The 166,488-nt window shown below is 70.1% G+C and carries 152 protein-coding genes and 1 pseudogene; 98 read left to right on the forward strand and 55 right to left on the reverse strand.

The features are described from left to right. The first annotated feature begins 108 nt into the window (after positions 1-108). From uvrB to EAO75_RS21305, 6 genes are all read left to right on the forward strand, one after another. Complete coding sequence (uvrB, locus tag EAO75_RS21280) at positions 109-2,256, forward strand: excinuclease ABC subunit UvrB (RefSeq protein ID WP_147996651.1); 2,148 nt, start codon at positions 109-111, stop codon at positions 2,254-2,256. A 198-nt stretch (positions 2,257-2,454) separates the two neighbouring features. After that, entirely contained in the window at positions 2,455-3,033 is a 579-nt protein-coding gene (locus tag EAO75_RS21285; RefSeq protein ID WP_147996652.1) for a TerD family protein, read from the forward strand. 61 nt (positions 3,034-3,094) lie between these two features. Further along, positions 3,095-5,164: a TerD family protein gene (locus EAO75_RS21290; RefSeq protein ID WP_147996653.1), complete on the forward strand. Its 2,070-nt coding sequence runs from the start codon at positions 3,095-3,097 to the stop codon at positions 5,162-5,164. Between the two features lie 224 nt (positions 5,165-5,388). After that, a complete protein-coding gene (locus tag EAO75_RS21295) occupies positions 5,389-6,390 on the forward strand; it encodes a TerC/Alx family metal homeostasis membrane protein (protein ID WP_147996654.1) in 1,002 nt (333 codons plus the stop codon). Positions 6,391-6,528: 138 nt separating this feature from the next. Next, the gene (locus tag EAO75_RS21300; protein WP_147998000.1) at positions 6,529-6,831 is read left to right on the forward strand and encodes a hypothetical protein; all 303 of its coding nucleotides are present in this window, start codon (positions 6,529-6,531) and stop codon (positions 6,829-6,831) included. Positions 6,832-6,946: 115 nt separating this feature from the next. Continuing rightward, positions 6,947-8,047, forward strand: coding sequence for a calcium:proton antiporter (locus tag EAO75_RS21305; RefSeq protein ID WP_147996655.1), 1,101 nt, complete (start codon positions 6,947-6,949; stop codon positions 8,045-8,047). Positions 8,048-8,070: 23 nt separating this feature from the next. Here the strand turns inward: EAO75_RS21305 and EAO75_RS21310 are convergent, their stop codons facing one another. Together EAO75_RS21310 and EAO75_RS21315 are read right to left on the reverse strand one after the other, a co-directional pair. After that, entirely contained in the window at positions 8,071-9,342 is a 1,272-nt protein-coding gene (locus EAO75_RS21310; protein WP_147996656.1) for an MFS transporter, read from the reverse strand. 94 nt (positions 9,343-9,436) lie between these two features. After that, on the reverse strand, positions 9,437-10,483 hold the full coding sequence (locus EAO75_RS21315) for a S66 peptidase family protein (protein ID WP_147996657.1): 1,047 nt from the start codon (positions 10,481-10,483) through the stop codon (positions 9,437-9,439). Between the two features lie 104 nt (positions 10,484-10,587). On the opposite strand from EAO75_RS21315, the gene aroQ reads away from it, so the two are divergent. Further along, positions 10,588-11,061, forward strand: coding sequence for a type II 3-dehydroquinate dehydratase (gene aroQ / locus EAO75_RS21320; protein WP_147996658.1), 474 nt, complete (start codon positions 10,588-10,590; stop codon positions 11,059-11,061). Positions 11,062-11,111: 50 nt separating this feature from the next. On the opposite strand, the gene EAO75_RS21325 is transcribed toward aroQ, so the two are convergent. The 5 genes from EAO75_RS21325 to EAO75_RS21345 form a co-directional block, all read right to left on the reverse strand. After that, positions 11,112-11,840 (reverse strand): amino acid ABC transporter ATP-binding protein, encoded by a 729-nt coding sequence (locus EAO75_RS21325; RefSeq protein WP_147998001.1) that lies wholly within the window; start codon positions 11,838-11,840, stop codon positions 11,112-11,114. 20 nt (positions 11,841-11,860) lie between these two features. Then, positions 11,861-12,778, reverse strand: a complete 918-nt coding sequence (locus EAO75_RS21330) for an amino acid ABC transporter permease (RefSeq protein ID WP_147996659.1) — start codon at positions 12,776-12,778, stop codon at positions 11,861-11,863. Continuing rightward, a complete protein-coding gene (locus EAO75_RS21335) occupies positions 12,775-13,656 on the reverse strand; it encodes an ABC transporter substrate-binding protein (protein ID WP_147996660.1) in 882 nt (293 codons plus the stop codon). The genes EAO75_RS21330 and EAO75_RS21335 overlap by 4 nt, the downstream gene beginning before the upstream one ends. A 449-nt stretch (positions 13,657-14,105) precedes the next feature. Then, positions 14,106-14,762: an MBL fold metallo-hydrolase gene (locus EAO75_RS21340; RefSeq protein WP_147996661.1), complete on the reverse strand. Its 657-nt coding sequence runs from the start codon at positions 14,760-14,762 to the stop codon at positions 14,106-14,108. Positions 14,763-14,832: 70 nt separating this feature from the next. Further along, complete coding sequence (locus tag EAO75_RS21345) at positions 14,833-15,519, reverse strand: maleylpyruvate isomerase family mycothiol-dependent enzyme (protein WP_147996662.1); 687 nt, start codon at positions 15,517-15,519, stop codon at positions 14,833-14,835. A 252-nt stretch (positions 15,520-15,771) separates the two neighbouring features. Here EAO75_RS21345 and uvrA point away from each other — a divergent pair, with 252 nt between their 5' ends. Beyond that, a complete protein-coding gene (uvrA, locus tag EAO75_RS21350; RefSeq protein ID WP_147996663.1) occupies positions 15,772-18,828 on the forward strand; it encodes an excinuclease ABC subunit UvrA in 3,057 nt (1,018 codons plus the stop codon). Positions 18,829-18,993: 165 nt separating this feature from the next. On the opposite strand, the gene EAO75_RS21355 is transcribed toward uvrA, so the two are convergent. The 3 genes from EAO75_RS21355 to EAO75_RS21365 form a co-directional block, all read right to left on the reverse strand. Next, positions 18,994-19,905, reverse strand: coding sequence for a carbohydrate kinase family protein (locus tag EAO75_RS21355; RefSeq protein WP_147996664.1), 912 nt, complete (start codon positions 19,903-19,905; stop codon positions 18,994-18,996). Continuing rightward, complete coding sequence (locus EAO75_RS21360) at positions 19,902-21,053, reverse strand: LacI family DNA-binding transcriptional regulator (RefSeq protein ID WP_147996665.1); 1,152 nt, start codon at positions 21,051-21,053, stop codon at positions 19,902-19,904. Before EAO75_RS21360 ends, EAO75_RS21355 begins: the two co-directional genes overlap by 4 nt. A gap of 258 nt (positions 21,054-21,311) precedes the next feature. After that, on the reverse strand, positions 21,312-22,268 hold the full coding sequence (locus EAO75_RS21365; RefSeq protein ID WP_147996666.1) for a hypothetical protein: 957 nt from the start codon (positions 22,266-22,268) through the stop codon (positions 21,312-21,314). A gap of 761 nt (positions 22,269-23,029) precedes the next feature. Here EAO75_RS21365 and uvrC point away from each other — a divergent pair. The 13 genes from uvrC (at position 23,030) to EAO75_RS21430 (ending at position 39,704) form a co-directional block, all read left to right on the forward strand. After that, complete coding sequence (uvrC, locus tag EAO75_RS21370) at positions 23,030-25,126, forward strand: excinuclease ABC subunit UvrC (RefSeq protein ID WP_147996667.1); 2,097 nt, start codon at positions 23,030-23,032, stop codon at positions 25,124-25,126. After that, positions 25,123-26,136, forward strand: coding sequence for an RNase adapter RapZ (rapZ, locus tag EAO75_RS21375; RefSeq protein WP_147996668.1), 1,014 nt, complete (start codon positions 25,123-25,125; stop codon positions 26,134-26,136). The genes uvrC and rapZ overlap by 4 nt, the downstream gene beginning before the upstream one ends. Further along, the gene (gene yvcK, locus EAO75_RS21380; RefSeq protein WP_147996669.1) at positions 26,133-27,200 is read left to right on the forward strand and encodes a uridine diphosphate-N-acetylglucosamine-binding protein YvcK; all 1,068 of its coding nucleotides are present in this window, start codon (positions 26,133-26,135) and stop codon (positions 27,198-27,200) included. Before rapZ ends, yvcK begins: the two co-directional genes overlap by 4 nt. Next, positions 27,191-28,180: a DNA-binding protein WhiA gene (gene whiA / locus EAO75_RS21385; RefSeq protein WP_062719176.1), complete on the forward strand. Its 990-nt coding sequence runs from the start codon at positions 27,191-27,193 to the stop codon at positions 28,178-28,180. Before yvcK ends, whiA begins: the two co-directional genes overlap by 10 nt. Positions 28,181-28,331: 151 nt before the next feature. Beyond that, positions 28,332-31,286, forward strand: a complete 2,955-nt coding sequence (locus EAO75_RS21390; protein ID WP_147996670.1) for a M14 family metallopeptidase — start codon at positions 28,332-28,334, stop codon at positions 31,284-31,286. A 229-nt stretch (positions 31,287-31,515) separates the two neighbouring features. Beyond that, entirely contained in the window at positions 31,516-32,526 is a 1,011-nt protein-coding gene (gene gap / locus EAO75_RS21395; protein ID WP_147996671.1) for a type I glyceraldehyde-3-phosphate dehydrogenase, read from the forward strand. A gap of 143 nt (positions 32,527-32,669) precedes the next feature. Further along, positions 32,670-33,881 carry a phosphoglycerate kinase gene (locus tag EAO75_RS21400; RefSeq protein ID WP_147996672.1) on the forward strand — a complete coding sequence of 404 codons (1,212 nt, stop codon included), beginning with the start codon at positions 32,670-32,672 and terminating at the stop codon, positions 33,879-33,881. A gap of 6 nt (positions 33,882-33,887) precedes the next feature. Next, on the forward strand, positions 33,888-34,664 hold the full coding sequence (gene tpiA / locus EAO75_RS21405; RefSeq protein WP_147996673.1) for a triose-phosphate isomerase: 777 nt from the start codon (positions 33,888-33,890) through the stop codon (positions 34,662-34,664). Between the two features lie 102 nt (positions 34,665-34,766). Beyond that, positions 34,767-34,997, forward strand: a complete 231-nt coding sequence (gene secG, locus EAO75_RS21410) for a preprotein translocase subunit SecG (protein WP_147996674.1) — start codon at positions 34,767-34,769, stop codon at positions 34,995-34,997. A gap of 200 nt (positions 34,998-35,197) precedes the next feature. Then, positions 35,198-35,533, forward strand: a complete 336-nt coding sequence (locus EAO75_RS21415; protein ID WP_003976875.1) for an RNA polymerase-binding protein RbpA — start codon at positions 35,198-35,200, stop codon at positions 35,531-35,533. 146 nt (positions 35,534-35,679) lie between these two features. Further along, complete coding sequence (locus EAO75_RS21420) at positions 35,680-36,948, forward strand: MFS transporter (RefSeq protein ID WP_147996675.1); 1,269 nt, start codon at positions 35,680-35,682, stop codon at positions 36,946-36,948. 52 nt (positions 36,949-37,000) lie between these two features. Next, positions 37,001-38,653 carry a glucose-6-phosphate isomerase gene (pgi, locus tag EAO75_RS21425; protein ID WP_147996676.1) on the forward strand — a complete coding sequence of 551 codons (1,653 nt, stop codon included), beginning with the start codon at positions 37,001-37,003 and terminating at the stop codon, positions 38,651-38,653. A 94-nt stretch (positions 38,654-38,747) separates the two neighbouring features. Beyond that, on the forward strand, positions 38,748-39,704 hold the full coding sequence (locus EAO75_RS21430) for a hypothetical protein (RefSeq protein ID WP_147996677.1): 957 nt from the start codon (positions 38,748-38,750) through the stop codon (positions 39,702-39,704). Positions 39,705-39,737: 33 nt separating this feature from the next. Here EAO75_RS21430 and EAO75_RS21435 read toward each other — a convergent pair whose 3' ends face one another. From EAO75_RS21435 to EAO75_RS21445, 3 genes are read right to left on the reverse strand one after another with little or no spacing between them, the layout of a single operon-like run. Then, entirely contained in the window at positions 39,738-42,017 is a 2,280-nt protein-coding gene (locus EAO75_RS21435) for an ABC transporter permease (protein ID WP_147996678.1), read from the reverse strand. 39 nt (positions 42,018-42,056) lie between these two features. Further along, positions 42,057-42,851, reverse strand: a complete 795-nt coding sequence (locus EAO75_RS21440; RefSeq protein WP_410092466.1) for an ABC transporter ATP-binding protein — start codon at positions 42,849-42,851, stop codon at positions 42,057-42,059. Then, positions 42,848-43,363: a PadR family transcriptional regulator gene (locus tag EAO75_RS21445; protein WP_147996679.1), complete on the reverse strand. Its 516-nt coding sequence runs from the start codon at positions 43,361-43,363 to the stop codon at positions 42,848-42,850. The genes EAO75_RS21440 and EAO75_RS21445 overlap by 4 nt, the downstream gene beginning before the upstream one ends. 126 nt (positions 43,364-43,489) lie before the next feature. Here EAO75_RS21445 and EAO75_RS21450 point away from each other — a divergent pair, with 126 nt between their 5' ends. From EAO75_RS21450 to EAO75_RS21470, 5 genes are all read left to right on the forward strand, one after another. Beyond that, the gene (locus EAO75_RS21450) at positions 43,490-44,758 is read left to right on the forward strand and encodes an ABC transporter substrate-binding protein (RefSeq protein ID WP_147996680.1); all 1,269 of its coding nucleotides are present in this window, start codon (positions 43,490-43,492) and stop codon (positions 44,756-44,758) included. Between the two features lie 139 nt (positions 44,759-44,897). Beyond that, entirely contained in the window at positions 44,898-46,541 is a 1,644-nt protein-coding gene (locus EAO75_RS21455) for a glycoside hydrolase family 13 protein (protein WP_187284532.1), read from the forward strand. Positions 46,542-46,581: 40 nt separating this feature from the next. Next, positions 46,582-47,913: an ABC transporter substrate-binding protein gene (locus EAO75_RS21460; RefSeq protein ID WP_147996681.1), complete on the forward strand. Its 1,332-nt coding sequence runs from the start codon at positions 46,582-46,584 to the stop codon at positions 47,911-47,913. Between the two features lie 6 nt (positions 47,914-47,919). Beyond that, a complete protein-coding gene (locus EAO75_RS21465) occupies positions 47,920-49,284 on the forward strand; it encodes an ABC transporter permease subunit (protein ID WP_147996682.1) in 1,365 nt (454 codons plus the stop codon). Beyond that, positions 49,281-50,120 carry a carbohydrate ABC transporter permease gene (locus EAO75_RS21470; RefSeq protein ID WP_147996683.1) on the forward strand — a complete coding sequence of 280 codons (840 nt, stop codon included), beginning with the start codon at positions 49,281-49,283 and terminating at the stop codon, positions 50,118-50,120. The genes EAO75_RS21465 and EAO75_RS21470 overlap by 4 nt, the downstream gene beginning before the upstream one ends. An 80-nt stretch (positions 50,121-50,200) precedes the next feature. Here the strand turns inward: EAO75_RS21470 and pgl are convergent, their stop codons facing one another. From pgl to tkt, 5 genes are read right to left on the reverse strand one after another with little or no spacing between them, the layout of a single operon-like run. Then, positions 50,201-50,983, reverse strand: a complete 783-nt coding sequence (pgl, locus tag EAO75_RS21475) for a 6-phosphogluconolactonase (RefSeq protein WP_147996684.1) — start codon at positions 50,981-50,983, stop codon at positions 50,201-50,203. After that, complete coding sequence (gene opcA / locus EAO75_RS21480) at positions 50,980-52,152, reverse strand: glucose-6-phosphate dehydrogenase assembly protein OpcA (RefSeq protein WP_147996685.1); 1,173 nt, start codon at positions 52,150-52,152, stop codon at positions 50,980-50,982. Before opcA ends, pgl begins: the two co-directional genes overlap by 4 nt. Then, positions 52,149-53,687 carry a glucose-6-phosphate dehydrogenase gene (zwf, locus tag EAO75_RS21485; protein WP_147996686.1) on the reverse strand — a complete coding sequence of 513 codons (1,539 nt, stop codon included), beginning with the start codon at positions 53,685-53,687 and terminating at the stop codon, positions 52,149-52,151. Before zwf ends, opcA begins: the two co-directional genes overlap by 4 nt. A 4-nt stretch (positions 53,688-53,691) precedes the next feature. Continuing rightward, on the reverse strand, positions 53,692-54,810 hold the full coding sequence (gene tal, locus EAO75_RS21490) for a transaldolase (protein WP_147996687.1): 1,119 nt from the start codon (positions 54,808-54,810) through the stop codon (positions 53,692-53,694). A 34-nt stretch (positions 54,811-54,844) separates the two neighbouring features. Further along, a complete protein-coding gene (gene tkt / locus EAO75_RS21495) occupies positions 54,845-56,932 on the reverse strand; it encodes a transketolase (RefSeq protein ID WP_147996688.1) in 2,088 nt (695 codons plus the stop codon). A gap of 364 nt (positions 56,933-57,296) precedes the next feature. Here tkt and EAO75_RS21505 point away from each other — a divergent pair, with 364 nt between their 5' ends. The 3 genes from EAO75_RS21505 to EAO75_RS21515 all read left to right on the forward strand — a co-directional run bounded on the left by EAO75_RS21505 (position 57,297) and on the right by EAO75_RS21515 (position 59,839). Continuing rightward, positions 57,297-58,265, forward strand: a complete 969-nt coding sequence (locus EAO75_RS21505; protein WP_187284533.1) for a heme o synthase — start codon at positions 57,297-57,299, stop codon at positions 58,263-58,265. A 58-nt stretch (positions 58,266-58,323) separates the two neighbouring features. Beyond that, positions 58,324-58,614 carry a hypothetical protein gene (locus EAO75_RS21510; RefSeq protein WP_147996689.1) on the forward strand — a complete coding sequence of 97 codons (291 nt, stop codon included), beginning with the start codon at positions 58,324-58,326 and terminating at the stop codon, positions 58,612-58,614. A 118-nt stretch (positions 58,615-58,732) separates the two neighbouring features. Next, positions 58,733-59,839, forward strand: coding sequence for an amidohydrolase family protein (locus tag EAO75_RS21515; protein ID WP_147996690.1), 1,107 nt, complete (start codon positions 58,733-58,735; stop codon positions 59,837-59,839). A gap of 13 nt (positions 59,840-59,852) precedes the next feature. On the opposite strand, the gene EAO75_RS21520 is transcribed toward EAO75_RS21515, so the two are convergent. The 4 genes from EAO75_RS21520 to EAO75_RS21535 all read right to left on the reverse strand — a co-directional run bounded on the left by EAO75_RS21520 (position 59,853) and on the right by EAO75_RS21535 (position 63,466). Continuing rightward, positions 59,853-60,863 carry a COX15/CtaA family protein gene (locus EAO75_RS21520; protein ID WP_147998005.1) on the reverse strand — a complete coding sequence of 337 codons (1,011 nt, stop codon included), beginning with the start codon at positions 60,861-60,863 and terminating at the stop codon, positions 59,853-59,855. 57 nt (positions 60,864-60,920) lie between these two features. Beyond that, positions 60,921-61,637: an ABC transporter permease gene (locus tag EAO75_RS21525; RefSeq protein ID WP_147998006.1), complete on the reverse strand. Its 717-nt coding sequence runs from the start codon at positions 61,635-61,637 to the stop codon at positions 60,921-60,923. Between the two features lie 62 nt (positions 61,638-61,699). Further along, the gene (locus EAO75_RS21530) at positions 61,700-62,623 is read right to left on the reverse strand and encodes an ABC transporter ATP-binding protein (protein WP_147996691.1); all 924 of its coding nucleotides are present in this window, start codon (positions 62,621-62,623) and stop codon (positions 61,700-61,702) included. Between the two features lie 45 nt (positions 62,624-62,668). Further along, positions 62,669-63,466 carry an aminoglycoside N(3)-acetyltransferase gene (locus tag EAO75_RS21535; RefSeq protein ID WP_147996692.1) on the reverse strand — a complete coding sequence of 266 codons (798 nt, stop codon included), beginning with the start codon at positions 63,464-63,466 and terminating at the stop codon, positions 62,669-62,671. Positions 63,467-63,627: 161 nt separating this feature from the next. Here EAO75_RS21535 and EAO75_RS21540 point away from each other — a divergent pair, with 161 nt between their 5' ends. From EAO75_RS21540 to EAO75_RS21575, 8 genes are all read left to right on the forward strand, one after another. Continuing rightward, the gene (locus EAO75_RS21540; RefSeq protein WP_147996693.1) at positions 63,628-64,380 is read left to right on the forward strand and encodes a helix-turn-helix transcriptional regulator; all 753 of its coding nucleotides are present in this window, start codon (positions 63,628-63,630) and stop codon (positions 64,378-64,380) included. Continuing rightward, positions 64,377-65,801, forward strand: coding sequence for a Fe-S cluster assembly protein SufB (gene sufB / locus EAO75_RS21545; RefSeq protein WP_147996694.1), 1,425 nt, complete (start codon positions 64,377-64,379; stop codon positions 65,799-65,801). Before EAO75_RS21540 ends, sufB begins: the two co-directional genes overlap by 4 nt. A 64-nt stretch (positions 65,802-65,865) precedes the next feature. Continuing rightward, complete coding sequence (gene sufD / locus EAO75_RS21550) at positions 65,866-67,047, forward strand: Fe-S cluster assembly protein SufD (protein ID WP_147996695.1); 1,182 nt, start codon at positions 65,866-65,868, stop codon at positions 67,045-67,047. After that, a complete protein-coding gene (locus tag EAO75_RS21555) occupies positions 67,047-67,376 on the forward strand; it encodes a non-heme iron oxygenase ferredoxin subunit (RefSeq protein ID WP_147996696.1) in 330 nt (109 codons plus the stop codon). Before sufD ends, EAO75_RS21555 begins: the two co-directional genes overlap by 1 nt. A gap of 7 nt (positions 67,377-67,383) precedes the next feature. After that, on the forward strand, positions 67,384-68,148 hold the full coding sequence (gene sufC, locus EAO75_RS21560) for a Fe-S cluster assembly ATPase SufC (RefSeq protein WP_093907212.1): 765 nt from the start codon (positions 67,384-67,386) through the stop codon (positions 68,146-68,148). Continuing rightward, a complete protein-coding gene (locus EAO75_RS21565) occupies positions 68,145-69,401 on the forward strand; it encodes a cysteine desulfurase (protein WP_147996697.1) in 1,257 nt (418 codons plus the stop codon). Before sufC ends, EAO75_RS21565 begins: the two co-directional genes overlap by 4 nt. Positions 69,402-69,417: 16 nt before the next feature. Next, positions 69,418-69,885, forward strand: a complete 468-nt coding sequence (sufU, locus tag EAO75_RS21570; protein WP_147996698.1) for a Fe-S cluster assembly sulfur transfer protein SufU — start codon at positions 69,418-69,420, stop codon at positions 69,883-69,885. Next, entirely contained in the window at positions 69,882-70,214 is a 333-nt protein-coding gene (locus tag EAO75_RS21575; RefSeq protein ID WP_102911749.1) for a metal-sulfur cluster assembly factor, read from the forward strand. The genes sufU and EAO75_RS21575 overlap by 4 nt, the downstream gene beginning before the upstream one ends. Before the next feature lie 70 nt (positions 70,215-70,284). Here the strand turns inward: EAO75_RS21575 and EAO75_RS21580 are convergent, their stop codons facing one another. After that, positions 70,285-71,115 (reverse strand): AbfB domain-containing protein, encoded by an 831-nt coding sequence (locus tag EAO75_RS21580; RefSeq protein ID WP_147996699.1) that lies wholly within the window; start codon positions 71,113-71,115, stop codon positions 70,285-70,287. A 339-nt stretch (positions 71,116-71,454) separates the two neighbouring features. On the opposite strand from EAO75_RS21580, the gene EAO75_RS46005 reads away from it, so the two are divergent. After that, positions 71,455-71,640, forward strand: coding sequence for a hypothetical protein (locus EAO75_RS46005; RefSeq protein WP_187284534.1), 186 nt, complete (start codon positions 71,455-71,457; stop codon positions 71,638-71,640). A gap of 20 nt (positions 71,641-71,660) precedes the next feature. Here the strand turns inward: EAO75_RS46005 and EAO75_RS21590 are convergent, their stop codons facing one another. Further along, positions 71,661-72,512 (reverse strand): LysR substrate-binding domain-containing protein, encoded by an 852-nt coding sequence (locus tag EAO75_RS21590; protein WP_147996701.1) that lies wholly within the window; start codon positions 72,510-72,512, stop codon positions 71,661-71,663. An 82-nt stretch (positions 72,513-72,594) separates the two neighbouring features. Between EAO75_RS21590 and EAO75_RS21595 the strand changes: the two genes are divergently transcribed. Together EAO75_RS21595 and EAO75_RS21600 are read left to right on the forward strand one after the other, a co-directional pair. Further along, the gene (locus tag EAO75_RS21595) at positions 72,595-73,536 is read left to right on the forward strand and encodes an MBL fold metallo-hydrolase (protein WP_222723977.1); all 942 of its coding nucleotides are present in this window, start codon (positions 72,595-72,597) and stop codon (positions 73,534-73,536) included. Positions 73,537-73,652: 116 nt separating this feature from the next. After that, complete coding sequence (locus tag EAO75_RS21600) at positions 73,653-74,525, forward strand: endo alpha-1,4 polygalactosaminidase (protein WP_147996702.1); 873 nt, start codon at positions 73,653-73,655, stop codon at positions 74,523-74,525. 4 nt (positions 74,526-74,529) lie between these two features. Here EAO75_RS21600 and EAO75_RS21605 read toward each other — a convergent pair whose 3' ends face one another. Beyond that, positions 74,530-74,937, reverse strand: coding sequence for a RidA family protein (locus EAO75_RS21605; protein ID WP_147996703.1), 408 nt, complete (start codon positions 74,935-74,937; stop codon positions 74,530-74,532). A 124-nt stretch (positions 74,938-75,061) separates the two neighbouring features. Between EAO75_RS21605 and EAO75_RS21610 the strand changes: the two genes are divergently transcribed. The 6 genes from EAO75_RS21610 to dapD all read left to right on the forward strand — a co-directional run bounded on the left by EAO75_RS21610 (position 75,062) and on the right by dapD (position 79,328). Continuing rightward, positions 75,062-75,451, forward strand: coding sequence for a winged helix-turn-helix transcriptional regulator (locus EAO75_RS21610; RefSeq protein WP_147996704.1), 390 nt, complete (start codon positions 75,062-75,064; stop codon positions 75,449-75,451). Positions 75,452-75,603: 152 nt separating this feature from the next. Further along, on the forward strand, positions 75,604-75,924 hold the full coding sequence (locus EAO75_RS21615; RefSeq protein ID WP_147996705.1) for a DMT family transporter: 321 nt from the start codon (positions 75,604-75,606) through the stop codon (positions 75,922-75,924). Continuing rightward, a complete protein-coding gene (locus tag EAO75_RS21620) occupies positions 75,924-76,460 on the forward strand; it encodes a TetR/AcrR family transcriptional regulator (protein WP_147996706.1) in 537 nt (178 codons plus the stop codon). Before EAO75_RS21615 ends, EAO75_RS21620 begins: the two co-directional genes overlap by 1 nt. A gap of 102 nt (positions 76,461-76,562) precedes the next feature. After that, a complete protein-coding gene (locus EAO75_RS21625) occupies positions 76,563-77,156 on the forward strand; it encodes an RNA polymerase sigma factor (RefSeq protein ID WP_147996707.1) in 594 nt (197 codons plus the stop codon). Beyond that, on the forward strand, positions 77,153-78,124 hold the full coding sequence (locus EAO75_RS21630; RefSeq protein ID WP_147996708.1) for a CU044_5270 family protein: 972 nt from the start codon (positions 77,153-77,155) through the stop codon (positions 78,122-78,124). The genes EAO75_RS21625 and EAO75_RS21630 overlap by 4 nt, the downstream gene beginning before the upstream one ends. 214 nt (positions 78,125-78,338) lie before the next feature. Further along, a complete protein-coding gene (dapD, locus tag EAO75_RS21635; RefSeq protein WP_147996709.1) occupies positions 78,339-79,328 on the forward strand; it encodes a 2,3,4,5-tetrahydropyridine-2,6-dicarboxylate N-succinyltransferase in 990 nt (329 codons plus the stop codon). Positions 79,329-79,697: 369 nt separating this feature from the next. Here dapD and EAO75_RS21640 read toward each other — a convergent pair whose 3' ends face one another. Both EAO75_RS21640 and EAO75_RS21650 read right to left on the reverse strand, forming a co-directional pair. Beyond that, positions 79,698-80,024, reverse strand: coding sequence for a GYD domain-containing protein (locus tag EAO75_RS21640; protein WP_147996710.1), 327 nt, complete (start codon positions 80,022-80,024; stop codon positions 79,698-79,700). 1,970 nt (positions 80,025-81,994) lie between these two features. Next, complete coding sequence (locus EAO75_RS21650; protein WP_147996712.1) at positions 81,995-82,468, reverse strand: Pycsar system effector family protein; 474 nt, start codon at positions 82,466-82,468, stop codon at positions 81,995-81,997. A gap of 437 nt (positions 82,469-82,905) precedes the next feature. On the opposite strand from EAO75_RS21650, the gene EAO75_RS21655 reads away from it, so the two are divergent. Further along, positions 82,906-83,940, forward strand: coding sequence for a hypothetical protein (locus EAO75_RS21655; protein ID WP_147996713.1), 1,035 nt, complete (start codon positions 82,906-82,908; stop codon positions 83,938-83,940). Positions 83,941-84,561: 621 nt separating this feature from the next. On the opposite strand, the gene EAO75_RS21660 is transcribed toward EAO75_RS21655, so the two are convergent. After that, the gene (locus tag EAO75_RS21660; protein ID WP_147996714.1) at positions 84,562-85,266 is read right to left on the reverse strand and encodes a pentapeptide repeat-containing protein; all 705 of its coding nucleotides are present in this window, start codon (positions 85,264-85,266) and stop codon (positions 84,562-84,564) included. 375 nt (positions 85,267-85,641) lie between these two features. Here EAO75_RS21660 and EAO75_RS21665 point away from each other — a divergent pair, with 375 nt between their 5' ends. Further along, positions 85,642-86,244: a hypothetical protein gene (locus EAO75_RS21665; RefSeq protein WP_147996715.1), complete on the forward strand. Its 603-nt coding sequence runs from the start codon at positions 85,642-85,644 to the stop codon at positions 86,242-86,244. 543 nt (positions 86,245-86,787) lie between these two features. Here EAO75_RS21665 and EAO75_RS47520 read toward each other — a convergent pair. Next, positions 86,788-87,033, reverse strand: a pseudogene (locus EAO75_RS47520) (MMPL family transporter); the annotation flags it as partial. A 189-nt stretch (positions 87,034-87,222) separates the two neighbouring features. On the opposite strand from EAO75_RS47520, the gene EAO75_RS21680 reads away from it, so the two are divergent. Continuing rightward, positions 87,223-87,711 carry a cupin domain-containing protein gene (locus EAO75_RS21680; RefSeq protein ID WP_147998008.1) on the forward strand — a complete coding sequence of 163 codons (489 nt, stop codon included), beginning with the start codon at positions 87,223-87,225 and terminating at the stop codon, positions 87,709-87,711. Here the strand turns inward: EAO75_RS21680 and EAO75_RS47525 are convergent. Further along, positions 87,672-88,019, reverse strand: a complete 348-nt coding sequence (locus EAO75_RS47525; protein ID WP_261989372.1) for a hypothetical protein — start codon at positions 88,017-88,019, stop codon at positions 87,672-87,674. The two genes, EAO75_RS21680 and EAO75_RS47525, sit on opposite strands and share 40 nt — an antisense overlap. Before the next feature lie 242 nt (positions 88,020-88,261). On the opposite strand from EAO75_RS47525, the gene EAO75_RS21690 reads away from it, so the two are divergent. The 4 genes from EAO75_RS21690 (at position 88,262) to EAO75_RS21705 (ending at position 90,922) form a co-directional block, all read left to right on the forward strand. Then, positions 88,262-88,543, forward strand: a complete 282-nt coding sequence (locus EAO75_RS21690; protein ID WP_147998009.1) for a hypothetical protein — start codon at positions 88,262-88,264, stop codon at positions 88,541-88,543. Between the two features lie 166 nt (positions 88,544-88,709). Next, entirely contained in the window at positions 88,710-88,937 is a 228-nt protein-coding gene (locus EAO75_RS21695; RefSeq protein WP_261989373.1) for a hypothetical protein, read from the forward strand. 192 nt (positions 88,938-89,129) lie between these two features. After that, entirely contained in the window at positions 89,130-89,687 is a 558-nt protein-coding gene (locus EAO75_RS21700) for a SigE family RNA polymerase sigma factor (RefSeq protein ID WP_147996717.1), read from the forward strand. Beyond that, positions 89,684-90,922, forward strand: coding sequence for a WD40 repeat domain-containing protein (locus tag EAO75_RS21705; RefSeq protein WP_147996718.1), 1,239 nt, complete (start codon positions 89,684-89,686; stop codon positions 90,920-90,922). Before EAO75_RS21700 ends, EAO75_RS21705 begins: the two co-directional genes overlap by 4 nt. On the opposite strand, the gene dapA is transcribed toward EAO75_RS21705, so the two are convergent. Then, positions 90,923-91,831, reverse strand: a complete 909-nt coding sequence (dapA, locus tag EAO75_RS21710; RefSeq protein WP_147996719.1) for a 4-hydroxy-tetrahydrodipicolinate synthase — start codon at positions 91,829-91,831, stop codon at positions 90,923-90,925. Positions 91,832-91,906: 75 nt separating this feature from the next. On the opposite strand from dapA, the gene lipB reads away from it, so the two are divergent. The 8 genes from lipB (at position 91,907) to EAO75_RS21745 (ending at position 97,209) form a co-directional block, all read left to right on the forward strand. Beyond that, positions 91,907-92,551, forward strand: coding sequence for a lipoyl(octanoyl) transferase LipB (gene lipB / locus EAO75_RS21715; protein WP_147996720.1), 645 nt, complete (start codon positions 91,907-91,909; stop codon positions 92,549-92,551). 85 nt (positions 92,552-92,636) lie between these two features. Continuing rightward, complete coding sequence (locus EAO75_RS47530) at positions 92,637-92,771, forward strand: hypothetical protein (RefSeq protein WP_261989374.1); 135 nt, start codon at positions 92,637-92,639, stop codon at positions 92,769-92,771. Beyond that, a complete protein-coding gene (locus tag EAO75_RS21720; protein WP_147996721.1) occupies positions 92,768-93,460 on the forward strand; it encodes a hypothetical protein in 693 nt (230 codons plus the stop codon). The genes EAO75_RS47530 and EAO75_RS21720 overlap by 4 nt, the downstream gene beginning before the upstream one ends. A gap of 53 nt (positions 93,461-93,513) precedes the next feature. Then, positions 93,514-93,930, forward strand: coding sequence for a phage holin family protein (locus tag EAO75_RS21725; RefSeq protein WP_147996722.1), 417 nt, complete (start codon positions 93,514-93,516; stop codon positions 93,928-93,930). After that, positions 93,927-94,415: a DUF3618 domain-containing protein gene (locus EAO75_RS21730; protein WP_147996723.1), complete on the forward strand. Its 489-nt coding sequence runs from the start codon at positions 93,927-93,929 to the stop codon at positions 94,413-94,415. The genes EAO75_RS21725 and EAO75_RS21730 overlap by 4 nt, the downstream gene beginning before the upstream one ends. 668 nt (positions 94,416-95,083) lie before the next feature. Further along, positions 95,084-95,785 carry an antibiotic biosynthesis monooxygenase family protein gene (locus EAO75_RS21735; protein WP_147996724.1) on the forward strand — a complete coding sequence of 234 codons (702 nt, stop codon included), beginning with the start codon at positions 95,084-95,086 and terminating at the stop codon, positions 95,783-95,785. A gap of 61 nt (positions 95,786-95,846) precedes the next feature. After that, positions 95,847-96,458 carry an ArsR/SmtB family transcription factor gene (locus EAO75_RS21740; RefSeq protein ID WP_147996725.1) on the forward strand — a complete coding sequence of 204 codons (612 nt, stop codon included), beginning with the start codon at positions 95,847-95,849 and terminating at the stop codon, positions 96,456-96,458. Between the two features lie 16 nt (positions 96,459-96,474). Next, a complete protein-coding gene (locus tag EAO75_RS21745) occupies positions 96,475-97,209 on the forward strand; it encodes an SRPBCC domain-containing protein (protein WP_147996726.1) in 735 nt (244 codons plus the stop codon). Between the two features lie 13 nt (positions 97,210-97,222). Here EAO75_RS21745 and EAO75_RS21750 read toward each other — a convergent pair whose 3' ends face one another. Further along, positions 97,223-99,049: an endonuclease/exonuclease/phosphatase family protein gene (locus EAO75_RS21750; RefSeq protein WP_147996727.1), complete on the reverse strand. Its 1,827-nt coding sequence runs from the start codon at positions 99,047-99,049 to the stop codon at positions 97,223-97,225. A 295-nt stretch (positions 99,050-99,344) separates the two neighbouring features. On the opposite strand from EAO75_RS21750, the gene EAO75_RS21755 reads away from it, so the two are divergent. From EAO75_RS21755 to EAO75_RS21780, 6 genes are all read left to right on the forward strand, one after another. Continuing rightward, positions 99,345-100,781 (forward strand): hypothetical protein, encoded by a 1,437-nt coding sequence (locus tag EAO75_RS21755; protein WP_147996728.1) that lies wholly within the window; start codon positions 99,345-99,347, stop codon positions 100,779-100,781. Positions 100,782-100,961: 180 nt separating this feature from the next. Beyond that, positions 100,962-102,407, forward strand: coding sequence for an alkaline phosphatase PhoX (locus EAO75_RS21760; RefSeq protein WP_147996729.1), 1,446 nt, complete (start codon positions 100,962-100,964; stop codon positions 102,405-102,407). Positions 102,408-102,776: 369 nt separating this feature from the next. Beyond that, complete coding sequence (locus tag EAO75_RS21765) at positions 102,777-104,360, forward strand: TROVE domain-containing protein (protein WP_147996730.1); 1,584 nt, start codon at positions 102,777-102,779, stop codon at positions 104,358-104,360. Positions 104,361-104,476: 116 nt separating this feature from the next. Beyond that, positions 104,477-105,133 (forward strand): GntR family transcriptional regulator, encoded by a 657-nt coding sequence (locus tag EAO75_RS21770; RefSeq protein WP_147996731.1) that lies wholly within the window; start codon positions 104,477-104,479, stop codon positions 105,131-105,133. Positions 105,134-105,146: 13 nt separating this feature from the next. Further along, complete coding sequence (locus EAO75_RS21775) at positions 105,147-106,163, forward strand: 1-aminocyclopropane-1-carboxylate deaminase (protein ID WP_147996732.1); 1,017 nt, start codon at positions 105,147-105,149, stop codon at positions 106,161-106,163. Between the two features lie 176 nt (positions 106,164-106,339). After that, complete coding sequence (locus EAO75_RS21780) at positions 106,340-107,377, forward strand: LacI family DNA-binding transcriptional regulator (RefSeq protein ID WP_261989375.1); 1,038 nt, start codon at positions 106,340-106,342, stop codon at positions 107,375-107,377. Positions 107,378-107,434: 57 nt separating this feature from the next. Here the strand turns inward: EAO75_RS21780 and EAO75_RS47535 are convergent, their stop codons facing one another. Both EAO75_RS47535 and EAO75_RS21795 read right to left on the reverse strand, forming a co-directional pair. Continuing rightward, entirely contained in the window at positions 107,435-108,757 is a 1,323-nt protein-coding gene (locus tag EAO75_RS47535) for a TerD family protein (RefSeq protein ID WP_261989376.1), read from the reverse strand. A 107-nt stretch (positions 108,758-108,864) separates the two neighbouring features. Further along, complete coding sequence (locus EAO75_RS21795; RefSeq protein ID WP_147996734.1) at positions 108,865-109,656, reverse strand: SDR family NAD(P)-dependent oxidoreductase; 792 nt, start codon at positions 109,654-109,656, stop codon at positions 108,865-108,867. 130 nt (positions 109,657-109,786) lie between these two features. Between EAO75_RS21795 and EAO75_RS21800 the strand changes: the two genes are divergently transcribed. Beyond that, a complete protein-coding gene (locus EAO75_RS21800) occupies positions 109,787-110,788 on the forward strand; it encodes a sigma-70 family RNA polymerase sigma factor (RefSeq protein ID WP_261989377.1) in 1,002 nt (333 codons plus the stop codon). 44 nt (positions 110,789-110,832) lie between these two features. Here the strand turns inward: EAO75_RS21800 and EAO75_RS21805 are convergent, their stop codons facing one another. From EAO75_RS21805 to EAO75_RS21830, 6 genes are all read right to left on the reverse strand, one after another. Continuing rightward, positions 110,833-111,822 carry a zinc-dependent alcohol dehydrogenase family protein gene (locus EAO75_RS21805; RefSeq protein WP_147996736.1) on the reverse strand — a complete coding sequence of 330 codons (990 nt, stop codon included), beginning with the start codon at positions 111,820-111,822 and terminating at the stop codon, positions 110,833-110,835. Continuing rightward, entirely contained in the window at positions 111,819-112,667 is an 849-nt protein-coding gene (locus EAO75_RS21810; protein WP_147996737.1) for a carbohydrate ABC transporter permease, read from the reverse strand. Before EAO75_RS21810 ends, EAO75_RS21805 begins: the two co-directional genes overlap by 4 nt. Next, positions 112,664-113,602 carry a carbohydrate ABC transporter permease gene (locus tag EAO75_RS21815; protein WP_147996738.1) on the reverse strand — a complete coding sequence of 313 codons (939 nt, stop codon included), beginning with the start codon at positions 113,600-113,602 and terminating at the stop codon, positions 112,664-112,666. Before EAO75_RS21815 ends, EAO75_RS21810 begins: the two co-directional genes overlap by 4 nt. After that, positions 113,599-114,969 (reverse strand): ABC transporter substrate-binding protein, encoded by a 1,371-nt coding sequence (locus EAO75_RS21820; RefSeq protein ID WP_147996739.1) that lies wholly within the window; start codon positions 114,967-114,969, stop codon positions 113,599-113,601. Before EAO75_RS21820 ends, EAO75_RS21815 begins: the two co-directional genes overlap by 4 nt. Before the next feature lie 83 nt (positions 114,970-115,052). Continuing rightward, positions 115,053-115,823 (reverse strand): DeoR/GlpR family DNA-binding transcription regulator, encoded by a 771-nt coding sequence (locus EAO75_RS21825; protein ID WP_147996740.1) that lies wholly within the window; start codon positions 115,821-115,823, stop codon positions 115,053-115,055. 263 nt (positions 115,824-116,086) lie between these two features. After that, positions 116,087-116,911 carry an NAD-dependent epimerase/dehydratase family protein gene (locus tag EAO75_RS21830; protein WP_147996741.1) on the reverse strand — a complete coding sequence of 275 codons (825 nt, stop codon included), beginning with the start codon at positions 116,909-116,911 and terminating at the stop codon, positions 116,087-116,089. Positions 116,912-117,138: 227 nt separating this feature from the next. On the opposite strand from EAO75_RS21830, the gene EAO75_RS21835 reads away from it, so the two are divergent. Both EAO75_RS21835 and EAO75_RS21840 read left to right on the forward strand, forming a co-directional pair. Further along, a complete protein-coding gene (locus EAO75_RS21835; protein ID WP_147996742.1) occupies positions 117,139-118,092 on the forward strand; it encodes a 5-dehydro-4-deoxyglucarate dehydratase in 954 nt (317 codons plus the stop codon). Continuing rightward, on the forward strand, positions 118,089-119,252 hold the full coding sequence (locus EAO75_RS21840) for a hypothetical protein (protein WP_147996743.1): 1,164 nt from the start codon (positions 118,089-118,091) through the stop codon (positions 119,250-119,252). The genes EAO75_RS21835 and EAO75_RS21840 overlap by 4 nt, the downstream gene beginning before the upstream one ends. Here the strand turns inward: EAO75_RS21840 and EAO75_RS21845 are convergent. Continuing rightward, entirely contained in the window at positions 119,189-120,427 is a 1,239-nt protein-coding gene (locus EAO75_RS21845) for an MFS transporter (RefSeq protein ID WP_147996744.1), read from the reverse strand. The two genes, EAO75_RS21840 and EAO75_RS21845, sit on opposite strands and share 64 nt — an antisense overlap. Before the next feature lie 194 nt (positions 120,428-120,621). Here EAO75_RS21845 and EAO75_RS21850 point away from each other — a divergent pair, with 194 nt between their 5' ends. After that, the gene (locus EAO75_RS21850; RefSeq protein WP_147996745.1) at positions 120,622-121,089 is read left to right on the forward strand and encodes a DUF6010 family protein; all 468 of its coding nucleotides are present in this window, start codon (positions 120,622-120,624) and stop codon (positions 121,087-121,089) included. 187 nt (positions 121,090-121,276) lie between these two features. Then, positions 121,277-121,867, forward strand: coding sequence for a TIGR03086 family metal-binding protein (locus EAO75_RS21855; RefSeq protein ID WP_147996746.1), 591 nt, complete (start codon positions 121,277-121,279; stop codon positions 121,865-121,867). Positions 121,868-121,973: 106 nt separating this feature from the next. Here EAO75_RS21855 and EAO75_RS21860 read toward each other — a convergent pair whose 3' ends face one another. Beyond that, on the reverse strand, positions 121,974-123,881 hold the full coding sequence (locus tag EAO75_RS21860) for a YncE family protein (protein WP_147996747.1): 1,908 nt from the start codon (positions 123,879-123,881) through the stop codon (positions 121,974-121,976). After that, a complete protein-coding gene (locus EAO75_RS21865; protein WP_147996748.1) occupies positions 123,878-124,345 on the reverse strand; it encodes a hypothetical protein in 468 nt (155 codons plus the stop codon). Before EAO75_RS21865 ends, EAO75_RS21860 begins: the two co-directional genes overlap by 4 nt. A gap of 756 nt (positions 124,346-125,101) precedes the next feature. Between EAO75_RS21865 and EAO75_RS21870 the strand changes: the two genes are divergently transcribed. From EAO75_RS21870 to EAO75_RS21950, 17 genes are all read left to right on the forward strand, one after another. Beyond that, a complete protein-coding gene (locus tag EAO75_RS21870; protein WP_147996749.1) occupies positions 125,102-125,770 on the forward strand; it encodes a GntR family transcriptional regulator in 669 nt (222 codons plus the stop codon). Continuing rightward, entirely contained in the window at positions 125,767-126,675 is a 909-nt protein-coding gene (locus tag EAO75_RS21875) for a dihydrodipicolinate synthase family protein (protein WP_147996750.1), read from the forward strand. The genes EAO75_RS21870 and EAO75_RS21875 overlap by 4 nt, the downstream gene beginning before the upstream one ends. Then, complete coding sequence (gene araD / locus EAO75_RS21880) at positions 126,672-128,420, forward strand: L-arabinonate dehydratase (RefSeq protein ID WP_147996751.1); 1,749 nt, start codon at positions 126,672-126,674, stop codon at positions 128,418-128,420. Before EAO75_RS21875 ends, araD begins: the two co-directional genes overlap by 4 nt. A gap of 97 nt (positions 128,421-128,517) precedes the next feature. Then, a complete protein-coding gene (locus tag EAO75_RS21885) occupies positions 128,518-129,453 on the forward strand; it encodes a carbohydrate ABC transporter permease (protein ID WP_147996752.1) in 936 nt (311 codons plus the stop codon). After that, entirely contained in the window at positions 129,450-130,346 is an 897-nt protein-coding gene (locus tag EAO75_RS21890) for a carbohydrate ABC transporter permease (protein ID WP_147996753.1), read from the forward strand. The genes EAO75_RS21885 and EAO75_RS21890 overlap by 4 nt, the downstream gene beginning before the upstream one ends. 95 nt (positions 130,347-130,441) lie before the next feature. Beyond that, positions 130,442-131,767 (forward strand): polysaccharide lyase family 1 protein, encoded by a 1,326-nt coding sequence (locus EAO75_RS21895; protein ID WP_261989378.1) that lies wholly within the window; start codon positions 130,442-130,444, stop codon positions 131,765-131,767. After that, positions 131,764-132,933 carry a Gfo/Idh/MocA family protein gene (locus tag EAO75_RS21900; RefSeq protein ID WP_147996754.1) on the forward strand — a complete coding sequence of 390 codons (1,170 nt, stop codon included), beginning with the start codon at positions 131,764-131,766 and terminating at the stop codon, positions 132,931-132,933. The genes EAO75_RS21895 and EAO75_RS21900 overlap by 4 nt, the downstream gene beginning before the upstream one ends. Continuing rightward, on the forward strand, positions 132,933-133,778 hold the full coding sequence (locus EAO75_RS21905) for a PmoA family protein (protein ID WP_147996755.1): 846 nt from the start codon (positions 132,933-132,935) through the stop codon (positions 133,776-133,778). Before EAO75_RS21900 ends, EAO75_RS21905 begins: the two co-directional genes overlap by 1 nt. Beyond that, the gene (locus EAO75_RS21910) at positions 133,775-135,283 is read left to right on the forward strand and encodes a glycoside hydrolase 43 family protein (protein WP_147996756.1); all 1,509 of its coding nucleotides are present in this window, start codon (positions 133,775-133,777) and stop codon (positions 135,281-135,283) included. Before EAO75_RS21905 ends, EAO75_RS21910 begins: the two co-directional genes overlap by 4 nt. Positions 135,284-135,316: 33 nt before the next feature. Then, on the forward strand, positions 135,317-137,332 hold the full coding sequence (locus EAO75_RS21915) for a pectinesterase family protein (protein ID WP_147996757.1): 2,016 nt from the start codon (positions 135,317-135,319) through the stop codon (positions 137,330-137,332). 49 nt (positions 137,333-137,381) lie between these two features. Next, positions 137,382-138,731, forward strand: coding sequence for an ABC transporter substrate-binding protein (locus EAO75_RS21920; RefSeq protein WP_147996758.1), 1,350 nt, complete (start codon positions 137,382-137,384; stop codon positions 138,729-138,731). Between the two features lie 129 nt (positions 138,732-138,860). Beyond that, on the forward strand, positions 138,861-139,667 hold the full coding sequence (locus EAO75_RS21925) for a rhamnogalacturonan acetylesterase (RefSeq protein ID WP_147996759.1): 807 nt from the start codon (positions 138,861-138,863) through the stop codon (positions 139,665-139,667). A gap of 30 nt (positions 139,668-139,697) precedes the next feature. Further along, the gene (locus EAO75_RS21930) at positions 139,698-141,011 is read left to right on the forward strand and encodes a polysaccharide lyase family 1 protein (RefSeq protein ID WP_147996760.1); all 1,314 of its coding nucleotides are present in this window, start codon (positions 139,698-139,700) and stop codon (positions 141,009-141,011) included. A gap of 25 nt (positions 141,012-141,036) precedes the next feature. Then, positions 141,037-142,074: a pectinesterase family protein gene (locus EAO75_RS21935; RefSeq protein ID WP_147996761.1), complete on the forward strand. Its 1,038-nt coding sequence runs from the start codon at positions 141,037-141,039 to the stop codon at positions 142,072-142,074. 1 nt (position 142,075) lies between these two features. Then, positions 142,076-143,110, forward strand: a complete 1,035-nt coding sequence (locus EAO75_RS21940) for a pectinesterase family protein (RefSeq protein ID WP_147996762.1) — start codon at positions 142,076-142,078, stop codon at positions 143,108-143,110. Between the two features lie 70 nt (positions 143,111-143,180). Beyond that, on the forward strand, positions 143,181-144,293 hold the full coding sequence (locus tag EAO75_RS21945) for a right-handed parallel beta-helix repeat-containing protein (RefSeq protein WP_147996763.1): 1,113 nt from the start codon (positions 143,181-143,183) through the stop codon (positions 144,291-144,293). A gap of 137 nt (positions 144,294-144,430) precedes the next feature. Then, the gene (locus EAO75_RS21950; RefSeq protein WP_147996764.1) at positions 144,431-145,585 is read left to right on the forward strand and encodes a right-handed parallel beta-helix repeat-containing protein; all 1,155 of its coding nucleotides are present in this window, start codon (positions 144,431-144,433) and stop codon (positions 145,583-145,585) included. Between the two features lie 102 nt (positions 145,586-145,687). Here the strand turns inward: EAO75_RS21950 and EAO75_RS21955 are convergent, their stop codons facing one another. The 3 genes from EAO75_RS21955 to EAO75_RS21965 all read right to left on the reverse strand — a co-directional run bounded on the left by EAO75_RS21955 (position 145,688) and on the right by EAO75_RS21965 (position 148,067). After that, positions 145,688-146,518 carry a pectate lyase gene (locus EAO75_RS21955; RefSeq protein ID WP_147996765.1) on the reverse strand — a complete coding sequence of 277 codons (831 nt, stop codon included), beginning with the start codon at positions 146,516-146,518 and terminating at the stop codon, positions 145,688-145,690. An 86-nt stretch (positions 146,519-146,604) separates the two neighbouring features. Beyond that, positions 146,605-147,462, reverse strand: coding sequence for a hypothetical protein (locus tag EAO75_RS21960; RefSeq protein ID WP_147996766.1), 858 nt, complete (start codon positions 147,460-147,462; stop codon positions 146,605-146,607). Further along, entirely contained in the window at positions 147,459-148,067 is a 609-nt protein-coding gene (locus tag EAO75_RS21965; protein ID WP_147996767.1) for a SigE family RNA polymerase sigma factor, read from the reverse strand. Before EAO75_RS21965 ends, EAO75_RS21960 begins: the two co-directional genes overlap by 4 nt. A 258-nt stretch (positions 148,068-148,325) precedes the next feature. Between EAO75_RS21965 and EAO75_RS21970 the strand changes: the two genes are divergently transcribed. Beyond that, entirely contained in the window at positions 148,326-149,777 is a 1,452-nt protein-coding gene (locus tag EAO75_RS21970) for an NCS2 family permease (protein WP_147996768.1), read from the forward strand. 4 nt (positions 149,778-149,781) lie between these two features. Here the strand turns inward: EAO75_RS21970 and EAO75_RS21975 are convergent, their stop codons facing one another. The 6 genes from EAO75_RS21975 to EAO75_RS22000 all read right to left on the reverse strand — a co-directional run bounded on the left by EAO75_RS21975 (position 149,782) and on the right by EAO75_RS22000 (position 155,555). Further along, positions 149,782-151,227, reverse strand: a complete 1,446-nt coding sequence (locus tag EAO75_RS21975; protein ID WP_147996769.1) for a peptidoglycan D,D-transpeptidase FtsI family protein — start codon at positions 151,225-151,227, stop codon at positions 149,782-149,784. A 55-nt stretch (positions 151,228-151,282) separates the two neighbouring features. Beyond that, entirely contained in the window at positions 151,283-151,945 is a 663-nt protein-coding gene (locus EAO75_RS21980; protein ID WP_147996770.1) for a response regulator transcription factor, read from the reverse strand. Further along, positions 151,942-153,231, reverse strand: a complete 1,290-nt coding sequence (locus EAO75_RS21985) for a sensor histidine kinase (RefSeq protein ID WP_147996771.1) — start codon at positions 153,229-153,231, stop codon at positions 151,942-151,944. Before EAO75_RS21985 ends, EAO75_RS21980 begins: the two co-directional genes overlap by 4 nt. Continuing rightward, positions 153,228-154,226: a hypothetical protein gene (locus tag EAO75_RS21990; protein ID WP_147996772.1), complete on the reverse strand. Its 999-nt coding sequence runs from the start codon at positions 154,224-154,226 to the stop codon at positions 153,228-153,230. The genes EAO75_RS21985 and EAO75_RS21990 overlap by 4 nt, the downstream gene beginning before the upstream one ends. Positions 154,227-154,306: 80 nt before the next feature. Beyond that, entirely contained in the window at positions 154,307-154,777 is a 471-nt protein-coding gene (locus tag EAO75_RS21995) for a GNAT family N-acetyltransferase (RefSeq protein ID WP_147996773.1), read from the reverse strand. 4 nt (positions 154,778-154,781) lie between these two features. Then, on the reverse strand, positions 154,782-155,555 hold the full coding sequence (locus tag EAO75_RS22000) for an IclR family transcriptional regulator (RefSeq protein ID WP_030956770.1): 774 nt from the start codon (positions 155,553-155,555) through the stop codon (positions 154,782-154,784). A gap of 131 nt (positions 155,556-155,686) precedes the next feature. On the opposite strand from EAO75_RS22000, the gene EAO75_RS22005 reads away from it, so the two are divergent. Further along, entirely contained in the window at positions 155,687-157,216 is a 1,530-nt protein-coding gene (locus EAO75_RS22005) for an aldehyde dehydrogenase (NADP(+)) (RefSeq protein ID WP_147996774.1), read from the forward strand. 144 nt (positions 157,217-157,360) lie between these two features. Here EAO75_RS22005 and EAO75_RS22010 read toward each other — a convergent pair whose 3' ends face one another. Beyond that, positions 157,361-158,023 (reverse strand): response regulator transcription factor, encoded by a 663-nt coding sequence (locus EAO75_RS22010; RefSeq protein WP_147996775.1) that lies wholly within the window; start codon positions 158,021-158,023, stop codon positions 157,361-157,363. 93 nt (positions 158,024-158,116) lie between these two features. Further along, positions 158,117-159,841, reverse strand: coding sequence for a sensor histidine kinase (locus EAO75_RS22015; protein WP_261989379.1), 1,725 nt, complete (start codon positions 159,839-159,841; stop codon positions 158,117-158,119). A 219-nt stretch (positions 159,842-160,060) separates the two neighbouring features. Between EAO75_RS22015 and EAO75_RS22020 the strand changes: the two genes are divergently transcribed. Continuing rightward, positions 160,061-160,657, forward strand: a complete 597-nt coding sequence (locus tag EAO75_RS22020) for a hypothetical protein (protein ID WP_410092467.1) — start codon at positions 160,061-160,063, stop codon at positions 160,655-160,657. A gap of 54 nt (positions 160,658-160,711) precedes the next feature. After that, positions 160,712-161,323: a DUF1349 domain-containing protein gene (locus tag EAO75_RS22025; RefSeq protein WP_147996777.1), complete on the forward strand. Its 612-nt coding sequence runs from the start codon at positions 160,712-160,714 to the stop codon at positions 161,321-161,323. On the opposite strand, the gene EAO75_RS22030 is transcribed toward EAO75_RS22025, so the two are convergent. Further along, positions 161,283-162,686 (reverse strand): MFS transporter, encoded by a 1,404-nt coding sequence (locus EAO75_RS22030; RefSeq protein ID WP_261989380.1) that lies wholly within the window; start codon positions 162,684-162,686, stop codon positions 161,283-161,285. The genes EAO75_RS22025 and EAO75_RS22030 overlap by 41 nt on opposite strands. A gap of 70 nt (positions 162,687-162,756) precedes the next feature. Here EAO75_RS22030 and EAO75_RS22035 point away from each other — a divergent pair, with 70 nt between their 5' ends. From EAO75_RS22035 to EAO75_RS22055, 5 genes are all read left to right on the forward strand, one after another. Continuing rightward, positions 162,757-163,752, forward strand: coding sequence for a GlxA family transcriptional regulator (locus EAO75_RS22035; protein WP_147996778.1), 996 nt, complete (start codon positions 162,757-162,759; stop codon positions 163,750-163,752). Beyond that, the gene (locus tag EAO75_RS22040) at positions 163,749-164,267 is read left to right on the forward strand and encodes a GNAT family N-acetyltransferase (RefSeq protein WP_187284536.1); all 519 of its coding nucleotides are present in this window, start codon (positions 163,749-163,751) and stop codon (positions 164,265-164,267) included. Before EAO75_RS22035 ends, EAO75_RS22040 begins: the two co-directional genes overlap by 4 nt. 75 nt (positions 164,268-164,342) lie before the next feature. Continuing rightward, positions 164,343-165,059 (forward strand): DsbA family oxidoreductase, encoded by a 717-nt coding sequence (locus EAO75_RS22045; protein ID WP_147996780.1) that lies wholly within the window; start codon positions 164,343-164,345, stop codon positions 165,057-165,059. Positions 165,060-165,119: 60 nt separating this feature from the next. Continuing rightward, the gene (locus EAO75_RS22050; protein WP_187284537.1) at positions 165,120-166,205 is read left to right on the forward strand and encodes an aminotransferase class V-fold PLP-dependent enzyme; all 1,086 of its coding nucleotides are present in this window, start codon (positions 165,120-165,122) and stop codon (positions 166,203-166,205) included. Between the two features lie 40 nt (positions 166,206-166,245). Further along, positions 166,246-166,488: sigma factor (locus tag EAO75_RS22055; RefSeq protein ID WP_315987230.1), on the forward strand; the 243-nt coding region annotated here is incomplete at its 3' end.

The following is a 166,488-nucleotide window of genomic DNA, read 5'->3' on the forward strand; positions in this document are numbered from 1 at the left end:
GCCGCCCCCCGCTGCGGCCCCGCCGCACCGCCGGAACCCGAGGCTCCAGGACCCCGCAGAACCACTGATCGGACCGCGTTGTCAGTGGGGGGTCGTACGGTGGATCCCATGCGGCCCGTTTCCAGCATCGAACGCACGGTGGCGCCCTTCGAGGTCGTCAGCCCCTACCAGCCCAACGGCGACCAGCCACAGGCAATCGCCGATCTCGCCCGGCGCATCGAAGCCGGTGAGAAGGACGTCGTCCTGCTCGGCGCGACCGGCACAGGCAAGTCCGCGACCACCGCGTGGATGATCGAGAAGCTCCAGCGCCCCACCCTGGTGATGGCCCCGAACAAGACACTGGCCGCCCAGCTGGCGAACGAGTTCCGCGAGCTCCTGCCGAACAACGCCGTCGAGTACTTCGTCTCCTACTACGACTACTACCAGCCCGAGGCCTACGTCCCGCAGTCGGACACCTACATCGAGAAGGACTCCTCGATCAACGAGGAGGTCGAGCGCCTGCGCCACTCCGCGACGAACTCGCTGCTCACCCGCCGCGACGTCATCGTGGTCGCCTCGGTCTCCTGCATCTACGGCCTCGGCACACCGCAGGAGTACGTGGACCGCATGGTCCCCCTCAGGGTCGGCGACGAGATCGACCGGGACCAACTGCTGCGCCGTTTCGTGGACATCCAGTACACGCGCAACGACCTTGCCTTCTCCCGGGGCACCTTCCGGGTGCGCGGCGACACCATCGAGATCTTCCCGGTCTACGAGGAGCTCGCCGTCCGCATCGAGATGTTCGGCGACGAGATCGAGGCCCTGTCCACGCTGCACCCGCTCACCGGCGAGATCATCAGCGACGACGAGCAGCTATACGTCTTCCCGGCCACCCACTACGTCGCGGGCCCCGAGCGCCTGGAGCGGGCCGTCAACGACATCGACAAGGAGCTGGGCGAGCGCCTCGCCGAACTGGAGAAGCAGGGCAAGCTCCTGGAGGCCCAGCGCCTGCGGATGCGGACGACGTACGACCTCGAGATGCTCCGCCAGATCGGCTCCTGCTCCGGTGTCGAGAACTACTCGATGCACTTCGACGGCCGTGAGCCCGGCTCCCCGCCGAACACCCTGCTGGACTACTTCCCGGACGACTTCCTGCTCGTCATCGACGAGTCGCACGTCACCGTGCCGCAGATCGGCGCCATGTACGAGGGCGACGCGTCCCGCAAGCGCACCCTCGTCGACCACGGCTTCCGCCTGCCCTCCGCCCTCGACAACCGTCCCCTGAAGTGGGAGGAGTTCCAGGAGCGGATCGGACAGACCGTCTATCTGTCGGCGACCCCGGGCAAGTACGAGCTCTCCCGCGGGGACGGCCAGGTCGAGCAGATCATCCGCCCCACCGGCCTCATCGACCCGGAAGTCGTCGTCAAGCCCACCGAGGGCCAGATCGACGACCTGGTGCACGAGATCCGGGCCCGCGTCGAGAAGGACGAGCGCGTCCTGGTCACCACCCTCACCAAGAAGATGGCCGAGGACCTCACGGCCTACTTCCTGGAGCTCGGCATCCACGTGCGCTACCTGCACAGCGACGTCGACACGCTGCGCCGTGTCGAGCTGCTGCGGGAGCTGCGCGCAGGCGAGTTCGACGTCCTGGTCGGCATCAACCTCCTGCGCGAGGGCCTCGACCTCCCCGAGGTGTCCCTGGTGGCGATCCTCGACGCCGACAAGGAGGGCTTCCTGCGTTCCGGCACCTCCCTCATCCAGACCATCGGCCGTGCGGCGCGCAATGTCTCCGGCCAGGTCCACATGTACGCCGACAAGATCACCCCGGCGATGGAGAAGGCCATCGACGAGACCAACCGCCGCCGGGAGAAGCAGGTCGCGTACAACAAGGCGAACGGCATCGACCCCCAGCCGCTGCGCAAGAAGATCAACGACATCGTCGCGCAGATCGCCCGCGAGGACGTCGACACCGAGCAGCTGCTCGGCAGCGGCTACCGCGCCAAGAAGGACGGCCGGGGCACCAAGGCCCCGGTGCCCTCGCTCGGCGACAAGGCGGCCAAGGGCGCGAAGGCGGCCAAGTCCGCCAAGGGCAAGGGCAAGGAGACGGTACCGACCGACCGGCCGGCGGCGGATCTCGCCGAGCAGATCGAGGAGTTGACGGAGCGTATGCGCGCCGCGGCCGCGGATCTGCAGTTCGAGATCGCGGCCCGGCTGCGCGACGAGGTGTCCGAGATGAAGAAGGAACTGCGTCAGATGAAGGAGGCCGGCCTGGCCTGACGGGCCCGCAGGGCGCCGGCCCGCACTGTGGGCCGGCGCCGCCCGCGTGGTTGTCCACCGGCTCCCCGTACTCGCTGTGTTGCAAGACCGACACAAAGTGGGGACCGGGGTACGTCACTGTCAGTGCCCCTGCGTAGGGTTCTCGTCATCCGCGGACTCCGCGGCCAACAGGGGACAGTTCGAGAGGGGAATCAGCACGTGACCGTCAACATGACCAAGGGTCAGGCAATCAGTCTGCAGAAGAACGACGGAGGCAGCCTGACCGCGGTGCGCATGGGTCTCGGCTGGCAGGCGGCTCCCCGGCGCGGCCTGTTCGGCTCGCGCACGCGGGAGGTCGACCTCGACGCCTCGGCCGTCCTGTTCGCGGACAAGCAGCCCGTCGACGTCGTCTTCTTCCGCCACCTGGTGAGTGACGACGGCTCGGTGCGCCACACCGGTGACAACCTCGTCGGCGGTGTCGGCCAGGGCGGCGACGACGAGGCGATCCTCGTCGACCTCGCCCGCATCCCGGTCCACATCGACCAGATCGTCTTCACCGTGAACTCCTTCACGGGCCAGACCTTCCAGGAGGTGCAGAACGCGTTCTGCCGCCTGGTCGACGAGACCAACGGCCAGGAGCTCGCCCGCTACACGCTCGCGGGCGGCGGCGCCTACACGGCCCAGATCATGGCGAAGGTGCACCGCACGGGCCCGGGCTGGGCGATGACGGCCCTCGGTACCCCGGCCAACGGCCGCACCTTCCAGGACCTGATGCCGGCGATCCTGCCGCACCTGTAGGACACGTAAGGCGCCCGGCGGGCGGCACACGACACGACAACTGACACAGGGGGACGAAGGCATGACGGCCGAGCTGGTGCGGGGGCAGAACCACCCGCTCTCCCAGGCCCGTCTGGAGATCCGGGTCTCGGCCGGCACGCCGATCGTGGCCGCCGCCACGCTCGGCGACGAGCAGGGCAGGATCCACGGCGTCGAATGGGTGGCCCACCCCGGCGCCCCGACCCTGCCCGGCCTCGAGGTCTCCCGGCAGGCGGCCGCGGACCATCGTCTCGCGGTGGACCTGGACGCCATGCCGGAAGCCGTCCACCGTGTCAGTGTGCTGCTCGCCCTGCCGACGGGGGGCGCAGGCCCGACCCGCTTCGGCGCCGTCCCGACCCCGTTCGTCGCGGTCACCGGCCTCGACGGCACCGAGGTCGCCAGCTACACCGTCACCGGCCTGGAGGCCGAGTCCGCCGTCGTCGCCCTGGAGCTCTACCGCCGCCAGGGCGCCTGGAAGGTCCGCGCCATCGGCCAGGGTTACGCCGGCGGCCTCGCCGATCTCTTCACCGACCAGGGACTGCCCCAGGCCCACCAACTCGCCGGCGGCATCAACGAAGCGGTGGCCCAGGGCGTGGCCCGCTCGATTCCGGCACCCCCGCCGCGCGCGGACGGTGACCGTTCCCGGCAGGCCGCCGCGCCGGCACTGGGTCCGGACCAGAGCGGTACCGCGCCGCAGGGCGCCACCGGCCCCGCGTCACCCCAGCCGACGTCGCCCTACGGCAACCAGACGCCCGGCCAGCCGACCCCTCCGCCGAACTCCCCGTACGGCACGCAGGGCCCGGGCATGCCGGGACAGCCCGCGCCGCAGCCGTCGTATCAGGGCGGAACCGGCGCCGGCGACCCCGGCCAGCCGTCGACTCCCACGTCCGGCGGCCCGATCGACTACAGCCACCCGCGCCGGCAGAACGCGGCTCCGCCGCCGCCCCCGCCGACTGCGCCCCCGGCGCAGCCCGGACAGCCCGCGCAGCCCGTCGCGGGCGATGCCACCGGCTGGTCCATGGACGAGCGGCTGTACAACCAGGTGTGGGGCATGTTCGAGGACCTGGCCCGCACGACCGCCGCGTATCGCAGCGCGGTCGACTTCGCCGACTCGCGCATGGACAAGGAACTCGACCAGGTCCTGTCGGACCCGCGCAGCCGGATCGGCGGCCAGGGCGACGCCGCCCGCGAGGCGGCCCAGGCCAAGCACGCACAGCTCGTCAACCAGGCCAGGGCGACGCTCGACAGGGACCTCGCCCAGCTCACCGCGGAGTCCGAGGTCGTCGAACCCGCGCTGCCGCCCGCCTACGCGCGCTGGGACAACCCCGTCTGGCACGGCTACCGCGTTCCGATGGAGATCCCCATGGCCCTGCGCCTGGGTGAGCTCCACCTCCCCGAGAGCGCCGAGTTGCACATCCCGATGCTGATCCGGCTGCCGCTGGAGCGCGGCCTGTGGATCGACAGCGGACGCGGTGGATCACTCGACGGCTCCTTCACCGACTCCCACGACATGCGCCGTCTCGCGATGGAGACGGCTGTGGCGCACGCGGCCCGGCTGCTCGCCGTCTATCCGGCGGGCGAGTTCACGGTGCACGTCATCGATCCGGCCGGCTCGGGCGCGCAGGCGCTCGCACCCCTCGTGCAGACCGGTGTGCTCGCGGCCCCGCCCGCCGTGGGTGCGGCCGGAGTCGCGGACGTCCTCGCGCGACTCACGCAGCGCGTCGACCTGGTGCAGATGGCGTTGCGCGCCGGCGYGCCCGACTCGCTGCCGCCCGACTTCGACACCGCCCAGCAGCTGCTGATCGTCAACGACTTCCCGCACGGCTTCGACGACCGGGCCGTGAACCAGCTGCGCTACCTGGCGGACGAGGGTCCCGCCGTCGGCGTCCACCTGATGATGGTCGCCGACCGCGAKGAGGCCGCCGGCTACGGCCCGCTGCTCGACCCGCTGTGGCGTGCGCTGATGCGACTCACCCCGGTGCCGGACGATCACCTCGCGGACCCGTGGGTGGGGCACGCCTGGACCTACGAGCCCCCGCTCGTGCCGCCCGGCAGCCAGGTCCTCCAGCACGTGCTGGCGCAGGTTGCGGCAGCCCGCTCCAAGCACAGGTAAAGAGCCTCTGACCTGCACACTTGGCATTTCTTTTGCCAAGCACTTTACCTTTCCTTGGTGATTGAGGTACTGTTTGTCCCACGGAGGGGAGTACTCCCTGTCTGCTGCGGCGTACCCGTCAATACGGATCAGGCCAGATCCCGGGGCGTCGGCCCATCTTGGGTGGAAGAGACCTCCGGCGCGCGACGACGCTGACATTTGCCGTTACGACTGCCGGAGGCGCAGTGGAAGTTTCCACGACCCTATGGGTCCTGACCATCGTGGGCCTTGCCGCCCTGATCGCGGTCGATTTCTTCATCGGCCGCAAGCCGCACGACGTATCAATCAAGGAAGCCGGAATCTGGACGGTCGTCTGGATCGCCCTGGCGGGCCTCTTCGGGCTCGGCCTGCTGATCTTCGGTGGCGGACAGGCCGGCGGTGAGTTCTTCGCCGGCTTCATCACCGAGAAGTCGCTGAGTGTCGACAACCTCTTCGTCTTCGTTCTGATCATGGCGAAGTTCGCCGTGCCGTCCCAGTACCAGCAGCGAGTGCTGCTGGTCGGTGTCCTCATAGCCCTGGTGCTGCGCGCGATCTTCATCGCCGCGGGCGCCGCCATCATCACCAGCTTCTCGTGGGTGTTCTACCTCTTCGGCGCCTTCCTCATCTACACCGCCTGGAAGCTCATCCAGGAGGCCCGGGCCGACGAGGATGACGAGGAGTTCGAGGAGAACAAGCTGCTCAAGGCCGCCGAGCGCAAGTTCGGTGTCGCCGACCGCTACCACGGCACCAAGCTGTGGATCCGGGAGAACGGCAAGCGGGTCATGACCCCGATGCTGGTCGTGATGCTCGCGATCGGCACCACGGACGTGCTCTTCGCCCTGGACTCCATCCCGGCGATCTTCGGCCTGACGCAGGACCCGTACATCGTGTTCACGGCCAACGCGTTCGCGCTGATGGGTCTCAGGCAGCTGTACTTCCTCATCGGCGGTCTGCTGAGGAAGCTGGTCCACCTCAGCTACGGCCTGTCGATCATCCTCGGCTTCATCGGCGTGAAGCTGGTGCTGCACGCCCTGCACGAGTCCGGGGTCCACGTCCCCGAGATCAGCATCCCGGTCTCGCTCGGCGTGATCTGCTCGGTCCTGATCGTCACGACGATCACCAGCCTCCGGGCCTCCAAGAAGCAGGCGGCGGCCGAGGCGGCGCAGGAGCGGAGCGAAGGCGCTCCGAAGGACAGCATCGACGTCTGACCACGTCGGACGTAGGAAGAACCAACACCGGGAGTGGTGCCCAGCGAATTGCCGAGCACCGCTCCCGGTGCTTCTTTGGGTGCTGGGTGTCCCGGCCGGGGACACCACGGCAGGGTGGAGGCACTCGTGGACGCACCCATGAAGTTCGTGCAGATCATCGACTTCGAGACCGACCGCATCGACGAGATGCGCGAGCTGGCCCAAGAGACCGAACAGCTCCTCGCGGGCCGCAGCGGCGGTCCCACGCGCCGACTCGTCCTCAAGGACAGGGCGCAGGCCAACCGCTACCTCGTAGTGATCGAGTTCGACTCCTACGAGGACGCCATGCGCAACAGCGAAGAGCCCGAGACGACCAAGTTCGCGGAGCAGATGGCCGCGCTGTGCACCACGCCGCCGTCGTTCACGGACTGCGACGTACAGGAGATGACCGATTTCGCGTAGCGACATACGAAGCACAGGGGCCCCGCATCCCGAGGTTCATCCCGAGGGCGCGGGGCCACCTGACCACCCCACCGACCGGAATGCGAACCCTCAAGGCCTCTGCGACGATCGCTCCATGATCGCTCGGCTCAGGCCGCTCACTACCCAGTGGACGACCCTCGTGCCGGTGCTCGCGGTCGTCCTGCTGGTCTTCACCTGGGGACGGGACCTGCCCGGCGCGGTCGTCGCGCTGGTGACGCTGATCCTGGCCGGGGCGGTTCTGGCCGCCGTGCACCACGCCGAAGTGATCGCCCACCGGGTCGGCGAACCCTTCGGCTCCCTCGTCCTCGCCGTCGCCGTCACGATCATCGAGGTCGCCCTGATCGTGACCCTGATGGCGGACGGTGGCGACAAGAGCTCCACCCTCGCCCGGGACACGGTCTTCGCCGCCGTGATGATCACCTGCAACGGCATCGTCGGCCTGTGCCTGCTGGTCGCCTCGCTGCGGCACCGCACGGCCGTCTTCAACCCCGAGGGCACCGGTGCCGCCCTCGCGACGGTGGCCACCCTGGCCACGCTCAGTCTGGTGCTGCCGACGTTCACCACCAGCAAGCCCGGCCCGGAGTTCTCCGGCGTACAGCTGACGTTCGCCGCGATCTCCTCGCTGATCCTGTACGGCCTGTTCGTGACGACGCAGACCGTCCGCCACCGGGACTACTTCCTCCCCATCACCCGGCAGGGCGACGTGATCACCGTGGACGACCACGCCGACGCGCCCACCCGTCGCATGGCCCTGATCAGCCTCGGGCTGCTGGGCCTGGCCCTGATCGGCGTGGTGGGCCTGGCCAAGGGGGTCTCGCCGACCATCGAGTCCGGAGTGGCGGCGGCCGACCTGCCGCATGCCGTCGTCGGCGTGATCATCGCCCTGCTGGTGCTGCTCCCGGAGACGATCGCCGCGCTGCGCTCCGCCCGCCGTGACCGCGTGCAGACCAGTCTCAACCTTGCTCTCGGCTCGGCGATGGCCAGCATCGGCCTGACCATCCCGGCGGTGGCCCTGGCTTCGATCTGGCTCTCGGGTCCGCTCGTCCTCGGCCTCGGCCCCACTCACATGGTGCTGCTCGCCCTGACGGTGGTGGTGAGCTCCCTGACGGTCGTACCGGGGCGGGCGACACCGCTCCAGGGCGGCGTCCACCTGGTGCTGTTCGCGGCGTATCTGGAGCTCGCGATCAACCCGTGAAGCCGTGTCGGCCGCGGAGCCAGTCACCCGGTGGCGGGCTCCGCAGCCGGCGCAGGCACCGGACGCGTCTCGGGCAGCAGCGCGAAGCACCCCAGACTGAGCAGCGCGACCCCGGTGAGATACGCCCCCACACCCCAGGGCACCCGACCTCCCTGCTCGACGAGCGCCGTGGCCACGATCGGCGTGAGCGCGCCCCCGAGGACTCCGCCGAGGTTGTAGCCCACCGCGGCGCCGGTGCAGCGCACCCGGGGCTCGTACAGCTCGGGCAGATACGCGGCGATCACGGCGAACATCGTGATGAACGAGAGCATCGCCCCGAGGAAGCCCAGGAACATCAGCAGCGGCTCACCCGTGGCGAGCAGAGCGACCAGCGGGAACATCCACAGGGCGGACGCGGTGCACCCGATCAGGCACAGCGGCCGGCGGCCGTACCGATCGCCGAGGATCGCGACGACCGGTGTGAGCGAGCCCTTCACCACTACCGCGCCCATGATGCAGGTCAGCATGACGCCCCGACTCACACCGAGCTGCTCGGTGGCGTAGGCGAGGGACCAGGTCGTCACGGTGTAGAAGATCGCGTATCCGATCGACAGCGCCCCGGCCGTCAGCAGTACGAGCCGCCAGTGGCCGCGCGCGACCTCGGCGAGCGGCACACGCGCGGGCTCGTCGATTTCGAGGAACCGGGGACTCTCGGTGAGCGACGACCGCAGCCACAGCCCCACGATCGCGAGCACGCCCGCCGCCCAGAACGGCACCCGCCAGCCCCACGCGGCGAACTGCGCCTCGGACAGGGTCGCCGACAGCCCCAGCACCACACCGTTGGCGAGCAGGAAGCCCAGCGCCGGCCCGACCTGCGGAAAGCTCGACCACAGACCGCGCCGCCCCTCGGGCGCGTGCTCCACGGTCAGCAGGACGGCGCCGCCCCATTCGCCGCCGAGTCCGAGCCCCTGCAGAAAGCGCAGCACGAGCAGCAGCAGGGGAGCGGCCATCCCGATCGTGTCGTACGTCGGTACGCAGCCGACCGCGACCGTGGAGGCGCCGGTCAGCAGGAGTGAGGCGATCAGGACCGGCCGGCGTCCGCGCCGGTCCCCGATGTGCCCGAACAGCACCGAACCCAGGGGCCGCGCGATGAAGCCGACCCCGAAGGTCGCGAAGGCGGCCAGGGTCCCCGCCACCGGCGAGAAGGTCGGGAAGAACAGCGGCCCCAGGACCAGTGCCGCCGCGGTCCCGTAGACGAAGAAGTCGTAGAACTCGATGGCCGTCCCGGCGAGCGAGGCGGCCGAGAGCCGCAACATGGAGGGCGCCCTTACGGTGCGTGCGTCGTGCATGCTGCGTCAACTACCCACGGTGACCACCGGTTACGGGGGCGCGCGGGGGCGGTCGGCCTCGTCAGTATGTGACGGTGATGCGCCGGGCGGCCCCGTCGACGCGGACGTAGCCGCCGTAAGGGATCACGAGTTGTGGATCGGTGTGGCCGAAGTCCACGTCGAAGACGATCAGCGTGTTGGGGGCATACACGCCCATGGCGCGCAGCACGGCCTCGCGCTGCTCGGTGGCGTAACGAGCGGCTTCCTCCGGGCCGTTGGGCTGCTCGAAGGACCACGTCTTCGCACGGCCCATCAACAGTGCCGAGAAGCGCTGGAGCAGTCCGCGCTCGCCCATGTTCCTCAGCGTCCAGAAGACCTCGTCGGCGCTCGGCATCTCCTCCGACGTCTCCAGCAGCAGCACACCACCGTCGAACTCCGAGAGGTCCTGCGGGATCTCCCGGTCCGCCATCAGCAGCCAGCCGACGATCTCCAGGCAGCCGCCCCAACTGCGGCCTTCCACCACCTGGTCGGCATTCACCCAGCTCCATCCGGTGCCGGGCCGCGTCTGCGGCTCCGCGTCGAAGGTCGCCGGGTCGGCCCAGTCCCGGTTGATGTCGTTCCAGCGTTCGGCCGGGCGCAGCTCGTACTCACCCGAGGTGAACAGCGCCGCCCGCAGGGAGTCGGCGGTCTGCGGGTGCATGGTGCCGGGACGGCCCAGCTCGCACATCACGCTCGTGCCGTGATAGCCGATGATCCCGGTGTTGCGGAGGAACATGAGCAGGTTCGTGTTGTCGCTCATCCCGAAGAACGGCTTCGGGTTCGCCCGGATCAACTCCCGGTCCAGCAGCGGCAGCACGGTGATCTGGTCGTCGCCGCCGATCGAGGCGATGACCGCCTTGATGCCGGGGTCGGCGAAGGCGGCGTGGAGGTCGTCGGCGCGCTCCTGCGGCGTCGCGCCCATCTTGCGGGTCGTCGGGTACTCGACTGGTTCGAGCCCGTAGTCCTTGCGCAGCCGCTCCAGGCCCAGTTCGTAGGGGAGCGGGAACAGTCCGGGCAGGCCCGCGGCGGCCGAGACGATGGCGACGCGATCACCCGGGGAGGGCTTGGCAGGGTACGAGATCGTGGTCATGCCCGGAGGGTAGGCGGCGAGGCACGGCCGGCGCATCGTGATAAACCGGGGTCTGAGCAGCGGTCATCGATGGACCGCCCCACCGCGAACGGACCGGAGGAACCGTGCCCCGCACCCTGGCCAACGCCCCGATCATGATCCTCAACGGCCCCAACCTGAACCTGCTCGGCCAGCGCCAGCCGGAGATCTACGGCTCCGAGACCCTGGCCGATGTCGAGGCCCTGTGCGCCAAGGCGGCGGCCGCGCACGGCGGCACGATCGACTTCCGGCAGTCCAACCACGAGGGTGAGCTGGTTGACTGGATCCACGAGGCACGGCTGAACCACTGCGGGATCGTGATCAACCCCGGTGCCTACTCGCACACCTCCGTGGCGATCCTGGATGCGCTCAACACCTGTGACGGCATTCCGGTGTTGGAGGTCCACATCTCCAACATCCACAAGCGCGAGTCCTTCCGGCACCACTCCTACGTCTCGCTGCGCGCCGACGGGGTCATCGCGGGGTGCGGTGTGCAGGGTTATGTGTTCGGTGTGGAGCGGGTCGCGGCGCTGGCGGGGGCGGGGCAGGCCGACACGTGAGAGGTGAATGGGGAGGGCTGTAAGGACCACTCGACCATGGCGAGCGGTCCTTACAGGCGTCCCGCCTCCACGATCCGCCGCAGGAAGCGCCGGGTGCGTTCCTGCTGCGGATCACCGAAGATCTGCTCGGCCGTGCCGCGCTCCAGCACCACGCCTCCGTCCAGAAAGCAAACCTGGTCGGCAACCTCGCGGGCGAACCCCATCTCGTGCGTGGCCAGCACCATCGTCATCCCGTCCGCCTTCAAGTCACGGACGACGGCGAGGACTTCGCCCACCAGCTCGGGGTCGAGGGCGGCGGTGATCTCGTCGAGCAGCAGCAGCCGCGGACGTACGGCCAGGGCGCGGACGAGCGCGACGCGCTGCTGCTGACCGCCGCTCAGCCGGTCCGGGTACTCGCCCGCCCGGTCGGCCAGCCCCAGCCGCTCCAGCAGCTCACGCGCGTGTGCCTCGGCCTCGGCACGGGACTGCCCGTGCACCCGGCGCGGGGCGAGGGTGATGTTCTCCAGGACCGTCATGTGCGGGAAGAGGTTGTACGCCTGGAACACCACGCCGATACGGCGACGTACGGCGTCCTGGTCGACGCGCGGGTCGGTGATCTCCTCGCCGTCCAGCCAGATCGCGCCGTCGTCGATGTCCTCCAGCAGGTTCGCGCACCGCAGCAGCGTGGACTTGCCGGAGCCGGAGGCGCCGATCAGTGCGGTCACCGTGTGCGGGGCGACCTCCAGGTCGACGTCCCGCAGCACCACCGAGTCGCCGAAGGTCTTGCGGACGGACTCCATGCGCAGCACAGGTGCGTCGCTCACAGGGCTCCTCCTTGGGCGCGCCGGCGGTCCATGCGGGCCGTCACCCAGTCCGTGAAGCGGGTCATCGGGATGGTCAGCGCCACGAAGATCAGGCCGGCGACGATGTAGGGCGTGTAGTTGAGGCTGCGGCCCACGATGATGTCCGCGGCCCGTACGGCGTCCACCGCGCCGCCGATCGACACCAGCCCGGTGTCCTTCTGCAACGACACCAGGTCGTTCAGCAGCGGCGGCACCTGACGGCGTACGGCCTGGGGCAGGACGACATGCCGCAGCGCCTGCCGGTTGGTGAGTCCGAGGGAGCGTGCCGCGGCGCGCTGCGAGGGGTGGACGGACTCGATGCCCGCGCGGAACACCTCGGCCACGTACGCCGAATACGTCAGCGTCAGTGCCGTACCGCCCAGCAGCACCGGATCGACGGTCACGCCCTGGAGCCGCAGCGCGGGGACGCCGAGCACGACGATCATGAGGTTAATGATGAGCGGAAGGCCCCGGAAGAAGTCCGTGTACGCGGCCGCCAGTGCCCGCAGCGGGAAGAACACCGGGCCGCGCAGTGTGCGGGCGACGGCGATGAGCATCCCGAGGACAAGCACGGCCGCCCCGCAGATGAGCAGCAGCCGGACGTTGAGCCACAGCCCTTCGAGGACCTTGGGGAACGCCTCGCGCGCGTACCCCCAGTCGAAGAACGTCTCCTTGGTCCTCGCCCAGCCCGGCGCGTTCACCACGACCAGGTAGAGGACGACGCCGGTGACCAGGGTGGAGAGGGCGGCGATGGCCGTGGCTCGGCGGGCGCGGGCACGCTTGTAGCGCTCGCGGTCGAGACGCCGCTGCGAGGGGACGTAGCCGTCGCCCCCGCCGGACATGCCGCCGTTGTCGTCCGCGCCGTCCTGGCCGGACTCCTCCTTCGTGACCGTCACTTGAGTACCGGGGCGTCGACGGCGTCGGACAGCCACTGCTGCTCGAGCTTGTCCAGGGTGCCGTCCTCACGCAGGGCGTCCACGGCGTCCGTCACACACGAAGTGAGCGCGCTGCCCTTGTCGAGCACGAGCCCGAACTGCTCGGGCGCAGCGCCCTGGTTCTCGAACTGGCCGACGATCGTCGCGTCCGTCACCTCGGCCGCGGTGATGTAGAACGCGGTCGGCAGATCGACCACGATGGCGTCGACCTGCCCATTCTTCAGCGCCGACTTGGCCTGGTCGTTCTTCGCGTACGCGGCGGCCTCCTGGGTCGGCTTCACCACGTCGTCGATGTAGTTCAGGCTGGTGGTGCCGACCTGTGCGCCCAGCTTGAGGCCCTTCAGATCGGCGATGCTCTTCGCCTTGGCGGCCTTGGTGTCCTTCAGTGCGATGACGGCCTGGCGGACGTCGTAGTAGCCGGACGAGAAGTCCACGGCCTTCTTGCGCTCGTCGCTGATCGACACCTGGTTGATGTCGAAGTCGAAGGTCTTCTCGCCGGGCGCGAAGGCCTTGTTGAAGGGGACGCTCTGCCAGACGACGGCGCTCTTGTCGTAGCCGAGCTGCTTCGCCACGGTGTAGGCGACCGCCGACTCGAAGCCCTCGCCGCCCGCGGGCTTGTCGTCCTTGAACCAGGGTTCGTACGCCGGCTCGTCGGTGGCGATGGTCAGCTTGCCGGAGGTCTTCGTGGCCAACTCGCCCTTGGCGCAGGTCCCGGCCGAACCGGACGACGCGTCGGCGGCCTTGTCCTCCGGCTGCGGAGCACAGCCGAGAGCGGTGGCGAGCAGGGCGGTCGTGGCGACGGCGACGGCGCGGCGCAGGGCGTGGGGGGCAGGGTGCATGGCGCGAGATTGACAGTACATCGTCGTCTTTGTCGAGATCACGACGGTGAAAGTCCGCATATTGGGAACGGGTGTTGCGGTCCTGTGAACACGTCCCGCGGCACGCCACCGGGAACACTCAGCGCGGCCGGCGTGGGACGAGCTTGCCGGGGCCGCCGGTCGAGGGCGGGGATTGAGAGACCGGCGGCCCTTTCCGCTCAGGAGCCGTCATCCTGGCGGGGCTGCTTCCAGTTGACTGCGCAACCACGTGCGCCGGGAGCGCGCGTTTGACACCAGCGCGTGTGAACGATTCACACGGGGCGCGTGCGCGGGGGCGCACGCTCGCCGCGCTCGTGCTCCATCGCATCCGGGCGCGTGTGCCGCGCGTTCACGAGCCCGACGCGCTGTTATGAGCCCTGCACGCTCCCGCTCGGCGCGCCTGCCAGCCCCGCGCCTACCAAGCCCCGTGCTTACCAGCCCCGCGCGCGCCACTCCGGCAGATGCGGCCGCTCGGCGCCCAGCGACGTGTCGTTGCCGTGCCCGGGGTAGACCCACGTCTCGTCGGGCAGTGGGCCGAAGATCTTCGTCTCGACGTCGTGGATCAGGCTGTCGAACGCCTTCGGATCCTTGCGGGTGTTGCCCACACCGCCGGGGAACAGACAGTCCCCGGTGAACACATGGGGATGCCCGTGCGGGTCGTCGTAGACGAGCGCGATCGAACCCGGCGTGTGCCCGACCAGGTGGCGCGCGGTGAGCTCCACCTGCCCCACCCGGATGGTGTCGCCGTCGTCGACCAGGACCTCGGTCGGCACCGGGATGCCGTCGGCGTCGTCCCGGCCGGCGTACGTGCGCGCGCCAGTGGCCTCGACGACCGCGGCGAGCGCCTGCCAGTGGTCGCCGTGCTGGTGCGTGGTGACGACGGACGCGATGCCGTCGTCACCGATCATGCCGATCAGCGTGTCCGCGTCGTTGGCGGCGTCGATCAGCAGCTGCTCGTCCGTGGCCCGGCAGCGCAGCAGATAGGCGTTGTTGTCCATCGGGCCGACCGCGATCTTGGTGATCATCAGGTCCTTGAGCTCATGCACGTCGGCGGGGCCACCGACCGTCACCTGTCCGCTGTACGTCATGTCAGCAGCCTATAGCGGCCGGGCGGACGAGGGCCCTCCCGGCGTTACGCGGACGAGGGCCCTCCCGGCGCTACAGCGGGGGCAGCGACGGCAGCGAGCCGCCCGCCACCGTCAGTCCCGACCCGTCGCGCCGCCCGGCGAGCCAGCCGAGCAGGTCGGGTGCGGTGCCTCGGACGGTGACCTCGGGAGCGCCCGCTTCCCGGCCCGTGCTCCACGCGCGCGTGCCGTCCGTGAGCTCGGTCGGCGGCACATCGGGGTGCCCGGCGAAACGCTCCGAGAGGAAGTCGATCTCCCGCTCGAGGAACTCCGCCGACAGGTCCTCCAACTCGTACCCGATTCCGAGATCGACGTGGTGCAGATCCACCTCGACCCAGCGCCGGAACGGCACCCGGGCCGCCGCGTCGGTGACCCCGTTGCGGAGCTCGACCGTGCGTGCCCAGTCCGCGGGCACGGCACCCGCTTCCTGGAAGCGGCCGCCGCTCTCACGCACGTCGGCGAGCTGGACGTCGAGGGCGCGCGGGGCGTCGCGCTCGATGTCGGCGTCCCGGGCGGTGGCGGAGACGTACATGGGACGTCCTTCAAGGACGTTCACGAGGGCGTCCGCATTGCGGGCGATGTGCGCGAGGACATGGCCGCGGCTCCAGCCGGGGAGCCGTGACGGCTCGGCCACCGAGGCGTTGTCCAGTTTGGCCGCTGCGGTGAGCAGCCGATCGGTCGCTTCACGTACAGACACCAGGTCACGAGCGTGATCAATCATGGTGCTGACACTAGCCCCGCCACACCTTTGGGTGAAGGTGGTGAACGAGTGCCGTAAATCGAATGCGCGTGCTATAGGGTCGGTCGTGGCGTCGGGCATGCTGGATGGCCGGGGATTGTTACCGCATCCGGGAATCCGACCGGCGTTGTCAGTGGCGCCCCCTAGTCTGAGAAAGCACGGGGGGACTCGAGTCCGAGAACACACGGGGGCCTCGCCCCCTTGTCACTTCTCTCAAGAAAGGTGCGGACCGGCGTGGCCGACCGTCTCATCGTCCGTGGCGCGCGCGAGCACAACCTGAAGAATGTCTCGCTCGATCTGCCACGCGACTCGCTCATCGTCTTCACGGGCCTGTCGGGGTCGGGCAAGTCCTCGCTGGCCTTCGACACCATCTTCGCCGAGGGACAGCGGCGCTACGTGGAGTCACTGTCGTCGTACGCCCGGCAGTTCCTCGGTCAGATGGACAAGCCGGACGTCGACTTCATCGAGGGTCTGTCCCCGGCGGTCTCCATCGACCAGAAGTCGACCTCGCGCAACCCGCGCTCGACGGTCGGCACCATCACCGAGGTCTACGACTACCTGCGTCTGCTCTTCGCGCGCATCGGCAAGCCGCACTGCCCCGAGTGCGGCCGGCCGATCTCCCGCCAGTCGCCGCAGGCCATCGTCGACAGGGTCCTGGAGCTGCCGGAGGGGAGCCGCTTCCAGGTGCTGTCGCCGCTGGTGCGCGAGCGCAAGGGCGAGTTCGTCGACCTCTTCGCAGACCTCCAGACCAAGGGCTACTCACGCGCGCGTGTGGACGGCGAGACGATCCAGCTCTCCAGCCCGCCCACGCTGAAGAAGCAGGAGAAGCACACCATCGAGGTGGTCGTCGACCGCCTCACGGTGAAGGACTCCGCCAAGCGCCGCCTCACCGACTCCGTGGAGACCGCCCTCGGGCTGTCCGGCGGCATGATCGTGCTCGACTTCGTCGACCTCCCCGAGGACGACCCCGAGCGCGAGCGCATGTACTCGGAGCACCTTTACTGCCCGTACGACGACCTCTCCTTCGAGGAGCTGGAGCCGCGCTCCTTCTCCTTCAACTCGCCGTTCGGCGCCTGCCCCGAGTGCAGCGGCATCGGCACGCGCATGGAGGTCGACGCCGAGCTGATCGTCCCGGACGAGGACAAGTCCCTCGACGAGGGCGCCATCCACCCCTGGTCGCACGGCCACACCAAGGACTACTTCGGCCGCCTGATCGGCGCCCTCGCCGACGCGCTGGGCTTCCGGACCGACATCCCCTTCGCGGGCCTGCCGCAGCGCGCCAGGAAGGCCCTGCTCTACGGCCACAAGACGCAGATCGAGGTCCGGTACCGCAACAGGTACGGCCGGGAGCGCGTGTACACGACGCCCTTCGAAGGCGCCGTCCCCTTCGTGAAGCGCCGGCACGGCGAGGCCGAGAGCGACGCGAGCCGGGAGCGCTTCGAGGGCTATATGCGCGAGGTGCCCTGCCCCACCTGTGAGGGCACGCGACTGAAGCCGATCGTCCTCGCGGTCACGATCATGGAGAAGTCGATCGCCGAGGTCTCCGCGATGTCGATCAGTGACTGCGCGGAGTTCCTGGGCGAGYTGAAGCTCAACGCCCGCGACAAGAAGATCGCCGAGCGGGTACTGAAGGAGGTCAACGAGCGGCTGAGGTTCCTGGTCGACGTCGGCCTGGACTACCTCTCGCTGAACCGCGCGGCCGGCACCCTCTCCGGTGGCGAGGCCCAGCGCATCCGCCTGGCCACCCAGATCGGCTCCGGACTCGTCGGCGTGCTCTACGTCCTCGACGAGCCGTCCATCGGCCTGCACCAGCGCGACAACCACCGGCTCATCGAGACCCTCGTCAGGCTGCGCGACATGGGCAACACGCTCATCGTCGTCGAGCACGACGAGGACACCATCAAGACCGCCGACTGGATCGTCGACATCGGCCCCGGCGCCGGCGAGCACGGCGGCAAGGTCGTACACAGCGGCTCCCTGAAGGAGCTGCTCGCCAACGCCGAGTCGCAGACCGGCCAGTACCTGGCCGGCAAGAAGTCGATCCCGTTGCCCGACATCCGCCGCCCGCAGGACCCCTCCCGCCGCCTCACGGTGCACGGCGCCCGGGAGAACAACCTGCAGGACATCGACGTCTCGTTCCCGCTGGGCGTCTTCACGGCCGTCACGGGCGTGTCCGGCTCCGGCAAGTCGACGCTGGTCAACGACATTCTGTATACGCACCTTGCCCGCGAACTGAACGGCGCCCGCAATGTCCCGGGGCGGCACACGCGCGTGGACGGCGACGACCTCGTCGACAAGGTCGTCCACGTCGACCAGTCGCCCATCGGCCGCACCCCGCGCTCGAATCCGGCGACTTACACCGGCGTCTTCGACCACATTCGCAAGCTGTTCGCCGAGACCACCGAGGCGAAGGTCCGCGGCTACATGCCGGGCCGCTTCTCCTTCAACGTCAAGGGCGGCCGCTGCGAGAACTGCGCGGGCGACGGCACCATCAAGATCGAGATGAACTTCCTCCCGGACGTGTATGTCCCGTGCGAGGTCTGCCACGGCGCCCGGTACAACCGGGAGACCCTGGAAGTCCACTACAAGGGCAAGTCCATCTCCGAGGTCCTGAACATGCCGATCGAAGAGGCCATGGACTTCTTCGAGGCCGTCCCGGCGATCAACCGCCACCTCAAGACGCTGAACGACGTCGGTCTCGGCTACGTCCGGCTCGGCCAGTCCGCGACCACTCTGTCCGGCGGTGAGGCGCAGCGGGTGAAGCTCGCCAGCGAGCTCCAGAAGCGCTCCACCGGCCGTACGGTCTACGTCCTCGACGAGCCGACCACCGGTCTGCACTTCGAGGACATCAGCAAGCTGCTGAAGGTCCTCTCCGGTCTGGTCGACAAGGGCAACACGGTCATCGTCATCGAGCACAACCTCGACGTGATCAAGACCGCCGACTGGCTCGTGGACATGGGCCCCGAGGGCGGCGCCGGCGGTGGCCTCGTCATCGCCGAGGGCACGCCCGAGCAGGTCGCCGCGGTGCCCACCAGCCACACCGGCAAGTTCCTGCGCGAGATCCTCGATCCCGACCGCATCAGCGACGCGACCTCGGTGAAGGCACCGCGCAAGGCGGCGGCCAAGAAGGCGGTCGCTGCGGGGTCGGTGGCGAAGAGGACGGCGACGGCCAGGACCACGAAGACGGCCAACAGCAAGGCCACCGACAAGGCGGCCGGGGCCACGAAGAAGGCGGCCGCCGCGAAGAAGGCGACGCCTGCGAAGAAGACGACGCGAGCCCGCAAGGCCTGACACAGGCGGGCAGCGGGTCCGAAAAAATCCTCAAGACGGGCGGCGCCCCGCGGGAACTCCCCGCGGGGCGCCGCCCGTTGGATCATCAGCGGCCTGATCCAGGCGGCCGTGAAGGACCTTGATTCCTCAACAGCGGAATGCAGCGGACTTGAAGAGGAACGCCTCCTAGAAGTCCCCCAGTTCGGAGGCGTACGGCGGTTCGGCGCCCGCCCGGGAGCAGGTGATCGCGGCAGCCCGCGCCGCGAACCGCAGCAGCCGTGTCCAGCCGTCGGCCCCGAGTCCCACGAGCGCCTCGGCGGACAGGGCGTCCTGTGCGGCCAAGCCGTGCAACAGGGCCGCGTTCACGGTGTCGCCCGCACCGATCGTGTCCACGACGTCGACCACTTCGCCCGGTACGGAGTGCACCGCGCCGTCCCGCGTGAAAGCGGTCAGCCCGTCACCGCCCTGAGTGATCACCACGGCCGCAGGCCCCGCGGCCAGCCACTCGCGCGGCGTGCCGCCCAGCCACAGCGCGTCCTCCTCGGAGAGCTTGAGCAGCGACACCGAGGGCAGCCAGCTCTTGAACCGCGCCCGGTAGCCATCCGGGTCGGGGATCAGTCCTGCCCTGATGTTCGGGTCGAGCGCGGTGAACACGCCTTGCTCGGCCGCGCCGCGCATCAGCTCCTCATAGGCGCTCGCCCCAGGTTCCAGGACGAGCGAGCAGGTGCCGAAGGAGACCGCGCGTGCCTGCGCGGGCAGCTCCGCGGGTGCCGTGAAGAGCCGGTCGGCGGTGCCCTCGACATAGAAGGAGTAGGCGGCCGAGCCCTTGTCATCGATGGTGGCGACCGCGAGCGTCGTCGGCTCCACACCTCGCTGCACGGCCGACACGTCCACCCCGGCCTCCCGCAGCCCGTCGAGCAGGGCCTCACCGAACGCGTCGGATGAGGTCCGCGAGCAGAAGGCGGTGGGGGAGCCGAGTCGGCCGAGGGCCACGGCGGTGTTGAAGGGGCCGCCGCCGAGCGCCGGCTTCAGGCTCGCGAGGGCGCCTGTGCCCTGCGGTACCAGGTCGATCAGGGCCTCACCGGCGACGACGATCACGAGACGGTTCCTTTCACGGACGTCAGGGGCTGTGCGGGGCTGTCGGACGTCTGGGGCTGGACGGCCCGCTCGGGCAGCGCAGATCGCTCGGCGGACTTCAGGGGCATCCCGGCCTGTCCCGACCGCTGCGGCTGTTCGGCACAGCCGCACGAGGTGCGATGCACGAAGGCGCAGGGGAAACGCACGGTCCGGGCGGGCCGGTCCGGTGAGGCGAGGCGGTCCAGGAGCACACGCACGGCCTGGGCGCCGATGTCCTTGCTGGGCTGCGCTATCGCGGTGAGCCGGGGTGAGAACAGATCGGCCCAGGCGAAGTCGTCGAAGCAGCACAGCGCGATGTCGTCGGGCACGGACAGGCCGTGGTCGCGCAGTGCGCGCAGGGCGCCCATGGTCATCGCGTTGTTGGCGGTGACGAGTGCGGTGGGCGGCGAGGGGAGCGACAGCAGTGCGGCGGTGGCCCGCTCGGCGCCGGCGGACTCGGAGTCGCCGTGCACGACGAGGCATTCGTCGTGGGGGAGTCCGGCAGCCACCAGGCCGTCCCGGTATCCGGTGAGCCGCTCGCTGGTGGTGCTGAGTCCGGGCAGGCCGGCGACGAGACCGATCCGCCGGTGACCGAGGCCGGCGAGGTGGGTGACCAACCGGGCCATGGGTTCGGCACTGTCGGCGCAGACCTGGTCGAAGCGCGTGGAGCCGTCCGCCGGGGTGTCGACCACGCGGTCGAGGAGGACGGTCGGCACCTTGTGGCGCCCGAGGTAGGCGAGGAGTTCGCGCGGGTCGGCGGAGGGCGCGACGATCATGCCGTCCACGCGGCGCTCGTGCAGAAGCTGAACGACCTTGCGTTCATGCTCCGGATCGTCGTGCGGGTCGGCTATGAGCAGGCTGTAGCCGTGTTCCAGCGCGGCGGCCTCGACGCCCTGGAGGATCTCCGTGAAGTACGGGTTGCTGATCGCCGACACCGCGAGACCGATGGACCGGGTGCGGGAGGTCACCAGGGAGCGGGCCAGGGTGTTGGGTGTGTAGCCGAGCTCCTCCATGGCGTCCAGCACCGCCTGGCGGGTGTGGGGCAGCACAGGCCGGGTCTCGTTCAGCACATGCGAGACGGTCGCCACGGACACACCGGCGCGGCGCGCGACGTCGGCCATGGTCGCCATCGAGATCCCCTCCCTGGGCAGCGTGCGTCCCCCGGCCGCTGCGGTACTTCTGGCCGGGAAGGTATCCCATTCGCAGCCGCGCGTAAACGCTTGCGCAATCGTTTACGTCCCGGATCGCACGGGCGGACAGGAGGCGTGCCGTCGGGAAACGAGCCGAAGGGGAGACGTGCCGCGGCGGAACCTGCCGCGAGGAACGTCAGGCGTACCGGGAGCAGAAGCCGGCGGTAGGCCAGGTCAAGGACAGGCCGAGGTGCCTGCTCACTCCCAGTCCCACCCGATGCCCACGATCCCCGTCCGCACCCGTGGCTCGACAAGGTGGACGGAGCGGTGCAGCCCGCTGAGGGCGAGTCCCTGGCGGCCACTGCGCGGTGCCGCCGCGGAGTGCTGGGCGAACCGGTGGCAGCGGGCCGGGAGGGCGTTCTCCGCGAAACGGACCTGGAGGGCGTACTGGCCGCCCGCCAGAGGGAAGCCGCGAGCGTATTCGCGGGACACGTCGGCCGTGCCGTCCTCGACGCGGTAGCGGAAGAGATAGGTGTCGCCGGCCCGCAGACGCGTGCCGAAGAGCAGCTCGGCGACGAGGACACCGGTGTCGTGGTGCCAACGGACGCGTCCCGTGCGGCAGTTCTCCAGGGCGTGCACCGTCATGTGTTCCGGCGTGCACCCCGGGTCGCCGTGGTGGACGGCCACGAAGCGGTCCACGCCGTCCTTGTGGGCGCGCACGATGTGGTGCGATTCGCGCGCCGCCAGTTCGCGGCGTGCCCCGATCCGTACCCGCTCGTGGTGGGCGAGGGTGTGCAGCCCGCCGTCGACCGGACAGTCCAGTTCGGCCAGCAGCCGCTCCAGCATGCCCGAGGCCTCCAGCAGGGAGCGGTAGGAGCGGGCGGCGGGCTGCTGGAGGGTGGCGTGGTCGTCGGCCTCGGACAGCAGCCGGATCAGGGACTCCTCCGGCAGCTGGAGGATCTCCTCCAACGCCCGTACCGCACGCAGTGATTCGGGGCGCTGCGGTCGCCGGGCCCCCTGCTGCCAGTAGCTCAGGCTGGTGACGCCGACCTTCACACCGCGACGGGACAGATGGTGCTGCACGCGCTGGAGCGGCAGTCCCCGGGCGGCTATCGCGGCGCGCAGAGCGGCATGGAAGGGGCCGCCTCGCAGGGCCGTGTCCAGTTCCGCGGAGACGACGGCGGCGATGTCCGCGTGCTGTGTGGCGTGCGGCATGCAGAGGCCTTTCTGTGGTTGATCACAACGGCTGGTCAGACCGTTGGCGCGGCTGATCGGGGCCACCCCGTCGGGGCGTCGGGGGATATTCACATCCGTACGCCGCCGTTCAGGTCCCCGAGTTCCCACGCATTGAAGCGTGTTGACCAAGTCCCGACAACACCTGATGCCCAACAGCCGCACACTCCTGGCCGAGTCGCGATACGTCCGCATCAAGACGTCGTGCCCCGCCCGGTGTTGCCCCGAAATTGCCCTGACGACCTGCACCGACAGGGCCGATTTGTGGCGAGAAATTCCCGGAGGTTCTCCGGGGAGCGCGTGGAGACCAGCCACAAGCCCCGCGCTCCCGACGAGTCGGTGCCGGCGACGACACCCCGTCGCGCTCCAGCCGAGTGCGCGTGGCCGCCATGAACCGGGTGCAGTCGTCCACGAGCGGACAGCGCATGGACATGCCGACGACGTGCCGGCCCCACCCCAGGGCCCGCGAGCGGGAGGCCCTCGCCCGGATGACCGAGGGTCGGTGGCCGAGGGCCCGATGGCCGAGGGTCGCTCCAACGCGGGCGCAGGCCGGCGCCGGGGATCACTCAAGGCACCGCCGAGAGACACGTCCGCACCACCCCGGGCGAGCTCCGGCTGCCGGACGACAGCGACGGCCACCGCCGTGTGCCGGCCGTTCTCACCTCCCCGGAGTCCCGCTCGACGTGGCGGGGGTTATCCACAGCCTCGCCGGACTGTCACCGGGCGCCAGTAGGGTGTGAGACATGGCCGACCCCTCCAGCTACCGCCCCAAGCCGGGACAGATCCCCGACTCTCCCGGGGTGTACAGATTCCGCGACGAGCACCGCCGGGTGATCTACGTCGGAAAGGCGAAGAGCCTGCGCCAGCGCCTGGCGAACTACTTCCAGGACCTGGCGGGCCTGCACCCGCGCACCCGCACGATGGTGACCACCGCCGCGTCCGTGGAGTGGACGGTGGTGTCCACAGAGGTCGAGGCCCTTCAGCTGGAGTACTCCTGGATCAAGGAGTACGACCCCCGGTTCAACGTCAAGTACCGCGACGACAAGAGCTACCCCTATCTCGCGGTCACGATGAACGAGGAGTACCCGCGCGTGCAGGTGATGCGCGGTCACAAGAAGAAGGGCGTCAGGTACTTCGGGCCGTACGCGCACGCGTGGGCGATCCGGGACACCGTCGACCTCCTCCTGCGCGTCTTCCCGGTCCGCACCTGCTCGGCGGGCGTGTTCAAGAACGCCTCCCGCACCGGCCGCCCCTGCCTGCTCGGCTACATCGGCAAGTGCTCCGCCCCCTGCGTGGGGCGCGTCTCAGCGGAGGAGCACCGTGAACTCGCGGAGGAGTTCTGCGACTTCATGACCGGCCGCACCGGCACCTATCTGCGCCGTCTGGAGCAGCAGATGGTGGAGGCGGCCGATGAGATGGAGTACGAGCGGGCCGCCCGCCTGCGTGACGACATCGAGGCCCTGAAGAAGGCCATGGAGAAGAACGCGGTCGTGCTCGCCGACGCGACCGACGCCGACCTCATCGCCGTCGCCGAGGACGAGCTGGAGGCGGCCGTGCAGATCTTCCACGTCCGCGGCGGACGCGTACGCGGCCAGCGCGGCTGGGTCACCGACAAGGTCGAGGAGATCACCACCGGCGCCCTCGTCGAGCACGCCCTCCAGCAGCTTTACGGCGAGGAGACCGGGGACGCGGTGCCCAAGGAGGTGCTGGTCCCGGCCCTGCCCGACCCGCTGGAGCCCGTGCAGGAGTGGCTGTCGGGACGCCGCGGCTCCAACGTCTCGCTGCGCATTCCCCAGCGCGGCGACAAGCGCGCCCTCATGGAGACCGTCGAGCGCAACGCCCAGCAGGCCCTCGTACTGCACAAGACCAAGCGCGCCTCCGATCTCACCACCCGCTCGCGCGCGCTGGAGGAGATCGCCGACGCCCTCGACCTGGACAGTGCCCCGCTCAGGGTCGAGTGCTACGACATCTCCCACCTCCAGGGCGACGACGTGGTGGCCTCCATGGTCGTGTTCGAGGACGGCCTGGCCCGCAAGAGCGAGTACCGCCGCTTCCAGATCAAGGGCTTCGAGGGCCAGGACGACGTCCGCTCCATGCATGAGGTGATCACCCGCCGCTTCAAGCGCTACCTCGCCGAGAAGGAGCGCACGGGCGAGTGGGCCGACGGTGAGGACGGCCTCGCCGACACGTCGTCCGACCCCCTCACCACCACGTCCCCCGATGCCCTCACCAACGGCCTCAAGGACGACGAAGGCCGACCCAAGCGCTTCGCGTACCCGCCCCAGCTCGTCGTCGTGGACGGTGGCCGGCCGCAGGTGGCGGCCGCCCAGCGGGCCCTGGACGAGCTCGGTATCGACGACATCGCCGTCTGCGGCCTCGCCAAGCGCCTGGAGGAGGTCTGGCTGCCCGGCGAGGACGACCCGGTCGTACTGCCCCGCACCAGCGAAGGCCTGTATCTTCTCCAGCGCGTGCGTGACGAGGCCCACCGCTTCGCGATCACGTACCAGCGCAGCAAGCGCGCCAAGCGCTTCCGGTCGAGCCCACTGGACGACGTCCCCGGCCTCGGCGAGACCCGCAAGCAGGCGCTGATCAAGCACTTCGGCTCGGTGAAGAAGCTGCGATCGGCGACCATCGACCAGATCTGCGAGGTTCCCGGCATAGGTCGCAAGACGGCCGAGACGATCGCCGCGGCATTCGCCCAGGCGGCCCCGGCCGCGCCCGCCGTGAACACGGCGACTGGAGAGATCATGGATGACGAGGAAACCGAAACGACGGCGGCGACCTCGGGGGAGCCCGTGTCCGCGGGCGCCCCGGACGAACGACGGGGGCAGGAGAGATGAGCGAGCACCACACACAACCCACAGGCGAGCGAGATCAGCAAGCCCAGGAAACGCACAAGAAACCCGGCGAGGATCTCACCCAGCAGGACGCACTCCAGGACGACGGAGCACAGGTGAGTACGGGTAGCGACACAGCGGTCCCCGAGTCGGCCATCCCCGAGCTGGTGATCATCTCCGGCATGTCCGGGGCCGGCCGCTCGACGGCGGCCAAATGTCTGGAGGACCTCGGCTGGTTCGTCGTCGACAACCTCCCGCCCGCGCTGATCCCCACCATGGTGGAGCTCGGTGCCCGTTCCCAGGGCAACGTGGCGCGGATCGCGGTGGTCGTCGACGTCCGAGGCCGACGCTTCTTCGACAACCTCCGCGACTCCCTCTCCGACCTCGACACGCGCGGCGTGACCCGCCGGATCGTCTTTCTGGAGTCCTCCGACGACGCCCTGGTGCGCCGCTTCGAGTCGGTGCGCCGCCCGCACCCCCTCCAGGGCGACGGCCGCATCGTCGACGGCATCGCCGCCGAGCGTGAGCTGCTGCGTGAGCTGCGCGGCGACGCCGACCTGGTGATCGACACCTCCAGCCTCAACGTGCACGAGCTGCGGGCCAAGATGGACGCCCAGTTCGCCGGCGAGGAGGAGCCCGAGCTGCGGGCCACGGTCATGTCCTTCGGCTTCAAGTACGGCCTCCCGGTCGACGCCGACCTGGTCGTGGACATGCGCTTCCTGCCCAACCCGCACTGGGTTCCGGAGCTGCGCCCCTTCACCGGCCTCAACGAGGAGGTCGCGGCGTTCGTGTTCAACCAGCCCGGCGCGAAGGAGTTCCTCGACCGGTACGCCGAGCTGCTCCAGCTCATCGCGGCCGGATACCGCCGAGAGGGCAAGCGGTACGTGACCATCGCGGTCGGCTGCACCGGTGGCAAGCACCGCTCGGTCGCCACCTCCGAAAAGCTCGCTGCCCGCCTCGCCTCCCAGGGCGTGGAGACGGTGGTCGTGCACCGGGACATGGGACGGGAATGACAGGACGTACTCCGCGGCTGAGCCGGCTGCGCCGGGCCGTTCCAGAGGCCCGGGTCGGCCGGCCCGCCGAGGCCCGCGGCGGTCGTGCGCGCCGCCGTGGCACCCAGCCCAAGGTCGTCGCCCTCGGCGGCGGCATGGGCCTGTCCGCCTCGCTGGCCGCGCTGCGCCGGATCACCGGCGACCTCACCGCCGTCGTCACCGTGGCCGACGACGGCGGCTCCAGCGGGCGCCTGCGCGACGAGCTGGGCGTGCTGCCGCCCGGCGACCTGCGCAAGGCGCTGGCCGCGCTGTGCGGCGACGACGACTGGGGCCAGACCTGGGCCCGCGTCATCCAGCACCGCTTCCACTCCCAGGGCGACCTGCACGACCACGCGGTCGGCAATCTGCTGATCGTCGCCCTGTGGGAGCAGCTCGGGGACCACGTCCAGGCCCTCGACCTGGTCGGCAAGCTGCTCGGCGCGCACGGGCGGGTGCTGCCCATGTCCGCCGTGCCCCTGGAGCTCCAGGCCCTGGTCAAGGGCCACGACCCGGACCGGCCCGAGGCGCTCGACACCGTCCGCGGGCAGGCCAACGTCGCCCTCACCCCCGGTGAGGTGCAGTCGGTGCACGTCGTGCCGCACGACCCGCCGGCCGTCCCGGAGGCCGTCGCCGCCGTCCGGGACGCGGACTGGGTGGTGCTCGGCCCCGGGTCCTGGTTCTCCTCGGTCATCCCGCACCTGCTCGTGCCGGAACTCCTGGACGCCCTCACCGAGACGAAGGCGCGCCGGGTACTCTCCCTGAACCTCGCGCCGCAGCCCGGAGAAACCGAGGGCTTCTCCCCGCAGCGTCATTTGGAGGTTTTGGGACGACACGCCCCTAAACTCGCCCTGGACGTGGTGCTGGCCGACGAGGCCGCCGTGCCCGACCGCGAAGTGCTCACCGAGGCCGCCAAGCGGCTCGGTGCCGCGGTCGAGCTGGCCCCGGTGGCCCGGACGGACGGGACGCCCCGGCACGACCCGGAGCTCCTCGCCGCCGCGTACGACCGTATTTTTCGGATGCATGGAAGGATCGGCCCATGGCGATGACGGCAGCGGTGAAGGATGAGATCTCCCGGCTCCCCGTCACCCGGACCTGCTGCAGGAAGGCGGAGGTCTCCGCCATTCTGCGGTTCGCCGGCGGCCTCCACCTGGTCAGCGGGCGCATCGTGATCGAGGCGGAGTTGGACACCGCGATGGCGGCCCGCCGGCTCAAGCGGGACATCCTGGAGATCTTCGGCCACAGCTCCGAGCTGATCGTGATGGCGCCGGGCGGGCTGCGCCGCGGTTCGCGTTACGTCGTCCGGGTGGTCGCGGGCGGTGACCAGCTGGCCCGGCAGACCGGTCTGGTCGACGGGCGGGGCCGCCCGATCCGTGGCCTGCCCCCGCAGGTCGTCTCCGGGGCCACCTGTGACGCCGAGGCCGCCTGGCGCGGCGCCTTCCTGGCACACGGCTCGCTCACCGAGCCCGGCCGCTCCTCATCCCTCGAGGTGACCTGCCCGGGCCCCGAGGCCGCGCTCGCCCTGGTGGGCGCCGCCCGCCGGCTGTCGATCGCCGCGAAGGCCCGCGAGGTGCGGGGGGTCGACCGCGTGGTCGTCCGTGACGGCGACGCCATCGGCGCCCTGCTCACCCGCCTCGGCGCGCACGAGTCCGTGCTCGCCTGGGAAGAGCGCCGGATGCGCCGCGAGGTCCGGGCCACGGCGAACCGTCTCGCCAACTTCGACGACGCCAACCTCCGCCGCTCGGCCCGCGCGGCCGTCGCCGCCGGTGCCCGCGTCCAGCGCGCCCTGGAGATTCTCGGCGAGGAGGTCCCCGAGCACCTCGCGGCCGCCGGGCGCCTGCGCATGGAGCACAAGCAGGCGTCCCTGGAGGAGCTGGGTGCGCTCGCCGACCCGCCGCTCACGAAGGACGCCGTGGCCGGCCGTATCCGCCGGCTGCTGGCCATGGCCGACAAGCGGGCGCAGGACCTCGGTATCCCGGGCACGGAGGCCAATCTCTCCGAGGAGCTGGCGGACAACCTCGTGGGATGACGTAGGAGATCGTCAACAGCTGGGTGCCGACGTCCACTTGGGACGTCGGCACCGGTATTTGTCGGTTTTTGCGGCACTCTTGACGCAAGCGTGAAGTGGCATGAGCCTGGCAGTCATTCGCCGCCGTGGCGAAACACTGCTAGGGGGGTTCATGAGACCCAGAGCGAGATCGATCCTCGCTGCCGGTGCGCTCCTGATAGGCGGAGCGAGCATTGCACCGATCGCCCAGGCACAACCGGGAAGTTCACAAGATACCGACCCGAGTGAAGTGAAGGTCTTCCGGGCCGAGGTCACCAACAAGCAGATACCCCTGCTGCTGGCGGCCGGCCAGGACGGCCATGAACTCAGTGAGCAGGCGCCCGCGAAGGGCACGGCCACCGTCGAGGTCTACCTCACCGACAAACAGGCCGAGAAGCTGGAGAAACAGGGCGTCGAGCTCACCGAGCACGACCTCTCCGCCAAGGCGGAGGCCCGTACGGACAAGGCTGCCGAGGGCGTGTACCGCCCGTACAGCGGCAGTGGGGGGCTCAAGGAGGAGATCGTCCGGACCGGGCAGGAGAACCCCGGCCTCACCAAGGTCGTCTCCATCGGCAAGACGATCAACGGCCAGGACATCCTGGCCCTCAAGCTCACCAAGAACGCCAAGAAGAACAAGGACGGCGCCAAGCCCTCCGTCCTGTACGCCTCCAACCAGCACGCGCGTGAGTGGATCACGCCGGAGATGACCCGGCGCCTGATGCACTACTACCTGGACAACTACAAGACGGACAAGCGCGTCAAGAAGATCGTCGACTCGACGGAGCTGTGGTTCGTCCTCTCGGCCAACCCCGACGGCTACGACTACACCTTCAAGGACTCCACCACCCGTCTGTGGCGCAAGAACCTGCGGGACAACAACGCCGACGGCACCATCAGCACCGGTGACGGCGTCGACCTCAACCGCAACTTCACCTACAAGTGGGGCTACGACGACGAGGGTTCGTCCCCCAACCCCACCAGCGAGACCTACCGCGGCGCGGCCCCGGCCTCCGAGCCCGAGACCAAGGCGCTGGACTCCTTCGAGCGGCGCATCGGCTTCGCCTACGGCATCAACTACCACTCCGCTGCCGAACTCCTCCTCTACGGCGTCGGCTGGCAGGTGGCCACCGACACGCCCGACGACGTGCTGTACAAGGCCCTCGCCGGCACCCCGGACAACTCCGCGATCCCCGGCTACCACCCGCAGGTCTCCTCGGAGCTGTACACCACCAACGGCGAGGCCGACGGCCACGCCTCGAACGTCAACGGCATCGCGATGTTCACGCCCGAGATGTCGACCTGCCAGACCGCGTCGAACATCGACCCGAACGACCAGTGGAACGCGGCCGACTGCCAGTCCGTCTTCAACTTCCCGGACGACGAGAAGCTGATCCAGGACGAGTTCGCCAAGAACGTGCCGTTCGCGCTCTCCGTCGCCGAGAGCGCCGCGCGTCCGGACCAGCCCGCGTCCTCGATCGGCGCGCAGGCAGCCGACTTCACCCCGGCGCCGTTCACCACGTCGTACTCCCGCGGCGCCGACCAGGAGGTCTCCGTCGTCGTACGCAAGTCCGTGCGCGACAAGGAGCTCAAGTACCGCGTCAACGGCGGCCGTACGCACGACATGGATCTCAGGTCCTGGAAGGGCGGCGAGACGTACGGCGGTGAGGACAACCTCTACTTCGACCGGTACCGCGCCAAGGTCCGCGACGGCGGCCGGGGCGACAAGGTCGAGGTGTGGTTCACCGGCGAGACCAGGAGCGGAAGGAAGGTCTCCAGCGAGCACTTCACGTACACCGTGGCCGAGCGGCCGCGCGCGGACGTGCTCGTGGTCGCCGAGGAAGGCGCCACCGCCACCCACGCACAGAAGTACGTCGACGCGCTCCAGGCCAACGGCCGCAGGGCGATCGTCTGGGACGTCGCCACGCAGGGCGCGCCCGACGCGCTCGGCGTGCTGAGCCACTTCGACACCGTCGTCCACTACACCGGCGCGAACGTCCCGGGCAACGCCACCCAGCTCCAGCTGCGCGCCTTCCTCAACGAGGGCGGCAAGCTGATGGAGACGGGCGAGCAGGCCGGTGGCAACGTCGACCTCGGCGGGGGCACCCTGTCGAACGACTTCAGCCAGTACTACCTGGGCGCCTACACCCGTACGTCGCTCCCCGGCGCCACCGGCTTCACCGGCTCCGGCAAGCTCGGCGGCTTCACCGGAGCGCTCGGCGACGCCACCGGCAACCCGCTGGACAAGGCGGGGAGTTACAGCGTCACCTCGGACCAGCTGTCCGTCGGCACCTATCCGCAGTTCGCCAGCGCCGGCGCCGGCCAGTTCGCCGGGACGGTCAACCCGTTCGGTCCCTACGCGGGTTCATGGATGGCGGCCGCCGTGCACACCGACGACGCCTACAAGCGGCTCACCAGGACCGTCGACCTGACGGGTGTGACCGCGGCGCAGCAGCCCACATTGCGCAGCCAGTTGCTGTGGGACGTCGAGCCCGGCTACGACAACGTCCTGATCGAGGCCCACACCACCGGGGCCGAGGACTGGACGACACTCCCCGAGAAGGGCGGCGCCGGCAGCAACACCGTGCCGGCGGAGTGCGAGGCCGGCTTCTACATGGCCGAGCACCCCTGGCTCAAGCACTACCTGACCCAGTCGGCCGCCGGCTGCACCGCGTCCGGCACCAGCGGCCAGTGGAACGCCCTCACCGGCGCCTCCGCAGGCTGGAAGCAGGTCGAGTTCGACCTGAGCGCTTACGCCGGCAAGTCCGTCGAGGTCTCCATCAGCTATGTCTCCGACCCGGGCTTCGGCGGTCGCGGCGTCCTCGCCGACCAGGCCTCGCTCGTCGTCGGCGGCACGGCCACCGAGACCGAGGGCTTCGAGTCGTCGCTCGGCGCCTGGAGCGTGACCGGACCGCCCGCGGGCAGCCCGGCCGTGCTCAAGGACTGGGCGCGCACCGGAGCGCTGTTCCAGACGTACGGCGGGATCACCACGGACGACACGGTGTTGTTGGGCTTCGGCCTGGAACACGTCACCGCGGCGGGCGACCGTACGGCGCTCATCGGAAAGGCCCTCGACTCACTTGACGAGTGACACGCCGAGGTCAACTCCGCACGACGCACAGTGACCGAATCGAGTGATCCGGGCTTGCGGGCGGGGCGGTCCGTACCCCTACTGGCGGGTACGGACCGCCTCGCCGTGTATGAGGCATCTGGATGTCACCACGGAGGCTTCAGGGAGGTAGGGTCGTAGGCGGTCGGGGACATCCCAAATAGAGCTCGCCGGCACCGCATGGCCGGCGTACCAACGAGGAGATCGGTTCGTGACGATCCGCGTAGGCATCAACGGCTTCGGTCGTATCGGTCGCAACTACTTCCGCGCGCTGCTGGAGCAGGGTGCAGACATCGAGATCGTGGCTGTCAACGACCTGGGTGACACCGCGACCACCGCTCACCTGCTGAAGTACGACACGATTCTGGGCCGCCTCAAGCACGAGGTCACCCACACCGCCGACACCATCACGGTCGACGGACACACCATCAAGGTCCTCTCCGAGCGCAACCCCGCCGACATCCCGTGGGGCGAGCTGGGCGTCGACATCGTCATCGAGTCCACCGGCATCTTCACGAAGAAGGCCGACGCCGCCAAGCACCTCGCCGGCGGCGCCAAGAAGGTCCTCATCTCGGCTCCGGCCAAGGATGAGGACATCACCATCGTGATGGGCGTCAACCAGGACAAGTACGACGCGGCGAACCACCACGTCATCTCCAACGCCTCCTGCACCACCAACTGTGTGGCGCCGATGGCCAAGGTTCTGGACGAGAACTTCGGCATCGTCAAGGGTCTGATGACGACGGTCCACGCGTACACGAACGACCAGCGCATCCTGGACTTCCCGCACTCGGACCTGCGTCGCGCCCGCGCCGCCGCCGAGAACATCATCCCGACCACGACGGGCGCCGCGAAGGCCACCGCCCTGGTCCTCCCGCAGCTCAAGGGCAAGCTCGACGGCATCGCGATGCGCGTCCCGGTCCCGACCGGCTCGGCCACCGACCTGGTCGTGACGCTCCAGCGCGAGGTCACCAAGGACGAGGTCAACGCCGCGTTCAAGAAGGCCTCCGAGGACGGCGACCTGGCGGGCTACCTGTCGTACACCGAGGACCCGATCGTCTCCTCGGACATCGTCAGCGACCCGGCCTCCTGCACCTTCGACTCCTCCCTGACCATGGTCCAGGAGGGCAACTCGGTGAAGATCCTCGGCTGGTACGACAACGAGTGGGGCTACTCCAACCGCCTCGTCGACCTGACGGTCTTCGTCGGCAACCAGCTCTGATCGGCAGAGCAGCACCTTGATGTGAGGGCAGGGCTCGGGCGGCGCAGGGACGCGCCGCCCGGGCCCTGACTCACGTGCAGACCAGCCCTCTTAGGATCACTGGCGATCCGAGCATCACGAACCCTCCTCGGGAGTCCCCTTCCATGAAGACGATCGACGAACTCCTCGCCGAAGGAGTCGCGGGCCGGCGGGTCTTCGTCCGCGCCGACCTGAACGTGCCGCTGGACGGCACCACCATCACCGACGACGGCCGCATCCGCGCCGTGCTGCCCACCGTCAAGGCCCTGGCCGAGGCGGGCGCACGCGTGGTCGTCGCCTCGCACCTGGGCCGCCCCAAGGGCGCCCCGGACCCCGCCTTCTCCCTGGCCTCTGCCGCCGCGCGCCTCGGTGAACTCCTCGGCGCCGACGTGGCGTTCGCGACCGACACGGTCGGCGAGTCCGCCCAGGCCGTCGTCGCCGGCCTCGCCGACGGCCAGGTCGCGGTCATCGAGAACCTCCGCTTCAACGCCGGCGAGACGAGCAAGGACGACGCCGAGCGCGCCGCCTTCGCCGACCAGCTGGCCGCCCTCGCCGACGTCTACGTCGGTGACGGCTTCGGCGCGGTGCACCGGGGGCACGCGTCGGTGTACGACCTCCCGGCGCGCCTGCCGCACTACGCCGGCTACCTCATCGCGAACGAGGTCGCTGTCCTGAAGAAGCTCACCGAGGACGTCAAGCGGCCGTACGTCGTCGCGCTCGGCGGCGCCAAGGTCTCCGACAAGCTCGCCGTCATCGACCAGCTGCTCGCCAAGGCCGACCGGCTGCTCATCGGCGGCGGCATGGCGTACACCTTCCTCAAGGCCAAGGGCTACGAGGTCGGCATCTCCCTCCTCCAGGCGGACCAGATCCCGGCCGTCACCGAGTACATGGAGCGCGCCGAGAAGAGCGGCGTCGAAATCGTCCTGCCGGTCGACGTCCTGGTCGCCGGCGAGTTCCCGGACCTGAAGACCAAGGCCCCGGCCAACCCCACGACCGTCGCCGCGGACGCCATCCCCGCCGACCAGGAGGGCCTGGACATCGGTCCGGAGACCCGCACGCTGTACGCCTCGAAGCTCGCCGACGCCGGCACCGTCTTCTGGAACGGCCCCATGGGCGTCTTCGAGCACCCCGACTACGCCGAGGGCACCAAGGCGGTCGCCCAGGCCCTCGTCGAGTCCAAGGGCTTCACCGTGGTCGGCGGTGGCGACTCCGCCGCGGCCGTCCGCACCCTGGGCTTCGACGAGACGGCATTCGGCCACATCTCGACCGGTGGCGGCGCCTCCCTCGAATACCTCGAGGGCAAGACGCTCCCCGGCCTCGCCGCACTGGAGGACTGACCCTTTATGAGCACGCGCACGCCGCTGATGGCGGGCAACTGGAAGATGAACCTCAACCACCTCGAGGCCATCGCGCACGTCCAGAAGCTCGCCTTCGCCCTGGCCGACAAGGACTACGACGCCGTCGAGGTCGCCGTCCTGCCGCCCTTCACCGACCTGCGCTCCGTGCAGACCCTGGTCGACGGCGACAAGCTGAAGATCAAGTACGGCGCCCAGGACATCTCGGCGCACGACTCCGGTGCCTACACCGGCGAGATCTCCGGCCCGATGCTGGCCAAGCTGAAGTGCACGTACGTGGCGATCGGCCACTCCGAGCGCCGCCAGTACCACGCCGAGACGGACGAGGTCGTCAACGCCAAGGTCAAGGCCGCGTACAAGCACGGCCTCACCCCGATCATGTGCGTCGGCGAGGAGCTGGAGGTCCGCGAGGCGGGCAACCACGTCTCCCACACCCTCGCCCAGGTCGAGGGCGGTCTGAAGGACCTCCCGGCCGAGCAGGCCGAGACGATCGTGATCGCCTACGAGCCCGTGTGGGCCATCGGCACCGGCAAGGTCTGCGGCGCCGAGGACGCCCAGGAGGTCTGCGCCGCGATCCGCGGCAAGGTCGCCGAGCTGTACACGCAGGACCTCGCCGACAAGGTCCGCATCCAGTACGGCGGCTCCGTGAAGTCGGGCAACGTCGCCGAGATCATGTCCCAGGCCGACATCGACGGCGCCTTGGTCGGCGGTGCCTCGCTGGACGCCGACGAGTTCGTCAAGATCGTACGGTTCCGCGACCAGTGAGTATGCGCTAAGCGCGGAACGTCGTACCCTTGCGGGGGCATAGCCCTGTGGCTGTGCCCCTGTCGTCCATCCAGATCCGAGGAAGTTGGTCCAGCCGTGGTTATGGGGTTCTCGATCGCCCTGCTCGTCTTCAGCGGGCTGATGATGCTGCTGGTGCTGATGCACAAGGGCAAGGGCGGCGGTCTCTCCGACATGTTCGGTGGCGGCATGCAGTCGTCCGTCGGCGGCTCCTCGGTCGCCGAGCGCAACCTCGACCGGATCACCATCGTGGTCGGTCTGCTGTGGTTCGCGTGCATTGTCGTGCTCGGCATCATGATGAAGGTCAACAACTGACCGGCACGCACAATCCACACGTAAGGCCCCATGTTCGGTACGCGCAGCTGAGCGCGGCCTATCATGGGGCTTGCGTCTTGGTGTGGGGCTATGTAACTCCAATCACTGGACGCGCGTTGGGCCTTACGTAGACTGAGGCGCTCGCAGCGAAGCGAAACGCCGACTCGCTTTGCGGCACCATCACGCAGGGAGTTACGACCGTGGCAAGTGGCAACGCGATCCGAGGAAGCCGGGTCGGGGCGGGGCCGATGGGCGAGGCCGAGCGGGGCGAGTCCGCGCCCCGGCTGCGCATCTCCTTCTGGTGCTCCAACGGGCACGAAACGCAGCCCAGCTTCGCCAGCGACGCGCAGGTTCCCGAAACCTGGGACTGCCCGCGCTGCGGCTTTCCCGCCGGACAGGACCGGGACAACCCGCCGGACCCGCCGCGCACCGAGCCCTACAAGACGCACCTCGCGTATGTACGGGAGCGGCGCAGTGACGCGGACGGCGAGGCGATCCTCGCCGAGGCGCTCGCCAAACTGCGGGGCGAGATCTAGGAGTTGAGGACCGGCCGGGTACCCGTGGGTGCCTGGCCGGACCCGTCCGACGCAGCGCCGGACTCCCGCTCCGGGGCCGATTGTCAGTGGCGCCCTCTACGGTTTGTGTATCGATCTTTCGTATCGACGGACCGGGAGGGGGAGCCTTGGCGACGGCTGAGACGGTGGGCGGGCGTGCCCCGGCATGGCGCGGTGGATTCGGACGGCTGTGGAGCGCCGCCGTGCTCTCCAGCTTCGGTGACTCCCTGCGTACGGCTGCCCTGCCGCTCCTCGCCGTGACGGTGACGGACCGGCCGCTGCTGATCGCCACGGTCACCGCCTGCGGCTATCTGCCGTGGATCGTCTTCGGGCTGCTCGGCGGCGCCGTCGCCGACCGGGTGGACCAGCGGCGCGCCATGTGGACGGTGGACGCGTTACGGGCACTGCTGGTCGGCGCGTTCGCCGTGGTCGTGGCGCTGGGGCACGCCTCGATCGGCCTGCTCATCGCGCTCGCCTTCACCCTGACCGCGCTCCAGACCCTGTTCGACAACGCCTCCACGGCCCTGCTTCCCGCCCTGGTGGACCGTGCCGCGCTCGGCAGCGCGAACGCCCGGCTGATGACCGGGCAGCGCATCGCGGGCGGACTGGTGGGCGGCCCGATCGTGCCGGTGCTGCTGGCCGCGGGGGCCGCCGCCCCCTTCGCCGCCGACGCCGCGACCTTCCTGGTCGCCGCCGCGCTGGTCGCCTCGCTGCGGACCGGGGCGCCCGAGCGGGGGCCGGCCGCGGCGGGCAGCACCCTGCGCCGGGAGATCGCGCAAGGACTGCGCACCCTGTGGCACGACCGGGCCCTGAGAGGCCTGTGCGCCGCCACCGCCCTGTGCAACATCGGCATGGGCGCCCAGCTCGCCACCCTGGTCGTCCTGGTGACCGGTTGGCTGGGCGCCGGCGCCGCGGGGTACGCGGCGGCGGGTGCCGCGTTCACCGTCGGCGGGCTGGCCGGGGGAGTGGCGAACGACCGGATCGTGCGGCGGCTGGGCCGGGTGCGGGCCGTGCTGATCGCGGGCGCCGTGCAGACCGGGGCGCTGATCGTCATGGGCACCGTGCGCAGCCTGGCCGTGCTGCTGGCGGCGCTGGTCGTCTTCGGCTTCATGGGCATGGTGTGGAACGTCAACACGACGACGCTCATGCAGCAGCGCACTCCCGTCGAGCTGCTGGGCCGGGTGGCCTCGGCCTTCCGGACCCTGGCCTTCGCCGGGGTGCCGCTCGGCGCCCTGCTGGGCGGCGGTGCCGCCACCGCCTGGGGCCTGAACACCCCGCCCCTGCTCACAGCGGCCTTTTTCGTGCTGGCCCTCGCCGCGCTGATACCCGCGGGCAAGACGGACGTACCTGTTGTTGCGCCGGACGACGACGACATGACAGCTCGCGTCCCGCGTTGATCAATTAGGTTGGAACAGCTGGGACAGGCACGAAAGAAGGCTGAAGTCGGACATGAACGCAGACGGCCGTACCAGGCTCAACCAGACGCCCGAGTGGACCGCGCTGGCCAAGCACCGCGAGGAGCTCGGCGAAGTGCGGCTGCGGGAGCTGTTCGCCGCCGAACCGGGGCGCGGCTCGGGCTACACCCTCCAGGTCGGCGACCTGCACATCGACTACTCCAAGCACCTGGTCACCGACGAGACGCTGCGGCTGCTGCGCGAGCTGGCCGCAGCGACGGACGTGTTCGGGCTGCGGGACGCCATGTTCCGCGGCGAGAAGATCAACACCACCGAGGACCGCGCCGTCCTGCACACCGCGCTGCGGGCCCCGCGCGAGGCGGTGATCGAGGTCGACGGGGAGAACGTCGTCCCGGGGGTGCACGCCGTTCTCGACAAGATGGCCGACTTCGCCGAGCGGGTCCGCTCCGGCGCCTGGACCGGCCACACCGGCAAGCGGATCAAGACCGTGGTCAACGTCGGTATCGGCGGCTCCGACCTCGGCCCGGCGATGGCATACGAGGTGCTGCGCAGCTTCACCGACCGCGACCTGACCGTCCGCTTCGTGTCGAACGTCGACGGGGCCGACCTGCACGAGGCCACCCGCGACCTGGACGCGGCCGAGACGCTGTTCGTCATCGCGTCCAAGACGTTCACCACGATCGAGACGATCACCAACGCCACGTCAGCGCGCAACTGGCTGCTGGGCGAGCTGAAGGCCGGACCGGAGGCCGTCGCCAAGCACTTCGTCGCTTTGTCGACGAACGCCGAGAAGGTCACCGACTTCGGCATCGACCCGGTCAACATGTTCGAGTTCTGGGACTGGGTCGGCGGACGCTACTCCTACGACTCGGCGATCGGCCTGTCGCTGATGATCGCCATCGGCCCGGACCGCTTCCGGGAGATGCTCGACGGTTTCCGGACCGTCGACGAGCACTTCCGCACCGCGCCCGCCGAGGCCAACGTGCCGCTGCTGCTCGGCCTGCTGGGCATCTGGTACGGCAACTTCCACGACGCCCAGTCGCACGCGGTGCTGCCGTACAGCCACTACCTGTCCAAGTTCACCGCGTATCTCCAGCAGCTGGACATGGAGTCCAACGGCAAGTACGTCGGCCGGGACGGGCGCGAGGTCGACTGGCAGACCGGGCCGGTGGTGTGGGGCACGCCGGGCACCAACGGCCAGCACGCGTACTACCAGCTGATCCACCAGGGCACCAAGCTGATCCCGGCGGACTTCATCGGCTTCGCCGAGCCGGTCGCCGAGATGAGCGACGAGCTCAAGGCGCAGCACGACCTGTTGATGGCGAACTTCTTCGCGCAGACGCAGGCGCTGGCGTTCGGCAAGACGCCTCAGGAGGTCCGTGCAGAGGGGGTGCCTCAGGAGCTGGTGACCCACAAGACGTTCAAGGGCGACCACCCGACGACCACGATCCTCGCGCGCGAGCTGACGCCCTCCGTGCTGGGCCAGTTGATCGCGCTGTACGAGCACAAGGTGTTCGTGCAGGGCGCGGTGTGGAACATCGACTCCTTCGACCAGTGGGGAGTGGAGCTCGGCAAGGTCCTCGCCAGGCGGGTCGAGCCCGCGCTGACCGAGGGTGCCGAGGTGCCGGGGCTGGACGCTTCGACGAAGGCGCTCGTCGCCAAGTACCGCGAGCTGCGCGGCCGGTAGTGACGGCTGATGCGGAAAGCGGGCGGCGCGTGGCCGTCCGCTTCCCGTAGAATCCCTCGCTGATCATGACAACGATCACTCGGGGGAGTGCAAGTTGACGTACCCACAAGGGAGTTGGACCGGCGGCACGCTGACCGCCCGGTCGTTCCTGAAGCCTCATCACGTGGCGCGGGCGGTGTTCCACCCGACCTGGATCCCTCAGTCGCTGGATCCTTCGGTGGACGCCCTCAAGCGCGTGCGGGTCATCGCCGGCGCGGTCGCGGCGTTCGGTGTCTACACCTTCGTCGAAGGCGGGTTCGCCTTCGACGAGATGCTGGACAACGCGGCGACCGCCAGTCTGGTCCTGCTGTTCATCACACCGCTCACGGTCGGCGTGATGCTCTACCTGTGGCAGCGCTCCGGCGCCGGCACGGTGGGGCAGCTGAAGGAGCCGCTGGTCAGGTCGCTGAAGTTGCTGCTGCTGTTCATCGGCTCGGCGCTCGGGACGGTGCTGATCTTCCAAATGGCCGGCTCCCTCGGGACACTCGGTGGCCTGCTGTTCAGCCTCGTGGGGCTCTGGATGGCGTTCTTCGTGATCGCCGGTGCCTACCGGATCTCGGGGAACTTCTTCGGCACCGCGGTCGTGCACCGCTGTCTGCCGCCGCTGCTGGCCACGGTGACGACATGGCTCATGGCCATCCCCGATCTCATCACGGGTGACCTGCACGGGCTCGGCCTCGCCATGGGCGTCTTCTTCATCCTGGGCGCCCCGGTGACGGTCACGACGATCGCCCTGCTGGAGATGGGCCGCCTGAAGAGCCGGTACGGCATCCGACTGGCGGATCATCCGGCCACCCTGCCGCCGCTGCCGACACCCACACCGCCGCCGCCCTCGACCCCGCCGCCACCGCCGCACGCACCGAACGGCTTCGTGCCGCCGCAGGGCAACCCGTACTACCGCTACGCGCCGGGCCCGCAGAATCCGTACGCCCCGCAGCCTCCGTACAACCCGCCGGCCCCGCCTCCGTACAACCCGCAGCAACCCCAGGGCCCTGGGCCCTACGGCGGCTGACCTCGCGGAACCAGGCGGCCCCGTCGGCGTCGCTCAGGCGGCCGCGCTCAGCGTGTCCGCGAGGCGGCGGCGGGCCGCGCGGGACGCCGGGACCGCGGCCAGGGCGGCCGCGCCGGTGACGGCCGCCGTGCCGAGCAACAGCAGGAGAACCGCGGGCGGTCCCTGGGCGATCCCCGCGCCGATGCCGCTCGATCTGCCCTGGGAGTCGATCAGCCAGTGCCCGAGCGGTACGCCCACGGCCGTGCCGATGACGGCCGCGGCCAGGGCGGTGAAGGCGGTGGATGTGACGGTGATCGCGGTGATCTGCCGTGGGGAGAGGCCGATGGCCTTCAGGGCCAGCAGGTCGCGCTCGCCCTCGCGGACGGTGCCGCCGATCGCGGTCAGCAGCTCGATGAGCCCGATCAGGGCCAGCACGGCGATCAGGCCCACGACGACTCCGCGCAGGGGAGACAGCCCGTCGGCGGGGTTCGGTACGGCGTGCACGTCCAGACGTCCCTGCCCGGCGTCGGCCAGCCGGTCGGCGACCTCGGCCGGGTCCGCGCCGGGGCGCAGCCGCAGCTCGTAGAGGGTGGGGCCGAGGCCGGGGTCGTTCTCGCGCAGGGTGTCGAGGGAGGTGGAGATGACCCGGCCGGCGTTCTCCGGCTCGATGCTGCGGCCCACGATGTGCAGGATCTGCGGCTGGTCGCCGACCGTCATCCGCACCCAGTCGCCGACCTTGACGTCCAGCAGCTCCAGCAACCCCTGCCCGGCGACCGCCTCGTCGCGGCCCAGCGCGGTGCGGCCCTCGGCCAGGGCGTACGGGTAGGGGTCCTGGTGGGTGCCGAGGCCGCGCAGGGCGATCGTGGCCGTCTGGCCCGGGACCAGGGCGGCCACCTCGACGCCCGGATAGGCGGCGGCGACCTGCGGGTCGCGTTCGAGCAGGGTGCGGGCGTCGGGGTCGGCGAGACCGGCGGCGTGGACCGTGAGGGCGGTCGGCAGGCCGATCTGTTCGGGGCGGCTGTCGAAGCGGTCGATGGTGGTCCACGCGCTCATCGCCACCACGATCAGCAGCAGCGGCAGAGCGAGGCGCGCGACCGTGGCCAGCGACCGCAGCCGCCGTGTGAACGCCCGGTGCCAGCCCAGCACCAGCGCGGGCGGCAGCCGCAGCCCGAGCGCCTGCCGGGCCGCACCCGACAGTCGCCCCCCGAGCGGAGCCGCACGCCGCGGCACGGGCACCGGCGGCACCCGCCCCGCCCGCCAGGCCGCGAGCCCCGTGGTCGCGCCGATGAACAGCACCGCACCGACCGGCACCGCGAACAGCGCCACGGTGTGTCCCGGCAGCCCCTGCCACACCCCGACCGCGTCCCCGAGCCGCCCCGGGATCAGGCTGCCCAGGGCCTGGATGACGGTCGCGGCGGCCACGGCACCCAGCAGTGCGTAGGCGAGGTGCTGGAGCAGGAAGACGCGGACCACCTGGCCCGGGGTGAAGCCGATCGCCTTCAGCACTGAGATGTCCCGCAGATGGCCGCGGATCCGGGTGCCGATCGCCCCGTGCACCGCCAGCCCGGCAGCGACCAGCGCACCCAGCCCGAACAGCCCCAGCACCTGCCCGAGCAGCCGGTTGTCGCCCTGAGCCTCGGCGCGGGCCTGCTTCCAGGTGGAGACTTCGCTGACCGCGCCGGAGCCCAGCACGGTGACGGCGCGCTGGACGGCGTAGTCCGTGTCGTCAGGGTTGGTCAGACGCAGTCCGATCACCTGGCCGCCCGTGTTCCGCACGGCGGCCGGCGGAGCCCAGACGAGCCCCGCCTGTTCGCCCGCGCGGTAGCGCGGCTCGGCGCTGTCGGCGATGCCGAGGACGGTGAGGGTCCGGCCGGTGCCGGGCAGGGTGAGGGTGTCGCCGGGGGCGGCCAGCAGAGCGCGGGCCAGTCGGCTCTCCAACACCACGCCGTCGGGGTTCGCGGGGTCCAGCCAGTGGCCGGAGGTGAGCAGCGGGCGGGCGACGGCGGGGCGCTCGGGGGTGCCGCGCAGTTCGACCGAGGCACGGGTGCCCCGGGAGGCGAGCGTGGTGGAGGCGGTGGGGTAGGGGCCCGCGACGGACTCGACGCCGTCGAGGCCGGCCAGCTTTCCGGTGTCGGCCGAGGCGCCGGTGTGCAGCCAGACATGGGCGCCGCGCGCTTGGGTGAAGACGCGCTGCCAGGGGTTGGTCGCATAGCCGAACAGGGCCGTGGCCAGCAGCAGCGAGACGACGATGCCGGCCGTGGCCAGCACGAGGAACAGTGCTTCGCCGCGGTGCGTGCGCAGATCGGAGTGCGCCCAGCGCAGGGTGGCTCGCATACGGCTCAGCCCTTCCAGGGATCGTCGTGGAGCCGCATCTCAGTCCCTGAGTTCCAGCACACCCGAGGTCCCTGCCCGGCGCGGCGGCAGGCCGCCGTCCAGTTCCGCGTCGTCGGCTATCCGGCCGTCGAAGAAGCTGATCACCCGGTCCGCGGCGCTCGCCAGCCGGGCGTCATGCGTGACCAGCACGATCGTCTGGCCCCGCTGATGGAACCGGGACAGCAGCCGCATCACCTCGCGGGTGCCCTTGCTGTCCAGGCTGCCGGCGGGTTCGTCGGCCAGCAGCAGCGGCGGCCGGTTCACCAGCGCCCTGGCCAGCGCGACCCGCTGCTGCTCACCGCCCGACAGCTCGCCCGGCATGCTGCGCTCCTTGCCCGCGATGCCCAGCTCGGCCAGCAGCTCCGTGCGCTCGGCGCGGGCCCGCTTCGGCGGGACGCCGGCCAGCAGGGCGGGCAGCTCGACATTGTCGGCGACGGACAGGTTGGAGACCAGGTTGAAGAACTGGAAGACGATCCCGATGCGCTTCCTGCGCTCCACCGACCAGCGGGCCTCGCTCCACCGGTCCGCGCACTCGCCGTCCAGCCAGATGCTCCCGCCGTCCGGCCGCTGCAGCCCGCCCAGCAGATGCAGCAAGGTCGACTTGCCGGCGCCGGACGGACCGGTGACGGCCACGAACTCGCCCCGCCGGACGGAAAGATCCACGCCCCGCACGGCATGCGCCGGAGCACCCTCGCCGTAATGCGTCTTGACCAGGCCCTCTGCACGCAGCGCAGGGTTCTGTGCACCCGGCACAGGACTCTCGGCGCGCAGCCCAGGAGTGGAATCGTCGCTCACTCCAGCTCCTCCAGCTCTTCCTGGCACCGCTCCAGCCAGTCGAGGTCGGCCTGAAGGTGCAGCATCGCGCCCTCGATCAGCAGATGGGCGATGCGGTTGTCCCGGTCTTCGGCGGCGGCCAGCTTCGACAGTTGACGCATGGTGTTCAGGTACTGACGCCGCTGTTTGTTGATCAGGGCGATCTGGTCGACGAGACCGGTCTGCGGGGCGAGAGCCAGTTTCATGAAGAACTCGTCCCGCACCCGAGGCTCGTCCTCGGTGTCCTCGAACCAGGCGCGCAGCGCCTCACGCCCGGCGTCGGTGAGGTGGTAGACCTTCTTGTTGGGACGACTCGACTGCTCGACGTCCTCGCCCTCTATCAGTCCCGATTTCTCGAGGCGGCCGAGGGTCACATAGATCTGGCCGACGTTCGGCTGAGGGTACGCGGAGCCCAGCAGTACCTCAAGGTCCTGCTTCAGCTCGTAACCATGCGCCGGGCCGCGCGCCAGCAGGGCCAGGAGGGGCAGCCGCACTCGTGCTCTCCTCCCGCTCCCGAGTTAATGTGCCGCAGGCCCTAGTATCGCGCATACCTAACAGGTATACATGGCCTCTGTTCCCCGGGCGAAGACGCCCGGTGCCAGGTGTACAGGGAGGAACCTATGCGGTGGATCCACGCCGCCGGTAGGGGCCTTCTCGTCCTCGTCGTGATCCTGACCGGCTACGCCGCCTCCGGCGCCCGTGCCGACGAGGGTCCCGCGGGTGGCAGGGGGCCACTGACCCTCGCCACCGCAGGAGACCTCACCGGCTATCTCGGCTCCGTGCTGGAGGGCTGGAACCGCACTCACCCCGACGAGAAGGTCACTCTCGTCGAGCTGCCCGACTCCGCCGACGAGACCCACGCGCAGATGACCACCGACCTGCGCGGCGGCGAGCGCGGCCGCTTCGACATCCTCAACATCGACGTCAGCTGGACCTCGGAGTTCGCCGCGCACGGCTGGATCCGTCCGCTCGCGCGCGACCGCTTCCCGCTGGACACCTTCCTGCCACCGGTCGTGGACACGGCGACCTACGACGGACAGCTGTACGCGGTCCCGTATGTCACCAACGCCGGCCTGCTCCTGTATCGCAAGGACATCCTCGCCAAGGAGGGCCTCGACCCGCCGCGCACCTGGGCCGAACTGGAACGGGCCGCGAAGACGGTCGCGCCCGAGTACGGCCTCGACGGCTACGCGGGCCAGTTCCTGCCGTACGAGGGCCTCACCGTCAATGCCGCCGAGGCCGTCTACTCCGCGGGCGGCTCGATCCTCGGCGACGAGGGCGAACGCGTCACCGTGAACTCGATGGCGGCCCGCGACGGCATCGACTTCCTCGCCAGGGGCGTGCGCGAGGGCTGGATCCCGAAGCAGGCGCTCACCTACAAGGAGGAGGAGTCCAAACAGGCCTTCCAGGACGGACGCCTGCTGTTCCTCCGTAACTGGCCGTACGCCTATGTCGGCGCGTCGGCCAAGGGCTCGCCCGTCGCCGGGAAGATCGGCGCCGTGCCGTTGCCGGGGCCGGACGGACCCGGGACCAGCGTGCTGGGCGGCTCCAACCTGGCCGTCAGCGCGCACACCGAGCACCCCGACTCGGCCGCGCGGCTGCTGGCGTATCTGACCAGCGAGCGCGTTCAACGGCAGGTCCTCACGCGCGGCGCGCTGCCGCCCGTACGGGCCGACCTCTATGAGGATCCGGAGCTGATCCGGGAGTTCCCGTATCTGCCGACCCTGCGCGAGAGCGTGCTCACGGCCGCGCCGCGGCCCAAGAGCCCGCGCTACGACCAGGTGAGCCTGGTGGTGCAGGCGGTCGTGCGCGATGCGATGACCGGGCGCGAGACGCCCGAGGCCGCCGTGCGACGGCTGGCGCGCGAGCTCGACGCCATCGCGCGCTGAGTAGTTACCTGTTAGGTAACGCCAGCATCTCATCTCTCTACATCTTGTCCCGTTGTGTCCGGGTTTTCGAGGTCAACTGTTCGGTAGCTTCCGTCCAGTTCATTGACACCCCCCGGAAACGGCTACTTAACATGCATGCATGCTGAGTAAGTACCACTGGTGGCGTGACGCGGTGATCTACCAGGTCTACGTCCGCAGTTTCCTCGACAGCACCGGCGACGGTGTCGGTGACCTCGCCGGGGTCAGGGCGGGGCTGCCGTACCTCAAGAAGCTCGGGGTCGACGGGATCTGGCTGAGCCCCTTCTACCCCTCCCCGCAAGCCGACCACGGCTACGACGTGGCCGACTACTGCGACGTAGACCCGCTCTTCGGCGACCTCGCCGAGTTCGACCTGCTGGTCGCGGCGGCACGGCGACTCGGCATCAAGGTGCTGCTCGACATCGTCCCCAACCACTGCTCCGGCGAGCACCGGTGGTTCGAGGAGGCGCTGGCCACCGAGCCCGGCAGCGCGGCCCGCGCCCGCTTCCACTTCGCCGACGGCCGTGGTCCCGAAGGGTCCGAGCCGCCCAACAACTGGCACGCGATGTTCGGCGGCCCGGCGTGGAGCCGGGTGACCGAGGCGGACGGGCAGGCCGGTCAGTGGTACCTGCACATGTTCACGCCCGAGCAGCCCGACTGGAACTGGCGCAATCCGGAGGTCGGCGCCGAGTTCGACCGGATCCTGCGCTTCTGGCTGGACCGGGGTGTCGACGGCTTCCGTATCGACGTCGCCGCCGGACTCTTCAAGCACCCGGAGCTGCCTGACTCCGACGACCCGGAGGCCGACGCCCGCACCCGCGACTCGGTCAACCCGCTCGCCTGGAACCAGCCCGAGGTGCACGCGGTGTGGCGCCAGTGGCGCTCCATATGCGAGGAGTACACCGCCCGAGACGGCCGTGAGCGCCTCCTCGTCGGCGAGGTGTCCGTGCCGACCGCCCGCGAGCACGCCCTGTACGTCCGCTCCGACGAACTCCACCAGGCGTTCTTCTTCGACCTGCTCAGCGCCCCCTGGGAGGCCGATGCCTTCCGCAAGGTCATCTCCGAGGCCATGCAGGACATAGCCGGCACGGGCTCGACGGTCACCTGGGTCCTCAACAACCACGACCAGGTCCGCACCGTCACCCGCTACGGCGAGCCCGCGCCCGAGGGCAGCGGCCTCGGTGCCGCCCGCGCCCGCGCCGCCGCGCTGCTGATGCTGGCGCTGCCCGGAGCCGCGTACATCTACCAGGGCGAGGAGCTGGGCCTGCCCGAGGTCGTCGACCTTCCCGACGACGTGCTCACCGACCCGATCTTCCGCCGCACCGGCAGCCGGGCCCGCATACGCGACGGCTGCCGGGTTCCGCTGCCGTGGTCGGGACAGGCGTCGCCGTTCGGCTTCACCTCCGGCGCGGAGAGTGCCAAGCCGTGGCTGCCGCAGCCGGAGTACTTCGCCGAGTACGCCACCGACCGCGCCCTCGCCGACACCCGCTCCTTCTGGCACCTGTACCGCGACGGCCTCCAACTGCGCGCCGGAATGCCCCAGTTGGGCGAGGGCACGCTGCGCTGGCTCGACAGCCCGCCCGGCGTCCTGGCCTTCGTGCGCGGTGACGGCCTCGTCTGCGCCGTCAACTTCGGTACGGCTCCCACCCCCGCGCCGGTCTCCGGCACCCCGCTGCTGTCGAGCGGCCCCTGCCCGGCCGGCGTCCTGCCCGGCTCCACCGCGGCCTGGTGGACGAGCGACGGGACCGAGTCCCGAACCCACTGAGTTTTCCGTCAGTTTCCCCATCCCCGAAGGGACATCAACGATGATGCGACGACGTACCACCCTGCTCACCGGCTGCACCGCACTCGTCCTGGCGCTCGGCGCGACCGCCTGCGGCGGCGGAGACGTCTCCGCCGGTGGCGGCGACAAGGCGCTCGGCGGCCAGACGGTCACCGTGGCCGGTGTCTGGTCCGGCAGCGAGCAGAAGAACTTCCAGAAGGTGCTGGACGCCTTCACCGAGAAGACCGGCGCGAAGACCCAGTTCACGTCCACCGGGGACAACGTCTCCACCGTCGTCGGCAGCAAGATCGAGGGCGGCAACGCCCCCGACGTGGTGATGGTCCCGCAGGTCGGCGTGCTGAAGCAGTTCGCGCAGAACGGCTGGCTCAAGCCGCTGTCCGGCGCGGCCCAGAAGTCCGTGGACACCAACTTCGCACCCGTGTGGAAGAACTACGGCACCGTCGACGACACCCTCTACGGCCTCTACTTCAAGGCCGCCCACAAGTCGACCGTCTGGTACAGCCCCGACGCCCTCACGCAGGCGGGCGTCGAGCCGCCGGAGACGTACGACGACATGCTGAAGGCCGGCCAGACCGTCTCCGACTCCGGACTCGCCGCCTTCTCGGTAGCAGGGCAGGACGGCTGGACGCTGACGGACTGGTTCGAGAACGTCTACCTCTCCCAGGCCGGACCCGAGAAGTACGACGCCCTCGCCTCGCACGAGCTGAAGTGGACCGACGCGTCGGTCGTCGAGGCGCTCACCACCCTCGGCAAGCTGTTCAAGGACAAGCAGCTGATCGCGGGCGGTCAGAAGGGTGCCCTCAACACTGACTTCCCGGGCTCGGTGGAGAAGGTGTTCGGGCCGAAGCCCGAGGCCGGCATGGTCTACGAGGGCGACTTCGTCGCGGGCGTCGCCAAGGACCAGTTCGGCAAGAAGATCGGCGAGGACGCGAACTTCTTCCCGTTCCCGGCGGTCGGCGGCGGCAAGGCGCCCGTGGTCAGCGGCGGTGACGCGGCCGTCGTCCTGAAGGACGGCAAGAACCAGAAGGCCGGCATGGCCCTCCTGGAGTACCTGGCGACGCCGGAGGCCGCAGCCGTGTGGGCGGAGGCCGGCGGCTTCCTGTCCCCGAACAAGAACGTCGACCTCGCGTCGTACGGCGACGACGTCACCCGCGAGACCGCCAAGTCCCTCGTCTCGGCGGGCGATTCGGTGCGCTTCGACATGTCCGACCAGGCCCCGGCGGCCTTCGGCGGCACCAAGGGCGCAGGCGAGTGGAAGCTGCTCCAGGACTTCCTGCGCGACCCGTCGGACCCGAAGGGCACCGCGGCGAAGCTGGAGGCCGCGGCGGCCAAGGCGTACCAGGGCCAGGGCTGACCGGACATGACCGCCACTCTCGTGAATGAGGCGAGCCGGGGGGCCGCCGTGGGTCCGGGCAAGGAACGTGCCCGGCGCTCGCGGCGGCGCGCCCGGATCATCGCCCTGCTCTTCGTGTTCCCCGCGCTGCTCCTGCTGGGCGCGCTGGTCGTCTACCCCGTGCTGTTCTCCGTCGGGCGCAGCTTCTTCGACGCCTCCGGCACCCGTTTCGTGGGCGGCGAGAACTACAGCGAGATGTTCCGCGACCCGGCCACCCTCAAGGCCATCCGCAACACCACGATCTGGGTCGTCGTGGCCCCGGCCCTGCTCACGGGCCTCGGCCTGATCCTGGCCGTGCTGGTGGAGAAGGTCCGCTGGGCGACCGCGTTCAAGCTGCTGCTGTTCATGCCGATGGCCGTGTCCTTCCTGGCCGCCGGCATCATCTTCCGCCTCGCCTACGACGAGGACCCGGACAAGGGCGTGCTGAACGCCGCCGCCGTCTCCGTGCACGACGCCTTCCAGGGCACGTCGACCTATCCGACGGCCCGGGCGCGCGACGGGCAGGGGCTGACGAAGGACGCGGACGGCTCGTACCGCACGAGCGCGAGCGTGTCGCCGGGTGAGGCGGTGACGCTCGGCCTGGTCGGTGTGCTGCCGGACGACCTGCCGGGAGGCGTCGAGCCGGCGTACTCGGCGGCAGGGCAGCAGGCCGCCGCCGGTGAGCTGCGCGGTGTGGTGTACCTCGACTTCACGCCCGGCGGGGGAGGGGAACAGGGCAAGGTGGACCGGCGGGAGAACGGGCTGCCGGAGATGAAAGTCGAGGCGGTGCGCGCCGGGGAAACGGTCGCCACGGCGACGACGGCGTCCGACGGTTCCTTCCGCTTCGAGGGGCTGGACGACGGCTCGTACTCGGTGCGGCTGCCGGCCTCGAACTTCGCCGCTCCCTACGACGGCATCTCCTGGCTCGGGCCCACGCTCGTCACGCCGGCGATCATCGGGGCGTACCTGTGGATCTGGACCGGCTTCGCGATGGTCCTGATCGGTGCCGGCCTCTCGACCCTCCCCCGGGACGCGCTGGAGGCGGCGCGGATGGACGGCGCGAACGAGTGGCAGATCTTCCGCAGGATCACGGTGCCGCTGCTGGCACCGGTGCTGACGGTCGTCTTCATCACGCTCGTCATCAACGTGATGAAGGTCTTCGACCTCGTCTACATCATCGCGCCCGGTCCGGTGCAGGAGGACGCGACCGTGCTCGCGACGCAGATGTGGCTGGTGTCGTTCGGCGGCGGCAACAACCAGGGCCTGGGCAGCGCGCTGGGCGTCCTGCTTCTGCTGCTGGTGATCCCCGCGATGGTCTTCAACGTCCGCCGCTTCCGAAGGAGTCAGCGATGAACGCGGTCAGGCGGGGCCTGGGCAACTCACTGGTGCAGGCCTTCCTCGTGGTGATCGGGCTGGTCTGGCTGACCCCGTTGGCCGGGCTGTTCCTGTCCTCGCTGCGGTCCGCCGAGGAAACGGCGGGCGGCGGCTGGTGGACGGTGTTCGCCAGCCCCGGCCAGCTGTCCTTCGACAACTACTCGGCGCTGCTGGGCAACGCCGGGATCACCCAGGCGTTCTGGAACACCGTGCTGATCTCGGTGCCGGCGACGCTGCTGGTCGTCGTCCTCGCGGCGCTCGCCGGGTACGCCTTCGCCTGGCTGGACTTCCCCGGCCGCGAGGCGCTCTTCCTGGTCGTCGTGGCGCTGCTCGTGGTGCCCGTGCAGATCGGGCTGCTCCCGGTCGCCAAACTCTTCGGTCAGCTGGGGCTGTTCGGCACGATTCCCGGCGTCGTCCTCTTCCACGTGGCGTACGGGCTGCCGTTCGCGGTGTTCCTGCTGCGGAACTACTTCGCCGAGATGCCGAAGGAGATGCTGGAGGCGGCGCGGATGGACGGTGGCAGCGAGTGGCGGATCTTCACGCGGCTCGTGCTTCCCGTGGGGCGGCCCGCGATCGCCTCGCTGGCCATCTTCCAGTTCCTGTGGGTGTGGAACGACATGCTGGTGGCGCTGCTGTTCGCCGACAGTGCTTCCCAGCCGTTGACCGTTGAACTCCAGTCCCAGATACGGCAGTTCGGCAGCAACATCGATGTGCTGGCGCCCGGGGCGTTCGTGTCCCTGGTGGTGCCGGTGGTGGTGTTCTTCGCGTTCCAGCGGCACTTTGTGCAGGGGGTCATGGCGGGTTCGGTGAAGTAGCCCGGAAAGGGCCTCGCCCTCGAACGCCGGAGGGGCTGAAAGGAATCAGCCCCTCCGGCGTTCGAGGAGTGGGGGTCCGCTTACGAAGACGCCGGTGGATACAGCGACCGCGGCAGCTGTGACGCCGCCGCCGCGTCCAGGAGCCACAGCGTCCTGGAACGCCCGTACGCCCCCGCCGCCGGAGCCTGGATCTCCCCCGCACCCGACAGCGCGATCGCCGCGGCCTGCGCCTTGTCCTCGCCCGCCGCCAGCAACCACACCTCACGTGCCGCCCGGATCGCGGGAAGCGTGAGGGTCACACGGGTCGGCGGAGGCTTCGGCGCGCCGTGCACCCCGACGACCGTGCGCTGCGTCTCCCGTACCGCGGGCAGTTCCGGGAACAGAGAGGCGACGTGGGTGTCGGGACCCACGCCCAGCATCAGGACGTCGAAGGTGGGCACCGAACCGTGGTTCTCGGGACCCGCCGCCCTCGCCAGTTCCTCCGCGTACGCGGAAGCGGCCGCCTCCACGTCCGCGCCGAACGGACCGTCCGACGCGGGCATGGCATGCACCCGCTTCGGATCCAGCGGCACCGCGTCCAGCAGAGCCTCGCGGGCCTGCGTGACATTGCGGTCGGGGTCGCCCTCGGGGAGGAAACGCTCGTCGCCCCACCACAGGTCGAGCCGGCCCCAGTCGACGGCGTCCCGCGCGGGGGCGGCCGCCAGCGCGGCCAGCAGGCCGTTGCCGTTGCGGCCGCCCGTGAGGACCACGGACGCCGAGCCCCGGGAGGCCTGGGCGTCCACGATCTTCGTGATCAGCCGGGCCGCCGCGGCCTGCGCCATCAGCTCCTTGTCGCGGTGCACGACGAGCTGCGGAGTACTCACTTCGCCGCCGCCTTCTTCACTTCCTGCGCCGTCGCTTCCTTCGCGGATGCTTCAGCAGCGACCTTGGAGGGCGCCCCGGCCGGTTCTCCTTTGGCCGGTGACTCCCCTTTGTCCGCCTGGGTCTTGCCTTCGGCCTCCTCGGCCGGCGGCTCCCCGACCCGGGCCACGGCGGCCTGGGCCAGCGCCACGGCCTGCTCCGCCTTGGCCACGGCGGCCTCGGCGCCCCGAACCGTGGCGGCCGGCACGGAGTTCAGCCGCTCCACCCCGAACCGCAACGCCGACGCGTAGGTGTCGTCCGGGTCGAGCCGCCGCAGTTCCTCCGCGATCAGCTCGGCCGTCTCCCGCCGCTTCAGCGCCACGGCACGGTCCGGCTGGCCCTCGATGGAGAGGGTCGCCAGGGAGCCGTCCGCCCGGTCGAGCTTGATCGGGCCGCAGTCGGTGTCCATGCGGACCGCCGTCAGACCGGGGCCCGACGACAGCGACCGCTTGACGGGGACGTCCAGCCGGTCCGCGAGCCACATCGCCAGCAGCTCACAGCTCGGATTGAACTCCTCGCCCTCCACCTCGACGGCCTTCACTTCGCAGACCACCTGGTCCAGAGCCGCCGCCAGCATCGAGCGCCAGGGCGTGATCCGGGTCCAGGACAGGTCGGTGTCGCCGGGTGTGTAGGTGTCGGCGCGGGACGACAGTTCCCGTACCGGCTGCTCCGAGGCGTAGGTGTCGGTCACCCGGCGCTGGGCCAGTGCGCCCAGCGGGTCGTTCGCCGGGTCGATCGGCGCGTTCACCGGCCACCAGACCACCACCGGGGCGTCCGGCAGCAGCAGGGGGAGGACGACGGACTGCGCGTGGTCGGACACTTCGCCGTACAGGCGCAGGACGACCGTCTCGCCGGTGCCCGCGTCCGCGCCCACCCGCACCTCGGCGTCCAGCCGTGACTGCGTACGGTCGCGGGGCGAGCGCGAGACACGCTTGATGACCACGAGCGTGCGCGAGGGGTGCTCGCGCGAGGCGTCGTTCGCGGCCTTCAGGGCGTCGTACGCGTTCTCCTCGTCCGTGACGATGACCAGAGTGAGCACCATGCCGACGGCCGGCGTGCCGATGGCCCGGCGACCCTGCACCAACGCCTTGTTGATCTTGCTGGCTGTGGTGTCCGTGAGGTCTATCTTCATGGCCGGCGCCAGCTCCGTCCCTCTCGTGCGAGCATTTCGTCCGCCTCGACGGGCCCCCACGTACCGGACGGGTACTGGGCGGGCCTGCCGTGCTGGTCCCAGTACTGCTCGATCGGGTCGAGGATCTTCCAGGACCGCTCGACCTCCTCGGTGCGCGGGAAGAGGTTCGAGTCGCCCAGGAGGACGTCCAGGATCAGGCGCTCGTACGCCTCCGGGCTGGACTCCGTGAAGGACTCGCCATAGGCGAAGTCCATCGACACGTCCCGGATCTCCATCGAGGTGCCGGGCACCTTGGAGCCGAAGCGGACCGTGACGCCCTCGTCGGGCTGGACGCGGATCACGATCGCGTTCTGGCCCAGCTCCTCGGTGGCCGTCGTGTCGAAGGGGGAGTGCGGGGCGCGCTGGAAGACGACCGCGATCTCCGTGACGCGCCTGCCGAGCCGCTTGCCGGTGCGCAGGTAGAAGGGGACGCCCGCCCAGCGGCGGTTGTCGATCTCCACCTTGATCGCGGCATAGGTGTCCGTCTTGGACTTGGGGTCGATGCCCTCCTCCTGGAGGTAGCCGACCGCCTTCTCGCCGCCCTGCCAGCCGGCCGCGTACTGCGCGAACACGGTGTCGCGGCCCAGGTCCTTCGGCAGCCGTACGGCACCGAGCACCTTGGTCTTCTCGGCGGCCAGCGCGTCCGCGTCGAAGGAGGCGGGCTCTTCCATGGCCGTCAGGGCCATCAGCTGGAGCAGGTGGTTCTGGATGACGTCACGGGCGGCGCCGATGCCGTCGTAGTAGCCGGCCCGGCCGCCGATGCCGATGTCCTCGGCCATGGTGATCTGCACGTGGTCCACGAAGGACCGGTTCCAGATCGGTTCGAACATCGTGTTGGCGAACCGCAGCGCCAGGATGTTCTGGACGGTCTCCTTGCCCAGGTAGTGGTCGATGCGGAAGACCTGGTCCGGGGCGAAGACCTCGTGGACGACCTTGTTGAGCTCCTCGGCCGAGGCGAGGTCGTGGCCGAAGGGCTTCTCGATGACCGCGCGGCGCCAGGAGCCGCTGCTCTGGTCGGCGAGGCCGTGCTTCTTGAGCTGCTGGATGACCACCGGGAAGGAGCGCGGCGGCACCGACAGGTAGAAGGCGAAGTTGCCGCCCGTGCCCTGTGCCTTGTCCAGCTCCTCGATGGYGCCGCGCAGCCGCTCGAAGGCCTCGTCGTCGTCGAAGGTGCCCTGCACGAAGCGCATCCCCTGGATGAGCTGCTGCCAGACCTCCTCGCGGAAGGGCGTGCGGGCGTGCGCCTTGACCGAGTCGTGGACCTCCTGCGCGAAGTCCTCGTTCGCCCACTCGCGGCGGGCGAAACCGACCAGAGAGAAGCCTGGCGGCAGCAGACCCCGGTTGGCGAGGTCGTACACGGCAGGCATCAGCTTTTTACGTGACAAATCGCCCGTAACGCCGAAGATCACCAGGCCCGACGGCCCCGCGATACGCGGGAGCCGTCGGTCGGCGGCGTCACGAAGCGGATTCGCTTCAGTGACGTTAAAGGGTGACAAGGGATCAGCCCTCCGAGGGGGCGAGGCGCTCCAGCACTGCCTCGGTCGACTTGAGCAGGTCGTTCCAGGACGCCTCGAACTTCTCGACGCCTTCGTCCTCCAGCAGCTGCACCACGTCGTCGTACGAGATGCCGAGCCGCTCGACCGCGTCGAGGTCGGCACGGGCCTGCTCGTAGGTCCCGGCGACGGTGTTGCCGGTGATCTCGCCCTTCTCCTCCGTGGCGTGGAGGGTGGCCTCGGGCATGGTGTTGACCGTGTTCGGGGCGACCAGGTCGTCGACGTAGAGGGTCGGCTTGTACGCCGGGTCCTTCACGCCGGTCGACGCCCACAGCGGACGCTGCTTGTTGGCGCCCGCGCTCTCCAGCACGCTCCAGCGGTCCGAGGAGAAGACCTCCTCGTACGCCTGGTAGGCGAGGCGCGCGTTGGCCACGCCCGCCTTGCCGCGCGCGGCCTTGGCCTCGTCGGTGCCGAGCGCGTCGAGGCGCTTGTCGATCTCGGTGTCCACGCGGGACACGAAGAAGGACGCCACCGAGCGGATCAGCGACAGGTCCAGGCCGCGCTCCTTGGCCTTCTCCAGACCGGCCAGGTAGGCGTCCATGACCTCGCGGTAGCGCTCCAGCGAGAAGATCAGCGTGACGTTGACGCTGATGCCGAGGCCGATGACCTCGGTGATCGCCGGGAGGCCCGCCTTGGTGGCCGGGATCTTGATCAGGGTGTTGGGACGGTCGACCAGCCAGGCCAGCTGCTTGGCCTCGGCGATCGTCGCGCGGGTGTGGTGCGCGAGCCGCGGGTCGACCTCGATGGAGACCCGGCCGTCCTGACCGCCGGTGGCGTCGAAGACCGGGCGCAGGATGTCGGCGGCGTCACGGACGTCCGCCGTGGTGATCATGCGGATCGCCTCTTCGACCGTCACCTTGCGGGCGGCGAGGTCGGCGACCTGCTGCTCGTAGCCGTCACCGCCGCTGATCGCCTTCTGGAAGATCGACGGGTTGGTCGTGACACCCACGACGTGCTGCTGGTCGATCAGCTCGGCGAGATTGCCGGACGTGATGCGCTGGCGCGACAGGTCGTCCAGCCAGATCGCGACGCCCTCCTCGGAGAGGCGCTTGAGTGCGTCTGTCATGGAAAATCAAACTCCTACGTCTCGTATGTGAGCGTCAGCGCTGGGCCGCGGCGAGGGATTCCCGCGCGACGGCAGCCACGTTCTCGGCAGTGAAGCCGTACTCCCGGAAAAGGACCTTGCCGTCGGCCGAAGCACCGAAGTGCTCCAGGGAAACGATGCGACCCGCGTCCCCGACGTACTTGTGCCAGGTCAGACCGATGCCGGCCTCGACCGCCACCCGCGCCTTGACGGCCGGCGGCAGGACGCTGTCCCGGTACCCCTGGTCCTGCTCCTCGAACCACTCCACGCACGGCATGGACACGACCCGCGTCGGCACACCGTCGGCCTGGAGCCGCTCGCGCGCCTCGACGGCCACGTGCACCTCGGAGCCGGTCGAGATGAGGACGACCTGCGGCTCGCCGCCTTCGGCCTCGAACAGCACGTAGCCACCGCGCACGGCGTCCTCGTTGGCCTCGTACACCGGTACACCCTGACGGGTCAGCGCGAGCCCGTGCGGGGCACCCTTGCCGAACTCCTTCGTGTAGCGCTTGAGGATCTCGCGCCAGGCGATCGCGGTCTCGTTGGCGTCCGCCGGACGGACCACGTTGAGACCGGGGATGGCGCGCAGGGACGCGAGGTGCTCGATCGGCTGGTGGGTCGGGCCGTCCTCACCGAGACCGATGGAGTCGTGCGTCCAGACGTACGTCACCGGCAGGTGCATCAGCGCCGACAGACGTACGGCGTTGCGCATGTAGTCGGAGAAGACCAGGAACGTACCGCCGTAGACACGGGTGTTTCCGTGCAGGGTGATGCCGTTCATCTCCGCGGCCATGGAGTGCTCGCGGATGCCGAAGTGGATCGTGCGGCCGTACGGGTCCGCCTCCGGGAGCGGGTTGTCCGCCGGGAGGAACGACGACGTCTTGTCGATCGTCGTGTTGTTGGAGCCGGCCAGGTCGGCCGAGCCGCCCCACAGCTCCGGGATGACCGCACCCAGCGCCTGGAGCACCTTGCCGGACGCGGCACGGGTGGCGACGCCCTTGCCGGGCTCGAAGACCGGGAGCTTCTCCTCCCAGCCGGTGGGCAGCTCGCCCTTGCTGATGCGGTCGAACTCGACAGCGCGCTCGGGGTTCTTGTCGCGCCACAGCTGGAACGACTTCTCCCACTCGGCCTTCGCCTCGGCGCCCCGATCCAGCGCCTCGCGGGTGTGGCCGATGACCTCGTCGCTGACCTCGAAGGACTGCTCCGGGTCGAAGCCGAGGACGCGCTTGGTGGCCGCGACCTCGTCGTCGCCGAGCGCCGAGCCGTGGGCGGCCTCGGTGTTCTGCGCGTTCGGGGCGGGCCAGGCGATGATCGAGCGCATCGCGATGAAGGACGGCTTGTCCGTCACCTGCTTCGCGGCCTCGATCGCGTTGTAGATGGCGTGCGGGTCGAGGTCGCCGTCCGGCTTCGGGGCGATGCGCTGCACATGCCAGCCGTAGGCCTCGTACCGCTTGACCGTGTCCTCGGAGACGGCCGTCTCCGTGTCGCCCTCGATCGAGATGTGGTTGTCGTCCCACAGCAGGATCAGATTGCCGAGCTGCTGGTGGCCGGCCATCGAGGACGCCTCGGCGGAGATGCCCTCCTGGAGGCAGCCGTCACCGGCGATGGCGTAGACGAAGTGGTCGAAGGGGGAGGTGCCCTCCGCGGCCTCCGGGTCGAACAGACCGCGCTCGTAGCGGGCGGCCATCGCCATGCCGACGGCGTTGGCGACACCCTGGCCCAGCGGGCCGGTCGTCGTCTCGACGCCCGTGGTGTGGCCGTACTCCGGGTGGCCCGGGGTCTTCGAACCCCACGTCCGGAACGCCTTCAGGTCGTCCAGCTCCAGACCGAAGCCGGCCAGGTAGAGCTGGGTGTAGAGGGTCAGGGACGAGTGGCCGGCGGACAGCACGAAGCGGTCGCGACCGACCCACTCGGCGTCCGCGGGGTCGTGCCGCATCACCTTCTGGAAGAGGGTGTAGGCGGCGGGTGCCAGGCTCATCGCCGTACCCGGATGGCCGTTTCCGACCTTCTGTACGGCGTCGGCGGCCAGGACGCGGGCGGTGTCGACAGCCCGCTGGTCCAGCTCGGTCCACTCGAGGTCTGTGGTGGTCGGCTTGGTGCTCACCCTGGGTCAGGGCTCCTCTCCACATGTCGGTTGCCGGTGTCACGGGCACACAAGCCCACCGGCTGCCGGCGTACTCGGCGTCGGCCGGCCGTTGTCGAGCCTACCCCCGGAAGTACGTGCGTTTTTTCGACTCATTCCAGACTGCCGGGCGTCGTCGGGATGTGCCTCCCGACTGGGTCGTTCCACATTCGGCAAGTGAATACGGAGCCGCTCATCCGGGTGCTCAATCGAGCTTCGACGCGCCCGTCGGACCACCCCCTCCAACACGACCCCACCCCCGCGAATATCCGGGTCTGGGCAACGTCTACAGTGGCGTGGTACGCGCGAGCCTTTACCGGGACTTCACACGGGGAGGCTTGCTGGGATGTCTCTGTCAGGGGTGTGCGTGACGGCCGTTGAATCCCGTCCAGCGGGGATTATCGGGACGAGCCAGAGCCCGAGCCGGCGGCCGATCGGGGCCCGGGTCAAGGCGTTCGTGGCGTTGACCAAGCCGCGGATCATCGAGCTGCTGCTGATCACCACCGTTCCGGTGATGTTCCTGGCAGAGCAGGGTGTGCCGGACCTGACGCTGGTCCTTCTCACCTGCGTCGGCGGCTACCTCTCCGCCGGCGGCGCCAACGCGCTGAACATGTACATCGACCGCGACATCGACGCGCTCATGGACCGCACCTCGCAGCGCCCGCTGGTCACCGGGATGGTCAGCCCGCGCGAGTGCCTGGTCTTCGGCATCACGCTGGCGATCGCGTCGACGCTGCTGTTCGGCCTGACCGTCAACTGGCTGAGCGCCTGGCTCTCGCTGGGCGCACTCCTCTTCTACGTCGTCGTCTACACGATGATCCTCAAGCGCCGTACGTCGCAGAACATCGTGTGGGGCGGCATCGCGGGCTGCATGCCGGTCCTGATCGGCTGGTCCGCGGTCACGGACTCCCTGTCCTGGGCCCCGCTCATCCTCTTCATGGTGATCTTCTTCTGGACGCCGCCGCACTACTGGCCGCTGTCCATGAAGGTCAAGGAGGACTACGCGCGCGTGGGCGTCCCGATGCTCCCGGTCATCGCCTCCAACAAGGTCGTCGCCAAGCAGATCGTCATCTACAGCTGGGTGATGGTGGCGGTGTCGCTCCTGTTGACGCCGCTCGGCTACACGGGCTGGTTCTACAGCGCGGTCGCCCTGGGCGCGGGCGGCTGGTGGCTGTGGGAGGCGCACGCGCTCCAGAACCGCGCGAAGGCGGAGGTGACGGGCGGCAAGCTGAAGGAAATGCGCCTGTTCCACTGGTCGATCACGTATGTGTCGCTGCTGTTCGTGGCGGTGGCCGTGGACCCGTTCCTGCGCTGACGCACGTCACAGTGCCCTGCCCTCGCCAGCTGATCTACCCGTGAGTAGCATCCTGGTCATGGCAGACAAGGTGGCCAAGCTGGCCAAGCAGATCAACACCTTCGCGAAGTCCCACGGCGGCGCCGAGGCCCAGGTGGCCTACATCGGTGAGCGGGGCGCCCGGATCGTGCTCGTCGGCGAGGACGGCGGCTGGGGCGACCTGGTGGCACCGTCGTACGAGACCGCCGAGCAGGCCGTGGAGAAGGCCGGCGTCACGCGCCACGAGTCCTTCGACGGCGAGTTCGCGGCGAAGGTGACGACGGGCGAGTACGAGTGGAAGAGGATGGCCGGCATCCAGCTCGGCGGCTGAACAACGCCCTCTTTTGAGGGCGAACCTGAGCCGGCCTCGCCCTTTCGCAACACCAAGTCGCCGGTTCACCCGTTAGGACCTGTAGAGCAATCGCAGCGTCCACCTACGGGGAGCCCGGATGATCGACACGCCGTCCCTCGTGGACCAGTACTGCCACGGCGTACTGCGAACAGAGCTGGGCCTCGGCACCTTCGAGGCCCAGCTGGCCCGCACCGAGGGCCCACCGGCGCCCGGCACCACACTCTTCGACACCCAGACGGGTTTCGCCGTACGCCGCTGGTGCCCCCCGCTCCTGGGCCTCGAACCGCACTGCCGGCCCGCGCGCTATCTCGCCCGGCGCCGAGAACTCGGCGTGCTGGAGGCGGGCCGGCGCCTGCTGCGCGGCAGCGGTATCACGACGTACCTGATCGACACCGGGCTGCCCGGCGACCTCACCGGCCCCCGGGAGATGGCGTCCGCCGGATCGGCCGAGGCCCGCGAGATCGTCCGCCTTGAACTCCTCGCCGAACAGGTCGCCGACACCTCCGGCACCGTCGAGTCCTTCCTGGCCAACCTCGCCGAGTCGGTGCACGGCGCGGCCGCGAACGCTGTGGCCTTCACGTCGGTCGCGGGTGTACGGCACGGCCTCGCACTCGCGCCCGAGCCGCCGGGGCCGGGCGAGGTGCGGGGCGCGGCCGGCCGCTGGCTGGCGGCACGCAGGGTCGGCGGCGAGCTGAGCGACCCGGTGCTGCTGCGGCACCTGCTGTGGATCGCGGTGGCGTCGGGACTGCCGCTGCAACTGCACGCGGGACTGGGCGAGCCGGGCCTGCGCATCGACCGCACCGACCCGGTGCTGCTCACGGACTTCGTCCGCGCCACGGCCGGCCTCGGCACCGACCTGATCCTGTTGCACGGCTACCCCTACCACCGGCACGCCGCCCACCTGGCCGGCGTCTTCCCGCACGTCTACGCCGACTCCGGCGCCGCCCTCATCCGCACCGGCGCCCGCGCGGCCACGATCCTCGCCGAGATCCTGGAACTGGCCCCCTTCGGCAAGATCCTCTTCTCCAGCGGAGCCCAGGGCCTGCCCGAACTGCACGTGGTGGGCGCCCGACTCTTCCGCGAGGCGCTCGCCAGGGTGCTCGGCGGCTGGGTCGCCGAGGGGGCGTGGTCGCTGGCGGACGCGCAGCGGGTGGCGGGGATGGTGGCGGCGGGGAACGCGCGCAGGGTGTACGGGCTGGACTGAGCGGCCCGGACGGCTACGCGCGGGTGCCGACCGCGGCCTCGGCCGTCGGACCCGGGATCCCGATCTCCTCGTGCGGCCGTTCCCGCAGGGCGAGCAGGACGCGGAGCGTGGCGATCCAGACCAGGGCCGAGCCGAACATGTGCAGGCCGACCAGGATCTCGGGGAGGTCCGTGAAGTACTGGACGTAGCCGATGACGCCCTGGGCGAGGAGGATCAGGAAGAGGTCGCGGGTGCGGTTCAGGGGGCCCTTCGGGGCGTCGACCGCCTTGAGGACGAACCACAGGGCGAACGTCAGCGTGACCACGATCCAGGCCAGCACGGCGTGCAGCTTGGTGACGTTCTCCCAGTCGACCGGCATCCGCTCGACCTCGCTGGAGTCGCCCGCGTGCGGGCCCGCACCGGTGACCACCGTGCCGACCAGGATCAGCAGCGCCGACGCCGCGACCAGGAACCACACCAGCTGCTGCACCGCCTTGCCCGCCAGCGGACGGGCCGCCCCGTCGCCCTCCCGGGCGCGCTGCCACATCACCGTGGCGACCGCGATGAGCGCGGACGTCGCCACGAAGTGGGCCGCGACCGTGTAGGGGTTCAGGCCGACCAGGACGACGATGCCGCCGAGCACCGCGTTGCTCATGACGATCCAGAACTGCGCCCACCCGAGCCGGGTGAGCCCACGCCGGTACGGCTTCGCGGAGCGCGCCGCGATGATCGCCCAGCCGACCGCGGCGCACAGCACGTACGTCAGCATGCGGTTGCCGAACTCGATGGCGCCGTGCAGGCCCATCTCGCTGGTGGCGGTGAGCGAGTCGTCGGTGCACTTGGGCCAGGTCGGGCAGCCGAGACCGGACCCGGTGAGGCGTACGGCACCGCCGGTGACCACGATGAGCACCGACATCACGAGCGCGGCGAATGCCGCCCGTCGGACCGTCCTCGGGGTCGGGGTCCAGCGTGCGGCGATGAAGGCGAGCGGGTTGCGCGCGGCCGCTACGGCGTCGGCGCGGGTCAGCTTTGGCACGCGCCCTATCGTAGGCGGCCGCTTGTGCACGCTTTCACGAGGGTCCCGTTCGCCCTTCGGTCCGGGCTACTCCCAGCGGAAGAACTTCCCCGCTGCCGCCAAGGCGACGACCGCCCACACGGCGAGGATCCCGAGGTCGCCCCAGGGCATCCCGGCCCCGTGCTGGAGCACGTCCCGCAGTCCGTCCGACAGCGCCGAGATCGGCAGCAGGCCCAGCACGTCCTGCGCACCCGCCGGGAACTTGTCCAGTGGCACGATCACTCCGCCGCCGACGAGGAGCAGCAGGAACACCAGGTTGGCGGCGGCCAGCGTGGCCTCGGCCTTGAGCGTGCCGGCCATCAGCAGGCCGAGCCCCGAGAAGGCGGCCGTCCCCAGGATCAGCAGGAGGACGACCGCTGCCGGGTTGCCGTGCGGCGACCAGCCCAGCGCGAACGCGATCACCGTCAGCAGCAGGATCTGCAGGACCTCGGTGACCAGCACCGACAGCGTCTTGGCGGTCATCAGGCCCCAGCGCGGCAGCGGTGAGGAGGCCAGCCGCTTCAGCACGCCGTACCGGCGCTCGAAGCCCGTGGCGATGGCCTGCCCCGTGAACGCCGTGGACATCACGGCCAGCGCGAGGATGCCGGGGGCGAGGAAGTCGACGGCCTCGCCGGAGCCCGTGTCGACGATGTCCACCGAGCTGAAGAGGACCAGCAGCAGGGTGGGGATCACCACCGTCAGCAGCAGCTGCTCGCCGTTGCGCAGCAGCATCTTCGTCTCCAGGGCCGCCTGCGCCCCGATCATGCGGGGGAGCGGGGCGGCGCCCGGCCTCGGGGTGTACGTACCCGAACCTGTACCGACGGCGGTCACGCGCGCAGCTCCTTACCGGTGAGCTCCAAGAAGACGTCCTCCAGAGTGTGCCGTTCCACCGAGATCCGGTCCGGCATCACCCCGTGCTGCGCGCACCACGACGTCACCGTCGCCAGCAGCTGGGGGTCGACCTTGCCGACGACCCGGTACGAGCCCGGTGTCAGCTCCGCGGCCGTGCAGTCGGCGGGCAGGGCCTTGAGCAGGGATCCCACGTCGAGGCCCGGGCGGCCGATGAAGCGGAGCGTGTTCTCGGCGCCGCCCCGGCACAGCTCCTCCGGGGAGCCCTGGGCGATGACCCGGCCCGCGTCGATGATCGCGACATCGTCGGCGAGCTGCTCGGCCTCGTCCATGTAGTGGGTGGTGAGGATGACCGAGACACCGTCCGCGCGCAGGTCCCGGATCAGGTCCCAGGTGGCCCGGCGGGCCTGCGGGTCGAGCCCGGCGGTCGGCTCGTCGAGGAACACCAGCTCAGGGCGCCCGACCACGGCCATGGCCAGGGCGAGCCGCTGCTGCTGGCCGCCGGAGAGGCGGCGGTAGCCGGTCCGGCCGCAGCTGTCGAGGCCGAGCCGTTCGATGAGGGCGTCGACGTCCAGGGGATGCGCGTGCAGCTTGGCGACATGGCGCAGCATCTCGTCCGCCCGCGCGCCCGAGTAGACGCCGCCGGACTGGAGCATCACGCCGATCCGGGGCCGCAGCGCGCCGGACTGTCTCACCGGGTCGAGCCCCAGGACACGCACGGTGCCGGAAGTCGGCCTGCGGTATCCCTCGCAGGTCTCGACGGTCGTCGTCTTGCCCGCGCCGTTGGGTCCGAGTACGGCCGTGACGCCCGCCTGGGCCACCAGGTCGAGACCGTTGACCGCGGTTTTGTCGCCGTACCGCTTCACCAGGGCCTGGACCTGGAGCACGGGCTCAGTTCGCATGGCTCCAGAGTCTAGGTACGCGGCCGGTAACCCGAACGGCCGGGTTCACATCTGTTCCCCGCGGGGCCGGTGTATCGCCAGCCACCGCTCGGCGTACGCCACCGCGTCCGCCAGGGGGAACAGCCGTACGTCGGCCGCGCCCGCCTTCCCGCGTACGACGGTGCGGTCCCGCTCGAAGTCATGGCCCAGTTCGTCGAACCGGTCCGAGGTGATCGACACCTCGGTCACCACCTCCCAGCCCGCGGGCCCGGGCCGCCCGACCTTCACGAGCGGCGAAGGTATCCGGTACTCGGCGAGATGGAAGCCGGTGCACGCGTCGTAACCGGCGCCGAGCAGCAGCACGCGCGCGTGGAGCGCCTCGAGGCGGGCCAGCGGGCTGCGCTCACCGAGCCGGCAGTCGAGGGCGTGGCCTGCGACGATCTCGCCCGCGCGTGGGCCGACGGCGGCGAAGGACGTCTGCGGGTGCGCGCTGCGCAGGGCGCCGGGCCAGGTCCGTACGGTCTCCGGGATCACGCCGACCCCGCGCGTGGGCGTGACGGCCGGGTCGTACGCGGGCATGGTCGCCCGGATGGGCTCCCACCACTCCTCGGGCACGGGCGGGTTGCTCCACACCGCCGGATCCGAGAGGTCGCCGGTCTGGGTGGGGACCACCAGGGTGCCGTCGGGGCCGAGGGCGTCGAGCAGTGCCTGGACCACCGCGACGGGGCCTCCGCAGACCCAGCCGAGCGAGCTGAGCGAGGAGTGCGCGAGGACGGTTTCACCGGTTTGGACGCCGAGCTCGCGCAACTGTGCCGCGAGGGTGCCCCGAGTGACAAGAGGGCCGGTCGGAGGGGGTGTCGACATGTTTCGGGAGTGTCCCGCAGGGAGCCCCACGAAGCCAGCGATTTGATCGATCAAAGATCGTTTCCGCAGGTCAGATTAGGTATGCCTAAGTGACGCAGGGCACCATCGTGGCACCCGGGCGCGGCTTGCCTGGCTTTGAGGAATTACGCAACAATGGCGTTGTGAAAAACGTCGGCGAGGCTCGGGAGGCCCTCACGGGGCCCCCTCAGGAGGAGCTCGCGACCGGTGAGCGTTCGACACGCAACCGCGTCGCGCGATCCATCCTGGACCACGGCCCGTCGACCGTCGCCGAGCTGGCGGGCCGGCTGGGACTGACCCAGGCCGCCGTACGCAGGCATCTGGACGCGCTGGTCGCCGATGACGTCGTTGAGGCCCGGGAGCAGCGGGTGTACGGCACGCGCACGCGTGGCCGTCCCGCCAAGGTCTTCGCGCTCACCGACTGCGGCCGCGACGCCTTCGACCAGTCGTACGACAAGCTCGCCGCGGACGCCATGAAGTGGATCGCCGAGCGTGAGGGCGGGAGCGAGGCGGTCGCCGCCTTCGCCCGGGCCCGGATCGCCGCTCAGGCGAGCGCCTACCGCAAGGCGATCGAGGCGGCCACCCCCGACCAGCGCACGGAAGCCCTGGCCAAGGCCCTGAGCGCAGACGGGTACGCTGCTACGGCGCGCAGCGCACCCCTCCCTCAAAAAGGCGAGCAGCTCTGCCAGCACCACTGCCCGGTCGCGCATGTCGCGGAGCAGTTCCCCCAGCTGTGCGAGGCGGAGACGGAGATCTTCGCCGAGCTGCTCGGAACGCACGTCCAGCGCCTGGCGACCATTGCGCACGGCGACGGCGTCTGCACGACGTTCATCCCAAAGATTTCCCACACCACCGATAACGCATCTGCAAGCACGGCCGGGAGGAACCCCGCATGACTCTCCCCATCGAGGAGACTGCCCACCCCGAGCTCGACGGCCTGGGCAAGTACGAATACGGCTGGGCGGACTCCGACGAGGCCGGCGCCTCTGCCAAGCGCGGTCTGAGCGAGGACGTCGTCCGCGACATCTCCGCGAAGAAGAACGAGCCGGACTGGATGACCAAGCTCCGCCTCAAGGGCCTGCGCCTGTTCGACAAGAAGCCCATGCCGAACTGGGGCTCGGACCTGTCGGGCATCGACTTCGACAACATCAAGTACTTCGTACGCTCCACGGAGAAGCAGGCGGAGTCCTGGGAGGACCTGCCCGAGGACATCAAGAACACCTACGACAAGCTGGGCATCCCGGAGGCGGAGAAGCAGCGCCTGGTCGCCGGTGTCGCCGCCCAGTACGAGTCGGAGGTCGTCTACCACCAGATCCGTGAGGACCTGGAGGAGCAGGGCGTCATCTTCCTGGACACCGACACCGCGCTGAAGGAGCACCCGGAGCTCTTCAAGGAGTACTTCGGCACCGTCATCCCGGTCGGCGACAACAAGTTCGCGTCGCTGAACTCCGCGGTGTGGTCGGGCGGCTCGTTCATCTACGTGCCCAAGGGTGTGCAGGTCGAGATCCCGCTCCAGGCCTACTTCCGTATCAACACGGAGAACATGGGCCAGTTCGAGCGGACGCTGATCATCGTCGACGAGGGTGCCTACGTGCACTACGTCGAGGGCTGCACCGCCCCGATCTACAAGTCGGACTCGCTGCACAGCGCCGTGGTCGAGATCATCGTCAAGAAGAACGCCCGCTGCCGCTACACGACCATCCAGAACTGGTCGAACAACGTCTACAACCTGGTCACCAAGCGCGCCGTCGCCTACGAGGGCGCGACCATGGAGTGGATCGACGGCAACATCGGCTCCAAGGTGACGATGAAGTACCCGGCCGTCTACCTGATGGGCGAGCACGCCAAGGGCGAGACCCTGTCCATCGCCTTCGCGGGCGAGGGGCAGCACCAGGACGCCGGCTCCAAGATGGTCCACATGGCGCCGAACACCTCCTCCAACATCGTCTCCAAGTCGGTGGCGCGTGGCGGCGGTCGTACGTCCTACCGCGGTCTCGTCGAGATCGGCGAGGGCGCTCACGGCTCCAAGTCCAACGTGCTGTGCGACGCGCTGCTCGTCGACACCATCTCCCGCTCCGACACGTACCCCTACGTGGACGTCCGCGAGGACGACGTGTCCATGGGCCACGAGGCGACCGTCTCCAAGGTCTCCGAGGACCAGCTCTTCTACCTGATGAGCCGTGGTCTGAGCGAGTTCGAGGCGATGGCCATGATCGTGCGCGGCTTCGTCGAGCCCATCGCGAAGGAGCTGCCCATGGAGTACGCCCTTGAGCTCAACCGGCTGATCGAGCTGCAGATGGAAGGCGCGGTCGGTTAAGACCCGCTCCTTTCGGACAACAGCTAGCGAAATCTGACGTAGGAAAGAGAGCAGACCGACAGCCATGGCTGAGGCTCAGAACATCCCCGTGGGGTCCACCACCGCGGGCCAGATCGCGGTGGCCGCCGAGTCGACCGTCGCCACGCGCATGAGCGCGCCCCCGTCCTTCGACGTCGCGGACTTCCCGGTCCCGCACGGCCGCGAGGAGGAGTGGCGGTTCACCCCGCTGGAGCGCCTGCGCGGGCTGCACGACGGCACCGCCGTGGCGACCGGCGACGGCCTCCAGGTCACCGTCGAGGCCCCCGAGGGCGTCACCGTCGAGACCGTCGGCCGTGACGACGCGCGCCTCGGCAAGGCGGGCACGCCCGTGGACCGCGTCGCCGCGCAGGCGTACTCGGCGTTCGAGAAGGCCGGCGTGATCACCGTCCCCAAGGAGACGGTCCTCACCGAGCCGATCCGTATCGCCGTGCACGGCGAGGGCGGGGTCGCCTACGGCCACCAGGTCGTGGAGCTCGGAGCCTTCGCCGAGGCCGTCGTGGTCATCGACCACACCGGTGACGCGGTGCTCGCCGCCAACGTCGACTACATCCTGGGCGACGGCGCCAAGCTCACCGTCGTCTCCGTCCAGGACTGGGACGACAAGGCCGTGCACGTCGGCCAGCACAACGCGCTGATCGGCCGCGACGCCACCTTCAAGTCGTTCGTGGTCACCTTCGGCGGCGACCTCGTACGCCTGCACCCGCGCGTCGCCTACGCCGGCACCGGCGGCGAGGCCGAGCTCTTCGGCCTCTACTTCACGGACGCCGGCCAGCACCAGGAGCACCGCCTCCTGGTCGACCACAACACCCCGCACTGCAAGTCCAACGTCGCCTACAAGGGCGCGCTCCAGGGCGAAAGCGCGCACGCGGTGTGGATCGGCGACGTGCTGATCGAGGCCAAGGCCGAGGGCACGGACACCTACGAGATGAACCGGAACCTGGTTCTGACCGACGGCGCCCGCGTCGACTCCGTGCCGAACCTGGAGATCGAGACCGGCGAGATCGTCGGCGCCGGGCACGCCTCGGCCACCGGCCGTTTCGACGACGAGCAGCTCTTCTACCTGATGGCCCGCGGCATCCCGGCCCACGAGGCCCGTCGCCTGGTGGTCCGCGGCTTCTTCGCCGAGCTGGTCCAGCAGATCGGTGTCGACGACATCGAGGAGCGTCTGCTCGCCAAGATCGAGACCGAGTTGGAGGCCACGGTCTGATGGCCTTCGTACGCGCCTGTGGGCTGAGCGAGCTGGAGGAGGACACCCCGAAGCGGGTGGAACTCGACGGCACGCCGGTCTCGGTCGTGCAGACCGAGGGTGAGGTGTTCGCGATCCACGACATCTGCTCCCACGCGAACGTGTCGCTCTCCGAGGGCGAGGTGGAGGACTGCCAGATCGAGTGCTGGCTGCACGGCTCCAGCTTCGACCTCCGCACCGGTAAGCCGTCCGGCCTACCCGCGACGCGCCCCGTACCCGTATACCCCGTAAAGATCGAAGGGGGCAGCGTCCTCGTTGACGTACGCGCCTCCCTCACCCAGGAGTCCTGAGGCACCCATGGCAACGCTTGAAATTCGAGACCTGCACGTCACCGTCGAGGCCGACAACGCCACGAAGGAGATCCTCAAGGGCGTCGACCTCACCGTGAAGCAGGGCGAGACGCACGCCATCATGGGCCCCAACGGCTCGGGCAAGTCGACCCTCGCCTACTCCCTGGCGGGTCACCCGAAGTACACGATCACCGGCGGCACCGTCACCCTCGACGGCGAGGACGTCCTGGAGATGTCCGTCGACGAGCGCGCCCGCGCGGGCCTGTTCCTGGCGATGCAGTACCCGGTCGAGGTCCCCGGCGTCTCGGTCTCCAACTTCCTGCGCACCTCCGCCACCGCCATCCGCGGCGAGGCCCCCAAGCTGCGCACCTGGGTGAAGGAGGTCAAGGAGGCCATGGAGCGCCTCAACATGGACCCGTCCTTCGCCGAGCGCAATGTGAACGAGGGCTTCTCCGGCGGTGAGAAGAAGCGCCACGAGATCCTTCAGCTGGAGCTGCTCAAGCCGAAGGTCGCGATCCTCGACGAGACCGACTCCGGCCTGGACGTCGACGCCCTGCGCGTCGTCTCCGAGGGCGTGAACCGGGTCCGTGAGACCGGCGAGGTCGGCACCCTGCTGATCACGCACTACACGCGCATCCTGCGCTACATCAAGCCCGACTACGTCCACGTCTTCTCCGCCGGCCGCATCGTCGAGTCCGGCGGCGCCGAGCTCGCCGACAAGCTGGAGAACGAGGGCTACGAGGCCTACACGAAGGGTGGCGCATCCGCGTGACACAGCTGCCGGGCCTCCTCGACACCGAGGCGCTCCGCAAGGACTTCCCGATCCTGGACCGCGTCGTCCACGGCGACAAGAAGCTCGTGTACCTGGACRACGCGGCGACCTCGCAGACGCCGCGCCAGGTGCTCGACGTGCTCTCCGAGTACTACGAGCAGCACAACGCCAACGTCCACCGTGGCGTGCACGTCCTCGCCGAGGAGGCCACGGCGCTGTACGAGGGTGCGCGCGACAAGGTCGCCGAGTTCATCAACGCGCCCAGCCGCAACGAGGTGATCTTCACCAAGAACGCCTCCGAGTCGCTGAACCTCGTGGCCAACATGCTCGGCTGGGCCGACGAGCCCTACCGGGTGGACCACGAGACCGAGATCGTCATCACGGAGATGGAGCACCACTCCAACATCGTGCCGTGGCAGCTGCTCGCGCAGCGCACGGGCGCGAAGCTGAAGTGGTTCGGCCTCACCGACGACGGCCGTCTCGACCTGTCCAACATCAACGAGATCATCACGGAGAAGACGAAGATCGTCTCCTTCGTGCTGGTGTCGAACATCCTGGGCACCCTCAACCCGGTCGAGGCGATAGTGCGCCGCGCGCAGGAGGTCGGTGCGCTGGTCTGCATCGACGCCTCGCAGGCAGCGCCGCACATGCCGCTGGACGTGCAGTCGCTGCAGGCCGACTTCGTGGCCTTCACCGGCCACAAGATGTGCGGCCCGACCGGCATCGGCGTCCTCTGGGGCCGCCAGGAGCTGCTGGAGGACCTGCCCCCGTTCCTCGGCGGCGGCGAGATGATCGAGACGGTGTCGATGCACTCGTCGACGTACGCTCCCGCCCCGCACAAGTTCGAGGCGGGCACGCCCCCGATCTCCCAGGCGATCGGCCTCGGCGCGGCGATCGACTACCTCAACTCGATCGGCATGGACAAGATCCTCGCCCATGAGCACGCGCTCACCGAGTACGCGGTGAAGCGGTTCGCGGAGGTCCCCGACCTCAGGATCATCGGCCCGACCACGGCCGAGGACCGGGGCGCCGCGATCTCCTTCACGCTCGGCGACATCCACCCGCACGACGTGGGCCAGGTCCTCGACGAGCAGGGCATCGCCGTCCGGGTCGGCCACCACTGCGCCCGCCCGGTGTGCCTGCGGTACGGAATTCCTGCGACCACGCGAGCGTCGTTCTATCTGTACTCCACGCCGGCCGAGATCGACGCTCTGGTGGACGGCCTGGAGCATGTCCGGAACTTCTTCGGCTGACGGGACGAGCGATCGCATGAAGCTGGATTCGATGTACCAGGAAGTCATCCTGGACCACTACAAGAACCCGCACGGGCGGGGCTTGCGGGATGGCGACGCCGAGGTGCACCACGTCAACCCGACGTGCGGCGATGAGATCACCCTGCGCGTGAAGTACGACGGCACGAAGATCGAGGACGTCTCGTACGAGGGCCAGGGCTGTTCCATCAGCCAGGCGAGCGCGTCCGTACTGAACGAACTCCTCGTCGGCAAGGACGTCTCCGACGCGCAGAAGATCCAGGAGACCTTCCTGGAGCTGATGCAGTCCAAGGGCAGGATCGAGCCCGACGACGAGATGGAGGAGGTGCTGGAGGACGCGGTCGCGTTCGCCGGCGTCTCCAAGTACCCGGCACGGGTCAAGTGCGCCCTCCTCAGCTGGATGGCGTGGAAGGACGCGACGGCCCAGGCCCTGGGCGGAGCCGACGCCGAAAGGAAGACGGCATGAGCGAGACCGTTGAGATGAAGCCGGCCTCGGAGGAAGAGGTCCGCGAGGCGCTGTACGACGTCGTCGACCCCGAGCTGGGTATCGACGTCGTCAACCTCGGCCTGATCTACGGCATCCACATCGACGACGCGAACATCGCGACGCTCGACATGACCCTGACCTCGGCGGCCTGCCCGCTGACGGATGTCATCGAGGACCAGGCCAAGTCCGCCACGGACGGCCTCGTCAACGAGCTGCGCATCAACTGGGTCTGGATGCCGCCGTGGGGCCCGGACAAGATCACGGACGACGGCCGGGAGCAGCTTCGGGCGCTCGGGTTCAACGTCTGAGACACCCCGTTCGCGGGAGAGCGGCGGTACCTTCGGGTGCCGCCGCTTTCGTACGCTCAGCGCCCCCGTCTCAGGCGAGCCCGTCCACCAGCCGGAACGACGAGTCCGCGACGTAGAGGGAGCTGTAGTCGTAGCGTTCGAGGCGTACGACGAAGTTCTTGTGCCGGAGGAAGTAGCCCGGGTAGTTGACCGACTCCAGCATGGTGGCGCCGGAGTGGGAGGAGCCGCGGGGGCAGAACGTGGCGTCCTGGGCGAACAGGGCCGAGCCGTCGTTGCGTTCGGCGCGCAGGACGAAGCCGCGGTGGCGCAGGTACGTCCCGTCGTGCGTCGCGAAGGAGTGGCAGGAACTGTTGGCCAGGCCCCTGACCTGCTTGAAGGTGGAGTCCTGACGGGACTCGGAGCCGCGGACCTGGTCCAGGGCCACAGAGCCGTCGCGCACGTGCCAGTAGCGGTCGGGGTAGTTGACCGCACGTATGGACCGCCATGTGGTGGTCGCCGGAGGCTTCGGCGCGGCCGTCGTCGCTGAACCGGCCCCGCCGGAGGACGACTTGGACGGCTCCGGCGCCGGCTTGGGCCTGGTGGCGTTCTGCTCGCCGGGTGCCTTCGTCGCCGACTTCTGCGTCGACAGGCCGCTCCGGCCCGTCGGGGGAGTCTGTGACGGCGTGGCGAAGGAGATCAGGCCGGGTACCGTCGCGTCCGCGACGGGGGACGCGGCTGCGGCTGAATCATCGTCAGCGTCCCTTTCCGATACGGCTATCGCCGTGACGCAGGCGATGATCGTCGCCATCGCCATCCCGCCCGCCAGCCACAGGCGGCGCGTCCCCGGTGCCCGCGAGGTGTCCGGGGCCCAGCCGTTCTCCCAGGGTTGGTCCTGAGACGACCGGGACTTGTTTTCAGGCATGCGGAGTTCCTCCAGCGGCGTCACGAGACGACAGCCGCGGCTGTGAAGGACCGGTATGTGAACGGTAAAACACTAGTGGACCCTGTGGTCCGGGAGCAGCTGTTTGGAACGAGCCGTATCCACATCGATTTCTCAGCGCGCCCCCAGTCCCGCCTCATCCGCCCGCAAGCCTGGCACCGACGCACCGACGCACCGAGGCACCGAGGCACCGAGGCACCGAGGCACCGACGCACCGAGGCACCGACGCACCGACGCACCCACGGCGCCTGGACGCCTCGCGCGCGGGCAGCTGGCGAACTGCGACTGACGCCCGATCAGATACGGCTGCGCGACGCCGCGTTGGGTAAGCGACTGGTGCGCCACGGCTATGAGCTCAGCGGAGCCGTCGGCCCCGACCCGGCCGAACTGCTCCGCTACCGCCGGGTCGCGGCGCAGCGCCGCGCCGCCCACACCAAGCGGCGGGTCCTCGACCGGCTGGCACGGATGAGCGAACCCGGCCCGGTCGCGGCGCAGTTCGGGGCGTGAGCGGGCACAGTGCCCGGCCGTCAGTCGCGGTACGCGGCCGTCGCGATTGCCGCGAGCGACCTGATCAGCGGGTTCGTGTCGCCCTCCTGCCACACCGCCAGCACGCGACTCGGCGCCATGTCCGCCATCGGTACGACGGCCAGCTCCTCGGGCATCTCGTGCCCGAGCGGTGCCATCCCGACCGTGCCGTTCCAGAGAACGGCCTGCACACACTCCTGGACGCCGCGCACCACGGGACCCTCGCGCCGCTCACCGCCGTTCCAGTACGCCTGCCACAGCGGGTCGGTGCCGGGCGGGAACCGGAACCAGCGCCGGCCGGCGAGGTCGGCCGGCGTCAGCCGGTCGCGGCCGGCCAGCGGATCGTCGGCGCGCAGCACGGCGCCCACCGGGTCGGCGCGCAACTCCTGCACCGTCAGGCCGGTTTCGTCGAACGGCCCACGGGTCAGGGCGACATCGACGAGACCGGCGCGCAGTCCGCAGGTCGGATCCGTCAGGTCGCTCTCGCGGATGCGGACCTCCACACCGGGATGGCGCCCGCGGTAGGCGGCGGCCAGCCGGGTCGCGCCCCGGTCGGTGCTGTCGCCCAGGAAACCGACGGTGAGGGTCCTGGCGCCGGCCGCCGTCGCCACGCGCACACGCACCCGGTCGGCCTGGTCGAGCAGGGCACGCGCCTCGTCCAGCAACGCCGCTCCGGCCGGGGTGAGGGTGACGCCGGCGGGGGAGCGGTGCAACAGGGTGGCGCCGACGTCGGACTCCAGCTGCTTGATCGCCCGGCTCAGCGGCGGCTGGCTCATGTGCAGGCGGGCGGCGGCCCGGCCGAAGTGCAGTTCCTCGGCGACGGCCACGAAATAGCGCAGGGTGCGCAGCTCCATGAACAGCGACGATACCCGTCCGGTATCGAGGTCACCGTATGGGTCTTGGACGGCCGCGGCACCTCGGAGGTGGACTCGGAACATGGCTGACAAACCCATGTCCCACGCGCCCATGGCGGACCCCGCCGTACCGACCGACGTTCCCCTGCCCGACCCCGCCGTACGGACGGCCGGCGCCCGGGAGATCGCCCCCGACCTGCTGGTGATCCCGAACCAACGGGTCCCGCTGGTGCCCAACATCGGCATCATCGGCGGTACCCGTGCCGTGCTCGTCGTCGAGACGGGAATCGGCACCGCCAACGCCGAGCAGGTCCTCGCCTTCGCCGCCGAGGTGGCGAAGGGCCGCCGACTGTATCTGACCACCACCCACTTCCACCCCGAGCACGCCTTCGGCGCCCATGTCTTCGCCGGCGAGGCCACCTACCTGGTCAACCGCGCACAGGCGGACGACCTCAGGACCAAGGGGCCGGGCTACCTGGAGATGTTCCGCGGCTTCGGCGGGGCGATCGCCCACCGGCTCGAAGGCGTCCGGCCGCCCACCCCCGACGTGGTCCACGACGGCGGCCACGACCTGGACCTCGGCGGCCGGATCGTGCGGCTGCGGGCGACCGGCCGGGGCCACACGAAGGGGGACCAGGTGGTCGAAGTGCCGGACGCCGGGGTGCTGTTCACCGGGGACCTGGCCGAGACCGGGCAGTTCGCCATCTTCCCGTGGTTCCCGCCCTACGACACGGATGTGTCCGGCGTGCGCTGGCTGGCGGTGATGGAGCGGCTGGCCGCCGGTGAACCCCGGGTGGTGGTCCCCGGCCACGGCGACGTCGGCGGTCCGCAGGTGATCGCCGACGTCCGTGACTATCTGCGCGAGTTGCGCGACGAGACCTGGCGCCGGCGGGACTCCGCGATGGGCGAGGACGAGATCGTCGCCGAGGTCCGGGCGCTGCTGATCGAGCGGCATCCGGAGTGGGCCGGACGGGAGTGGATCGAGCGGGGCGTGGGGTGCCTGTGTGCCGAGCACACCGGCTGAGCCTGGGGAGTGTGCGCAGGTCGCCGCGGGACGGAGGCGGGTGAACTCCCGGCGCCGAGCAGGGCATCATGGCCGGGCAGCACCGTAGTGCACGTACCGACAGGAGCCCCCGGATCATGGTCCACCGCCTCCCCCGTGCCCTTCGCCGAGCGCCGGCGGTCGCGGCCGTGTGCGGGGCGCTCGTCATCGCCGTCGGCGGATGCACGGCGTCCGACGGCGAGGACGGCGCCGCACCGGACCGCTCCACCGCGGGCCCGGGCGGCCAGGGGAAGGTGGTGCTGCCCGAGCCCGGCCTCGGCTTCGACTACCAGATCGGCGGTGCCTACCCGCCGCCGCGCGGCGTGGAAGCGGTCTCCCGCGACCGCACCGCGAAGCCCGCGCCCGGCGTGTACAACATCTGTTACGTCAACACCTTCCAGGCCCAGCCGGACGCCGAGGAGTGGTGGCAGGCCCGCCACCCCGACCTGCTCCTGCGTGACGACGACGGCAGCCTGGTCGTCGACCAGGACTGGGACGAGGCCCTGCTGGACATCTCGACCGCCGCCAAGCGCGAGCGGCTCGCCGGGATCGTGGGGAAGTGGTTCGACGGCTGCGCGGCGGCCGGATACCAGGCGATCGAGGCCGACAACCTCGATTCCCACGAGCGTTCCGACGGGCTGCTGACCGCCGATGACAACGTGGCCTTCGGCAAGCTGCTCGCCGCCCGGGCGCACGCCGCCGGTCTGGCGATCGGCCAGAAGAACGCCGCGTCCCTGGCGCGCCAGGGACGCGACCTCGGCTTCGACTTCGCGGTCGCCGAGGAGTGCGGCCAGTACGACGAGTGCGACGCCTACGCGGATGCCTACGACGACCGGGTCTTCGTCATCGAGTACCGCGCGGACGGCCTCGCCGCCGCCTGCAAGGGGTGGGGCGAGGAACTGTCGGTGGTGCTGCGCGACCTCGACGTCGTATCCGAAGGGGAGGCCGGCTACCGCCGCCGTACCTGCTGACGGGTCAGTCGAGGACCGCGGTGGCCTCGATCTCGACCAGGTGCTCGGGCACGTCCAGGGCCGCGACGCCCAGCAGCGTGGCCGGCGGTGCGGCGGTGACGCCCAGCTTGGTGGCTGCCCGGGTGATCCCCTCCATGAGCTGGGGCATCTTGTCGGGAGTCCAGTCGACGACGTGGACGTTCAGCTTCGCCACGTCGTCGAAGGAGGCGCCGGCCGCGGCCAGGGCGGTGCCGACGTTGAGGTAGCTCTGCTCGACCTGGGCGGCGAGGTCGTCCACCCCGACGTTGACGCCGTCCGCGTCCCAGGAGACCTGCCCGGCGACGAAGACCAGCTTCGAGCCGCGGGCGATCGCCACCTGCTGGTAGGCGCCGACCTCCACCAGTCCGGTCGGGTTCATGAGGGTGATGGCCATGCTGTCCGCCTCCTTGCGCACGAGCCGGAGCTCCGGGCGCCGTAGTCACTTGTGGTTACTCAGGAACCGTAGGAGAGTGTGGGCTGACATGGAAGAACGCACTTTTCAGTGACTGGGGAACCTCATGGGTACCAAGCAGTTCAGCGGCTCGATCGACCAGGCGGACGTGACGCGCGCGGACTCCCTGGCCCGGGAGATCTTCACGGACATCGCCAACAAGTGGGCTCTGCTGATCATCGAGACCATCGGGGACCGCACCCTGCGCTTCAGCGAGGTGCGCGGTGAGGTCGACGGCATCAGCCACAAGATGCTCACCCAGAACCTGCGCATGCTGGAGCGCAACGGCCTGATCGAGCGCACCGTCTACCCCACGGTGCCGCCGCGCGTCGACTACACCCTCACCGAGCCGGGCCAGGCCCTGCGGGTGACCATCGACGGCATGTGCGACTGGACCCACCGCTACATCGGGCACATCGAGGAGTCCCGCGAACGCTTCGAGGCGCAGCGGCCGTAGCTGTTCGTGCGAGGTGATGTGTGCGGCCGTAGCTGGTCGCGCGAGGCGACGTGTGCGGCCGTAGCCGTTCGTGCAAGGCGACGTGTACGGCCGTAACCCTTCGCGCGAGGCGATGCGTACGGCTGTACGTATCGTTGTGTACGCTCGTACGCATGGGATACCTGCTGCTCGCCGGAGCCATAGCGGCCGAGGTGGCCGCCACGACCGCCATGAAGTACAGCGAGGGCTTCAGCCGGCTCTTGCCTTCGCTGCTGACCGCCCTCGGTTACCTGCTCTCCTTCACGCTGCTCGCCCAGACGCTGAAGACCGTTTCGGTGGGCACGGCCTACGCGATCTGGGCCGGCGTCGGCACCGCCGCCATCGCCACCATCGGGATCCTGTTCATGGGGGAGGGGATGACGGTCACCAAGGCCGCCGGCATCGCGCTGATCATCGTCGGCGTGGTCGTGCTGAACCTGGGCGGTGCGCACTGATGGCCCGGCGCTACGACCCCGAGCGACGTCAGCGGATCATCGACGCCGGGATCCGGGTCGTCGGGCAGAAGGGCATCGCAGGGCTGAGCCATCGCACCGTCGCCGCCGAGGCGGATGTGCCGCTCGGCTCGACGACGTACCACTTCAAGACCCTCGACGACCTCCTGGTCGCCGCGCTGCGCCAGGCGAACGAGGGCTTCGCCAAGGTGATCGCCTCGCGCGGCGGCCTTCAGGACCCGGAAACCGACCTGGCCGCCGAACTGGCCGGCTGGATGGGCGAGTGGCTCGCGGGCGACCGCACCGGCGTGGAGCTGGAGTACGAGCTCTACCTCGCGGCCCTGCGCCGCCCCGCCCTGCGTCCGGTCGCCGCCGAGTGGGCGAGCGACCTCGCCGAGCGCCTGTCCCACCGCACGGACCCGGTCACCGCGCGGGCCCTGGTGGCGCTGATGGACGGCATCTGCCTGCAGGTACTGCTGACGGAGGCGCCGTACGACGAGGCGTACGCCCGCGATGTGCTGCGCCGGGTCATTCCCTGAAGTGCCGTGCGAGACACGGCCTCTGACCTGCCGTGAACTCTTTTCCGCCGTGCGGGGAACAGGAGGTGACACGCTCCATACGACACAACAGGGGGAGGCCTTGTGAGCGGACCGCCGCCGCATGCGGAAGGCGTGGCGAACGATGCCGAAGTGGTCGCCGGATCACTGGACCGGCCCGAGCTGTTCGCCCGGCTCTACGACCGGTACGCGCCCGACATCCACCGGTACGCGGCGCGGCGGCTCGGGGAGGTGGCCGCGGACGACATCACGGCCGACACCTTCCTGACCGCCTTCCGCATCCGCGCCCGCTACGACCGCACCCGCCCCAGCGCGCGCCCCTGGCTCTACGGCATCGCCGCCAACCTCATCGGCAAGCAGCGCCGAGCCGAGGTGCGGGCGCTCAGGGCGCTGGCCCGCACCGGGCACGACCCGGTGGCCGTCTCCTGGGTGGAGGACACCGACAGCGCAGTCGCCGCGCAGGGCCCGCTCGCCGACGCCCTCGCCTCCCTCTCGGTGGGCGACCGGCATGTGCTGCTCCTCGTGGCCTGGGCCGACCTCACCTATCAGGAGGTCGCCGAGGCACTGGACCTCCCGGTGGGGACGGTCCGCTCCCGGCTCAACCGAGCCCGGCGCAAGGTACGTACGGCGCTGGGCGCCGATCCGGCATTCGTGAGCGACGCGGCGGAGGTGGCGTGACGGTGGACGAGATGACCTGGGTGCGGGAACTGCGCGCCGATGCCCCCGTCGCCGACCGGGCGCGACTGGCGCCGGGGCGGGACCGGCTGGTCGAGGCGGCACGGACGGGGAAGAGGCGCCCGGCGACGTGGGGACGGCGCCGGCTGGTGATCGCCGCGGCCTTCGTCGCCGTGACGGCGGTCGTCGTCACCGCGACGCTGCTGGCTCAGGGGCACGAGGCAGGGCGGGAGGTGACCCCCGCCGTCACGCCGAGCCTCGATCTCAAGGGGATGAGCGCACGCGAGTTCCTTGAGTACGCGGCGCGGACGGTGGAAGGACAGCCGCCGGTCACCGAACCGCGGCCCGACCAGTGGATCTACGCCAAGGTGACGCAGGAGGGGGACGACGACGCGGACTTCGAGCTGGAGACGTGGCTCCGCTACGACGGTGCGAAGCTCGCTTCCTACCCCAGGCCCGGGGCCGAGGACCCGGGCGAACTCGAGACGACCGAGCTGAACCTCGAAGGCCTCGCCGACGAGTACGACGACCGTTCGCCCCGCCAGATGTACCGCTTCCTGTCCACCCTGCCGGCCGACGGCGAGGGCACGCTCAAGGCGCTGCGCGAGGAGAACGCTCTCGTCGACGACAAGAGCCTGACCCAGGCGGGGAACGACTACACCGAGCTCTCGGTCCTGCTCGACGCCGATGTGCAGCCGCCCAAGGGTCTCGCGGGTCTGTACCGCGCGCTGGCCACGATGCCGGGCGGCGAGCTGGTCGACCACCTGGTCGAGGACGAGGCGGGCCGCCAGGCCGTCGCCGTCAGGTTCCCCGAGCCCGGCCGCGAAGGCGAGAAGCACGCCGACGAATGGCTGCTCGACCCCGTGACCTTCGAGGTCGTCGGCGAGCGCGTGATCGACGACGGCGAAGTGGTCGGCGGCAACGCGCAGGTGGCGAAGGCGGTGGTGGACAAGGCCGGCGACCGGCCCTGACCGGGGGCGGAGGGCCCGGCGCACACGGGGGAGGGTGCGCCGGCCCGTCCGTAGCGCGGCGGACGGGCCCTGGCACGGGCGTGCCCACCCCCCTGCACTCCTGCACTCCCCTGCACTCCCCTCCCCTGCACTCCACCCCACTCCACGGCTCGCACCCTGAGACGCCCCGTGCCCGAGTTCGCCCCGACGCGCCCCCGCCGGTTAGGTTGCCCTCATGACCGACACGACTGCTCCTCGCACCACCGGCGCCGTGGCCGCCGGCCTCGCCACGATCGCCGCCGACGGCACCGTTCTCGACACCTGGTTCCCCGCGCCCGAGCTCGTCGCCGAGCCCGGCCCCTCCGGCAGCGAGCGGCTGTCCGCCGAGCGGGCCGTGGAGCTGCTCGGCGAAGGTGCCGCGAAGGCGATCGGTCCGGACGCCCGCCGGGGCGTCGAGGTCGTCGCGGTCCGCACGGTCATCGCCTCGATCGACGAGAAGCCGATCGACGCGCACGACGTCTACCTGCGCCTGCACCTGCTCTCCCACCGCCTGGTCAAGCCGCACGGCCTGAGCCTGGAGGGCCAGTTCGGCTTCCTCGCCAACGTGGCCTGGACCTCGCTCGGCCCGGTCGCCGTCGACGACGTCGAGACGGTCCGGCTGAACGCCCGCGCCGAGGGCCTGCACCTCCAGGTGACCTCGATCGACAAGTTCCCGCGCATGACGGACTACGTGGCGCCGAAGGGCGTCCGCATCGCCGACGCCGACCGCGTCCGCCTCGGCGCGCACCTCTCCGAGGGCACGACGGTCATGCACGAGGGCTTCGTCAACTTCAACGCCGGCACCCTCGGCACCTCCATGGTCGAAGGCCGCATCTCCGCGGGCGTCGTGGTCGGCGACGGCTCCGACATCGGCGGCGGCGCGTCGACGATGGGCACGCTGTCCGGCGGCGGCAACGTGATCATCAGCATCGGCGAGCGGTGCCTGATCGGCGCCGAGGCGGGCGTCGGCATCGCGCTGGGCGACGAGTGCGTCGTCGAGGCGGGCCTGTACGTCACCGCCGGCACCCGCATCACGATGCCCGACGGCCAGATCGTCAAGGCCCGCGAACTGTCCGGCGCGTCCAACATCCTCTTCCGCCGCAACTCGGTCACCGGCACGGTCGAGGCCCGGCCGAACAACGCGGTGTGGGGCGGGTTGAACGAGATCCTGCACAGCCACAACTGATGACCGGCGGCCGTGACGTGCGGCCGCGTCATCGATCAACGCCTTGACCTGCTGCTGAGCTGTCGGCAGTGTCGGTGTTGGTCATGACTGAGCGCCCTTCTACGGCCCGAGGACGGCCTGGGAGGGCGCTTGTGCGTGAGGAGAGCCGTCCGCGAGCACCGCATGTGGAGTTCGATCCCGGCTCTGCGCAGCCCGACGGGAGCTTGGGCGCGCGTGACGGGCACTCGTGCAGATCACGTGTTGCGACCTTCTGATCTGTAGCTCTACAGAGATCGGTCAATGGCGGTCATGCAGGACGCTATGCGGTCTTCAACGACCACGGAGGGTTGCTGTACTTCGCTGCTGTACCGCTGCCCGATGCCTGGACCACTACGCGCCCGGAGCCCGGTACTGGACTTGCCCGGCTTTGCGCAGGGCATCCATGGTTTCGTCGACGGTCAGGAGAACGGTCGTCTCGAACGAGCTGAGTGCACCGCCGCCACTGATCGCCAGGGCGACCGCGGCCATGGAGACGTTGTCGGGGGCCTCCCAAAGGTTGTAGCCGTCGCGGGTGCCGAACGCGTACCAGAAGCCGTGGAGCTTGCCGCCGACGGACTCGATGTACGACTGAGCGGCTTTTGCGCGGTCCTCGGGGTGGCCGATCAGGCTCGCCCAGGTCTCCGGCGTGTAGCTGAACCGCGATAGATAGAGCGGCATCATGTCTCCCTTTCGTCCCAGCAAGGGATGCCCCCGCGAGGTGGGATACGTCCCCGAGACCGCCCGCGTATCCCCCGAACGGCCGGGATGATGACGGGCATGGCCACTGCCGGGTGAGGGACCGAACCCGCCCCGGAACTACGGCCTCGAAGCCCTCAGCTTGGGAAGCTGCGAGCATTTGGGGCCGGTGTGGGCGCCGACCTAGGCGAACGGCGGGGCAGTGCTCTCATTGGCCTCGGGTGCTTTCACCGTGATTCCCCGCTGTTCCCCGCTAGATCTGGTGCGCTTGTGGTGCGAGCGGATCGCCACAGGAACTGGCAGACGCCATGGGACCAGTGAGGCACCTGCCTGGCATGCTCTGTGCAACTCCGCCCGTACCCGCTCGACCATCCGCTAAGCTGCCCACATTCGGCTCGCGGAGAGTCGAAGGGCGGCAACGTATCCACAGGCCCGGCACCTGCGGACGCTGCAGATGGGTGTGGTGCACCCAACTCCGCATGAGATTTTGGTGGGTTCACGAGGTATGTGACCGAGAGCGCCAGCCGGGTGGCATCGAGGTATCAGCATGCCTGAAAGCGTGAAGAAGGCCATTGCCCGAACCCGAGTGGGATTCACTAGTGAGCCCGAAGAGGGAGCGTTTGCAGGGGTTCCACGAGATGGGTCACTCGGTCTTGATACCTGCTTGAGCGAACAACGCACCCTTCGCGCTCTGTTGGCACTCGGCCTGTTCAACCGATTGGGACTCGGGGAAGCTCGTCCGCCTGCTCGGTGGGGGCTGCACACGCTCGTGGCTTACGACATCACAGCGTCGCCGCGCTACAACCGACTCGTCCTCATCACGGACGTCCCGCACAACGTGGCACCGTACCTCCTACCCAGCCGTCACGGAGGAAGCTCTCTACCGGGACTCCGACTCGAAGAGTTCCGCGGCCGGCGCACCTACCTTGCACGTCATCTGCCCACGGGCGCCCAACTGGTAGTCACAGGAAACCCGTCCGGCACCTGGGGTACTTCGCGGCGTCTTTCCCCCCGCTGGGACTTCTACTCAGTTGATGAGCCGCTGACCCCGTCTGAGCAGATACAGCTAGACGAAGTACCCGGCATGGGCGCAGACGCTGAGTGCCTGCTGGCCGGACTCGCGACCAGAATGGCGACTCAGGACCCGCAGGGCAGGTGGGCGATCGGCAACTGGTTCTCTGATCCCCTACAACGTTCTGGTTGGCTCAACGACGGGAGCGAAGAACGATATGGGAAGCAGCTGTGGGGCTCGGCAGACCGGTGGACGTTTCGATGGAATGGCTTTCCCTACGTCGAAGACGTCGCAGCATCACTGACAGCTCCCCAGATTGGTATCCCCGGCGCCACGATGCGCGATGCTGGCGACCGCCTGGAGGTGCGGTTGGGGGCCGCGACGCTCAGCCTCCATGGACGTCGAGCACCGCTCCAGCGGACGCTGGGACAGTCTTCATGAGCTGGGACAACGTGACGCTGGTGATCCTCGCTGCTTTTGGCTGCGTCATGCTGCTACTGACGCAGATAGCCGAGGTGCTGTCTAAGCTGCCTGAGATCATCCGCGCTTGGCGTGAGGTACGGCGCGCTCTTCAAGCGGGGCCAGACGATCCGCCTGGAGTCCAGGGCTCGCCAGAGGCTAGCGATCCCGTCCCTGGCTCCGGTCGGGGAAACGTCCCGAGGGCCGTCACTGTGCCTGACAGACCGAGCCGGGGGCGGCGGCCAAGGCCCCGTTGCCAGGCAGAATGCAGGGGGCCCGCTGACTCTGCCGTGCGCTGAGACGCAGGGCCAAGGCTCTCTACTTGGGAAGCTTGGGTCTTCTACGGGCGATTGCTGGGCTGACCAGTGGCGGAGCTGCTAGCGGGGTCGGACCGGTCGGCAGCGTGCTCCCCGCCATTCCCCGTGGTTCCCCGCACGACCTGGCACGAGTCTGGCACGGCACGTCGTCCTCGGTCGTGGCCCTACAGGACCAAGCCCAGCGCAGTTGCGGCACATAGCAGGCAGACGCCAGCCAGGATGAGGTTGATTCCGAGACGGAGCCGGCGGAACTTGATCGCGACTGCGCGGGAGAGGAATGCAACCCGCTCAGCGCGCAGATCCGCGCGCATGTGGTCGCGTAGCGACTCTGGTTCCAGAGTCGCCCAACGAGACCAGCCTTCAGCGGTCGCAGTGTCGATGTGGACTGGTCGGACGGTGATGAGCAGAACCACGAAGGCGATCACGAGGCACATCGCGCCGGCCGCGCCAACGGCCAGTACGATCGCCCCCTGGTGCCTGGAGCCCTGTGCTGCAACGAAGCCTAAGGCCACGCCAGTCATCGCCAGCACGACGCTTGCCTTGGCGTCAGCCCGTGCGAGTTCGCTAGTGAGCGTCCTGAGCGCGTCATTTAAGTTGTCGGACGAATGGTCCGCGCCACTGTTCAATCCCTGTGCCATGAGGCCTCCGTCCCCTGAAACGGAGACGCCGACGGACGGCTACTGGTTCGTCTGCGCCGAGCAAGGACGAAGCGCCGTGACCCACAGACCGCTTCGTCCCGAAGCAACTTGGGCAGGCGCCTGGCCTTGGGTCGCTGTGCCTGCGATGGTCCACAGGTGTGCACGGTTGTCCGTCGCCGTCTGTCGGCGTTGTCACACAGTTAGACACTCACCCCCGCGATGGGTAGGGCTGGTGACCTAGCCCCGCAGCCTCAGCTTCGAGTTCGTCTCTGAACGGATGCAAGAGCATGGTGAGCTGCCCACTCTGCCTCTGTGAGTGCACAGCTGCCAGGCGGTGCGGTTCTCCCAATTGGCTTCCCCAGGCCCGACCTTCGTGGTCTGGTCGTGGAGTCTGAAGAGCGTAGGCGGGACTGCCGGGGGACGAACCTGCTGTTCTCGTGAACTCCACGCGCCTGGGGTGCCAGCATGAGCGTCTGCGCCCTGCAGATGTGATGAACGGAAGGCAAGGTCGGATGGTGTCCAGCGGTAGCGAGGTCGGCAGGTATGTCTACTGGTCCGACCGGGCGATCCAACGGGTTGCCGAGGAGAACGGAATCGAACTCGCGGGGCGACGGACCTGGACAGTTGGCCTGTCCGTGCCCGGTCTCCAGAGTAGCTTTGGGCAACAGGCGCGCGTCACCCGGAACCGGCTTGAGGAGGCGCGCAGGGTTAAGCGGCACATCGGTACCGCCGCCGTTGAAGATCTCGACACGGAGCCCCCAGCTTCCTACATCACAGGTGTTGGCAAGGTCGAATTCGCGGAATTCGCTGCGTGGCACGCTCAGGGCGGCGTTGTCATGCATGTCCAACTTCGCAGCGCGAACGGTCGGCGGGTCGATCTCTGCCTCTTCGGTAGCAAGGACAATCTCCGCGGCTTCGGGCCGAGCGACGGCTTCGACAACGGCTGGACGTCCTCGGCGGCGCCGGCAATCGAGGAGCTCCTGCGAAGCCGGGGGACGCAGAACACTTCCCAGTGGGACGACGAGCAAGCGCGATCCGTGGAGGCTTTGAAGATCGCCCTGGACCAGGGTTTCTCAAGCATCAGCGGCGAGCATGTGGGCAGACCAGAGACACGCGGCTTCACCATCGGCCACGCCGGCGACTGCGAATTCTTTGCCGAGATCTACACCGATGTCGTGCTCGACCCTGCCCGGTGGCGCCTTGAGGGCGAATCGGCGGGAGCTGAGCGCATCATGGTCGGCAGACCGATGTGGATCCGCACTCAGAGCCCAGGCGCGGTGGTGCGCTATGCCGAACTCCGCAACGGCTCAGGCTGGTCCCGCCACCGCTGGCTACGACCGCTGCGCTTCCTGTCACGACGTCGTCGTGCTGTGATCGGTCCGCCAGCTGCGGTGCCCACGGCTCTTGAGACACCGGAGTCGAGTACGGCCGGGGCGGCTCGTCGGCGCAGGTTCACGCAGGCCCGGGACTGATACCCACGGCCGCGCTCCACCAGCGAACTCGCGCGTATTGGGGGCGTTGTCACGTCACGTCTCGCCAGCGACCGTGGTGCGATAGCTGCAGACTCGCAGCGCTGGCCTGTTGTGGAGGGCGAGCCTGTTCGAGCCGACCAGGTGGGCTGACACTCGCTTTAGGAGTTCGATCCAAGCGCTGCCCGGGGGCGCCAGGAGGCGGCTGGGCCAGACGTGCCGGATCGTGCATGGGTGCCCATGTTCAGTGCCGTTGATGTCACTTGTGGATGTCAGCCGGAGTTTCGACCACTTCGTTGTCAGCTCTGACCGTCAGGCCGAGACGCTGGACATCAACTGATCCGCAGACCAAGCCAAACTGTCCGGTGCTTCACAAACGGGAGGCGTGGTTCGGAGAGTGAGCCTTAACATGCCAAGGCGACCGTGGCTGACCCCTTAATCTGGCACGACTGCGGCGGCACGGAGCGTCATGCGCCGCGTTCGTGCCATCTGATCCGCAATGCCTCTGGATCGGTCACTGGCGGTCACAGGCGTCGCTAGACCCCTGTGAGGACTCTTCGGGCCAGGGAGGTTGCTGAACCTCGTTGCAGCGGCTCTGGAATTACTTTTGACCCCAGGCAACGACTAATGGGTGCTCAAGTGGATCTCACATGTATTACTGGCGGTATCGCTATTCGTGCCATCTGGGCACGTGGTGTTCCGCCAAATGACACCCGAGAGTCTTGCGTACTGAAGTTTCGCCCCTGTCAGGTCGGCGTCGGAGAAGTTGGCGCGCTGGAGAAATGCGCCAACTAGAACTGTTTTGCGTAGATGGGCGCCTACGAAACGTGCACACCTGAGATCTGAATCGGTGAAGTCAGCTTTGTCTAGTTGGGCTTTGTGGAGATCGATGCGTGTCAACGCAGTGTCGTGGAGCTCGGGTTGTTCCCCTACGCCGAAATGTTCACCTTTAGTGTTCCTCCGGCCCAGGATTGTCGCGGTGGTCTGAACATCGGTCTTTGGCCGAGCGAGCGAGCCGCATTTTGCTTCCTTGTTGGCGCGGGTCTTCCGGGGCTGATGGTAGCGGATAAACGCAGACATAATCTCTACTGCGGCTTTCCGGTCACTATCCTTCTCCTTATTGACTCCTTCTAGGATGTACATGGCTCCCATTCGTACTGCCATGCTCTTAGATCCTAGGCGCTCCAAGGAGGCCAGGAACCTTTCGTTGGTTTGCTTCTTCTCTTCCAAGCCGCTCGTATTGCCGTAGGTGAAAATTGAAAGGAACATTGTTACAACGGCTACAATAAGTGTTCCAAGTTCTACAAAGAATGACCCCTTGCCGTTCATTTCCTTCCCGTCTCTGGGGCTGTGGCGTTCTGTGCAGAGATACCTTGCGGTACTTGGAGCATCACACGGTTCACCCGGAGGGACCTTGTTCCGTCTGGCCTGTCTACGGCCGGGTTCCGCCGATGGTCCCACGCTGTGAGCGCACCACTTCTTGCACGTCCGGGAGTAGGCGCACGCTTTCCAACTGTGTTGGTGGGGCTGAGGGCTGTGTGCAGGGGCGTGCACCTGGGTTCATGGGAGGCCGGACGCTTACGTGCCGTCGGCTTCCGGTCCGCACCGAACGGCGGTGAACCGTGCTGAATGAGACGGAAACTGAGACGGGGACCGCGCACAACTCGGGTGACCGCGGGTGCCGGTTGGCGCTAGCGTGCGGTGGTGATCAGCAGTGAGGGAGCACGTCTGGGCGCGGACGCCGCACGCCGCCTGGCAGAGACGGGCCTCTATGAGTTCGAACCGGGGCTGACCGACGCCGAGTTCGCCCGCATCGAGCGCGAGTACGGCTTCGAGTTCGCAGACGATCACCGAGCGTTCCTTGCAGCCGGCCTACCGGCCAATGTCCCTCCCGAGGACGGGCAGACCTGGTCCAAGCCCTGGCCGGAGTGGAGGAGCGGCGACCCGGACAGCTTGCGTCGCCAGCTCGACTGGCCGGCTGAGGGTGTTCTCCTCAGCGTCGAGCACAACGCGTTCTGGTACGACGGCTGGGGCGAGCGTCCGTCTGATGGGGCGACGGCACTGGATACGGCGAGGCGTCATCTGAGAGCGGTGCCAGTACTGGTTCCCGTGTATGCCCACCGATACCTGCCGGCCGGGCGGGGAAGCTCCGGTCATCCGGTGCTCTCGATGTGGCAGACCGATGTCATCTACTACGGGCTAGACCTGGCCGACTACATGCACCAGGAGTTCGACGAAGCACGCGGCGACGTCGACGAGAACTGGAACCCGAGGGCCACGGTCCCCTTTTGGCGAGACCTCGTCTGACTGTGCTCCTGGAGTGGGCAACGGGCGCCATCAGCTTGGGAAGCTAAGGGTATTTGGGGCTCGATCCTCCACGTCGAGGAGGAGTCATGGCACTGGGACGTAAGGGCCGCACGCCGCATCGTCGTCGACGGTACGGCGTACCGCTGGCGGCTGCGACGCCGGCCAACCTACTTCCAGGGCCTGGCCTGGACGCGAAGCCAAGCCAGTAATGCCATCCGACGTTGCCCAAGCCATCAAATGCGCGCTGCGCGACGGCTGGGCCCCCTCGGCTCCAGGCTCCTCCTTCCATCTCGACCTGTCCGCTGGCTTCACGCCCTCGCCCTGAGCGGAGCAGAGAGTGAGCACCGCTTCAGGAGTGGGGTCGAATCCTTGCCGGGGGGTGCTCGACGCTGCTGTGGGGTGCTGTTCTGCCTGGTCAGCGCAGAGCGGCAGCATCCGTAATCCTCCTCATGGCGCCCCGTGCTGGGTAGTCCGCTCACGCATCGCGCGCGCTCGACGGGGTAGGCATGCCGGCTGGGAGCGTGGAGGCTCATGAGCAATTGGGCTGGCCTGTGCGGCGGCCCGGTCGAGAGAGCCCGACCTGGCGGAGATCAGCACCTGCTCGGTGGACCTGCGTTCCAGGCGTCCCTCAGCGGCCAGGGCCTCGGCGCGGCCGGCCTCACCGACCCGGTAGTCCGCCGTCTTCGCACTGTTCATACCGACAGCGCTGCCGACCCCCAGGTACAGCACCACGAACACCAGCCAGCTGACGATCGCCCGCCAGGGGTGCCGCGCGCTCCAGCGAGCCATGCTCACAGAGATTGATTTCATGCCCAAGAGCCTTGTTGAACAGGCCAGTTGTCGGACAGAGGTGCTCGGTTGAACTTGCTGTCCACCGCTCGGTGGACACCGACGCTGGGGGAAACCTCAGGTGTGTCGGATTCCTTTCATGGCGTGCGGGGCTCGGCTGAAGGCCGCTGCCCTGGGCCACAATGCCCCATGACCGATGATCAGTCCCGGAATCCCGCCCGGCCGCTGCTGCGTCGCCCCCTGGACGGTGAGCTCATAGACGTCGCCGGTGTCGCGCACTTCTTCCGGCTCACCGGCGAGCACACGGGCGGGCACTTCGCCTTCGAGGAGTTCAGCCTCGCCCCCGGCACGATTGGTGCCAGGCCGCACGTGCATGAAGGACACGACGAGTATTTCTACGTCCTRGAAGGTGAGTTGACGCTCCACACCGGGGATGGCGAAATAACAGCCGGCCCCGGGCATCTGCTCGCCGCGACCCGCGGCACCCCACACGGCTTCCGTAACGCAGGCACGGTCGCCGCACGCGCCCTGTGCCTCTACACTCCCGCCGGCTACGAAAACTACTTCCGCGATGTCCACGCCGCCGTGAGCGTCGGCGCCGAAGCGACCGATGAGCTGCTGGCCGAATTCCGCAGCCGCTACCGGACAAGCTCCTTCCAGGTTCCCCCGACGTTGTAGCCCGTGGCCCGGCCGGGCGCGCCGGACCACCGCCTCGTCCGCCTCGACCGGCGCGTCGGCTCCCAGATCAGCATCCCGGAGAAGGAGTGGTCGCAGGCGTACGGCTCCTCGGTCGCTCCGGCCTCCAGGCCGCCGTCCAGGCCGAACTCCACGCCCCACACGGACAGCCACGGGTCGGAGCCGTAGCGCCGCTGCTCCATGACGCCGAGCAGGTACTCCACCTGGGCCGCGCTGGTCAGACCGAGCGCCGAGATCAGCGCCCGCACCCGAGTGTGCAGCGCACCCGCCTCGTGGGCGGCCAGGAGCACGGCGTAGTCCTCGGGGGTGACCGCGAGTCGCGCACGGTGCCGATGCCGATGCCGGTGGCGGCGTAGTCGCGGGAGGCCAGACGCAGGCCCTCCATGCGCTCGCCCGGCCGGCGGCCGGGACCAGGTGCTCCACAGGGTGCAGGGCGTTGTCGATCAGCCGGCCGTCCAGCTTGCCGTCGGCGCCGCGGCCGATGGTGCACTGGCAGGAGGCGAACCGCCGGTGCGGTCGGCGCGTGATCAACATGCAGGTGCGTGGGGACCTGGGAAAACCGGTAGCTCATGCCCAGGCCGGAGTTGAGTGGACGGACCTCTTTCCAGCACTGGCCCCGGTGAGGTTCCCGATGCTGTGGGCCTTGAGCCCTTACGGGGATGCCGTCTTCAATGAGCGGCAGGTGCCGTTGCTGCCGGCGGAGTTCGACCGACTTCCCGAAGCCTACGGCGGTACGTGGGTGGACCAGGCTCGGGAGTTGTGCCAGGTCGTTCAGAGTGGGCCACACCGATATCTCTGGTTCGTCGGCGACTGAGCGGTCCTGAAAACCGTTGTGGCGCGACCCCCGACGGCGCGTCAACGCTCACGTACGGGTTACTCGTCGTGACCTTCGAGCCGTCCAGGCAGATGAACGGGTGGACGCAGATTCCGATCACACGCCGAAACGACGAGATGAGGGCCGAGGGCCGATGACGGGTCGAGTGAGGACCAACCAGCGGACGAGGACTGCGCTGCGCTTGGTGGTGGGGGTGCTGGCCGCGGGGGCGGCCTGCTGGTTGCCGGCCGGGAACGCGTATGCCGACGAGACCAACACGGGCTCGCACAACGGGCCTCGTATCGGACTGGTCAACGTGGGGCAGGTGGACGATCCGATGGAGGATGTGCTGGAGCACTTCCTGCTCTTTGGTGACGGCTACCGCTGGGGCTGAGTGCGCACGACGAATCCCGTAGGAAGGGCCGGGGCCGGGGCCGGGGCGTATCGCAGGGGGGTGTGGTACGACCCCGGTCGGCCCTTCCGTGGGATTCGTCCTCGCGCACAGGCATAGCGACGGCACCCCGCACACGTCACTACGGGCAGGAGCAGCGGGCACCGGGCCCGCCCGGGGGAAGTGAAGGTGGCGATGGGTGCCGAAGCGCAGGACAGATTTCGGGAGTTCGTGGAGAACCGGTCGTCCGCGCTGCTGAAGACCGCCGTACTGCTGACCGGCGGCGACCGGCACGCCGCCGAGGACCTTCTGCAGAACGCGCTGATCAAGGTGGCCGACCGCTGGCATCGCATCGACGAGCCGGAGGCATATGTGCGCCGGATCCTGTACCGGCAGCAGATCAGCCGCTGGCGCTTGAAGTGGCGACGGCGTGAACTGAGCGTCGCCGAGCCCCCGGAGGGCGGCGCCGGACCGGACGGCGTGGCCGCCGCCGAACTGCGACTGCTGATGCGCGGCGCCCTCGCCCGGCTCACCGCGCGGCAGCGCACCGTACTCGTGCTGCGCTACTTCGAGGACCTGCCCGAGGCCGACGTGGCCCGGATCCTAGGCTGCTCCGTCGGCACCGTCCGCTCCACCACCCACCGCTCGCTCGCCCGGCTGCGCGCCCTCGCGCCGGAGCTGACCGCTGCGGACCCGGCCGGCGCCGGACCACCACCGTCCCGTGACTTCTCACCCGTGGAGGTGCGTCCGTGAACGTCGAGGAACTCGTGCGTGACTCCCTGCGGGACCTGGCCGCCGAATCGCCGTCGGCGGGGCCCGGATTCGCCGACCGGGTACTGGCGGTGCGCCGACGCCGCCGCACCCGCAGGATCGCCTCCGTCGCCGCGGCCACCGCGGCCGTCGTCGGTATCGCGGTGGCGGTCCCGCTGCTGAACCCCGGCAAGGAGGACGTGCGCCCCGCGAACGTCCTGGAGCGGGACGGCGTCCGCGCCCACCCGGACCAGACGCCCCCGCGCGACCTGATCGGGGCCGGGGACGCGGTGCTGGCCGCGTACTACACGGCGCGGATCCATCCGCAGTCGCAGAAGCGTGCCGTCTCGGAGCGCACCTACTGGCTGCTCGACCCGAAGACCGGGAAGTACGAGAAGGACACCCGGTGGTCCTTCGTCGCCGTCGCCCCCGGCCTGCAGACCGCCGCCGTGCTGGAGCGGAACCTGCCCGCCGACCGGATCGGCCTGCTCGACCTCGCGACGGGGGAGGTCGAGCGGTGGATCCCGGTCGAGCGCGGGGTCGGCGCGCTCGCGTTCTCGTACGACGGGCGCCGGCTCGTCGCGACGACGTACGACGAACACCCCGATGTGCGCACCAGGCAGCAGGTGATCGACGCCGACGGCCGGGCGGAGTCGGTGTGGATGCCCGACCGGGGCGGGGCGAGCCGGTCCGGCTTCTACGACCTCGACGTGGCCTCCGGCCAGGGCTTCTGGAGCGCGGTCGCACCCGACCGCGACGGCAACACCCGCCAGGACTTCTCCTACAGCCGAGCCGGTGACCGGGTGTACGAGCAGGTCATCGGCGGCAAGGACGGCATGCAGAAGTTCTACGACCGCGACGGCACCGAGGTCGCCCCGCCGGCGAACGAGAAGTACCTGCGCTCGGACGTCGGCGCGCGGCTGTCCCCGAGCGGCCGGCTCGCCGCCCTCGGCCTGACCAAGGAGGTCGACGGCTCCCCCGGCCGGTCCTACTCCTCGATCCGTGACCCCCTCACCGGCAAGGAGATCACCAAGGTCCGCGGCGCCCACCTGCTCGCCTGGGTCGACGACAAGCGGCTGATCGCCTGGGAGCGGGTGACCAGCCTCAACGAGGAGTACCGGCCCCGGCTGGTGCTGGTCACGATCGGCAGCGACAAGGTCGTACCGCTGAGCGGAGTCCGCAAGGAGACCGTGACCATCGAACGGCAGGAGTGGGAGCCCGTCTTCGCGCGCCGGTGATCAGCCGGTCGTGAGCGACTCGTGGGTCGCCAGCAGCCCGTCGACCGCCTCGCGGCCGGCGGGCCGCAGCGGTGCGCGGACCGGGCCCGCGGGCAGACCGAGTCCGCCGAGGACGGCCTTGGCGGTGACCGCGCCGGGCAGACCCGCCGACATCATCAACTCGATGAGGGGCGTGGCGCGCTGCTGAAGCCGGGCCGCGCCCGTCGTGTCGCCCGCGTCGAACGCGTCCAGTACGGAACGCAGGTGACGGGGGATCACATTGGCGACGGTGCTCACGTAGCCCGCTCCGCCCACCGCGTACAGCGCGAGGTTGTGCTCGTCGCAGCCCGCGTAGTACGCCAACTCCGTGCGGGCCAGCACCTTCTGGGCGGCGAGGAAGTCGTAGGAGCAGTCCTTCACGGCGACGATCCGGGGGTGCTCGGCGAGCCGGATCAGCGTCTGTGGCTCGATACGGGTGCCGGTGCGGCCCGGGATGTCGTACAGCGCGATCGGCAGCCCGGCCGCGTCGGCGATCTCGCGGAAGTGCGCCTCCACGGCGTCCTGCGGGGGCTTGCTGTAGTACGGCGTGACCGCCAACAGGCCGTCGGCGCCCGCCTTTTCGGCCGCGAGGGCCAGTTCGACGGTGTGCCGGGTGTCGAAGGTGCCCACGCCCGCGACGATCGACGCCCGCTCGCCCACGGCCTCCCGGACGGCCCTGACCAGATCCGACTTCTCCGCGTCCGTCGTGGTCGGTGACTCGCCCGTCGTGCCGGAGAGCACCAGACCGTCGCAGCCCTCGCCCACCAGCCGGTCGGCGAGACGCTGCGCGCCGTCGAGGTCGAGCGATCCCGCCTCGGTGAAGGGCGTGATCATGGCGCACAGGGCGCGGCCGAACGGCGGGGGGACGGCGGAAGGGCGGGCAGTCGTCATGGGAGTAGTCTCGGCAGGGCGATCGCGTAGCTCCACTTAAATTTTCTACGAGGTATTGGTAAGGATTGCTGCGACATGAGGGCTGTTGGGTGTGTGGAGCGCGTCGACCTCGGCGAAGTCCCCTACGAGGACGCCGTAAGGGACATGACCGACTGGGCCGAGCGGCGTCGCGCCGGGGAGATCCCGGACCGGCTCGCGCTCCTCACCCACCCGCCCGTCATCACCTACGGCTCCCGCACGCCGCCCGCCGAACTCCCCGCGGAACTGACGGTCCCGCTCGTCCCCGTCGACCGCGGCGGCCAGGCCACCTACCACGGCCCCGGCCAGCTCATCGGCTACCTCGTGCTGAACCTGCGCGAGCGCGGGCCCGGCGACATCGTGCGCTGGGTGGAGAACGGACTGATCGCCGCCTGCGCCGGGCTCGGCTTCGAGACGGTACGCCGGGACACCCCGCCCGGCGGCCAGTCGCTGGTCGGGGTGTGGACGCCGGACGGGCGCAAGCTGGTGTCGATCGGCATGCGGATCCGGGGCGGGGTCACCAGTCACGGCTTCGCGCTCAACATCACCTCCGACCTGGTCGAGTTCACGAGGTTCGTCGCCTGCGGGCTGCCCGGTGTCGCGATGACCTCGCTCGCCGAACTCGCCGCTGAACAGGGGCGGCCGACGCCCTCGGAGAGCGAGGTCAGGGACGCGGTGGCGGGGGCGCTGGGTGCGGGTTAGGCGGTCGTAGGCCCTATGTCCAAATCCGGGCGGCATGGGTCACCATGGCCAGGACGGTCAACGACCCCTGGTCATGGGAGGCGTCATGAAGCTCGGCAAGGCACTCGCCACCGGCGTCGCGCAGGAGCGGCCGCAGACCCACGACGAAGAATCCGAACTCGCCGGGGAACTCCAGGACATCGAGGCGTCCGCGTCCGAAGAGGCCCCGGCCGCCCGATGAGGCTGCGGCTTCCCGAGGAACACCCGACGGAGCCGCCGACCGGATACAAGATCGCCCACCCGATGCTGTCCCAGGACGGCACCCGGGCCGGGTTCACCGGTGTGTCGCTGGGCGGCGCGCTGCCGTACGGGGTCCTGGCCGACGCGTCCTGCGTCTACGGCCTGCGGCACCGGGCACCGAGCCGCCGCTGCGACTGCGGCTTCCACTGTGTGCACGAGCGCGCGGCGGCCGAGGCGCTGCTCTGCACGGCCGAGCACCGGACGGCCGTACTGCTCGAAGTGACCGTGCTCGGCCGCTACATCCGCTTCGAGCGCGGCTTTCGCTACGCCCGTCAGCGGGTGCGCACCGCCACGGTCGGCCCCTGTGCTTGCGGCACGGTCGCCGCCGCCCTGGCCGACGCCGGCTGGGGCCGCCCCGGCCGGCGGGCGCTCGCGCCGTCCTGCGCGGGCTGCCTGCGCGGCCGCACGTCCGTCTCGCTCGCGGGGTTCGCCCGGCTCGCGGGGGAGGGGCTGCGGGTCGTGGCCGGGAAGGCGTTGTCCGTGGCGCCGGGCGACCTCGGGGCCGCCGGGGAACTCGGGGTGCCCGAACTCACCGCCGAGGCGGCGCTGTTGCAGGCCCGCCTCGACTGGTTCCAGGCCCAGCTGGCCCGGCTGGGCGAACGCGGACCGGGCGGCGGACGGGAGGGATAGCGGGGGCAGGTCCGGGTACCCGGGGGCTGCGAACCGAGAGGAGGCGGGACACCGTGACCGGGACCACGGCCCCCGAGCCGTTGCGCGACGAACACCACGGCGTGGGCGAACTCGTCGCCCAGGCAGGCGAACAGCTCTCCCGACTCGTACGACAGGAAGTCGCGCTCGCCGAGCAGGAGCCGGCCGAGAAGGGCCGGCGAGCCGGTCGCGGTGGCGGCCTGCTGGGTGCGGCGGGCGCTGTCGCGTACGCCGGACTGCTCTTCCTGGCCGCGGCCGCCACCGCCGCCCTCTCACTGACGCTGTCTTCGTGGGCCGCCGCGCTCGTCGTGACCGGGGTGCTGTTCGCCCTCGCGGCCGTGCCGGCGGCGACCGGCCGCGCCCAGCTGCGCCGGGCAGCGCCCACGCCCGAGGAGGCTCTCGGCAGCGTCAGGACGGACGTCGAGCAGATCAAGGGAAGGGCCCATCGATGACGGACAGGACTGCGGGGGACATAGGAGGCTCGGCCGCGAAGGCCGCCGGTGGGGCCGATGGCTCCGAGGAGCTGCGTGACCAGATCGAGCGGACGCGCGGCGAACTCGGCGACACGGTGGCCGAGTTGCTTCAGAAGGCGGACGTCAAGGGCCGGGCCATGGCCCGCGCCGCCGACCTCCGGGACAAGGCGGGTGCGATGACCGTGCACCTGCGCGACAGCGCCGCCCAGGCGGGCCACGCGATGCAGGACCGCGCGACACGGACAGGGCACACCGTCCAGGACCGGGCGACCCAGGCCGGTCACACCGTCCACGACAAGGCGACCGAAGCGGGCCACACGGTGGAACGCGGCGTACCGCGCCCCGTCCGCAGGGTCGTCCAGGCCGGCCTACGGCATCCCCGACGGGTGCTGGTGGCCGGGGCGGCGGTGGGTGCGCTGGTCGCGGCAGGGATGCTGCGCCGGCGGCACGGCGGCCGTCACTGAGGCGGCGGCCTCGCCGGGCGTCGGTCGGGACGCCGATCCCGGCGGGGTCGCAGACCAGGTGTGGGGCCGGTGGTACGCGGCAGTCCACCGGTCCCGCACCGTTGTGTGCCGGCCGCCGGCGGTACGGCGGCCGTCACTGAGGCGGCGGCCTCGCCGGGCGTCGGTCGGGACGCCGATCCCGGCGGGGTCGCAGACCAGGTGTGGGGCCGGTGGTACGCGGCAGTCCACCGGTCCCGCACCGTTGTGTGCCGGCCGCCGGCGGTACGGCGGCCGTCACTGAGGCGGCGGCCCCGCCGGGCGTCGGTCGGGACGCCGGCCCCGGCGGGGTCGCAGACCAGGTGTGGGGCCGGTGGTACGCGGCAGTCCACCGGTCCCGCACCGTTGTGTGCCGGCCGCCGGCGGTACGGCGGCCGTCACTGAGGCGGCGGCCTCGCCGGGCGTCGGTCGGGACGCCGGCACCGGCGGGGTCGCAGACCATGTGCGGCGGCGGGGTAGCGGACCAGGTGTGGGACCGGTGGCACGCGGCAGTCCACCGGTCCCGCACCGCTGTGTGCCCGCGCCTGTCAGCCGGCGTCGACCCGCCCCCTCCTCGGCCCCCTTGACCTCAAGTCCGCTTGAGGTCGAAAGGTGATCGGTGCACGTATCGATCACCGAGCCTGGAGGCCGCCATGACCCGTCGCACCGACGCCCACCCCGACCTCGCCCGCCCCGAGATCGGCGCCCCCTTCTTCAGCACCTGGCGCGTGGGCACCCCGCTCCGGCAGCGGCGGGCCGTCGAGGCGATCGGCGTCACCTGGGAGCGCCGCCCCTGGCCCGCCGACGGGCTGCTCGGCTACCACGTCTACACCGGGCACGACGCCAGCACACTCCTGCACTACTCGCAGTGGCGGAGCGACGCGGCCTACGAGGCGTTCGTCAAGACCCACCGGCAGGAGCGCGTCGACGAGATCGACACCGCCGTGCCGGGCATCGAACGCCTCCGGCTCGGCCGGTACCGGCACCACCGCAGCCTCAGCCGGCCGGACGACACACGCGTCCCCGGCTGCATCGTGATCGTCGACATCGAGTTCGAGGGCCCCGACCCCGACCGTCAGCGGGCCTGGGTCGACGCCGTCGTCGAGGCGCTGGAGGCCGAACCGAACCCCCACCCCGGCGGCATCTCCGCCCACTTCCACCTCAGCACCGACGGCACCCGCGTCCTCAACTACGCCGAGTGGGAGAGCGCCCAGGCCCACCTCGACGCCCTGGCCGCCCCGGGGGACGGAATCGGCTCGGCGACGGCGCTGTGGGAGCGGGTGCAGACCTGGCCGGGGCTGAAGGGCAGCACGGTGAGCCGGTACGACCACGCCCTCGGGCTGATTCCCGGCTGAGCGACCCACCGACAACTTATGCCTCCTGGACAAAAAAAGTTTTCGGTGAGACGGTGGACGCATGCTGGACGTCACCGTGATCGAGGACCCCGAGGCCGCAGCCGTCTCCCTGGACCCCATAAGGGCCCGGCTGCTCGCCGAGCTGGCGGCGGGCCCCGCGTCGGCCGCCATGCTGGCCGGCAAGGTCGGGCTGCCCAGACAGAAGGTGAACTACCACCTCAAGGCCCTGGAGCGGCACGGCCTGGTCGAGCTGGCCGGCGAGCGCCGCAAGGGCAACGTCACCGAGCGGCTGATGCGGGCGACCGCCGCGTCGTACGTCATCTCGCCGCTCGCGCTCGCCGCGGTGCAGCCGGACCCGGACCGCTTCCGCGACCAGCTCTCGGCGCGCTGGCTGCTCGCGCTCGGCGCCCGCCTCGTGCGGGACGTCGGTTCGCTGATCACCGGTGCGGCGAAGGCCCGCAAGCGGCTGGCGACGTATGCGCTGGACGGCGAGGTCCGCTTCGCCTCGGCCGCCGAACGGGCGGCGTTCATCGAGGAGTTGACGGCCGGAGTCAGCGCGCTGATCCGCAAGTACGACGCACCCGACGCCGACGGCGGCCGGGATCACCGGATCGTGGTCGCCGTACATCCCACGGTCAAGGACCAGCAGCCCACCCCGGAAGTAGAGCAGTAGGACTCAGGAGCCCACCATGTCCAAGGAATTCGAGATCGCCCGAGAGTTCGAGGTCGACGCCACGCCTCAGGAGGTGTGGGAAGCGATCACCACCGGGACCGGTGGCTATCTGTGGCCGATGGAGCCGCCGGAGCCCCGGGTCGGCGGCAGTGGCCCCTTCGGGTCCAAGGTCACCGCCTGGGACCCGCCGCACCGCTATACCAACCGCGTCGAGGACGTCGAGGGCATCTCAGAGCAGAGCGCCAACCAACTCGACTACACCATCGAGCCGCGTGACGACGGCAAGCGGGCCTGGGTGCGGTACGTGCACAGCGGGATCTTCGTCGACGACTGGGACAACCAGTACGACGGAGCCGCCAAGCACACCGACTTCTATCTGCACACCCTGCGCGAGTACCTCACGCACTTCGCGCCCCGGCCCGCCGCCTTCGCCACCTTCGACGGGCCCGACGCGTCGAAGACCGCGGACGCCCTGGAAGTCGTCGGGCGGGCACTCGGCGTCGGGGCGGACGTGGCCGCCGGTACGACCGTGACGGTGCACGGGCCCGACGAGTTCGACGCCGTGGTCGACTTCCGCAACCCGTACTTCATCGGCTTGCGCACGGACCGGGGTCTCACCCGCGTCTTCGGGCGCAACCACTGGGGCCACCCGGTCGGCATCTCCCTGCACGACTTCACGCCGGGCGCCGACATCAAGGAGTGCGAGACCGAGTGGCAGGGCTGGCTGAACGGCGTGTTCAGCCAGCCCTGAGACCCGGCGAAGGCTACGGACGGAAGCGCAGCACCTGCGGGTCGTGGTCGCTGATCTGGTCGTTGAACTCCGAGTTGATGTGCACGCTGTCGTACTCGAAGTCGCAGGAGCGCCGGATCGACGGGCTGACCAGGATCTGGTCCAGCGTCTGGGCGTTGCCCTGGTAGACGTAGGAGTAACGCTCGCTCTTCGGCAGCGACTTGATCGCCGACCACAGCTCGCCGTCGCCCTCGAGGATCCCCACGGTGTCGGAGAACTCGAAGTCGTTGATGTCGCCGAGGGCGATGACGTCCGCGCTCTTCTGCGCGTCGAGGATGTCCTTGACGAACGAGTGGATCGCGGTGGCCTGCGCGTGGCGCTGGACCTCCGAGCTGCGGGTCGGCGGCTGGTACTGCGCGGTCAGACCCTGGTCGCCACCCTTGGAGTTGAGGTGGTTGGCGATCACGAAGACGGTCTTGCCGCGGAAGACGAACTCGCCGACCAGCGGCTTGCGGCTGTTGGTGAAGGCCGCGTTCGCCGGGTCGATCCGGCCGGGGGAGACCGTCAGGGCGGCCTTGCCGCGCACGCTCGTCACACCGGCGGCGGTGGTGGCGTCGCCGCCCGCGCGGTCGGTGAAGGAGACCCGCTCCGGGTTGAACAGGAACACCTGGCGGATGTTGCCGCCCGGCTCGCCGCCGTCGGCGTTGTTCACCGGGTCGATCGAGCGCCAGTCGTACTTGGGGCCGCCCGCGGCGACGATCGCCTCGGTCAGCTTGGTCATCGTCGCGTCGGCGGCGACCGTGCCGTCGTTCGTCGCGCCGTTGTTGTCCTGGATCTCCTCCAGGGACACGACGTCGGGCGACTTGAGGTTGTTCACGATCGCGGAGGCGTGCTCCGCGAACGTGGCGTCGGACGGGTCGAGGTTCTCCACGTTGTACGTGGCGACCGCCAGCTCGCCACGCGACTGCTTCCTTGTGGCCTCGCGCTCCAGACCGGCGCTGCTCAGGGTGCCGATCTGGCCCGCGACCAGGGTGTAGCCGCCGAACTGGTTGTAGTCGAGCGGACCGGCCGTGGCGCCCTTGAGGACGTCGCCGACGTTCGCGACGGGGAAGTCGGCGGGCTTGCCCAGGGACTGGATCTGGAGCCGGCCGGTGTTCTGCGAGTCGTAGGTGCCGTAGACCGTGCCGCCGCGGCGGTTGCGGTGCTCCCACGGCTTCACCGTGACCCACAGCTCGGTGTACGGGTCGGTGGCGCCGACCACGCGGGTGTCGGCGACCTGGACGTTCTCGCCCTCCAGGGACTCGTAGTAGTCCAGGGCGTACTTGGCGGGCTGCAGGGTCAGGCCGTTGACGGAGCCGCCCGCGACGGTGTCGCCCTGCGGGCTGTAGGCGGCCGGCACCGACTTCGCGTCGATCACCTTGGCGGCCGGAACGGCGTTGCCGCTGGAGACGACGGTGACCGTCGGCTTGGTGATCTCCGTCAGCGACTGGTTGCCGGAGGAGGCGCCGCCCGGGACGTACTCGGAGACCGTGCCCGAGACCAGGACCGAGTCGCCGACGGCGACCTTCGGGGCGGAGCTGGTGAAGACGAAGACGCCCTCGCTGGTGGCCGGGTTGTCGTCCGGGGTGGCGTCCTGGATCCAGAAGCCTCTGGAGGACCCGTAGGTGCGTACGCCGGTGACGATTCCGGCCACGTCCGTGACCTGCTTGCCGGCGTACGGCGATATTCGGGTACTGCCCTGGACGTCATGGATGCGCACGGAGTCGGCGTGCGCAGGCGCCGTGAGGGCGACGGTGGACGCCGCGGAGCAGACTGCGGCGACGGTGAGCGCGGCGAGACGCGCGGACTTCTTGCTCGGCAACGGGATCCCTCCGGGGACATGCGTGGGTGCCGGGACGTGGATGGAACGCGGGATGGAGCGTGGAACCGGTCGGTCGCGGCCGGTGGCTGCAACGCGCGTAGAAAATACAGTGAACAGATGTCCGCCAGATTTCTACGCGCGTAATCTCCTGCCTGGTCACGCCACTTGTCAAGGTTTCGGCCATGTACACCACCTGGCAGGGACATGAACCGGGCGGCATGGGTGGAAATCCGTCTAGGCTGAGCGACTGAGCCGCGATGCGTACGGCCATGCAAGCGCCTAGGAGAACCATCCGATGTCAGACAGCTCCCCCTTGCCACCGGTACGGCTGCACCCCGAAGCGGAGCTTGCGCGGGACGCGCTGTCCACGCCGTTGCTCTCCCGTGCCGCTCGGCTGGCCGGCTGGGCCGGGCCGGACACCCGGGTCGACGCCGGGGGCGAGCTCGTCGACGAGCAGTTGCCGGCCGCCGCCGAGGAGCTCGGGCTGAGCGGGGACGACGCCGCCGCGTACGCCGGTGAGGCCTGGCGGGTGGCCGTCGACACCGGCCTGGTCGAGGTCGTCGACGAGGAGGCGGGCACCGTCGCGCCCGGCGCGGATCTGGCGCTGCTGACCGGCGGTTCGCCGCACGACGTGCTCGCGGTGTGGCTCGGCGCGCTGGAGACGGTGCTCGCGGACGCGAGCGTGCCCGACCTGGAGGACCTGGTCGACGCCATGGACGAGGGCGGCGAGGTCGACTTCTCCCAGCTCGACTGGGACCCGGAGGCCGAGGCGGAGTTCCTCGACGGGGTGCTCGGCAACCTGTACCTGCTGACGACCAGCGAGGACGGACCGGGCGACGGGCCGGTACCGCTGCCGGCCCTCGCCGCGTCGATGATCGTGCCCAGCGACATGGGCGAGCCCACGAACGACGTACTGGAGCAGGTGTCCGACGCGATGATGCGCCTGGACGACCAGTTCCGGCTGCTGGACCCGGTCGGACTGGTGGAGTACCAGCCGGTGGACGAGGCGCTGATGGCGGACGCCGAGGGCGCCGCCGAGGAACTGCCGGCCGGCGTCGACGACACCGACGTGTCGCGCTACGGCATGGTGCGGCTGACTCCGCTCGGGCTGTACGGGATGCGGGCGCGGCTGCTGGAGGCCGGGTTCGAGGCGCCCGCCGTCGGGGACCTCGCGGACAAGGGCGCCGACGCGCTGCTCGACGGGACGGCCACCTTCCCGCAGACCGCCGCGCGGACCGAGACCGAGCTGTGGCTCGCCCGGCGCGAACCCCTCGCCGCGGCACGGGAGTTGCTGGCGGCGGCGCGGGGCTCGGACGCCGGAGGGCCGCTGAGGCGGCTGCGGTGCCAGCAGGCGCTGTCGCTGGTGGGCGCGGAGGCCGAGCCGGCGCTGCGGGAGGTCCTCGACGATCCGGAACTCGGCGGTCTGGCACGGGTGTGGCTGACCGAGGCGGGGTTCGGGGACGTGCCCGCGCCGTCCCAGGACCTGGTGTTCTGGCTGACCGTCGACACCGTGGCTGCGCAGCTGGCGGCCGAGGGGAACTCCGACGAGCTGAGGGCGCTCGTGGAGGGGCTGGCCGCGCAGCACAGCGGGTTCTTCGCGGCGGCCTGGCGGGTCGATCATCCGGCCACGGCGGATGTGCTGGAGGCGATGGGGCGGCTGCATCCGGACAAGAAGGTCGCCAAGGAGGCGCGGAAGGCCGCGTTCAAGGCGCGGTCGCAGCAGGGGGGTTGACGCCGGGAGGCGGGTGCGGGTGAGTGGGGGCTGGTCGCGCCCACGGGGCGGAGCGGCATATGGACACAGTCCCGCGCCCCTTGGGACGTTGTTCAACTGGCGTTAATGCGTGAGCGGGACTGTGTCGCCGACCGAAGTCCGCCACCCTCCACGGCACACTCACTGTGATCAGGAGACACCATGTCGCTCACCCGCAGGGACTTCGCCAGAACATCCGCGGTCACCGGTGTCGCGCTGGCAGGCAGCGCCGGCGTCCTCGCCACCGCACCGAACGCGCTCGCCTCCACCGAGTCCGAGATCGCGAGCGAGGAGTCAGCGGACGCCCACGGTGGCGGTGTCGGGTACGGACCGCTCGTCCCGGACCCCAAGGGCCTGCTCGCACTGCCCGCCGGATTCGAGTACCGCGTCATCACCTACAGCGGCAGGACCAAGCTGGAGTCGGGCGAGTTCACCCCCTCCAACCACGACGGCACGGCAGCCTTCGACGGCCCCCGCGGCACCACCCTCCTGGTCAACAACCACGAGCTCGGCGGCCCCCGCGCCCGGTGGCCCCACCCGGTGCCGCTGACCGAGGGCCTCGTCTACGACCCGGCCGCCTCCGGCGGCTGCACCGTCGTCGAGGTGCGCCCCGACGGACGCGTCGCCGAATGGGTCGGCATCGCCGGCACCGCCACCAACTGCGCCGGCGGCAGCACCCCTTGGGACACCTGGCTCACCTGCGAGGAGACCGAGGACAAGGCCGGGGCCAACGGCATGACCAAGGACCACGGCTACGTCTTCGAGGTCGACCCCGCCGACCACCGGGCCAACAAGAACCCCGAGCCCATCAAGGCGTTCGGCCGCTACGCCCACGAGGCTGTCGTCATCGACCCCAAGCGCGGCCACGCCTACCTCACCGAGGACGCCTCCAACCCCAACGGCCTGCTGTACCGCTGGACCCCGCCCGAGCACTTCCGCCTCGGCCGCGGCAAGCTGCGCACCCTCGCCGACGACGCCGGCAAGCTCCAGGCGTTCAAGTGCTTCGACTCCGGCGGCCAGTTCGTCGACGACCTCTCCCGCGCCACGAAGATCGGCACGGTGTTCGGCGTCGACTGGATCGACGTGCCCGACCGCGACGCGAAGACCACGTCCGTGCGCAAGCAGTTCACCACCGGCCAGATCACCCGCTGCCGCAAGCTGGAGGGCATGTGGTGGGGTGACGGCGGCGCGTACATCGTCTCCTCCTTCGCCCGCACGGAGAGCCCCGGCCAGCCGCACGACGGCCAGGTCTGGTTCTACGACCCCAAGCGCCGCACCCTGACCCTGAAGGTCCTCATCGGCGTCAACGCGGACCCGTCCAAGGACGGCGCCTTCGACGGCCCCGACAACATCACCGTCTCCCCGTACGGCGGACTCGTCATCGCCGAGGACGGCGAGGGCATCCAGCACCTGTTCGGCGCCACCGACAGCGGCCGCACCTACCCGATCGCCCGCAACGAGCTGAACAACGGCACCGAAGAGGAGCCGGAGTACAGCGAGTTCACCGGCGTCACCTTCTCGTGCGACGGCCGGACCCTCTACGCCAACATCCAGACGCCCGGCATCATGCTCGCCATCACCGGGCCCTGGAAGCGCCAGCGGCGGTAAAACCCGCCCGCACCGGGAATTAATTCGTTCGCCCGGCCCGAGCTGCGCCTCCTACAGTGAGATCACAACGTCACGCACCTCCCGGTGCGATGGCAGCGGCTACTTCTTTGCAAGAGAATCCCACGCCGCCGCCGACTTGATCTCGGGAGGCGCAGCTCATGGTGGGTGCCCGGTGCGCAGGCAACGGTTACTTCATTGGGATCAGAAGGTTGCGGGTTCGAATCCCGTCGTCGACTTCGGGTCGGCGTAGCTCAATGGATAGAGCATCTGACTAAGTCCGTCGCCGACTCCTGATCTCGGGCACCCATCTTTTGCTGCGCCTCTCTCCGAAACACGAATGAACACGAACGAATTCGGGGGGAATTCACCATGGCGCGATTCAACACGCGCGCCGCCAAGGCGCGGCCGACCTCGCGGGTCACCTCGACGGGGCGGGTACTGCGTACGTACGAGGGCGGCCGCGGCCGTGAGCGCGACGCGCGCTCCGAGCTCTTCCTGCTCGCGGTCTCCAACTTCGTCTCGCAGCAGACCTTCTACGAGACCGGCGCCGACCGCGACGACCGGTTCGCGCGGCTCGTGCGCGAGCTCGCCGTCACCGATCCCGACTGGACGGCCGGCCTGCTCGGCTGGCTGCGCGGCGAGGGCAACCTCCGTACCGCCTCGATCGTGGGCGCCGCCGAGTACGTCAAGGCACGCCTGGACGCCCAGGTCACCGACGGCCCGTCGAACCGGCAGGTCATCGCCTCCGTGCTCCAGCGGCCCGACGAGCCCGGCGAGCTGCTCGCGTACTGGACGGCGCTGTACGGCCGTAACGTCCCGAAGCCCGTCAAGCGGGGTGTCGCCGACGCCGTACGGCGTCTGTACAGCGGCAAGTCGCTGCTCAAGTACGACACCGCGTCCAAGGGCTACCGCTTCGGCGACATCCTGAACCTGGTGCACGCGGCCCCCGACCCGGACAAGCCGTGGCAGGGCGAGCTGTTCCGGTACGCCCTCGACCGCCGGCACAACCCGGACACCGCGGAGCCGCCCGCGTCGAGCACCGTCCTCACCGCACACCGCGAGCTGATGGCGCTTCCGGTCGAGGAGCGGCGGGAGGTCGTCACGTCGGCGGACGGCGCCGAGCGGCTCGCGGCGGCCGGGATGACGTGGGAGGCGCTGGCGGGCTGGCTGCAGGGGCCGATGGACAAGGAGGCCTGGGAGGCCGTGATTCCGTCGATGGGTGCCATGGCGCTCGTACGGAACCTGCGGAACTTCGACGCGGCCGGTGTGTCCGACGAGGTGGCGGCCCAGGTCGTCGCGCGGATCAGCGACCCGGCACAGGTCGCGCGCTCGCGGCAGTTCCCCTTCCGGTACCTCGCCGCGTACCAGCACGCGCCCTCGCTGCGCTGGGCGTACCCGCTGGAGCAGGCGCTCGGCCACTCGCTGGCCAACGTGCCCGGGCTGCCCGGCCGCACGCTGGTGCTCGTCGACCGCTCGGGCTCGATGTTCTGGTCGCGGCTGTCCGACCGCTCGGAGCTCAACCGGGCCGACGCGGCGGCGATCTTCGGCTCGGCGCTCGCGCTGCGGGCGGCGGACGCGGATCTCGTGCAGTTCGGCTCGGACAGCGGCGAGATCGTCTTCCGCAAGGGCGAGTCGGTGCTGAGGATCCTGGAGCGATTCGGGGACCTCGGCGGCACCAACACCACCGAGGCCGTGCGCCGGCACTACCGGCGGCATGACCGGGTGCTGATCGTCACCGACGAGCAGTACGCGCCCAGCCACCACGGCGACCCGACCGAGCAGGTCCCGGCCGACGTGCCGGTCTACACCTGGAACCTCGCCGGGTACCGGGCGGGCCACGGCCCGTCGGGGACGGGTCATCGGCACACCTTCGGCGGCCTGTCGGACGCGGCTTTCCGGATGGTGCCGCTGCTTGAGGCCGCCCGGGACGCCGACTGGCCCTGGGCTGCCTGAGGCCCGCGTCGCCCGAGGCAGGAGTGGCCCGCACCACGTGGGGAGTGCGGGCCACTCTTGTGTTCATGTCCGGCACCTCTTGTCGCGCCCTCGACTGACATCTAACATTTCAGTTCGTGGAGGCGATACGACCCGTGGGCCGGACCCTGCTCAGGGACCGGGCCTACGAAGCGATCCGGGACGCCATCGTGGCCGGGGAGATCGAGCCCGGCGCGGTGGTGCGGGACGCCGATCTCGCCGAGCGGCTGGGGCTGTCCCGGGCGCCGGTGCGCGAGGCGTTCTCCCGGCTTGTGGACGAGGGACTGCTGGAGAGCAAGCCGCAGAGCTACACACGCGTGACGCCGGTCGTGGCCGCCGACGTACGGGACGCGGCCGCCGTGGTCGGCGCCATGCACGAGCTGGTGACGCGGGACGCCGTGCCCCGGCTGACGGCCGCGGACCTGGAGATCATGCGCGCCGCCAACGAGCGCTTCGCCGCCGCGGTCTCGGCCGGCGAGGTGGACCTCGCCCTGCGGGCCGACGACGAGGTGCACGACGTCCTGGTGCGGGTGAGCGGCAACCGCGCGGCCGCCGCCACCGTCGCCCGCTACACCCCGCTCATCCGCCGCCTGGAGCGCCACCGCTTCGGGGAGGGCGGCAACTGCCGTTCGGCCGGACTGCACGAGCGGCTGATCGAAGCCTGCGCATCCGGTGACACCGAGGCGGCGGTCCGCGTCACCGCGGAGATCTGGCGCAGCCTCGCCGACCTCGTGGACCTGGCCGACGACGACTGACCCGGGAGGACTCATGTCCCTTTCCTCGTACGACCGTTACCCCCTCCTCTTCGGCCCCTCACCCGTCCACCCCCTGGAGCGCCTCACCGCCCACCTCGGTGGCGCCTCGCTCTGGGCCAAGCGCGAGGACTGCAACTCCGGTGTCGCGTACGGCGGCAACAAGACCCGCAAGCTGGAGTACCTCGTCGCCGACGCGCTCGCGCAGGGCTGCGACACGCTCGTCTCGATCGGCGGTGTGCAGTCCAACCACACCCGCCAGGTCGCGGCCGTCGCCGCCCGCGCCGGTCTCAAGTGCGTGCTGATCCAGGAGAGTTGGGTGGACTGGCCCGACTCCGTCTACGACAAGGTCGGCAACATCCTCCTCAGCCGCCTCGCCGGAGCCGACGTGCGGCTCGTGCGGGCCGGGTTCGGGATCGGCTTCAAGGAGAGCTGGGAGCAGGCGCTGCGGGAGGTGGAGGAGTCGGGCGGCAAGCCGTACGCCATCCCGGCCGGCGCCTCCGACCATCCGCTCGGCGGGCTCGGCTTCGCGGGCTGGGCGTACGAAGTGGCCGAGCAGGAGCGGGAGTCGGGCGTCTTCTTCGACACGGTGATCGTCTGCTCGGTGACCGGCTCCACCCAGGCGGGCATGGTCGCCGGCTTCGCCGCGCTTCAGGAGGCGGGCGGCCGGCCGCGCCGCGTGCTCGGCATCGACGCCTCGGCCAGGCCCGTCACCACCCGCGAGCAGATCGCCCGGATCGCCCACGACACGGGCCGACTCATCGGCGTCAAGCGCGAGTTGACCGAGGCCGACGTCGAGCTCGACGAGCGGTACCACGCGGGCACGTACGGCATCCCGGACGGGACGACCCTGGAGGCGATGCGGCTGGCCGCGCGGACGGAGGGGATGGTCACGGACCCGGTGTACGAGGGCAAGTCGATGGCCGGAATGATCGACCTGGTCGGGCGCGGGGAGATCGACCGGGACTCCACGGTGCTCTATGCCCACCTGGGCGGGCAGCCGGCGCTGAACGCGTACAGCGCACTCTTCTAGGGGCACAGCTCGGCAGCACCCACCTTTCCTTTCAGAGGGCGCGGGGAACTGCCCTTTTTGAGGGGCGCGGGGAACTGCGCGACCAGCCCCCACGGAGCCGCAGTCGACGCACCAGCAGTCACGGCACTCCCGTAGTCGCACACTCCGGCTCCCCCGGCAGGGATAAAGTGCTCAGCGTGTTGGCGGACGATCAGCAGCGGGAGCCGAGTGTCGACCGGGCCGGCGATCCCCGTCGCCGGGCCACGATCCACGACGTGGCCAAGCTGGCCGGAGTGTCGCGTCAGACGGTCTCCCGTGCGGTGAACGACAAGGGTGAGATCGACCCGGGGACGAAGGAACGCGTCCTGGAGGCGGCGCGGCTGCTGGACTACCGGCCCAGCCGGTTCGCGCGCGGCCTCGTCCGCAAGGGGACCGTCACGGCGGGGCTGGTGATCCCGGATCTGATGAACCCCTTCTTCCCGGAGGTGGCCGCCGGAGTGCTGGAGGCCGCCGAGCGGCGCGGCTGGCAGGTGGTCGTGTGGGACTCGCGCACCGACGAGGCCAGGGAGCGGGAGGCACTCGACGTCCTCTCCCATCAGGCGGACGCGGTCGTGGGCTATTTCAGGAACCCGGACGACGTACTGGCCCGGCACCTCGGTGGCGTGCCGCTGGTCCTGCTGGAACGCGGCCCGCAGCAGACCCGGTTCGCGGCCGTGGGCATCGACGCCGCGGCCGGTCTGGAGCAGGCCCTGGCCCATCTGGTCGCCGCGGGGCACCGCCGTATCGGCATGCTGGACGGAGTGCACGGTCCCGCCGCGAGGCGGCATGCCTTCGTCGCGCAGGCCCGCCGGCACGGACTGCCCGTGGACGAGGGCTGGATCGCCAGGTGTGTGGAGCACACCGTGGCGGGCGGCGAGGAGAGCATGGAGCGACTGCTGGACGCACGGCCCGAGATCACCGCGGTGTTCGGCTTCAACGACCTGATCGCGGTCGGCGCGATGCGCGCGGCCCGGCGCCGGGGCCGGCGGGTGCCGGACGACCTGGCTGTGCTGGGCTTCGACGGGCTGTCGCTGGGCGAGTTGGTGGACCCCGGTCTCACCACCTTGCACATCGACAAACGCCGGCTGGGCCGGCTGGCCGTGGAGCAGGTGGCGCGGCTGCGGGCGGGGGAGGAACCGATGAGCGGCGCCGACGCCTGGGTGGTCCCCGAGCTGGTGGTGCGGGGGTCCGCCTGACGCGCCGAGGCCGTGGGCGCCCCTGCGAGCGGGGCGCCCCGGACGTCGTACCGCCGACTACAGCGCCTGTGCGGCCGGCTTCACCATGTTCCGCACCGTGCGGGCCTTCACGAAGTCGCCCATGGCCGTCATCTCCCACTCGCCGGAGAACTGGCGGATGAGCTTGGCCATCAGCACGCCCGTCTGCGGCTCGGCGCTGGTGAGGTCGAAGCGGACGAGCTCCTCGCCGGACTGGGCGTCGATCAGCCGGCAGTAGGCCTTGGCGACCTCGGTGAACTTCTGGCCGGAGAACGAGTTGACCGTGAAGACCAGGCCGGTGACGTCCTGGGGCAGGCGCCCGAGGTCGACGGTGATGACCTCGTCGTCCCCGCCGCCCTCACCGGTGAGGTTGTCGCCGGAGTGGCGGATGGCGCCGTTCACGATCTGGAGCTTGCCGAAATAGCAGCTGTCGATGTGGTTGCGCTGAGGGCCGTAGGCGATCACCGAGGCGTCCAGGTCGATGTCCTTGCCGCGGTACGCCGGCTCCCAGCCGAGGCCCATCTTGACCTGGGAGAGCAGCGGGCGGCCGCCCTTCATCAGGGAGACGGTCTGGTTCTTCTGGCCGATGGCGACGTAGATGCAGCGGACCTGCTTGTTCGGGTCGCCGGTGCGCCAGTTGTCACGCTGGTTGATGATCGTGTCGACGGCCAGCGCGGTCTTGCCGGTCTGACGGTCGCCGATGATCAGCTGACGCTGACCACGGCCGATCGGGGTCATTGCGTCGACGGCCTTGTAGCGCGAGCGCGGCAGCCCGAACCGGGGGAGCACTCCCGCGTCGAAGCGGGTGAAGGCGTCGATCCGGTCGCCGGTGAGGGTGAGCACGAACAGCCCGGCGCCGTGGCGGATGCCGGTGACGCCGAAGTCGGTGGCGATGCCGGCCAGGCCGTTGGCGTAGCCCTGGCCGACCGCGCGGGCCTTCCAGGCGCCGTTGCGCAGATACACCTCGACGATCACCAGGGCCGTCTCGGTGCCGAGCTGCGGGGGTGTGAAGGTGGCCAGGACGCTGTTGTCGTCGGCGTTGCGGATGGTGGCCGTCGGTTCGATGCCCTGGAAGGTCTGGCCTGCGGCGTCCGGGCTGGCGGTGACGACGATCTTCTCGATACCGGGGGGTACGGCCGTCGTGTCGACGGTGATCGCGTCCGGGGAGGTGCCGCCTCCCGAGCGGTAGGCCACGCCCGGCCCGCTGGGCTGGTTGTAGAAGATGAAGTCGTCGTCGGAGCGCACTTTGCCGTCGGCGGTGAGCAGCAGGCCCGATACGTCGAGCCGCACCGGGGCGGCGACGTCCACCGTCACGCGCGCGGTGGAGAGAGGGATGTTCGAGCCGGGGGTCATAGCTGTCATGCCCCGTGAACGAGCGAGGGCGTTTTACCGTTCCCTTACCCGACGGCCGATCGGGTCAGCCGCCGTCACGCGGGTGACTGCGGGCGGCGCGCTGGTCGGACATCGCCTCAGTCGTCCAGGCTCCCCATGGTCAGATTCACGGTCGTTCCGGTCATCCCGCTCGCTTTGTCGGACGCCAGGAAGGCCGCCGTCGCTGTCATCTCCTCCAGTGTCATGAGCCGCCGCGGGTGGGTCCTGCCCGCGAGGAACTCCTGCCACTGCTCCCAGGTCATTCCCGTTGCCTCGGCGCGCGGCTCGAAGGCCTCCCTGATCGTGCGGGTCTGCGGCATGCCCTGGGGCCGCAGGCCGACCACGCGGATGCCGTGCGGTGCGAGTTCGGCGGACAGCGCCCGGGTGAGCGCCTCCTTGGCGGCCATCGCCGGACTGTAGCCACCCACCAAGGGGATGCCCGTCCGTGAGTGAAGTGCGGTGACGGTCATGATCACCCCCGACCGGTTCGGGATCATCCGCCGGGCCGCGAGGCGCGCGGTCAGGAAGTACGACGTCGTATAGGCCGTGATCGGCCACGCGAACCGCTCCGGGTCCAGCTCGGTCAGTGGGACACCGAGAATCCCCGCGTTCGGGATGCCGACAGCGTTGAACGAGATGTCGACGCGCCCCGCCGCGCCCGTCACGGACCGCAGGTGCCGGTCCACGGCCTGCTCGTCGAGCGCGTCCACCTCCGCGGCCTCGGCCGTTCCGCCGGCGGCGACGATGTCCTTGGCGACGATGTCGACGGGCGCCTTGCTGCGCCCGGTGAGAAAGACGACGGCCCCCTCGGCGGCGAAGGCGCGTGCGACAGCCCCGCCGATCCCGCCACCGGCTCCGTACACCACCGCGACCTTGTCCTTGAGCAGCATCTCGGGCTCCTCTCCACATTCCGTAGGTGTCGATGGTGTGGACACCACGGCCTCGGGAAAGTGGGCGCCCAGTTCGCTCCTCTTCCGGTGTCTGCACAGGATGGACCTAAAGACGAGGGAGGTGATCCGGGTGACAGCCGACCTGATCTCGAAGGCGCGGGCCGGGGACGGTGAGGCGTTCCGGGAGCTGACCGAGCCGCACCGCCGGGAGCTTCAGGTGCACTGCTACCGGATGCTCGGATCCCTACAGGACGCCGAGGACGCCCTCCAGGACACGCTGCTCGCCGCCTGGCAGGGCCTCGAAGGGTTCCAGGGACGTGCCTCGATCCGCACCTGGCTGTACCGGATCGCCACCAACACCTGTCTGAACGCGCGTCGTTCGGCGAGTCGGCGCCCGGCGAGGGCGTGGGACATGTCCGGGGTCGAACCGCCCGAACCGACGCGGCTCGGCGAGGTCGTATGGCTGGAGCCGTTTCCCGACGCCCTACTGGAGGGGGCGATCGACGTGCCGCCCGGCCCGGAGGCCCGATATGAGCAGACCGAGGCCATCTCCCTGGCCTTCGTGACCGCTCTTCAGGCGCTGCCGCCCCGGCAGCTCGCTGTGCTCGTCCTGCGCGACGTCCTCGGATTCCGCGCCAGCGAGGTGGCCGACATGCTCGACTCGACCGTCGAGTCGGTCCACAGCGCCCTCAAGCGGGCCCGCGCCGGTCTGAAGGGCCGCCGTCCGCCGGGCGATCAGCGGCCGGCGGCACCCGGCTCGTCCTCCGAGCAGGCGCTCGTGGCGCAGTTCGTCCGTGCCTACGAGTCCGGGGACCCGGACGCGCTGGTCGCCCTGTTCACCGACGACGTGTTCCTGTCCATGCCGCCGATTCCCCTCGAGTACGAGGGCCGCGACGTCGTGGGCCGGGTCTTCGCGGGCATCTTCCGCTCGGGCCGCAGGGTCGACCTCGTGCCGACGCGGGCCAACGGCCAGCCGGCGTTCGGGGCCTATCTGCGTGCCGTCACCGGCATCCGCCACGGCGCCGGGCTGTTCGTGCTCACCCTCACCGGCGACCGGATCGACGCCTTCACCCGCTTCGACGCGGGAGTGCTCCCCCGGTTCGGGCTGCCGCGCTCGCTCCCGAGCCGCTGAGGGCCCGGGAGCCGGGGCGGCAGCCCGGCCACGGCGGCGTGCTCCTACGGAACCACCACGATCTTCCGGCCCACTCCCGACGCGAACTGCTCCAGCGCCTGCGGGTAGCGGTCCAGCGGGATCCGGTCGCTGATGAAGATCTCGGGGTCGAGGACACCGTTCGCGAACAGCTCCGCCGCGCGTTCGAAGCTGTGCAGGACCGCCATCGAACCGGTGATCGTGATCTCCTGGTTGTAGATGCGGTACGGGTCGATCGTGACGCGCGTCGCGTAGTCCGCCACGCCGAACTGAAGGAACGTGCCCGCCTTCGCCACCCGGTCCAGGCCGTCCTGGATCGCCGCCGCGTTGCCCGTGGCGTCCACGACCAGGTCCCAGCCCTGCGGGCGGTCCAGCTCGTCCGGGTTCGCCGCCGACGCCGAGACGCCGAGCCGGCGGGCCGTCTCCAGGCGCTGCGGGTTGACGTCCACGATGTCCACGCTGGCCGCGCCGGTCCGCTTCGCCAGCTCCAGCATCATCAGGCCCATCGTGCCGGAGCCGTAGATCAGGACGTGGGCGCCGAGCCGGGACTTCAGGACGTCGTAGCCGCGCACCGCGCACGAGAGGGGCTCCACCAAGGCCGCGTCCTGGGTGCGGACGTGCTCGGGGAGCTTCACGCAGTTCGCCACCGGGGCGACGGCGAACTGCGCTGCCCCGCCGGCGGTGGTCACTCCGATCGCCGCCCAGCGCTCGCAGAGATTGTTGTGGCCCGTACGGCAGTAGCGGCACTCGTAGCAGTACAGCGACGGGTCGACCGCGACCCGGTCGCCCACCGCGACCTCGGTGACCTGGGTGCCGACCCCGACCACCTCGCCGGCGAACTCGTGCCCGGGCACGATCGGCAGCTTCGGCGCGAACTCGCCCTGGAGGATGTGCAGATCGGTGCCGCACAGCCCACAGGCCGCCACCTCGACGACGACCTCGCGGGGCCCTGGCGTCGGGTCCGGGACCTCGGCGACGACGGCCTTGCCCACGGACTCGATGACGGCGGCCTTCATTTCACGGCTCCCAACGACAGGCCCTGGACCAGCTTGTCCTGGGCGGCGAACCCCGCGGCGAGCACCGGCAGGGAGATGACGAGCGACGCGGCGCACACCTTCGCCAGGAACAGGCCCTGGCTGGTGATGAAGCCGGTCAGGAAGACGGGGGCGGTCTCCGCCACCACGCCGGTCAGTACTCGGGCGAACAGCAGCTCGTTCCAGCTGAAGATGAAGCAGATCAGGGCGGTCGCGGCGATGCCCGGGAGGGCGATGGGCGCCACGACGCGGGTCAGGATCGTCGGCAGCTTCGCGCCGTCCACCCGCGCCGCCTCGATGATCGCGACAGGGATCTCGGCGAGGAAGGAGTGCATCATCCACACCGCGATCGGCAGGTTCATGGAGGTGTAGAGGATGACCAGCAGCCATATGTTGTCGAGCATGTCCGTGTTCTTCGCGAACAGGTACAGCGGCAACAGGCCCGCCACGGCCGGCAGCATCTTCGTCGACAGGAAGAAGAACAGGACGTCCGTCCACTTCTTCACCGGGCGGATCGACAGGGCGTAGGCCGCCGGGAGGGCGAGGACCAGGACGAACAGCGTCGACGCCACCGACGCCACCGTCGAGTTGATCAGCGCCGGCCACGGACTCGCGCCGCCGCCCGCGCCGAAGAACTCGCGGTAGCCGTCCAGCGTCAGCGACGCGGCGAAGGACGGCGGGTTGGTCGCCGCGTCCGCCTCGGAGTGGAAGGACGTCAACGCCATCCACGCGATCGGCAGGAAGAACAGGATCCCGAGCAGCCAGGCCACCAGGCCGAGGCCCGCTCCCTTGCGGCGGCTGCGAAGTCGTACGGCCACGTCACTCATGCGCGCGACACCTCCTCGCGGAACAGGGACGACACCACGCGCAGCGCGAAGGTCGCGATGATGATCGAGCCGATGACCACCAGGACGCCCGCGGCCGAGGCGAGGCCGTTCTCATGGGCCTGGTAGAAGCTCTGGTAGACGGTGTACGGGAGGTTCGCGGTGCCCAGGCCGCCCGAGGTGATGGTGAACACCGCGTCGAAGTTCTGGACGATGTAGATCGAGCCCAGCAGGGCGCCGAGTTCGAGATAACGGCGCAGGTGCGGGAGCGTCAGGTGGCGGAAGATCTGCCAGTCGCTCGCGCCGTCGACCCTCGCCGCCTCGATCTGCTCGTGGTCGCGGCTCTGCAGGCCGGCCAGCAGGATCAGCATCATGAACGGCGTCCACTGCCAGACCAGGGAGGCCTCCACCGCGAGCAGCGGGGTGTTGGAGATCCAGTCGGGCTGTGGGCCGCCCACATAGTGCAACAACCCATTGAACAGGCCGTATTCGGGGTTGTAGAGCACATGTTTCCAGAGCAGGGCCGCCGCCACCGGGACCACCAGGAAGGGCGCGATCAGCAGGGTGCGGACCACACCCCGGCCCTTGAACTTCCGGTCCAGGAGCAGTGCCAGGACCAGACCCAGGACCAGGCTGGCCAGCACCACCGCGGCGGTGAGCAGCACGGTCGTCCACACCGAGTGGCGCAGGTCGGCGTCGGTGAGGACTTCGCTGTAGTTGTCCAGGCCGGCGAAGTGCCGGGCGTCCGGGTAGAGGGCGTTCCAGTCGAAGAACGAGATCACCAGCGTGGCCACGAACGGCAGCTGGGTCACCACGATCATGAAGACCAGGGCGGGCAGCAGGGGGGCCCGGGTCGCCCAGGCGCGCAGCCGGGCGGAGGGCGGACGGGTCGTACGCACGGGTGTCGTGGCCACGGGGGCCGTAGTGGTCGCTGTCATCGCCCCTCGTACTCCTCGGAGATCTTCTCGGCGAGCTGCTGGGACTTCTTCAGGGCCGACTCGACGGACTGGCGTCCGGCGATGGCCGCGCTGATCTCCTGGGAGACCTTGGTGCCGAGATCGGTGAACTCGGGGATGCCGACGAACTGGATGCCGGGCGCGGGCCGCACCTGGACGCCGGGGTCGCTGGGGCGGGCCCCCTCGATGGCCTCCTTCGTCATCTCCTGGAAGGCGGCCGCCTCCTCGCGGTAGGCCGGGTTGGCGTACGTGGAGGCCCGCTTGCCGGCCGGCACGTTGGACCAGCCGATCTCGTCGCCGACCAGCTGCTCGTACTGCTTGCTGGACGCCCAGGAGACGAACTTCCAGGCCTTGTCGGGGTTGCGGGATGCCTGCTGGATGCCCCAGGCCCAGGTGTAGAGCCAGCCGGAGGACTCCGTCTTCTCGACGGGAGCGGGCGCGTAGCCCACCTTGCCCTTGACCGGGCTGTTGGCCGCCTCCAGGGAACCGGCCGCGGAGGTGGCGTCGTACCACATGGCGACCTTGCCCTGGGTCATGTTGTTCAGGCACTCGGCGAAGCCGGACTGGGCCGCTCCCGACTCACCGTGCTCGCGCACGAGGTCGACATAGAACTTCGTCGCCTTCTCCCACTCGGGGGAGTCCAGCCGTGCCTTCCAGCCCTTGTCGAACCAGGTGCCGCCGAAGGTGTTCACGACGGTGGTGAGCGGGGCCATCACCTCGCCCCAGCCGGGCAGGCCGCGCAGACAGATGCCCTTCATGCCCGCCTCGGCGCCGTCCACCTGCGCGGCGAGGTCCGCCACCTGCTGCCAGGTGGGGTGGGCGGGCATCGTCAGGCCCTCCTTCTCGAAGAGGTCCTTGCGGTACATCAGGAAGGACGACTCGCCGTAGAAGGGCTGGCCGTAGAGCTTGCCGTCGTCGCCGGTCAGAGACTGGCGCATCGGCTTCAGGACGTCCTGCTCGTCGTAGGCCGGGTCCTTGGCGACGTAGGAGTTCATCTCCTTCAGCCAGCCGTTGCGGGCGTAGATCGGTATCTCGTAGTTGGAGAGCGTGGCCACGTCGTACTGGCCCGCCTGGTTGGCGAAGTCCTGGCTGATCTTGTCGCGGACGTCGTTCTCGGGCAGGACGGTGAAGTTGACCTTGATGCCGGTCTCTTCGGTGAAGCGGGGGGCGAGCTTCTGGAGCTCTGTCATCTGGGGGTTGTTGACCATCAGGACGTTGATGGCGTTGCCCCCGGAGCCGGCCCCGCCCGCTCCGACCCAGCAGCCGGAGAGCAGCGGGGTGAGCAGCGTCCCTGCGGCGGCCATGGCGAGCGTGGCTCGCGGTGGCCGTCGGCGGCTCTGGGTTCGCATGGATCGCTCCTGGACATGAAGGGGATATATGGGGGGATAAAGGGCAGTCGGAGGTGTGGCTGACCCAGGGGAGTGGGTGTTTCTCAGACGCGGATGACCTGGGGGCCCAGCAGTGAGTAGCGGTGCGCCTCGGCCGCCGGGAGCAGCGTGCTCGTCACGATCGTCTCCAGCGTGCCGATGTCCGCGAACCGGCAGAAGCTGACCGCTCCGAACTTGGTGTGCACGCCCGCGAACACCGTGCGGCGCGCGGCCCGGATCGCCTGCGCCTTGACCTCGCTGACGGCCGGATCGGGGGTGGTCAGGCCGTGCTCGCGGGAGATGCCGTTGGCGCCGATGAAGGCCAGGTCGACGACGAAGCCGGCCAGCATCTTGGTCGTCCAGTGGTCGACCGTGGCGAGCGTGCCGGACCGCACCCGGCCGCCGAGCAGCAGCACGGAGGCGTTCTCGGTCTCGGCGAGCGCGCCCGCGACCGGCAGGGACGCGGTGACCACGGTCAGCGGCCGGTCCAGGGGCAGGGCCTCGGCGATGAGCTGTGGGGTGAAGCCCTCGTCGACGAAGACCGTCTCGGCGTCCCCCAGCAGCTCGGCCGCGGCGCTCGCGATCCGGCGCTTCTCGGGGACATGGCTGGTGGCGCGGAAGGCGAGCGTCGTCTCGAAGCCGGCGCTCTCCACCGGGTAGGCGCCGCCATGGGTACGGCGGAGCAGCCCGTGGTCCTCCAGGAGGCGCAGGTCCCGCCGTACGGTCTCCTTCGCCACGCCCAGCTCGGTGGCGAGCGCGGTGACGTCGACCGAGCCGTCACGGCGTGCGGCCAGCACGATCTCGCGTTGGCGTTCTTCCGCCGTTCTCGTGGTCATGGCCGACACTCGCMTTCCGCTTGGCTGCCCGTTCGGGCCCGGTGAGGCCCTTGGGGGAAGTTCTACAGCGGGTTGTCCGGCACTGACCAGCTCTGTTGCAGGTCCGATGCTGCCCGTGTGTGCCCGTTCACCGTGTGCTGTGACCGTCTCGGACCTGCGTGGTTGTGGTGGAACGGGTGGGATCGGGCGCGTGCGGCGCCCGAATACGGGGGCGGGCGGGCCCGTTCGGTGCCCGCCCGCCCCTTCGTGGCTGCTCGTTTCGGTCAGTACGGCCAGATCGGAGGGTCGCTCACGAAGTGGCCGCCCAGGTAGGCCTGCGCGATGTTCCCCGGGTCGAGCTCGCCCTGCTCGGCGATCAGCTTCTCGGCGTACGGCTCGGAGTCGTCCTGCGGCTCGTAGCCGAGGGAGCGGGCGCTGCTCAGGTCCCACCACAGCCGCGTGTTCGCGGAGGAGCCGTAGACGACCGTGTGCTCGACGTCCTCGGCGGTCAGGGCCGCGTGCAGGAGGCGGGCGCCGTCGGCCGGGCTCATCCACACCGAGAGCATGCGGACGCTGGTCGGCTCCGGGAAGCACGAGCCGATGCGCACGGACACCGTCTCCAGGCCGTGCTTGTCCCAGTAGAACTGCGCGAGGTCCTCGCCGAAGGACTTGGACAGGCCGTAGAAGGTGTCCGGGCGGCGCGGGGTGTCGATGGGGATCAGGGCGCTCGCGTCGTGCGGGGCGGTGCCCTCGGGGCGGGGCGTGAAGCCGACCGCGTGGTTGGAGGAGGCGAAGACGACCCGTCCGACGCCCTCCTCGCGGGCCGCCTCGTACAGGTTGTACGTGCCCTCGATGTTCGCCCGGAGGATCTTGTCGAACGGGGCTTCCAGGGAGATGCCCGCGAGATGGATGATCGCGTCGACGCCCCGCACGGCCTCGCGCAGCGCCTCCCGGTCGGCGAGGTCGGCGACGATCGCGTCCGCCGCGCCCTCGACGGGGCGCAGGTCGAGCAGCCGCAGCTCGTAGCCGTACGCCGGGAGCAGGTCCCGCATCAGGGTGCCGAGGCCGCCGGCGGCGCCGGTGAGCAGAACGGTGCGGGGTGCGGGCATCCTGGGGGCTCCTTGGCTCAGCGGCCGCATGCGTGGACGATATTCATATGCATGGACAAGCTAAGGATGGTCCGTCGATCACGTCAAGTGTCGCGCGGAGTCGGTGAATCCGGTGCCGTGTTGCCCGCACGCGCGCTTGACCGGCCTTAACGGGGCTCCATAGGCTGGCTTTGTTCAAGAATATGGACATGGATCAGAAACGTGAGCGCCTGTTCTAGGGAGAGCCCGTGACGCCAGCCCCCCTCGCCGCACGCCTGAGCATCCCCGGCGGGCCGCTGTTCTTCCCGGTCACCGCCTACGGCCCCGACGGCTCGGTCGACCTCGACACCTACCGCACCCATGTGCGCCGCGGCGTCGAGGCCGGAGCCGCCGCCGTGTTCGCGTGCTGCGGCACCGGCGAGTTCCACGCCCTCACGCCCGAGGAGTACGAGGCGTGCGTGCGGGCGGCCGTCGAGGCGACGCAGGGCCGCGTGCCGGTCGTCGCCGGCGCCGGATACGGCACCGCTCTCGCCGTCAGGTACGCCCGGCTCGCCGAGGGAGCCGGCGCGGACGGGCTGCTCGCCATGCCGCCGTATCTCGTCGTCGCCGGGCAGGAGGGGCTGCTGCGGCACTACCGGGAGATCGCCGCGGCGAGCGGACTCCCCGTCATCGTCTACCAGCGCGACAACGCCGTGTTCACCCCGGAAACCGTCGTCGAACTGGCCCGCACGGACGGCGTCATCGGCCTCAAGGACGGCCTCGGCGACCTGGACCTGATGCAGCGGATCGTCAGCGCCGTACGCACCGAGTTCCCCGGCGAGTTCCTCTACTTCAACGGCCTGCCGACCGCCGAACAGACCCAGCTCGCCTACCGCGCCCTCGGCGTCACGCTCTACTCCTCCGCCGTGTTCTGCTTCGCCCCGGAGATCGCCCTCGCCTTCTACGAGGCGCTGGAGGCGGGCGACGACACCACGGCCAACCGCCTCCTGGACGGCTTCTACCGCCCGTTCGTCGAACTGCGCGCCCAGGGCCGCGGATACGCCGTCGCCCTCGTCAAGGCGGGCGTACGGCTGCGCGGGCTCGACGTAGGGGAGGTCCGGCCGCCGCTGCACGAGCCGAGCGAGGACCATGTCAAGCAGCTCGCCCAGGTGATCGAGCGCGGCTACACGCTGCTGGAGAAGGACCCGGAGGAAACCAAGTGAAGGCGTCGGCATTCGTCTACCCCTGGGACGTCAACGGAGACCCGCAGGCACCCGGAAGGATCGCCGCCCTCGGCGTGCGCCAGGTGACGCTCGCCGCCGCCTACCACTCCACCCGCGCCCTCACCCCCCGCCACCCGCGCCACCGCATCGTCACCGCCGAGCACGCGGCCGTCCTGTACCCGACGGACGCCCGGTGGGAGGGCCGTGAGCTGCGCCCCTACCCGGCCGGGGACTGGGCGCCCGCGGACGCCTTCGGCGAGGCGGCCGCCGCGCTCACGGACGCCGGCCTGGAGGTGCACACCTGGGTGGTCCTCGCGCACAACTCCCGCATGGGCGCCGACCATCCGGACACCTCGGTCGTCAACGCCTACGGCGACCGCTACCCGTGGGCCCCGTGCATCGCACAGCCCGCCACGCGCGCGTACCTCGTCGAGCTGGCCGCCGAGGCCGCCGTACGGCCCGGGGCCCGCGGCACCGAGCTGGAGTCCCTCGGCTGGTACGGGCTCCAGCATCTGCACGCCCACGACAAGACCGCCGGGGTCCCGCTCGGGGACGCCGGGCAGTACCTGATGGCGCTCTGCTTCTGCCCGACCTGCAAGGAGGGCTACGGCGATCAGGGCCTGGACGCCGACGAGCTGGCGGCCGCCGTACGGGACGCCCTTCAGCCGCTGTGGCAGGGGACGCAGGAGGACGAGGGCTGGGCCGGGGTCGAGAAGCTGCTCGGTTCGCGGACGGCGGCGGCCACGCGCGCGTGGCGGGACGAAACCGCCAGAACCCTCCAGGAGGCGGCCGTCCGGGCGGTTCGCGAGGCTGCTCCCGACGGCTTCCAGGTGCTGCTGCACGCCGACCCGGTGACCTACCACGTCGGCGCCAACGCCGGCGTCGACCCCGCACACATCCTGTCCGTCGCGGACGGCGTCGTCGTGCCCTGCGCGGGCGGCCCCGGCCTGCTCACGCCCTTCGCCGAGCAGGGACGCGAGGGCGCGGTCATCGCCGCCAACCTGGGCGTGGTCTCCGGGATGGGCGGCAGCCCGGGCACGCTCGCGTCGGACGCGGCACGCGCGCGTGAGCTGGGCGCCACTCAGATCCGGCTCTATCACGCGGGGTTGGCGTCCGACGGGGACCTGGTGGCGGTCCGGGAGGGGCTCGCCGCGCTCTGAAGTAGCGGTACGGCGGCCAGCAGCCACGCCGGGCCGAGGACGGCCAACAGCAGTCGCACGTCGAGCAGCTCGACCAGGGCCGCCCCCGCCGCGAGCCCGATGACGTTCGGCGAGAAGACGAGCGTGTTGGCCGTGGCGGCCGTACGTCCGAGCAGGGCGTCCGGTGTCTCGCGCTGCACGGCTGTGAGCGCGGCGATCAGCACACAGGGCAGCCCCACGCCGCTCGCCGCGCTGCAGACCAGGGCCACCGGATCGGACGGGATCGCGCGCAGGCCGGCCGCGGTGGCCGTCAGGACGATGCCGTACGCGGCGAAACGGCGTTCGCCGAGCCGGCGCAGGAGGGGGCCCGAGAGCAGCCCGCTCGCGACCGAGCCGGCACCCTGGACGGCGTACAGCACACCGGCGTACGCGGGGTCGTGCCCGAGGCTGTCGATGACGGCGTAGATCGTCGCCCCGCTGACCCCGGCGAACAGCATGGTGGTGCCGCCGGCCAGGACGAGCGGGCGCAGCCGGGGATGAGTCCACAGGTGGCGGGCGCCCTCGGCCATCTGCTCACGCCAGCCGCCGGCCGGCGGCTCCGGCCTGCTCTCGCGCACGCGCAGGCAGGCGTACAGGCCGGTCGCGAGCACGAACGTGACGGCGTCGAGCAGGGCGACGCTCGCACCGCCGTACGCCGCGTAGACACCGGCGCCGGCCAGCGGCGCGAGGAGTTTCATGCCCTCGGTGGCCGTCATGCGCAGCCCGTTGAAGTCGCCGAGCAGGGGCGTGGGGACGGCGTTCGCGACCAGGGCGGACTCGGCGGCGTCATGGACGACGCCCGCGGCGCCGTAGACGAACAGGACCGCGAAGACCAGCCAGACCCGGTCCGGGGAGTCGACCGCGAAGAGGGTGGGCAGCAGGGCGGCGAGGAGCAGGTTCACGCCGATCAGCAGGGGCTTGCGACGCGCGCGGTCGGCGAGCGTGCCGAGGAGCGGGCCGGCCAGGGTGGGCGCCCACATGGCGAGCATGCACAGCGCGGCCAGGCCGTCGGAGCCGGTGAGGTCCTTCACCCATACGCCGGAAGCCAGCCACAGCGCCGAGGTGCCGAAGCCGGAGACCACTACTCCGGCGAGATAGAGGCCGGCGTTGCGGTCGCGCAGGACACGGGCGAGTGCCCAGGTGGTGGTCGTCGTCATGTCAGGCCACTGTGCGGCTAAGGCAGGGGCGTGGGGATCGGGGAAGTGCCTTAGACGGCGCGGGCTTCGTGCTGCGCGCCGTAGGGCGGGTGGCGGGAATCCGTTGGAAGCTGTCGATTCAGCCACTGGGGCGGATGAGGGCCCGCTCATAGCGTGGTGAACGTCCAAGTCATCCATGGGAAAAGGCACTTCGCATGCAGTACGTCGCGCCCATCGGCGTCGGTCTCCTCTACGCCCTTGTGATGTCCCTCATCCGGGAGCCGCACCGGCGGCGCTTCAACGCGGTCATGGTGGCCGGAGCGGGCGCCGCCTATCTCAGCGGCGGCGGTCTGGGCGGCTGGGAATTCGCGTTCACCGTGGTGGCCACCTATGTCGCCTACCGCGGCCTGGACTCGTGGACCTTCATCGGCATCGCCTGGCTGCTGCACACCGCGTGGGACATCGTCCACCACATCAAGGGCAACCCGATCATCCCCTTCCTCCACACCTCGTCACTGGGCTGCGCGATCTGCGACCCGGTGATCGCGCTGTGGTGCTTCGCGGGCGGGAAGACACCGCGGGAGCTGCCGGCGTGGGTGCGGGGGGCCAGGGTGCGCAAGGGCGCGGTGCCGGGGGAACCGGCTCGGGTGGGGGAGCCGGAGGTCGGTGCGGCGGGGGCGTAGGGCGGGTTTGCGGTGGGCGTGGCGGCCGTAGCGCGGGAAGGGCCTGCGGTCGGGGCGGCGGCCTGGGCGTGGGGCGGGTCCGACCGGTTCCCTCGGCCGCACGCGCCGGATCGACTCCCCGTCGGCGATGAGTTTCGCCGCCCGGGCCGGTCCACCTCTCAGGAAGAGATCTGTGAGGAGCCTGCACATGACCGACACGACGCTCGACCTCGGACCGCAGACCCGGGTCGTCGCCCGCCTCGCCGAAGCCGTCACCGACGAGCAGCTCTCGGCGTCGACGCCCTGCCCCGACATGGCGGTACGCAATCTGCTGGGCCACCTGCTCGGCCTGTCCGTCGCCTTCCGCGACGCCGGCCGCAAGGACCTGGGCCCCACGACCGACACGAGCCCGGAAGCCGCGGCCCCGGACATCGGCCCCGGCTGGCGCGAGGAGCTGCCCAAGGTGCTCGACGAACTGGGCGAGGTGTGGCGCGACCCGGACGCCTGGACCGGCATGACCCGCGCGGGCGGCGTCGACCTGCCGGGGGCGGTGGCGGCCGCGGTGGCCGCCGACGAGCTGGTGATCCACGCCTGGGACCTGGCCGTGGCCACGGGACAGCCGTACGCCCCGGACCCGGCGGCCCTCCAGATGTCCTACGACTTCCTGCGCGCCGCCGCCGACGCCGGGGACCGCGGCGGCGGCATCTTCGGCCCGGTGGTCCCGGTACCGGACGCGGCGCCGCTACTGGACCGGGCGGTGGGGCTGAGCGGCCGGGATCCGGGGTGGCGTCGGCCGTAGCGAAGCCGCGGGGAGCGGGCGCAGGGGACCGCGGAAGTCCCCTGCGCCCGCCCGAAGAGGCCCCTACCTGATGAGGCAGGCCCTCCGCGTTCGCCTTACGCGGCCCCTACGACTGTGCCGAGGGGGCGGGCAGCACGCCGGAGATCCGCAACAGCTTGCCCTGCCGGTTGCTGACGTAGATCCAGCCCTTGTCGCGGTCCAGCCCGATGCCGCAGACCCCGCCGAGACCGTCGGCCACCACGCGCTGAAGGCCCTTGGCCTCGCCGTCGGCGACGACGACCTCGTGCAGCTTGCCGCCCGCCGAGTCGCAGACGTAGGCGTTGACCGCGCGATCCAGCGCTACGCGGACGCTGTGCCCGAGGTTGGTGGCCACGCCCTGCGGGGCGCCGCCGTCTGCCGTCAGGTCGACCTCGTACACCCCGCTGAGGTCGTACTGGCCGACATACGCCTTGCCCCCGTTCAACGCCACTCCGGCGGCCCTCGGCACGTCCCAGGTGCGCTGCTTCCGCGCCGGTTGGCTGTTCAGGTCGAGCTCGATCAGCTTCCCGCTCTCGACGTCGGTGACATAGGCCTTGTTGGCCGGCAGGTCCAGCGCGACGCCGTACGCGTGCATGCCCTCGGCGACCGTGACCGGCGGGGCGGAGCGGTCGGACAGGTTCACCGTGAACAGGCGCTTGCCGCCGTAGTCGGCGACGTAGGCCTTGTTGCCCGGCAAATCCAGCGCCACATCGTTGACTTGTCCCAGCTTCTCCAGGACCCAGTCCGGCTTGCCGCCGGTGAGATCCACCTGGTACAGCTTGCCGCCGCTGTACCTGTCGGTGACGTACGCCTTCTGGTTCACCAGGTCCAGCGCGAGGCCATCGGCCGTCCCCAACCCGGTGGCGAGCTCGACGGGAGCCTTTCTCGGACTCTCCTGCACTGTGCCGTCGCCCTTGTGAAGAGGGTGATCCTTCATATCGAAGTTGAGCTTTTCAAGCTCGAACACCTCGTGCACCCCGGCGAGGGTGGAAACGACCTCCGCTTCCCCTCTCTGCGCGAACGGCTTTCCTTCATCGGTCAGGTCGAAAGTCTCCGCGGGCGTACCGGTCTCGCCGAGTTTCCATGCGATCACCTTGGCGTACTTCGGTTCCCGGGCCTGTGGGCCGCCCGGGCGGGTCTCCTTGACCTCTACCGGCTCGGGGTAATACAGAGCGACCCACCCGCCGAAGGAGACAGGGAATTCGTAGTCGAACCTCCTCACCTGACGTCGCTGCGTGGCCAGGACATCCACTCGACTGCCGATTTCCCCGCTCAGCGTGGACGATGTTTTGAACGAAGTGGTCAACGAACCACTGACGGAAGCGGTGATTCCCAGCATCAGCTGTGCCGACAGTTCCCCGGTGCCCGTGGCGGTACTCGTGGCTGTTGTCGTGCTTGTCGCCTGTGACTGAGACTCCGCGTCAACACCCTGATTGTCCTTGCTGTTCTTCAGGGTGATCTTCTCGGATTGGTTCGTCGCCATGCTCTTCTGCAATTGCTGCTGCAGTGATGCGGTGACCTTTGCCCCGAAGGTGAGCTGGACCTGTCCCTGGAGTGACCAGCTGATCGTGTTCGAAATCGAGAATTCGACGGTGTGTGACCATTTGGTGGGGGTGGGGTCGGTTCGATTGACGTACGTCTGCTTGGAGATCACGTCGGGAGGGGGCTGTGCAATGTCGCCCCGCTCTTCGACAAGCGGTACACCCACCGTCATGTAGGCGAGCCACCCGCGCTGGTGTGCCGCGTCCTCCCCATCGGGAAAGTCACCGAATCGCCCCTTGTTCAAGGAAAACCCGGTGGGAGCGATGTACCGATCCGTTCCATCTGGTGATTTCCTCTCTGCCTTCCTCTTCAGTTTTTCCCTGTCCCGCTCCAGGATGGCAGGGGCCTTGTCGGCAATGTGGAGCTCCTTCAGGTTTCGCCCTGTCAGTGGGTGGCGGATGAATCGTTCGCCGAGATGTGCCGTACTCACGTTGTTTTTGATGGCGCCGCTCATGCCTGTCGACCTCCCTCGGCCGACCCGCCGTCAGCCCTTTTGGCGTTCTTGGACGATTCGCGGTTATCCTTTCTCAATTCTTTCAGTTCTTCGTCGCTGACCTTGGGCCGGTCTTCGTCCCTGATCTCCGCATCCACCTTTTTGAACGCCTCGTCCTTGGCCGACGACGCCATCCCGGATGTCGATTCTGGGTCTTCGCTGGCTTCCTGTTGCTTGGCGGCTGCTGTCTGGGTTTTCTTGAACAGGGGGGTGATGAAGTTGTTCATGATGTTGAGTGCCTCGGGTGACGTTTCACGCACGATCTTCGGGTCACGCGCAGCTTTCGGAATGCCGTCGTAGAGCTCCGGGTCAACCCCTTCCCGTTCGGGTCGGGCGCCAGGAATATCCTCGGATACTTTTCGAGCGGACTCTTCGGCGGATTTGGCTTCACTTCCGCCGGTGTCGAAGATGTTCCTGAAAGACATGAACTTCCCTCCGGGTCTTCTCGATGAGCGCAAGATCACCAGGATCTTCGCGTGCTTGCCTACCCCTCTGTTGATCGATCTATCCGGCCTGGACCTGCGGTTTCTCGCCAGTCGCCTGGCTGCGGGGCGACTGTGGCGTCGCTCTTCGGGGCACCATGGCGGCTGGAATTGATCCACGATTGGTTTCCGATTGAATGACGCTCCGAAATAGCCCCGCCAGGGACCTGCAAGGACCGGCTTGAAGGGGGCGATTCAGGATGTTGTCGAACTGCAGATTGAGYTGAGTCCTGGCCAGCGCGGTGGCCTCCGACAAAGAGCCGAAAATGGTGGTCTCCTGCTTATGGTCGGATGTGAGTTCGGAAATGGCCGGCAGGCGTGGTGCGGCACTTCAGGCGACGGCGGAGACTCCCCCCACCGACGTCGCCCACGTCGAGCCCGCGCTCACCCGGAAGCGGCGCCCCTCCACGCCGCCGCGGCCCCCGGCGGACCCACCGTCGCCCCCGCGAAGGCCACCTGCTCCACGCCAGCTCGTCGACGTACGGCCGACCATGAATGCAAGGCCACCTGCTCCACGCCCGCTCGGCCCCCAACTCCCGGCCGGCCCCCTCCACTTCCTTTTGTCAGAAGCATTGACGAAACGCGGGGCCCCTCCTACCTTCATCGCGTCGTACCTCGTACGTCATATATGAGACGCGATACGTGAGATCCGATACGCGAGCCCACCCCCTGGGCCCCGCGAAGATCCGAGAGGCGCGCATGACCGCTGTGCCCACGCCGATCCCCTCCCGCACGCAGTTCGTGCTGGAGGAGATCAAACGCCGCATCCTCACCGGGCAGTTGACGCCGGGTCAGGCCTTGGTGGAGACCGAGCTCGCCGCGCAGTTCGGGGTGTCGAAGACCCCGGTGCGCGAGGCGCTCAAGACGCTCGCCGGGACCGGGCTGGTCGTGATGAACCAGTACAAGGGCGTCACGGTGCGCATGGTGGACGCGGACATGGCGCGCGAGGTCTACGACGTGCGGCTGCTGCTGGAGCCCGAGGCGCTCAAGCGGGCCGTGCGGCGCGGAGCCTCCCTCGACGCCGCCCGCGACGCGCTGACCCGGGCCGACGAGGCCGACGACACCGCCGAACGCTCCCTCGCCAACCGGGAGTTCCACCGCGCCCTCTACCTGCCGTGCGGCAACCCGCTGCTCGGCCGGATGCTCGACGAGGTCCGCGACCAGGCCGCCCTCGTCTCCGCCGTCGCCTGGGCCGCCTCCCCCTCCTGGGAGCGCGAGGCCGGCGAGCACCGGGAGATTTTGCGGCTGGCGCTCGAAGGGGACGCGGACGGCGCCGCGCGCGCCCTGCACGCCCACATCGCGTCGTTCGTGCAACGGGCCTTCCCGGACGCGGGAGTCGAGGCCCAGGGAGAGGACGGTCCGGCATGACAGCGACGTTCGAGCCCCAGCGGACGGCCCTGGCCGACGTGGTGGCGATCCCGGTGACCCCGTTCGCCGAGGACGGCCGCGTGGACCAGGACGCCCACCGGGCCCTGCTGCGTCGTCTGCTCGACGGGGGCGTCACCACCCTCACCCCCAATGGCAACACCGGCGAGTTCTACACCCTCACCCCCGAAGAGCGCCGCCTCGTCACCGAGTTGACCATCGAGGAGGCGGGGGAGCGCGCCGCCATTCTCGTCGGCGTCGGCCACGACGTGCCCACCGCCGTCGCCTCCGCACAGCACGCCCGCGAACTCGGCGCGCAGATGGTGATGGTCCACCAGCCCGTCCACCCCTACGTCTCTCAGAGCGGCTGGGTCGACTACCACCGTGCCATCGCCGCGGCCGTGCCCGAGCTCGGCGTCGTGCCGTACATCCGCAACGCCCAGCTCGGCGGTGCCCGCCTCGCCGAACTCGGCGACGCCTGTCCGAACGTCATCGGCGTGAAGTACGCCGTCCCGGACGCCGCCAAGTTCGCGGCCTTCGCGCGGGACGCGGGGCTCGACCGCTTCGTGTGGGTCGCGGGTCTCGCCGAGCCGTACGCCCCCTCGTACTTCTCCGCGGGAGCGACGGGCTTCACCTCCGGACTCGTGAACGTCGCCCCGTCCGTCTCGCTGAACATGATTGAAGCGCTTCGATCCGGCGACTATCCGGCCGCCATGAAGGTCTGGGAGCAGATCCGCCGCTTCGAGGAGCTGCGCGCCGCGAACGGCTCCGCCGACAACGTCACCGTCGTCAAGGAGGCCCTCGCCTCCCTCGGCCTGTGCCGCCGCGACGTGCGCCCGCCGAGCAGGGAACTGCCCGAGGACGGGCGCGCCGAGGTCGCCGCCATCGCCGCCGGGTGGTCCATATGACCGACAGGATCGATACGACCGGCAGAAAGCGCCCCGAAGAACTCAGAAGCCATCAGTGGTACGGCACCGAGGGCCAGCTGCGCACCTGGTCGCACAACGCCCGCATGCGCCAGCTGGGATACGAGGCGGAGGAATACCGGGGCCGTCCCGTGATCGCCGTCCTCAACACCTGGTCGGACATCAACCCCTGCCACGTCCATCTGCGCGAGCGCGCCGAGGCGGTCAAGCGGGGGGTGTGGCAGGCCGGGGGCTTCCCGCTCGAATTCCCGGTCGCCACGCTCTCCGAGACGTACCAGAAGCCGACTCCGATGCTCTACCGCAACCTCCTCGCCATGGAGACGGAGGAGCTGCTGAGGTCGTACCCGATCGACGCGGCGGTGCTGCTCGGGGGCTGCGACAAGTCGACACCGGCGCTGCTCATGGGCGCGGCCTCGGCCGACGTACCGTCGATCTTCGTGCCCGCGGGGCCGATGCTGCCGGGGCACTGGCGCGGTGAGACCCTCGGGTCCGGTACCGACATGTGGAAGTACTGGGACGAGCACCGCGCCGGCAACCTGACCGACTGCGAACTCCGCGAACTCCAGGGCGGGTTGGCGCGCTCACCCGGTCACTGCATGACCATGGGGACCGCGTCCACGATGACCGCGGCTGCGGAAGCCCTCGGCATGACGCTGCCCGGCGCCTCCTCGATCCCCGCCGTCGACTCCGGGCACGAGCGCATGGCCGCCGCCTCCGGGCGCCGCGCCGTGGAGCTCGCGTGGACCGGCCTCCAGCCGTCCGGGATCCTCACCCGCGAGGCCTTCGAGGACGCCGTCACCACGGTGCTGGGGCTCGGCGGCTCCACCAACGCGGTCATCCATCTCATCGCGATGGCCGGACGCTCCCAAGTGCCGCTCACCCTCGACGACTTCGACCGCATCGCCCGCACCGTCCCGGTGCTGGCGAATGTGCGGCCCGGCGGACAGACGTACCTCATGGAGGACTTCCACTTCGCCGGCGGTCTGCCCGCCTTCCTCTCCCGGATCACCGACCTGCTGCACCTGGACCGGCCGACGGTCAACGGCACCCTGCGGGAGCAGCTCCAGGGCGCCGTCGTCCACCACGACGACGTCATCCGCACCCGCGAGAACCCGGTCGCCGGCGAGGGCGGCGTCGCCGTGCTGCGCGGCAACCTCTGCCCGGACGGCGCCGTCATCAAGCACATCTCCGCCGAACGGCACCTGCTGAAGCACACCGGGACCGCAGTCGTCTTCGACGACTACAAGACAATGCAGCGGACCGTCAACGACCCGTCGCTGGGCATCACCGCCGACAGTGTGCTGGTACTGCGCAACGCCGGGCCCAAGGGCGGCCCGGGCATGCCCGAGTACGGCATGCTGCCGATCCCCGACCATCTGCTGAAGCAGGGCGTACGGGACATGGTGCGGATCTCCGACGCCCGGATGAGCGGGACGAGTTACGGCGCGTGTGTGCTGCACGTGGCGCCGGAGTCGTACGTCGGCGGGCCGCTGGCCCTGGTCCGGACAGGGGACACCATCACCCTGGACGTCGAGGCCCGCACCCTCCAACTCGACGTGGACGACGAGGAGTTGGAGCGCCGCCGGGCCGAGTGGGCACCGCCGCCCGCGCGCTACGAGCGCGGCTACGGCGCGCTCTACAACGGACAGATCACCCAGGCCGACACCGGCTGTGACTTCGAGTTCCTCGCGCGGCCCGGCAAGGTGCAGGACCCGTACGCCGGTTGAACCACCCCCTCGACCGCAGCTCAGCTCTGTTTGGTCGAGATCCCGAACGATGATCGGAAAGCGCTTCCGGTACGACGCACGAGAACGGAGAACTGTCATGGCCCAAGCCGCAGCCGTGGCGAAACCGCCCGCGCCACCCCGGCGGCGCCGTACCTCCGCCACCCCGCGCAGGCTCCCGTATCTGCTGATCGCCCCGGCGAGCCTGCTCATGCTGGGTTTCATCGCCTACCCGGTGATCAGCGTCTTCTACTACAGCCTGCAGGAGTACAACCCCACCAAGCCGTGGCGGAACGGCTTCACCGGCTTCGACAACTTCGTCCACGCCTTCACCGAGGACCCGCTGTTCTGGGACACGCTGGTCTTCAGCGCCAAGTGGGTGTTCGTCGAGGTCGGGCTCCAGCTGCTGTTCGGGCTCGCGCTCGCGCTGATCGTCAACCAGACCTTCGTGGGCCGGGGGTTGGGCCGCGCGCTCGTGTTCTCCCCGTGGGCCGTCTCCGGCGTGCTGACCTCGGCGATCTGGGTGCTGCTCTACAACTCCCAGACCGGCATCACCCGTTACCTCGCCGACGTCGGCATCGGCTCCTACGGCACCAGCTGGCTGTCGGACACCTCCACCGTGTTCCCGGCGGCGATCGTCGCCGACCTGTGGCGCGGCGTGCCCTTCTTCGCGATCCTCATCCTCGCCGACCTCCAGTCCGTCTCGAAGGACCTGTACGAGGCCGCCGAGGTCGACGGGGCCGGCCGCATCAAGCAGTTCTGGCACATCACGCTGCCCCACCTCAAGGACGCGATCGTCCTGTCCACGCTGCTGCGCGCGGTGTGGGAGTTCAACAACGTCGACCTGCTCTACACCCTGACCGGCGGCGGACCGGCGGGCGAGACCACGACACTCCCGCTCTACATCGCCAACACCAGCGTCGACGCACACAACTTCGGCTACGCGTCCGCCCTGACGACGRTCGCGTTCGTGATCCTGCTCTTCTGCTCGATGGTCTATCTGCGGCTGAGCAAGTTCGGAGGTGAGGACAAGTGAGCGTCAAGGAAGCCACTCAGGTCGCGCCGGCGCCCGTGCCGGCCGCCCCCGAACCGCCCCGTCCGCGCAAGAAGCACCGCGCCTACGACGAGGTCCCGCGCTGGCAGATCTACCTCCCGCTGTCGATCTACCTGGTCTTCACCCTGATCCCCTTCTACTGGATCCTGCTCTTCTCCCTGCGCCCGGCCGGCTCGACCTCGCTCGTGCCCTGGCCGATGACCTTCGACCACTTCGAGAAGGTCTGGACGGAGCGGTCGTTCGGTACGTACTTCCAGAACAGCGTCCTCGTCGGCCTCGCCACCCTGCTGATGACGACCCTCGTCGCGCTGGCCGGCGGCTATGCCCTCGCGCGCTTCAACTTCAAGATCAAGCGGGCCTTCATGCTCGCCCTGCTCTGCTCCCAGTTCGTGCCGGGCGCGCTGCTCCTGGTGCCGCTGTTCGAGATCTTCGCCGAACTCCAGATGATCAACTCGCTGGGCAGCGTCATCATCGCGGAGACGGTCTTCCAGCTGCCGCTGTCGATGATCCTGATCAGCAACTTCATCAAGAACGTGCCGTACTCCCTGGAGGAGGCGGCCTGGGTCGACGGCTGCAACCGGATGACGGCGTTCAGGATCGTCGTGCTGCCCCTGCTGCGGCCCGGTCTGATCGCCGTCGGCTCCTTCGCCTTCGTGCACTCCTGGAACCACTTCCTGTTCGCCCTGATGTTCCTCAACAACCAGGAGAAGCAGACCATCCCGGTCGGCCTCAACACCCTGATGGGCGCGGACAGCGTCGACCTCGGCGCGCTCGCCGCGGGCGGCATCATCGCGGCCGTACCCGTGGTGATCGTGTTCGCCTTCATCCAGAAGTGGCTGATCACCGGCTTCAGCGCGGGGGCGGTGAAGGGATGAGACTCCGTCACGCAGCTGCACTGACCGCTCTTTTGGGACTCCTGTGCGTCCCCGCCCACGCCGACGACGCCAAAAGCTCCGCTGGAGGTGCCGCGATGGGTCTTCAGTCGTCTGCGGCACCGTCGTGGCTGGTCGCGCCCCGCGGCGGAGCCGCATATCGATACAGCCCCGCGCCCCTTTCCGGCGCTGCCGACCCGCTGAGTGACATCAGCCGTGACACCCTCGCCCCGAACGACGGCTGGGCCGCGGCCGACGGTGGTACCACGGGGGGTTCCACCGCCGACGACGCCCACGTCTTCACCGTGCGCAACCGCAGTGAGCTGGTCCGCGCCCTCGACGCGGGCAGCGCCACGCCGAAGATCATCAGGATCGCCGGCACGATCGACGCCAACACCGACGGCGACGGCGACCACCTGGACTGCGCCGACTACGCGACCGACGGCTACAGCACGAGCAAGTACCTGGCCGCCTACGACCCCCGCACCTGGGGCTCCGCCAAGCCCAGTGGCCCGCAGGAGGAGGCCCGCCAGGCATCGGCGGCACGGCAGGCCGAGCGGATCGAGCTCACCGTCGGCTCCCACACCACCATCGTCGGGCTCGGTACCTCAGCCGTCCTCAAGGGCGCGAGCCTCCAGCTCAAGGACGCGCACAACGTCATCGTCCGCAACCTCGAACTCCGCGACGCCTACGACTGCTTCCCTGTGTGGCAGCCCAACACAGGCGGCCTCGGTGACTGGAAGACGGCGTACGACAACATATGGCTGCGCGGCGCCACACATGTGTGGATCGACCATGTGACCCTCAGCGACAAGGGCCACTTGGACGAGCAGGAGCCCACCTACTTCGGCCGCAACTACCTCCGCCACGACGGCCTGCTGGACATCACCAACGCCTCCGACCTGGTCACCGTCTCCTGGAGCCGGTTCGCCGACCACGACAAGGCGATGCTCATCGGCAACGGCGACACGGCCACCGGCGACCGCGGCAGGCTTCGCGTCACCCTGCACCACAACCAGTTCGAGTCCGTCGTCCAGCGCGCCCCACGCGTCCGCTTCGGGCAGGTGCACCTATACAACAACCGCTACGTCGTCCCGGCCGACGCGCACGACTACCGCTACTCGATCGGCGTGTCGACCGAGTCCGCGATCTTCGCGCAGAACAACGCCTTCCACACCCCGGGCCACATCGAGGTCGCCGACCTGGTCAAGAGCTGGAACGGCACCGCCCTGCACCAGTCAGGCACCCTCTTCAACCGCTATCCAGTGGACCTGCTCGCCATCTACAACGCCTACAACTCCGGCAGCGAGCGCGACCTCACGGCCGACGTCGGCTGGACACCTACCCTGCACACAAAGATCGACAGCGCCGAGGCGGCCGACCGGGCCGTGGCACGCGGCGCGGGCGCAGGGAGGATCCCATGAGCACTGCCGTACCCATCGTGCTGGCGGGCGCGCGCGGCCACGGCCGCTGGCACCTGGACAACATCCGCCGGCTCCAGGACAAGGGCATCGTGCGGCTGGCGGGGATCTGCGAGCTGACCCCGCTCAGCGAGGAGGAGCTCCCCGAGGGCCTCGTCACACCTTCGGGTGCGCCGGAGCAGTCCGCCGACTTCGGCGCACTCCTCGACTCCACCGGCGCGAGGGTCGCGGTCATCTGCACGCCGATCCCGACCCACACCGACCTCGCGCTGACGGCCGCGCGCAGGGGCGTGCACCTCCTGCTGGAGAAGCCGCCCGCCCCGTCGTACGCCGAGTTCCGGCGCATGGCCGACGGGGTCGCCGAGGCCGGGGTCGCCTGTCAGATCGGGTTCCAGTCACTGGGTTCGCACGCCGTGCCCGCGGTCCGGACGCTGATGGCCGAGGGCGCGATCGGCGAGATCGTCGGCATCGGCGGCGCGGGCGCCTGGGCGCGCCCCGAGGAGTACTACCGGCGCGCGCCCTGGGCGGGCAGGCGCAGGCTGAACGGCGTCGACGTCATCGACGGGGTGCTCACCAACCCCCTCGCGCACGCCGTCGCCACCGCCCTCGCGCTGGGCGGCACGGTGCACGCCGCCGACGTCACCGGCATCGAGACCGAGCTGCTGCGCGCCAACGACATCGAGTCCGACGACACCTCCTGCGTCCGCGTCACCACCAGGCAGGACCGCCCGGTCGTCGTCGCCGCGACGCTGTGCGCCGAGGACCCCGACGAGCCGTACGCCGTCGTCCACGGCGATCAAGGCCGGATCACCTTCTGGTACAAGCAGGACCGCGTCCTGCTCCAGCGGGCGGGCCGCGGCCCCGAGGAGTTCGAGTACGGCCGCACGGACCTGCTGGAGAACCTGGTCGAGCACCTGATCGACGGCACCGACCTGCTGGTCGCACCCGAGGTGACCGGCGCCTTCATGAGGGTCGTTGAAGCGATTCGGCGGGCCCCCGACCCGACCCCGCTGCCCGCCGACGCCTGGCACCTGCTCCCCGGCGAGCGGCGCCGGGTCGTGCCCGGCATCGACGGTCTGGTCGCGGCCGCCGCCGACACCCTCGCCCTCTACTCCGAGCTGGGCGCCCCCTGGGCGCTCCCGGCGCGAACGAAAGAGGTGAGCACCTGATGACTCCCCACGACACCGCGGTGCTGCGCGTCGCGGGCCGACCGGTCGGCCGGTACGTCACCCGGCCCGAACTGCCGGCCCGTCTCTCCCCGCGCCCGTATCTGCACCCCGTCACCACCCTGGCCGGCACGGCGGTCACCGAGATCGGCCCCGCCGACCACATACACCACCTCGGCGTCGGTGTGGCCGTTCCCGACGTCGAGGGGGCCAACTTCTGGGGCGGACGCACCTTCGTGCGCGACCAGGGCCCGACGGAGCTGGACAACCACGGCGCCCAGCGGCACTCCGCCTTCCAGCTGCGCGACCCCGACGGCTTCGTCGAGGAACTGCGCTGGGTCGCGGCGGGGGCCGAGCTGCTGCGCGAGCGCCGTACGGTCGCCGCCACCGAACTCACCCGGTTCGCCTGGGCGTTGGACTTCACCTTCTCCCTGACCAACGTCACCTCCGACCCGCTGTCGATCGGCAGCCCCGCCACCAACGGCCGCCCCGGCGCGGCATACGGCGGCTTCTTCTGGCGGGCCCGCAAGGAGGCGTCGGCGCCGGAGGTGTTCACCGTCGACCGCGAGGGCGAGCGGGAGATCCACGGGACGGCCGCCCCCTGGGTGGCGCTCGCGGGCTCCACCTGGACCCTGATCTTCGCCGGGGCCACCGAACAGACCCGCCGGGACCCGTGGTTCGTGCGTGCCGAGGAGTACCCCGGCGTCGGTTCCTCCCTCGCGTCGCGGGAACGGCTGCCGATCCCGCCCGGCGAGACCGCCGTACGCCGGATCGTCACCGTCGTCGCCGACGGCCGGGTCAGCCGGCTCGAAGCGGCGTCCCTGGTCCGCAAGGCGGTGAGCCCGTGACCACCGAGACGTACACCAACCCCGTCCTGAACGCCGACTGGTCCGACCCGGACGTCGTCCGCGTCGGGGACGACTTCTACCTCACCGCCTCCAGCTTCGGCCGCGCCCCGGGCCTTCCCCTCCTGCACTCCCGCGACCTGGTCCACTGGACCCTGGTCGGCCATGCGCTGGACCGCCTGGAACCGGCGCACGAGTTCACCGGGCCGCGCCACGACTGCGGGGTCTGGGCTCCGTCGCTCCGTCACCACGACGACCGCTTCTGGATCTTCTGGGGCGACCCCGACCAGGGCATCTTCCAGGTCAACGCCCCCGAGATCCGCGGCCCCTGGACCCGCCCGCGCCTGGTGAAGCCGGGCAAGGGCCTGATCGACCCCTGCCCCCTGTGGGACGACGAGACCGGCGAGGCCTACCTCGTGCACGCCTGGGCCAAGTCCCGCTCCGGCGTCAAGAACCGCCTCACCGGCCACCGGATGCACCCCGACGGCACCGAACTCCTCGACGACGGCAAGCTGATCGTCGACGGCGACCGCATCCCCGGCTGGTTCACCCTCGAAGGCCCCAAGCTCTACAAGCACGACGGCTGGTACTGGATCCTCGCGCCCGCCGGGGGAGTGGAGACCGGCTGGCAGGGCGCCTTCCGCTCACGCGGGTTCTTCGGGCCGTACGAGGAGAAGATCGTCCTCGAACAGAAGGACACCGACGTCAACGGCCCGCACCAGGGCGGCTGGGTGCGCACCCCGTCCGGTGAGGACTGGTTCCTGCACTTCCAGCAGCGCGGGGCGTACGGCAGGGTCGTGCACCTCCAGCCGATGCGCTGGGGTACGGACGGCTGGCCGGTGCTCGGCGACGACGGTGCCCCCGTCGCCGTACACCGCATGCCCGACCTGCCGCCGCAGCCGCCCGCCGCGCCCGCCACCGACGACGACTTCCCCGGCGGACGCTTCGGCCGCCAGTGGTCCTGGACCGCCAACCCCCAGGACGGCTGGGCCACCCAGCACTCCGGCGACGGTCTGAAACTGGCCTGCGTCCGCTCGGCCGACGCCCACGACCTGCGCTCAGTGCCGAGCGTCCTCACCCAGCGGCTGCCGGGCACGCCCTGCGCGATTCAGGTCGAACTGCGGCTGGACAGCCGGGAGCCGGGGGCGCGGGCGGGGCTCGCGGTGCTCGGGGACGCGTTCGGCTGGATCGGGCTCCAGCGGGACGCGGACGGGGAGGCGCATGTCGTGCACCGGTTCGCGGAGGCGGTCGCGGACAGGGAACGGGACGCCGATCACGCGCGGCTCGCCCCCGAGGGGTGGGTGCGGCTGCGGATCGAGATCGGGGCCGGGGCGCGGTGCCGGTTCTTCCACGACGTCGGACAGGGCCTGCGCCCGTCCGGTCCCGTCTTCGCCGCCACTGCCTGGCGCTGGGTCGGCGCTCTGCTCGGCCTGTTCGCCCTCGCGCCCGCCGGAGCAGGACACGCCGGCGCGGCAACCTTCTCGCACTTCAGGATCGACCCCCTGTAACGCACCTGACCCGTAAGCCTGTGGGGAGCCGCAATGACGCAGCACCTTGATAGCAAGCGCTTGCTGAATCCGAGACCGAGACCGCGACCGAGACCGAGACCGGGGCGCGGCCGAGTCCTGGCCGCCGTGCTCGGCCTGGTCGCCGCGCTGAGCCTCGGGGCGATCGGCGAGGCCGAGGCCGCGAGTCCGACGGCGACTTCGGCCTCTGCCGATCGCTGGTCCGACCGGCCCCACGGCTTCGCCTCCCTCGCCGGCGGCACCAGCGGAGGCGCCGGCGGCAAGGTCGTGACCGTCACGGACCAGGCAGCGCTGGTGAAGTACGCGGCGGCCGAAGAGCCGTACATCATCCGCGTGTCGGGTTCGATCGACGTCGAGCCCTTCGGGTCGGACATCGTGGTGACGTCGGACAAGACCCTCATCGGCGTCGGCGACACCGGCGAGATCGTGCACGGCGAACTGCACCTCAACCCCGGCACGAGCAACGTCATCATCCGCAACCTGACGATCCGCGACTCGTATGTCGAGGGCGACTGGGACGGCAAGACCACCGACTTCGACGCGATCCAGATGGACACCGTCGACCACGTGTGGATCGACCACAACCGCTTCACGCACATGGGCGACGGGCTGCTCGACATCCGCAAGGACAGCCAGTACATCACCGTCTCCTACAACCGGTTCAGCCATCACAACAAGGCCTTCGGGATCGGCTGGACGACGAACGTCCAGACGCAGATCACCATCGACCACAACTGGTTCACCGGCACCAAGCAGCGCAACCCGTCGGCCGACAACTGCGCCTACGCGCACCTGTACAACAACTACCTGTCCGCGCAGGTCGCCGACGGCGACCCGGTGTGGACGTACGGGAACTGGTCGCGCGGCAGGACGCGGATGGTCATCGAGAACAGCTACTACGACGGCGTCCAGCATCCCTATCAAGCCGACGCGACGGCCGAGTTGGTCGAGCACGGGTCGATCCTGAGGAACACGACGGGGCGGACCGACGAGTGGGGTGCCGCCTTCGAACCGCGGGAGTTCTACGACTACCGGCTGGATCCGGCGGCCGCCGTGCCGGCGCTGGTCAAGCGCTTCTCCGGGCCGCAGCCGCGGATCGGTGTGACCCTGCGGGTCCCGGGCGAGTACCCGACGGTGCAGTCGGCTGTGGACGCCGTGCCCGACGCGAACGCCTCCGCCGTGACGATCGCGGTGGCGCCGGGGACGTACCGCGAGAAGGTGTTCGTTCCCGCGACCAAGCCGAACATCGTCCTGAAGGGGACCGGACGGGACCGGTCCGACACCGTCATCGTCCACGACACGCCCGCCGCGTACGGGGGTTCGACGGGGAGCGCGACGGTCCGGATCGCCGCCGACGACGTCACCGCCCGCAACCTCACCTTCAGCAACGACTTCGACGAGGCCGCGCACGAGCTGAACGGCGAGCAGGCGCTGGCGATGAAGACGACGGGTGACCGGATCGTCTTCGACGACACCGCCTTCCTGGGCAACCAGGACACGCTGATGACCCACAGCCCCGGGCTGGACGTGATCAGCCGGGTCTATCTGCGCGACGCGTATATCGAGGGCGACGTCGACTTCCTCTACGGGCGGGCGACCACCGTCATCGAGCGGTCCGTGATCCGTGCGCTGAGCCGGGGCTCGGACAGCAACAACGGCTACCTCACCGCCGCTTCGACCTGGACGGGCAACCGGTACGGGTTTCTGATCACCGGCTCGAAGGTCGTGAGCGACGCCCCGGCCGGGACGTTCCATCTGGGGCGGCCCTGGCATCCGGGCGGTGAACCCGCGGCGGTCGCCCAGGTGCTGATCCGCAACACCGAGCTGCCCGCCGCGATCAAGTCCTCGCCCTGGACCGACATGAGCGGGTTCTCGTGGAAGGACGCGCGGTTCGCCGAGTACCGGAACTTCGGACCGGGCGCGGCCGTGACCGCGGACCGGCCGCAGATGAGCGAGGACGAGGCACGGGTCCACACCGTCGCCGACTACCTCCAGGGCACCGACGGCTGGGCGCCGTACGCCCGTCACTGACCCCCACACCCGCATGTCTTTGCCGGATCCAGAAGAAGAGAGCCGACCAATGAAGATCAGCATCCGCAGAAGCAGGCGCGCCGCCACGGCCGTCGTCCTGGGGTCCGTCCTCGCCCTGACCGCCACCGCCTGCGGCGACGACGGCAGCAGCGCGGGCGGCGACAAGGGCGCCGAGGGCAGCGGCAAGGGAAAGATCGTCTTCTGGGACAACAACGGCGGTGTCCGCACCGACATCTGGAAGGAGATCATCGCCGACTTCGAGAAGGTGAACCCGGACATCAAGGTCGAGTACGTCGGGATCCCGTCCACCGACTACCAGTCCAAGGTCGACACCGCCATCCAGGGCGGCGGCCTGCCGGACGTCGGCGGTGTCGGCGCGGCGATGCTCGCCGGGTTCGCCGCGCAGAACGCGCTGGAGCCGCTGGACGACCGGCTCGCGGCCTCCGCCCTGAACGGCAAGCTCAACGAGGACATGGTCACCTCGCTGACCGCCGCGGGCGGCGGTGACGGCAAGCTGTACTCGATTCCGACCTCGGCGAACAACGGTGTGCTGTACTACCGCACCGATCTGTTCAAGAAGGCCGGGCTGGACGAGCCGACGACATGGGACAAGTTCTACGCCGCCGCGCAGAAGCTGACCAACAGCGGGAAGAACGAGTTCGGGTACACGATCCGTGGTGGTGCCGGGTCCATCGCGCAGGCGCTGGACGCGATGTACGGGCAGTCCGGGATCACGTCCTTCTGGGACGCGAGCGGTGCGAAGACGACCGTCAACGACCCGAAGAACGTGGCCGCGCTGGAGAAATACGCCGCGCTCTTCAAGAAGGTCACTCCGGCCGCCGACCTCAACAACGACTTCACCAAGATGGTCGCCCAGTGGGACTCCGGCACGATCGGGATGCTGAACCACAATCTCGGGTCGTACCAGGACCATGTGAAGGCGCTCGGAACCGAGAAGTTCCGGGGGATTCCGCAGCCGGTCGGCTCCGCCGGCAAGCGGGTTCAGGTGTCCAACCCCGTTGACGGGATGGGCCTGTTCAAGAACTCCAAGAACAAGGACGCCGCCTGGAAGTTCATCGAGTTCGCGACGTCGCGGGCGGAGAACTCGAAGTTCAACGAGGCGGCGGGGCAGGTGCCGTCCAACAACGATGCCGCCAAGGATGCGTGGATTTCTGAGGCCGAGCCCACGAAGTTGGCTGCCGCCKCGTTGACTGACGGGTCTACGACGATCGTGCAGTTGCCGTACTACCTGCCTGACTGGAACACGATCTCCAAGGCCGACAACGAGCCGAACTTCCAGAAGGTGCTCAACGGGGACATGAGCGCGAAGGACTTCCTGGACACCATGGCCGGTCAGCTGAATGAGGCTCAGGCCGAATGGACCTCGCGTAACGGCTGAGAGCTCGGTTGGTTCTGTGCGCGGCCGGCCGCGGGTTGGTGGTGGCTGGTCGCGCCCACGCGGCGGAGCCGCAAATCGATACAGCCCCGCGCCCCTGGGGGGTGCCCCCCCGCGCTGAAAGGCACCCTTGTGTCTCTTACCCGTAGACAGGTCGGTCTGGCGGCTGCCGCCGCCGTTCCTCTCGCCCTCTCGGGCATCGGTACCGCCGAGGCAAGTCAGCGCCATCGCACCCGCACCCTTTACGTCGCCGGTGATTCCACCGCCGCCCAGAAATACGCCGACGCCGCTCCCGAGACGGGGTGGGGCATGGCACTGCCCTTCTTTCTGCGCGAGCAGTTGCCGGTCGCCAATCATGCGGTGAACGGGCGCAGTTCCAAGAGCTTCGTCGATGAAGGGCGGCTCGATGCCATCCTTCAGGTCATTCGGCCCGGTGACCTCCTGCTGATCCAGTTCGCGCACAACGACGAGAAGGACACCGATCCCGCTCGGTACACCGAGCCCTGGACGACGTACCAGGACTATCTGCGGCTGTACGTCGACGGCGCCCGTGCGCGGGGCGCCCGGCCCGTGCTGGCCACCGCCGTCGAGCGGCGCCGTTTCGACGCGGGCGGCAACGCCCTGCCGACCCACGGCGACTACCCGGCGGCGATGCGCGCGCTCGCCCGCGAGGAGCGCGTCGCGCTGCTCGACATCCAGGCGCTGTCGCTCGCGTTGTGGCAGGAGCTCGGGGTCGAGGGGACGAAGACGTACTTCAACTGGACCGCCACCGAGCAGGACAACACGCACTTCAATCCGCCCGGCGCCATCGCCGTGGCGCGTCTCGGCGCGCGGGAGCTGCTGCGCACGCGCGTGCTGGCGGCGCGGAACGTGCGCCGGCTGGACGACGAGATCCCGGAGTCGTGGATCACCTGGCCGCAGGCCACCGCCACCGCATAACCCCCCGACCGTGGAGGAGAGAGCCGCACAATGAACACACAGACATGGCATGGGCATGCCACAACGAGAGTTGCCGTCCTGGTCGGCTGCACGGCTCTGGTGCTCGGCCTCACCGGCACCGGGGCGCAGGCCGGAGCCCGTGACCTCGGGCGTGAGGTCCTCGCCGCCGGTGACGGTTGGGGCTCGCAGGGCGCCGGCACGACCGGCGGGTCGGCCGCCGACGCCGCGCACGTCTACACCGTCACCACCTGGGCGCAGTTCCGGCAGGCGCTCGCCGACGGCGGCAGTGCACCCAGGATCATCAAGGTCAAGGGCATGATCGACGCCGTGTCGGAGGGGTGCGACGCGTTCGCGGCCGAGGGCTACGACTTCCAGCGGTACCTCGCCGACTACGACCCGGCCGTGTGGGGACACGACAACCCAGTCAGCGGGGAACAGGAGGACCTGCGGGCCGCGTCCGCCGCCCGCCAGGACCAGGCCACCAAGGCAAACGTCCCCGCCAACACCACCATCGTCGGGGTCGGCAAGGGCTCCGGCATCCTCGGCGGCAGCCTCCAGATCAAGGGCGTCGACAACGTCATCCTGCGCAACCTCACCATCGAGGCCCCCATCGACTGCTTCCCGCAGTGGGACCCGACCGACGACAACAAGACCGGCGCCTGGAACTCCGAGTACGACGGCGTGGTGGTGTACGGATCCGCCCATGTGTGGATCGACCACAACACACTCACCGACGGCCGCTACCCCGACAGCTCCCTGCCGTCGTACTTCGGCAAGGTCTACCAGCAGCACGACGGGCTCCTCGACGTCGTGCGCGGCGCCAACCACGTGACCGTGTCCTGGAACTCCTTCGAGGACCACGACAAGACCATGCTGATCGGCAACAGCGACAGCGCGGGCTCGACCGACACCGGCAAGCTCAAGGTCACCCTGCACCACAACCGCTTCGAGGGGATCGTCGAGCGGGCGCCGCGCGTACGGTTCGGGCAGGTCGACTCGTACAACAACCACTTCGTCATCACCGAGGACCAGAACTTCGCGTACGTCTTCGGCGTCGGCGCCTCCTCTCAGCTGTACGCCACGCACAACGCCCTGACGCTGGCCTCCGGCGTCAGCGTCGGCAAGGCGCTGAAGAAGTGGAACGAGGCACCGCTCACCGCCGAGAACAACTACGTCAACGGCACGCCGACGGACCTCATCGCCGTCCACAACGCCGAGATCCCCGGCGAGATCCTCCAGTCCGGTGCCGTCCGTCGAGGTCACGGCGGCCTGCACGGACGTGAAGTCGCCCTGGCCGCCAGGGTGGACGTACAGGGTCCGCGGGGTCGGGCGGGCGGCCGGTGAACCGTAGCGACCGAAGGGGCGGGGCCTGGCGTGGCGCCACGCCAGGCCCCGCCCCTTCGGTCGCTACGGTTCACCGGCCGCCCGCCCGACCCCGCGGACCCTGTACGTCCACCCTGGCGGCCAGGGCGACTTCACGTCCGTGCAGGCCGCCGTGACCTCGACGGACGGCAGCGGCTGGACGTTGGTCATCGCGCCGGGGACGTACCGGGAGACCGTCGCCGTCGATGTGACCCGGACGGGGATGACCTGGCTGGGCGCCAGTGGCGACCCGCGTGACGTCGTCATCGTGTACGACAACGCCGCCGGCACCCCCAAGCCCGGTGGCGGCACCTACGGCACCACCGGCTCCGCCACCACCCTCGTCCAGGCCGACGGCTTCACCGCCCGCGACCTGACCTTCGCCAACGACTGGCTGCGCGCCGACCATCCCGGCACCAGCGGCACCCAGGCCGTCGCGATCAAGGTGCAGGGCGACCGCTCGGCGTTCCACCACTGCCGGTTCCTCGGCCACCAGGACACCCTGTACGCCGACTCCATGGCCCTGGGCGTATTCGCCCGGCAGTACTTCGCGCACTGCTACGTCGAGGGCGACGTCGACTTCGTCTTCGGCCGGGCCACCGCCGTCTACGAGCACTGCCACTTCCGGACCCTGACCCGGGCCGACCTGTCCTCGGCCCCGTACGGCTTCGTCTTCGCCCCCTCGACGGCCGGCGCCAACCCGCGCGGTTACCTGGTGACCATCAGCCGCGTCACCAGCGAGGCTCCGGACGCCCACTACAAGCTGGCCCGCCCGTGGGTACCCAGCTCCGACCCCACAGCCCACCCGTCGCTCACCGTCCGCGACACCCACCTCGGCCCCGGCATCGACGCGGTCGCGCCCTACACCAACATGTCGGACAGCTTCCCGTGGCAGAACCAGCGCTTCGCCGAGTACCGCAACACCGGCCCCGGCGCGGTCGTCACCGTCCCCGCGAACCGGCCCCAACTCACCGCCGCGCAGGCCGCGTCGGCGACGCGTGAGGCGTACCTGGGCGACTGGACGCCGTGGAAGGAGGGCTGCTGAGATGCGCAGACGCACTCTTCTCGCCGCCGGGATCGCCGGGATCGCCGGGGCGCCGGTGGCCACCTCCCCCGCCTTCGCCGGTGGTCGGCGCCCGGTACTGCACGTCCGCCCCGGCGACTCCGTGCAGGCGGCCGTGGACGCCGTGACCGGGCCCGGCTGGACGATCGTCGTGCACCCGGGGACGTATCGCGAGGCGGTCGACATCCGGGCGGAGAAGCAGGAGTTGACCCTGCGCGGTGCCACCCCGAACCCCCGCGACGCCGTCATCGTGTACGACAACGCGAACGGCACCCGGAAGCCCGACGGTTCGGGCACCTACGGCACCGCGGGCTCCGCCACCTTCAGCTCTTCGGCGGCCGGACTGACCGTCCGTGATCTGACCCTGGCCAACGACTGGCTGCGCGCCGAGCACCCCGAGATCACCGGGACGCAAGCAGTGGCGGCGTACATCACCGGTGACCGCTCGTCCTTCGAGAACGTCCGCATGCTCGCCCACCAGGACACCCTCTTCGTCGACACCACCGCGCTCGACGCGTTCGACCGGCAGTACTTCCACCGCTGCCACATCGAGGGGGACGTCGACTTCGTCTTCGGGCGAGCCACGGCCGTCTTCGAGGACTGCCGCTTCCACACGCTTCCTCGGGACGTGGACTTCATCCCCATGGGCATGGTCTTCGCCCCCGCCACGGCCCGCGCCAACCCCCACGGCATCCTCGCCGTCCGCTCCCGCATCACCTCCGGCGCGCCGGACGGGGCGTACAAGCTGGCCCGGCCCTGGGTGCCGTCGTACGAGACGACCGCCTGGCCGTCGCTCGTCGTGCGCGACACCTGGATGGGGCCGGGGATCGATCCCGTGGCGCCGTACACCGACATGCGGGAGCAGTATCCCTGGCAGACCATGCGGTTTCGGGAGTACCGCAACAGCGGTCCCGGTGCCGTGGTCACCGTTGCGGAGAACCGGCCCCAACTGCTGCCCGTAGAGGCCGAGTTGCACACCAGAAGGGCGTATCTCGGGGACTGGCGGCCGTACGCCTGAGACGGCCGGGCCCGTCCTGTGACCGTCCCCTTGTCCATCCCCCCACCCGCACGACGAAAGGACCCACTCCATGTCTCGTCGCAGCGCTCTCACCGTCGCCGCGGCCCTCACCCTGGGCGCCGGCCTGGCCGTGCTCCCCACCCAGGCCCAGGCCGCGACCGTGGTCGTCAGCAACTCGACCGACCTGTCCAACGCCATCAAGAACGCCACTGCCGGCACGGTCATCCAGGTCCGCGGCGGCACCTACTACCAGACGGCCACCCTCCAGTCCACGGCCAACGGCACCTCGTCGTCGCCGATCACGCTGACCGCGTACGGCTCGGAGACCGTGAAGATCGACGGGTCGTCACTGCCCTCCGGCTCCTGGATCTTCAAGCTGACCGCCGACTACTGGAACATCTCGGGCATCACCTTCCAGAACTCCCCGGACAGCGCGGTCGTCTGCCAGTCCTGCACCGGCACCAACTGGAACAACATCAAGACCATCAACGGCGGCGACTCCGGCTTCACGCTCACCGGCGACGGCACCGTCAACAACACGGTCCGAGGCATCGACTCCTACGGCCACTACGACGCCGCCACCCACGGCGAGAACGCCGACGGCATCGCGGTCAAGTTCGGCTCCGGCACCGGCAACCTGATCACCGGCGCCCGCCTCTACAACAACTCCGACGACGGCCTCGACTTCTGGTCGTTCTCCTCGCCGGTCACCGTCGAGCACACCTGGGCCTTCGGCAACGGCAGGAACCGCTGGTCCGACTCTGCCTTCGCGGGCGACGGCAACGGCTACAAGCTCGGCGGCGACGGCGAGGTCGTCGCCCACGTCGTCAACAACTCGGCCGCCTGGGACAACGCCGGCAACGGCTTCACCGAGAACTCCAACACCGGCGCCATCGTGATCAACCGCACGACGGCGTACGCCAACGCCAAGTGGGGCTACTACTTCGCCACGGGCGCGGCCAGGCTCGGCAAGAACCTCGCCGTCAGCAATGGCAGCGGCTCGGTCAGCAAGGGCTCGTCGGTGGTCTCGGCCGGCAACAACTGGGACTCCGGCATCTCGACCCCGGCCTTCCGCTCGACGGACGCGTCGAGCACGTACAACGCGCGCCAGTCAGGCGGTTCGCTGCCCGTGACCACCTTCCTGACCACGGGCAGCACCACGATCGGCGCGACGATGGACTGATCGGGCAGCGCGCACGTCAATCGGCGAGTGGGTGACGGCGGGCAGCGAAAGTTTCGCTCGCTTTCGTCGTGGCGCGGCAACCTCCCCGGCCACGGTGACGACAGCAGGGCGTCCCGTCCTCAAGGAAAGGAACGTCCGTGCGGCACAGCACCGGTCGTCATCGCAGGACCCGTACCCTCTCGCTCGCCGCGGCGGTCGCCGTCGCCTCGGGGGCGGGGGGCGTCTACCTCGGTCTCTCCGACGGCGGGGCCGAGGCGGCCTCGGCGACGGTCACCGTGTCCACCGCCGCTCAGCTGGAGTCGGCCGTCAAGAACGCCTCCGCCGGTACGACCATCCAGGTCCGCGGTGGTACGTACACCCCGTCGGCGACGCTCAAGTCGACCGCGAACGGCACCGGTTCCGCGCGGATCACGCTGCAGGCGTACGGCAGCGAGAAGGTGCGGATCGACGGGTCCAAGCTGCCCGAAGGGTCCTGGCTGGCCGGGATCTACGGTGACTACTGGACCGTCCAGAACCTCACCTTCCAGAACTCCCCGGCTCAGGGCTTCGTCGCCACGTCCTCCGTGGGCGGCGTCTTCAAGAACCTCGTCACCGCGGACAACGGCGACTCCGGGTTCACGCTCCGAGGGGACGGCACCACCGGCAACCTCGTGCAGAACCTGGACAGTCACGGCAACTACGACCCGGCCGGGCACGGCCAGAACGCCGACGGGATCGCCGTGAAGTTCGGCTCCGGTACGGGCAACCGGATCACCGGGGCGCGGCTGTTCAACAACTCCGACGACGGCCTGGATCTGTGGCAGTTCTCCTCCCCGGTCACCGTCGAGCACACCTGGGCCTTCGGCAACGGCAGGAACCGGTGGGGCGACTCGGCCTTCGAGGGCAACGGGAACGGGTTCAAGCTGGGCGGCGGGGGCGCCTCGGTCGCCCACGTCGTCAACGACAACGCGGCCTGGGACAACACGCTGCACGGCTTCACCGAGAACTCCAACACCGGGGCGATCGCCCTCAACCGCAACACCGCGTACGCCAACGCCGAGACCGGGTTCTACTTCGCCACCGGCAAGGCCCGGGCGGCCCGCAATCTCGCCGTCGGCAACAAGAAGGGGCTGTCCGAGCTGGGTGCGTCGACCGTGTCGGCGGCGAACAACTGGGACGGCGGCGTCGCCACCCCGTCCCTCCGGTCGACGGACGCGACGACGGTGTACGGGGCCCGCAAGGCGGACGGTTCGCTGCCCGCGACGGCCTTCCTGACGACGGGCTCCACGACCATCGGCGCGACGATGAACTGACCTTCGCCCGCAAGGTCGAACGCCCCGCCGGTCGTCACCGGCGGGGCGTTCTGTTCTGCTGACCGAGGGGGGCTCAGGCCAGCAGGTCTGTGGCCGACGTGCTCACTGGTACGTGATGTCAGATGCCGAGAACCTGCAGGAGGTTCCGTCCGGGCCGGTGCCGATTTCCTTCGGCTCCTTGCCGCTGCTGTTGCCCTCGAAGCGGGTGCAGGTCTTGACCTTCTTGCCGCTGTCGCCGTGGATACGGATCTTGCGCAGGGCGGCCGTGTCGCCGTAGTTGGAGTTGATGCCGACGATCGACTTGCCCGGCGCGGTGACGTCCACGTCGTTGATGATGATCGTGCGCTTGTACTGCGTGGAGCAGTTGCCGCAACTGCGCACCAGCTTGCCGAAGTTCGAGACCTGGAACTTGGTCACGACCAGCTTGCCCGCGCCGTTGAACTGCAGGACCTTGTCGTCGGCGTTCTTCGCGCCGCCGCCGTGGACCGTGTACACGGCCGACGACGACTTGCCCTTGAAGGTGGCCGCGTCCTCGCCGACGTCCAGCCACCACACGTTCTGGAGCGTGCAGGAGCCCTTGCAGTGGACGCCGTCCGCGGCCGGGGTGCCGATGATGACGTTCTTCAGGACCGCGCCGTCGGCGAGCTCGAAGATCGGGTCCTGGCCCTCCTCCTGGCCGCTGCCGCCCAGGTCGCCCGAGCCGTAGAACCTCGTCAGCTTGCCGTCGTAGGTGCCCGACACCTTGATCGTCGACGAGACGGGCTTGCTGCCCTTCTCCGTCGGCCAGGACGTGGCCGCGCCCGCCGAGGACAGGAGCGTCGTGGTGACGAGCGCCGCACCCGTGACGCCGAGGGCGCAGACGCCGGCGATCACGGCCCGCCGCTTGGTCGCCCTGCGACGGTGCCGGACGCGCTGTTCAGCCTGTGCTGTCATGAACCGGTCTTCCTTGCGTGGAGGGGATCCTTGCGTCTCCTGGTCGCCACGCGTGCGGGAAGGGTTGCCGGTCCTGCGGAACTTGTTTACGAATCCCCGTCGGCTGCCGAGTCGTTGGCGTCGTGCGCCGCGAAGCCGCCCGCCACGGAGAGCTGTTCGCCGCCCGCCTTGGCCGTCATCGAGTAGCTGTCGCCCTTCGCGTCGCGGCCGCCGCGCTCATGGTCGTACTGCCCCGCGAACACCCACTCGCCGGCACGGACCGTACGGCCCTCCTTGAGCACCCAGGTGTGGACGAGGAAGCCGTCCTTCTCCTCGACCGTCAGCGTGAAGTCGTCCTCCGGCAGTGAGCGCCAGGCGCCGGTCGAGGTGACCCCGCCGGTCTGAGCCACCTTCAACCGGACGGTGAGCGCGGTGAGTTGCTCGCTCGTCCGCAGGGTCAGATTGCTCTGCGCCCAGAAGTCGTTGCTGTGCGGGTCCACCGAGCCGTCCGACCACAGCGGGCCGTCCTGCTCGCCCTTGGCGGCGGGCGCCTCGGGCGTGGCCGTCGGCTGCCGGGTCGGCGCCTCGCTCGTCCCGCGGGACTCAGGCGTGCGCTCCGGCGTCCGGTCGGCCGACGGGGCGGGCGGGACCGGTGCGCGGCTCGGGGTGTCCGGGGACGAGGTGGGCGTCGGTGACGTGGCCACCGTCTGCTGCGGGCGGTCCTCCTTCACGGCGGACGCCACCGCGTAGCCGCCGACCGCGAGAACGCCGGCGACCGCGGCCGTGGCGGTCACCACCCGGACCCAGCCGTACACCGGCGGGCGGGTCGCCCGGTGATCGGGGCGGGTCTTCTCGGCCATGCCGCGCTCGACGCGGGCCAGGATCCGCTCGCGGTCGGGCTCGTGCGCGCCGGCCGCCTCGTGCAGCCGGGCGCGCAGTTCGTCGTGCACGTCCCGCGGCATCATCGGTTCCTTCCTCCGGCGTCCCCGGTGCGGTCCGCCAAGCTCTCCACCGCGAGCGAGCGGGGCGGTGCCCCCATCGCCGCCGCGTGCACCCTGAGCGGAGCCTGCCGCGTCCCGAGCAACCGCTGGAGCTCGGCCATCCCCTTGGAGGTCTGGCTCTTCACCGTACCGACGGATATGCCCAGGGCGAGCGCCGTGTCCTTCTCGGACAGGTCGAACGCGTGCCGCAGCACCACACAGGCGCGTTTGCGGAACGGAAGTCTACGCAACGCCTCCTGGACGTCGACGACGCCCGCGACGTCCGGGTTCTCCGCCTTCTCCTCGCGCTGCGACCAGAACAGAGCGACCCGGCGGCGCTCCCGGACCGCGCTGCGGATCCTGGTGCGGGCCAGGTTGGCCACGACCCCGCGGGCGTACGCCACCGGATGGTCGGCCGCGCGCACCCGGTCCCAGCGGTGCCACAGCGCCAGCAGCGCGTCCGCCGCGAGATCGTCGGCAGCGTCCGCCTCACCCGTCAACAGATGGGCCAGGCGCGAGAGTTCGGCGTAGTGGCGCTCGAAGAAGGCATGGAACTCCACGGAGGCGGCGTCGTCGACGACGGTGCCCACGGGCGACCCCTCCTGCCTGCGCGGTCATGTGAATGAGGTGTGGTGGTCCGGCGATCATTTAGCGATCAACCGGTCAGGATGCGGAAGCGTAGCAGTGATCGAACGTCTGACTCGTGCGGGGTATCGAACGCCGTGTGATACCCCGCACATGAGCAGGCCTGATTCCGTAACACGGAGAAAACCTGAAACGGGTTCAACGCGGGAACAATCCAGCCAGCATCCGCGCATCGATCCATCAGGCAACAAGGAGTTACCGCCATGTCCGAGTCCCAGAAGGTGGCCGACCGGTCAAGTGCCCCACCGCCAGGCGTGAACAGCGTCGACCGGTACTTCAAGATCTCCGAACGGGGGTCCACCTTCGCCCGTGAGATACGGGGCGGCTTCGCCACGTTCTTCACGATGGCCTACATCCTTGTCCTGAATCCCATCATCCTCGGCAGCGCGAAGGACAAGTTCGGCCACCAGTTGGATGCGGTCCAACTCACCACCGCCACCGCCCTGGTGGCCGCGGTCATGACGATCATCATGGGCGTCGGCGGCAACCTGCCCCTCGCACTCGCCGCCGGCCTCGGCCTGAACGCCGTCGTCGCCTTCCAAATCGCCCCGCTCATGGCGTGGGACGACGCGATGGGCCTGATCGTCCTCGAAGGCCTGCTGATCTGTGTGCTGGTGGTGACCGGGCTGCGCGAGGCCGTCATGCACGCCATCCCGCAACCGCTGAAGCAGGCGATCAGCGTGGGCATCGGCCTGTTCATCGCCTTCATCGGCTTTGTCGACGCCGGGTTCGTGAGCCGGATCCCGGACGCCGCGAACACCACCGTGCCGGTTCAGCTGGGCGGCACCGGTCAGCTCACCGGGTGGCCGATCCTCGTGTTCTGCCTCGGGGTTCTGCTGACGATCGCGCTGCTCGCCCGCAAGGTGAAGGGCGCGATCCTGATCAGCATCGTGACGATGACGGTCGTCGCGATGATCATCAACTCGATCGCCGACATAAAGGCCTGGGGCCTGACCACGCCCGCCTGGCCCGACAAGGTGGTCGACACCCCCGACTTCGGACTCATCGGCGACTTCAGCCTGTTCGGTGCGTTCGGTGAGACCACCGCCATCACCGTCGTCCTGCTGATCTTCACGCTGGTGCTGTCCGACTTCTTCGACACCATGGGCACCGTCGTCGGCGTCAGCGCGGAGGCCGGTCTCCTCGACGAGCAGGGCAAAGTGCCGAACCTCGGCCGCGTGCTGCTGATCGACGGTGCCGCCGCGGCCGCCGGCGGTGCGGCCTCGTCATCGTCCGCGACCTCCTACATCGAGTCGGCGGCCGGCGTCGGCGAGGGCGCGCGCACCGGCTTCTCCAACCTGATCACCGGCGGCCTGTTCGCCCTGGCCCTCTTCCTGGCCCCGCTGCTCACCATCGTCCCCCTGCAGGCCGCCGCCCCCGCCCTGGTCGCCGTCGGCTTCCTGATGATGACCCAGGTCAAGCACATCGACTGGGAGAAGTACGAGATCGCCATCCCGGCGTTCCTGACCATCGCCGTCATGCCGTTCACCTACTCGATAACCAATGGCATCGGCGCCGGTTTCCTCGCCTACGTCGTCATCAAGGTGGTCCTGGGGAAGGCGAAGGACATCCACTGGCTGATGTGGGGGACCTCGACGCTGTTCCTGGTGTACTTCGCGATCAACCCGATCGAGCAGATCCTGGGCGTCAAGTGACCCGCTAGTTCTTGAGTGCCGCCTCCATGACCTTCTTGGCCACGGGGGCGGCCAGCCCGTTGCCGCTCACCTCCGAGCGCGACGCGTCCGACTGCTCGACGATCACCGCCACGGCGACCTCCTTGCCGTCGGCCTTCCCGTAGGACGTGAACCAGGCGTACGGCGTCTTGCTGTTGTTCTCGCCGTGCTGGGCCGTGCCCGTCTTGCCGCCCACCGTCGCGCCCGAGATCTGCGCGTTCGTGCCCGTGCCGTCCTCGACCACCGTCTGCATCGCCGACTGGAGCTGCTCGGCGGTGTCGGAGCTGACGATCTCCTTCGAGTCGGCCCCGTCGTCGTAGTTCTCCAACACATCCCCGCCGCTATCGGTGATCTGCGACACCATGTGCGGCGAGACCAGCTTGCCGCCGTTGGCTATGGCAGCGGACACCATGGCCATCTGCAGCGGGGTCGCGGTGACGTCGAACTGGCCGATGCCGGACAGGGCGGTCTGCGGCTTGTCCATGTCGGAGGGGTACACGCTGGTGTACGCCCGCACCGGCACGTCCTGCGCCTCGTCGTTGAAGCCGAACTTCTCGGCCATCTCCCGGACCTTGTCCTGGCCCAGGTCGACGGCCATCTTCCCGAAGACGTTGTTGCAGGAGTACTGCAGCGCGACCCGGATCGAGGCGTCCTTGCAGGGGGCGCTCGGGTTCTCGTTGCCCAGGTCCCGGTTGGTGTCCGGCAGCGGGTACGGGTCAGGGCTGACCGTCTTGTCGTCCACCGACGAATACAGGCCGTCCTCCAGCGCGGCCGCCGCCACGACCAGCTTGAACGTGGAACCCGGCGGCAGCGGCTGGCGCAGCGCGCGGTTCGTCATCGGCTTGTCGGAGTCCTTGGTCAGCTGCTTCCAGGCGTCCGAGTCGCCCGTGGTGATCCGCGTCGGGTCGTACGACGGAGTGGACACGGCCGCGAGGATCTTCCCTGTGGTGGGGTCGATCGCGACGGCGGCGCCCTTCTTGTCGCCCAGCGCTTCGTACGCCGCCTTCTGCACGTCCGGGTCGATCGTCGTGACCACGTTGCCCGGGTCGGAGCGCTTGTTGGTGACCGTGTCCAGCACGCTCTTCAGCCGGCTGTCGGTCCCGTCGAGCAGGTCCCGGTAGATGCCCTCCAGCTGGGTGGCGCCGAACGCCTGCGAGCTGTAGCCGGTCACGGCCGAGTACAGCGAGCCGTCCGTGTAGGTGCGCTTGTACGCGAGGTCGCCGCTCTTCGTGCGCGCCGAGCCGGTGATCGCCTCGCCGCCCACGATGATGTTGCCGAGCGGCTCGCTGTACAGCGCGATCGTGTTCCGCCGGTTGTCCTTGTCGTCCGCGAGGGCCTGGCCTTCGTAGAACTGCACCCAGGTCGCCCTGACCAGCAGAGCGAACACCAGGAGCAGCGTGAAGACGGACGCCCGCCTGATCGTCTTGTTCATCCCACACGAGAGGACGACCAGGATGCGGCCAATCGTTCCCTTGCGCCCCGTTTTCTCATCGAGCGTTCATGAAGCCCGCCTCGTACGCGGCGATCACCGCCTGGGTGCGGTCCCGCGTGCCGGTCTTCGCCAGGACCGCCGCCACGTGCGACTTCACGGTGGCCGGACCGACCTCCATCCGCCGCGCGATCTCCGCGTTGGTCAGGCCCTGCCCCATCAGCCGCAGCACATCGCTCTCCCGGCCTGTGAGCCGCGCCACCCAGGGCGGCGGCGTGGGGTACGCGCGCGCGTGCTCGGCCGCGAGGGCGCGGACGGCCGACGGGAACAGCAGGGTGTCGGTGTGCGAGACCAGCCGTACGGCCTGGACGAGCGCGTCGGCCTCCGCCCGCTTCAGCAGGAACCCGGCTGCCCCGACACGCAGGGCGTCGTACACGTAGGAGTCGTTCTCGAAGGTGGTGACGACGACGATCCGGGGCGGATCGTCGAGCGTGGCCAGGATCTGCTCGGTGGCCCGGATGCCGTCGATCTCCGGCATGCGTACGTCCATGAGGACGACGTCGGGCCGCTTCTCCCGCACGACGGACACGGCCTCGGCCCCGGTCGAGGCCTCGCCGACGACCTCCAGGTCCTGCTCGGCGGAGAGGATGGCGCGCAGGGCGCTGCGGACCATGCGCTCGTCGTCGGCGAGGACGYCACGGATCGCGGGGCGGGGCGTCATGGGCGTTCCCTCGGGGTCGGTGGGCAGTTCATCGGCAGCCGTACGCGCAGTCTCCAGATGCGCTGCGCCGCATCCCCTTCACTCGGCCCCGCCTCCGCCGTCCCGCCCAGCAGCCGGGCGCGGTCGGCGATGCCGCGCAAGCCGTGGCCGCCGCCGGGGCGGCAGGAGGGGGCATGGGTCAGGGGGTTCTCCACGGTGATCTCCAGCTGCCCGTCGGCGACCACGATCCGCAGGCTCACGCTCACCCGTTCCCCGGCGTGCTTGAGTGCGTTGCTCAACCCCTCCTGCACGATGCGGTAGGCCTCGCGGGACAGGACGGGCGGCAGGGCCTCGGCATCGGCGTCGACCTTGGCGGCCACGCGCAGCCCGCCCGCGCGGGTGCGGCGCAGCAGGCCGTCCAGATCGGCGGCGAGGGTGGGCGCAGGGGCCGTACCGGGCGTGTCGCCGTCCCTCAACACGCCCAGGACGGCGTCGAGTTCGCCCACCGTGCGCCGGGTCGTGTCCTCGATCGCGGCGAGGGCCTCGCGGACGAACTCCGGGTCGGTGTCGAGGACCCGGCGGGCCGCGCTCGCCTGCAGGGTGACGGCGCTCAGGGCGTGGCCGACGGAGTCGTGCAGTTCGCGCGCGAGCCGGTTGCGTACGGCGAGGTCGGCGGCGCGCGCCTCGACCGCCGCGAGCCGGTCCTCGGGCGTGGGGCCCAGCAACGCGGGCGCCCAGCGGGCGAGGAGCGTGCCGCAGAGGGCCGCGCAGGCGGCGAGCGCGACGAGCGTCGCGACGCCCGCGACCGGCGCGAGCGCCAGCACCCAGGTCTGGTCGAGAGCTTCGGGCAGGCCGACGAGCGAGGCCCCGCCCAGCCACACGAGCAGCGGCAGCGCGGTGAGGAAGCCGGCGAACGGCGGTACCGCCAGCGACATCCCCGAGATGATCCCGCCGAACCCGAGATGCAGCGTGAACCAGGCCGCCGCCCGCCGCTTCTCCACCCGCGTCCGCGCGGGCCGGTAGGCGAGCAGCCCCGCGTCCACCCCGCACAGCGACCGCACCGCACCCGCCTCCAGCGACCGGGTCAGCGGGAACAGGGCCGCGGTGAGGGCGGCCAAGGGCAACCCGACGGCGAAGGACAGGAGTTGGAGCGGCAGGTCGTTGAAGACGTACCGGGAGTTGGTGGCGGGGCCGACGATGAGCTGGCCGACGAAGACGTACGGCATGGCGAGCGCGCCGCCGAGGATCAGGTGGATCCAGCGCCGGCGCGCCCGCCGCCCGAACAGGAACCCCGCGAACCGGCTCACGCCGTACGACACTTCCGGCTCGCGGAGCGCTCCGCGAGGAAGTGGACCCCGAGGCAGGCGACGAGGATGCCGACGATCATCTGGCCAGCGTAGGTGAGGCTCAGCACCGGTGTGGGGCCGTCGGCCACGTCGGTGAGCGGGGCCAGCGACAGCCAGCCCGCCCAGCAGAGCGTCGCCGCGGAGCCGACCCAGGCCAGCGCGAGGGGCAGCGCGACGGGCAGGGCACGGCCGCGCCGGAACGCGAGGAGGAGGCCGCCGGTGACGGCCATGGCGAGGAACACCACGGACAGGGCCTCCATGACGTAGAAGCCACTGGCCCGGTCGGTGACGCGGCTCTCGTCGAGCCCGGCGGTGCCACCGCACGCCCACAGCAGGTGGGCGATCAGCGGCGGCAGCGCGCATCCGGCCGCCGCGACGGCGACGGCACGCTGGGCCGCCCCGATGAAGCCGGCCGGAAGCTCCCACACCCGCCCCTCCCACAGCCGGCCCCAGCGGTCGCGGGCGTACAGCACTAGCAGGGCGCCGAGGGTGAGTCCCTGCACGATGAACCCGGTGTAGACGACCCCGAAGACCCAGGCGTCGAGGAACGGTTCACCACCGGCGGTGGTGTTCGTGGCCCCGCCGAGCGCGTCGACGACGAGCTGGATCGGAAACCCGGCCATGATCGGCGCGAGCAGCCCGGTGGCCACCCACGCGGGCAGGACGAGCAGCCACGCGGGCACCCGCAGCCCCCACGGCCGGGTCAGCACCAGCGCGAGCACGATGACGGCCGCGTCCATGAGCACGGTGACGCTGTTCGCGACGGCCATGCTCGCCCGGTGCTCCAGCAGCGAGCTGCCGTCCGGGATGCCGATCCGACTCCCCGCGAGCCACGCGACCTTGAGCGAGAGATACGGCACACAGGAGACGATGGCGACGGCCCGCAGGGCGCGACGGGCCCTGCCGAGACCGACGGCGTCGTCGGTCTGCGGGGCGGGAGCGAGTGTCTGCGTCATACGGCCACGCTCCCGCGAGGGCGCCGGCCCGCACCTCCTGCCCGGCGATGATCCGTCTCCGCCTGACGGGGGAGAGGCTCTCAGCCCTCCAGGTGCAGCACGACCTCGTCGATCTCCTCGCCCCGCGCGTTCGCGAAGCCCCTGGCCTGTGCGGTCACCTGGAAGCCGCACTTCGTCAGCACCCGCAGCGAGCCTCCGTTGTCCGCCGCCGCCCGTGCGTACAGCGGGCGTTCGGGCACCTCGGCGAGCAGCCCGCGCAGGGCGGCCGTGGCCACACCCCGGCCCCAGTAGGCGCGGTCGACCCAGTAGGTCACCTCTCGCTCGCCGGGCTCCCCGTACACCGCCGCGCTCCCCACGACGTCACCGTCGGCCAGGATCGTGCGCAGCACATGCGAGGAGGACCGGATCCGGCTCCAGTGCGCGTCGAACGCGTCCCGGTCCGCCGGGTCCTTGGGGGTGAAGGCCGCCATGCGTAGGGCCTCCGGGTCGTTCATCTGCCGGTAGAAGACCGGCAGATCGCTGTCGTGCACCTCACGCAGTTCCACATCCATGGAGTCAGAGCCTACGAGTGGCCAGCGTCAGCCGGTCCCGCGCGTCGAACAACGCGTCCTTCACCATCTGTTCGTGCGCGGGCGTCAGCCGGGCCACCGGCACCGAGCAGCTGATCGCGTCGCGGGCGGGAGTGCGGTACGGGATCGCCACGCCGAAGCAGCGCAGGCCCAGGGTGTTCTCCTCGCGGTCCACGGCGAAGCCCTGCTCGCGGACCTGGTGGAGCTCCTCGATGAGCTTCTCGCGGTCGGTGATCGTGTTCTCGGTCAGCGCGGGCAGCGTCTCGGGGAGCATCTTGCGGACCTGCTCGTCCGAGTAGGTGCTCAGCAGCGCCTTGCCGAGGGACGTCGAGTGCGCGGGCAGGCGCCGGCCGACCCGGGTGAAGGGGCGCAGGTAGTGCTGGGACTGGCGGGTGGCGAGGTAGACGACGTTCGTGCCGTCGAGGCGGGCCAGGTGGATCGTCTCGGTCGTGTCGTCGGACAGCCGGTCCAGCGTCGGGCGCGCCGCCGCGACCACCTCGTCGCCGTCGATGTACGACGTGCCGACCAGCAGCGCCCGCACGCCGATGCCGTACCGGGTGCCCGTCGCGTCCGTCTCCACCCAGCCCAGTTCGACCAGCGTGCGCAGCAGCATGTAGAGGCTGGACTTGGGGTATCCGACGGCCTCCTGGACCGCCGCGAGGGAGTGCATGCCGGGGCGTCCGGCGAAGTATTCGAGCAGCTCAACCGTCCGTACCGCGGACTTGACCTGCGCTCCGCCGCCCGTCTCGCCTGCCGACATCGCCCTTGACCCCTTCGTTCGACGGGAAATAGTCTCCGACAGCGTATTCATCATCAGAGACAGTGTTCAGTATATCGAACACCCCTGGTGGATGACCCAGTACTGCGGCATTACATGTGGAGGGACCTGCGGTGGCAGCAGCACCAGTCTGGAGTGTCGACCCCCGTACCGGGAAGCAGCGTGAACAGGTTGCGGTGGAGGCCACAGCCCAGGAGGTGGACGCCGCCGTCCGCGCCGCGCACGAAGCGCGCGGTTCGCTCGCCGACCGCACGGTCCGCTCGGCCTTCCTGCGCACCGCCGCCGACCGGCTGCAGGCGGCCAAGGACCAGCTCGTCGAGGCCGCCGACGCGGAGACCGCGCTCGGCCCGGTCCGCCTCACCGGCGAACTCGCCCGCACCTGCTACCAGTTGAGGGCGTTCGCGGACATCGTCGACGAGGGCGCCTTCCTGGACGTCGTCATCAACCACCCCGACGACACCGCCACCCCGCCGATCCCGGACCTGCGCCGCTACAAGGTGCCCCTCGGGGTCGTCGCCGTCTACTCGGCGTCCAACTTCCCCTTCGCCTTCTCCGTCGCCGGCGGCGACACCGCGAGCGCGCTCGCCGCGGGCTGCCCCGTCGTCGTCAAGGCCCACCCCGACCACCCGGCGCTCTCGGAGCTGGTCGCCAAGGTGCTGCGGACGGCCGCCGCCGCGCACGGCATCCCCGCGGGCGTGGTCGGTCTGGTGCACGGCTTCGAGGCCGGCATCGAGCTGATCAAGCACCCGCTGGTCGCCGCGGCCGGCTTCACCGGCTCCGTACGGGGCGGGCGCGCCCTCTTCGACGCGGCCGCCGCCCGTCCGGTCCCGATCCCGTTCCACGGCGAGCTGGGCTCCCTGAACCCCGTCGTCGTCACGGAGGCGGCCGCCTCCGAGCGCGGCGAGGCGATCGGCACGGGCCTCGCCGGGTCCATGACGCTGGGCGTCGGGCAGTTCTGTGTGAAGCCGGGCCTGGTGCTGGTGCCGTCCGGAGCGGCGGGCGACGGTCTGCTCAAGTCCCTCACGGACGCGGTCAGCGACACCGACGCCGGCGTCCTGCTCGACCACCGGATGCGGGACAACTTCATCGCGGGGGTCGCCGAGCGCATCGAACTGCCGGACGTGGAGTCCCCGGTGACGCCGGGGGCGGGCAGCGAGCACACGGTCAGCGCCGGGTTCCTGACGGTCGCGGCCGAGAAGCTGGCCGGTGAGGGGTCCTACGACCTGCTGCTGGAGGAGTGCTTCGGCCCGGTCACGGTGGTGGCCCGCTACGACGACGACGCCCAGGCGCAGGCCGTGCTGTCCCGGCTGCCCGGCAACCTCACCGCGACGGTTCACCTGTCGGCCGAGGAGGCGGCCGGTGAGGGACGCGGCGCCGAGATCCTCGCGGAGCTGACGCCGCTGGCCGGACGCGTGCTGGTCAACGGCTGGCCGACGGGTGTGGCCGTGGCACCGGCCCAGCATCACGGTGGTCCCTACCCGGCGACGACCTCGACCTCGACCTCGGTGGGCGGTACGGCCATCGAGCGGTGGCTGCGGCCGGTGGCCTACCAGGGGGCGCCCGAGGCACTGCTTCCGGCGGAACTGCGGGACGACAACCCGCTGGGGCTGCCGCGCAGGTTCAACGGCACGCTGGAACGCTGAGCGCTGCGCTGGGAGTGCCGCGTCATGTTGTTGCTCGTCCGCGGCGCCGTCGTGGCTGGTCGCGCGGTTCCCCGCGCCCCTTTTGGGCGTTGGTGAACCGCATGTCGAGACAGCCCCGCGCCCCTTGGGGCGCTGAGGTGGTGGTCAGCCGGTGTTCGACTCCAGGCCCGCGTCCCGGGCCAGGAGTGCCGCCTGCACCCTGTTGTCGCAGTCGAGCTTGGTCAGGATGCGGCTGACGTACGTCTTCACCGTGGCCTCGCTCATGTGCAGGCGGGCGCCCGCGTCCGCGTTGGACAGGCCCTCGCCCAGCAGGGCCAGCACCTCGCGTTCCCGTGCGGTCAGGCCGGCCAGCCGGCGGCGGGCCTCCTCGCCGCGCGCGGTGGCGGCCGGAGAGGCGAGGGTGTCCACTACGTGCCGGGTGGCGGCCGGGGAGAGATAGGCGTTGCCGGCCGCCGCCGCACGGACCGCATGGATCAACTCCTGCGGCGCGGAGTCCTTCAGCAGGAAGCCCGCGCCGCCGTGGCCGAGCGCCCGCAGCACGTTCTCGCGCTCCCCGAACGTGGTCAGGATCAGCACCCGCACCTGGGGCGCGGCCCGGCCCATCTCGGCCAGCGCCGTCAGCCCGTCCATCACCGGCATCTGGATGTCCAGCAGGGCCACGTCGACCGCGGTGCTCCGGGCGGTCTCCACCGCTTCCCGGCCGTCCGCCGCCTCGGCGACGACGTCGATGTCGTCGGCCGAGGTGAGGATCATCCTGATGCCGGCCCTGATGAGCGGCTCGTCGTCGGCGACGAGGACCCGGATCACACGGCCTCCTGCGCGGTGTCGGTGCGGTGGACGGATGGCAAAGCCCCGCCATCATGCCCGATCCGGTCACCTGTGCGGCCTCGTCGCCCCCGTTCAGATCTTGTCCTCGAAGGACTCCTTCGCGACCAGCTTCCCGTCGCGGAAGCAGAACCGGTAGACGATGTCGTCGTCGACGTCCAGGTAGTGACGGCACGTCGCGCCCTCGGGCAGCGCCGGGCCTTGCTTCTCCTGGCCGTCGGTGAGCAGCGAACTGCCCTTCGGCAGCTTGGCCTTCACGTCCTTCTCGGCATCGCCGACCTTCGCGGACTTGTACACGCTCGGCGATATGGTGCCGCTCTCGACCTCGTCGAACAGCGCCATCAGCCCCCAGGCCCCCAGGCCGAGAACGCCCACGACGAGGACGACGGAGGTGACGACACAGCCGAGGGCGACCTTCTTCTTGCTGCTCATGATGGCGGCGAACTCCCCTTGCGGATCGGAACGGTCGATGACCGTGCCACCGTCGCCCGCCGCGCCCCCGCCGATCTGCCCTCGAAAGTCGTCGCCCGCGACGACGGAGGTCGCGTCTTGCGAGCGGGGCAGGGTCTCGCCACCGCCGTACGGCAGCACACCGGCGAGACGGAAGCCGCCGTCGGGCGTGCGACCGGTGTGCACCATGCCCCCGACCAGCCGGGCCCGCTCCTGCAGGCCCGCCAGCCCCTGGCCGCCGCTGATCGCAGGCGGGGACGTGGGCGCTTCGGCCGGCACGGGCCCGTTGGCGACCTCGACCACCAGGCTGTCGGGTTCATAGCGCAGCGCCACCGTGATCGGGGCGCCCGGCGCGTGCTTGTGCGCGTTGGTCAGGCCCTCCTGGGCGATGCGGTACGCCGCGTGGTCGGCGGCGGGCGCGAGGGGCCGTACGGTGCCGGAGCGGTGCAGCTCCACGGCCACACCCGCGGCGCGCGACGACTCGACGAGGTCGTCGACGGTGGCCGCCCCGCGGGCCGTCGGGGGCTCGCCGTCGGCCGGGCCCGGCCGCTGTCCGTCGGGCGCCGCGACGCCGTCCCGCAGGATGCCCACCGCCTCGCGCAGCTCCCGCATCGCGGACCTGGAGGCCTCCCGGAGGATGCCCACCCCTTCCCGCTGGCGGTCGCTCAGATCCGGGTCCACTTCCAGCGCCCCGGCGTGCACGGAGATCAGGGCGAGCTGGTGTCCGAGGCTGTCGTGCATGTCCTGGGCGATGCGCTGCCGCTCCAGGAGCCGGGCCTGGCCCGCCACCATCGCCTGCTCGCGCACCAGTTGGGCGTTGTGCCGCCGCAGGGCGTCGAGCAGCGCGTGGCGCTGGGCGCGGTAGCGGGAGGCGAGGCCCGGCACGATCACCAGGGCCAGGAACGATCCCGCCGCCAGCGCGGCCGTCACGAGCACCGACATCTGGATCTTCTCGTCGGCCGCCTCGTGAACGCCGACGACGAGGTAGAGCACGAACGCGGCGGCGTACGCGGCCAGCGCCCGCGCGGGGCGCATGATCCGGCTGCCCGCCGACCAGCTCACGTACACCAGCAGGGGCACCGAGCCGGCCACCACCCCGGCCATGGCCGACGAGATGAGCAGCACGGTCACCGGCAACGAGCGGCGGGCCAGCACCAGTACGGCAACGGCCAGGGTGATGACGGCGGACCAAGCGACGTATCCGGCGTTCCCGTCGAAAAGGCCCGCCGACCCGGCGAGGACGACGGTGAGCACGCTCTCCCCGATGATCCGCTTACGAGGCCAGGGGGAGGCGGCGGCGAGCCGGGACCGGAGCGACCGGTCGGTGCGGGGTGTCTGTGCTACGTCCACGCGCAGACGATAGTCAGCCACCCCTGGGATCCCGCATCCGCCCTTCGGTGCGGCCCCGAACGACGAAAGTCGACGCCCTGCCACCACCGGATCCGTCATCTTTGGTCGTTGCGGACGTCGACTTACGGAGACTGACCCGGGCCGGGGCGCGCCGTGAGGATGGATCCGCCGGACGAGGGCGCCGGCGCAGGGACCACCACCGGCTCGGGGAGCGAAACCGTGGACAGCGCGCGACCGCAGGTGAACGAGCGATTCACCATCAGGCAGAAGACCACGTTCATGATCAACCGCTACGTCGTGACCGAGACGCTGCCCGACGGCTCCGACGGCAAGGTCGTCGCCTTCGCCGAGCAGAAGCGGATGGCGCTCAAGGAGCAGATGACCTTCTACACCGACGAGTCCAAGGACCGCGTCCTGTTCACCGCCAAGGCCCGCCAGATCCTCGACGTCGGCGCCGCCTACGACGTGCGCGACGCGGCCGGCAACCCCGTCGGCACGTTCCGCAAGAAGTTCGCCGCCTCCCTGCTGCGCTCGACATGGGAACTGGAGCAGCCGGGCTCCGTCACCGCCGTCGGGACCGAACGCAACCGGCTCGTGGCCGTGCTGCGCCGGGTCTGGGAGCTGCTGCCGCTCGACTTCGTACCGTTCGTGTGGCCGTACCACTTCGACTTCACCTCGGGCGAGAAGCCGGTGATGAAGGTCGACAAGAAGATAGGGCTGCGCGACCGCTACGTGCTCGACGTGGCCTCGCCCGATCTCGACCTGCGCCTCGCCATCGCCCAGGCCGTCGCCCTGGACGCCCTCCAGTCCCGCTGACCGGGACCCCCCCTCGGGCGCGCGGTACGGGGGACGGCCTGGAAGAATCCCGCCATGGACCTGGAAATCCCCGAACTCCCCTTCCCGCTGCGCACCTACGGCCCCGACGGCCACTGGTCCTACGAGGACGACGGCATCCTCTCCGGATGGGCCGGCCCCCGGCAGGACCGTTTCGTTCCGCCCACCGGCGAGGCCCTGGACGCCGCCTCCGACGCGCCCCGGCTGCTGGGCGCGCCCGAGGGCGACTTCCAGCTGATCGCCCGTGTCACCGTCGGGTTCGCCGCCGCCTTCGACGCCGGGGTGCTCTACGTCCATGTCGGGGAGCGGGCCTGGGCCAAGCTGTGCCTGGAGTACTCCCCGGACGTGGCGACCGTGTGCACGGTCGTCACCCGGGGCCACTCCGACGACGCCAACTCCTTCACGGTGGAGGGCAGCTCGGTGTGGCTGCGGGTGAGCCGGACCGGGCGTGCCTTCGCCTTCCACGCCTCCCGCGACGGCGAGCGCTGGACCTTCGTCCGGCTGTTCACGCTGGGGGAGGAGAAGGAGGCGGACGCCGCCCTGATCGGGTTCATGACGCAGTCGCCGATGGGGGAGGGGTGCGTGGTGACCTACGACCACCTCGAGTTCAGGCCGAACTGGCCGAAGGACCTGCGAGACGGAAGCTGAGCAGCCCGGTCACCGCGAGCAGTGCCGCGCTGATCACCAGGCTCAGCCGCATCCCCGACACGAAGCCGTCGGAGATCAGCGCCCCGAAGACGGCGATGCCCAGCGCCCCGGCCATCTGCCGCGCCGCGTTGAGGACGCCGGCCGCGAGCCCCGCCCGTTCGGCGGGCACGGCGTCCATCATCGCCGCCGTCAGCGGCGGCACCGTCAGCGCGCAGCCCAGCGCCATCGGGACGAGCAGCAGCGCCACCACCACCGGGGGCGTGTCCGCGTCGACGAACAGCATCACGAGCAGTCCCGCGACGGCGAGGCCCTGGCCCACCACCATGGGCAGCCGCGCGCCGTGGCGTCCGGCGAGCTTGCCCGCCACCACGTTGGTCACCGCGATCAGGCCCGTCATCGGCAGGAACATCAGCCCGGCCTGGAGCGCCGAACGGCCCTGGACCTGCTGGAAGAAGAGCGAGAAGACGAACACCATGCTGTAGAAGGCGACGCTGACCGCCGCTCCGGCGGCCACCGTCACCGCGACGGTCCGGTTGCGGAACAGGCCGAGCGGGACGACCGGGTGCGGTCGGCGTGCCTCGATCCGGAGGAACGCGCCGGCCGCCACCACGGCCACCGCCAGCGCCGCCCAGCCCGCCGCACCGCCCTCGATCACCGCGAACGTCAGCGCGGTGAGCGCCACCACCGCCGTCACCTGACCGGGCAGGTCCAGCGGAGCCGGACGGCGCTGCGAGCGCGGGGCCCGCACCAGCAGGACGAGGATCAGGGCGCCCACCGGAAGGTTCACGAAGAAGATCCCGCGCCAGTCCCAGGCCGTCGTCAGCACACCGCCCACCACCGGCCCCAGCGCCACCGCCGCCGAACCGCCCGCCGCCCACACGGCCACCGCGCGGGCCCGGCGCGCCGGATCGGTGTACGCCTGCCGTACCAGCGCCAGCGAGGCGGGCAGCACGACGGCCGCCGCGACGCCCTGCACGACCCGCGCGCCGATCAGGGCGGGCAGGTTCGGCGCCAGGCCGCAGGCCGCCGAGGCGAGCGTGAAGACGCCGGCGCCCAGCGCGTACGCCCTGGTCGCACCGGCCCGGTCCGAGAACGCCCCGGTGGACAGCATCAGCGCGGCGAAGGCCAGCGTGTAGGCGTCCACCACCCACTGAAGGCCCGCCATCCCGCCGCCGAGGGAGGAACCCATCGCGGGCAGGGCCACGTTCACGATGGACGCGTCGAGGCAGACCAGCGCGAAGCCGAGGAGTCCGGCGGTGAGGGTGAGGGCCGCGGAGGGCGTCTTGCGCGCCTTGGTGTTCGGCGTCAACTCGGCCTGGGGATCGGTGAGTTGGCCGCCATCGCGTTTCACGTTCGTCGACATGCCTCCATGCTGCGGATCTGTGCCGTCGTACAGTAGTGGCCGAAATGCCATGCACCCGGAGGTTCTGGCCATGACCCAGTCGCCCACCCCGCACCGCATCGCCGTCGTGGCGCCCTCGCCGGTGTCGATGTTCAACCTCGCCATCCCCGAGATGCTGTTCGGCAAGGTCGAGGTCGACGGGCGGCCCGGCTACGAGGTGGTCATCTGCGCGGCCGAGCCGGGACCGGTGCCCACCAGCGGCGGGCTCGACCTGTACGTACGGCACGGACTCGACGCCGTACGGACGGCGGACACGCTGCTCGTCGCCGGGACCGGGGAACCCTTCGAGCCGGACGCGCGGATCGTGGCCGCGGTGCGCGAGGCGGCCGCCGACGGCAAGCGGATCGCCTCCCTGTGCACCGGCGCCTTCCAGCTCGCCGAGGCGGGCCTGCTGCACGGGCGCAGGGCCACCACGTACTGGGCCCACGCCGAGGAGCTGCGCCGCCGCTACCCGCACGTCGACCTGTGCGGAGACGTGCTGTACGTCCAGGACGGGCCCTACGTCACCTCGTCCGGCTACGCCGCCGGCATCGACCTGTGCCTGCACATCATCCGCACCGACTACGGCGCCGCCGTCGCCAACGAGGTCGCCCGGCGCGCACTGGTCGCGCCCGTACGCCCGGGCGGCCAGACCCAGTTCACCCAGACCCCGCTGCCGCCCGAGCGCGGCAACGCCTGTGCCGACACCCGCGGCTGGGCCATGCGCAACCTCGACAAGCCGCTCACCCTCACCGACCTGGCCCGCCACGCCGGGGTCAGCGTGCGCACCCTCACCCGCCGCTTCCACGCCGAGAGCGGGGTGAGCCCGTTGCAGTGGCTGCTCCATCAGCGCATCGAGCGCGCCAAGGAACTGCTGGAGACCACGGACCTGCCCATGGACCAGGTGGCCCGCGCCAGTGGCCTGGGCACGGCCGACTCGCTGCGCGGGCATCTGGTCCGCCGGACGGGGCTGACGCCCAGCGCCTACCGGGCGCAGTTCAGCCGGCTCGGAACCGGGGCGGCCGGGGTCACGTCCTCCGTTGCATGATCAATGACCGAGTGACCGCACACCGGATGATCCGTACCGTTCTGCCCGCCGAGGCGGAGACGGTCGCCGCCCTGCACGCGCGCGCCAGGGCGACGTACTACCCGGACGGGCTCCCCGACGACGGCACCGACTGGGCCGCCGCCTGGCGCGGCGCCATCGAGCGGCCCGACGGGCATGTGCTGTGTCTGGTGGAGGGCGGCCGGATCGTCGGCCTCGCGTCCTTCCGGCGGCCCGAGGACGGCCCGGCGGACACGGTCAAGCTGTTCCAGTTCCACGTCGACCCCGACCACTGGGGCCGCGGCGTCGGTACGGCCCTGCACGCGGCCTGCGTCGAGGAGTGGCGGGCCGACGGGATGCGCACAGCCGTGCTCGACGTCCACGTGGACAACCGGCGGGCGCAGAGCTTCTACGCCGGCCGGGGCTGGCAGCCGGACCCGGAGAACCCGCCCGCCGACGGGGACCACCACCTGTACCTGCGTTTCTCCGTGACGGGCGACGCACCTGACCGGGAATGAAGCCCGCTGCTTGAACGTTCATCCAGTCTGCGGAGGGTGTCTCCGTATCCGTCCGACCTGGAGAGAGCCGAAGACATGCGCGTCGAGATCTGGAGCGACATCGCCTGCCCCTGGTGCTACGTGGGCAAGGCCCGCTTCGAGAAGGCGCTCGAAGCCTTCCCGCACCGCGGCCAGGTCGAGGTCGTGCACCGCTCGTTCGAGCTGGACCCCGGACGCGCCAAGGGCGACATCCAGCCCGTGATCACCATGCTCACGAAGAAGTACGGCATGAGCGCGGTGCAGGCACAGGCCGGTGAGGAGAACCTCGGCGCGCAGGCCGCCGCGGAGGGCCTGGCGTACCGCACCGAGGGCCGCGACCACGGCAACACCTTCGACATGCACCGCCTCCTGCACCTCGCCAAGGAGCAGGGCAGGCAGGACGAGCTGATCCAGGTCCTCTACAAGGCGAACTTCGCCGAGGAGCGGTCCGTCTTCTCCGGGGGCGACGAGCGCCTCGTGGAGCTGGCCGTCGCCGCAGGACTCGACGCCGACGACGCCCGGAAGGTCCTCGCCGACCCGGCCGCCTACGCCGACGACGTCCGCGCCGACGAGCGCGAGGCCGCCGAGCTCGGCGCGAACGGCGTGCCGTTCTTCGTCCTCGACCGCAAGTACGGCGTCTCCGGCGCCCAGCCCGCCGAGGTCTTCGAGCAGGCGCTCACGCAGGCATGGGGCGAGCGTTCGCCGCTTCGGCTCATCGACCAAGGTGAAGCGGACGCGTGCGGTCCCGACGGGTGCGCGGTGCCGCAGAAGTAAAAGGCGCAGGTGGCGGCGGACCTATAAGCGCTGCTTTGCGAAACCACGCAGAAATCGTCAATGGACTACGAGTTCTCCGGGGCCCACAGTGGAGCCATGGAGACCTTCGAGAGCCTCGTCCGCACGGAGTTCGCGCCGAAGAACACCTACCTGAACACAGCCAGTACCGGCCTGGTACCGGCCCGCACCGTCGCCGCCCTGAGGACCGCCGTCGAGGCCGCGGCCGCCGGACGGCCGACCGACATGTTCGCGGATGTGGAGGCGAGCCGCGCCTGCTTCGCGCGGCTCGTCGGCGTGCCCGAGCGCCGGGTGGCGGCCGGCGCCTCCGTCGCGGTCTACAGCGGCCTGATCGCCGCCTCCCTCCCGGAGGGCGCCGAAGTCCTCACCGCCGAGGGCGACTTCAGCTCCGTCGTGAACCCCTTCCACGTCCGCTCCGACCTCAAGGTGCGCAGCGTGCCGCTGGAGCGCGTCGCCGAGTCGGTGCGGCCCGGCACCGCCCTGGTCGCGGTCAGCGCGGCCCAGTCCGCGGACGGCCGGGTGGCCGACCTGCCCGCGATCCGGGAGGCGGCGCGCGAGCACGGGGCGCGTACGTACATCGACGCGTCCCAGGCCGCCGGATGGCTGGACTTCGACGCGGACGCCTACGACTACAGCGCCTGCGTCGCCTTCAAGTGGCTCGTCTGCCCGCGGGGCGTGGCCTTCCTCGTCGTCCCGGAGGACCTCGGCGGGCTCACCCCGCTGTTCGCCGGCTGGGTGGCGGGGGAGCGCCCCTGGGACGCGTGCTACGGCCCCATCGACGAACTCGCCCGCTCCGCACGGCGGTTCGACGAGAGCCCCGCCCTCTTCTCCTACGCCGGCGCCCGCCGCTCCCTCGAACTGCTGGAGGAGCTCGGCCTGGACGCCGTGCGCGCCCACGACCTCGCCCTCGCCGACCGCTTCCGCGCGGGCCTGGCCTCCCTCGGCCACGAGGCCGTCCCGTCCCCCGGCTCGCCGATCGTCTCCGTGCCCGGACTCGGCCGCCGCCAGGCCGAACTGAGCAGCGCCTCGGTGGAGGTCTCCGACCGGGCGGGCAACCTGCGCGCGGCCTTCCACCTGTACAACACGCCCGCCGATGTCGACCGCCTGCTCGACGTCCTCTCTGTCTGAACCACTGGCGCCGGCCCTGCCGGGACGCTAGGAAGGTCACGTGGAGTCCACGGGCGGTACCTCCGCACCGCCGCCTGCCGACGCGGAGGTGCACCGGCGGCTGGTGTACGGCGACGAGTCGGCGCTGGCCGAGGTGTACGCGACGTACGGCGGGCTGGTGCGGCGGGTAGCCGTGCGGGTCACGCGCTCACCGGCCGCCGCCGAGGACGTGGCGCAGGAGGTCTTCGCGCACCTGTGGGGCCGGCCGTACACCTACGACGCGCGCCGTGGCTCGCTGCGCACC

The organism is Streptomyces sp. UW30, from assembly GCF_008042075.1.
Classification (GTDB): domain Bacteria; phylum Actinomycetota; class Actinomycetes; order Streptomycetales; family Streptomycetaceae; genus Streptomyces.

Bases quoted from the DNA above. Each gene is read 5' to 3' on its own strand.
- tpiA (WP_147996673.1), top strand. From the start codon at position 33,888: ATGAGCACGCGCACGCCGCTGATGGCGGGCAACTGGAAGATGAACCTC.
- EAO75_RS21875 (WP_147996750.1), top strand. From the start codon at position 125,767: ATGACAGCGACGTTCGAGCCCCAGCGGACGGCCCTGGCCGACGTGGTG.
- EAO75_RS21455 (WP_187284532.1), top strand. From the start codon at position 44,898: ATGCTGAGTAAGTACCACTGGTGGCGTGACGCGGTGATCTACCAGGTC.
- EAO75_RS21930 (WP_147996760.1), top strand. From the start codon at position 139,698: ATGAACACACAGACATGGCATGGGCATGCCACAACGAGAGTTGCCGTC.
- EAO75_RS21525 (WP_147998006.1), bottom strand. From the start codon at position 61,637: ATGATCGGGGCGCAGGCGGCCCTGGAGACGAAGATGCTGCTGCGCAAC.
- EAO75_RS21580 (WP_147996699.1), bottom strand. From the start codon at position 71,115: ATGCCTGAAAACAAGTCCCGGTCGTCTCAGGACCAACCCTGGGAGAAC.
- EAO75_RS21955 (WP_147996765.1), bottom strand. From the start codon at position 146,518: ATGACAGCACAGGCTGAACAGCGCGTCCGGCACCGTCGCAGGGCGACC.
- EAO75_RS21900 (WP_147996754.1), top strand. From the start codon at position 131,764: ATGAGCACTGCCGTACCCATCGTGCTGGCGGGCGCGCGCGGCCACGGC.
- EAO75_RS21730 (WP_147996723.1), top strand. From the start codon at position 93,927: ATGACGGACAGGACTGCGGGGGACATAGGAGGCTCGGCCGCGAAGGCC.
- EAO75_RS21505 (WP_187284533.1), top strand. From the start codon at position 57,297: ATGTCTCTGTCAGGGGTGTGCGTGACGGCCGTTGAATCCCGTCCAGCG.
- EAO75_RS21855 (WP_147996746.1), top strand. From the start codon at position 121,277: ATGACCGACACGACGCTCGACCTCGGACCGCAGACCCGGGTCGTCGCC.
- EAO75_RS21640 (WP_147996710.1), bottom strand. From the start codon at position 80,024: ATGCCGCTCTATCTATCGCGGTTCAGCTACACGCCGGAGACCTGGGCG.
- EAO75_RS21970 (WP_147996768.1), top strand. From the start codon at position 148,326: ATGTCCGAGTCCCAGAAGGTGGCCGACCGGTCAAGTGCCCCACCGCCA.
- EAO75_RS21435 (WP_147996678.1), bottom strand. From the start codon at position 42,017: ATGCGAGCCACCCTGCGCTGGGCGCACTCCGATCTGCGCACGCACCGC.
- EAO75_RS21845 (WP_147996744.1), bottom strand. From the start codon at position 120,427: ATGACGACGACCACCACCTGGGCACTCGCCCGTGTCCTGCGCGACCGC.
- EAO75_RS21990 (WP_147996772.1), bottom strand. From the start codon at position 154,226: ATGACGCAGACACTCGCTCCCGCCCCGCAGACCGACGACGCCGTCGGT.
- EAO75_RS21660 (WP_147996714.1), bottom strand. From the start codon at position 85,266: ATGAACGGCAAGGGGTCATTCTTTGTAGAACTTGGAACACTTATTGTA.
- EAO75_RS21360 (WP_147996665.1), bottom strand. From the start codon at position 21,053: ATGGCGACCATGGCCGACGTCGCGCGCCGCGCCGGTGTGTCCGTGGCG.
- EAO75_RS21975 (WP_147996769.1), bottom strand. From the start codon at position 151,227: ATGAACAAGACGATCAGGCGGGCGTCCGTCTTCACGCTGCTCCTGGTG.
- EAO75_RS22045 (WP_147996780.1), top strand. From the start codon at position 164,343: ATGCGCGTCGAGATCTGGAGCGACATCGCCTGCCCCTGGTGCTACGTG.
- EAO75_RS21450 (WP_147996680.1), top strand. From the start codon at position 43,490: ATGCGGTGGATCCACGCCGCCGGTAGGGGCCTTCTCGTCCTCGTCGTG.
- araD (WP_147996751.1), top strand. From the start codon at position 126,672: ATGACCGACAGGATCGATACGACCGGCAGAAAGCGCCCCGAAGAACTC.
- EAO75_RS21995 (WP_147996773.1), bottom strand. From the start codon at position 154,777: ATGGATGTGGAACTGCGTGAGGTGCACGACAGCGATCTGCCGGTCTTC.
- dapD (WP_147996709.1), top strand. From the start codon at position 78,339: ATGACCGACACGACTGCTCCTCGCACCACCGGCGCCGTGGCCGCCGGC.
- EAO75_RS21895 (WP_261989378.1), top strand. From the start codon at position 130,442: ATGGGTCTTCAGTCGTCTGCGGCACCGTCGTGGCTGGTCGCGCCCCGC.
- EAO75_RS21620 (WP_147996706.1), top strand. From the start codon at position 75,924: ATGGCCCGGCGCTACGACCCCGAGCGACGTCAGCGGATCATCGACGCC.
- EAO75_RS21335 (WP_147996660.1), bottom strand. From the start codon at position 13,656: ATGCACCCTGCCCCCCACGCCCTGCGCCGCGCCGTCGCCGTCGCCACG.
- EAO75_RS21830 (WP_147996741.1), bottom strand. From the start codon at position 116,911: ATGCCCGCACCCCGCACCGTTCTGCTCACCGGCGCCGCCGGCGGCCTC.
- EAO75_RS21650 (WP_147996712.1), bottom strand. From the start codon at position 82,468: ATGGCACAGGGATTGAACAGTGGCGCGGACCATTCGTCCGACAACTTA.
- EAO75_RS22030 (WP_261989380.1), bottom strand. From the start codon at position 162,686: ATGTCGACGAACGTGAAACGCGATGGCGGCCAACTCACCGATCCCCAG.
- EAO75_RS21605 (WP_147996703.1), bottom strand. From the start codon at position 74,937: ATGGCCATCACCCTCATGAACCCGACCGGACTGGTGGAGGTCGGCGCC.
- EAO75_RS21745 (WP_147996726.1), top strand. From the start codon at position 96,475: ATGTCCAAGGAATTCGAGATCGCCCGAGAGTTCGAGGTCGACGCCACG.
- EAO75_RS22035 (WP_147996778.1), top strand. From the start codon at position 162,757: ATGACCCAGTCGCCCACCCCGCACCGCATCGCCGTCGTGGCGCCCTCG.
- EAO75_RS21310 (WP_147996656.1), bottom strand. From the start codon at position 9,342: ATGTTGCGGCTCTCGGCCGCCTCGCTCGCCGGGACGGCCATCGAGTTC.
- EAO75_RS21690 (WP_147998009.1), top strand. From the start codon at position 88,262: ATGCAGGTGCGTGGGGACCTGGGAAAACCGGTAGCTCATGCCCAGGCC.
- EAO75_RS21915 (WP_147996757.1), top strand. From the start codon at position 135,317: ATGACGCAGCACCTTGATAGCAAGCGCTTGCTGAATCCGAGACCGAGA.
- dapA (WP_147996719.1), bottom strand. From the start codon at position 91,831: ATGACGACTGCCCGCCCTTCCGCCGTCCCCCCGCCGTTCGGCCGCGCC.
- rapZ (WP_147996668.1), top strand. From the start codon at position 25,123: ATGAGCGAGCACCACACACAACCCACAGGCGAGCGAGATCAGCAAGCC.
- EAO75_RS21765 (WP_147996730.1), top strand. From the start codon at position 102,777: ATGGCGCGATTCAACACGCGCGCCGCCAAGGCGCGGCCGACCTCGCGG.
- opcA (WP_147996685.1), bottom strand. From the start codon at position 52,152: ATGAAGATAGACCTCACGGACACCACAGCCAGCAAGATCAACAAGGCG.
- EAO75_RS21555 (WP_147996696.1), top strand. From the start codon at position 67,047: ATGGCCTTCGTACGCGCCTGTGGGCTGAGCGAGCTGGAGGAGGACACC.
- EAO75_RS22000 (WP_030956770.1), bottom strand. From the start codon at position 155,555: ATGTCGGCAGGCGAGACGGGCGGCGGAGCGCAGGTCAAGTCCGCGGTA.
- EAO75_RS47530 (WP_261989374.1), top strand. From the start codon at position 92,637: ATGAAGCTCGGCAAGGCACTCGCCACCGGCGTCGCGCAGGAGCGGCCG.
- EAO75_RS21600 (WP_147996702.1), top strand. From the start codon at position 73,653: ATGGTCCACCGCCTCCCCCGTGCCCTTCGCCGAGCGCCGGCGGTCGCG.
- EAO75_RS21575 (WP_102911749.1), top strand. From the start codon at position 69,882: ATGAGCGAGACCGTTGAGATGAAGCCGGCCTCGGAGGAAGAGGTCCGC.
- EAO75_RS21820 (WP_147996739.1), bottom strand. From the start codon at position 114,969: ATGCGAACCCAGAGCCGCCGACGGCCACCGCGAGCCACGCTCGCCATG.
- EAO75_RS47535 (WP_261989376.1), bottom strand. From the start codon at position 108,757: ATGACAGCTATGACCCCCGGCTCGAACATCCCTCTCTCCACCGCGCGC.
- yvcK (WP_147996669.1), top strand. From the start codon at position 26,133: ATGACAGGACGTACTCCGCGGCTGAGCCGGCTGCGCCGGGCCGTTCCA.
- EAO75_RS21400 (WP_147996672.1), top strand. From the start codon at position 32,670: ATGAAGACGATCGACGAACTCCTCGCCGAAGGAGTCGCGGGCCGGCGG.
- sufU (WP_147996698.1), top strand. From the start codon at position 69,418: ATGAAGCTGGATTCGATGTACCAGGAAGTCATCCTGGACCACTACAAG.
- EAO75_RS21515 (WP_147996690.1), top strand. From the start codon at position 58,733: ATGATCGACACGCCGTCCCTCGTGGACCAGTACTGCCACGGCGTACTG.
- uvrB (WP_147996651.1), top strand. From the start codon at position 109: ATGCGGCCCGTTTCCAGCATCGAACGCACGGTGGCGCCCTTCGAGGTC.
- tal (WP_147996687.1), bottom strand. From the start codon at position 54,810: ATGACAGACGCACTCAAGCGCCTCTCCGAGGAGGGCGTCGCGATCTGG.
- EAO75_RS21470 (WP_147996683.1), top strand. From the start codon at position 49,281: ATGAACGCGGTCAGGCGGGGCCTGGGCAACTCACTGGTGCAGGCCTTC.
- EAO75_RS21850 (WP_147996745.1), top strand. From the start codon at position 120,622: ATGCAGTACGTCGCGCCCATCGGCGTCGGTCTCCTCTACGCCCTTGTG.
- EAO75_RS21775 (WP_147996732.1), top strand. From the start codon at position 105,147: ATGTCCCTTTCCTCGTACGACCGTTACCCCCTCCTCTTCGGCCCCTCA.
- EAO75_RS21345 (WP_147996662.1), bottom strand. From the start codon at position 15,519: ATGATTGATCACGCTCGTGACCTGGTGTCTGTACGTGAAGCGACCGAT.
- uvrC (WP_147996667.1), top strand. From the start codon at position 23,030: ATGGCCGACCCCTCCAGCTACCGCCCCAAGCCGGGACAGATCCCCGAC.
- EAO75_RS21960 (WP_147996766.1), bottom strand. From the start codon at position 147,462: ATGATGCCGCGGGACGTGCACGACGAACTGCGCGCCCGGCTGCACGAG.
- secG (WP_147996674.1), top strand. From the start codon at position 34,767: ATGGGGTTCTCGATCGCCCTGCTCGTCTTCAGCGGGCTGATGATGCTG.
- EAO75_RS21870 (WP_147996749.1), top strand. From the start codon at position 125,102: ATGACCGCTGTGCCCACGCCGATCCCCTCCCGCACGCAGTTCGTGCTG.
- EAO75_RS21300 (WP_147998000.1), top strand. From the start codon at position 6,529: ATGAAGTTCGTGCAGATCATCGACTTCGAGACCGACCGCATCGACGAG.
- EAO75_RS21805 (WP_147996736.1), bottom strand. From the start codon at position 111,822: ATGAAGGCCGCCGTCATCGAGTCCGTGGGCAAGGCCGTCGTCGCCGAG.
- EAO75_RS21795 (WP_147996734.1), bottom strand. From the start codon at position 109,656: ATGCTGCTCAAGGACAAGGTCGCGGTGGTGTACGGAGCCGGTGGCGGG.
- EAO75_RS21945 (WP_147996763.1), top strand. From the start codon at position 143,181: ATGTCTCGTCGCAGCGCTCTCACCGTCGCCGCGGCCCTCACCCTGGGC.
- EAO75_RS21530 (WP_147996691.1), bottom strand. From the start codon at position 62,623: ATGCGAACTGAGCCCGTGCTCCAGGTCCAGGCCCTGGTGAAGCGGTAC.
- EAO75_RS21815 (WP_147996738.1), bottom strand. From the start codon at position 113,602: ATGACAGCGACCACTACGGCCCCCGTGGCCACGACACCCGTGCGTACG.
- EAO75_RS21720 (WP_147996721.1), top strand. From the start codon at position 92,768: ATGAGGCTGCGGCTTCCCGAGGAACACCCGACGGAGCCGCCGACCGGA.
- EAO75_RS21460 (WP_147996681.1), top strand. From the start codon at position 46,582: ATGATGCGACGACGTACCACCCTGCTCACCGGCTGCACCGCACTCGTC.
- EAO75_RS21340 (WP_147996661.1), bottom strand. From the start codon at position 14,762: ATGACGTACAGCGGACAGGTGACGGTCGGTGGCCCCGCCGACGTGCAT.
- sufB (WP_147996694.1), top strand. From the start codon at position 64,377: ATGACTCTCCCCATCGAGGAGACTGCCCACCCCGAGCTCGACGGCCTG.
- EAO75_RS21735 (WP_147996724.1), top strand. From the start codon at position 95,084: ATGACCCGTCGCACCGACGCCCACCCCGACCTCGCCCGCCCCGAGATC.
- EAO75_RS21740 (WP_147996725.1), top strand. From the start codon at position 95,847: ATGCTGGACGTCACCGTGATCGAGGACCCCGAGGCCGCAGCCGTCTCC.
- whiA (WP_062719176.1), top strand. From the start codon at position 27,191: ATGGCGATGACGGCAGCGGTGAAGGATGAGATCTCCCGGCTCCCCGTC.
- sufC (WP_093907212.1), top strand. From the start codon at position 67,384: ATGGCAACGCTTGAAATTCGAGACCTGCACGTCACCGTCGAGGCCGAC.
- EAO75_RS21865 (WP_147996748.1), bottom strand. From the start codon at position 124,345: ATGTCTTTCAGGAACATCTTCGACACCGGCGGAAGTGAAGCCAAATCC.
- EAO75_RS22040 (WP_187284536.1), top strand. From the start codon at position 163,749: ATGATCAATGACCGAGTGACCGCACACCGGATGATCCGTACCGTTCTG.
- EAO75_RS21535 (WP_147996692.1), bottom strand. From the start codon at position 63,466: ATGTCGACACCCCCTCCGACCGGCCCTCTTGTCACTCGGGGCACCCTC.
- EAO75_RS22025 (WP_147996777.1), top strand. From the start codon at position 160,712: ATGGACCTGGAAATCCCCGAACTCCCCTTCCCGCTGCGCACCTACGGC.
- EAO75_RS21810 (WP_147996737.1), bottom strand. From the start codon at position 112,667: ATGAGTGACGTGGCCGTACGACTTCGCAGCCGCCGCAAGGGAGCGGGC.
- EAO75_RS21825 (WP_147996740.1), bottom strand. From the start codon at position 115,823: ATGACCACGAGAACGGCGGAAGAACGCCAACGCGAGATCGTGCTGGCC.
- lipB (WP_147996720.1), top strand. From the start codon at position 91,907: ATGAGGGCTGTTGGGTGTGTGGAGCGCGTCGACCTCGGCGAAGTCCCC.
- EAO75_RS21390 (WP_147996670.1), top strand. From the start codon at position 28,332: ATGAGACCCAGAGCGAGATCGATCCTCGCTGCCGGTGCGCTCCTGATA.
- EAO75_RS21510 (WP_147996689.1), top strand. From the start codon at position 58,324: ATGGCAGACAAGGTGGCCAAGCTGGCCAAGCAGATCAACACCTTCGCG.
- EAO75_RS21940 (WP_147996762.1), top strand. From the start codon at position 142,076: ATGCGCAGACGCACTCTTCTCGCCGCCGGGATCGCCGGGATCGCCGGG.
- pgi (WP_147996676.1), top strand. From the start codon at position 37,001: ATGAACGCAGACGGCCGTACCAGGCTCAACCAGACGCCCGAGTGGACC.
- sufD (WP_147996695.1), top strand. From the start codon at position 65,866: ATGGCTGAGGCTCAGAACATCCCCGTGGGGTCCACCACCGCGGGCCAG.
- EAO75_RS21305 (WP_147996655.1), top strand. From the start codon at position 6,947: ATGATCGCTCGGCTCAGGCCGCTCACTACCCAGTGGACGACCCTCGTG.
- EAO75_RS21610 (WP_147996704.1), top strand. From the start codon at position 75,062: ATGGGTACCAAGCAGTTCAGCGGCTCGATCGACCAGGCGGACGTGACG.
- EAO75_RS22050 (WP_187284537.1), top strand. From the start codon at position 165,120: ATGGACTACGAGTTCTCCGGGGCCCACAGTGGAGCCATGGAGACCTTC.
- EAO75_RS21365 (WP_147996666.1), bottom strand. From the start codon at position 22,268: ATGCCGCACGCCACACAGCACGCGGACATCGCCGCCGTCGTCTCCGCG.
- EAO75_RS21615 (WP_147996705.1), top strand. From the start codon at position 75,604: ATGGGATACCTGCTGCTCGCCGGAGCCATAGCGGCCGAGGTGGCCGCC.
- EAO75_RS21595 (WP_222723977.1), top strand. From the start codon at position 72,595: ATGGCTGACAAACCCATGTCCCACGCGCCCATGGCGGACCCCGCCGTA.
- EAO75_RS21760 (WP_147996729.1), top strand. From the start codon at position 100,962: ATGTCGCTCACCCGCAGGGACTTCGCCAGAACATCCGCGGTCACCGGT.
- EAO75_RS21315 (WP_147996657.1), bottom strand. From the start codon at position 10,483: ATGACCACGATCTCGTACCCTGCCAAGCCCTCCCCGGGTGATCGCGTC.
- EAO75_RS21325 (WP_147998001.1), bottom strand. From the start codon at position 11,840: ATGGAGTCCGTCCGCAAGACCTTCGGCGACTCGGTGGTGCTGCGGGAC.
- EAO75_RS21755 (WP_147996728.1), top strand. From the start codon at position 99,345: ATGTCAGACAGCTCCCCCTTGCCACCGGTACGGCTGCACCCCGAAGCG.
- EAO75_RS21905 (WP_147996755.1), top strand. From the start codon at position 132,933: ATGACTCCCCACGACACCGCGGTGCTGCGCGTCGCGGGCCGACCGGTC.
- EAO75_RS21590 (WP_147996701.1), bottom strand. From the start codon at position 72,512: ATGGAGCTGCGCACCCTGCGCTATTTCGTGGCCGTCGCCGAGGAACTG.
- EAO75_RS21860 (WP_147996747.1), bottom strand. From the start codon at position 123,881: ATGAGCGGCGCCATCAAAAACAACGTGAGTACGGCACATCTCGGCGAA.
- EAO75_RS21465 (WP_147996682.1), top strand. From the start codon at position 47,920: ATGACCGCCACTCTCGTGAATGAGGCGAGCCGGGGGGCCGCCGTGGGT.
- EAO75_RS21700 (WP_147996717.1), top strand. From the start codon at position 89,130: ATGGGTGCCGAAGCGCAGGACAGATTTCGGGAGTTCGTGGAGAACCGG.